223 protein-coding genes, 4 tRNA genes and 2 rRNA genes (1 of these 229 running past the window's edge) are annotated in these 222,675 nt (G+C 63.8%); 147 read left to right on the forward strand and 82 right to left on the reverse strand.

Going from position 1 to position 222,675, the window contains the following annotated elements; all coding sequences use genetic code 11:
- The 51 genes from AC5QPF_RS03275 to bfr form a co-directional block, all read left to right on the forward strand.
- Positions 1–509 (forward strand): 23S ribosomal RNA (locus AC5QPF_RS03275); it begins 2,382 nt to the left of the window's first position.
- A gap of 142 nt (positions 510–651) precedes the next feature.
- Positions 652–767: ribosomal RNA gene (rrf, locus tag AC5QPF_RS03280) — 5S ribosomal RNA — on the forward strand.
- Positions 768–969: 202 nt separating this feature from the next.
- Positions 970–1,926, forward strand: a complete 957-nt coding sequence (gene birA, locus AC5QPF_RS03285; RefSeq protein ID WP_494962004.1) for a bifunctional biotin--[acetyl-CoA-carboxylase] ligase/biotin operon repressor BirA — start codon at positions 970–972, stop codon at positions 1,924–1,926.
- Entirely contained in the window at positions 1,916–2,662 is a 747-nt protein-coding gene (locus AC5QPF_RS03290; protein ID WP_494962005.1) for a pantothenate kinase, read from the forward strand. Before birA ends, AC5QPF_RS03290 begins: the two co-directional genes overlap by 11 nt.
- A gap of 7 nt (positions 2,663–2,669) precedes the next feature.
- Positions 2,670–3,086, forward strand: a complete 417-nt coding sequence (locus AC5QPF_RS03295) for a hypothetical protein (protein ID WP_494962006.1) — start codon at positions 2,670–2,672, stop codon at positions 3,084–3,086.
- Positions 3,087–3,231: 145 nt separating this feature from the next.
- Positions 3,232–3,316 (forward strand) — tRNA-Tyr (locus AC5QPF_RS03300).
- A gap of 23 nt (positions 3,317–3,339) precedes the next feature.
- Positions 3,340–3,413, forward strand: a tRNA-Gly gene (locus tag AC5QPF_RS03305).
- A 27-nt stretch (positions 3,414–3,440) separates the two neighbouring features.
- Positions 3,441–3,516: transfer RNA gene (locus AC5QPF_RS03310), tRNA-Thr, on the forward strand.
- 84 nt (positions 3,517–3,600) lie between these two features.
- The gene (gene tuf / locus AC5QPF_RS03315) at positions 3,601–4,794 is read left to right on the forward strand and encodes an elongation factor Tu (protein ID WP_494962007.1); all 1,194 of its coding nucleotides are present in this window, start codon (positions 3,601–3,603) and stop codon (positions 4,792–4,794) included.
- Positions 4,795–4,848: 54 nt separating this feature from the next.
- Positions 4,849–4,924 (forward strand) — tRNA-Trp (locus AC5QPF_RS03320).
- A 44-nt stretch (positions 4,925–4,968) separates the two neighbouring features.
- Positions 4,969–5,337, forward strand: coding sequence for a preprotein translocase subunit SecE (gene secE, locus AC5QPF_RS03325; RefSeq protein ID WP_489021481.1), 369 nt, complete (start codon positions 4,969–4,971; stop codon positions 5,335–5,337).
- Between the two features lie 9 nt (positions 5,338–5,346).
- A complete protein-coding gene (nusG, locus tag AC5QPF_RS03330) occupies positions 5,347–5,880 on the forward strand; it encodes a transcription termination/antitermination protein NusG (protein WP_042123502.1) in 534 nt (177 codons plus the stop codon).
- Positions 5,881–5,997: 117 nt separating this feature from the next.
- Entirely contained in the window at positions 5,998–6,429 is a 432-nt protein-coding gene (gene rplK, locus AC5QPF_RS03335) for a 50S ribosomal protein L11 (RefSeq protein ID WP_009397375.1), read from the forward strand.
- A complete protein-coding gene (rplA, locus tag AC5QPF_RS03340; RefSeq protein WP_494962008.1) occupies positions 6,429–7,124 on the forward strand; it encodes a 50S ribosomal protein L1 in 696 nt (231 codons plus the stop codon). The genes rplK and rplA overlap by 1 nt, the downstream gene beginning before the upstream one ends.
- A gap of 198 nt (positions 7,125–7,322) precedes the next feature.
- On the forward strand, positions 7,323–7,823 hold the full coding sequence (gene rplJ / locus AC5QPF_RS03345) for a 50S ribosomal protein L10 (protein WP_023628748.1): 501 nt from the start codon (positions 7,323–7,325) through the stop codon (positions 7,821–7,823).
- Between the two features lie 76 nt (positions 7,824–7,899).
- Entirely contained in the window at positions 7,900–8,265 is a 366-nt protein-coding gene (gene rplL, locus AC5QPF_RS03350; RefSeq protein ID WP_494962009.1) for a 50S ribosomal protein L7/L12, read from the forward strand.
- Between the two features lie 218 nt (positions 8,266–8,483).
- The gene (gene rpoB / locus AC5QPF_RS03355) at positions 8,484–12,557 is read left to right on the forward strand and encodes a DNA-directed RNA polymerase subunit beta (RefSeq protein ID WP_494962010.1); all 4,074 of its coding nucleotides are present in this window, start codon (positions 8,484–8,486) and stop codon (positions 12,555–12,557) included.
- A 65-nt stretch (positions 12,558–12,622) separates the two neighbouring features.
- Positions 12,623–16,822, forward strand: coding sequence for a DNA-directed RNA polymerase subunit beta' (gene rpoC / locus AC5QPF_RS03360; RefSeq protein WP_494962011.1), 4,200 nt, complete (start codon positions 12,623–12,625; stop codon positions 16,820–16,822).
- A 212-nt stretch (positions 16,823–17,034) separates the two neighbouring features.
- Positions 17,035–17,406 carry a 30S ribosomal protein S12 gene (gene rpsL, locus AC5QPF_RS03365; protein ID WP_003186084.1) on the forward strand — a complete coding sequence of 124 codons (372 nt, stop codon included), beginning with the start codon at positions 17,035–17,037 and terminating at the stop codon, positions 17,404–17,406.
- Between the two features lie 114 nt (positions 17,407–17,520).
- Positions 17,521–17,991, forward strand: coding sequence for a 30S ribosomal protein S7 (rpsG, locus tag AC5QPF_RS03370; protein ID WP_009397350.1), 471 nt, complete (start codon positions 17,521–17,523; stop codon positions 17,989–17,991).
- 30 nt (positions 17,992–18,021) lie between these two features.
- Entirely contained in the window at positions 18,022–20,154 is a 2,133-nt protein-coding gene (gene fusA / locus AC5QPF_RS03375; protein WP_494962012.1) for an elongation factor G, read from the forward strand.
- 30 nt (positions 20,155–20,184) lie between these two features.
- Positions 20,185–21,378: an elongation factor Tu gene (gene tuf, locus AC5QPF_RS03380; RefSeq protein WP_458974967.1), complete on the forward strand. Its 1,194-nt coding sequence runs from the start codon at positions 20,185–20,187 to the stop codon at positions 21,376–21,378.
- Positions 21,379–21,519: 141 nt separating this feature from the next.
- A complete protein-coding gene (rpsJ, locus tag AC5QPF_RS03385) occupies positions 21,520–21,831 on the forward strand; it encodes a 30S ribosomal protein S10 (protein ID WP_003186070.1) in 312 nt (103 codons plus the stop codon).
- A gap of 81 nt (positions 21,832–21,912) precedes the next feature.
- A complete protein-coding gene (gene rplC / locus AC5QPF_RS03390; RefSeq protein ID WP_330073297.1) occupies positions 21,913–22,548 on the forward strand; it encodes a 50S ribosomal protein L3 in 636 nt (211 codons plus the stop codon).
- 12 nt (positions 22,549–22,560) lie between these two features.
- A complete protein-coding gene (gene rplD / locus AC5QPF_RS03395; protein WP_494962013.1) occupies positions 22,561–23,163 on the forward strand; it encodes a 50S ribosomal protein L4 in 603 nt (200 codons plus the stop codon).
- Positions 23,160–23,459, forward strand: coding sequence for a 50S ribosomal protein L23 (gene rplW, locus AC5QPF_RS03400; RefSeq protein WP_009397515.1), 300 nt, complete (start codon positions 23,160–23,162; stop codon positions 23,457–23,459). Before rplD ends, rplW begins: the two co-directional genes overlap by 4 nt.
- A gap of 14 nt (positions 23,460–23,473) precedes the next feature.
- Complete coding sequence (gene rplB, locus AC5QPF_RS03405; RefSeq protein ID WP_042123521.1) at positions 23,474–24,298, forward strand: 50S ribosomal protein L2; 825 nt, start codon at positions 23,474–23,476, stop codon at positions 24,296–24,298.
- A gap of 16 nt (positions 24,299–24,314) precedes the next feature.
- Positions 24,315–24,590 carry a 30S ribosomal protein S19 gene (rpsS, locus tag AC5QPF_RS03410; RefSeq protein ID WP_002555486.1) on the forward strand — a complete coding sequence of 92 codons (276 nt, stop codon included), beginning with the start codon at positions 24,315–24,317 and terminating at the stop codon, positions 24,588–24,590.
- 11 nt (positions 24,591–24,601) lie between these two features.
- Positions 24,602–24,934, forward strand: a complete 333-nt coding sequence (rplV, locus tag AC5QPF_RS03415) for a 50S ribosomal protein L22 (RefSeq protein WP_003103908.1) — start codon at positions 24,602–24,604, stop codon at positions 24,932–24,934.
- Positions 24,935–24,947: 13 nt separating this feature from the next.
- Positions 24,948–25,634 (forward strand): 30S ribosomal protein S3, encoded by a 687-nt coding sequence (gene rpsC / locus AC5QPF_RS03420; RefSeq protein ID WP_009397510.1) that lies wholly within the window; start codon positions 24,948–24,950, stop codon positions 25,632–25,634.
- 12 nt (positions 25,635–25,646) lie between these two features.
- On the forward strand, positions 25,647–26,060 hold the full coding sequence (gene rplP / locus AC5QPF_RS03425) for a 50S ribosomal protein L16 (RefSeq protein WP_009397508.1): 414 nt from the start codon (positions 25,647–25,649) through the stop codon (positions 26,058–26,060).
- Positions 26,060–26,251, forward strand: a complete 192-nt coding sequence (gene rpmC / locus AC5QPF_RS03430) for a 50S ribosomal protein L29 (protein WP_002555481.1) — start codon at positions 26,060–26,062, stop codon at positions 26,249–26,251. Before rplP ends, rpmC begins: the two co-directional genes overlap by 1 nt.
- Before the next feature lie 2 nt (positions 26,252–26,253).
- Positions 26,254–26,520, forward strand: a complete 267-nt coding sequence (gene rpsQ, locus AC5QPF_RS03435) for a 30S ribosomal protein S17 (RefSeq protein ID WP_003255478.1) — start codon at positions 26,254–26,256, stop codon at positions 26,518–26,520.
- 23 nt (positions 26,521–26,543) lie between these two features.
- Complete coding sequence (gene rplN, locus AC5QPF_RS03440; protein WP_024778329.1) at positions 26,544–26,912, forward strand: 50S ribosomal protein L14; 369 nt, start codon at positions 26,544–26,546, stop codon at positions 26,910–26,912.
- An 11-nt stretch (positions 26,913–26,923) separates the two neighbouring features.
- Positions 26,924–27,238: a 50S ribosomal protein L24 gene (gene rplX / locus AC5QPF_RS03445; protein WP_009397501.1), complete on the forward strand. Its 315-nt coding sequence runs from the start codon at positions 26,924–26,926 to the stop codon at positions 27,236–27,238.
- A 20-nt stretch (positions 27,239–27,258) separates the two neighbouring features.
- Positions 27,259–27,798 carry a 50S ribosomal protein L5 gene (gene rplE, locus AC5QPF_RS03450; protein WP_009397500.1) on the forward strand — a complete coding sequence of 180 codons (540 nt, stop codon included), beginning with the start codon at positions 27,259–27,261 and terminating at the stop codon, positions 27,796–27,798.
- A gap of 13 nt (positions 27,799–27,811) precedes the next feature.
- Positions 27,812–28,117, forward strand: coding sequence for a 30S ribosomal protein S14 (rpsN, locus tag AC5QPF_RS03455; protein WP_075805186.1), 306 nt, complete (start codon positions 27,812–27,814; stop codon positions 28,115–28,117).
- A gap of 208 nt (positions 28,118–28,325) precedes the next feature.
- Positions 28,326–28,718 carry a 30S ribosomal protein S8 gene (gene rpsH, locus AC5QPF_RS03460; RefSeq protein WP_494962014.1) on the forward strand — a complete coding sequence of 131 codons (393 nt, stop codon included), beginning with the start codon at positions 28,326–28,328 and terminating at the stop codon, positions 28,716–28,718.
- Positions 28,719–28,730: 12 nt separating this feature from the next.
- The gene (gene rplF, locus AC5QPF_RS03465) at positions 28,731–29,264 is read left to right on the forward strand and encodes a 50S ribosomal protein L6 (protein ID WP_042123531.1); all 534 of its coding nucleotides are present in this window, start codon (positions 28,731–28,733) and stop codon (positions 29,262–29,264) included.
- A gap of 10 nt (positions 29,265–29,274) precedes the next feature.
- Positions 29,275–29,625, forward strand: a complete 351-nt coding sequence (rplR, locus tag AC5QPF_RS03470) for a 50S ribosomal protein L18 (RefSeq protein ID WP_042123534.1) — start codon at positions 29,275–29,277, stop codon at positions 29,623–29,625.
- A 3-nt stretch (positions 29,626–29,628) separates the two neighbouring features.
- Positions 29,629–30,129 (forward strand): 30S ribosomal protein S5, encoded by a 501-nt coding sequence (gene rpsE, locus AC5QPF_RS03475; RefSeq protein WP_042123536.1) that lies wholly within the window; start codon positions 29,629–29,631, stop codon positions 30,127–30,129.
- A gap of 2 nt (positions 30,130–30,131) precedes the next feature.
- Positions 30,132–30,308, forward strand: coding sequence for a 50S ribosomal protein L30 (rpmD, locus tag AC5QPF_RS03480; protein WP_010220317.1), 177 nt, complete (start codon positions 30,132–30,134; stop codon positions 30,306–30,308).
- A 3-nt stretch (positions 30,309–30,311) separates the two neighbouring features.
- Positions 30,312–30,746 (forward strand): 50S ribosomal protein L15, encoded by a 435-nt coding sequence (gene rplO, locus AC5QPF_RS03485; RefSeq protein ID WP_010220318.1) that lies wholly within the window; start codon positions 30,312–30,314, stop codon positions 30,744–30,746.
- Positions 30,747–32,078, forward strand: coding sequence for a preprotein translocase subunit SecY (gene secY / locus AC5QPF_RS03490; protein WP_494962015.1), 1,332 nt, complete (start codon positions 30,747–30,749; stop codon positions 32,076–32,078).
- A gap of 26 nt (positions 32,079–32,104) precedes the next feature.
- Complete coding sequence (gene rpmJ, locus AC5QPF_RS03495; protein ID WP_002555468.1) at positions 32,105–32,221, forward strand: 50S ribosomal protein L36; 117 nt, start codon at positions 32,105–32,107, stop codon at positions 32,219–32,221.
- A 131-nt stretch (positions 32,222–32,352) separates the two neighbouring features.
- The gene (gene rpsM, locus AC5QPF_RS03500; RefSeq protein ID WP_330073292.1) at positions 32,353–32,709 is read left to right on the forward strand and encodes a 30S ribosomal protein S13; all 357 of its coding nucleotides are present in this window, start codon (positions 32,353–32,355) and stop codon (positions 32,707–32,709) included.
- A gap of 30 nt (positions 32,710–32,739) precedes the next feature.
- The gene (gene rpsK / locus AC5QPF_RS03505) at positions 32,740–33,129 is read left to right on the forward strand and encodes a 30S ribosomal protein S11 (protein WP_002555466.1); all 390 of its coding nucleotides are present in this window, start codon (positions 32,740–32,742) and stop codon (positions 33,127–33,129) included.
- 15 nt (positions 33,130–33,144) lie between these two features.
- Entirely contained in the window at positions 33,145–33,765 is a 621-nt protein-coding gene (rpsD, locus tag AC5QPF_RS03510) for a 30S ribosomal protein S4 (protein WP_075805180.1), read from the forward strand.
- A gap of 22 nt (positions 33,766–33,787) precedes the next feature.
- Positions 33,788–34,789, forward strand: a complete 1,002-nt coding sequence (locus AC5QPF_RS03515; protein ID WP_003186012.1) for a DNA-directed RNA polymerase subunit alpha — start codon at positions 33,788–33,790, stop codon at positions 34,787–34,789.
- A 42-nt stretch (positions 34,790–34,831) separates the two neighbouring features.
- Positions 34,832–35,218, forward strand: a complete 387-nt coding sequence (rplQ, locus tag AC5QPF_RS03520) for a 50S ribosomal protein L17 (RefSeq protein WP_009397469.1) — start codon at positions 34,832–34,834, stop codon at positions 35,216–35,218.
- Positions 35,219–35,461: 243 nt separating this feature from the next.
- Positions 35,462–35,926, forward strand: a complete 465-nt coding sequence (gene bfr / locus AC5QPF_RS03525; protein WP_042123545.1) for a bacterioferritin — start codon at positions 35,462–35,464, stop codon at positions 35,924–35,926.
- Positions 35,927–35,996: 70 nt separating this feature from the next.
- On the opposite strand, the gene uvrA is transcribed toward bfr, so the two are convergent.
- Positions 35,997–38,831, reverse strand: a complete 2,835-nt coding sequence (uvrA, locus tag AC5QPF_RS03530) for an excinuclease ABC subunit UvrA (protein ID WP_494962016.1) — start codon at positions 38,829–38,831, stop codon at positions 35,997–35,999.
- 129 nt (positions 38,832–38,960) lie between these two features.
- On the opposite strand from uvrA, the gene AC5QPF_RS03535 reads away from it, so the two are divergent.
- Both AC5QPF_RS03535 and AC5QPF_RS03540 read left to right on the forward strand, forming a co-directional pair.
- Positions 38,961–40,355, forward strand: a complete 1,395-nt coding sequence (locus AC5QPF_RS03535; protein WP_494962017.1) for an MFS transporter — start codon at positions 38,961–38,963, stop codon at positions 40,353–40,355.
- A 9-nt stretch (positions 40,356–40,364) separates the two neighbouring features.
- Positions 40,365–40,880 (forward strand): single-stranded DNA-binding protein, encoded by a 516-nt coding sequence (locus tag AC5QPF_RS03540; protein ID WP_458974978.1) that lies wholly within the window; start codon positions 40,365–40,367, stop codon positions 40,878–40,880.
- Positions 40,881–40,957: 77 nt separating this feature from the next.
- Here AC5QPF_RS03540 and AC5QPF_RS03545 read toward each other — a convergent pair whose 3' ends face one another.
- Positions 40,958–41,953: an asparaginase domain-containing protein gene (locus AC5QPF_RS03545; RefSeq protein ID WP_494962018.1), complete on the reverse strand. Its 996-nt coding sequence runs from the start codon at positions 41,951–41,953 to the stop codon at positions 40,958–40,960.
- A gap of 92 nt (positions 41,954–42,045) precedes the next feature.
- Positions 42,046–43,488 (reverse strand): amino acid carrier protein, encoded by a 1,443-nt coding sequence (locus AC5QPF_RS03550; RefSeq protein WP_494962019.1) that lies wholly within the window; start codon positions 43,486–43,488, stop codon positions 42,046–42,048.
- Positions 43,489–43,666: 178 nt separating this feature from the next.
- Between AC5QPF_RS03550 and AC5QPF_RS03555 the strand changes: the two genes are divergently transcribed.
- A complete protein-coding gene (locus tag AC5QPF_RS03555) occupies positions 43,667–44,485 on the forward strand; it encodes a helix-turn-helix domain-containing protein (RefSeq protein WP_494962020.1) in 819 nt (272 codons plus the stop codon).
- A gap of 3 nt (positions 44,486–44,488) precedes the next feature.
- On the opposite strand, the gene AC5QPF_RS03560 is transcribed toward AC5QPF_RS03555, so the two are convergent.
- Complete coding sequence (locus tag AC5QPF_RS03560; RefSeq protein ID WP_494962021.1) at positions 44,489–45,286, reverse strand: TSUP family transporter; 798 nt, start codon at positions 45,284–45,286, stop codon at positions 44,489–44,491.
- 21 nt (positions 45,287–45,307) lie between these two features.
- Positions 45,308–46,351 (reverse strand): TauD/TfdA family dioxygenase, encoded by a 1,044-nt coding sequence (locus AC5QPF_RS03565; RefSeq protein ID WP_494962022.1) that lies wholly within the window; start codon positions 46,349–46,351, stop codon positions 45,308–45,310.
- A gap of 292 nt (positions 46,352–46,643) precedes the next feature.
- On the opposite strand from AC5QPF_RS03565, the gene AC5QPF_RS03570 reads away from it, so the two are divergent.
- Positions 46,644–47,528: a sugar nucleotide-binding protein gene (locus tag AC5QPF_RS03570; protein WP_494962023.1), complete on the forward strand. Its 885-nt coding sequence runs from the start codon at positions 46,644–46,646 to the stop codon at positions 47,526–47,528.
- Positions 47,521–48,450, forward strand: a complete 930-nt coding sequence (locus tag AC5QPF_RS03575; protein WP_494962024.1) for an NAD-dependent epimerase/dehydratase family protein — start codon at positions 47,521–47,523, stop codon at positions 48,448–48,450. Before AC5QPF_RS03570 ends, AC5QPF_RS03575 begins: the two co-directional genes overlap by 8 nt.
- A 65-nt stretch (positions 48,451–48,515) precedes the next feature.
- Here AC5QPF_RS03575 and AC5QPF_RS03580 read toward each other — a convergent pair whose 3' ends face one another.
- The 5 genes from AC5QPF_RS03580 to AC5QPF_RS03600 form a co-directional block, all read right to left on the reverse strand.
- Complete coding sequence (locus tag AC5QPF_RS03580) at positions 48,516–49,199, reverse strand: OmpW family outer membrane protein (RefSeq protein ID WP_494962025.1); 684 nt, start codon at positions 49,197–49,199, stop codon at positions 48,516–48,518.
- Positions 49,200–49,307: 108 nt separating this feature from the next.
- Complete coding sequence (locus AC5QPF_RS03585) at positions 49,308–49,829, reverse strand: DUF3299 domain-containing protein (protein WP_494962026.1); 522 nt, start codon at positions 49,827–49,829, stop codon at positions 49,308–49,310.
- 11 nt (positions 49,830–49,840) lie between these two features.
- A complete protein-coding gene (locus AC5QPF_RS03590; protein WP_494962027.1) occupies positions 49,841–51,106 on the reverse strand; it encodes an FtsX-like permease family protein in 1,266 nt (421 codons plus the stop codon).
- The gene (locus AC5QPF_RS03595; protein WP_494962028.1) at positions 51,106–51,825 is read right to left on the reverse strand and encodes an ATP-binding cassette domain-containing protein; all 720 of its coding nucleotides are present in this window, start codon (positions 51,823–51,825) and stop codon (positions 51,106–51,108) included. Before AC5QPF_RS03595 ends, AC5QPF_RS03590 begins: the two co-directional genes overlap by 1 nt.
- A 46-nt stretch (positions 51,826–51,871) precedes the next feature.
- Positions 51,872–52,459 (reverse strand): ZrgA family zinc uptake protein, encoded by a 588-nt coding sequence (locus AC5QPF_RS03600; RefSeq protein ID WP_494962029.1) that lies wholly within the window; start codon positions 52,457–52,459, stop codon positions 51,872–51,874.
- A 132-nt stretch (positions 52,460–52,591) separates the two neighbouring features.
- On the opposite strand from AC5QPF_RS03600, the gene AC5QPF_RS03605 reads away from it, so the two are divergent.
- Positions 52,592–52,936 carry a hypothetical protein gene (locus AC5QPF_RS03605; RefSeq protein WP_494964121.1) on the forward strand — a complete coding sequence of 115 codons (345 nt, stop codon included), beginning with the start codon at positions 52,592–52,594 and terminating at the stop codon, positions 52,934–52,936.
- Between the two features lie 52 nt (positions 52,937–52,988).
- Here the strand turns inward: AC5QPF_RS03605 and trxA are convergent, their stop codons facing one another.
- Genes trxA through AC5QPF_RS03620 form a run of 3 tightly spaced genes read right to left on the reverse strand, consistent with a single transcriptional unit; the run spans position 52,989 to position 55,002 of the window.
- Positions 52,989–53,861, reverse strand: coding sequence for a thioredoxin (gene trxA / locus AC5QPF_RS03610; RefSeq protein ID WP_330073275.1), 873 nt, complete (start codon positions 53,859–53,861; stop codon positions 52,989–52,991).
- 31 nt (positions 53,862–53,892) lie between these two features.
- Complete coding sequence (locus AC5QPF_RS03615; protein ID WP_494962030.1) at positions 53,893–54,552, reverse strand: 50S ribosomal protein L11 methyltransferase; 660 nt, start codon at positions 54,550–54,552, stop codon at positions 53,893–53,895.
- Entirely contained in the window at positions 54,553–55,002 is a 450-nt protein-coding gene (locus AC5QPF_RS03620; protein ID WP_494962031.1) for a YbaY family lipoprotein, read from the reverse strand.
- A gap of 109 nt (positions 55,003–55,111) precedes the next feature.
- Here AC5QPF_RS03620 and nrdR point away from each other — a divergent pair, with 109 nt between their 5' ends.
- The 12 genes from nrdR to AC5QPF_RS03680 all read left to right on the forward strand — a co-directional run bounded on the left by nrdR (position 55,112) and on the right by AC5QPF_RS03680 (position 63,775).
- A complete protein-coding gene (nrdR, locus tag AC5QPF_RS03625; protein WP_330073272.1) occupies positions 55,112–55,576 on the forward strand; it encodes a transcriptional regulator NrdR in 465 nt (154 codons plus the stop codon).
- Between the two features lie 2 nt (positions 55,577–55,578).
- A complete protein-coding gene (gene ribD, locus AC5QPF_RS03630; RefSeq protein WP_494962032.1) occupies positions 55,579–56,709 on the forward strand; it encodes a bifunctional diaminohydroxyphosphoribosylaminopyrimidine deaminase/5-amino-6-(5-phosphoribosylamino)uracil reductase RibD in 1,131 nt (376 codons plus the stop codon).
- A gap of 29 nt (positions 56,710–56,738) precedes the next feature.
- Positions 56,739–57,404 (forward strand): riboflavin synthase, encoded by a 666-nt coding sequence (locus tag AC5QPF_RS03635; protein ID WP_494962033.1) that lies wholly within the window; start codon positions 56,739–56,741, stop codon positions 57,402–57,404.
- Positions 57,405–57,422: 18 nt separating this feature from the next.
- Positions 57,423–58,514: a bifunctional 3,4-dihydroxy-2-butanone-4-phosphate synthase/GTP cyclohydrolase II gene (gene ribBA / locus AC5QPF_RS03640; RefSeq protein ID WP_494962034.1), complete on the forward strand. Its 1,092-nt coding sequence runs from the start codon at positions 57,423–57,425 to the stop codon at positions 58,512–58,514.
- Positions 58,515–58,604: 90 nt separating this feature from the next.
- Positions 58,605–59,081, forward strand: a complete 477-nt coding sequence (gene ribH / locus AC5QPF_RS03645; RefSeq protein ID WP_009397441.1) for a 6,7-dimethyl-8-ribityllumazine synthase — start codon at positions 58,605–58,607, stop codon at positions 59,079–59,081.
- A complete protein-coding gene (gene nusB, locus AC5QPF_RS03650; protein WP_494962035.1) occupies positions 59,078–59,578 on the forward strand; it encodes a transcription antitermination factor NusB in 501 nt (166 codons plus the stop codon). The genes ribH and nusB overlap by 4 nt, the downstream gene beginning before the upstream one ends.
- 18 nt (positions 59,579–59,596) lie before the next feature.
- Positions 59,597–60,562 carry a thiamine-phosphate kinase gene (gene thiL, locus AC5QPF_RS03655; protein ID WP_494962036.1) on the forward strand — a complete coding sequence of 322 codons (966 nt, stop codon included), beginning with the start codon at positions 59,597–59,599 and terminating at the stop codon, positions 60,560–60,562.
- Positions 60,559–61,062 (forward strand): phosphatidylglycerophosphatase A, encoded by a 504-nt coding sequence (locus AC5QPF_RS03660; RefSeq protein ID WP_494962037.1) that lies wholly within the window; start codon positions 60,559–60,561, stop codon positions 61,060–61,062. The genes thiL and AC5QPF_RS03660 overlap by 4 nt, the downstream gene beginning before the upstream one ends.
- 50 nt (positions 61,063–61,112) lie before the next feature.
- Positions 61,113–61,820 (forward strand): substrate-binding periplasmic protein, encoded by a 708-nt coding sequence (locus AC5QPF_RS03665; RefSeq protein ID WP_494964122.1) that lies wholly within the window; start codon positions 61,113–61,115, stop codon positions 61,818–61,820.
- A gap of 115 nt (positions 61,821–61,935) precedes the next feature.
- Positions 61,936–62,553 (forward strand): GTP cyclohydrolase II, encoded by a 618-nt coding sequence (gene ribA / locus AC5QPF_RS03670; RefSeq protein WP_494962038.1) that lies wholly within the window; start codon positions 61,936–61,938, stop codon positions 62,551–62,553.
- Positions 62,550–62,969, forward strand: a complete 420-nt coding sequence (locus AC5QPF_RS03675) for an MFS transporter (protein WP_494962039.1) — start codon at positions 62,550–62,552, stop codon at positions 62,967–62,969. Before ribA ends, AC5QPF_RS03675 begins: the two co-directional genes overlap by 4 nt.
- On the forward strand, positions 62,969–63,775 hold the full coding sequence (locus tag AC5QPF_RS03680) for a helical backbone metal receptor (protein ID WP_494962040.1): 807 nt from the start codon (positions 62,969–62,971) through the stop codon (positions 63,773–63,775). Before AC5QPF_RS03675 ends, AC5QPF_RS03680 begins: the two co-directional genes overlap by 1 nt.
- Here the strand turns inward: AC5QPF_RS03680 and AC5QPF_RS03685 are convergent.
- The 4 genes from AC5QPF_RS03685 to AC5QPF_RS03700 all read right to left on the reverse strand — a co-directional run bounded on the left by AC5QPF_RS03685 (position 63,753) and on the right by AC5QPF_RS03700 (position 68,912).
- Positions 63,753–65,615, reverse strand: coding sequence for a TonB-dependent receptor domain-containing protein (locus tag AC5QPF_RS03685; RefSeq protein ID WP_494962041.1), 1,863 nt, complete (start codon positions 65,613–65,615; stop codon positions 63,753–63,755). The two genes, AC5QPF_RS03680 and AC5QPF_RS03685, sit on opposite strands and share 23 nt — an antisense overlap.
- A 72-nt stretch (positions 65,616–65,687) precedes the next feature.
- Complete coding sequence (dxs, locus tag AC5QPF_RS03690) at positions 65,688–67,586, reverse strand: 1-deoxy-D-xylulose-5-phosphate synthase (RefSeq protein ID WP_494962042.1); 1,899 nt, start codon at positions 67,584–67,586, stop codon at positions 65,688–65,690.
- Positions 67,587–67,785: 199 nt separating this feature from the next.
- A complete protein-coding gene (ispA, locus tag AC5QPF_RS03695; RefSeq protein WP_494962043.1) occupies positions 67,786–68,673 on the reverse strand; it encodes a (2E,6E)-farnesyl diphosphate synthase in 888 nt (295 codons plus the stop codon).
- Positions 68,670–68,912: an exodeoxyribonuclease VII small subunit gene (locus AC5QPF_RS03700; RefSeq protein ID WP_494962044.1), complete on the reverse strand. Its 243-nt coding sequence runs from the start codon at positions 68,910–68,912 to the stop codon at positions 68,670–68,672. Before AC5QPF_RS03700 ends, ispA begins: the two co-directional genes overlap by 4 nt.
- Before the next feature lie 188 nt (positions 68,913–69,100).
- Here AC5QPF_RS03700 and AC5QPF_RS03705 point away from each other — a divergent pair, with 188 nt between their 5' ends.
- From AC5QPF_RS03705 to AC5QPF_RS03715, 3 genes are read left to right on the forward strand one after another with little or no spacing between them, the layout of a single operon-like run.
- Positions 69,101–70,480 carry an MBOAT family O-acyltransferase gene (locus AC5QPF_RS03705; RefSeq protein ID WP_494962045.1) on the forward strand — a complete coding sequence of 460 codons (1,380 nt, stop codon included), beginning with the start codon at positions 69,101–69,103 and terminating at the stop codon, positions 70,478–70,480.
- Positions 70,467–71,579, forward strand: a complete 1,113-nt coding sequence (locus tag AC5QPF_RS03710; RefSeq protein ID WP_494962046.1) for a DUF459 domain-containing protein — start codon at positions 70,467–70,469, stop codon at positions 71,577–71,579. Before AC5QPF_RS03705 ends, AC5QPF_RS03710 begins: the two co-directional genes overlap by 14 nt.
- Before the next feature lies 1 nt (position 71,580).
- Positions 71,581–72,729, forward strand: a complete 1,149-nt coding sequence (locus AC5QPF_RS03715) for a GDSL-type esterase/lipase family protein (protein WP_494962047.1) — start codon at positions 71,581–71,583, stop codon at positions 72,727–72,729.
- Between the two features lie 116 nt (positions 72,730–72,845).
- On the opposite strand, the gene AC5QPF_RS03720 is transcribed toward AC5QPF_RS03715, so the two are convergent.
- From AC5QPF_RS03720 to AC5QPF_RS03745, 6 genes are read right to left on the reverse strand one after another with little or no spacing between them, the layout of a single operon-like run.
- Positions 72,846–74,387, reverse strand: coding sequence for an ABC transporter substrate-binding protein (locus AC5QPF_RS03720; protein WP_494962048.1), 1,542 nt, complete (start codon positions 74,385–74,387; stop codon positions 72,846–72,848).
- Between the two features lie 30 nt (positions 74,388–74,417).
- A complete protein-coding gene (locus AC5QPF_RS03725; RefSeq protein WP_494962049.1) occupies positions 74,418–75,392 on the reverse strand; it encodes an oligopeptide/dipeptide ABC transporter ATP-binding protein in 975 nt (324 codons plus the stop codon).
- A complete protein-coding gene (locus AC5QPF_RS03730) occupies positions 75,389–76,375 on the reverse strand; it encodes an oligopeptide/dipeptide ABC transporter ATP-binding protein (RefSeq protein WP_494962050.1) in 987 nt (328 codons plus the stop codon). The genes AC5QPF_RS03725 and AC5QPF_RS03730 overlap by 4 nt, the downstream gene beginning before the upstream one ends.
- Positions 76,372–77,229: an ABC transporter permease subunit gene (locus tag AC5QPF_RS03735; RefSeq protein ID WP_494962051.1), complete on the reverse strand. Its 858-nt coding sequence runs from the start codon at positions 77,227–77,229 to the stop codon at positions 76,372–76,374. Before AC5QPF_RS03735 ends, AC5QPF_RS03730 begins: the two co-directional genes overlap by 4 nt.
- Positions 77,226–78,173 (reverse strand): ABC transporter permease subunit, encoded by a 948-nt coding sequence (locus AC5QPF_RS03740; protein WP_494962052.1) that lies wholly within the window; start codon positions 78,171–78,173, stop codon positions 77,226–77,228. Before AC5QPF_RS03740 ends, AC5QPF_RS03735 begins: the two co-directional genes overlap by 4 nt.
- A 3-nt stretch (positions 78,174–78,176) precedes the next feature.
- On the reverse strand, positions 78,177–79,064 hold the full coding sequence (locus AC5QPF_RS03745; RefSeq protein WP_494962053.1) for a proline iminopeptidase-family hydrolase: 888 nt from the start codon (positions 79,062–79,064) through the stop codon (positions 78,177–78,179).
- A gap of 177 nt (positions 79,065–79,241) precedes the next feature.
- Here AC5QPF_RS03745 and AC5QPF_RS03750 point away from each other — a divergent pair, with 177 nt between their 5' ends.
- The 7 genes from AC5QPF_RS03750 (at position 79,242) to AC5QPF_RS03780 (ending at position 85,468) form a co-directional block, all read left to right on the forward strand.
- The gene (locus AC5QPF_RS03750; protein ID WP_494962054.1) at positions 79,242–80,000 is read left to right on the forward strand and encodes an autoinducer binding domain-containing protein; all 759 of its coding nucleotides are present in this window, start codon (positions 79,242–79,244) and stop codon (positions 79,998–80,000) included.
- 97 nt (positions 80,001–80,097) lie between these two features.
- Positions 80,098–80,997 (forward strand): proline iminopeptidase-family hydrolase, encoded by a 900-nt coding sequence (locus AC5QPF_RS03755; RefSeq protein WP_494962055.1) that lies wholly within the window; start codon positions 80,098–80,100, stop codon positions 80,995–80,997.
- Between the two features lie 168 nt (positions 80,998–81,165).
- On the forward strand, positions 81,166–81,369 hold the full coding sequence (locus AC5QPF_RS03760) for a hypothetical protein (RefSeq protein WP_494962056.1): 204 nt from the start codon (positions 81,166–81,168) through the stop codon (positions 81,367–81,369).
- Between the two features lie 122 nt (positions 81,370–81,491).
- Positions 81,492–82,208 (forward strand): hypothetical protein, encoded by a 717-nt coding sequence (locus tag AC5QPF_RS03765; protein ID WP_494962057.1) that lies wholly within the window; start codon positions 81,492–81,494, stop codon positions 82,206–82,208.
- 52 nt (positions 82,209–82,260) lie between these two features.
- Entirely contained in the window at positions 82,261–83,718 is a 1,458-nt protein-coding gene (locus tag AC5QPF_RS03770; RefSeq protein ID WP_494962058.1) for a DUF726 domain-containing protein, read from the forward strand.
- A 307-nt stretch (positions 83,719–84,025) separates the two neighbouring features.
- The gene (gene mntP / locus AC5QPF_RS03775; RefSeq protein WP_494962059.1) at positions 84,026–84,595 is read left to right on the forward strand and encodes a manganese efflux pump MntP; all 570 of its coding nucleotides are present in this window, start codon (positions 84,026–84,028) and stop codon (positions 84,593–84,595) included.
- Between the two features lie 3 nt (positions 84,596–84,598).
- Entirely contained in the window at positions 84,599–85,468 is an 870-nt protein-coding gene (locus AC5QPF_RS03780) for an SMP-30/gluconolactonase/LRE family protein (RefSeq protein WP_494962060.1), read from the forward strand.
- Here AC5QPF_RS03780 and AC5QPF_RS03785 read toward each other — a convergent pair.
- Together AC5QPF_RS03785 and AC5QPF_RS03790 are read right to left on the reverse strand one after the other, a co-directional pair.
- Positions 85,454–86,116, reverse strand: a complete 663-nt coding sequence (locus AC5QPF_RS03785) for a TetR family transcriptional regulator C-terminal domain-containing protein (protein ID WP_494962061.1) — start codon at positions 86,114–86,116, stop codon at positions 85,454–85,456. The two genes, AC5QPF_RS03780 and AC5QPF_RS03785, sit on opposite strands and share 15 nt — an antisense overlap.
- 125 nt (positions 86,117–86,241) lie before the next feature.
- Entirely contained in the window at positions 86,242–86,556 is a 315-nt protein-coding gene (locus tag AC5QPF_RS03790; protein ID WP_494962062.1) for a hypothetical protein, read from the reverse strand.
- 168 nt (positions 86,557–86,724) lie between these two features.
- Here AC5QPF_RS03790 and AC5QPF_RS03795 point away from each other — a divergent pair, with 168 nt between their 5' ends.
- From AC5QPF_RS03795 to AC5QPF_RS03805, 3 genes are read left to right on the forward strand one after another with little or no spacing between them, the layout of a single operon-like run.
- Positions 86,725–87,402 (forward strand): secretin and TonB N-terminal domain-containing protein, encoded by a 678-nt coding sequence (locus tag AC5QPF_RS03795; RefSeq protein WP_494962063.1) that lies wholly within the window; start codon positions 86,725–86,727, stop codon positions 87,400–87,402.
- Entirely contained in the window at positions 87,399–87,950 is a 552-nt protein-coding gene (locus tag AC5QPF_RS03800; protein WP_494962064.1) for a sigma-70 family RNA polymerase sigma factor, read from the forward strand. The genes AC5QPF_RS03795 and AC5QPF_RS03800 overlap by 4 nt, the downstream gene beginning before the upstream one ends.
- Before the next feature lie 37 nt (positions 87,951–87,987).
- Positions 87,988–88,968: a FecR domain-containing protein gene (locus tag AC5QPF_RS03805; RefSeq protein ID WP_494962065.1), complete on the forward strand. Its 981-nt coding sequence runs from the start codon at positions 87,988–87,990 to the stop codon at positions 88,966–88,968.
- 191 nt (positions 88,969–89,159) lie between these two features.
- Here AC5QPF_RS03805 and AC5QPF_RS03810 read toward each other — a convergent pair whose 3' ends face one another.
- Together AC5QPF_RS03810 and AC5QPF_RS03815 are read right to left on the reverse strand one after the other, a co-directional pair.
- Positions 89,160–89,726: a type II secretion system protein GspJ gene (locus tag AC5QPF_RS03810; RefSeq protein WP_494962066.1), complete on the reverse strand. Its 567-nt coding sequence runs from the start codon at positions 89,724–89,726 to the stop codon at positions 89,160–89,162.
- Complete coding sequence (locus AC5QPF_RS03815) at positions 89,710–90,108, reverse strand: GspH/FimT family pseudopilin (protein WP_494964123.1); 399 nt, start codon at positions 90,106–90,108, stop codon at positions 89,710–89,712. The genes AC5QPF_RS03810 and AC5QPF_RS03815 overlap by 17 nt, the downstream gene beginning before the upstream one ends.
- 108 nt (positions 90,109–90,216) lie before the next feature.
- On the opposite strand from AC5QPF_RS03815, the gene AC5QPF_RS03820 reads away from it, so the two are divergent.
- Positions 90,217–90,645 (forward strand): type II secretion system protein N, encoded by a 429-nt coding sequence (locus AC5QPF_RS03820; RefSeq protein ID WP_494962067.1) that lies wholly within the window; start codon positions 90,217–90,219, stop codon positions 90,643–90,645.
- Between the two features lie 2 nt (positions 90,646–90,647).
- Here AC5QPF_RS03820 and gspI read toward each other — a convergent pair whose 3' ends face one another.
- Positions 90,648–91,013 (reverse strand): type II secretion system minor pseudopilin GspI, encoded by a 366-nt coding sequence (gene gspI / locus AC5QPF_RS03825; protein WP_494962068.1) that lies wholly within the window; start codon positions 91,011–91,013, stop codon positions 90,648–90,650.
- Between the two features lie 222 nt (positions 91,014–91,235).
- On the opposite strand from gspI, the gene gspG reads away from it, so the two are divergent.
- The 21 genes from gspG (at position 91,236) to AC5QPF_RS03930 (ending at position 124,756) form a co-directional block, all read left to right on the forward strand.
- Positions 91,236–91,676 carry a type II secretion system major pseudopilin GspG gene (gene gspG, locus AC5QPF_RS03830; RefSeq protein ID WP_494962069.1) on the forward strand — a complete coding sequence of 147 codons (441 nt, stop codon included), beginning with the start codon at positions 91,236–91,238 and terminating at the stop codon, positions 91,674–91,676.
- A gap of 7 nt (positions 91,677–91,683) precedes the next feature.
- Positions 91,684–92,661, forward strand: a complete 978-nt coding sequence (gspK, locus tag AC5QPF_RS03835; RefSeq protein ID WP_494962070.1) for a type II secretion system minor pseudopilin GspK — start codon at positions 91,684–91,686, stop codon at positions 92,659–92,661.
- The gene (gene gspL / locus AC5QPF_RS03840) at positions 92,658–93,755 is read left to right on the forward strand and encodes a type II secretion system protein GspL (RefSeq protein ID WP_494962071.1); all 1,098 of its coding nucleotides are present in this window, start codon (positions 92,658–92,660) and stop codon (positions 93,753–93,755) included. The genes gspK and gspL overlap by 4 nt, the downstream gene beginning before the upstream one ends.
- Positions 93,748–94,260, forward strand: coding sequence for a type II secretion system protein M (locus AC5QPF_RS03845; protein WP_494962072.1), 513 nt, complete (start codon positions 93,748–93,750; stop codon positions 94,258–94,260). The genes gspL and AC5QPF_RS03845 overlap by 8 nt, the downstream gene beginning before the upstream one ends.
- Positions 94,257–96,620: a type II secretion system secretin GspD gene (gene gspD, locus AC5QPF_RS03850; protein WP_494962073.1), complete on the forward strand. Its 2,364-nt coding sequence runs from the start codon at positions 94,257–94,259 to the stop codon at positions 96,618–96,620. The genes AC5QPF_RS03845 and gspD overlap by 4 nt, the downstream gene beginning before the upstream one ends.
- Entirely contained in the window at positions 96,617–98,026 is a 1,410-nt protein-coding gene (gene gspE / locus AC5QPF_RS03855) for a type II secretion system ATPase GspE (protein WP_494962074.1), read from the forward strand. The genes gspD and gspE overlap by 4 nt, the downstream gene beginning before the upstream one ends.
- On the forward strand, positions 98,026–99,225 hold the full coding sequence (gspF, locus tag AC5QPF_RS03860; RefSeq protein ID WP_494962075.1) for a type II secretion system inner membrane protein GspF: 1,200 nt from the start codon (positions 98,026–98,028) through the stop codon (positions 99,223–99,225). Before gspE ends, gspF begins: the two co-directional genes overlap by 1 nt.
- Before the next feature lie 325 nt (positions 99,226–99,550).
- On the forward strand, positions 99,551–100,660 hold the full coding sequence (locus tag AC5QPF_RS03865) for a substrate-binding domain-containing protein (protein WP_494962076.1): 1,110 nt from the start codon (positions 99,551–99,553) through the stop codon (positions 100,658–100,660).
- Positions 100,661–100,915: 255 nt separating this feature from the next.
- Positions 100,916–113,398: a filamentous hemagglutinin family protein gene (locus AC5QPF_RS03870; RefSeq protein WP_494962077.1), complete on the forward strand. Its 12,483-nt coding sequence runs from the start codon at positions 100,916–100,918 to the stop codon at positions 113,396–113,398.
- 343 nt (positions 113,399–113,741) lie between these two features.
- The gene (locus AC5QPF_RS03875; RefSeq protein ID WP_458980259.1) at positions 113,742–114,338 is read left to right on the forward strand and encodes a transposase; all 597 of its coding nucleotides are present in this window, start codon (positions 113,742–113,744) and stop codon (positions 114,336–114,338) included.
- 130 nt (positions 114,339–114,468) lie between these two features.
- Positions 114,469–116,082 carry a ShlB/FhaC/HecB family hemolysin secretion/activation protein gene (locus AC5QPF_RS03880; RefSeq protein ID WP_494964124.1) on the forward strand — a complete coding sequence of 538 codons (1,614 nt, stop codon included), beginning with the start codon at positions 114,469–114,471 and terminating at the stop codon, positions 116,080–116,082.
- Positions 116,083–116,112: 30 nt separating this feature from the next.
- Positions 116,113–117,918 (forward strand): DUF2341 domain-containing protein, encoded by a 1,806-nt coding sequence (locus AC5QPF_RS03885; RefSeq protein ID WP_494962078.1) that lies wholly within the window; start codon positions 116,113–116,115, stop codon positions 117,916–117,918.
- 10 nt (positions 117,919–117,928) lie between these two features.
- A complete protein-coding gene (locus AC5QPF_RS03890; RefSeq protein ID WP_494962079.1) occupies positions 117,929–118,348 on the forward strand; it encodes a biopolymer transporter ExbD in 420 nt (139 codons plus the stop codon).
- A 7-nt stretch (positions 118,349–118,355) separates the two neighbouring features.
- Positions 118,356–119,096 (forward strand): TonB family protein, encoded by a 741-nt coding sequence (locus AC5QPF_RS03895; RefSeq protein ID WP_494962080.1) that lies wholly within the window; start codon positions 118,356–118,358, stop codon positions 119,094–119,096.
- Positions 119,097–119,156: 60 nt separating this feature from the next.
- Positions 119,157–120,857: a putative porin gene (locus tag AC5QPF_RS03900; protein ID WP_494962081.1), complete on the forward strand. Its 1,701-nt coding sequence runs from the start codon at positions 119,157–119,159 to the stop codon at positions 120,855–120,857.
- Between the two features lie 16 nt (positions 120,858–120,873).
- Positions 120,874–121,527 (forward strand): DNA repair protein, encoded by a 654-nt coding sequence (locus tag AC5QPF_RS03905; RefSeq protein ID WP_494962082.1) that lies wholly within the window; start codon positions 120,874–120,876, stop codon positions 121,525–121,527.
- A gap of 13 nt (positions 121,528–121,540) precedes the next feature.
- A complete protein-coding gene (locus tag AC5QPF_RS03910; RefSeq protein ID WP_494962083.1) occupies positions 121,541–121,996 on the forward strand; it encodes a YbjN domain-containing protein in 456 nt (151 codons plus the stop codon).
- A gap of 4 nt (positions 121,997–122,000) precedes the next feature.
- On the forward strand, positions 122,001–122,918 hold the full coding sequence (locus AC5QPF_RS03915; RefSeq protein WP_494962084.1) for a peptidylprolyl isomerase: 918 nt from the start codon (positions 122,001–122,003) through the stop codon (positions 122,916–122,918).
- 19 nt (positions 122,919–122,937) lie between these two features.
- Positions 122,938–123,846: a LysR family transcriptional regulator gene (locus tag AC5QPF_RS03920; RefSeq protein ID WP_494962085.1), complete on the forward strand. Its 909-nt coding sequence runs from the start codon at positions 122,938–122,940 to the stop codon at positions 123,844–123,846.
- Positions 123,847–123,941: 95 nt separating this feature from the next.
- Positions 123,942–124,223: a hypothetical protein gene (locus tag AC5QPF_RS03925; protein WP_494962086.1), complete on the forward strand. Its 282-nt coding sequence runs from the start codon at positions 123,942–123,944 to the stop codon at positions 124,221–124,223.
- A 47-nt stretch (positions 124,224–124,270) separates the two neighbouring features.
- Entirely contained in the window at positions 124,271–124,756 is a 486-nt protein-coding gene (locus AC5QPF_RS03930; RefSeq protein WP_494962087.1) for a DUF6882 domain-containing protein, read from the forward strand.
- Positions 124,757–125,046: 290 nt separating this feature from the next.
- Here AC5QPF_RS03930 and AC5QPF_RS03935 read toward each other — a convergent pair whose 3' ends face one another.
- From AC5QPF_RS03935 to exaC, 9 genes are all read right to left on the reverse strand, one after another.
- The gene (locus AC5QPF_RS03935) at positions 125,047–125,760 is read right to left on the reverse strand and encodes a S24 family peptidase (RefSeq protein ID WP_494962088.1); all 714 of its coding nucleotides are present in this window, start codon (positions 125,758–125,760) and stop codon (positions 125,047–125,049) included.
- 209 nt (positions 125,761–125,969) lie between these two features.
- Positions 125,970–126,497: an inorganic diphosphatase gene (ppa, locus tag AC5QPF_RS03940; protein WP_458975054.1), complete on the reverse strand. Its 528-nt coding sequence runs from the start codon at positions 126,495–126,497 to the stop codon at positions 125,970–125,972.
- Between the two features lie 91 nt (positions 126,498–126,588).
- The gene (locus AC5QPF_RS03945) at positions 126,589–127,404 is read right to left on the reverse strand and encodes a zinc-dependent peptidase (protein ID WP_494962089.1); all 816 of its coding nucleotides are present in this window, start codon (positions 127,402–127,404) and stop codon (positions 126,589–126,591) included.
- Positions 127,405–127,413: 9 nt separating this feature from the next.
- On the reverse strand, positions 127,414–128,064 hold the full coding sequence (locus AC5QPF_RS03950; protein ID WP_494962090.1) for a DedA family protein: 651 nt from the start codon (positions 128,062–128,064) through the stop codon (positions 127,414–127,416).
- A 272-nt stretch (positions 128,065–128,336) separates the two neighbouring features.
- Positions 128,337–128,789 (reverse strand): GNAT family N-acetyltransferase, encoded by a 453-nt coding sequence (locus AC5QPF_RS03955; RefSeq protein WP_494962091.1) that lies wholly within the window; start codon positions 128,787–128,789, stop codon positions 128,337–128,339.
- Between the two features lie 109 nt (positions 128,790–128,898).
- A complete protein-coding gene (gene eutC / locus AC5QPF_RS03960; protein WP_494962092.1) occupies positions 128,899–129,717 on the reverse strand; it encodes an ethanolamine ammonia-lyase subunit EutC in 819 nt (272 codons plus the stop codon).
- 12 nt (positions 129,718–129,729) lie between these two features.
- On the reverse strand, positions 129,730–131,124 hold the full coding sequence (locus tag AC5QPF_RS03965) for an ethanolamine ammonia-lyase subunit EutB (RefSeq protein ID WP_494962093.1): 1,395 nt from the start codon (positions 131,122–131,124) through the stop codon (positions 129,730–129,732).
- Between the two features lie 49 nt (positions 131,125–131,173).
- Entirely contained in the window at positions 131,174–132,622 is a 1,449-nt protein-coding gene (gene eat / locus AC5QPF_RS03970) for an ethanolamine permease (RefSeq protein ID WP_494962094.1), read from the reverse strand.
- Between the two features lie 176 nt (positions 132,623–132,798).
- Complete coding sequence (exaC, locus tag AC5QPF_RS03975) at positions 132,799–134,319, reverse strand: acetaldehyde dehydrogenase ExaC (protein ID WP_494962095.1); 1,521 nt, start codon at positions 134,317–134,319, stop codon at positions 132,799–132,801.
- A 267-nt stretch (positions 134,320–134,586) separates the two neighbouring features.
- Here exaC and AC5QPF_RS03980 point away from each other — a divergent pair, with 267 nt between their 5' ends.
- From AC5QPF_RS03980 to AC5QPF_RS03995, 4 genes are all read left to right on the forward strand, one after another.
- Positions 134,587–136,512, forward strand: coding sequence for a sigma 54-interacting transcriptional regulator (locus tag AC5QPF_RS03980; protein WP_494962096.1), 1,926 nt, complete (start codon positions 134,587–134,589; stop codon positions 136,510–136,512).
- A gap of 66 nt (positions 136,513–136,578) precedes the next feature.
- A complete protein-coding gene (mpl, locus tag AC5QPF_RS03985; RefSeq protein ID WP_494962097.1) occupies positions 136,579–137,931 on the forward strand; it encodes a UDP-N-acetylmuramate:L-alanyl-gamma-D-glutamyl-meso-diaminopimelate ligase in 1,353 nt (450 codons plus the stop codon).
- Positions 137,928–138,557, forward strand: a complete 630-nt coding sequence (gene ubiX, locus AC5QPF_RS03990; RefSeq protein WP_494962098.1) for a flavin prenyltransferase UbiX — start codon at positions 137,928–137,930, stop codon at positions 138,555–138,557. The genes mpl and ubiX overlap by 4 nt, the downstream gene beginning before the upstream one ends.
- Complete coding sequence (locus AC5QPF_RS03995) at positions 138,554–138,844, forward strand: YceK/YidQ family lipoprotein (RefSeq protein ID WP_494962099.1); 291 nt, start codon at positions 138,554–138,556, stop codon at positions 138,842–138,844. The genes ubiX and AC5QPF_RS03995 overlap by 4 nt, the downstream gene beginning before the upstream one ends.
- A gap of 96 nt (positions 138,845–138,940) precedes the next feature.
- On the opposite strand, the gene AC5QPF_RS04000 is transcribed toward AC5QPF_RS03995, so the two are convergent.
- From AC5QPF_RS04000 to AC5QPF_RS04010, 3 genes are all read right to left on the reverse strand, one after another.
- A complete protein-coding gene (locus tag AC5QPF_RS04000) occupies positions 138,941–139,582 on the reverse strand; it encodes an NAD(P)H-binding protein (RefSeq protein ID WP_494962100.1) in 642 nt (213 codons plus the stop codon).
- Positions 139,583–139,609: 27 nt separating this feature from the next.
- Complete coding sequence (locus AC5QPF_RS04005; protein WP_494962101.1) at positions 139,610–141,331, reverse strand: C13 family peptidase; 1,722 nt, start codon at positions 141,329–141,331, stop codon at positions 139,610–139,612.
- An 89-nt stretch (positions 141,332–141,420) separates the two neighbouring features.
- Positions 141,421–141,876, reverse strand: coding sequence for a MaoC/PaaZ C-terminal domain-containing protein (locus AC5QPF_RS04010; protein ID WP_494962102.1), 456 nt, complete (start codon positions 141,874–141,876; stop codon positions 141,421–141,423).
- Positions 141,877–142,047: 171 nt separating this feature from the next.
- On the opposite strand from AC5QPF_RS04010, the gene AC5QPF_RS04015 reads away from it, so the two are divergent.
- From AC5QPF_RS04015 to AC5QPF_RS04025, 3 genes are read left to right on the forward strand one after another with little or no spacing between them, the layout of a single operon-like run.
- Complete coding sequence (locus AC5QPF_RS04015) at positions 142,048–142,410, forward strand: CidA/LrgA family protein (protein ID WP_494962103.1); 363 nt, start codon at positions 142,048–142,050, stop codon at positions 142,408–142,410.
- Positions 142,407–143,123 (forward strand): LrgB family protein, encoded by a 717-nt coding sequence (locus tag AC5QPF_RS04020; RefSeq protein ID WP_494962104.1) that lies wholly within the window; start codon positions 142,407–142,409, stop codon positions 143,121–143,123. The genes AC5QPF_RS04015 and AC5QPF_RS04020 overlap by 4 nt, the downstream gene beginning before the upstream one ends.
- A 9-nt stretch (positions 143,124–143,132) precedes the next feature.
- Positions 143,133–143,723, forward strand: a complete 591-nt coding sequence (locus AC5QPF_RS04025) for an LON peptidase substrate-binding domain-containing protein (protein ID WP_494962105.1) — start codon at positions 143,133–143,135, stop codon at positions 143,721–143,723.
- Between the two features lie 3 nt (positions 143,724–143,726).
- Here the strand turns inward: AC5QPF_RS04025 and AC5QPF_RS04030 are convergent, their stop codons facing one another.
- Both AC5QPF_RS04030 and AC5QPF_RS04035 read right to left on the reverse strand, forming a co-directional pair.
- Entirely contained in the window at positions 143,727–145,043 is a 1,317-nt protein-coding gene (locus AC5QPF_RS04030; protein ID WP_494962106.1) for a VTT domain-containing protein, read from the reverse strand.
- 4 nt (positions 145,044–145,047) lie between these two features.
- Complete coding sequence (locus AC5QPF_RS04035) at positions 145,048–145,740, reverse strand: DNA-3-methyladenine glycosylase (RefSeq protein WP_494962107.1); 693 nt, start codon at positions 145,738–145,740, stop codon at positions 145,048–145,050.
- Positions 145,741–146,003: 263 nt separating this feature from the next.
- On the opposite strand from AC5QPF_RS04035, the gene AC5QPF_RS04040 reads away from it, so the two are divergent.
- From AC5QPF_RS04040 to lipA, 12 genes are all read left to right on the forward strand, one after another.
- Positions 146,004–147,275 (forward strand): glutamate-5-semialdehyde dehydrogenase, encoded by a 1,272-nt coding sequence (locus AC5QPF_RS04040; RefSeq protein WP_494962108.1) that lies wholly within the window; start codon positions 146,004–146,006, stop codon positions 147,273–147,275.
- Between the two features lies 1 nt (position 147,276).
- Positions 147,277–147,930 carry a nicotinate-nucleotide adenylyltransferase gene (gene nadD, locus AC5QPF_RS04045; protein WP_494962109.1) on the forward strand — a complete coding sequence of 218 codons (654 nt, stop codon included), beginning with the start codon at positions 147,277–147,279 and terminating at the stop codon, positions 147,928–147,930.
- Positions 147,931–147,981: 51 nt separating this feature from the next.
- The gene (rsfS, locus tag AC5QPF_RS04050; protein WP_494962110.1) at positions 147,982–148,404 is read left to right on the forward strand and encodes a ribosome silencing factor; all 423 of its coding nucleotides are present in this window, start codon (positions 147,982–147,984) and stop codon (positions 148,402–148,404) included.
- Between the two features lie 10 nt (positions 148,405–148,414).
- Positions 148,415–148,882 (forward strand): 23S rRNA (pseudouridine(1915)-N(3))-methyltransferase RlmH, encoded by a 468-nt coding sequence (gene rlmH, locus AC5QPF_RS04055; RefSeq protein WP_042123718.1) that lies wholly within the window; start codon positions 148,415–148,417, stop codon positions 148,880–148,882.
- Between the two features lie 17 nt (positions 148,883–148,899).
- Positions 148,900–150,795, forward strand: coding sequence for a penicillin-binding protein 2 (mrdA, locus tag AC5QPF_RS04060; RefSeq protein ID WP_494962111.1), 1,896 nt, complete (start codon positions 148,900–148,902; stop codon positions 150,793–150,795).
- Positions 150,796–150,833: 38 nt separating this feature from the next.
- Positions 150,834–151,937, forward strand: coding sequence for a rod shape-determining protein RodA (gene rodA / locus AC5QPF_RS04065; protein ID WP_494964125.1), 1,104 nt, complete (start codon positions 150,834–150,836; stop codon positions 151,935–151,937).
- 17 nt (positions 151,938–151,954) lie between these two features.
- Positions 151,955–152,965: a lytic murein transglycosylase B gene (gene mltB / locus AC5QPF_RS04070; RefSeq protein WP_494962112.1), complete on the forward strand. Its 1,011-nt coding sequence runs from the start codon at positions 151,955–151,957 to the stop codon at positions 152,963–152,965.
- Positions 152,965–153,963 carry a septal ring lytic transglycosylase RlpA family protein gene (locus tag AC5QPF_RS04075; protein ID WP_494962113.1) on the forward strand — a complete coding sequence of 333 codons (999 nt, stop codon included), beginning with the start codon at positions 152,965–152,967 and terminating at the stop codon, positions 153,961–153,963. The genes mltB and AC5QPF_RS04075 overlap by 1 nt, the downstream gene beginning before the upstream one ends.
- Positions 153,964–154,110: 147 nt before the next feature.
- Positions 154,111–155,271, forward strand: a complete 1,161-nt coding sequence (locus AC5QPF_RS04080) for a serine hydrolase (protein ID WP_494962114.1) — start codon at positions 154,111–154,113, stop codon at positions 155,269–155,271.
- 72 nt (positions 155,272–155,343) lie between these two features.
- The gene (locus tag AC5QPF_RS04085) at positions 155,344–155,616 is read left to right on the forward strand and encodes a DUF493 domain-containing protein (RefSeq protein WP_494962115.1); all 273 of its coding nucleotides are present in this window, start codon (positions 155,344–155,346) and stop codon (positions 155,614–155,616) included.
- Positions 155,616–156,263 (forward strand): lipoyl(octanoyl) transferase LipB, encoded by a 648-nt coding sequence (lipB, locus tag AC5QPF_RS04090; protein ID WP_494962116.1) that lies wholly within the window; start codon positions 155,616–155,618, stop codon positions 156,261–156,263. Before AC5QPF_RS04085 ends, lipB begins: the two co-directional genes overlap by 1 nt.
- A 2-nt stretch (positions 156,264–156,265) precedes the next feature.
- Positions 156,266–157,264, forward strand: a complete 999-nt coding sequence (gene lipA, locus AC5QPF_RS04095; protein ID WP_494962117.1) for a lipoyl synthase — start codon at positions 156,266–156,268, stop codon at positions 157,262–157,264.
- Positions 157,265–157,371: 107 nt separating this feature from the next.
- On the opposite strand, the gene AC5QPF_RS04100 is transcribed toward lipA, so the two are convergent.
- The 5 genes from AC5QPF_RS04100 to leuS all read right to left on the reverse strand — a co-directional run bounded on the left by AC5QPF_RS04100 (position 157,372) and on the right by leuS (position 163,337).
- Positions 157,372–158,682, reverse strand: a complete 1,311-nt coding sequence (locus AC5QPF_RS04100) for a lytic murein transglycosylase (protein ID WP_494962118.1) — start codon at positions 158,680–158,682, stop codon at positions 157,372–157,374.
- Between the two features lie 61 nt (positions 158,683–158,743).
- A complete protein-coding gene (gene arfA, locus AC5QPF_RS04105; RefSeq protein ID WP_330073162.1) occupies positions 158,744–158,908 on the reverse strand; it encodes an alternative ribosome rescue factor ArfA in 165 nt (54 codons plus the stop codon).
- Positions 158,909–158,985: 77 nt separating this feature from the next.
- The gene (holA, locus tag AC5QPF_RS04110) at positions 158,986–160,023 is read right to left on the reverse strand and encodes a DNA polymerase III subunit delta (protein ID WP_494962119.1); all 1,038 of its coding nucleotides are present in this window, start codon (positions 160,021–160,023) and stop codon (positions 158,986–158,988) included.
- A gap of 35 nt (positions 160,024–160,058) precedes the next feature.
- Positions 160,059–160,664 (reverse strand): LPS assembly lipoprotein LptE, encoded by a 606-nt coding sequence (locus AC5QPF_RS04115; protein WP_494962120.1) that lies wholly within the window; start codon positions 160,662–160,664, stop codon positions 160,059–160,061.
- 66 nt (positions 160,665–160,730) lie between these two features.
- The gene (leuS, locus tag AC5QPF_RS04120; protein WP_494962121.1) at positions 160,731–163,337 is read right to left on the reverse strand and encodes a leucine--tRNA ligase; all 2,607 of its coding nucleotides are present in this window, start codon (positions 163,335–163,337) and stop codon (positions 160,731–160,733) included.
- 240 nt (positions 163,338–163,577) lie between these two features.
- Here leuS and AC5QPF_RS04125 point away from each other — a divergent pair, with 240 nt between their 5' ends.
- A complete protein-coding gene (locus tag AC5QPF_RS04125; protein WP_494962122.1) occupies positions 163,578–163,895 on the forward strand; it encodes a hypothetical protein in 318 nt (105 codons plus the stop codon).
- Between the two features lie 129 nt (positions 163,896–164,024).
- A complete protein-coding gene (locus tag AC5QPF_RS04130; protein WP_494962123.1) occupies positions 164,025–164,786 on the forward strand; it encodes an ElyC/SanA/YdcF family protein in 762 nt (253 codons plus the stop codon).
- Between the two features lie 80 nt (positions 164,787–164,866).
- Here the strand turns inward: AC5QPF_RS04130 and lnt are convergent, their stop codons facing one another.
- Genes lnt through AC5QPF_RS04150 form a run of 4 tightly spaced genes read right to left on the reverse strand, consistent with a single transcriptional unit; the run spans position 164,867 to position 168,723 of the window.
- The gene (gene lnt, locus AC5QPF_RS04135; RefSeq protein ID WP_494962124.1) at positions 164,867–166,384 is read right to left on the reverse strand and encodes an apolipoprotein N-acyltransferase; all 1,518 of its coding nucleotides are present in this window, start codon (positions 166,382–166,384) and stop codon (positions 164,867–164,869) included.
- 8 nt (positions 166,385–166,392) lie between these two features.
- The gene (locus AC5QPF_RS04140; protein WP_494962125.1) at positions 166,393–167,232 is read right to left on the reverse strand and encodes a transporter associated domain-containing protein; all 840 of its coding nucleotides are present in this window, start codon (positions 167,230–167,232) and stop codon (positions 166,393–166,395) included.
- A 5-nt stretch (positions 167,233–167,237) separates the two neighbouring features.
- Positions 167,238–167,732, reverse strand: coding sequence for an rRNA maturation RNase YbeY (gene ybeY, locus AC5QPF_RS04145; protein ID WP_494962126.1), 495 nt, complete (start codon positions 167,730–167,732; stop codon positions 167,238–167,240).
- Positions 167,725–168,723, reverse strand: coding sequence for a PhoH family protein (locus AC5QPF_RS04150; protein ID WP_494962127.1), 999 nt, complete (start codon positions 168,721–168,723; stop codon positions 167,725–167,727). Before AC5QPF_RS04150 ends, ybeY begins: the two co-directional genes overlap by 8 nt.
- Positions 168,724–168,920: 197 nt before the next feature.
- On the opposite strand from AC5QPF_RS04150, the gene AC5QPF_RS04155 reads away from it, so the two are divergent.
- Complete coding sequence (locus AC5QPF_RS04155; protein ID WP_494962128.1) at positions 168,921–169,247, forward strand: DUF1820 family protein; 327 nt, start codon at positions 168,921–168,923, stop codon at positions 169,245–169,247.
- A gap of 6 nt (positions 169,248–169,253) precedes the next feature.
- Here AC5QPF_RS04155 and AC5QPF_RS04160 read toward each other — a convergent pair whose 3' ends face one another.
- From AC5QPF_RS04160 to AC5QPF_RS04175, 4 genes are all read right to left on the reverse strand, one after another.
- Positions 169,254–169,808, reverse strand: a complete 555-nt coding sequence (locus tag AC5QPF_RS04160) for a tetratricopeptide repeat protein (RefSeq protein WP_494962129.1) — start codon at positions 169,806–169,808, stop codon at positions 169,254–169,256.
- A gap of 214 nt (positions 169,809–170,022) precedes the next feature.
- Positions 170,023–171,306, reverse strand: a complete 1,284-nt coding sequence (gene hemL / locus AC5QPF_RS04165; protein WP_494962130.1) for a glutamate-1-semialdehyde 2,1-aminomutase — start codon at positions 171,304–171,306, stop codon at positions 170,023–170,025.
- A gap of 18 nt (positions 171,307–171,324) precedes the next feature.
- A complete protein-coding gene (thiE, locus tag AC5QPF_RS04170; RefSeq protein ID WP_494962131.1) occupies positions 171,325–171,951 on the reverse strand; it encodes a thiamine phosphate synthase in 627 nt (208 codons plus the stop codon).
- Positions 171,952–171,983: 32 nt separating this feature from the next.
- The gene (locus AC5QPF_RS04175; protein WP_494962132.1) at positions 171,984–172,781 is read right to left on the reverse strand and encodes a bifunctional hydroxymethylpyrimidine kinase/phosphomethylpyrimidine kinase; all 798 of its coding nucleotides are present in this window, start codon (positions 172,779–172,781) and stop codon (positions 171,984–171,986) included.
- A 259-nt stretch (positions 172,782–173,040) separates the two neighbouring features.
- Between AC5QPF_RS04175 and AC5QPF_RS04180 the strand changes: the two genes are divergently transcribed.
- The 4 genes from AC5QPF_RS04180 (at position 173,041) to AC5QPF_RS04195 (ending at position 178,922) form a co-directional block, all read left to right on the forward strand.
- On the forward strand, positions 173,041–175,014 hold the full coding sequence (locus tag AC5QPF_RS04180) for a 7TM diverse intracellular signaling domain-containing protein (RefSeq protein ID WP_494962133.1): 1,974 nt from the start codon (positions 173,041–173,043) through the stop codon (positions 175,012–175,014).
- Between the two features lie 80 nt (positions 175,015–175,094).
- Positions 175,095–176,747 carry an acyl-CoA dehydrogenase family protein gene (locus AC5QPF_RS04185; RefSeq protein ID WP_494962134.1) on the forward strand — a complete coding sequence of 551 codons (1,653 nt, stop codon included), beginning with the start codon at positions 175,095–175,097 and terminating at the stop codon, positions 176,745–176,747.
- 66 nt (positions 176,748–176,813) lie between these two features.
- Complete coding sequence (gene amn / locus AC5QPF_RS04190; protein WP_494962135.1) at positions 176,814–178,286, forward strand: AMP nucleosidase; 1,473 nt, start codon at positions 176,814–176,816, stop codon at positions 178,284–178,286.
- 6 nt (positions 178,287–178,292) lie between these two features.
- Positions 178,293–178,922 (forward strand): pseudouridine synthase, encoded by a 630-nt coding sequence (locus tag AC5QPF_RS04195; protein ID WP_458975100.1) that lies wholly within the window; start codon positions 178,293–178,295, stop codon positions 178,920–178,922.
- A gap of 3 nt (positions 178,923–178,925) precedes the next feature.
- On the opposite strand, the gene AC5QPF_RS04200 is transcribed toward AC5QPF_RS04195, so the two are convergent.
- Complete coding sequence (locus AC5QPF_RS04200; protein WP_042123774.1) at positions 178,926–179,132, reverse strand: DUF2788 domain-containing protein; 207 nt, start codon at positions 179,130–179,132, stop codon at positions 178,926–178,928.
- A 38-nt stretch (positions 179,133–179,170) separates the two neighbouring features.
- Positions 179,171–179,647 carry an Lrp/AsnC family transcriptional regulator gene (locus tag AC5QPF_RS04205; protein ID WP_330073144.1) on the reverse strand — a complete coding sequence of 159 codons (477 nt, stop codon included), beginning with the start codon at positions 179,645–179,647 and terminating at the stop codon, positions 179,171–179,173.
- 399 nt (positions 179,648–180,046) lie between these two features.
- On the opposite strand from AC5QPF_RS04205, the gene AC5QPF_RS04210 reads away from it, so the two are divergent.
- On the forward strand, positions 180,047–180,871 hold the full coding sequence (locus AC5QPF_RS04210) for a DUF6515 family protein (protein WP_494962136.1): 825 nt from the start codon (positions 180,047–180,049) through the stop codon (positions 180,869–180,871).
- A 67-nt stretch (positions 180,872–180,938) separates the two neighbouring features.
- Here the strand turns inward: AC5QPF_RS04210 and AC5QPF_RS04215 are convergent, their stop codons facing one another.
- Together AC5QPF_RS04215 and pmcY are read right to left on the reverse strand one after the other, a co-directional pair.
- The gene (locus AC5QPF_RS04215) at positions 180,939–181,811 is read right to left on the reverse strand and encodes a cation diffusion facilitator family transporter (protein ID WP_494962137.1); all 873 of its coding nucleotides are present in this window, start codon (positions 181,809–181,811) and stop codon (positions 180,939–180,941) included.
- A 22-nt stretch (positions 181,812–181,833) separates the two neighbouring features.
- Positions 181,834–182,253 carry a periplasmic Zn2+ metallochaperone PmcY gene (gene pmcY, locus AC5QPF_RS04220; RefSeq protein ID WP_494962138.1) on the reverse strand — a complete coding sequence of 140 codons (420 nt, stop codon included), beginning with the start codon at positions 182,251–182,253 and terminating at the stop codon, positions 181,834–181,836.
- Positions 182,254–182,371: 118 nt separating this feature from the next.
- Here pmcY and hrpB point away from each other — a divergent pair, with 118 nt between their 5' ends.
- Positions 182,372–184,891, forward strand: a complete 2,520-nt coding sequence (hrpB, locus tag AC5QPF_RS04225) for an ATP-dependent helicase HrpB (protein WP_494962139.1) — start codon at positions 182,372–182,374, stop codon at positions 184,889–184,891.
- Between the two features lie 24 nt (positions 184,892–184,915).
- On the opposite strand, the gene AC5QPF_RS04230 is transcribed toward hrpB, so the two are convergent.
- The 13 genes from AC5QPF_RS04230 to AC5QPF_RS04290 all read right to left on the reverse strand — a co-directional run bounded on the left by AC5QPF_RS04230 (position 184,916) and on the right by AC5QPF_RS04290 (position 198,971).
- The gene (locus AC5QPF_RS04230; RefSeq protein WP_494962140.1) at positions 184,916–185,569 is read right to left on the reverse strand and encodes an HNH endonuclease family protein; all 654 of its coding nucleotides are present in this window, start codon (positions 185,567–185,569) and stop codon (positions 184,916–184,918) included.
- Positions 185,570–185,715: 146 nt separating this feature from the next.
- On the reverse strand, positions 185,716–186,858 hold the full coding sequence (locus tag AC5QPF_RS04235; protein ID WP_494962141.1) for an AAA family ATPase: 1,143 nt from the start codon (positions 186,856–186,858) through the stop codon (positions 185,716–185,718).
- Between the two features lie 142 nt (positions 186,859–187,000).
- Complete coding sequence (locus tag AC5QPF_RS04240; protein WP_494962142.1) at positions 187,001–188,353, reverse strand: amino acid permease; 1,353 nt, start codon at positions 188,351–188,353, stop codon at positions 187,001–187,003.
- Positions 188,354–188,582: 229 nt separating this feature from the next.
- The gene (locus tag AC5QPF_RS04245; RefSeq protein WP_494962143.1) at positions 188,583–188,885 is read right to left on the reverse strand and encodes a DUF3077 domain-containing protein; all 303 of its coding nucleotides are present in this window, start codon (positions 188,883–188,885) and stop codon (positions 188,583–188,585) included.
- A gap of 230 nt (positions 188,886–189,115) precedes the next feature.
- Positions 189,116–189,886, reverse strand: a complete 771-nt coding sequence (locus tag AC5QPF_RS04250) for an IclR family transcriptional regulator domain-containing protein (protein ID WP_494962144.1) — start codon at positions 189,884–189,886, stop codon at positions 189,116–189,118.
- 70 nt (positions 189,887–189,956) lie between these two features.
- Positions 189,957–190,526, reverse strand: a complete 570-nt coding sequence (locus AC5QPF_RS04255; RefSeq protein WP_494962145.1) for a sarcosine oxidase subunit gamma — start codon at positions 190,524–190,526, stop codon at positions 189,957–189,959.
- 3 nt (positions 190,527–190,529) lie between these two features.
- Positions 190,530–193,427, reverse strand: a complete 2,898-nt coding sequence (locus AC5QPF_RS04260) for a 2Fe-2S iron-sulfur cluster-binding protein (protein ID WP_494962146.1) — start codon at positions 193,425–193,427, stop codon at positions 190,530–190,532.
- Complete coding sequence (locus AC5QPF_RS04265; RefSeq protein ID WP_494962147.1) at positions 193,424–193,726, reverse strand: sarcosine oxidase subunit delta; 303 nt, start codon at positions 193,724–193,726, stop codon at positions 193,424–193,426. Before AC5QPF_RS04265 ends, AC5QPF_RS04260 begins: the two co-directional genes overlap by 4 nt.
- A gap of 11 nt (positions 193,727–193,737) precedes the next feature.
- Positions 193,738–194,979 (reverse strand): FAD-dependent oxidoreductase, encoded by a 1,242-nt coding sequence (locus AC5QPF_RS04270; protein ID WP_494962148.1) that lies wholly within the window; start codon positions 194,977–194,979, stop codon positions 193,738–193,740.
- On the reverse strand, positions 194,961–195,854 hold the full coding sequence (folD, locus tag AC5QPF_RS04275; RefSeq protein ID WP_494962149.1) for a bifunctional methylenetetrahydrofolate dehydrogenase/methenyltetrahydrofolate cyclohydrolase FolD: 894 nt from the start codon (positions 195,852–195,854) through the stop codon (positions 194,961–194,963). The genes AC5QPF_RS04270 and folD overlap by 19 nt, the downstream gene beginning before the upstream one ends.
- Positions 195,851–196,717 carry a formyltetrahydrofolate deformylase gene (gene purU / locus AC5QPF_RS04280; protein WP_494962150.1) on the reverse strand — a complete coding sequence of 289 codons (867 nt, stop codon included), beginning with the start codon at positions 196,715–196,717 and terminating at the stop codon, positions 195,851–195,853. The genes folD and purU overlap by 4 nt, the downstream gene beginning before the upstream one ends.
- Positions 196,718–197,169: 452 nt before the next feature.
- Positions 197,170–198,120, reverse strand: a complete 951-nt coding sequence (locus AC5QPF_RS04285) for an IS110 family transposase (RefSeq protein ID WP_494960164.1) — start codon at positions 198,118–198,120, stop codon at positions 197,170–197,172.
- A gap of 257 nt (positions 198,121–198,377) precedes the next feature.
- Positions 198,378–198,971 (reverse strand): helix-turn-helix domain-containing protein, encoded by a 594-nt coding sequence (locus tag AC5QPF_RS04290; protein ID WP_330073130.1) that lies wholly within the window; start codon positions 198,969–198,971, stop codon positions 198,378–198,380.
- Between the two features lie 348 nt (positions 198,972–199,319).
- Here AC5QPF_RS04290 and glnT point away from each other — a divergent pair, with 348 nt between their 5' ends.
- The 4 genes from glnT to AC5QPF_RS04310 are packed head-to-tail and all read left to right on the forward strand — an operon-like array spanning position 199,320 to position 203,623.
- On the forward strand, positions 199,320–200,654 hold the full coding sequence (gene glnT / locus AC5QPF_RS04295) for a type III glutamate--ammonia ligase (protein ID WP_494962151.1): 1,335 nt from the start codon (positions 199,320–199,322) through the stop codon (positions 200,652–200,654).
- A 39-nt stretch (positions 200,655–200,693) separates the two neighbouring features.
- Complete coding sequence (locus AC5QPF_RS04300) at positions 200,694–201,593, forward strand: class II glutamine amidotransferase (protein WP_494962152.1); 900 nt, start codon at positions 200,694–200,696, stop codon at positions 201,591–201,593.
- A 12-nt stretch (positions 201,594–201,605) separates the two neighbouring features.
- Positions 201,606–202,280 carry a protein glxC gene (locus AC5QPF_RS04305; protein ID WP_494962153.1) on the forward strand — a complete coding sequence of 225 codons (675 nt, stop codon included), beginning with the start codon at positions 201,606–201,608 and terminating at the stop codon, positions 202,278–202,280.
- A 20-nt stretch (positions 202,281–202,300) separates the two neighbouring features.
- Positions 202,301–203,623 carry an FMN-binding glutamate synthase family protein gene (locus tag AC5QPF_RS04310; protein ID WP_489015147.1) on the forward strand — a complete coding sequence of 441 codons (1,323 nt, stop codon included), beginning with the start codon at positions 202,301–202,303 and terminating at the stop codon, positions 203,621–203,623.
- A 50-nt stretch (positions 203,624–203,673) separates the two neighbouring features.
- On the opposite strand, the gene AC5QPF_RS04315 is transcribed toward AC5QPF_RS04310, so the two are convergent.
- Both AC5QPF_RS04315 and AC5QPF_RS04320 read right to left on the reverse strand, forming a co-directional pair.
- Positions 203,674–204,759 (reverse strand): endonuclease/exonuclease/phosphatase family protein, encoded by a 1,086-nt coding sequence (locus AC5QPF_RS04315; RefSeq protein ID WP_494962154.1) that lies wholly within the window; start codon positions 204,757–204,759, stop codon positions 203,674–203,676.
- Between the two features lie 45 nt (positions 204,760–204,804).
- Positions 204,805–205,470, reverse strand: a complete 666-nt coding sequence (locus tag AC5QPF_RS04320; RefSeq protein WP_494962155.1) for a YciC family protein — start codon at positions 205,468–205,470, stop codon at positions 204,805–204,807.
- 140 nt (positions 205,471–205,610) lie between these two features.
- On the opposite strand from AC5QPF_RS04320, the gene AC5QPF_RS04325 reads away from it, so the two are divergent.
- The 3 genes from AC5QPF_RS04325 (at position 205,611) to AC5QPF_RS04335 (ending at position 207,544) form a co-directional block, all read left to right on the forward strand.
- Positions 205,611–206,318, forward strand: coding sequence for a DUF2076 family protein (locus tag AC5QPF_RS04325; RefSeq protein ID WP_494962156.1), 708 nt, complete (start codon positions 205,611–205,613; stop codon positions 206,316–206,318).
- 78 nt (positions 206,319–206,396) lie between these two features.
- Positions 206,397–206,930, forward strand: a complete 534-nt coding sequence (locus tag AC5QPF_RS04330) for an NYN domain-containing protein (protein WP_494962157.1) — start codon at positions 206,397–206,399, stop codon at positions 206,928–206,930.
- 8 nt (positions 206,931–206,938) lie between these two features.
- Positions 206,939–207,544, forward strand: coding sequence for an exonuclease domain-containing protein (locus AC5QPF_RS04335; protein ID WP_494962158.1), 606 nt, complete (start codon positions 206,939–206,941; stop codon positions 207,542–207,544).
- On the opposite strand, the gene AC5QPF_RS04340 is transcribed toward AC5QPF_RS04335, so the two are convergent.
- Entirely contained in the window at positions 207,531–207,989 is a 459-nt protein-coding gene (locus AC5QPF_RS04340; RefSeq protein WP_458975123.1) for an Lrp/AsnC family transcriptional regulator, read from the reverse strand. The genes AC5QPF_RS04335 and AC5QPF_RS04340 overlap by 14 nt on opposite strands.
- Positions 207,990–208,133: 144 nt before the next feature.
- Here AC5QPF_RS04340 and yedA point away from each other — a divergent pair, with 144 nt between their 5' ends.
- Both yedA and rhlE1 read left to right on the forward strand, forming a co-directional pair.
- Positions 208,134–209,057, forward strand: a complete 924-nt coding sequence (gene yedA, locus AC5QPF_RS04345) for a drug/metabolite exporter YedA (protein ID WP_494962159.1) — start codon at positions 208,134–208,136, stop codon at positions 209,055–209,057.
- 58 nt (positions 209,058–209,115) lie between these two features.
- Positions 209,116–210,438 carry an RNA helicase RhlE1 gene (rhlE1, locus tag AC5QPF_RS04350; protein ID WP_494962160.1) on the forward strand — a complete coding sequence of 441 codons (1,323 nt, stop codon included), beginning with the start codon at positions 209,116–209,118 and terminating at the stop codon, positions 210,436–210,438.
- Between the two features lie 117 nt (positions 210,439–210,555).
- On the opposite strand, the gene AC5QPF_RS04355 is transcribed toward rhlE1, so the two are convergent.
- Together AC5QPF_RS04355 and AC5QPF_RS04360 are read right to left on the reverse strand one after the other, a co-directional pair.
- The gene (locus AC5QPF_RS04355) at positions 210,556–211,794 is read right to left on the reverse strand and encodes a TIGR03862 family flavoprotein (protein ID WP_494962161.1); all 1,239 of its coding nucleotides are present in this window, start codon (positions 211,792–211,794) and stop codon (positions 210,556–210,558) included.
- Positions 211,795–211,945: 151 nt separating this feature from the next.
- The gene (locus tag AC5QPF_RS04360; RefSeq protein WP_494962162.1) at positions 211,946–212,860 is read right to left on the reverse strand and encodes a histone deacetylase family protein; all 915 of its coding nucleotides are present in this window, start codon (positions 212,858–212,860) and stop codon (positions 211,946–211,948) included.
- A 109-nt stretch (positions 212,861–212,969) separates the two neighbouring features.
- On the opposite strand from AC5QPF_RS04360, the gene AC5QPF_RS04365 reads away from it, so the two are divergent.
- The 4 genes from AC5QPF_RS04365 (at position 212,970) to AC5QPF_RS04380 (ending at position 216,499) form a co-directional block, all read left to right on the forward strand.
- A complete protein-coding gene (locus AC5QPF_RS04365; RefSeq protein WP_494962163.1) occupies positions 212,970–213,539 on the forward strand; it encodes a GNAT family N-acetyltransferase in 570 nt (189 codons plus the stop codon).
- Positions 213,540–213,614: 75 nt separating this feature from the next.
- A complete protein-coding gene (gene tesB, locus AC5QPF_RS04370; protein ID WP_494962164.1) occupies positions 213,615–214,484 on the forward strand; it encodes an acyl-CoA thioesterase II in 870 nt (289 codons plus the stop codon).
- Positions 214,481–215,071 (forward strand): HAD-IA family hydrolase, encoded by a 591-nt coding sequence (locus tag AC5QPF_RS04375; RefSeq protein WP_494962165.1) that lies wholly within the window; start codon positions 214,481–214,483, stop codon positions 215,069–215,071. The genes tesB and AC5QPF_RS04375 overlap by 4 nt, the downstream gene beginning before the upstream one ends.
- A gap of 420 nt (positions 215,072–215,491) precedes the next feature.
- Positions 215,492–216,499: a zinc-binding dehydrogenase gene (locus AC5QPF_RS04380; protein WP_494962166.1), complete on the forward strand. Its 1,008-nt coding sequence runs from the start codon at positions 215,492–215,494 to the stop codon at positions 216,497–216,499.
- A gap of 32 nt (positions 216,500–216,531) precedes the next feature.
- On the opposite strand, the gene chrA is transcribed toward AC5QPF_RS04380, so the two are convergent.
- Positions 216,532–217,716, reverse strand: a complete 1,185-nt coding sequence (gene chrA / locus AC5QPF_RS04385) for a chromate efflux transporter (RefSeq protein WP_494962167.1) — start codon at positions 217,714–217,716, stop codon at positions 216,532–216,534.
- 137 nt (positions 217,717–217,853) lie between these two features.
- On the opposite strand from chrA, the gene AC5QPF_RS04390 reads away from it, so the two are divergent.
- A complete protein-coding gene (locus tag AC5QPF_RS04390) occupies positions 217,854–218,066 on the forward strand; it encodes a PLDc N-terminal domain-containing protein (RefSeq protein WP_494962168.1) in 213 nt (70 codons plus the stop codon).
- A 1-nt stretch (position 218,067) separates the two neighbouring features.
- On the opposite strand, the gene AC5QPF_RS04395 is transcribed toward AC5QPF_RS04390, so the two are convergent.
- Complete coding sequence (locus tag AC5QPF_RS04395) at positions 218,068–218,682, reverse strand: LysE family transporter (protein ID WP_494962169.1); 615 nt, start codon at positions 218,680–218,682, stop codon at positions 218,068–218,070.
- Between the two features lie 113 nt (positions 218,683–218,795).
- On the opposite strand from AC5QPF_RS04395, the gene AC5QPF_RS04400 reads away from it, so the two are divergent.
- Complete coding sequence (locus tag AC5QPF_RS04400) at positions 218,796–219,248, forward strand: Lrp/AsnC ligand binding domain-containing protein (RefSeq protein WP_494962170.1); 453 nt, start codon at positions 218,796–218,798, stop codon at positions 219,246–219,248.
- A gap of 142 nt (positions 219,249–219,390) precedes the next feature.
- Here the strand turns inward: AC5QPF_RS04400 and AC5QPF_RS04405 are convergent, their stop codons facing one another.
- From AC5QPF_RS04405 to AC5QPF_RS04415, 3 genes are all read right to left on the reverse strand, one after another.
- The gene (locus tag AC5QPF_RS04405; RefSeq protein ID WP_494962171.1) at positions 219,391–220,356 is read right to left on the reverse strand and encodes a 2-oxoglutarate and iron-dependent oxygenase domain-containing protein; all 966 of its coding nucleotides are present in this window, start codon (positions 220,354–220,356) and stop codon (positions 219,391–219,393) included.
- Complete coding sequence (locus AC5QPF_RS04410; protein ID WP_494962172.1) at positions 220,353–221,435, reverse strand: BMP family ABC transporter substrate-binding protein; 1,083 nt, start codon at positions 221,433–221,435, stop codon at positions 220,353–220,355. The genes AC5QPF_RS04405 and AC5QPF_RS04410 overlap by 4 nt, the downstream gene beginning before the upstream one ends.
- Before the next feature lie 271 nt (positions 221,436–221,706).
- The gene (locus tag AC5QPF_RS04415; protein ID WP_494962173.1) at positions 221,707–222,633 is read right to left on the reverse strand and encodes an ABC transporter permease subunit; all 927 of its coding nucleotides are present in this window, start codon (positions 222,631–222,633) and stop codon (positions 221,707–221,709) included.
- Positions 222,634–222,675: the final 42 nt, after the last annotated feature.

The raw sequence follows: 222,675 nt of genomic DNA on the forward strand, positions 1-222,675 counted from the left end.
GGTGGTTCTGTATGGAAGGGCCATCGCTCAACGGATAAAAGGTACTCCGGGGATAACAGGCTGATACCGCCCAAGAGTTCATATCGACGGCGGTGTTTGGCACCTCGATGTCGGCTCATCACATCCTGGGGCTGAAGCCGGTCCCAAGGGTATGGCTGTTCGCCATTTAAAGTGGTACGCGAGCTGGGTTTAGAACGTCGTGAGACAGTTCGGTCCCTATCTGCCGTGGACGTTTGAGATTTGAGAGGGGCTGCTCCTAGTACGAGAGGACCGGAGTGGACGAACCTCTGGTGTTCCGGTTGTCACGCCAGTGGCATTGCCGGGTAGCTATGTTCGGAAGAGATAACCGCTGAAAGCATCTAAGCGGGAAACTTGCCTCAAGATGAGATCTCACTGGAGCCTTGAGCTCCCTGAAGGGCCGTCGAAGACTACGACGTTGATAGGTTGGGTGTGTAAGCGCTGTGAGGCGTTGAGCTAACCAATACTAATTGCCCGTGAGGCTTGACCATATAACACCCAAGCAATTTGAGTGAAGCCGGAAGGCGCGCCAGATTGCGGTGTTGTGAAGACGAAATGACCGAAAATTTGCGACTCACACATCACATACCCGATTTGTCGTGGCGTCGAAAGACGAGACGGCACAAAGAATTTCTTGACGACCATAGAGCGTTGGAACCACCTGATCCCATCCCGAACTCAGCAGTGAAACGACGCATCGCCGATGGTAGTGTGGAGCTTCTCCATGTGAGAGTAGGTCATCGTCAAGATTAAATTCCGAAACCCCTATCTGCGTAAGCAGGTAGGGGTTTTGTCTTTTACGCTCGAAAAAGTCGGCGTGAATCTTTGATCGATTCTTGCTCGAATCCGTTGCCGCGCCTGCGCCAAATCTGCGGCTGCCGGGATGCTGCTTTCTATGCAATCTCCCCGGGCATGGCTATCATGCCTGCCTCATTGTGTATCGAGATTCGCATGCTGAAGTTGTTAACGCTCCTCAAGGATGGTCGATTCCATTCCGGTGAAGCCCTGGGGGCTGCGTTGGGGGTAAGTCGCAGTGCTGTCTGGAAGCAATTGCAGCTCCTTGAGTCGGAACTGGGTCTGGCGGTGTACAAGGTTCGCGGCCGTGGTTATCGGTTGGCGGCGCCCTTGATGCTGCTCGATGCGGACAAGATCGACCAGATGACCAGCAACGGCTCGTGGCCCGCCTTCATCCACGACGAAATCGACTCCACCAATGCCGAAGCTTTGCGCCTGGTCGCTAGCGGCCAGGCCGCGCCATTCCTTGTGCTGGCCGAGCGGCAGAGCGCGGGGAGAGGGCGTCGTGGCCGTGCCTGGTTGAGCCCGTTCGCCCAGAATCTCTATTACAGTCTCGTGTTGCGCGTGGAAGGTGGCATGCGCCAGCTTGAAGGCTTGAGCCTGGTGGTCGGCTTAGCGGTAAGGCAGGCGTTGCTTTCCCTCGGTGTTGCCTCGGCGGGCCTGAAGTGGCCGAATGACGTGCTTGTGGATAACCGTAAGGTCGCCGGTATTCTCCTGGAACTGGTCGGTGATCCGGCAGATGTCTGCCACGTCGTTCTCGGCATTGGCATTAATGTCAATATGCAGGAGGCCGAGATCGATCAGGCCTGGACCTCGTTGCGCCTCGAAAGTGGGCAACTGGTTAATCGCAATCAGCTTGCGGCTCTGCTTGGCGACAACCTTCGGGATTATCTGGCTCGCCATCGCGAGCACGGCTTCTCCGCGCTGCAGAATGAGTGGGAGCAGGCCCACCTTTGGCAGGGGCGTTCCGTCTCTCTGATCGCCGGCTCTACCAGCATCGATGGGACGGTACTGGGTGTCGATCGCCAGGGCGCGTTGCGACTCGATGTGAATGGTGTGGAAAAAAGTTTTAGTGGTGGAGAGCTCAGTTTGAGGTTGCGCAATGATTCTTGAGCTCGATTGTGGGAACAGTTTCATCAAGTGGCGGATCATTCGCCGTGCTGACGCCGCCGTCATGGCGGGTGGCGTAGTCGATTCGGACAAAGCATTGCTTCTGGCGATCGAAGCTACTGGCCTGGCTCCAGAATTCTGCCGTCTGGTGAGCGTACGGAGTGAGAATGAAACCAGCGTGTTGGTAGATGCTCTGGTGGCGACATTTTCGCTTGAGGTGAGAAAGGCTGGGCCTGCACGCGAGCTCGGTGGTGTTCGCAATGGCTATGAGGATTACGAGCGGCTGGGGCTCGATCGCTGGTTGGCTCTCCTGGGTGGTTATCACCTGGTCAAGCGTGCTTGCGTGGTGATCGACCTAGGTACCGCGGTGACTTCCGACTTCGTGAGTGCGGACGGCGAGCACCTCGGAGGCTTCATATGTCCGGGTATGCCGCTGATGCGTAATCAGCTGCGTACCCATACACGAAGGATTCGCTACGATGACGCTTCTGCGGAGCAGGCGTTGTCCAGTCTGACGCCTGGGCGAGCAACCGTCGAGGCGGTCGAGCGGGGTTGCATGCTGATGCTGCATGGCTTCGTCCTGACTCAGGTCGAGCAGGCTCGTGCGCTGTGGGGTGAAGAGTTCACCTTGTTCATCACCGGGGGGGATGCGCCCTTGGTGAACCAGGTGGTGCCATCGGCCCAGGTTGTCCCTGATCTGGTATTCGTTGGGCTTGCCATCGCTTGTCCATTGGGCTGAGGTGCGTATGCGTTGGTTGTTTCTTCTGCTGCTGGTGCTGAATGTCTTCTATTACGTCTGGCACCAGCAGGAAGCTCCACTCAAGGCCAAGGAGGTCGAGTCGCTTTCTCTCTATAAGGGAAGTCAGCAGGAAATCCAGTTGCTGAGCGAGGCCAAGCAGGCGAAACCCGAGAAAGATTGCCTGTACCTGGGTGGGTTGGCGACGCCCGAAGTCCTCGAGGCGCTGCGTCAGCGCCTGATTACCCTGGATGTCGCCTCTAGGAAGGTGGTGGGAAAGCTGATGGACAACCCCGGTTGGTGGTTGCAGATCCGCCCCGAAAGCCGACGTTTGCTGGACGAAACCCTGGTCAGCAGTCTTTCCCGTGATTTCAATGACTTAAAGAGTAAAATAATGCAGTGCGAGGGTATTGCAACTGTCGAATAGTTTGCATAGAATGGCGCCCGCTTCACAGGGATAACCACTAAGTGGCTGAACTGCGAAGTTGCTGTCAAAGAAGCTAACCTCAAGATTTTAAAGAGAAAAAGCTTGACAGTGGGGCGGCAAAGATAGAGAATGCCGACCAAGCTCAGGAGGGGTTCCCGAGCGGCCAAAGGGATCAGACTGTAAATCTGACGTCTACGACTTCGAAGGTTCGAATCCTTCCCCCTCCACCAGTTTAGCGAGAGCTGCAAGCTCCGCGGGTATAGTTTAGTGGTAGAACCTCAGCCTTCCAAGCTGATGATGCGGGTTCGATTCCCGCTACCCGCTCCAGATTGTGGCTGTTGCAAAAAGTGTTTCGCTCTTGTAGCTCAGTTGGTAGAGCACACCCTTGGTAAGGGTGAGGTCAGCGGTTCAAATCCGCTCAAGAGCTCCATATAACAAGGCAGATATGAAAATATCTGCCTTTGTTTTAATGGTTGGTATCGCAGCTTAATTCTTCTGTTGGAGGATGGTATCGATGGCTAAGGAAAAGTTTGAACGTAACAAGCCGCACGTTAACGTCGGCACCATTGGTCATGTTGACCATGGCAAGACTACGTTGACTGCTGCGCTGACTCGCGTTTGCTCCGAGGTTTTCGGTTCGGCTCGTGTTGAATTCGACAAGATCGACTCGGCTCCAGAAGAGAAGGCTCGTGGTATCACCATCAACACTGCGCACGTAGAGTATGACTCGAACGAGCGTCACTACGCGCACGTTGACTGCCCAGGTCACGCTGACTACGTCAAGAACATGATCACCGGTGCTGCCCAGATGGACGGCGCGATCCTGGTTTGCTCGGCCGCCGATGGTCCGATGCCGCAAACTCGTGAGCACATCCTGCTGTCCCGTCAGGTTGGCGTTCCGTACATCGTTGTCTTCCTGAACAAGGCTGACATGGTTGACGACGCTGAGCTGCTGGAACTGGTCGAGATGGAAGTTCGTGACCTGCTGAGCACCTACGATTTCCCGGGCGACGACACTCCGATCATCATCGGTTCCGCTCTGATGGCCCTGAACGGCCAAGACGACAACGAGATGGGCACCACCGCGGTCAAGAAGCTGGTCGAGACCCTGGACAGCTACATTCCGCAACCGGAGCGCGCTATCGACAAGCCGTTCCTGATGCCAATCGAAGACGTGTTCTCGATCTCCGGCCGCGGCACCGTTGTTACCGGTCGTGTAGAGCGCGGCATCGTCCGCATCCAGGAAGAAGTCGAGATCGTTGGTCTGCGTGACACCACCAAGACTACCTGCACCGGCGTTGAAATGTTCCGCAAGCTGCTGGACGAAGGTCGTGCTGGCGAGAACTGCGGCGTTCTGCTGCGTGGCACCAAGCGTGACGACGTTGAGCGTGGTCAGGTTCTGGCCAAGCCAGGTTCGGTCAAGCCGCACACCAAGTTCACCGCAGAAGTCTACGTTCTGAGCAAGGAAGAAGGCGGTCGTCACACTCCGTTCTTCAAAGGCTACCGTCCACAGTTCTACTTCCGTACCACAGACGTGACCGGTAACTGCGAACTGCCGGAAGGCGTAGAAATGGTTATGCCAGGCGATAACATTCAGATGACTGTTACCCTGATCAAAACCATCGCGATGGAAGAAGGTCTGCGTTTCGCCATTCGTGAAGGCGGTCGTACCGTCGGCGCCGGTGTCGTAGCTAAGATTATCGAATAAGTAGTTGATTTATCTCTATCAGGCCGGTATAGTGGCCGGCCTGATTAAGCTTTTAGGTCAGTAGCTCAATTGGCAGAGCGACGGTCTCCAAAACCGTAGGTTGGGGGTTCGATTCCCTCCTGACCTGCCAGATTCTCTCGTGTATCTGGCTTTCTTTTCACAGGATCCTTCCGTATGACTTCCAAGTCTGAAGCCCAAGACTCTCGCTTTGATCTGCTCAAGTGGCTTGCTGTTGTTGCTTTGGTAGTTGTAGGGGTTGTTGGTAACCAGTATTACTCTGCGTCGCCAATCCTGTATCGCGTAATCGTCCTGCTCGTTCTGGCTGCTGCTGCTGCGTTCGTCGCGCTGCAGACTGTCAAGGGCAAGTCGTTTTTTGCGCTGGCTAAGGAAGCTCGCACCGAGATTCGTAAGGTCGTATGGCCAACCCGCCAGGAGACTACCCAGACCACGTTGATCGTTGTGGTTGTGGTGCTGGTCATGGCGCTGCTGTTGTGGGGGCTTGATTCCCTGCTCGGCTGGTTGATTTCCTTGATTGTTGGCTAAGGGTGTCCTGTGGCTAAGCGTTGGTATGTTGTGCATGCTTACTCGGGTTACGAGAAGCATGTAATGCGCTCGCTGATCGAGCGCGTGAAGCTGGCAGGCATGGAAGACGGCTTCGGCGAAATTCTGGTTCCCACTGAAGAAGTGGTTGAAATGCGTAATGGCCAGAAGCGCAAAAGCGAGCGCAAGTTCTTCCCAGGCTATGTGCTGGTCCAGATGGAAATGAACGAAGGGACTTGGCACTTGGTCAAGGATACCCCTCGTGTAATGGGCTTCATTGGCGGTACGGCAGACAAGCCGGCCCCGATTACCGACAAGGAAGCTGATGCTATCCTGCGTCGCGTGGCTGACGGCAGCGACAAGCCGAAGCCGAAAACCCTGTTCGAGCCAGGTGAAGTGGTTCGTGTTATCGATGGTCCGTTCGCTGATTTCAACGGCACTGTCGAAGAGGTTAACTACGAGAAGAGTCGTCTGCAGGTTGCAGTGCTCATTTTCGGTCGCTCTACCCCGGTAGAGCTCGAGTTCAGCCAGGTCGAAAAGGTCTAGTTGGGCGAAGCATCCCACACCCCGCAGCCTTGCGCTGCGGGGTTTTTTCGTCACCGGGATAAAACGCAAGTAAACCGGGGAGCCGCCAGGCGATCGTACCCGATATTGGAGTAGCTCATGGCTAAGAAGATTCAGGCTTACATCAAGCTGCAAGTAAAGGCCGGCCAGGCCAACCCAAGCCCACCCGTTGGTCCAGCACTGGGTCAACACGGTGTGAACATCATGGAATTCTGCAAGGCCTTCAACGCCCGTACCCAGGGTCAAGAGCCAGGTCTGCCGACTCCTGTGATCATCACTGTCTACAGTGACCGCAGCTTCACTTTCGAAACCAAAAGCACCCCTGCTTCGGTTCTGCTGAAAAAGGCCGCCGGCCTGACCAGCGGTTCGGCTCGTCCGAACACCGTCAAAGTCGGTACTGTGACCCGTGCTCAGCTGGAAGAGATCGCCAAGACCAAGTCTGCCGACCTGACCGCTGCTGACCTGGATGCAGCCGTGCGTACCATCGCCGGTTCTGCTCGCAGCATGGGCCTCAACGTGGAGGGTGTGTAATGGCTAAGCTGACCAAGCGCCAAAAGGCCATCGCTTCCAAGCTGGAAGCTGGCAAAGTCTACAACTTCGAAGAAGCAGCAACCCTGCTGGCTGAACTGTCCGCAGTGAAGTTCACCGAGTCCTTCGACGTTGCCGTCAACCTCGGCGTTGACCCACGTAAATCCGACCAGGTCGTTCGTAGCGCTACCGTGCTGCCACACGGCACTGGCAAGACCGTACGTGTTGCCGTCTTCACCCAGGGTCCAGCTGCTGAAGCCGCTCTGGCTGCCGGCGCTGACCGCGTAGGTATGGACGATCTGGCTGCCGAAATGAAAGGCGGCGACCTGAACTATGACGTCGTCATCGCCTCCCCGGATGCCATGCGCGTTGTAGGTCAACTGGGTCAGGTCCTGGGTCCTCGCGGCCTGATGCCTAACCCGAAAGTCGGTACCGTGACTCCTGACGTGGCCACTGCGGTCAAGAACGCCAAGGCTGGTCAGGTTCGTTATCGCACCGACAAAAACGGTATCATTCATACCTCCGTTGGCAAGGTCGGCTTCGAAGCCGTCAAGCTGAAGGAAAACGTTGAAGCCCTGATCGCTGACCTGAAGCGTATCAAGCCAGCTTCCTCGAAAGGTATCTACGTCAAGCGCGTTACCCTGAGCACCACCATGGGCCCAGGTCTGGTCATCGACCAGAGCTCGCTGAACGCTTAAGAAGCGGCGGGGCGAGCAATCGCCTCATCGTTTAAAAAATTGGGGTCCCTGCCTGGCGGGGGCTATCCAAGACCGTAGGCGGCGCAAGCCTTAAACCTCAAGCCTACGCAGATGGTGCTCCCGATTCGTTATCGAATCAGACACCAAAACGACATCCGGTCTCGGCTGGATGAAACGGTAGAAACCAGGAGTAAACCCGTGGCAATTAAACTCGAAGACAAGAAGGCCATCGTCGCTGAAGTCAACGAGGCTGCCAAAGTCGCTCTGTCCGCTGTCGTGGCTGATGCCCGTGGTGTGACTGTAGGCGCAATGACCGGACTCCGTAAAGAGGCTCGTGAAGCTGGCGTTTACGTACGTGTCGTACGTAACACCCTGCTCAAGCGCGCTGTTGCTGACACTGAATTCAGTGTCCTCAACGACGCCTTCACCGGCCCGACCCTGATCGCTTTCTCCAACGAGCACCCGGGCGCAGCCGCCCGTCTGTTCAAAGAGTTCGCCAAGGGTCAGGACAAGTTCGAGATCAAGGCAGCTGCGTTTGACGGCAAATTCATTGCCGCTAACCAGATCGACGTGTTGGCTACCCTGCCGACCCGCGACGAAGCCATCGCGAAGCTGATGAGCGTTATCCAAGGCGCCACCAGCAAGCTGGCCCGCACCCTGGCAGCCATTCGCGACCAGAAAGAAGCTACCGCTGCCTAAGGCGCGGAAACTCCTTTCAACTCATACGTTTAATTTGATGGCTGCGTAGCTGTCACCCCAATACAGGATTGAAGTCATGTCTCTGACTAACGAACAAATCATCGAAGCAATCGGCCAGAAAACCGTTCTGGAAATTGTTGAGCTGATCAAGGCAATGGAAGAAACCTTCGGCGTTACCGCTGCTGTTGCCGCTGCTGGCCCAGCTGCTGCCGCTGCCGTTGTTGAAGAACAAACCGAGTTCAACGTTGTTCTGACCGAAGCTGGCGACAAGAAAGTCAACGTGATCAAGGCTGTTCGTGAAATGACCGGTCTGGGTCTGAAGGAAGCCAAAGAGAAAGTCGACGGCGCTCCTCAAACTCTGCTGGAAGGCGTTTCGAAAGAAGCCGCTGAAGACGCGAAGAAGAAGCTGGAAGAAGCAGGCGCTAAAGTCGAAGTCAAGTAATTTCGACCTTGCGACTCCAGCCCGAGCGTTAAGCGAACGGCTGAGGCTGGTGGCTATGGCCACCGGCCTTTTTCCGTTATTGGTAGTCGGCCGTGCCGTCACCAGTGACGAGCGGTATCCACCACGAACGGTGGCGCAAACCAAGGGGTTTGCACGATTTTCTGGCTGCTCCCGCCGGGAGGAGCCAAACAAGCAGGTGACCAAGCTGGGGAACGCTGATGGCTTACTCATACACTGAGAAAAAACGTATCCGCAAGGACTTTAGCAAGTTGCCGGACGTCATGGATGTGCCTTACCTCCTGGCCATCCAGCTGGATTCTTATCGTGAATTCCTGCAGGCGGGAGCGACCAAGGATCAGTTCCGCGACGTCGGCCTGCATGCGGCCTTCAAGTCGGTTTTCCCGATCATCAGCTACTCCGGCAATGCTGCCCTGGAGTACGTTGGCTATCGTCTGGGCGAGCCGGCGTTTGATGTCAAAGAGTGCGTACTGCGTGGCGTGACCTATGCCGTTCCGCTGCGGGTAAAAGTGCGCCTGATCATTTTCGACAAAGAATCGTCGAACAAAGCGATCAAGGACATCAAAGAGCAAGAAGTCTACATGGGTGAAATTCCCCTGATGACTGAAAACGGTACCTTCGTAATCAATGGTACCGAACGTGTGATCGTTTCCCAGTTGCACCGCTCGCCAGGTGTGTTCTTCGACCACGATCGTGGCAAGACCCACAGTTCCGGCAAATTGCTGTACTCGGCGCGTATCATTCCTTACCGCGGTTCGTGGCTGGACTTCGAGTTCGACCCGAAAGATTGCGTATTCGTCCGTATCGACCGTCGCCGCAAGCTGCCGGCCTCGGTTCTGCTGCGCGCGCTGGGCTACAGCACCGAAGAGGTTCTGAACGCCTTCTACACCACCAACGTCTTCCACCTGGGTGACCAGAAGCTGAGCCTTGAACTGGTTCCGCAGCGTCTGCGTGGTGAAGTCGCGGTGATGGACATCCAGGACGAGACCGGCAAGGTCATCGTCGAGCAGGGTCGTCGTATCACTGCGCGTCACATCAACCAGATCGAAAAGGCTGGCGTCAAGCAGCTGGACGTTCCAATGGAATACGTCCTCGGCCGCACCACTGCCAAGGCCATCGTGCACCCGGCTACCGGCGAGATCCTGGCTGAATGCAACACCGAGCTGACCACCGACCTGCTGATCAAGATCGCCAAGGCCCAGGTTGTCCGCATCGAGACCCTGTACACCAACGACATCGACTGCGGTCCGTTCATCTCGGATACCCTGAAGATCGACTCCACCAGCAACCAACTGGAGGCGCTGGTCGAGATCTATCGCATGATGCGTCCTGGCGAGCCGCCAACCAAGGATGCCGCCGAGACCCTGTTCAACAACCTGTTCTTCAGCGCCGAGCGTTACGATCTGTCCGCCGTCGGCCGCATGAAGTTCAATCGTCGTATCGGTCGTACCGAGATCGAAGGTTCGGGCGTGCTGAGCAAGGAAGATATCGTCGAGGTCCTGAAGACCCTGGTCGACATCCGTAACGGCAAAGGTATCGTCGACGACATCGACCACCTGGGTAACCGTCGCGTCCGTTGCGTCGGCGAGATGGCCGAGAACCAGTTCCGCGTTGGCCTGGTGCGTGTAGAGCGCGCGGTCAAGGAACGTCTGTCGATGGCCGAAAGCGAAGGCCTGATGCCACAGGACCTGATCAACGCCAAGCCGGTTGCGGCGGCGGTGAAAGAGTTCTTCGGCTCCAGCCAGCTCTCGCAGTTCATGGACCAGAACAACCCGCTCTCCGAGATCACCCACAAGCGTCGTGTCTCCGCACTCGGCCCAGGTGGTCTGACCCGTGAGCGCGCCGGCTTCGAAGTCCGTGACGTACACCCGACCCACTACGGTCGCGTCTGCCCGATCGAGACCCCTGAAGGTCCGAACATCGGTCTGATCAACTCCCTGGCGGCCTATGCCCGTACCAACCAGTACGGCTTCCTGGAAAGCCCGTACCGCGTGGTGAAAGAGGGTGTGGTCACCGACGACATCGTGTTCCTGTCGGCGATCGAAGAAGCGGATCACGTCATTGCACAGGCTTCGGCTGCAATGAACGAGAAGAAGCAGTTGATCGACGAGCTGGTTGCGGTGCGTCACCTGAACGAATTCACCGTCAAGGCACCGGAAGACGTGACCCTGATGGACGTTTCGCCGAAGCAGGTAGTTTCGGTCGCGGCGTCGCTGATTCCGTTCCTCGAGCACGACGACGCCAACCGTGCGTTGATGGGTTCGAACATGCAGCGTCAGGCTGTACCGACCCTGCGTGCCGACAAGCCGCTGGTAGGTACCGGCATGGAGCGCAACGTTGCCCGTGACTCCGGCGTCTGCGTCGTGGCTCGTCGTGGCGGCGTGATCGACTCCGTCGATGCCAGCCGTATCGTCGTTCGCGTAGCCGACGACGAAGTCGAAACCGGTGAGGCCGGTGTTGACATCTACAACCTGACCAAGTACACCCGCTCCAACCAGAACACCTGCATCAACCAGCGTCCGCTGGTGAATAAAGGTGACGTGGTTCAGCGCGGTGACATCATGGCCGACGGCCCGTCCACCGACATGGGTGAACTGGCACTGGGCCAGAACATGCGCATCGCGTTCATGGCGTGGAACGGCTTCAACTTCGAAGACTCCATCTGTCTGTCCGAGCGTGTGGTTCAGGAAGACCGCTTCACCACGATCCACATCCAGGAGCTGACCTGTGTGGCTCGTGATACCAAGCTTGGCCCAGAGGAAATCACCGCGGACATTCCGAACGTGGGTGAGGCTGCGCTGAACAAGCTGGATGAAGCCGGTATCGTCTACGTGGGTGCCGAAGTCGGCGCGGGTGACATCCTGGTCGGCAAGGTCACGCCTAAAGGCGAAACCCAGCTGACTCCGGAAGAGAAGCTGCTGCGCGCGATCTTCGGTGAGAAGGCCAGCGACGTGAAGGACACTTCCCTGCGCGTGCCAACCGGCACCAAGGGTACCGTCATCGACGTACAGGTCTTCACTCGTGATGGCGTCGAGCGCGACAGCCGCGCGCTGTCCATCGAGAAGATGCAACTGGACGAGATCCGCAAGGACCTCAACGAAGAGTTCCGCATCGTCGAAGGCGCGACCTTCGAGCGTCTGCGTTCGGCTCTGAACGGCCAGGTGGTCGACGGTGGCGCGGGCCTGAAAAAAGGCACCGTGATCGACGACGAAGTCCTGAACGGTCTGGAGCACGGCCAGTGGTTTAAACTGCGCATGGCTGAAGATGCACTGAACGAGCAGTTGGAAAAGGCTCAGCAGTACATCGTCGACCGTCGCCGTCTGCTGGACGACAAGTTCGAAGACAAGAAGCGCAAGCTGCAGCAGGGCGATGACCTGGCACCGGGCGTACTGAAGATCGTCAAGGTCTACCTGGCAATCCGCCGTCGCATCCAGCCGGGCGACAAGATGGCCGGTCGTCACGGTAACAAGGGTGTGGTCTCGGTGATCATGCCGGTCGAAGACATGCCGCACGACGCCAACGGTACTCCGGTCGACGTCGTACTGAACCCGCTGGGCGTACCTTCGCGTATGAACGTTGGCCAGATCCTCGAAACCCACCTGGGCCTGGCGGCCAAGGGGCTGGGCGAGAAGATCAACCGCATGCTCGAAGAGCAGCGCAAGGCCGCGGAACTGCGTGGCTTCCTGACCGAGGTCTACAACGAGATCGGTGGTCGTCAGGAGAGCCTGGAGTCGTTCACCGACCAGGAGATCTTCGAGCTGGCGAACAACCTGAAGAAGGGCGTGCCGATGGCCACCCCGGTCTTCGACGGTGCCAAGGAGCGCGAAATCAAGGCCATGCTGAAACTGGCAGACATGCCGGAAAGCGGCCAGATGGAGCTGTTCGACGGCCGTACCGGCAACAAGTTCGAGCGTCCAGTGACCGTTGGTTACATGTACATGCTCAAGCTGAACCACTTGGTGGACGACAAGATGCACGCGCGTTCCACTGGTTCTTACAGCCTGGTTACCCAGCAGCCGCTGGGTGGTAAGGCGCAGTTCGGTGGTCAGCGTTTCGGGGAGATGGAAGTGTGGGCGCTGGAAGCATACGGCGCGGCATACACCCTGCAAGAAATGCTCACAGTGAAGTCGGACGACGTGAACGGCCGTACCAAGATGTACAAGAACATCGTGGACGGCGATCACCGTATGGAGCCGGGCATGCCCGAGTCCTTCAACGTGTTGATCAAAGAGATCCGTTCGCTCGGTATCGATATCGATCTGGAAACCGAATAACACGTGACGCGAATCGGGAGCGCGGCTGATACAGCGCGCTCCCTGCTCCGCCAGGAGGAAAGGCCTTGAAAGACCTACTGAATTTGCTGAAAAACCAGGGTCAAGTCGAAGAGTTCGACGCCATCCGTATCGGACTGGCCTCGCCTGAGATGATCCGTTCGTGGTCGTTCGGTGAAGTTAAAAAGCCGGAAACCATCAACTACCGTACGTTCAAGCCTGAGCGTGACGGCCTGTTCTGCGCCAAGATCTTTGGCCCAGTCAAGGACTACGAGTGCCTGTGCGGTAAGTACAAGCGCCTGAAACACCGCGGTGTGATCTGCGAGAAGTGCGGCGTCGAAGTCGCCCTGGCCAAGGTTCGTCGTGAGCGCATGGCGCACATCGAGCTGGCTTCGCCGGTTGCCCACATCTGGTTCCTGAAGTCCCTGCCGTCCCGTATCGGCCTGCTGATGGACATGACCCTGCGTGATATCGAGCGCGTTCTCTACTTCGAGAGCTATGTCGTTATCGACCCGGGCATGACCACCCTGGAAAAAGGCCAACTGCTGAACGACGAGCAGTACTTCGAAGCGCTGGAAGAGTTCGGTGACGATTTCGACGCCCGCATGGGTGCCGAGGCTGTCCGCGAGCTGCTGCACGCTATCGACCTGGAGCACGAGATTGGCCGCCTGCGCGAGGAAATTCCGCAGACCAACTCGGAAACCAAGATCAAGAAGCTGTCCAAGCGTCTGAAACTGATGGAGGCCTTCCAGGGTTCTGGCAACCTGCCTGAGTGGATGGTCCTGACCGTTCTGCCGGTTCTGCCGCCAGACCTGCGTCCTCTGGTTCCGCTGGATGGCGGTCGCTTCGCGACTTCCGACCTGAACGACCTGTATCGTCGGGTGATCAACCGTAACAACCGTCTGAAGCGCCTGCTCGACCTGTCTGCGCCGGACATCATCGTGCGCAACGAAAAGCGCATGCTGCAGGAAGCGGTCGACGCCCTGCTCGACAACGGTCGCCGTGGTCGTGCAATCACTGGTTCGAACAAGCGTCCTCTGAAATCCCTGGCCGACATGATCAAGGGTAAACAGGGTCGTTTCCGTCAGAACTTGCTCGGTAAGCGTGTTGACTACTCTGGCCGTTCGGTAATTACCGTAGGTCCGACCCTGCGTCTGCACCAGTGCGGTCTGCCGAAGAAGATGGCTCTCGAGCTGTTCAAACCGTTCATTTTCGGCAAGCTGGAAATGCGTGGCCTGGCGACCACCATCAAGGCGGCCAAGAAGATGGTCGAGCGCGAGCTGCCAGAGGTGTGGGACGTTCTCGCCGAAGTGATTCGCGAACACCCCGTACTGCTCAACCGTGCACCGACCCTTCACCGTCTGGGTATCCAGGCGTTCGAGCCGGTGCTGATCGAAGGCAAGGCAATCCAGCTGCACCCGCTGGTCTGTGCCGCGTACAACGCCGACTTCGACGGTGACCAGATGGCAGTTCACGTGCCGCTGACGCTGGAAGCCCAGCTGGAAGCGCGCGCGCTGATGATGTCGACCAACAACATCCTGTCGCCAGCCAACGGTGAGCCGATCATCGTTCCGTCGCAGGACGTGGTACTGGGTCTGTACTACATGACCCGTGAAGCCATCAACGCCAAGGGCGAAGGTCGTGTGTTCGCCGACCTGCAGGAAGTCGACCGCGTATTCCGCGCCGGCGAAGCCGCCCTGCACGCGAAGATCAAGGTTCGTATCAACGAAACCGTGAACGACCGTGATGGCAACAGCGTCAAGAACACCCGCATCGTCGACACCACCGTCGGCCGTGCCCTGCTGTTCCAGGTAGTGCCGGCCGGCCTGTCGTACGACGTGGTCAACCAGCCTATGAAGAAGAAGGCGATCTCCAAGCTGATCAACCAGTGCTACCGCGTGGTTGGTCTGAAAGAGACCGTGATCTTCGCTGACCAGCTGATGTACACCGGTTTTGCCTATTCGACCATTTCCGGCGTTTCGATCGGTGTTAACGACTTCGTTATCCCGGACGAGAAAGCCCGCATCATCGGTACCGCTACCGACGAAGTGAAGGAAATCGAGAGCCAGTACGCCTCCGGCCTGGTAACCCAGGGCGAGAAGTACAACAAGGTCATCGACTTGTGGTCGAAGGCGAACGACGAAGTGTCCAAGGCGATGATGGCCAACCTCTCGAAAGAGAAGGTTATCGACCGCGAGGGCAAGGAAGTCGAGCAGGAGTCCTTCAACTCCATGTACATGATGGCTGACTCCGGTGCCCGGGGTTCGGCTGCCCAGATTCGTCAGTTGGCCGGTATGCGTGGTCTGATGGCGAAGCCGGACGGCTCCATCATCGAGACGCCGATCACCGCGAACTTCCGTGAAGGTCTGAGCGTACTCCAGTACTTCATCTCGACTCACGGTGCTCGTAAAGGTCTGGCGGATACCGCGTTGAAGACCGCGAACTCCGGTTACCTGACCCGTCGTCTGGTAGACGTTGCCCAGGACCTGGTCGTGACCGAGATCGACTGCGGCACCGAGCAGGGTCTGCTGATGACCCCGCACATCGAAGGCGGCGACGTTGTAGAGCCGCTGGGTGAGCGTGTACTGGGTCGTGTGATTGCCCGTGACGTGTTCAAGCCTGGCACCGACGACGTGATCGTTCCGGCCGGTACCCTGGTCGACGAGAAGTGGGTCGAGTTCATCGAGCTGAACAGCATCGACGAAGTGATCGTGCGTTCGCCGATCAGCTGCGAAACCCGATACGGCATCTGCGCCAAGTGCTACGGTCGTGACCTGGCTCGTGGTCACCAGGTGAACATCGGTGAAGCTGTCGGCGTTATCGCTGCACAGTCGATCGGTGAGCCGGGTACCCAGCTGACCATGCGTACGTTCCACATCGGTGGTGCTGCAAGCCGGACCTCGGCTGCCGACAGCGTCCAGGTGAAGAACGGCGGTATGGTCCGTCTGCACAACCTGAAGCAGGTCGAGCGCGCCGACGGCAACCTTGTCGCGGTATCGCGTTCCGGCGAGCTGGCCATTGCCGACGAATTCGGTCGTGAGCGCGAGCGCTACAAGCTGCCTTACGGTGCGGTGATTTCGGTCAAGGAAGGTGAGAAGGTCGACGCTGGCGCCATCGTTGCCAAGTGGGACCCACACACCCACCCGATCGTTACCGAAATGAAAGGTACCGTGACCTTCGTGGGCATGGAAGAAGGCATCACGATCAAGCGCCAGACCGACGAACTGACTGGTCTGACCAACATCGAGGTTCTGGACGTCAAGGATCGCCCTGCCGCAGGCAAGGAAATCCGTCCGGCAATCAAGATGGTCGATGCCAACGGCAAGGATCTGCTGCTGCCAGGTACCGACGTACCGGCCCAGTACTTCCTGCCGGCCAACGCCCTCGTCGGTGTGGCTGACGGTGCCCAGATCGGCGTCGGTGACGTTATCGCGCGTATCCCGCAAGAAACGTCGAAGACCCGTGACATCACCGGTGGTCTGCCACGCGTTGCCGACCTGTTCGAAGCGCGTCGTCCGAAGGAAGCGTCGATCCTGGCGGAAGTCAGCGGTACCATCGCATTCGGTAAAGAGACCAAGGGCAAGCGCCGTCTGGTCATCACCCCGAACGACGGTAGCGATCCGTACGAGGAGCTGATTCCGAAGTGGCGTCACCTGAACGTCTTCGAAGGCGAACAAGTGAACCGCGGTGAAGTCATCTCCGACGGCCCGAGCGATCCGCACGACATCCTGCGTCTGCTGGGTGTGAGCGCGCTGGCGAAGTACATCGTCAACGAGATCCAAGACGTTTACCGTCTGCAGGGCGTGAAGATCAACGACAAGCACATCGAGACCATCCTGCGTCAGATGCTGCGTAAAGTTGAAATCACCGAGTCCGGTGACTCCAGCTTCATCAAGGGCGACCAGATGGAGCTGACCCAGGTGCTGGTCGAAAACGAGCGCCTGGCTACCGAAGACAAGTTCGTGTCGAAGTTCTCGCGCGTACTGCTCGGTATCACCAAGGCCTCGCTGTCCACCGAGTCGTTCATCTCGGCGGCCTCCTTCCAGGAGACCACCCGTGTTCTGACCGAAGCGGCGGTAACCGGCAAGCGCGACTACCTGCGCGGCCTGAAAGAGAACGTGGTCGTGGGTCGCCTGATCCCGGCCGGTACCGGTCTGGCTTACCACAGCGAGCGCAAGCGTCGCCGTGATGCCGACAAGCCGCTGCGCGTAAGTGCCAGTGAGGTGGAAGCCGCACTGACCGAAGCGCTGAACTCCAGCGGCAACTGACAGACTGGGTGAAGCCCCGGCACAACTTCTCCGAAATTCGGCGACATGATTTGTCGCCGATGACCGGGGAGGGCGAGCCGGGGCTTCGTCTTGACTGCGTACAAGATCCTCTTTAGACTCTTGTACCCCTAAATTTGGTAGGGCTCTGTCCTGCCAATTTTTGCTTTTCTTGCAAGACAATAGCGTCGCAAGACAATCAGTGGAGCTAGTAGATGGCAACTATCAACCAGCTGGTACGTCAGCCGCGTAAGCGTATCGTCGAGAAATCCGACGTTCCTGCGCTGCAGAACTGCCCGCAACGTCGTGGCGTGTGCACCCGCGTGTACACCACCACGCCGAAAAAACCTAACTCGGCACTGCGTAAAGTATGCCGTGTGCGTCTGACCAACGGTTTCGAGGTTTCCTCGTACATCGGTGGTGAAGGCCACAACCTGCAAGAACACAGCGTCGTCCTGATCCGTGGCGGCCGTGTAAAAGACTTGCCAGGTGTTCGTTACCACACTGTTCGCGGCTCTCTGGATACCTCCGGCGTTAAAGGCCGTAACCAGGGTCGTTCGAAGTACGGTACCAAGCGTCCGAAGTAATCGGTCGTTTGCAGCAGTTCATTCATTTTATTGAGTCGATAAGAGTAAGGTCGGGCGTGAACTCCATGAGTTGGATGTCCCGGGCTAACCTGAAGACCGTTTGAGGGCTTATCAATGCCAAGACGTCGTGTAGCAGCCAAGCGTGAGATCCTGGACGATCCGAAATACGGAAGCCAGATCCTCGCCAAGTTCATGAACCACGTGATGGAAAGCGGCAAGAAGGCCGTAGCCGAGCGCATCGTTTACGGTGCCCTGGATACCGTCAAAGCACGCAAGAACAGCGATCCCCTGGAAATCTTCGAGAAAGCTCTCGACGCCATCGCTCCGCTGGTCGAAGTGAAGTCGCGCCGTGTTGGCGGTGCTACTTACCAGGTTCCTGTTGAAGTTCGTCCATCCCGTCGTAACGCGCTGGCAATGCGCTGGCTGGTAGACTTCGCCCGCAAGCGCGGCGAGAAGTCCATGGCGCTGCGCCTGGCTGGCGAGCTGCTGGATGCTGCTGAAGGCAAGGGTGCTGCAGTCAAGAAGCGTGAAGACGTGCACCGTATGGCTGAAGCCAACAAGGCTTTCTCGCACTATCGCTTCTAATTCAAGCATCAATCTTTTTGCGAGGGCTTTATGGCTCGTACTACAGCAATTAACCGCTACCGTAACATTGGTATCTGTGCCCACGTTGACGCGGGCAAGACTACCACTACCGAGCGGATCCTGTTCTACACAGGTCTGAGCCACAAGATGGGCGAGGTGCACGACGGCGCCGCGACCACCGACTGGATGGTGCAGGAGCAGGAGCGGGGTATCACCATTACCTCCGCTGCCGTTACCACCTTCTGGAAAGGTTCCCGTGGTCAGTACGACAACTACCGCGTAAACGTCATCGATACCCCCGGCCACGTTGACTTCACTATTGAAGTAGAGCGTTCGCTGCGTGTGCTCGACGGCGCGGTCGTTGTGTTCTGCGGCACCTCCGGTGTCGAGCCTCAGTCCGAAACCGTATGGCGTCAGGCCAACAAGTACGGCGTTCCACGTGTCGTCTACGTGAACAAGATGGACCGCGCCGGTGCCAACTTCCTGCGCGTCGTTGGTCAGATCAAGAACCGTCTGGGTCACACCCCGGTTCCTGTTCAGCTGGCCATCGGTTCGGAAGAGAACTTCCAGGGCCAGGTCGACCTCATCAAGATGAAGGCGATCTACTGGAACGACGACGACAAGGGCACCACCTATCGCGAGGAAGAAATTCCTGCCGATATGCTCGAGCTGGCAGAAGAGTGGCGCGCCAACATGGTCGAAGCCGCTGCAGAAGCCTCCGAAGAGCTGATGAACAAGTACCTTGAAGAAGGTGAGCTGACCGTCGAAGAGATCAAGGCAGGCCTGCGTGCGCGCACCCTGGCCAGCGAGATCGTTCCGGCCGTCTGCGGTTCGTCCTTCAAGAACAAGGGTGTTCCTCTGGTTCTCGACGCCGTTATCGACTTCCTGCCTGCTCCGACCGAGATCCCTGCAATCCAGGGTATCCACCCGGACAGCGTCGAAGACGAAAACGCACCGAAAATCGAGCGTCACGCAAGCGACGACGAGCCATTCTCGGCTCTGGCGTTCAAGATTGCCACCGACCCGTTCGTTGGTACCCTGACCTTCGTGCGCGTCTACTCGGGCTTCCTGAGCTCGGGCGACTCCGTGATCAACTCGGTCAAGGGCAAGAAAGAGCGCGTTGGTCGTATGGTGCAGATGCACGCCAACCAGCGTGAAGAAATCAAAGAAGTTCGCGCGGGCGACATCGCGGCTCTGATCGGCATGAAGGACGTCACCACCGGTGACACCCTGTGTGACGCAGACAAGCCTGTCATCCTCGAGCGCATGGACTTCCCTGAGCCTGTAATTTCGGTTGCCGTTGAGCCGAAAACCAAGCAGGACCAGGAAAAGATGGGTATCGCACTGGGCAAGCTGGCTCAGGAAGACCCGTCGTTCCGTGTCAAGACCGATGAAGAAACCGGTCAGACCATCATCTCCGGTATGGGTGAGCTGCACCTGGACATCCTCGTTGACCGCATGAAGCGCGAGTTCAACGTCGAGGCCAACATCGGCAAGCCACAGGTTTCGTACCGCGAGAAGATCACCAAGGACAACGTCGAGATCGAAGGCAAGTTCGTTCGTCAGTCCGGTGGTCGCGGTCAGTTCGGCCATTGCTGGATCCGCTTCTCGCAGCCTGCTGTGGACGAGAAGGGCAACATCACCGAAGGCCTGGAGTTCGTCAACGAGGTTGTAGGTGGTGTGGTTCCTAAGGAATACATCCCGGCGATCCAGAAAGGTATCGAAGAGCAGATGAAGAACGGCGTTGTCGCCGGCTATCCGCTGATCGGCCTGAAGGCAACCGTGTTTGATGGTTCCTACCACGACGTCGACTCCAACGAGATGGCGTTCAAGGTGGCGGCCTCCATGGCGACCAAGCAGCTGGCCCAGAAGGGCGGCGGTGTTGTGCTTGAGCCGATCATGAAGGTTGAAGTGGTAACCCCAGAAGACTACATGGGTGACGTGATGGGTGACCTGAACCGTCGTCGTGGTCTGATCCAGGGTATGGAAGACTCGGTTTCCGGCAAGGTTATCCGTGCTGAAGTTCCGCTGGGAGAGATGTTCGGTTACGCGACCGACGTCCGTTCCATGTCTCAGGGTCGCGCAAGCTACTCCATGGAATTCTCCAAGTACTCCGAAGCTCCGTCGAACATCGTCGAAGCACTCGTTAAAAAACAAGGCTAATCCAGCCCTTTAGGCAAGAGGTTCACTGTCGTGGCTAAAGAAAAATTCGAACGTAACAAACCGCACGTCAACGTTGGCACCATCGGTCACGTTGACCACGGTAAAACCACTCTGACTGCAGCTCTGACCCGCGTCTGCTCCGAGGTTTTCGGTTCGGCTCGTGTTGACTTCGACAAGATCGACTCGGCTCCAGAAGAGAAGGCTCGTGGTATCACCATCAACACTGCGCACGTAGAGTATGACTCGAACGAGCGTCACTACGCGCACGTTGACTGCCCAGGTCACGCCGACTACGTCAAGAACATGATCACCGGTGCTGCCCAGATGGACGGCGCGATCCTGGTTTGCTCGGCCGCCGATGGTCCGATGCCGCAAACTCGTGAGCACATCCTGCTGTCCCGTCAGGTTGGCGTTCCGTACATCGTTGTCTTCCTGAACAAGGCTGACATGGTTGACGACGCTGAGCTGCTGGAACTGGTCGAGATGGAAGTTCGTGACCTGCTGAGCACCTACGATTTCCCGGGCGACGACACTCCGATCATCATCGGTTCCGCTCTGATGGCCCTGAACGGCCAAGACGACAACGAGATGGGCACCACCGCGGTCAAGAAGCTGGTCGAGACCCTGGACAGCTACATTCCGCAACCAGAGCGCGCTATCGACAAGCCGTTCCTGATGCCAATCGAAGACGTGTTCTCGATCTCCGGTCGCGGCACCGTTGTTACCGGTCGTGTGGAGCGTGGCATCGTCCGCATCCAGGAAGAAGTCGAGATCGTTGGTCTGCGTGACACCACCAAGACTACCTGCACCGGCGTTGAAATGTTCCGCAAGCTGCTGGACGAAGGTCGTGCTGGCGAGAACTGCGGCGTTCTGCTGCGTGGCACCAAGCGTGACGACGTTGAGCGTGGTCAGGTTCTGGCCAAGCCAGGTTCGGTCAAGCCGCACACCAAGTTCACCGCAGAAGTCTACGTTCTGAGCAAGGAAGAAGGCGGTCGTCACACTCCGTTCTTCAAAGGCTACCGTCCACAGTTCTACTTCCGTACCACTGACGTGACCGGTAACTGCGAACTGCCGGAAGGCGTAGAAATGGTTATGCCAGGCGATAACATTCAGATGACTGTTACCCTGATCAAAACCATCGCGATGGAAGAAGGTCTGCGTTTCGCCATTCGTGAAGGCGGTCGTACCGTCGGCGCCGGCGTCGTAGCCAAAATCATCGAGTAATCTCGATCGGTTGAAAAAGCCCCCGCTCAGCGGGGGCTTTTTTATTGGGTTGACACCCAATAGGGGCGTCTATAGAATCACGCCTCCTTTTAACGGGCGTAGTGCGCCCGGTGGGAATAGCAGCCTGGAGTCTGAAATCCAATGCAAAATCAGCAAATCCGTATCAGGTTGAAGGCATTCGACCATCGCCTGATCGACCAATCTACCCAGGAAATCGTGGAAACCGCGAAACGTACTGGTGCTCAGGTGCGTGGTCCAATTCCACTGCCTACTCGCAAAGAGCGGTTCACCGTTCTGGTCTCCCCGCACGTCAACAAAGACGCGCGTGACCAGTACGAGATCCGTACTCACAAGCGCGTCCTGGACATTGTCCAGCCAACGGATAAAACCGTTGACGCTCTTATGAAGCTTGATCTTGCGGCAGGTGTGGAAGTGCAGATCAGCCTCGGCTAAGACTCGGGTCTTAGTCGTGTAACGCTCTGAAATGGGCGGCCATAGCGGGTGAAAGCCCCGTACACTCATGAGGTTTACAACATGACTATTGGTGTAATCGGTCGTAAGTGCGGTATGACCCGCATTTTCACCGAAGAAGGTGTCTCCATTCCGGTCACGGTCATTGAGATCGAGCCGAATCGTGTCACCCAGTTCAAATCTGAAGAAACCGATGGCTACCGTGCAGTGCAAGTCACTGTTGGTGAGCGTCGTGCTTCGCGCGTGACTGCCGCTCAGGCAGGTCACTTCGCCAAAGCGAACGTTGCCGCTGGTCGCGGTGTCTGGGAATTCCGTCTTGAAGAAGGCGAGTACCAGGCTGGCGACTTGATCAATGCTGAACTCTTCGCTGCGGGCCAACTGGTAGACGTTACCGGTCAGTCCAAGGGTAAAGGCTTTGCCGGTACCATCAAGCGCTGGAACTTCCGCGGTCAAGACAACACCCACGGTAACTCCGTTTCCCACCGCGTCCCGGGCTCTATCGGCCAGTGCCAGACTCCTGGTCGTGTATTCAAGGGCAAGAAAATGTCCGGTCACATGGGCGCCGAGCGCGTGACCGTTCAGTCCCTGGAAGTAGTGCGCGTCGACGCTGAACGCAATCTGTTGCTGGTCAAGGGTGCCGTTCCTGGCGCTACTGGCGGTGATGTTGTTGTGCGTCCGGCTGTCAAGGCTCGCGGGTAAGGGGAAACTGACATGCAACTTAATGTAAATGACGCTCAGGCGATCGAAGTTTCTGAACTGACCTTCGGTGGCGAATTCAACGAGACGCTGGTACACCAAGCAGTCGTGGCCTACATGGCCGGCGGCCGTCAGGGCACCAAGCAGCAAAAGACCCGTTCCGACGTGGCTGGTGGTGGTAAGCGCCCATGGCGTCAGAAGGGTACTGGTCGTGCTCGTGCTGGTACCACTCGTGGTCCGATCTGGCGTGGCGGTGGCGTGACCTTCGCAGCTCGTCCTCAAGATCACTCGCAGAAGCTCAACAAGAAGATGTATCGCGCAGCAATGCGTTCGATCCTCTCCGAGCTGGTGCGTAGCGACCGTCTGGTCGTGGTTCAGGACTTCGCTGTTGAAGCGCCGAAAACCAAAGACCTGCTGAACAAGCTGAACGGCATGGGTCTGAGCGACGTGCTGATCGTTTCGGACGCCGTTGATCAGAACCTGTACCTGGCCGCTCGCAACCTGCCACACGTCGACGTACGTGACGTGCAAGGTTCCGACCCAGTCAGCCTGATCGCCTACGAAAAAGTGTTGATCACTGTTTCGGCCGTGAAGAAATTCGAGGAGCTGCTGGGATGAACCAGGAACGCGTATTTAAAGTTCTACTTGGCCCGCACGTTTCCGAGAAGGCCACGGTTCTGGCTGACAAGAAAGGCCAGTTCGTTTTCAAGGTTGCTACCGACGCAACCAAGCTGGAAATCAAGAAGGCCGTCGAAAGCCTGTTCAGCGTCAAAGTGGAAAGCGTTACTACCCTGAATGTTCTGGGTAAGACCAAGCGCACCGCTCGTGGCCTGGGCAAGCGTAATGACTGGAAGAAGGCGATCATCTCCCTTCAGCCAGGCCAAGATCTCGATTTCAGCAGCAGTGCTGAGTAAGGAAGGGGTGCATCATGGCAATCGTTAAATGCAAACCGACTTCCCCTGGCCGCCGTTTTGTGGTCAAGGTGGTCAACCAGGAGCTGCACAAAGGCGCTCCTCACGCACCGCTGATCGAGAAGAAATCGAAGTCTGGTGGTCGTAACAACAATGGCCGTATTACCACTCGTCATGTCGGTGGTGGTCATAAGCAGCATTACCGTCTGGTCGACTTCCGTCGCAACGACAAGGACGGCATCGCCGCCACTGTCGAGCGTATCGAATACGACCCGAACCGTACTGCTCACATCGCACTGCTGTGCTACGCAGACGGCGAGCGTCGCTACATCATCGCGCCGAAAGGCGTGAGCGCTGGCGACCAGCTGATCGCAGGTGCTCTGGCTCCAATCAAGCCAGGCAACTCCCTGCAGCTGCGCAACATCCCAGTGGGTAGCACCGTTCACGGCATCGAACTGAAGCCAGGCAAAGGTGCACAAATCGCTCGTTCCGCTGGTGCTTCGGCTCAGCTGATCGCTCGCGAAGGTGTCTACGTGACCCTGCGTCTGCGCTCTGGTGAAATGCGTAAAGTACTGGCTGAATGCCGTGCGACTCTTGGCGAAGTCTCGAACTCCGAGCACAGCCTGCGTTCGCTGGGTAAAGCTGGTGCCAAACGCTGGCGTGGCGTTCGCCCAACCGTTCGTGGTGTTGCCATGAACCCGGTTGACCACCCGCATGGTGGTGGTGAAGGTCGTACCTCCGGTGGTCGTCATCCGGTATCGCCATGGGGCTTCCCGACCAAGGGTGCGAAGACTCGTGGTAATAAGCGTACCGACAACATGATCGTCCGTCGTCGCAAGTAAATAGAGGGATACGACAGTGCCACGTTCTCTGAAAAAAGGTCCTTTTATTGATCTTCACCTACTGAAGAAGATCGAAGTGGCGGCGGAAAAGAACGATCGCAAACCAGTTAAGACCTGGTCGCGTCGCTCCATGATCCTGCCACAAATGGTCGGTCTGACCATTGCGGTACATAACGGTCGTCAACACGTCCCAGTTCTCGTGAACGAAGACATGGTCGGCCATAAACTGGGCGAGTTCGCCGGTACCCGCACCTACCGCGGGCACGTGGCTGACAAGAAAGCCAAGCGTTAAGGGGTAAGGAAATGGAAGTAGCCGCTAAGTTGTCGGGCGCTCGCATCTCCGCCCAGAAAGCCCGCTTGGTCGCCGACCAGATCCGCGGGAAGAAGGTGGGCGAAGCGCTCAACCTGTTGGCTTTCAGCAGCAAGAAAGCTGCTGAAATCATGAAGAAAGTCCTCGAGTCGGCCGTAGCCAACGCCGAGCATAACGAAGGCGCAGACGTTGATGACCTGAAGGTCTCCACCGTTTTCGTCAACGAAGGGCGTTCGCTGAAGCGCATCATGCCGCGTGCCAAAGGCCGCGCTGATCGCATCGTCAAGCGGTCTTGCCATATCACTGTCAAGGTTGCGGACAAGTAACGGAGTCGATCAGATGGGTCAGAAAGTACATCCCACTGGCATTCGCCTGGGAATCGTCAAGGAGCACACCTCCGTCTGGTATGCAGACGGCGCTACTTACGCAGATTACCTGTTGAAGGATCTGAAAACGCGTGAGTACCTCCAAGACAAACTAAAAAGCGCGTCCGTTAGCCGTATCGATATCCATCGTCCGGCTCAAACTGCACGCATCACCATCCACACCGCTCGTCCAGGTATCGTTATCGGGAAGAAAGGTGAAGATGTTGAAAAACTGCGTCAGGACCTGACCAAGCAAATGGGTGTGCCTGTGCACATCAATATCGAAGAGATCCGCAAGCCGGAGCTCGACGGTATGCTGGTTGCTCAGAGCGTAGCTCAGCAGCTGGAGCGCCGCGTTATGTTCCGTCGCGCCATGAAGCGCGCTGTACAGAACGCCATGCGCATTGGTGCCAAAGGCATCAAGATCCAAGTGAGCGGTCGTCTCGGCGGTGCTGAAATCGCACGTACTGAATGGTATCGCGAAGGTCGTGTGCCACTGCACACCCTGCGTGCCGATATCGACTATGCCACCTACGAAGCTCACACCACCTACGGTGTGATCGGTGTCAAGGTTTGGATCTTCAAAGGCGAAGTTATTGGTGGTCGCCAAGAAGAACTGAAACCACAAGCACCAGCGCCTCGTAAAAAAGCTGCTAAGTAAGGGGTACGCCAAATGTTGCAACCAAAGCGTACAAAATTCCGCAAGCAGATGACTGGCCACAACCGTGGTCTGGCACTGCGCGGTAGCAAGGTCAGCTTCGGCGAGTTCGCCCTGAAAGCTGTTGCCCGCGGTCGTCTCACCGCCCGTCAGATTGAGTCCGCGCGTCGTGCGCTGACCCGTCACGTGAAGCGTGGCGGTAAAATCTGGATCCGTGTATTCCCGGACAAGCCGGTTACCAAGAAGCCTCTCGAAGTGCGGATGGGTAAAGGTAAGGGTTCCGTAGAGTACTGGGTTGCCCAGATCCAGCCAGGCAAAGTCCTGTACGAGATCGAGGGTGTTTCTGAAGAGCTGGCGCGTGAGGCATTTGCCCTGGCTGCTGCAAAGCTGCCGCTCGCCACCTCCTTTGTTAAGCGGACGGTGATGTGATGAAAGCGAATGAACTTCGTGAAAAATCAGCACAGCAACTGAACGAGCAACTGCTCGGCTTGCTGCGCGACCAGTTCAATCTGCGCATGCAGAAAGCAACTGGCCAGTTGGGGCAGTCGCACCTGCTCTCGCAAGTTAAGCGTGACATCGCTCGCGTGAAAACTGTGCTCAACCAGCAGGCAGGTAAGTGATCATGGCTGAAGCTGAAAAAACCGTCCGTACGCTGACTGGCCGTGTCGTCAGCGACAAGATGGACAAGACCATCACCGTTCTGATCGAGCGTCGCGTAAAGCACCCGATCTACGGTAAATACGTTAAGCGTTCGACTAAGCTGCACGCGCACGACGAAGCCAACCAGTGCAAGATCGGCGACAAGGTTTCCATCCGTGAAACCCGTCCGCTGGCCAAGACCAAGTCCTGGGCACTGGTTGAAGTTCTCGAACGCGCTGTTGAAGTCTAAGGGCTAAGGGTCGGAGATATTTTATGATTCAGACTCAATCCATGCTCGATGTGGCCGATAACAGCGGCGCTCGTCGCGTCATGTGCATCAAGGTTCTCGGCGGTTCGCACCGCCGTTACGCCGCTATCGGTGACATCATCAAAGTAACCGTCAAGGAAGCAATTCCTCGCGGTAAAGTGAAGAAAGGCCAGGTAATGACCGCTGTTGTGGTCCGTACCCGCCATGGCGTCCGTCGCGCTGACGGCTCCATCATCCGCTTTGATGGCAACGCTGCTGTTCTGCTGAACAACAAGCAAGAGCCGATCGGCACCCGTATCTTTGGGCCAGTGACCCGTGAACTTCGTACCGAGAAGTTCATGAAGATCGTCTCGCTCGCCCCAGAAGTGCTGTAAGGAGATCCGACATGCAAAAGATTCGTCGTGACGACGAGATCATCGTGATCGCCGGCAAAGACAAAGGTAAGCGCGGTAAGGTGCTGAAGGTGCTCGCTGACGACCGTCTGGTCGTTGGTGGGATCAACCTGGTGAAGCGTCATACCAAGCCTAACCCGATGTCGGGCGTACAAGGCGGTATCGTCGAGAAAGAAGCGCCACTGCACGCTTCCAACGTCGCCATTTTCAACGGCGAAACCAACAAGGCTGACCGCGTTGGTTTCAAAGTAGAAGACGGCAAAAAAATTCGTGTCTTCAAGTCGACCCAAAAAGCGGTTGATGCTTGAACACTGCTAGGTAGAAGACCATGGCACGACTGAAAGAGATTTATCGGAAGGAAATCGCTCCCAAGCTTAAGGAAGAACTTAAGCTGGCGAACGTGATGGAAGTTCCGCGCGTTACCAAGATCACCCTGAACATGGGTCTGGGCGAAGCGATCGGCGACAAGAAAGTCATCGAGCACGCTGTTGCCGACCTGGAAAAGATCACCGGCCAGAAAGCTGTTGTGACCTTCGCCCGGAAATCCATCGCTGGCTTCAAAGTCCGCGAAGGCTGGCCGATCGGCGTCAAAGTCACCCTGCGCCGTGACCGTATGTACGAGTTCCTGGACCGCCTGCTGGCGATCTCCCTGCCTCGGGTTCGCGACTTCCGCGGCCTGAATGCCAAGTCCTTCGATGGTCGTGGCAACTACAGCATGGGCGTGAAAGAGCAGATCATCTTCCCGGAAATCGACTACGACAAGATCGATGCTCTCCGCGGTCTGGACATTACCCTGACCACCACTGCTCGTACGGATGACGAAGGTCGCGCCCTGCTGCGTGCTTTCAAATTCCCGTTCCGCAACTGATTGGAGTAGGAAAATGGCCAAGAAGAGCATGAAAAACCGCGAGCTGAAGCGTCAGCTCACGGTCGCTAAATACGCCAAGAAGCGTGCTGAGCTGAAAGCAACCATCGTTGATCTGAACGCAAGTCCAGAAGAGCGTTTTGCTGCTGTCGTCGCTCTGCAGAAGCAACCACGTGACGCCAGCGCCTCGCGTCTGCGTAACCGTTGCCGCCTCACCGGTCGTCCACACGGCGTTTACCGCAAGTTCGGCCTCGGCCGTAACAAGCTGCGTGAAGCAGCAATGCGCGGTGACGTTCCAGGTCTGGTCAAGGCCAGCTGGTAAGACGTACCGGCAGCGTCCTGGTGGCGGGGGAGCGATCTTCCGACCACCGGTGACCTTGCGACGAAACAAGCCCCTTTTGGGGCTTGTTTCGTTTTAGGGATGTGTCTAGAATGACCGGCTCACCTGAGCCCGGGTTTTTGCCCTGCTCATCCAGGTGACAGTAGTAGCCGAAAGGCTAATTTTTTTGTGTATCAGGAGCGTCTAGCCCATGAGTATGCAGGACCCGTTAGCGGACATGCTAACTCGCATCCGTAATGCCCAGATGGCTGAAAAGTCCGTCGTAAGCATGCCTTCTTCGACTCTGAAGGTTGCGGTCGCCAAAGTTCTGAAGGACGAAGGTTACATCGCTGGTTACCAGGTAACCGCCGATGCCAGGCCATCGCTCTCCATCGAGCTGAAATATTTCGAAGGCCGTCCGGTCATCGAAGAAGTCAAGCGCGTAAGCCGTCCTGGTCTGCGCCAGTACAAGTCCGTCGAAGACCTGCCTAAAGTACGTGGCGGCCTGGGCGTGTCTATCGTCTCCACCAACAAAGGTGTGATGACTGATCGTGCTGCGCGTGCTGCCGGTGTTGGCGGCGAAGTTCTCTGCACAGTGTTCTAAGGGGGGATAAGCATGTCTCGCGTCGCTAAGAACCCCGTTAAGCTGCCAGCCGGTGTCGAGGTCAAATTCGCCGGTCAACAGCTTTCGGTGAAGGGTGCCAAGGGCACTCTCGAACTGAACGTTCACTCGTCCGTAGAAGTAGTTGAAGAAGCTGGTGAGCTGCGTTTCGCTGCTCGCAACGGCGATCAACAAACCCGCGCTATGGCCGGTACCACCCGTGCCCTGGTAAACAACATGGTCCAGGGCGTAAGCCAAGGCTTCGAGCGCAAGCTCCAGCTGGTCGGTGTTGGTTACAAAGCACAAGCCAAAGGCAACGTGCTGAACCTGGCGCTCGGCTTCTCGCATCCAGTGGATTACGAACTGCCAGCCGGTATCACCGCTGAAACGCCTAGCCAGACCGACATCCTGATCAAGGGTATCGACAAGCAGCTGGTAGGTCAGGTGGCCGCTGAAATCCGCGACTTCCGTCCGCCAGAGCCTTACAAAGGCAAAGGTGTGCGTTACGCGGACGAAGTAGTCCGTCGTAAAGAAGCCAAGAAGAAGTAGGGCATAGCAAATGACCGACAAAAAAGTTACTCGTCTGCGTCGCGCTCGCAAAGCACGCCTGAAAATGCACGATCTCGAAGTCGTGCGTCTGTGCGTGTTCCGCTCCTCGCAGCACATCTACGCCCAGGTCATCTCGGCCGACGGCAGCAAAGTCCTGGCCAGCGCCTCGACTTTGGACAAAGAACTGCGTGATGGCGCCACCGGCAACATCGACGCGGCCACTAAGGTTGGCAAGCTGGTAGCTGAGCGTGCGAAAGCCGCCGGTGTATCTCAAGTTGCCTTTGACCGTTCCGGCTTCAAGTACCATGGCCGCGTGAAAGCGCTGGCTGATGCTGCTCGTGAAGGCGGGCTGGAGTTCTAAGTTATGGCAAATAACGATCAAAAGCGCGACGAAGGCTACATCGAGAAGCTGGTTCAGGTTAACCGCGTTGCCAAGACCGTAAAAGGCGGCCGTATCTTCACCTTCACCGCGCTGACCGTGGTGGGTGATGGCAAGGGCCGTGTCGGCTTCGGCCGTGGCAAATCGCGCGAAGTTCCAGCTGCGATCCAGAAGGCCATGGAAGCTGCTCGCCGCAACATGATTCAGGTTGACCTGGACGGCACTACCCTACAGTACGCCACCAAGTCCGCCCATGGCGCGTCGAAGGTTTACATGCAGCCTGCTTCCGAAGGTACCGGTATCATCGCCGGTGGCGCAATGCGTGCTGTCCTGGAAGTTGCTGGCGTTCAGAACGTCCTGGCCAAGTGCTACGGCTCTACCAACCCTGTCAACGTGGTTCACGCCACCTTCAAGGGTCTGAAGGCTATGCAATCTCCTGAGTCCATTGCTGCCAAGCGCGGCAAGAGCGTTGAGGAGATTCTCTGATCATGGCTACCGTTAAAGTAACGCTGATCAAAAGCACCGCCGGCCGCCTGCCTAACCACAAGCTGTGTGTTAAAGGTCTGGGTCTGCGTCGCATCGGTCACACTGTAGAAGTCCTGGATACTCCCGAGAACCGCGGGATGATCAACAAGGCTTACTACATGCTGCGCGTCGAGGGTTAATCGATGAAACTCAATGATCTGAGTCCAGCGCCGGGTTCCCGTCGCGAGAAGCATCGTCCGGGTCGTGGTATCGGTAGTGGTTTGGGCAAGACTGGTGGCCGTGGTCACAAAGGTCAGACCTCCCGCTCCGGTGGCACCATCGCTCCAGGCTTTGAAGGCGGTCAACAGCCGCTGCACCGTCGTCTGCCGAAGTTCGGCTTCGTTTCCCTGAAAGCCATGGACCGCGCCGAAGTGCGTCTGTCCGAGCTGGCCAAGGTGGAAGGCGACGTGGTTACCGTTCAGTCCCTGAAGGATGCCAACGTGATTAACCAGAACGTACAGCGTGTGAAAATCATGCTGTCGGGCGAAGTTACTCGCGCGGTCACTATCAAGGGCATCGCAGCCACCAAGGGTGCGCGTGCGGCTATCGAAGCAGCTGGCGGCAAGTTCGAGGAATAAATGGCTAAGCAAGGTGCTCTCTCTTCGCTCGGCAAAGGCGGGATGTCTGAACTTTGGGCTCGTCTGCGTTTTCTGTTCATGGCGATCATCGTCTATCGGATAGGTGCGCATATCCCAGTTCCAGGTGTTAACCCGGACCGGCTGGCGGAACTGTTTCGACAGAATGAGGGGACCATTCTTAGCTTGTTCAACATGTTTTCCGGTGGCGCGCTGGAGCGCATGAGCGTATTTGCACTGGGGATCATGCCGTACATTTCGGCATCGATCATCATGCAGCTCATGACCGCGGTCAGCCCGCAACTGGAACAGTTGAAGAAGGAAGGTGAATCTGGCCGTCGCAAGATCAGCCAGTACACCCGCTACCTCACCGTAATCCTGGCGTTGGTCCAGGCCACTGGCATGTCCATTGGTCTGGCCGGTCAGGGCGTGGCGTTTTCTGCAGGCTTCGGCTTCCATTTCGTTGCGGTGTCCACTTTCGTGGCCGGCGCAATGTTCATGATGTGGCTGGGCGAGCAGATCACGGAGCGCGGTGTGGGCAACGGTATCTCGATGCTTATCTTCGCGGGTATCGTTGCCGGTCTTCCGAGAGCAATCGGGCAGTCTTTCGAGTCTGCGCGTACGGGCGATATCAACATTTTCGCCTTGGTCGCTATCGGTCTGCTGGCAGTAGCGATTATCGGCTTCGTGGTGTTCATCGAGCGTGGTCAGCGTCGTATCGCCGTTCACTACGCCAAGCGTCAGCAGGGCCGCAAGGTCTTCGCTGCGCAGACGAGCCACTTGCCGCTTAAAGTGAACATGGCTGGTGTTATTCCAGCCATTTTCGCAAGCAGCATTCTGCTGTTTCCGGCTTCGCTGGGTTCCTGGTTCGGCCAGTCCGAAGGTTTGGGCTGGTTGCAGGATGTCGCGCAGTCGATCGCTCCTGGTCAGCCGTTGAACATTTTGCTGTTTAGTGCAGGGATCGTTTTCTTCTGCTTCTTCTATACCGCATTGATGTTCAATCCGAAGGACGTAGCGGAAAACCTTAAGAAGTCCGGTGCCTTTATTCCGGGCATCCGTCCTGGTGAGCAGTCGGCGCGCTACATTGATGGCGTTCTGACTCGTCTGACCATGTTCGGTGCTCTTTATATGACGGCCGTCTGCTTGCTGCCCCAGTTCCTGGTCGTGGCTGCAAACGTTCCGTTCTACCTTGGCGGGACCTCGTTGCTGATTGTGGTAGTGGTTGTGATGGACTTTATGTCCCAAGTACAATCGCACCTCGTTTCGCACCAGTACGAATCCCTGATGAAGAAAGCCAACCTGAAAGGCTACGGCGGCAGCGGTCTGCTGCGCTGAAACCCCTAAGGTTCGAGGAGTTGGTGATGAAAGTTCGTGCATCGGTGAAAAAACTGTGCCGCAACTGCAAGATTATTCGCCGCGAAGGTGTCGTTCGAGTAATTTGCAGCGCGGAACCACGTCACAAGCAGCGCCAAGGCTGAGTGTGATCTGTGCTTCAAACCCAGCAGCTAGTGTGCTGCTGGGTTGATTAATTGTTTCTACAGCGATATTATCTCGCGCCCTATTTCTTGGCTTCCGGGGCGTAGGTAGCTGTCAATTGGAGTCCCACTGAATGGCCCGTATTGCAGGCGTTAACATTCCAGATAACAAGCATACTGTTATCTCGCTGACCTACATCTATGGTGTCGGTCGCACTACTGCACAGAAAATCTGTGCAGACGCTGGTGTAAACCCAGCCGCTAAGATCAAGGATCTGAGCGACGAGCAGATTGAACAGCTGCGTGGCGAAGTCGCGAAGATCACCACCGAAGGTGATCTGCGTCGTGACATCAACATGAAAATCAAGCGTTTGATGGACCTGGGCTGCTACCGCGGTCTGCGCCATCGTCGGGGTCTGCCAGTACGCGGTCAGCGTACCAAGACCAATGCACGTACCCGTAAGGGTCCGCGTAAGCCGATCCGCAAGTAATCGCACCAGCGAATCGACAGGAATTTAGACATGGCAAAACCTGCTGCTCGTCCTCGTAAGAAAGTCAAAAAGACAGTGGTTGATGGCATCGCCCACATCCACGCGTCTTTCAACAACACCATCGTGACCATCACCGATCGTCAAGGTAACGCTCTGTCCTGGGCTACCTCCGGCGGTTCGGGTTTCCGTGGTTCCCGCAAATCGACTCCGTTCGCTGCTCAGGTAGCTGCTGAACGTGCTGGTCAAGCTGCGCTGGAGTACGGCCTGAAGAACCTCGACGTCAACGTCAAGGGTCCAGGTCCAGGTCGTGAATCCGCTGTTCGTGCACTGAACGGCTGCGGCTACAAGATCGCCAGCATCACCGACGTGACGCCAATCCCGCACAACGGGTGCCGTCCGCCGAAGAAGCGTCGCGTGTAATCAGGAGACAGATAAATGGCACGTTACATTGGTCCAAAATGCAAACTGTCTCGTCGTGAAGGCACCGACCTGTTCCTGAAGAGCGGCGTTCGCGCTCTGGAATCGAAGTGCAACATCGAAGCAGCCCCAGGTATCCACGGCCAGCGCCGTGGCCGTCAGTCCGACTACGGCACCCAGCTGCGCGAGAAGCAAAAAGTACGTCGTATCTATGGCGTTCTCGAGCGTCAATTCAGCGGTTACTACAAGCAGGCAGCGGCCAAGAAAGGCGCTACCGGCGAGAACCTGCTGCAACTGCTCGAATGCCGTCTGGATAACGTTGTTTATCGTATGGGCTTTGGTGCTACCCGTGCCGAATCCCGTCAGCTGGTTTCGCACAAGGCGATCAGCATCAACGGCAAGACTGTAAACGTTCCGTCCTACCAAGTTCGTCCGGGTGACGTGGTCGCAGTTCGCGAGAAATCGCTGAACCAGCTGCGCATTGTTCAAGCCCTTGAACTGTGTGCTCAGCGTGGCCGCGTTGAGTGGGTTGACGTGGATGCTGCCAAGAAGTCGGGCGTTTTCAAGAACGTTCCTGCTCGCAGCGACCTGTCTGCCGACATCAACGAAAACCTGATTGTCGAGCTCTACTCCAAGTAAGGGCTAGAAAATAGGTGCATCCATGCAGATTTCGGTAAATGAGTTCCTGACGCCCCGCCACATCGATGTGCAGGTCGTCAGTCCAACCCGCGCTAAAATCACGCTCGAGCCTCTCGAGCGTGGTTTCGGCCATACCCTGGGCAACGCGCTGCGCCGCATCCTGTTGTCCTCCATGCCTGGCTGTGCAGTAGTCGAGGCCGAGATCGACGGCGTACTCCATGAGTACTCCGCGATCGAAGGTGTACAGGAAGATGTCATTGAAATCCTGTTGAACCTGAAAGGCCTGGCTATCAAGCTGCACGGTCGTGACGAAGTTACGCTGACCTTGTCGAAAAAGGGTTCGGGGGTGGTTACCGCTGCCGATATTCAGCTGGATCACGATGTCGAGATCGTTAATCCCGATCACGTAATCGCTAACCTGGCGTCCAACGGCGCCCTGAACATGAAGCTCACCGTAGCTCGTGGTCGTGGTTATGAACCGGCCGATTCGCGTCAGAGCGATGAAGACGAAAGCCGCAGCATCGGTCGCTTGCAGCTCGACTCTTCGTTCAGCCCGGTTCGCCGTATCGCATACGTGGTGGAAAACGCCCGTGTCGAACAGCGTACCAACCTGGACAAGCTGGTTATCGATCTGGAAACCAACGGTACCCTGGATCCTGAAGAGGCTATCCGTCGTGCTGCAACCATCCTGCAACAGCAGCTGGCTGCATTCGTCGATCTCAAAGGTGACAGCGAGCCCGTGGTAGTCGAGCAGGAAGACGAGATCGATCCGATCCTGCTTCGTCCGGTTGACGATCTGGAATTGACCGTACGTTCGGCCAACTGCCTGAAGGCGGAGAACATCTACTACATCGGTGACCTGATTCAGCGTACCGAAGTAGAGCTGTTGAAAACTCCAAACCTCGGCAAGAAGTCCCTGACTGAAATCAAGGACGTACTGGCTTCCCGTGGTCTGTCCCTCGGCATGCGCCTCGACAACTGGCCGCCTGCAAGTCTTAAGAAAGACGACAAGGCGACTGCCTGATCGTCGTAATCACCGAACGTACTGTTTGGTAAGGAATGAATCATGCGTCATCGTAAAAGTGGACGTCACCTGAGCCGTACCAGCTCTCACCGCAAGGCCATGTTCCAGAACATGGCGGTGTCGCTGATCGAGCACGAGCTGATCAAGACCACCCTGCCAAAAGCCAAGGAGCTGCGTCGCGTTGCCGAGCCGCTGATCACCCTGGCCAAGGAAGACAGCGTAGCTAACCGTCGTCTGGCTTTCGACCGTACTCGTTCGAAAGAAGCCGTTGGTAAGCTGTTCAACGATCTGGGCAAGCGCTATGCCACCCGTCAGGGCGGCTACCTGCGTATCCTCAAGTGCGGTTTCCGCGCTGGCGATAACGCACCTATGGCGTACGTCGAGCTGGTTGATCGTCCAGTCGGTGGCTCGGTAGAAGCCGCTGAGTAAGACGAACAGTCTTCTACAAAAAACCGGGCCTAGTGCCCGGTTTTTTGTTTTCGGGCATTCGAGAATGCAAAACACTCTTGCGCCATAGTCGAAATGAAAAGAAGAACTCACCTCATTTGTCGCTATTTTCAATGAAAATCACTACTGTTCACCCGCTTTTTTACGTATTTTTGCGCATTTCCCAGTGACCTCCCGGGCATCCTGGTTCAAACTAGGATCTTTCAAACAGGGAGATGCGGGACGATGCAAGGTCACCCGGACGTAATCGACTACCTCAACACGTTGCTGACGGGCGAACTGGCGGCACGCGATCAGTATTTCATCCACTCGCGGATGTACGAGGACTGGGGCTTCAGCAAGCTCTACGAGCGTATCAACCACGAAATGGAAGAAGAGGCACAGCACGCCGATGCATTGATCCGTCGCATCCTCATGCTCGAAGGTACTCCACGCATGCGTCCGGACGATCTGGACGTCGGTACCAGCGTACCGGACATGATCGCCGCCGACCTGCGCCTGGAGTACAAAGTTCGCGCCGCACTGTGCAAAGGCATCGAGCTTTGCGAACTGCACAAGGACTACATCAGTCGCGACATCCTGCGTCTGCAACTGGCCGATACCGAAGAAGATCACACCTACTGGCTTGAAAAGCAGCAAGGCCTGATCAAGTCGCTGGGCCTGGAGAACTACCTGCAATCGCAGATGTAAGCTTTCCTCCGCTCAATAAAAAGCCCCTGTCGCTCTCGCGACAGGGGCTTTTTCGTTGCTGATCGGCGGATCAGGCGCGATCACGCTCCAGCAGCGGTGCCAGATAATACCCGGTGTGCGACTGCTTCATCTTCGCCAGTTCTTCCGGCGTGCCGTAGGCGATAATCTGGCCGCCTTTTGAGCCGCCCTCCGGACCCAGGTCCACCAGCCAGTCGGCGGTCTTGATCACGTCGAGGTTGTGCTCGATCACCACCACGGTGTTGCCGTGGTCGCGCAGGCGGTGCAGCACGTCCAGCAATTGCTGGATATCCGCGAAGTGCAGGCCAGTGGTCGGTTCGTCGAGGATGTACAGGGTCTTGCCCGTATCGCGCTTGGAAAGTTCGCGGGACAGTTTGACCCGCTGCGCCTCGCCGCCGGACAGGGTGGTCGCCGACTGCCCGAGCTTGATGTAGGACAGGCCTACGTCCATCAGCGTCTGCAGCTTGCGCGCCAGTGCCGGCACCGCATCGAAGAACTCGCGAGCGTCCTCGATGGTCATTTCCAGGACCTCGTGGATGTTCTTGCCCTTGTACTTGATCTCAAGGGTCTCGCGGTTGTAGCGCTTGCTCTTGCACACGTCGCAGGGCACGTAGATATCCGGCAGGAAGTGCATTTCCACCTTGATCAGGCCGTCGCCCTGGCAGGCCTCGCAGCGACCGCCCTTGACGTTGAACGAGAAGCGCCCTGGACCGTAGCCCCGCGCCCGGGATTCGGGTACGCCGGAGAACAGTTCGCGGATCGGCGTGAACAGCCCGGTGTAGGTCGCCGGGTTAGAACGCGGCGTGCGACCGATCGGGCTCTGGTCGATATCCACCACCTTGTCCAGGTGCTGCAGACCATCGCAGCTGTCGTGGGCGGCGGCTTCCAAGGTGGACGCGCCGTTCAGTGCGGTGGCGGCCAGCGGGAACAGGGTGTTGTTGATCAGGGTCGACTTGCCGGACCCGGACACGCCGGTGACGCAGGTCAGCAGGCCGATCGGGATCTCCAGGTTGACGTTCTGCAGGTTGTTGCCCCGCGCGCCCTTGAGCTTGATCGACAGCTTCTTGTTGCGTGGTGTGCGCTTGGCCGGCACGACGATCTTCTTGCGGCCGGACAGGTAGGCGCCGGTCAACGAATCCGGGTGGGCCATGACCTCGGCCGGGGAGCCTTCGGCAACGATCTGGCCGCCGTGCACGCCGGCGCCCGGGCCGATATCCACCACGTAATCGGCGAGGCGGATGGCGTCCTCGTCATGCTCGACCACGATCACCGTGTTGCCGATGTCACGCAGGTGGTTGAGGGTCGCCAGCAGACGGTCGTTGTCGCGCTGGTGCAGGCCGATGGACGGCTCGTCGAGGATGTACATCACCCCCACCAGGCCGGCGCCGATCTGGCTGGCCAGGCGGATGCGCTGGGCCTCGCCACCGGACAGGGTGTCGGCGCTGCGGTCGAGGGTCAGGTAGTCGAGGCCGACGTTGACCAGGAACTGCAGGCGCTCGCAGATTTCCTTGAGGATCTTGTCGGCGATTTCGCCGCGACGCCCGGTCAGCTTCAGCCCGCCGAAGTACTCGCTGGCATCGCCGATCGGCAGGCAGGTCACAGCCGGCAGGGTTTTCTCGCCGACCCAGACATGCCGCGCCTCGCGGCGCAGGCGGGTGCCGCGGCAGTCCGGGCAGGGCTGGGTGCTGAGGAACTTGGCCAGCTCTTCGCGCACCGTGGCGGACTCGGTCTCGCGGTAGCGCCGCTCAAGGTTCGGCACGATGCCTTCGAACGGGTGCGAGCGCTTGACGATGTCACCCCGGTCGTTGAGGTACTTGAAGTCGACGTTCTGCGTGCCGCTGCCGTAGAGAACGGTCTTCTGCTGGTCGGCGGGCAGCTCGTTGAACGGCATTTCCAGGCTGAAGCCGAAATGCGCGGCTAGTGAGCCGAGCATCTGGAAGTAGTAGACGTTGCGCCGATCCCAGCCGCGGATCGCGCCCTCAGCCAGAGTCAGTTCGCCGTTGACCAGGCGCTTGGCGTCGAAGAACTGCTTGACCCCCAAGCCATCGCAGGTCGGGCAGGCGCCGGCCGGGTTGTTGAAGGAGAACAGCTTGGGTTCCAGCTCGCTGATCGCGTGGCCGCAGATCGGGCAGGCGAAACGCGCGGAGAAGATCATTTCTTCACCGGCTTCGTCGTCCATCGGCGCCACCAAGGCGATACCGTCGGCCAGGTTGATCGCGGTCTCGAAGGACTCGGCCAGGCGTTGCTGCAGATCGGCGCGGACCTTGAAGCGGTCCACCACCACATCGATGCTGTGCTTCTTCTGCTTGTCGAGCTTGGGCAACTCGTCCAGCTCGTACAGCTTGCCGTCGACCCGCGCGCGGACGAAGCCCTGAGCGCGCAGCTCATCGAACACCGCCAGGTGCTCGCCTTTACGCTCCCGTACAACCGGGGCCAGTAGCATCAGCTTGCTGCCTTCCGGTTGCGCCAGGACCAGGTCTACCATCTGGCTGACCGTTTGCGCTTCCAGCGGGATATCGTGGTCCGGGCAGCGTGGCGTACCGACGCGGGCATAGAGCAGGCGCAGGTAGTCGTAGATCTCGGTGATGGTGCCGACGGTGGAACGGGGGTTGTGCGAGGTGGACTTCTGCTCGATGGAAATCGCAGGCGACAGGCCCTCGATAGTGTCGACGTCGGGCTTTTCCATCATCGACAGGAACTGCCGGGCATAGGCCGACAGGGATTCCACGTAGCGTCGTTGACCTTCGGCATACAGGGTATCGAAGGCCAGGGAAGACTTGCCGGAACCGGACAGGCCGGTGATGACGATCAGCTTGTCCCGGGGCAGGGTCAGGTCGATGTTCTTCAGGTTGTGGGTGCGCGCCCCACGAATCAGGATCTTGTCCACTACGGCCTCGCTTGGCGGGCATAAACCCAGAAGTATACGGCGCGCCACCGGTACGCGGCAAAGCGTCGCGTAGATGCCGTTAACCGATGGGACTGGTAGAATCGCCGCCGGTTCACACGAGGTTAATCCATGCACGATCCCCACAGCGAACGCATGAGTGGCAGCGAAACCCGCGCCGCAGGCGGCCTGGCCCTGGTGTTCGCCTTCCGTATGCTGGGCATGTTCATGGTCCTGCCGGTCCTGGCGACCTATGGCATGGACCTGACGGGCGCCACGCCGGCCCTTATCGGCCTGGCCATCGGTGCCTACGGCCTGACCCAGGCGGTGTTGCAGATCCCCTTCGGCATCATTTCCGACCGCATCGGCCGGCGCCCGGTGATTTACCTGGGCTTGGTGATCTTTGCGTTGGGGAGCGTACTGGCAGCGCAGGCCGACTCGATCTGGGGCGTGATCGCCGGACGCATCCTGCAGGGTGCCGGGGCGATTTCCGCGGCGGTGATGGCGTTGCTGTCGGACCTGACCCGTGAACAGCACCGGACCAAGGCCATGGCCATGATTGGCATGAGCATCGGCCTGTCGTTCGCCGTTGCCATGGTGGTGGGGCCGTTGCTGACCCGCACCTTCGGGCTGTCGGGGCTGTTCCTGGCGACGGCGGCGCTGGCGCTGGTGGGCATCGCATTGATCGCCTTGGTCGTGCCTGCATCCAATACGCTGCTGCATCACCGCGAGTCTGGCGTGGCCAAGCAGGCGCTTGGCCCTACCTTGCGTCACCCGGACCTGCTGCGCCTGGACGTGGGCATCTTCGTCCTCCATGCGATCCTCATGGCCAGCTTCGTTGCCCTGCCACTGGCGTTCGTCGAACGTGGCGGACTGCCCAAGGAAGAACACTGGTGGGTCTACCTGACCGCCTTGCTGATTTCATTCTTCGCAATGATTCCGTTCATTATCTATGGTGAAAAAAAGCGCAAGATGAAACGTGTCCTCCTGGGAGCGGTCAGTGTCTTGCTGCTGACGGAGCTGTTCTTCTGGGAGCTGGGCAACAGCCTGTCGGCACTGGTGATCGGAACCGTGATCTTCTTCACTGCCTTCAACCTGCTGGAAGCGTCGTTGCCGTCGCTGATCAGCAAGGTGTCGCCGGCCGGCGGCAAGGGCACGGCGATGGGGGTCTATTCCACCAGCCAGTTCCTCGGCGCAGCGCTGGGCGGGATCCTGGGTGGCTGGATGTTCCAGCATGGTGGCCTGAACACCGTGTTCCTAGGTTGCGCTGCTTTGTGCGGGCTCTGGCTCGTCGTTGCTGGTACCATGAACGAACCACCTTATGTAACGAGCCTGCGCATGCCGTTGTCGCCCGAGGCGCTTCGTGAAGCAGGCTTGACCGAGCGCCTGAAGGCCGTACCGGGTGTGACCGACGCAGTGGTGGTGGCAGATGAAGCCGCCATCTATATCAAACTGGATACACAAATTTTGGATCGCTCGACCCTGGAGCGCCTGGTCAATCCGGCGTCCGCGGCGTGCGAAGCCTAGGAGAACGTTATGGCCCGTGGGGTTAACAAAGTCATTTTGGTCGGCACCTGTGGTCAGGATCCTGAAGTTCGCTACCTGCCGAACGGTAACGCAGTCACCAACCTGAGCCTGGCTACCAGCGAGCAGTGGACCGACAAGCAGACCGGTCAGAAGGTCGAGCGTACCGAGTGGCACCGTGTCTCGATGTTCGGCAAGGTTGCCGAGATCGCCGGCGAGTACCTGCGCAAGGGCTCCCAGGTCTACATCGAAGGCAAGCTGCAGACCCGTGAGTGGGAAAAGGACGGCATCAAGCGTTACACCACCGAGATCATCGTCGACATGCAGGGCACCATGCAGCTGCTGGGCGGCCGTCCACAGAACCAGGACGGCGGTGCACCGCGTGACAACTACAACCAGGCGCCGCAACAGGCTCCACGCCAGCAGGCTCCGCGTCCGCAACAGGCTCCGCAGCGTCCGGCTCCTCAGCAGCCTGCGCCACAGCCGGCTCCGGATTTCGACAGCTTCGATGACGATATTCCGTTCTAGGTTTGCGCTGCCAACACGGTAAAGCAAAAGGCCCAGCCTCCTCAGGAGGCTGGGCCTTTTTCATGCCGGTGGAGAAGTCAGATTTCTGTCCCTTCCCCACACAGATCCAGCGCAAACCAATGCCGCGCCGTCCCCAGCTCTAGCCCCGCACCGAGCAACCCGAACATCTTGCCCAGCGCCGCCTCGCGGTTCATCCCACCTGCCGAGACCAGTCCGGTATCCCGTAGCCGGCTGCCTGCCGCGTAGGTATCGAACACCACGCTACCTTCCGCACACTGGCTTATCGCCGCGACCAGCACGCCACGGTCGCCAGCGTCACGCAGCACCTCCAGCAGCGCTTCATCGTCCGAAGGCCCGGTACCGCTGCCATAGCACTCCAGCAGCAATCCCTTTACCCCGGTGTCCAGCAGCGCCCGTACGTGCGCCGCCTGCAGGCCCGGATAGACCGGCAGCACCGCCAGGTTCATCGGCGTGCGTGGCTGGACATAGCTGAGCACCGCTGGCAGCTCGCTGGCGCGTTCGCTTTCACGATGGCGCGGTAGAGCGGCGAAGGCATCGAAGGCCTCGCTGCGCAGCTTGCTGGCGCGCACGCCGGACATCAGCTTGCCAGCGAAGAACAGCTGCACGCCGTTTTCCACTCCCTGGGCCAGCAGCGTCAGCGCACCACCGAGGTTGTCCCAGGCGTCGCTTTCCTGCGCCCCTGCCGGCAGCATCGAGCCAGTCAGCAGCACCGGCACGTCGAGCCCCAGCAGCAGGAACGACAACGCCGCAGCGCTGTAGGCCAGGGTGTCGGTGCCATGCAGCAACAGCACGCCGTCATGGCCGTTCTGCTTCACCGCCTCGACGATGGCATCGCGCATTGCCAGCCAGTTGCTCTGCTGCATGTTGGCGCTGTCCAGCAGCGGCGACATTTCCCGCAGCGTCCATTGCGGGCAGGCAACCTGCGGGTTCTGCTCCAGCCAGGCACGCATGCGCGCCTCGAAACCACCCGCCGGGGCCAGGCCTTGGGGTGTTTCCAGCATTCCGATGGTGCCGCCGGTGTAGAGGACGAGAAGATTCTGAACTGCGCGCATAAGGGTATTCCGGAGCATTTACAGGAAATTCGGGCAAAAAAAAGCCGCCCGCGAAGGGGCGGCTCTCTTTGTGGAGCGACGATCAGTAGTGCTTAGCGCTGGGTCTGCGCTTCGCCGGCAACCGCTTTGTCGGCGACTTCAGCCTTGGCGCCGGCAGGCCAGGCGGCACGGTCCAGGTCCAGGTCGGTGAACTTGGCAGAGTCGAACACTGGCTGGGACACACCGGCCTTGCGCTGTTCGTCGTAATCGCGCATCACACGCAGGCCGACCTTGAACAGCATCGCCAGGGCGATCAGGTTGACGAAGGCCAGGCAGGTCATGGTGATGTCGGCGAAGGCGAATACAGTGCCCAGGTTCTGTACCGAGCCCCAGACGATCAGGGCCAGCACCGCAGCGCGGTAGCCCATCAGTACCAGGCGGTTACGGGTCAGGAACTGCAGGCTGTTCTCACCCAGGTAGTAGTTGTAGAGGATGCAGGTGAAGACGAACAGCGACAGGGCGACACTGACGAACAGGCGGCCCCAGTCACCGACCACGGCGGCCAGAGAGTTCTGGGTCAGGACGATGCCGTCACCTTCGAAGCCCGGGGTGTAGAAGCCCGACAGCAGGATCAGCAGGGCGGTGCAGGTGCAGATGACGAAGGTGTCGAGGAACACGCTGAATGCCTGGACCACGCCTTGCGCGCCCGGGTGTTTCACCGCAGCCACGGCGGCGACGTTCGGCGCACTGCCAAGGCCCGCTTCGTTGGCGAACACGCCACGTTTCACGCCCATGACGATGGCGCTGCCCAGCAGGCCGCCAAACGCAGGGTCAAGGCCGAAGGCGCTCTTGAAGATGGTTTCCAGCATCGCTGGAACGTGTTCGATCTGGGTGCCGATCACGTACAGGGTGACGCCGATGTAGGCCAGGGTCTTGACCGGAACCAGCAGGTCGGACACCGCGGCGATACGCTTGATACCACCGACGAAGACGATCGCCAGCAGGACCGCCAGGGCGATACCGGTGTGGTTCGGGGCGAAGCCGAAGGCATTCTGCAGCGAGTGGGTCACGGTGTACGACTGCAGGCCGTTGAAGGCGAAGCCGTAGGTGACCAGCAGCAGCAGGGAGAACACCACGGCCATGCTCTTGAGCTTCAGGCCATGCTGGATGTAGTACGCCGGACCACCACGGTACAGGCCATCGCCGTCGGCACGTTTGTAGACCTGGGCCAGGGTACATTCGAAGAAGCTGCTGGACATGCCGACCAGCGCGGTGACCCACATCCAGAACACGGCGCCAGGGCCGCCCAGGGTCACGGCGATACCGACACCGGCGATGTTACCGGCACCGACACGACCGGCCAGGCTCAGCATCAGCGCCTGGAAAGAGCTCAGTTGGCCAGCCTGGCCGCGCAACGATTCCTTGAATACACCGAACATATGGCCGAAATGGCGGAACTGGACGAAACGGGAGCGGATGGTGAAATAGCTACCCAGTCCGACGATGAGCACGATGAGGAGTTTCCCCGAGAGGAAATCGTTGAGCGCTTCGAGCATGGAAGTGACCTCGGATTCTTATTCTTTGCATGAAAGACAGATAGGCTGGCGGCAAGGCACCAGGTCCATGGGGCGCATGTTTGGCTATGACAACTGTGGTTACAATTTCGCCACTTGCTCTGTTTTGGTGCGACTTGATGCTAAACTCGCACCCATTGCATCAAACGGACGTCCCTTCATGAGTGAAAACCTCGGCACCAACCTCAAGTTGGCGTGCAGCCACTACCGCTCTATCTCCGAGGTTTGCCGGCAGCTGTCGATCAATCGGGCGCAATTCAACAAGTACCTGAGCGGCCAGAGTCAGCCGACGGCGTACAACCTGAAGCGCATCGGCGACTTCTTCGGTGTGGAGGACTACGAACTGGGTTTGCCGCCGGAACAGTTCGCCCGTCTGATTGGCGTGCGCAGCAGTGCCGTCACCAGTCCGGTACAGAGCGACCCGCTGCTGGACCTGCTGCGTCCGCTGCGCGAGCACGCCGGCAATCTGTCGCGCTACTGCGGTTACTACTTCGAATACTCCAACTGCATGTCGGTGCCGGGAAGCATCCTTCTGTCCCTGGTGCATCTGCGCGAAGAAAACGGTAACTACCTGTTCGAACGCCAGGAGCGGCAGGAACGCTCCAGCAGTACCGATGTGCAGGCCGAGGACTGGGTGCGTTGCCGCTACCTCGGTGCGGCGTTCCAGTTGCAGGACCGGGTGTTTCTGCTGGATTACGAGTCGCTGACCGTCAACGAGATGAGCCAGACGGTGCTGATCCCCAGCTTCAAGAGCCGCATCACCCGCCTCAACGGTCTCAAAACCGGAGTGTCCAGCGGCGACCGCCGGACCCCGGCCTGCACCCGGGTGGTCTGGGAATACCTCGGCCCGGAGATCAACCGCATCAATGCCTACCGTCAGGTGAAGCTGTACCGTCCGGATGACCCGCGGATCGACGATGATGTACGCGAACGTCTCACGGCCGGTCCGATCCGCAACGGTCTGTTCGAAATCGAATAGTCCTCACGGCCATTCCTGGGCAACCCACTCCACCAACGGGTTGCCCGCGTCCAGCAACAGTTTCATCGCCATCACACCACATACGCAGACTACCAGCGGACGAATCAGACGCGGGCCGAAATACACCGCGCAACGGGCACCCAACTGCGCGCCGAGCACGGCGCAGAAGGCCATCGCCAGGGCCAGCGGCCAGAGAATCTTGCCGCTGGCGGCGAACACCGTCAGCGCTCCGAGGTTGCAAGCGGCATTCAGCAGCTTGCTGTTGCCCACTGCGCGGAGCATGCCTTGGCCGAGCAGGAGCATGGAGGCCAGCATGAAGAACGAACCGACCCCCGGACCGAACACGCCGTCATAGAAGCCGATCAACGGTGCGACCATCAGGCAGAACAGGCTCAGGGGTATCCTTGGCTTGCGCATCCGGCTGTCGTCCAGGCGGGGGCTGAAGGCGAAGTAGGCGGCGATCAGCACCAGCAGTACCGGTACGCCGGCCTGCAGCAGGTCGCGGGGTACCAGGCTCACTGACAACGCTCCGAGGACACCGCCGGCAAAGGCCATCAACGCCATCGGTAGCCCGCGGTGCCAATCAAGCATGCCGCGGCGGGCGAACGCGCAGGTCGCCGAGACCGTGGCGCTGGCGGCCTGGAACTTGTTGGTGGCGAGTGCCGCGAGCGGATCCAGTCCGGCCACGAACAACACCGGCAGAGTGATCAACCCGCCGCCGCCAGCGATGGCATCGAAGAACCCGGCCAGCAGCGCGACGGCGCCGAGGGCGAGCAACAGGGATAAATCGGCTTCCAGCATGAAACAGTTTCTCCAGAGCGTTCAACCGCGCACCAGCAGCGGGTCTTCCTTGAGGATCAGCGGGGTGGCGAAGCGCGAATAGCCGAATAGCCGCACCAGCAGGCGGCGATTGTCGTCGAGCAGTTCGCGGCCATGCAGCGCGCGGCCGTTGTTGACCAGCAGGACGGTGTCGGGTTGCAGCACGAAGTCCACTGGCGGGGTTTGTGCCAGGTGCGCCTGAAAGGCGTCCAGGGCCTGTGCGGCGGCGTCGCTGGCCTGGTCGTTGAGGGAAAAGCGGTAGGCGTTGTAGCGCACGCTGAAGCCGCCCTGAGCGTCGAAATCGATGATCGAGGTGGCTTTGCCGCCGGCACCGCGGCCATCGACAAAGCACTCGCTGCGGGTGAAATCGAAGGAGCGCGAACTGAGGGCCAGTACCTCCAGGCTGCCCAGGCTTTCGATGACGCTGCGCAACGGCACGATGCGGGTCGGCTGGCTGGCCGGGTTCCAGCGTGCGCTGAGTACCAGCGCGGACGGTGCGGGGGAGTGCCCGTCGCGGGCCATTACCGAGCAGTGATAGGGCGCCTCGGTGTGTGGGCCCAGGCGCAGTCCGGCATGGGAACTGAGTTCAACAGGGGTGCGTCGGTTCTCGTCGGGCCTTGGCTGGCGCCCGCCGCCCTTGAAGTTGCCGACCAGGCGCAGGTGCTTGCCCTCGTTGTCGATATCGAAGGCGAAGGCGCGGTAGCGCACCAGTTCCAGCAGGACCTGGTTGCGCGAACCCAGATAGAGACAGATGAAGTCACGCTCCAGCACCGCCAGGTCCGGCAGGCGCTCCGGCAACGGGTCATCCTTGGGCGCGCGCAGGCGGGCGAAGAACAGCGCGGCGAGCTTGCCGTCGGCGAACAGGTTCACCGTGGCCTGCTGCAGTGGTGTCAGGCTGTCCTCCAGCAGACGTGCCCAGAGGCGCGCCTTCAGGGCGGCGCCGGCCTGTTGCGGGCCACCGTGGCGGGCGAGGTCGAGACTGGCCTTGTGCAACTGCTCGAGTTGATCATCATCGAAGTACAGGGTGGCGATTTCACAGTCCTTCATGGGCAACCTTCCTTTGCGATCCAGGGGATTGGGGCTGTCCATGCCCCTTGTGGCTCCTGACTGCGGAACAGGTAACCGTTGGGGGACTATTGAAGGTGGTTTTTTCAACCGTTGAAGTCAGTTGGTTCTTTTGGCGGTGTAAGCTGATTCCTATTTAGCGGTGTGGGAAAGTGCTCTGGATGGCGAGTCCCGTTAAACATTCCGTGACTTTGGCCGGGTTGGACTTCCCCCGGCGGAAGCCGCAAACTATGCGCTTTCCTTTTCGATCAACCTGAGCGGACCTGCTGAACGTATGCGAATGCGCCTGATGCTGTTGGGTGGTGGAAATGCCCTTGGGCAAGCGCTGATTCGTCTCGGAGCGGAGGAGGACATCGGCTTTCTCGCGCCGCGTCCGCCTGAACAGGGCTGGGACGCCGCGAGCCTGACCCAGTTGCTCGATGACACCCGCCCGGATGCACTGGTCAACCTGGCCTACTACTTCGACTGGTTCCAGGCCGAGTCGGTCAGCGAACAGCGCCTGGCCTCCCAGGAGCGCTCGGTGGAGCGCCTGGCCGAGTTGTGCCAGCATCACAACATCATCCTTGTCCAGCCTTCCAGCTACCGGGTGTTCGATGGCTCCCGTGCCACGGCCTACAGCGAGAAGGACGAGCCGGTGCCGCTGGGGCTGCGAGGCCAGGCCCTGTGGCGTATCGAGCAGAGTGTGCGGGCCACTTGTCCGCAGCATGTGCTGCTTCGCTTCGGCTGGGTTCTGGACGACAGCATCGATGGCGTGCTCGGGCGCTTCCTGACGCGTGCCGAATGTGCCCAGGAACTGCTGCTGGCGGACGATCGCCGTGGCAATCCGACCCCGGTGGACGATGCCGCTCGCGTGATTCTTTCGGTGCTCAAGCAACTCGACTGTGCCGCCCCGCTGTGGGGTACCTACCACTACGCCGGCAACGAGGCGACCACGCCGCTGGCGCTGGGCCAGGCGATTCTCGGCGAGGCCTCGCAACTGCGCCAGCTTGCAGTCGAGTCCCCTACGGCCCAGGCACATGCTGCGCGTCCCGATGCCTTCGAAGAACCGCAGCACGCCGTGCTGGCGTGCAAGAAAATTCTCCACACCTTCGGCATCAAGCCGCGCGCCTGGCGCTCCGGCCTGCCGACCCTACTGGATCGATTCTACCGTCATGGCTGATGCCCCCATCCTGATCACCGGCGGCGCCGGCTTCATCGGTTCCCACCTGTGCGATGCCCTGCTTGACCAGGGCTACCCCGTGCGAGTGCTGGACGACCTGTCCACCGGCAAGCGCGACAACCTGCGACTGGACAACCCGAACCTGCAACTGATCGTCGGTGATGTCGCCGATGCGGGCTTGGTGGCCAAGGCCGCCGAGGGTTGCCGCGCCGTGGTGCACCTGGCTGCGGTGGCTTCGGTGCAGGCGTCGGTGGAAGATCCGGTGCGTACTCACCAGAGCAATTTCATCGGAACCCTTAACGTCTGCGAGGCCATGCGCCTGGCCGGCATCAAGCGCGTGCTGTTCGCTTCCAGCGCCGCGGTGTACGGCAACAATGGGGATGGCGTATCCATCGCCGAGGACACGCCCAAGGCGCCGCTGACGCCCTATGCCGCCGACAAGCTGGCCAGCGAGCACTACCTGGATTTCTATCGTCGTCAGCATGGCCTGGAACCGGTGGTATTCCGCTTCTTCAATATCTTCGGACCGCGCCAGGATCCGTCCTCGCCGTACTCCGGGGTGATCAGCATCTTCTGCGAGCGTGCGCTGAGCGGGGCACCGATTACTGTGTTCGGCGATGGCGAGCAGACTCGCGACTTCCTGTATGTCGGCGACCTGGTGTCGGTGATGCGGCAGGCGCTGGAAATGCCGGTGGTGGAAGAGGGCGCGGTGAATATCGGGCTGAACCAGGCGACCTCGCTGAACCAGTTGCTGGCGGCGTTACGCACGGTGCTGGGGGATCTGCCGGCGATCAGCTACGGGCCGGCGCGCAGTGGTGATATCCGTCATTCGCGGGCGGACAATGAGCGCCTGCTGGCGCGGTTCGCGTTTCCGGTGGCCACGCCATTGGTGGAGGGCCTGGCACGCTTGCTGGGCCGCTGAAAGCGACGCGGCCCCTGTGGGAGCGCTCGACAAATGAAAAGGGCCGCTTGCGCGGCCCTTTTTCTTTAGAACTTGTAACCGATACCGACCATGTAAACCCAAGGATCGACATCCACATCGACCTTGGTCTTGCCCACGCCCAGGGCGCTCGGGCCGTCGATGCTGGCTTCGGTGTTGATATCGGCATACCAGACCGCAGCGTTGAACAGCAGGTTGTCGGTGAGCATGTAGTCCAGACCCACCTGGCCGGCCAGGCCGACGGAGTTCTTCAGCTTCATGTCGCTGAAGCCCTGCGCCTTGCGCTCGCTGCTCAGTTCTTCGTCGAAGAACAGGGTGTAGTTGACGCCGATGCCGACGTAAGGCTGGAACTTCGAACCGGCATCCATCGGGTAGTACTGGACCGACAGGGTTGGTGGCAGGTGCTTGATATCGGCCAGTTTACCGTCGAGGCCGGCGCCCAGCCCCTTCACGTTCACCTGATGCTGGAACGGAGTTGCCGCCAGCAGTTCGATACCGATGTGGTCGGTGACCATGTAGGCAAACGCCAGGCCCAGCTGGGTGTCGCTGTCCAGAGTGGCTTTGGTGCCGGAAATCTTGGTGCCGTCGAGCTTGAGGTTGCCGCTGTCTTCGTTCGGCGAAGCGGTGGCAGCACCGGCACGGACGATGAAGTCACCGGCCTGGTGGGCGTGGACGGCAGGCGCTGCGAGCGCGAGGGCGATCAGCGAGGCGCCGAGCAAGGACTTGTTCATGGAAGCTCCCAGGGGACATTTGGATTCGATGGTTCCAATGTTAAGGAGCTGCCTGCGGAGGGATTTTGACTCAGCTCAATGAAAGCGAAGGCGCCTGGGCGCGGTCATTCATTGTAGTTCGTAGGCGTAGATTTTCTCGGCTTCCATCTGGTATCCGGCCTCGGCCAGCTCGCTGGACGACGACTGGACACGCATCGGCCCCTCGATCCAGTACGGCTGGTACAACTCCTCGACCTTGATGCCGATCTCGCTGATCACATGCACGATCTGGTTAGACGGCGGTGGCGGCACATGGATGCAGGCGCCGTAGTAAGGCACCAGGAGGAACTCCGTGGTGCGCCCGTCCTCGTTGACTTCCAGCGGCACGATATAGCCTGGCAGCTTGACCTGTTGGCCATCCAGCTCCTTCACCACCGGTGCATCGGGCACCTGTTGGTGCGCCGCTGGCGCCGCTTCGGCGGCCAGCGCGTCACCCAGGTTCGACAGTTGCGAGAGATTGTGGATCGGCGCCAGTTGCGGCTTGATCACCGGCGCGCCGGGCGGGATCAGTTGCGGCCATTCCAGGGTTCGCGGTTCGCCCGCCAGAGCGGGCAGGGCGAAAAACAACAGCAACAGCAGGGCACGGCGCATTGCACGGATACTCAGAGATGAATGGACAGGCCATCGGCCAGCGACTGTCGATAGGCCCGCCACGCAGGAATGCTGCCCATCAGCACCGCGGCGCCGAGGATGATCGCCAGCAGGGTCCATTCGTGGCTGCTCGGCAAGGCCAGCGGCAGGTATAACCCATAGTTGGCCTGCACGTAACCCTGGGCCACGGCAATTCCCACGTACAGCAGGCCAAGGCCCGCAGCGATCCCGGCCACGGCCAGGGAAAACGCCTCCAGCACCAGCAGTCCGCCGACATGCCACGGCCGTGCGCCCACCGAACGCAGGATGGCCATTTCCCGACGGCGTTCGTTGAGGCTGGTGAGGATCGCCGTGAGCATGCCGATCAGTCCGGTCAGGACCACGAACAGCGAGACCACGAACAGCGCCTGCTCCGCTGTGCCCATCAGGCTCCACAGTTCTTGCAAGGCCACGCCGGGCAGGATCGCCAGCAGCGGCTCGCCACGGAACTCGTTGATCTCGCGCTGCAGGGCGAAGGTCGCCACCTTGTTGTTCAGACCGAGCATGAAGGCAGTGATGGCTTGCGGCGTGAGGTCCATGTTGCGTGCCTGGTCGGCGCTGATGCGCCCGTCGCCGCGCGCCGGCACGCCGTTGTGCCAGTCGATGTGGATAGCTTCCATGCCGCCGAGGCTGATGTGCAGAGTGCGGTCCACCGGCGTGCCGGTGCGCTTGAGCACGCCGACCACGGTGAATGGCTTGTCGTCGTGCTTGACCAGGCTGATGGCGGCTACACCGTGTGCCAGTACCAGCTTGTCGCCAAGCTTGTAGTGCAAGGCCTCGGCCACTTCTGCACCGAGCACCACTTCGAACGGGTCGCTGGCGAAGGCGCGGCCGGTGCTCAGTTCGAGGTTCTGCTTACGGCCGTACTGGTAATGCTCGAAGTACGCCTCGGTGGTACCCATCACCCGGTAGCCGCGGTGCGAGTCGCCGAGGGAAATCGGGATCGCCCACTTCACCCGGCGGTCGTTGGCGTAGTGCTCGAAGCTGTCCCAGCGGATGTTGTTAGTGGCGTTGCCGATGCGGAACACCGAATACAGCAGCAGGTTCACCGAGCCTGAGCGGGCGCCGACGATCAGGTCGGTGCCGCTGATGGTGCTGGCGAAGCTGGCGCGGGCCTCGGTGCGTACCCGTTCGACGGCCAGCAGCAGACACACCGAAAGGGCAATCGCGAAGGCGGTTAGGAAGGCGGTGAAACGGCGGTTGGCCAGGCTGGCCAGGGCAAGGCGGAGCAGGTACATCAGGCCTCCGGGTCGCTTGGGAAGCGGGCCGCGCGGTTGAGTTCGGCAAGGGACAACTGGCGGTCGAACAGTGGCGCCAGGCTCTGGTCATGGCTGACGAACAGCAGGCTGGAACCTGCGTCGCGACACTCGTTGAACAGCAGGCGGATAAAGGCTTCGCGGGTATCGGCGTCGAGGGCCGAAGTGGGTTCGTCGGCGATCACCAACTCCGGCTGGCCGATCAGCGCGCGGGCGGCGGCGACGCGTTGCTGCTGGCCGATGGACAGGCTGTCGGCGCGGCGCACCAGCAGGTCCGGGTCCTTCAAGCCCAGATGCGCGAGCAGCAGGGTGGCCGCTTCGGCGACGCTGCCGTGGCGCTGGATGGCGCGGGCGGCGCGGGCCTTGGAAAAGCGACAGGGCAGCTCGACGTTCTCGATCACCGAGAGGAACGGCAGCAGGTTGAACTGCTGGAAGATGTAGCCGGTGTGGTCGACGCGGAAACGGTCGCGGGCGCTCTGGCTCAGTTCGCCGAGGTCCTGGCCGAGCAGGCGGATGCTACCGCGGTTGGCTTTCTGCACGCCGCCGAGCAGGCCCAGCAGGGTGGTCTTGCCGCTGCCGCTGGGGCCCTTGAGGAACAGCGATTCGCCGGCCTCGAGGCGCAGCGTGGGGATGTCCAGCAGGAGGGGGTGTCCCGGCCAGGCGAAGCCCAGGTCGGTCAGTTCAATCAGTGCCTGGCTCATATGTCGACGCCCGGGTTGCCCCGGGCGCTTCACTGCAATGGATGACTTAGAAAGTAATCTTGGCGTTGGCCGGTGTCGCTTCGACACCTTTCTGGCCATTCGGTCCGATCAGTTGTAGCTGGATTTTCTGGGTCGAGGGGTAGGCCTTGAACAGCGGGGTCAGGTCCAGGCTCGCCAACTGGTCCGGTTTGGCGCACTCGAAGCGGTAGTGGGCGTGGATATCGCTGTGGCCGTGTTCGTGCTCGTCACCATCGCCGTCGTCGTCATTCTTCGCCGGGGCGTCACCGAACAGCGGGCTTTCCAGTTCCTGGTCGCTTTCCTTGCAGCCGGCAGCAGCGCTCAGGCCGAACAGTTTCAGCGGTTGTTCCAGCTGGGCACGCACGGCGGCGACCTTGGCTTTGTCGGCATCGCTCTGGGCCACGTGTTCGAAGCCCACCAGGTTCATCGCCGGGCTTTCCAGTTCCAGCTCCAGGGTGTTGCCGTCGAGCACGGCATTCAGGTGGGCGACACCGTGCTCGTGGGCGCCAAGACTGCCGTGGGCATGGTCATGCTCGTGATCGTGGTCGGAATGCGCGTGGGCGGTAATGGCCAGGGGCAGCAGCGCGAAGGGCAAGGCAAGCAGCAGGCGACGCATGGGCGGAACTCCGGAGCGGGCTTGGAAAGATTTTGAAATGTTATAACAAAGTCTGGCGTGCTTGGAAGTGTTGCCTTGGCGAGTGGCGACGAGCGTGGGAGCATGGCCGTCTTGATCGAAGGAGAGTGCAACGTGCGAATTCGGGGACATATCGGCGAGTGGCCGGTGGATCTGACCATCGAGCTGGATCTGGCGGAGTGGGCCAGCCTCGCCGGGCGGGTGGGCGAGCCGGTCGCGGCGCCGGTCAGTGCCAGTGCGCCGGTGGTGCAGGCGCGGCCGGACGATACCTTGTGGGTGGCGGCGAGGGAGTTGCTGCGCAAGGCGGGAGAGATGGAGGGGCCGGCGCTGCTGGAGTTGCTGGAAGGGCTGGCCGGGAGTACGGCGGCGGGCAAGCGACTGCTGGTGCGGTTGCGGCACAGTGCCGAGGTGAAGGTGGAAAGCGGGGCGGATGCGCCGGTGTATCACTGGGTCGGGTAGGTGCTCTTGCGGGCCTCATCGCTGGCTTGCCAGCGATGAGGCCGGAACTGACTCAGTAGAGAGCGGCGAACAGCTTGCGGCGATAGGTCCCCACCAGCGGATGGTCATTGCCCAGCAACTCGAACACCTGCAGCAGGGTCTTGTGCGGCAGTCCGCCTTCATAGCCGCGATTGCGCTTGAACAGCTTCAACAAGCCTTCCAGCGCCGCCTCGTACTGCTGGCGCGACAGCTGCTGGATGGTCAACTGGTACGCCGCCTCGTCATCCTCGGCATTCTGCGCCAGGCGGGTCTTCAGGTCGGCCACTTCCGGCAGGGCCTTCGCCTGCGCCAGGAAGGTCAGCTGCGCCTTGGCACCGGCCAGCGCGGCCTTGTGCTCGTCGCTCTTCACTGCATCGAGCACAGTCTGCGCTTCACCCAGCTCGCCACGTTCGGCCAGGCAGCGCGCATAAAGGATCAGCGCACCGGCATTGGTGTTGTCTTCCCCCAGCAGCGCCTTGAGGGTGGCTTCTGCCTCGCTGTAGCGCCCGTCGTTGAACAGCGCCTGGGCCAGCTCCAGTGGATCGGCCGCGGCCGGCGCCGGCTTCTGCACATGGGGTTCGAGCATGGCGCGCACTGCCGACTCCGGCTGTGCACCGGCAAAACCATCCACCGGCTGGCCGTCCTTGAACAGCACCACGGTCGGCAGGCTGCGGATGCCGAAGCGGGCGACGATGTCCTGCTCGATGTCGCAGTTGACCTTGGCCAGCAGCAGCTCGCCCTGATACTCCTCGGTGATCTTCGCCAACATCGGCATCAGCGCCTTGCACGGCGCGCACCAGTCGGCCCAGAAGTCCACCAGCACCGGCTTGTGGTGCGAGTTGGCGATCACCACCTGATCGAAGTTGGCGACGGTGGTATCGAAAATGTACGGCGATTCCTGACTCATCTCGACTCTCGCGAACGCATGAATGGCGCCACTATACGGCGCCGCGACTGGCGTGGTACAGGCTCACCTGGCGAAACTCGTGGGGTTCGGCCAGGTCCGGCAGGGTCAGGGCGTGCAGGGTGTCGAGCTGGCGGTAGAGCGGGTGGCGGAAATCCCGTACCCGCGAGTCCGCTACCAGCGCCTGGCGGCCGCGGCTGAGGAACTCGTCCAGCAGCGGCAGGTTGGCGCGGTCGTAGAGTACGTCGGCGACCAGGATCAGGTCGAAGCGATCGTCCTCGGCGAAGAAGTCGCTGGAGTAGTGCAGTTCCACGCCGTTCAGCGCCGCGTTGGCCCGACTGGCCTGCAGCGCCAGCGGATCGAGGTCGCAGGCCACCACCTCCAGCGCTCCGGCCTTCGCCGCAGCGATCCCGGCGATGCCGGAGCCGGCACCGAAGTCCAGCACGCGCTTGCCGGCCACCCATTCCGGGCGTTCGGCCAGGTAGCGGGCCATGGCCAGGCCGCTGGCCCAGCAGAAGCTCCAGTACGGTGGTTCGTCGAGGATGCGTCGGGTTTCTTCGGGGCTGAAGGCGCGGTCCATATTATCGGCGTCGATCAGCCACAGTTTCAGTTCGCAGTCAGGCAGGTTGCTAGCCACCAGGCGCGCATCGCCGAGCAGCTCGCTCAGCGCCGCTTGCAGTTCAACCGGCGCCATCTAAGGTGCCTTTTCCAGTTGCAGCGGGCCGAGGGCCTGAGTATCTGCGCGGGTCACGCTCAGCGGCTTGAGGTGCAGGATCAGTTGCCCGGACTGGCTGGCGCGGGCGCGCAACTCGACGCGGCCACCGGCCGGGAACACTTCCGGGTTGAAGCGCAGCTGGAATGGCAGGGCCTGGCCGGTGCCATCATAGGTGTCGCTGGCCAGCAGGCGTTGTGGCCGGCCGCGTTCATCGATCACCAGCAGGGCGACTTCCACCTCGGCGCCACGGGGGATATTGGTGAAACTGCCGCTCAGTTCGCGCTGGTAGGCCGGCAGTGGCGTCGGCGCGTGAGTGTGTTTGGCAACGGGCTGCGCCGGAGGCTGGGGGGCGGCGGGTTTGGGGGCTTCGCTGCTGCAGGCGGCCAGCAGGGCGGCGAAACCGAGCACGGCAAGCGCTCGAAACGACATGATTATTTTCCTTGGGGGGCGTATTTCCTCACTGGATGGTAACCCCTTTGGCTTGTCTTGCCAGTCGGATGCGCTACCATGGCCCTCCCTTTTTTTGTTGCCTGCCACCATGCACTGTCCCTTCTGCGGTGCCAACGACACCAAAGTCATCGACTCACGACTGGTCGCCGAGGGCGAGCAAGTCCGCCGTCGCCGCGAATGCGTGGCCTGCGGCGAGCGCTTCACCACCTTCGAGACCGCCGAACTGGTCCTCCCGCGCCTGATCAAGCAGGACGGCACCCGCCAGCCCTTCGACGAAGAAAAACTGCGCGCCGGCATGCAGCGCGCCCTGGAAAAACGCCCGGTCAGCGTCGAGCGTCTGGAAGCGGCGCTGGCGCACATCAAGCACAAGCTGCGGGCCAAGGGCGAGCGCGAGGTCAAGTCTCTGGTAGTCGGTGAACTGGTGATGGCCGAGCTGCAGAAGCTCGACGAAGTCGCCTATATCCGTTTCGCCTCCGTGTACCGGCGCTTCCAGGACCTCGACGAGTTCCGCGAAGAGATCGACCGTCTGGCCCGCGAGCCTGCCAAAGAGTGAACATGTCCACAGAACGCGCCGTGCTCGACGCCCACTACATGGCCCGTGCCCTGGAACTGGCGCGCAAAGGCCTGTACACCACGCACCCGAACCCGCGGGTGGGCTGCGTCATCGTGCGTGACGGGCGCATCGTCGGCGAAGGCTGGCACGTGCGCGCCGGCGAGCCCCACGCCGAGGTGCATGCCCTGCGCGAGGCCGGCGAACTGGCCCGCGGCGCCTGTGCCTACGTCACCCTGGAACCTTGCAGCCACCACGGGCGCACGCCGCCCTGTGCCGATGCGCTGGTGAATGCCGGAGTAGCGCGGGTGGTCGCGGCAATGCAGGACCCTAACCCACGGGTTGCCGGCAATGGCCTCAAGCGTCTGGCCGAGGCCGGTATCGAAGTCGCCAGCGGCGTGCTCGAAGGCGAGGCGCGGGCGCTCAATCCCGGTTTCCTGAAACGCATGGAACATGGCCTGCCGTTCGTCCGCGTCAAGCTGGCGATGAGCCTGGATGGCCGCACCGCCATGGCCAGCGGCGAGAGCCAGTGGATCACCGGCCCGGCCGCGCGCTCCGCGGTACAGCGCCTGCGCGCTCGCTCCAGCGTGGTCCTGACCAGCGCCGCCAGCGTGCTCGCCGACAACGCGCGGATGACCGTGCGTGGTGACGAGCTGGGCCTGGATCCCGACACCATTGCCCTGGTCCTGGCCCGACCGCCGCTGCGCCTGCTGATCGACGGCCGCCTGCGCGTGCCGCTGGACGCACCGTTCTTCCAGGCCGGTCCAGCCCTGGTGGTCACCGCCGCCGCGGACGATCCGCGCTATGCCGCCGCTGGCCACACCTTGCTGCGCATCCCCGGCGAAGACGGACGGGTCGACCTGCGCCAGTTGCTGGCCGAACTGGCCCGCCGCGACATCAACGAAGTGCTGGTGGAAGCCGGCCCGGGCCTGGCAGGCGCTTTCGCCCAGCGTGGCCTGGTGGACGAATACCAGCTGTTCATCGCCGGCAAGTTCCTCGGCTCCAGTGCCCGTCCGCTGCTGGACTGGCCGCTGGCGCGGATGAGCGAGGCACCGGCCCTGAAAATCACCGAAATGCGCGCGGTTGGCGATGACTGGCGAGTCACCGCAATCCCCGCGCCCGCCTCAGGCGTATAATTCGCGGCCTGTTCTCGAGGAGCACCCCCATGTTCACCGGCATCATCGAATCCATCGGCAGCATCCGCAGCATCACCCCGAAAGGCGGTGACGTCCGCGTTTACGTCGAAACCGGCAAGCTTGACCTGGGTGACGTCAAGCTGGGCGACAGCATCGCGGTCAATGGCGTCTGCCTGACCGCGGTGGAACTGCCGGGCGACGGCTTCTGGGCCGACGTCAGCCGGGAAACCCTGGACTGCACCGCCTTCTCCGACCTCAAGGCCGGCAGCCGGGTCAATCTGGAAAAGGCCCTGACCCCGACCACCCGCCTGGGCGGCCACCTGGTCAGCGGCCACGTCGACGGCGTCGGCGAGATCGTCTCTCGTGCCGATAACGCCCGCGCCATCCAGTTCCGCGTGCGTGCGCCGAAAGAGCTGGCCAAGTACATCGCCCACAAGGGCTCGATCACCGTCGACGGCACCAGCCTGACGGTCAATGACGTCGATGGCGCCGAATTCGAGCTGACCATCGTCCCGCACACCCTGGCCGAAACCATCATGGCCGACTACCGCCCCGGGCGTCGGATCAACCTCGAGGTCGACCTGCTGGCCCGTTACCTGGAGCGCCTGCTCCTGGGCGACAAGGCCGCCGAGCCGAACAAAGGCAGCGGTATCACCGAAAGCTTCCTGGCCGCCAACGGCTACCTGAAATCCTGAATTAGAAGGGGGTGCCGCGTGGCGCTCAACACCATCGAAGAACTGGTCGAAGACATCCGCCAGGGCAAAATGGTCATCCTGATGGATGACGAAGACCGCGAGAACGAAGGCGACATCATCATGGCGGCCGAGTGCTGCCTGCCCGAGCACATCAACTTCATGGCCAAGCACGCCCGCGGCCTGATCTGCATGCCGATGACCCGCGAGCGCTGCGAAACCCTGAAGCTGCCGCTGATGGCGCCGCGCAACGGTTCCGGCTTCGGCACCAAGTTCACCGTGTCGATCGAGGCCGCCGAAGGCGTCACCACCGGCATCTCCGCCGCCGACCGCGCCCGCACCGTGCAGGCCGCCGCGGCCAAGGACGCCAAGGCCGAGGACATCGTCAGCCCGGGCCACATCTTCCCGCTGATGGCCCAGCCTGGCGGCACCCTGGCCCGTGCCGGTCACACCGAGGCGGCCTGCGACCTGGCGCGCATGGCCGGTTTCGAGCCGAGCGGGGTGATCTGCGAAGTGATGAACGACGACGGCACCATGTCCCGCCGGCCTGAGCTGGAAGTGTTCGCCGCCGAACACGGCATCAAGATCGGCACCATCGCCGACCTGATCCACTACCGCATGATCCACGAGCGCACCATCCAGCGGATTTCCGAGCAGCCGATCGAGAGCGAGCTGGGTGAATTCAACCTGGTCACCTACCGTGACGCGGTGGAAGGCGACGTGCACATGGCCCTGACCCTGGGCAAGATCTGCGCCGAAGAGCCGACCCTGGTCCGCGTGCACAACATGGACCCGCTACGCGACCTGCTGCTGGTCAAGCAACCGGGCCGCTGGAGCCTGCGCGCGGCGATGAGCGCCGTGGCCGACGCCGGCAGCGGCGTGGTCCTGCTGCTCGGTCACCCGCTGGACGGCGACGTGTTGCTGGCGCACATCCGCGAAAGCGCGGGCGACGCGCCGACCAAGGCGCCGACCACCTACAGCACCGTCGGTGCCGGTTCGCAGATCCTGCGCGACCTCGGCGTGCGCAAGATGCGCCTGATGAGTTCGCCGATGAAGTTCAACGCGATATCCGGATTCGATCTGGAAGTTGTAGAATACGTGCCCTCCGAATGACCCGACGGTGTTTGACCGCCGTCCATTCGTGACCAAAACTCCCACAGGCCGCGTTCTTGCGGCCTGGCTCTTTAAGATGAGAATCCCGCAATGTCCCTGAAGACCATCGAAGGTACCTTCATTGCCCCCAAAGGTCGCTATGCTTTGGTGGTTGGCCGCTTCAACAGCTTCGTCGTCGAAAGCCTGGTGAGCGGTGCCGTTGACGCCCTGGTTCGTCATGGCGTGAGCGAAAGCGACATCACCATCATCCGCGCGCCTGGCGCGTTCGAAATCCCGCTGGTCACGCAGAAGGTCGCCCAACAAGGTGAATACTCCGCGATCATCGCCCTGGGCGCGGTGATCCGTGGCGGTACCCCACACTTCGAATACGTTGCGGGCGAGTGCACCAAGGGCCTGGCCCAGGTGTCCATGGAGTTCGGCATTCCGGTGGCCTTCGGTGTCCTGACCGTCGACTCGATCGAGCAGGCCATCGAGCGCTCCGGCACCAAGGCCGGCAACAAGGGCGCCGAAGCTGCCCTGTCCGCCCTGGAAATGGTCAGCCTGCTGGCGCAGTTGGAGGCCAAGTGATTAGCGACGAAAGCGATCGTTTCAACCCGCGCGATCCGAAACCCGCCGATGCGGGCAAGCCATCGAAGAGCGCCAAGCGCCGCGAAGCCCGCAAGCTCGCGACCCAGGCCCTGTATCAATGGCACATGGCTCAGCATTCGCTGAACGAGATCGAAGCGCAGTTCCGGGTCGACAACGATTTCAGCGATGTCGATGGCGCTTACTTCCGCGAGATCCTCCACGGGGTCCCGGCGAAGAAGGCCGAAATCGACAAAGCCCTCATCCCTTGCCTGGAACTGGCCCTGGAAGAGCTCGACCCGGTCGAGCTGTCCGTTCTGCGCCTGTCCGCCTGGGAGCTGCTGGTCCGCGTCGACGTGCCTTATCGCGTGGTGATCAACGAGGGCATCGAGCTGGCCAAGGTCTTCGGTGCCACCGATGGCCACAAGTTCGTCAACGGTGTTCTCGACAAGCTCGCACCCGTGCTTCGCGAAGCCGAAGTGAAGGCGCACAAGCGCTGATCCTGGCGCTGCCTGTCCATGGGTGAGTTCGAGCTGATCCGCCAGTTCTTCGCCGCCGCGCCTTGTGCGCAGGGCGGCGAAGGCATCGCCCTCGGCATCGGTGACGATTGCGCGCTGCTGGCGCCGACACCCGGCGAGCAGTTGGCGATCTCCACCGACACGCTGGTGGCCGGGGTGCATTTCCCCGCCATCAGCGATCCTTTCCTGCTCGGCCAGCGCTCGCTGGCGGTAGCGGCCAGCGACCTGGCTGCCATGGGCGCCACGCCCCTTGCCTTCACCCTTGCTCTGACCCTGGCCGATACCGATCCGGATTGGCTGCGCGAGTATGCTTGTGGGCTGAGCCAGATGGCCCGCCAGTGTGGCCTGAGCCTGATCGGCGGCGACACCACCCGCGGCCCGCTGAGCCTGACCATGACCGTGTTCGGTCGCGTGCCCGTCGGGCAGGCGCTGACCCGCAGTGGCGCGCGTCCCGGCGACCTGGTCTGTGTCGGCGGCGAGCTGGGCAATGCCGCCGGTGCGTTGCCGCTGGTACTGGGCGAGCGTGAAACCGATGCAACCCTGGCCGCGCCGCTGCTGTCTCACTATTGGTCGCCGCCACCACAGATCGCCCTGGGCCAGGCCCTGCGCGGAAAAGCCACGGCGGCACTGGATATTTCCGATGGGCTGCTGGCCGATTGCGGGCATATCGCCAAGGCGTCCAATGTGGCGTTGCGCCTGGAGCGGGATCGCTTGCCGCTGGGCGCGGCGCTGATCGGTTTCCTCGGCCTGGACGCAGCGCGTCAGGCGGCACTGGCGGGCGGCGACGACTATGTCATTGCCTTTACCCTGCCGCCTGCCGAGCTGGGCGGCCTGCTTGCCGCCGGCTGGCCGGTGCAGGTGGTCGGCCGGGTCGAGGCGGGCAGCGGCGTCAGCCTGCACGACGCTGCTGGCCATGACATCACCCCCGCCGTACGCGGCTATCAACATTTCAGGGAGACACCGTGACCGACCACCCCAATCAGGTGCCAGCGGAAAACGTTCCGCCTTCGGTCTGGCGCAACCCTTGGCATTTCCTCGCCTTCGGCTTCGGCTCCGGCACCCTGCCCAAAGCCCCGGGTACCTGGGGTTCGCTGGTGGCGCTGCCGTTCGTGCCGCTGTGGCAGATGCTGCCCGACTGGGGCTACTGGCTGATGCTCGGCGTGACCATGCTGTTCGGCTTCTGGCTGTGCGGCAAAGTGGCCAACGACCTCGGGGTGCATGACCACGAAGGCATCGTCTGGGACGAGATGGTCGGCATGTGGATCACCCTCTGGCTGGTGCCCGAGGGCTGGCTGTGGTTGCTCGCCGGGTTCCTGATGTTCCGCTTCTTCGACATCCTCAAGCCATGGCCGATCCGCTGGGTCGACCGGCATGTGCATGGCGGGGTGGGCATCATGCTCGACGATGTGCTGGCCGGCGTGTTCGCCTGGCTGGGCATGCAAGTGCTGGTATGGAGTCTGATTTAAAAGGGAGTCGCGTCATGCGCATGTGGCGACAGTGGCTGCTATTGGTGGCCATGCTGGCTGGGATGCTGGAAATCGCACGGGCTGGGCCCTTGCCGGCGGAGGTGCGCCTGGCCAGCGAGAACTGGCTGGATTACACCAATGCCGACGGCACGGGCGTGGCCTGGGACGTGTTGCGCAAGGTGTTCGAGCCGGCCGGAGTCAAGGTTCGGGTGCTCAGCGCGCCTTACACCCGGGCTATCGGCCTGGTGAAACGCGGCGAGGCGGATGCCTGGGTCGGCTCCTACCATGAGGAGAACTCCGACAACCTCTACCCCCGCTGGAATTTCGATTCCGACCATATCTACGCCCTCGGCCTGGCCAGCAAGCCAGTGCCGACCAAGGACAATATCGGCCAGTTCCGCCTGTCCTGGGTACGTGGCTACGACTACCAGAACTACCTGCCCAATGTCGGCTACTACCGCGAAGTGCAGCGCCGCGACGGCATACTGCCAATGCTGGAGCGTGAGCGGGTGGACTTCTATGTCGATGCCCTGACCGAGGTGAACTACGTCCACGCCCAGGCCGAGCACCCGGAGCAATTCCGCAGCACTCATGTCGCCGAACTGCCGTTGTACCTGGCCTTCGGCAACACGCCGGAGGGCAAGGCGCTGCGTGACCTGTTCGACAAGCGCATGGACGAGCTGGTGCCGAGTGGCGCGCTGAAGCCGATTTTCGAACACTGGAAGCAACCGTATCCGTTCGGTCAGCCCGGTAAGTAGCCTGGACAAGATCGAACTTTTCGATCTTTTTCCCCGCAAATTCAGCATAAGCAGCGCCTGCACGCTGCTGTTACAATCGGCCCACGTCAATTTTCATGCATATCAGGAGCACAAGGTGCCCGTCGTTTTCGTTGCTGCTTCCAAGCTGCCTACTCCTTTCGCGACTTTCACCATGCACGGTTTTCTCGATGAAGCCACCGGCCGCGAGCACGTCGTGCTCAGCCTCGGTGATGTCGCCGACGGCCAGCCGGTGCTGGGTCGCCTGCATTCCGAGTGTCTGACGGGCGACGCCCTGTTCAGCCAGCGGTGCGATTGTGGTTCGCAGCTCGAAGCCGCCCTGCAAGCCATCGCCCGGGAAGGGCGTGGCGTTCTGCTCTACCTGCGCCAGGAAGGCCGTGGCATTGGCCTGCTGAACAAGATCCGCGCCTACGAGCTGCAGGATGGCGGTGCCGACACCGTCGAAGCCAACGAGCGCCTGGGCTTTGCCGCCGACCAGCGTGACTACGCCATGTGCCGGCCGATGCTGGAGCACCTCGGTGTCACCTCGCTGCGCCTGATGACCAACAACCCGCGCAAGGTGAAGGCGCTGACCGACATGGGCATCGTTGTCGCCGAACGCGTGCCGCTGCATACCGGGCACAACCCGCACAACAAGCACTACCTGGCCACCAAGGCCGGCAAGCTCGGCCACATGATGGGCAACGAGCACCAGGGCGAGGCTGGCCGGGCGTGACCCGCAGCCAGGTTCGCGCACGCCTGACCCTGGCCTGGTGGCAGTACCTGGCGGTGGCGCTGGCGCCGCTGCTGGTGTTTGCCTGGGCCTTCGGCGGTGGTGATCCGGTGATTCCTGTATTGGCCATGCCGATGTTCATTGCCGGCGTGGCTTCGATGTTCCTCACCTTGCCGCGTTTCGGCGTGTACAAGCACGCGCTGATCGCTACCGGCAAGGCCCTCGATACGGACGCCGAACCGGCGGCCTGGATCGAGCTGGCACGGGTGCGCCGCCTGGGCATGCTGTTCGCCTGCCTGCCGGCCTGGGTCGCCGCGCTGTCGGTGTTCGTCGGGCTGGAGGCGGTGCCGCAGATCCTCCTGGCGATCTCCAGTGTGGTGATCCTCTACCTCTACCGCCTTCCTCGCCAACTGGCCTGATGCGCGGGTTGCTCCTGCTGGTGTTGCTGGCCTGCGCCGGCTCGCTGGCAGCGGCGCCGCGGGTGGTCAGCCTGGCGCCTTCATTGACGGAAATCGTTGTCGAGCTTCAGGCCGGCGATCTGCTGGTGGGCGTGCTTGATGCCGGTGACCGGCCGGCGACGCTGGCCCAGGTGCCTTCGGTGGGCCGCTACGGCCAGCTCGACCTGGAGCGTCTGCTCAGCCTCAAGCCCGACCTGATCCTGCTCTGGCCCGCCAGCGTGCCGCCGGCCCAACGTGCACAACTGGAGCGCCTCGGCATTCCTCTGTACAGCGCCGAACCCCATGACCTCGACAGCCTGATCGCGCAGGTCGCCCTGATCGGCGAAAGGCTTGGCCGTGCGCAACAAGGGCAGCGGCAGGCGGCCGTGCTGCGTATGCGCCTGGACGCGTTGCGCCAGCGCTATCACCGAGAGCAGCCGTTGCGGGTGTTCTACCAGGTGTGGGACAAGCCGCTGTACACGGTTGGCGGCGGGCAGATCATCAGCGATGCCTTGAAGGTGTGCGGTGCACGCAATCTGTTCGATGACCTGAAGCTGCCGGCGCCGCAGGTCGGTATCGAAAGCGTGCTGCAGCGCGATCCGCAGGTGATCGTGACAGGCGATCAGGCGCAACTGAAGGCCTGGGCGCGCTGGCCGGCGGTCAGCGCGGTGCGCGACCGCCGCTTGCTGGTGCTGCCGGACAAGGGCCTGGAGCGGCCCAGCGGGCAGATGATCGAGGCCACCGCGAAGCTCTGCGAGGCGCTGGCTAGAGCTCCGGGGTCCAGTTGATGGCGAGCATCCAGGTGCGGCCTTCTTCGCGGTAGCCGTGGAAGTCACCTGCGTAGGAGTACTGGGAGCGGCTGTAGTCCTTGTCCAGCAGGTTATCGGCTTTCAGGTCGAGGCGGATCTCAGGGGTGAGGGCCCAACTGGCGCGGGCGCCGATCAGGCCATAGCCGCCCAGCTGGCGCTGATTGTCGACGTCGGCGTAGCTGCTGCTCACTGCCTGCCATGAAGCACCGACACCCAGGCGATCGAACTGCCGGTCCAGATCCAGGCTCAGGGTGCGGCGCGCGCGGCGCTCCAGCGTGTGGCCGCTGCCCAGGTCGCGAGGATCGATCAGCGCCAGTCCCAATTGGCTCTGCCAGCCGAACCAGTCCTGTTTCAGCGTGGTTTCGAAACCGATGATGCGTGCCCTGTCGACGTTGTAAGGTGCGTCCACGGCAAACGCGATGGCATCCCGCAAGTCGGTGCGATAGAGCGAGGTTTCCAGGCGGCTACTGTCACTCAGCTGGCTGCGCCACTGAAGCTCGTAGCTCTTCGAGTGTTCCGGCTTGAGATTCGGATTGCCGAAGGCCGGGTAATAGAGGTCGTTGAACGTTGGCGCACGGAAGCCTTCGCTATAGGACAGCAGGAGGTCGTTATCCACATTCAGCGGCACGGTCAGGCTGCCGCTCCAGGTGGTCTGTCCGCCGAACTGCTGGTTGCGGTCGCGGCGCAGGCCCAATTCGGTGGAGAAGTGCTCGCCCTGGAACCGGTGCTGGATAAAGACGGCGCGGTTCCAGCGACTGTCCTCTTCGAACCTGGCATTTGCGTACAGGCCGTCGGCGTTCAGGCGATCGACCCAGGCATCGCCGCCCAGCAGCAGGCTGTGCGCGTCATTCAGGTCGAACGTGTTCTGCCATGCGAGCGAGTCGCGGTAGGTGGTGAAGGTGCTGGAGGTGCCGAGTTTGTCGCGCGTTTCTCCGCGGTTTTCGCTGTGTCCCAGTTCCAGGCGTGAATGCCATCGTTCGCTGAACTGCGCGCCAAGATAGCCGCTGACACTACTCAGCGAAAACTCATCCCATGGTTTCAGTTCCGAACCGAAAGGGCTGTCGAATTCTCGCTTGCCGTGGTTGTCCAGCGCGGTGATACCCATTTCCAGGTCGTCGCTCAGCTGGTGCGACAGGTTCAGGCTCAGCGACCGGTTGCGATAGGCATCGTGGTCGTTGTCGCCAGGGAAGGACTGGCGGGTGTCATCGATCCCGGCACTTTCATCGAGGCTGGCGCCGAGGCTGAAGCGGGTGCGCCCGTCGCCGCCGGAAAGGCCGAGGCTGCGCTGGAAGGTCTGCTGGCTTCCCGCAGCGAAGCGCAGGCGTCCTTGCAGGCCCTGTTCGGCACCGCGCCGGGTGAAGATCTGGATCACCCCGCCCATGGCATCGCTGCCGTAGATCGCCGAGCGCGAGCCGCGCAACACTTCCACCCGTTCGATCTGCTCGACATCCAGGTATTGCAGGGCGCTGTCGCCGGACGAGGTATTGGCGATGCGCTGGCCGTCCACCAGCACCAGGGTCTGCGCGGCCTTGGTGCCACGGACGAAGATCCCCGGCAGGCTGCCGCGGCCGCCGGTGTGCGCCACTTGCACGCCGGGGACGCGGGTCAGCAGCTCAGTGACGTTGCCCGGTTGCAGGCGCTCGATGTCGTCGCGGGTGAACACGGTAGTGGCGGCGCTGGACTGGTTGCGGTCCTCGACCTGGCGGTTGGCGCTGATGACCACGTCGGGCAGCTTGAGGGCGGCGTCGCGGTCCAGGGGTTCGGCGAGGAGCGGGGTAGGGAGGCAGAGCAGGAGTGGGGCAAGGCGGGGGAGATTCATTGGCGCTTCCAAAGCATTCGCGGGTGAATCCGCTTCCACAGTGTGGGAGCGGGTTCACCCGCGATGAGGTCCTTACAGGCCCAGCAGACTCATGCGCTGGCGCACCGAATCCTCGATCCCCGCCGCATCCAGCCCACACTCGGCCAGCATCTGCGCCGGCTTGGCGTGCTCGACGTAGATATCCGGCAGCCCCAGGTGCAGCACCGGCTTGAGCGCGGCCTCACGCGCCAGGAACTCGCTCACCGCCGCACCGGCGCCGCCCATGATGGCGTTTTCTTCGATGGTCACCAGCAGTTCGTGGCTGCCGGCCAGTTCCCGCACCAGGGCCTCGTCCAGCGGCTTGACGAAGCGCATGTCGACCACGGTGGCGTCGAGGGTCTCGGCGACCTTCAGCGCTTCGGCCAGTTGCACGCCGAACACCAGCAGGGCGACCTTGCTGCCCTGGCGGCGAATCACGCCCTTGCCGATTTCCAGCGGTTCCAGGGTGTTCTCGATAGCTGCGTTGGGGCCGCTGCCGCGCGGGTAACGCACCGCCGCCGGGCCGTCGTACAGGTGGCCGGTGCTGAGCATGCGGCGTAGTTCGTTCTCGTCGCTCGGGGTCATCACCAGCATGCCGGGGATGCAGCGTAGGTAGGAAAGATCGAAGCTGCCGGCGTGGGTCGGACCGTCTTCGCCCACCAGGCCGGCGCGGTCGATGGCGAACAGTACGTCGAGGTTCTGCACCGCGACGTCATGGATCAGTTGGTCATACGCACGCTGGAGGAAGGTTGAGTAGATTGCCACCACCGGCTTCGAACCTTCGCAGGCCATGCCCGCGGCCAGGGTTACCGCGTGTTGCTCGGCGATCGCCACGTCGAAGTAGCGCTGTGGATAACGTTCGCTGAAGGCCACCAGGTCGGAGCCTTCCTTCATCGCGGGGGTGATGCCCACCAGGCGCGGGTCGGCGGCGGCCATGTCGCACAGCCACTGGCCGAACACTGCGGAGTATTTTGGTCCGCCGGCCTTCTTCGGTGCGGCGGCAGGTTTGTCCACTGGCTCCAGCTTGGTGATTGCGTGGTAGCCGATCGGGTCGACCTCGGCCGGGGCGAAGCCCTTGCCCTTCTTGGTCACCACGTGGAGGAACTGCGGGCCCTTGAGGTCGCGCATGTTGCGCAGGGTGGCGATCAGGGTCGGCAGGTCGTGGCCGTCGATCGGGCCGATGTAGTTCCAGCCCAGTTCTTCGAACAGGGTGCCGGGGACCAGCATGCCCTTGGCGTATTCCTCGGTGCGCCGGGCGATTTCCCAGGCGCCGGGCAGGCGCGACAGGACTTTCTTGCTGCCCTCGCGCATGCTCGCGTAGGTGCGGCTGGAGAGGATCTTGGCCAGGTAGTTGGACAGGCCGCCGACGTTGCGCGAGATCGACATGTCGTTGTCGTTGAGGATCACCAGCATGTCGGCGTTGACTTCCTGGGCGTGGTTCAACGCCTCGAAGGCCATGCCCGCGGTAAGGGCGCCGTCGCCGATCACCGCGATGGACTTGCGCGACTCGTTGCGCAGGCGGGCGGCGATGGCCATGCCCAGCGCTGCGCTGATCGAGGTGCTGGAGTGGCCAACGCCGAAGGTGTCGTATTCGCTCTCGCTGCGCCGCGGGAAGGCGGCGATGCCGTCCTTCTGGCGCAGGGTGTTCATGCGCTGGCGGCGACCGGTGAGGATCTTGTGCGGGTAGGCCTGGTGCCCGACGTCCCACACCAGACGGTCGTCCGGGGTGTCGAAGACGTAGTGCAGGGCGATCGTCAACTCGATGACGCCCAGGCCGGCACCGAAGTGCCCGCCGGTCTGACCGACGGTGTAGAGCAGTTCCTGGCGCAGTTCGTCAGCCAGGTTCTCCAGGTCGGCTTCGGCCAGACGACGCAGGCCGGCTGGCGTATCGGCACGGTCGAGCAGCGGCGTGACCGGGCGTTCGCGGGGGATCTCTTGAAACGTCGTGGGCATCAGGCGAGTCGTTATAGGTTTGAAGACGCGGCAGTTTACCCCATTGGGAGAAGACTGCCCATTCGATGGGCCTGGCTGGCATCTGCTGTGGTTTTGAGGGCCTCATCGCGGGCAACGCCCGCTCCCACAAAGATTGTGCACACCGCAGAACCCTGTGGGAGCGGGCGTTGCCCGCGATGAGGCCCGAGAGCCGGGCAGATCAGTTACGGCGTTCGACGATGTAGCGTGCCAGTGCCCGCAGCGGCTCGGCCGCTGCGTCAAACGGACGCACCGCTTCCAGCGCCTGGTCGCGCAGCTCCAGGGCGTAGGCCTTGGCCGCGTCGAGACCGAGCAGGGCCGGGTAGGTGGGCTTGTCGCGGGCGATATCGGCGCCTTGGCGCTTGCCCAGGGTCGCGGTGTCGCTTTCCACGTCGAGAATGTCGTCCTGCACCTGGAACGCCAGACCAATCGCCTGGGCGTACTGCTGCAGGGCGTTGAGTTCGGCTTCACCAGCACGCTCGCTGGCCAGGGCGCCAAGGCGCACGCTGGCTTCGATCAGCGCGCCGGTCTTGTGCCGGTGCATGAACTCCAGAGCGGCCTGGTCGAGCTTGAGGCCCACCGAGCCGAGGTCGATGGCCTGGCCGCCGACCATGCCCGGCGAGCCCGCCGCCTTGGCCAGCACCCGCACCATGGCCAGACGCGTGGCATCGCCCGGCGCACTCAGGCGCGGGTCGAGCAGGGCGTCGAAGGCCAGGCTCTGCAGACCGTCACCGGCAAGAATCGCGCAGGCTTCGTCGAAGGCCTTGTGGGTGGTCGGCTGGCCGCGACGCAGGTCGTCGTCGTCCATCGCCGGCAGGTCGTCATGCACCAGGGAATAGGCGTGGATCAGTTCCACCGCGCAGGCCGCGCCATTGGCCTGCTCGGCCTTGCCACCCAGCGCTTCGCAGGCGGCGTAGGCGAGCAGCGGACGGACACGCTTGCCGCCGTTCATCACGCTGTAGCGCATGGCTGCATAAAGGCGGGTGAGTTCAACCGAGGGTGCCTGGAACAGCGGTTCCAGCGCAGCGTCGACCCGCGCCTGGCACTGGGCCTGGTAGGTGCCGATCATTGCTCGGGGTCCGCGTCGAATGGCTCGGCGGCCAGCTCGCCGTCACGCTCCAGAAGGATCTGCACCTTCTGCTCGGCCTGGGTCAGGGCGCCCTGGCAGTCGCGGGTCAGGCGGATGCCTTGCTCGAAGGCGGTCAGTGAGTCTTCCAGCGACAGCTCGCCGTTCTCCAGGCGCTCGACCAGGGCTTGCAGGTCGGCGAGGGATTGCTCGAAATCGATGGCGGCTTTTTTTCGGGCCATGGCGTCTGTCTCGGTGGCGGTCGGAACGGCGCGACACTAGCAGAGCAGGGCATCCGGGGCAAATCAGCGAGGGTACCGAGGGTCGTGTTCCGGGATCGCGTTGTGGGCGTTCATGGCTCTCTGCCATAATCGCGCCCGCTCAGCGTCCAGAGCATCCCATTCCCGCCGTTGTGTGATGGACCACCTCTGTGAGCCTTCTCTCGATCGAATCTGCGCTGTGCTTCCTGCTGTTCTTCGTCCTCTACTGGAGCCTGTGCTGGAGCCCCCGGCTGCAGAACATCCTGCTGCTGGCAGGCAGCTATGGGCTGGCGGCGAGTTTCAGTCCCTTCGCCCTGTTCGTGCTGTTCGGCTACACCCTGGCGGTGCACGGGCTCGGTTTGCTCGCGGCGCGCTGGCCGGGACGCAGGTTCAGCTACCTGGCGTTGCTGCTCCTGGTGCTGGGCGGCTTCTACCTGTTCAAATACCAGGAACTGCTCGTCGGCGGTGCCCAGGCGGCGCTGGCCGGACTGGGGCTGGCGGTGTCACTGCCGGTATTGCAGGTACTGGTGCCGATCGGCTTTTCCTTTTATGCCTTCCATTCCGTCAGCTATGTGGTGTCGATCAATCGCGGCGAGCTGGCGCCGGTGCCGCCGCTGGACCTGGCGTTGTACCTGGCGTTCTTCCCCAGCCTGATCGCCGGTCCGGTCAACCGCGCTACCCATTTGCTGCCGCAGATCCGCGCCGCAGGGCTGCGCCAGGTGCTGGAACCGCAGCGCGCGCTCGGGTTGATCGCCCTGGCGCTGGTCAAGGTGTTCCTGCTCAGCGGCTGGCTGGCCAGCGAGTGGGTCGATCCGGTGTTCGAAACGCCGGGCAACTTCACCCCGGCGCAGGTCCTCCTGGCCGTGTATGGCTACAGCCTGCAGATCTACTTCAACTTCAGCGGCTACACCCACCTGGTCACCGGCATCGCCCTGTTGCTGGGCTATCGCCTGCCGCCCAACTTCGACGCGCCCTACGTGGCGCGCAACCTGCGCGAGTTCTGGATGCGCTGGCATATCAGCCTGTCCAGCTTCATCCGCGACTACGTGTATATCCCGCTGGGCGGCAATCGACATGGCGCCTGGCGGGCGATGCTGAACATGCTGCTGGCGATGCTGGTGTCCGGGCTCTGGCATGGCGCCAGCGTGAATTTCCTTGTCTGGGGCGCGCTGCATGGCGTGGGCCTGGGGCTGTACAAGCTGTATGCGCGGCTGCACTGGCCGCTGCCGGCCTGGCTGGGCCGGGTGCTGACCTTCCACTACGTCGCCTTTGCCTGGATCTTCTTCCGCAGCACCAGCCTGGAAGGGGCGCTGGACATGTTCGAGGGGCTGTCCGCCCCCGACCTGTTTGGCGACAGCGGCCTGCTGGTGTTGGCCTGCGCGCTGCTCCTGGCGATTTATCCACAGGCGCTGGCCCTGATGCGTGCCGGCTTCGCTGCCAGTACGCGCTTGCCGTGGCCGTTTTACCCGTTGCCGCTGGCGCTGTTCCTGGCCCTTGTTATCTTCGCGGCGCCGTCTGGCGTGCCGGGGTTCATCTATGCTGGCTTCTGACAATCGCCAGCTGCTGCGCAGCCAGCTTGGCGCGGCGCGGGTGGCCTATGCGTTGCTGGTGGTCGGCGTGCTGCTGGCCTGGTTGAACCAGCAGTCCCTGGCCCTGTACTGCCAGCAGAAGTACCACCAGCGCTGCGAACTGCCGATGCTGAGCGAAAGTGCGACCTGGCGCCTGGGCGGGAGTCTCAACCAGGCCTTTGTCGACGCTCGCGAGCGTTTCTTCGACAGCCTGACCGCGCAGCGGGTCGAAGCTCCGGCGCCTGTACCCGAGCCACCCGCGCCGCCGCCGGTAGTCGAGCTAGCACCCAATATCCCGGTGGTGACGGTGCGGCTCGATGCCCCGGCGGCCAGGCCCGTGGCACCAAAGCCGAAACCGCTGCCGGTCCCGGTGGCCAAACCTGTCCCGGCGTCACCGTCACCGCCAGTCGCCTACTCGCCACAGGTCACCCTGAGCGCCAATGACGAAGTCTTCCTGGTCGGCGACTCGATGATGCAGGGCGTGGCGCCGCACCTGTCCAACACCCTGCTCAAGCGCCATGGCATTCGCAGCGTCAATCTCAGCCGGCAGAGCACCGGGCTGTCCTACCCGGGCTTCTTCGACTGGCCGCGGACCGTGGCCAAGACACTGCGCGAGCACCCGCGGATCCGCCTGATGGTGGTGTTCCTCGGTCCCAACGATCCCTGGGACATGCCGCAAGGCAAGGGCAAGCCGTTTCTGCGCTTTCGTACTCCGGCCTGGGAGCTCAGCTATCGCCAGCGCATCGACGCCATCCTCGATCCGGCCCGCGAGCGTGGGGTGCAGGTAATCTGGGTTGGTCCGCCGAACATGCAGCAGCCCCGGTTGTCGACGGCCATGGCTTATCTCAGCGACCTGTATCGCCAACAGGCGCAGCAACATGGCCAGCACTACGTTTCGGCCAATGTGGTGCTTGGCTACAAGGCCGGCGAGTTTTCTTCTACCGTTGACAACGGCCAGGGCGGGCAACTACGCACCCGGGCCGACGATGGCATCCATTTCACCATTCCCGGGCAGAAGCTCATCGCCAACCAGGTGTTGGCCCTGATCGCCTTTCCCGGCCCAACCGTGACGGGGCATTGAGATGCGTCGAGTGTTTTCCTGGGTGATCCTTGGCGGGTTGTTGCTGACGGGGGGCGCCCAGGCGCAGAGCCGCGATGGCAACCTCGGACTGCTGGCCAGCAAGCTGCGCATGGCGGCGCGGGCACCAGTGAATGTGGTCCAGCTGGGTGATTCGCATACCGCCGCGGACCTGTTCACCGGTGAGTTGCGCCGGCTGTTGCAGAAGGACTACGGCGACGGCGGCATTGGTCTGGTCACGGCGGCGCCGGTGCCGGGCACGCGCTACGAGCAGGTCCTGCTCAAGGCGGCCGAGGCACAGTGGAAGCTGGTGTCGGCGCGTAATCAGCAGAGCGAGCAGTTCCCGCTCGGCGGTTATCTGGTATTGCCGCAGGCGGACAAGGCCAGCGTCCGCATCGAGGCGCGCCAGGCGGATGAGCAGCGTTACCGGGTGTCCGCGCTGTACCAGGCGCAGCAGAACAGCAGCCTGGGCGTGCGGGACGGGCAGAACCCGGACCGCCGCTTGCTGCTGGTCGCTACCGCCGGGCAATGGCGCTTCAGTCCGCTGCTGAACAATGTGCAGTTGCCAGTGGAACTGTCGGTGGAGAACGCGCAAGGACTGGGGCTCGGCGGCTGGTTCATCCAGGGGCAGAAGAATGCCGGGGTGACTCTGTCTGCCCTCGGCATCAATGGCGCGCAACTGACGGTGACGGACAAGTGGCAGGCGGGCTGGCAGGAGACCTTGAAGTCGTTGCGGCCGGACCTGCTGATCCTTGCCTACGGGACCAACGAGGCCTTCGATCCGGCCTTCGACCTGGCGCAGTACCGCGAGCACCTGGGGCGGATCGTCGGTGACCTGCGTCGGCAGTTGCCGCAGGCGGTGATCGTGCTGGCCGGGCCGCCGGATTCCATCAGGCAACGCCATGCCCAGGGCTGCGCGGCGCGGGTGCCGGCGGTGCTTGCGGATATCGTCGAGGCGCAGCGCGAGGTGGCGAAGGCGAACGCAGCGCTGTATTGGGACTGGCAGGGGTTCATGGGCGGGCCGTGCTCGATCGAGCAGTGGCAGGCGAGCGGGTTGGCCCAGGGGGACCTGATTCACCTGACGGCGGAGGGGTATCGCAAGAGTGCGGGTGGGTTGTATGGGTTCCTGAGGAAGCAGTTGGGATTGAGGTAGACCTTGGGGGCCTCATCGCGGGCAACGCCGGCTCCTACAGGGATCGCGAACCCCGCGGGACCTGTGGGAGCCGGCGTTGCCGGCGAAAGGACCGCAAAGCGGTCCCCGGTTACGACTCAGTTCTTCGCGGTCTTGACCCCAGGCTCCAGCTTCACCGTCTCTTCCAGGGTGAAACGCCCCAGCGGGTTCTGCAGGAAGTTCTGGATATTGCTGCGCGAGATGTTGATGTACGGGCTGTAGTACAGGTCGATCCAGTGGGTGTCCTGCTTGGCCAGCTTTTGCAGTTCGAAGTACATCTGCTCGCGCTTGACCGGATCGCTTTCCAGCCGTGCCGCGGCCACCAGGTCCTTGACCTTCTCGTTGTGGTAGCGGGTCATGTAGTTCTGGTTGGTGTCATGCCCGAGAACGAAGGTAGTCTTCTGGTTCGGGTCGAGCACGTCGTTGGTCCAGTACATCACCGACAGGTCATAGTCGCCGTCCACCAGCATCTGCCAGCTCATGGTCGGATCGACCTTCTGCAGGGTGGCGGTGATGCCGACATCCGCCAGTTGCTTCTGCACCAGCACGGCGGTCTGCTCGTCGGCTTCGTTGCCGGCGTTGACCACGTAGTTGAGCTTCAGGCCTTCGGCACCGGCCTTCTTCAGCAGTTCGCGGGCCTTGGCCGGATCGAACGGACGCTGCAGGTTGTTGGGGTTGTGGTACAGCGAGCCCTTGGGAATGTACGAGTAGGCGACTTCGCCATGGTTGAAGGTCACGGCCTTGACCAGAGCCTTCTTGTCGATCGCCAGGTCGATCGCTTCGCGTACTTCCGGCTTGCCCAGCAGACCTTTGGAGTGGTTGATCAGCAGGTGGTCTTCGCGGGTCGACGGGTCGATGTGAATGGTCAGGTTCGGGTCTTTCGCCAGGGCATCGACGCGGGAGAAGGGCACGAAGATCGCCGAGTCCAGCTCGCCGGCCTGGACCTTGAGCATGCGCGTGTTGTCGTCGGGAATGGAAATCCACTCCACGCCGTCCAGGCTGACGTTGGCGGCGTCCCAGTAGTTCGGGTCCTTCTCAAGGATCACCCGGTCGCCACGCAGCCATTCCTTGACCTTGAAGGCGCCGGAGGTCACCGGTTCCTGGGCGTAGGCATCCTCACCCATGCGCTCCATGGCCTTCTTCGACAGGATCGACAGGTTGGCGGTGGTCAACTGGGCGAGGAACGGCACCGACTTGCCTTTCAGGGTTACTACGAGGGTCTGGTCGTCGACGGCCTTGGCGGTGTCGATGTCCTTGTAGGCATCAGCCCAGAGCGAGCCCGGGTTGTCGCGGATACGCAGCATGGAGAAGGCCGCGTCTTCGGCGGTGATGGGCGAGCCATCGGAGAACTTGGCCTTGCGCATCTTGAAGGTGTAGGTCAGGCCGTCGTCGGAAACCTTCCAGCTTTCCGCCAGGCCGGGTACCAGCTTGGTGCCGCTGTTATCGACCCGGATCAGCACGTCGTAGACGTTGCCGAACACCCAGCTGTCGCGGTTCTGCGCACTCTTGATCGGGTCGAAGGTGGTGCTTTCCTCACGGCAACCGATGGTCAGCACGCCTGCTGCCTGGGCCACGCCAGCAGTCAGGGCGCTGGCGGCCAGCAGTGCGGCGGTGAGTAACTTCAATGCTCCGGGTTTCATGCTCAAGCTCCATTTGATGATGTTTTTGGATCAGTACAGCGCTTGCGAATGGACGCAGGCGTACTGCCTGGCGCCCAGCGAACGGGTGGGTGGCGCACTCTCCCGGCAGGCCGGCAGGGCGTGTCGGCAACGGGGGTGGAAAGCGCAGCCGGCGGGCAGGTGCAGCGGGCTTGGCGGCTCGCCCGGCAGCGGTTGCTCGGGCAGGCGGCGGGCCGGGTCGATGTCGGCGACCGATTGCAGCAGTGCCGCGGTATAGGGGTGGCGCGGCGATTCGAAGACCTCGTGCACCGGGCCTTCCTCGACGATCCGCCCCAGGTACATCACCGCCACGCGGTCGCACAGGCGGCGCACCACGGTGAGGTCGTGGGTGATGAACAGCAGCGCGAGGTTCATGCGCTCGCGCAGCTCCAGCAGCAGGTTGATGATCTGGCCCTGGATCGACACGTCGAGGGCGGCGACGCATTCGTCGGCGATGATCAGCCGCGGCTCGATGGCCAGGGCCCGGGCGATGCCGACCCGCTGGCACTGGCCGCCGCTGAGCGAACGCGGTTTGCGTACGGCCAGTTCCGGGCGCAGGCCGACCAGTTCGAGCAGCTCCGTGACCCGTGCGTCGATCTGTGATTCCGGCACCTTGCGCTGCACTCGCAGCACTTCGGCAAGGATGTCGCCGATGCGCTGGCGCGGGTTCAGGGCGCTGTACGGGTCCTGGAAGATCATCGCCGTTTCATGGCGCAGGCGGGCGATTTCGGCCGGGCCGCCGTGGGCCATGTCGATGCCGTCGAAGAGGATCTGCCCGCCGGCCACCGGGGTCAGGTGCAGCACGGCCCGGGCCAGGGTGCTCTTGCCGCAGCCGGACTCGCCGACCAGGCCCAGGGTTTCCCCGGCGTGCAGTTGCAGCGAGGCGCCATTGACTGCATTGACCTTGCGCGGGCGCAGGCCGAACAGGCCTTCGCCTGCGGCGGAGAATTGCACACGAAGGTCGTTGACCTGCAACAGCGGGGTCATGACACACCTCCGGCGAGTAGCGGCGTATGGCAGGCCAGGCGATGGCCGGGCTCGGTTTCTTGCAGTTCTGGCAGGCGTTCGTGGCAGATCGCCGAGGCCTTGGCACAGCGCGGGCCGAAGCGGCAGCCGGGGGGCATGTCGCCGAGCAGCGGTGGCTGCCCGCCGATGGTGTTCATCAGGCGCTGCGAGCTTTGCGCCGCCGGATGGCAGGCGAGCAAACCGGCACTGTAGGGATGTTGCGGACGGGCCAGCAGTTGGGTCTTGCTGCCGTGCTCGCACAGGCGCCCGGCGTACATCACGGCGATGCTGTCGCAGGTCTGCGCGACCACGCCCAGATCGTGGCTGATGAGGATCATCGACAGGCCGCGGCGGTCGCGCAGTTCCAGCAGCAGGCGCAGGATCTGCGCCTGCACGGTGACGTCGAGGGCGGTGGTCGGCTCGTCGGCGATCAGCACCTTGGGGCTGCAGCCCAGGGCCACGGCGATCATTGCTCGCTGGCGCATGCCTCCGGAAAACTCATGGGGGTAGTTGTCGACCCGCGACTGCGGATCGGGGATGCCCACCTGGCGCAGCACCTCGATGGCCTCGGCCCGCGCTTCCCGGCGCGAGGCGCCCTGGTGCAGGCGAATGCCCTCGGCGATCTGCTCGCCGATGCGCATCAGCGGATCGAGGTGGCTGCTGGGGTTCTGGAAGATCATGCCCAGTTCGCGTCCGCGCATCTGGCGCATGCCGGCGTCGTCCAGTTTCAGCAGGTCCGTGCCGGCCAGCCGCACGGCCGTGCCTTCCAGGCGCAGCTTGGGCGAGGGCAGCAGGCGCACCAGGGCGCGGCAGGCCATGGTCTTGCCCGAGCCGGACTCGCCCACCAGGCCAAGGATCTCGCCCTCGCCAAGGCTGAACGACAGGCGATCGACCACGGCGACCTCGTGCTGATCGAGGCGGGCGATCACGCTGAGGTCTTCGACCTGCAATAGCGGCGTGGTCATGTACGGTCTCCCAGGCGTTCGGCGACGCCGTCGGCGAGCAGGCTGAAGCCCATCGCCAGGGTCACTACGGCAAGGCCCGGGAAGGTGCAGATCCACCAGGCACTGGTGATGAAGCTCTGGCCTTCTGCAACCATCGTGCCCCATTCGGCGGTGGGCGGCTGTACGCCAAGGCCCAGGTAGCTCACCGCCGCGCCGTTGAGCAGCACCAGCACGGCGTCGGACATGCAGAACACCACCGAGCTGAACAGCGCGTTGGGCATCAGGTGCCCGAAAAGAATGCGCCGGTGGCTGAAGCCGAGGCTCTTCGCCGCCAGGGCGAAGTCGCTTTCCTTGAGCACGAGGATCTGCGAGCGGATCAGCCGCGCGTAGGACACCCAGCCGACCAGTGCCATGGCGATATAGAAGCTGCCAAGGCCCGGGCCGAGAATGGCCATGATCGCCAGCATCAGCACCAGGAAGGGGAAGGCCAGGACGATGTCGATCAGGCGCATGCATACCGTGTCCAGACGCCCGCCGACGTAGCCGGCGATCGCGCCGATGCAGGTGCCGAGCAGGAACGGGAAGATCACCCCGACCAAGGCCATCTGCAGGTCGACGCGCGCGCCCCAGATCACCCGCGAAAGGATGTCGCGGCCGAAGTTGTCGGTGCCGAAGGGGTACGCCAGGCTCGGCGGGGCCAGGCGCAGGTCGCCGTTCTGCAGCAGCGGGTCGTAGGGCGCGATCCACGGCGCGAATAGCGCGAACAGGCCCCAGCCAAGGATGATGGCGAGACCGCAATACAGGGTCAGGCGGCCATTGCCAAGGTTCCAGCGCAGGCGCCAGCGAACGGGAAGTGCAACGCTGGGTGTGCTCATTGGATCTTCACCCGCGGGTCGATGGCTGTGGTGACCACATCAGCGATGAAGTTCACCGCCACCGTCGCACAGGCCAGGACCATGGCCACGCCCTGGACCACCATGTAGTCGCGGGTGAAGATCCCGCGGACCAGCAACTGACCGACGCCGGGCAGGGAAAACAGGCTTTCGATCACCACCGTGCCGCTGATCAGCCAGCCGATGTTCACCGCCAGCAGGTTGACCGTCGGCACCATCGAGTTAGGCAGCACATGGCGGCGGAACACGGCGTTTTCCGAGAGGCCGCGGGCACGGGCGGCGGTGACGTGGTCGGCCTGCAGCTCCAGCAGCATGCTGGCGCGCAGGTTGCGCACCAGCACCGCCGACAGGGCCAGGGCGATGGTCAGGCAGGGCAGCACCAGGTGGTGCAGCTTGTCGGTCCATTCACGGCCGTAGCCAGACACCGGGAACAGCCCCCAGTGCACGCTGAACAGCAGGATCAGCATCAGCCCCAGCCAGAACGCCGGCAGGCCAAGGCCGGCGGTGGTGAAGAGGCGGATCAGGTTATCGGCCCAGCCGCCCTTGTTGCGCGCGGCGACGGTGGCCAGGGGAACGGCGATCAGCAACGCCAGGAGCACGCTGCCGGCCACCAGCATCAGGGTCGGTTCGATGCGCGTGGAGATCAGCTTCAGCGCATCGACCCGGTACAGCAGGGACTGACCGAGGTCGCCGTTGAGCAGGTTCTTGAGGAAATACAGGTACTGCACCCAGATCGGTTCGTCGAGGCCGAACTGGGCACGGATCTTCTGGATCGCGTCCGGCGTGCTGCGCGAGCCGAGCAGCACCCGTGCCGGGTCGCCGGGAATGGAGCGGACCAGGACAAAGGTGATCAGGCTGATGCCGAACAGGACCGGTAGCAATTGCAGCGGGCGGGTGAGGACGAAACGGTAGCGTGCCAGGTTCATCGATCAACCCCGGTTGCGCTGCAGGAAGTCCAGCAGCACCGGGAAGTAGGCCTGGGGTTCCTCGTAGAACGGCATGTGGCTGCTGTTGGGGAACACGTGCAGCTCGGCGTCCTGCACCGCCAGCTTCATGCGCATGGCGCAGGCCGGGGTGAGTTCGTCGTGCTGGCCGGTGGTGATCAGCACCGGCATGCGGAAGTCGCCCATCTCCTCGAGCCGGTTCCAGTCCTTGAGGTTGCCGGTATAGAGGAACTCGTTGGGGCCCTGCATGGCGCAGTACGGGTCCATGTTCCAGTCGCCCAGGGAGCGCTGCACCGGGGCTGGCCATTGGTCAAGGCGGCAGACGTGGCGGTAGTTGAGCAGAGTGATGGCGGCCTGGTACTGCGGGTGATCGAGTTGGCCCAGGGCTTCGAAGCGCTGCATCATCGCCACGGTCTCGCTGCCGAGGGCGCCGCGCAGGCGGTCCAGCTCGCCGGTAAGGTGCGGGATGTCGGCGGCGGTGTTTTCCAGGATCAGGCTTTTCAATGCCTGCGGATGATGGATGGCGTACTCGATGGCCAGCCAGCCGCCCCAGGAATGCCCGAGCAGGTGGACGCGGCCGAGGTCGAGGGCCTGGCGCAGGGTTTCCACCTCGGCGACGTAGCGGGTTATGTTCCACAGGGAGGCGTCGTCGGGCCGGTCGGAAGCGCCGGTGCCGAGCTGGTCGAAGGTGACCACCCGGTAGCCCTTGTCCTTGAGCCAGGCATGCGCATCGCGCAGGTAATCGCAGGGCAGGCCGGGTCCGCCGTTGAGGAGCAACAGCACCTCGTCCCCTTCGCCGTAGCTATAGGCCACGAGATTATGGCCATCGACCGAAACGTCGAACTGCTGGTCGGGTTGGATCTCACGCCACATCGCTACTCTCCTGTCGGCAATGGTATTCGGCTATACCCTGCGCAGGAGATTGCTTCGCCTACAAGCTAGTATTTCCTATAGGTTTCGTCTGGCAGTCCCGCGCCGAGCCGTGGCATTCTACGTGGCGGACTTCAAGATGGAAATCCGGCAGAGGTATACACACAGGGAGTGCAAGGAATGCAGGCCAAGCTGGCTGACCTCAAGAGCCGTCTGTTGTCTGGCAGGAGCCTCGACGAACAGATGGACATCATCGCCGAACTGGCGGCGGAACTGGGCTTCGAGGCCCTGGCCTACGACTATACGGCCGTGCCGCTGGACCACGTCGGTACCGTGCTCACCCCTCCGGTGGTGAGTCTGCGCAACACCCCCGATAACTGGGAAGAACTCTGGTGCTCCGAGGGCTATTACCAGCTCGATCCGGTGCAGCACCTGGCAATTACTTCGATTGCCCCGTTCGTCTGGTCCTATCGACCCGAGGACGAGACGGTCCTGCAACCCCTGCTCGATCGCCGCCACGCGCCGGTCAGCAGTTATCTGCAGGATGCCCAGCTGGCCCATGGCGCCACCATTCCCATCCATTTGCCCCGTGGGGGTTTTGCGACCCTGACCGGTTTGCGCTCGAACCAGGAACGCGATGTGGCCGGGGCCCATCACGCGCTTGCGGAGTTCAGCCTGATCGCCCATGCCTTGCAGGAAGCGGCCTATCCGTTGGTATTGAAGGAAAGTGCCAAAAAGAGCATTCGTCTCACCCCCCGTGAGCTGGAATGCCTGCGCTGGGCTGCCGACGGCCTGACGGCGGCGCAGATCGCCGAACACTTGCACCGCTCGCTGGCGACGATCTCCCTGCACCTGACCTCGGCCATGCACAAACTTGGTGCGAAAAATCGCGTGCAAGCGGTAGCCCGTGCCGTGCATTACCGGCTGCTCGACGACTGACGACGGAAAAATCGCGAAAACCTAGAGAATTCTCTAGTTATGCACACGCGTACTGACGGCTATCGTGTGTCCTACGACTCGCACGGAGCTGGATGAAATGGAAATCATCAAATCGATTGAAGGCTTTGCCCCCTTTGGCAGTTACCAGACCTGGTACCGCATCACCGGTGACCTCAAGTGCGGGCGCACTCCGCTGGTCATCCTGCATGGTGGCCCGGGTTGCACCCATGACTATGTCGATTCCTACAAGGATGTCGCCGCGGGCGGGTACCCGGTCATCCACTATGACCAGTTGGGTAACGGTCGTTCGACCCACCTGCCGGACAAGCCGGAGTCGTTCTGGAACCCGCAACTGTTTCTCGACGAACTCGACAACCTGCTCGCCCACCTGGGTATCCAGGACCACTATGCGATCCTCGGCCAGTCGTGGGGCGGCATGCTCGGGACCCTGCATGCGGCACGGCGCCCTGCCGGCCTGCGCTGCTTCGTGATCGCCAACTCGCCGGTGGACATGCATTTCTGGGTCGTGGAAGCCAACCGGCTGCGTTCCGAGCTGCCGCCCGAGGTGCAGGAAACCCTGCTGCGCCACGAAGCCACCGGCGACTACAGCGCTCCTGAGTACATCGCCGCCACCCGGGTGTTCTACGAGCGCCATGTGTGCCGCCTGGAGCCTTGGCCGGATGAAGTGACGCGGACCTTTGAGCAAGTGGATGCCGACCCGACCGTGTACCACGCCATGGTCGGTCCGAACGAATTCCACATCATCGGCAACACCAAGGACCTGAACATCATCGACAGCGTGGGCAAGATCAACGTGCCTTGCCTGCTGATTTCCGGGCGCTATGACGAGGCGACGCCGGCGGTGGTCAAACCCTTCCTGGATCTCATCCCGGGGATCACCTGGGCGCTGTTCGAGAACTCCAGCCATATGCCGCATGTCGAAGAACGGGTGGCGTGCATGGGCACCGTGGTGAAGTTCCTCGACGAACATCTCTGATTTCCCTTTGGCCGCCTGGCGGCCATTTTTCTTCCCTTCCTCAGGCCTGTCGCGGCGTTCTGCCCGGTGGGCCTGAGTTTTTTCCGGGCCTCTGCAATGCGACACGTCCTGACGCAGTGCTCTGCCAGTCTTGGCGCATAGCCACCGATCACGACGCGAGGAACCGCGATGCCCATCCGTCCCCAGCCTTCCACCTGGTTCTGCAAACGCTGCAACTGGAAGAAAACCGTCGCACCCGGCAGCGATGCGCTAGGCCCGGGCGACTATTTTACGGCTTGTCCCGCCTGCGCCAGCAGCGACCTCGGCATGCGCAGGCCGACCGCGCTGGAATTGGTACTGATTGGCATCCTGCCGTTCACAGGGCGTCGCTAGGCGCTGCAATGTGGTCTTGAGAGGGTGCGGCAACGCCGCCTCGCTTGGCATAATGACATCATCTTTTCGCAGCAGCGCTGCGATCAATCCCGATCTGCCTCGAATCGAAGGAATGACCCCGCATGAATCGTATGTTCGTCAGCCCCTGGCTGTCGGTCTCGCCCAACGGCCCGGTGACCATTGCTCATCCTCACAATCATGATCTCGTGCACCTGCGCCAAGGCGAAATGGATGGCGCGTGTGGTCCTTATTGCGTGGTCATGACCTTGATTACCCTGGGCGTGATGTCCCGTGCACAGGCGCAATCGCTGGAGCGGGTCGACGGGCGGACGCGCCTGGGCCGTTTTCGCGAGTCGCTGATGTGCTTCGGGGCCCTGGTGTCCGAAGGCACCGACGATTTCGACGTGAGCTGGTTGGTGGATAGCTTCCGTCGGGCCGGGGTCACGGCCGAGCCGCTGGAGATCGCCTCGCGCCGCAAGAAGACCGTGCGCAATATCGCCGACGCTATCGACGAACTGAAAATTCCTATCGTCGGGGTCGACTGGGAGGGCGGTTCCGGTCACTGGCTGCTTGTGATCGGCTATCAGGGCTACCAGGCGGACGATGAGGATGAATTGCAGATCACTCATCTGCTGTGCCTTGACCCTACCAGCGACGCTCCGCGGGTATCGCTGTGGAACGCCGTGATAGAGGTGTTCGAGGAAGATGGCGAGGCGGTCAACGAAGGCCGTTACTACTGCCGTCACTGGGGCCCGAACGACGCTCCCACCGCGTGCCGGATCGGCGGCAGCGTGGTGGTGGGGCTGAACAGCAAGGCTGAGGCGGATTATTTCTACTGAGTCCCGCGGGGGAAATGTCAGTCAGGCCAATTGATCCACGAGGTTTACAGCGTTGAAAGCGCATTTCAAATTCTGTTCGTTGCCGCATGGCACCGGCGAGGTGGCCAATGTTTTTATTCATGGCTACTCGGCGGGGCACGATATTCCTGATCGGCGACTACTGGCCAGTCAGATCCCGTCGACGCTGCACGGCGGCGTGAACATTTTCGGCTTCTGGCCTTCGGGGCACTTCCTGCAGTTCAGTTATGCCGCCAAGCAAGCCATCGGCGGCGCCACGCGGCTTTCACCTTATGCTGGCGCGGCGGCGGTGATCATCGATCGGGTGACGCACTTCACCCGAAGTCGCAGCCGTGCGCAGGAGATGGGCGAGGTCCTGTTCGGCGAGCTGGACGCCTACCTGATGAAGCATCATCCCTACGTCAGTGAAATCAATCTGGTCGGTCACTCCCTCGGCGGACGCTTGCTGGTGAGTGCATTGCGCAAGCTGGCGCGCGACGCTGACAGCTGTGAACTGAAAGTTGCCGACGTCTTGTTGATGGCCGCGGCCGTGGAGCTTTCACCGCAGGAGGCGCTGACCCTCAAACCGCGTGGGGGGCGATTGATCAATGCCTGGTCGGCATCCGATGACGTGCTGCGGATGTGCGTGGACGAGACCTGCATCGGTCGCGGCGCAACAGAGCATCTCGAGAACCACGAGATGCAGGGGTTTGGTCACCGCGACTACTGGCCACAACTGCACAAGGTACTTGCCGCAACGCAGTTCGCCGGTTTTCAGGGGCAGCACTATCCGGCAGCGCCGGATCAGGGTGAAAGTGTGCTTGAAGACCCGGTGCGCGACGATTATCTGCTGCACGACCTGCTCGAGATGTCGCCGCCGGCCGTGCTGACCGAAGCCATCAAGCATCTGCAGACCAGCAACTGGACCAAGCTGGACGCCAACGACCGGCTGTATTCCTTTACGCGTGAATTCCAGTTGCTGGGCGGGCACTGCCTGATGAATGTCACCCGCGGTCGTGGCTTGCGCTACGCCGAGGTGCTTGAAATGCTGGTGTCCCACTTCGGTTTGGGCGAAGAGTTGCATCATTGCGCGACCATCCTTGAACTGGAGGCAGCGTTGGTGCGCAAGTTCTTCGCCAATGCTTTCCCGGACGGGCACCCACTCGACCAGGATCCACTGGCGAGTGTCCGTGGTCTTTCGGCCAACGAGTATTTCGGATACGTGGACGCCTTGGCCGAGCAACTGACACTGGCGTCGTACGTCGGCACGTCCGGTTCGAAAGAGGTGCCGGCCACCGCGCTTCCTGGCACGACGCTGGTGACGGCTGCACAGAGGACCAACCTGGTGTCTGTCGGTGTGAAAGTGCTGGCCGCCAACTGGTCGAAATTCTCCCTGGGGAGGGTGCTGACCAATTTCATGACGGCGATCAAGCCAGGTTATTCGGCGCTTATTCCCGCTGTAGCGATCATTTTCTTTGCACGGGTGAAGCTGGGTAACCAAGGCTTGAACTGAGCAGGCCCACTTTGTTGCGCATGGGCTGGCCCTGTGGAGACGGTCTATCGCTGGTTCGCGGAGCGGGATAGGATCTGTAGGAAAAGCAGAATCCGGTTGATGTTTTTTTCACATCCCGGTCAATATAGTGGCCACCCTTGTTGGGGAGTAGCCTGCTCCTGACCTTCGGTCACGAGCGTCCGCGTCAACATTCTCGGCAGCAGCCGTGGCGTGGACACCTTTGGGTTGGCGAGACCAACGATGCATCCATGCCTGGAGTCGGGCGTGTGGCTGCGTCGTTGACTCACTGCCCGACTGGATAGCCCCCGTGAGCCCGATTTCCCTCTTTTTCCTCGCTCTGGCCATGTCTACCGACGCCTTCGCGGCGGCCATCGGCAAAGGCTCCAGCCTGCACAAACCGCGTTTTCTCGAAGCCCTGCGCACCGGTCTGATCTTTGGTGTGATCGAGTCCATGACCCCGATCATCGGCTGGGGCATCGGCCAGGTAGCCCTGCAGTTCGTCAAGAACTGGGACCACTGGATTGCCTTCGGCCTGTTGCTCGTCCTCGGCCTGCACATGATCTGGAACGGCCTCAAGCACGACGATGACGTCGAGGAAAAGGCCAGCCAGCATTCCTTCTTCATCCTTGCTGTGACCGCTTTTGCCACCAGCATCGACGCCATGGCCGTCGGCGTCGGCCTGGCCTTCGTCAACGTCAATATTCTCGTTGCCGCCGCCGCCATCGGTCTGGCCACGCTGGTCATGGTCACCCTCGGCGTGATGCTCGGCCGGGTATTGGGCGCGGTGGTCGGCAAGCGCGCCGAGATCGTCGGCGGTATCGTGCTGATGCTGGTGGGCACGACCATTCTCTACGAACACCTGACGGGGGCAGCTTGATCGATGACAGGGACATTCCGATTGATGCGTACGTTGGCACTGGCCTGCGCGGCCGTGGTGATGGCGGCGCTCGGCTTCTTCGCCTGGCAGAGTTTCTATCCGGTGCAGGCCTCCGGTGACTGGCGCTATGAGGTGGCCTGGCGCAGCGTGCCCAAGGCGGCGTCGCTGGTACCCCTGCCGGACGGTTCGCTGCTGGTCAGCCAGGAACTGAAGGACGGCAAGGGCAGCATCATGCGCATCCTGCCGGATGGGGCCCGTGAGGTGGTGGTCGGCGGCCTGTCCAAGCCCGACGGCATGACTGCTGCCCAAGGCGGCTGGGTGTTCAGCCAGGAAACCGGCGGTGCACCGGTGAGTCTGCTCAAGGACGGCAAGGTCACCGACCTGTTCCAGGGCGACAACGTCCAGGGTTTGTGGAATGACGGCGAAGATCTGTACGCCATCGAGGACCGCAAGGACAGTGGTCGCCTGTTGCGTTACCGCTGGAGCGATGGCTCGCTGAGCGTGCTGCGTGATCGTCTTGATGAGGCGGAGTCCATCACCCGCTGCAGCGATGGCCGGCTGCTCTACACGCAGAAAAAGCAGGGCGTGGTCCGCGAGTTGAATGAGGACGGCAGCGATCCAGTGATGCTGTCCGGTCTTAACCAGCCGACCTTCCTGATGTGCGACCCGCGCGGTCTGTGGATAAGCGAGGACTCGACCCATCGTGCCCGATTGCTGCTGGTGGATGCGCAGGGCCGGCAGCGCACTGTGCTGTCGTTCCTCAAGGCGCCGCAGTCGATCGTCGCCACGCCTCACGGCACCTATCTGGTGGCCGAGGGCGGGCGCAATCGCGTGCTGGAGCTGTTGCCGCCGGAAAACTCAGCGCGGGACTGAGCGGTCCGGAATCAGCCCGCCCAGCAGAAGGCGTGCGGCATTGCGCGCGGCGACGTCGTAGTCCATCGCCTCGCCGGACAGCCCGGGTATCTGCCAGCCGCGGCTGACACAAGACTGGGCCATGGCCCAGATGGTCAGCAGCGCGTGTTCCGGGTCCACCGGCGCCAGCAGCCCGCGATCGATCCACTGGCGGATGCCGGCCAGGCTCTTCTGGGTCTGCGCCGTCCAGCGCGCGAAGAACTCCCCCGGCAAGCGCCGTGCGCCTTCGCGCAGTTCGGCCATGAACACCTTGGAGGCAAAAGGCTGGCGTTCGAACAGGCGGATCATGCGCACCAGGGTGTGGGTCAGCGCTTCGATCGGTGTCTCGTCATCCTTCAGCACCGGCATGCAGGCGCTCAGGTACGAAGGCGCGATGTCCTCCAGCACCTTGGCGTAGATGTTCTCCTTCGACTTGAAGTAGTAGTGCACGTTGGACTTCGGCAGGCCGGCCAGTTCGGCGATGGTGGCGATCTTTGTCGCGGCGTAGCCCTTGTCGGCGAAGGCTTCGCTGGCGGCGTCGAGGATGGTTCGGCGCACCGAGTCGTCGGCCGGGAGCGGGCTGGCAGTCCGCGGCGCATCGAGACGCGGGTCGAAAGGCATGATGTACATCGCGAATTCCTTGTTGTTGCCGGATGGCGGCGCAGGCGTCGCGGCGCGCCATCGGAGCTCGAAATATACAAAACTATATAGCGATGGCGTAAGAGCCTTGTGTCGTCTCCTATATAACGCTCGCTTCAGGGCGTGGCTGGACGCTCTGGTGTCACGGCGTTGCCGAAGTTGCTGCCCATGCGCAGGCGGGTTGCGGCCTGGTTGAACAGGCCCAACTGGTTGGGCTGACGCTGGACGATGCGTTCCGACGAAAGGCTGCCACCAGCGTTGTGCCGCGGATCTTCCGGCGCGGCCATGAGCTGGCCCAGGCATTCGTAGGATTGGCTGCGATAACCGTTGACCTCGGCGTTCATGCAGCTGGGTTGCGCCCGTGGCGTGTCGGCCAGCAGCGGCGTGGTGAACAGCAGGGCTGTGAGGGTAATCAGGTAGCGGCGGGGCATGACGGAGTCTCCCGATGACTGATGGGTCGCTTATACGCCTGCATTGCGCCGGCTTGCCACCTTGCTGTTTGTATCCACAGCGTCACACCACAGTCACAAAGTGCCATCACGATAGCCGGGTCATATCCGGATGGAGTGCCTGAATAGCGGCCGGACAGGAAGCCCCCCATGGTGCATGAGCGAGCACGGTTCATCGCGACGCTGCTGACGTTGTTCGCCATGTGGGCGCCCGGTATCGCTGCGTCCCACGCTGCTCCCGCGCCCGACAGACCCTCGCGTCTGGCGATGGTGGACTTCCACTTGCAAGCTCAACCGCTGGGCAAGGCCTTGCAGGCCTATGGCGAACTGACCGGGATGGCCGTGCTGGTGGATGGCGCGCTGCTCAAGGGGCGCCGCTCGGCGGCGGTGACGGGGCGTTTCAGCGCCGGTGACGGTTTGGCCAGGTTGCTCGACGGCACCGGGCTGGCTGCGCGTTATACCGGCGAGCAGGCCTTCACCCTGGTGCCACGGGTGCGTGCAGACCAGACCCAGACTCGTCCGGACAAACCGTTCGTGGCGGCCTTGCAGCAAGCGGTGATCAGGCGTCTGTGCCAGTACCCGGAGCTTTATCCGGGTACTTTTCGTGCGGCATTGCAATTGTGGTTCGACCGTGGGGGCGTATTGCAGCGGGTGACGCTGCTTGGCCCCACGGGTGACAAGGACGTGGACGAGGCCCTGCCTGGGGTCTTGCAGGGAGTGCAACTGGGGCATGCGGCCCCCGCGTTGCCGGTGACGTTGTTGCTGGAGCGCAAGGAGTCAGGGAAGACCATCGAGTGCGAACACAGCCAAGGGGAGGCGGGGGGATGAAGGATGAGTCGGGGCAGAATGCGATGGTCAAGCTGCTGCTGGCCTCGTATGACGATTTCCGGACCCGGCTCAAGCGTCGCCTGGGTTCCGAGGACCTGGCCGCAGACGTGCTTCATGAAACCTACCTGCGCGTCGATCGCCTGGGCGATATTGGCGAGGTCAAGCGGCCCCAGGCCTACCTGTTCCGCATCGCCCTGAACATCGCTGCCGACCTGCGCGAAAGCGATGCGCGCCTGCTGACTGGCGAAGAGGTGGAGTCGCTGCTGCATGGCGCCGAGGAACAGTTGGGCCCCGAGCGTATCGTCGGCGGGCACAACGACATCGCGCTGCTGGTTTCCGCCCTGCACGAGCTGCCGCGCCGGCGCCGGCAGATCCTCGTCGCGGCGCGCCTGGAAGAGGCGCCGCACCTGGAGATCTCCAAGCGTTTCGGCATCTCCACGCGCACGGTGGAGAAGGAATTGAAGTCGGCGCTGGGCTTTTGCGCCGAGCGCCTGCAAAGAAAAGTCATCCAGAGGTTCGGTCCCGGCGCGGGAAAACCGTCTACTTGATGAACCTCCGGAAAACCGTGCCCCGTAGCCCATATCGATGATCGCCAACGACCCCGAACTTGCTGCTGCACCTTCCTTGCGCGACCAGGCCCAGGCCTGGTTGGTGCGTTTGACGTCCGGCAGTGCGACCCAGGGCGATGCCAATGCCTTCCGGCGTTGGTGCGAACTCAGCCCGGAGCATGTCCGGGCCTTTGTCGAAGCCCGCCAGATGTGGCAACTGCTCGGCCAGGCGGCCAGCCTGCACGACGGCGAGACCCGTGTGTTGCCGGCCGAAGTGCTGGCGCGTGGACGGCCACGGGTCTACGCCCGTCGGGCCTTCCTCGGTGGGGCGCTGGCCGCGGGCGTGGGGGCCTTCATGCTTTCGTCCGGGCGGATGCCCCTCTCCGGCGGTGCTGCGGGCGACTATCGCACCGAGGTCGGCGAACAGCGTCAGGTGCGTCTGGATGCCAGCACGGTGATCGAGATGAACACCGCCACCCGCCTCAACGTGCACCGAGACCGGGCCGATTCGCTGATCGAGCTGCTGGGCGGCGAGGCGGAGATCGACACCCGCCGTGCCGCTGCGGGCGAACTGCTGCGGGTGGCGTCCGGCAATGGCTGCGTGGCGGTGCGTGAAGCGCAGTTCAACGTGCGGATGATCGAGGGGCGGACCAGCGTCGCCTGTCTCAGCGGGCAGTTGGAGATCGATCATCTGGGGCGGCGCTACAGCCTCGCCAGTGGTCAGCGCATGAGCTACGACGAGACCAGCGATGGTGCGCCGGAAGCCTTCGACCGCAGCGAAACCAGCGCCTGGCGCCAGGGCCTGCTGGTGTTCAACGACGCGCCGATGGCCCAGGTGGTGGAGGAGATCAACCGCTACCGGCCGGGGCTGATCCTGCTGGTCGACGACGCCCTGGCCCGCCGGTTGGTGCAGGCGCGGTTCAGCGTGGCGCAGTTGAACGATGTGGCGGCGTTGATCCGCAATACCTTTGGCGTGCGGGTAAGGCAGTTGCCGGGCGGGGTGGTGTTGTTGGGGTGAAGACCGCAGATGCGCCGCGGTCGGTATAGGAGCGGATTTATCCGCGATTGGCCGCAAAGCGGCCATATAACCTGAGTCCCGGATGTATCAGACAAATCTGGGACTCAGGTTTTACGACGGCTTCGCCGCCGATCGCGGATGAATCCGCTCCCACACCGTCCGCGTTGCATCACATTGAAGCAGCGCGGCCCTCAAGGTGATCCCACCACCCGCCGATACCGCTCGCCACCATTTCGCTCGACAACAATCTCGACGCCGGTCAAGGGCCCGTCATCCAACGCCCCCCACCCCTTGTCGGTCGACCACCCCCGCACCCCGAACCGCTTCACCTGATCCATCACCTTCACTTCCTCCCGTGGCGTCGCCAGCGGCCAGTCGACGCTCGCCTTGCCGGTGGCGCGATACAACTGGTCGCCCCGTTTCCACCAGCGCACCCGTTGCAGCGCCCCCGCAGGTTGCGCCACCACGCGGACCAGCTCGACACCCTCCTCGCTGCGCCGCAGTGCAGCCACCGGGGGCTCCAGGTTGCCCAAGCGATCATCAGCCCGCAGTTCCAGGTCTCGCTGCAACTGCTTCAACGCTCGCTCCAGCCCGGCAGACTGCTCGCTGGCCCGCTTCATCCGTTGCGAACCATCACCAATGCTGTCCAGGCCCCGCCAGGCAATCAGGCTCACCAGCGCCATCAGCAGGATCGCCACCATGACCTCGATCAGCGTGAACCCCGCCTGTCGCTTCCTCGCCTCAGCGCACCTGCACATGACCATCCGCCTCCCGCTCCACCACCACGCTGTGCTGGCCATCCGACAGGCGAACACTCATCGCCGGTGCGATCCATTCGGCATCCAGTTGCACCACGCGACGCGGTTGTACCTGAACCTCCACCGCCCCCGCTCGCCACTCGGCAGGACGCAGCAGGGTGTCGCCTTGCAGTACTTCACCGCTGCCCACCACCACGAAGCGATACCCCCGCCGGTCGGGTTGCCAGCGGATCGGCGTCCCGCGCAAACGAGCCTCGGCCTGGGCCAGCGGCAGTTGCAGGGCCAGGCGCTGGGCATCCTCACGCAACAGCCGGGCGGGATCCGGGCGGCTCGACAGGCCGATGGCGGCGCTGGCGATGCCGATGATCACCAGCACCACCATCACCTCGATCAGGGTAAAGCCGGATTGCTCCCGAGTCGGTGACACAAAACCGTGAAGTTTGCTGGCTACCCTGCGCCCAACGACGACCCTGGCAGAGGAGGCCCCGTCATGCATTTCACCTTGCGTCCCGACCTGACCCACGTGGCACAGGCCTGCGGCTGGCTGGCCCTGGCCGGCGGCGTGCTGTTCTGGGCGGTCAACGGCGCCAGCCCGCAACTGGAAGCCGGTGCCTTCACCAGCCTGGAGACGCCCGTCGAACAGCCACCGCTGGCTGCCGCGCGCTGGTTCGCCGCGCCTTCCGGCGACCTGGATGCGCGCCTGCTCGGCATTCTCTCCGGGGCCCGTCCGGTGGTGGTGCTGAGCCTGGATGGCAAGGCGCCCCAGGCCTTGCGCGAAGGCGAAACGCTGCCCGGCGGTGCGCGGATCAAGCAGATCAGTGGCGACACTCTGGTCATCGAGCGCCACGGGCGCGAGCAGCGGGTGGTGGTGCCAGCATTGACGGCACCACCGGCCCTGGCGGAACTGAAGGCGCGTTGAACTCATCGGCGTCGCTCCAGCACGGTGAACAGACGCGCCAGCGGCGGGCCGGACGCGCCGCTGGCGCGCACCTCGACCCGGACCCGCCACAGACGTGCCTGCGGCATCGGCTGCACGCGCACCTCGCAGCGCAGGCGCAGGGCGCCCTGAGTGCAGTCGCTGTTGCTGGCGGACGGCTCGGCCTGCAGGCGCAACTCGGCCAGGCGGCTGTCTGCGGCGGCGAGGGCCAGGGTCTTGTCGCGCAGGCGCGCGTTGCTGTCGATCATCTGCGCCGTGGCGCGGCTGGCGGCCGCCAGGGCCACCGCGACAATGGCCAGGGCCACCAGCACCTCGATCAGGGTGAAGCCACGTTGCGACGGTCTGCGCATCGTCAGGGTCTCGCCAGGCGGGAGTCGGCAGACTAGCTGCGGCAGGTGACGACCGCTTGACCGAAGCTCGGGAGCTTTTGCGCTGCCCGCAGCGCGTGAAATGGCGCCGCAGAGCCGTGCCGCCGCTTTAGCCGGGGTCATTCACCCGAGGATTTGGCACGCCCCTGACACATCGCCTTGAAACAATCCGCCGCACATCGCAGTCAGCCAAGGAGCGTCGACATGGACATCGGGCAGTACCGCCGTCAAGGAAAGCGGCAAGCGGGCTTCACCCTGATCGAGATCATGGTGGTGGTGGTGATCCTCGGCATCCTCGCCGCCATGGTGGTGCCCAAGGTCCTCGACCGGCCAGACCAGGCACGGGCCACTGCCGCGCGCCAGGACATCGCCGGCCTGATGCAGGCCCTCAAGCTCTACCGCCTCGATCAGGGCCGCTACCCGAACCAGAATCAGGGCCTCAAGGCCCTGGTGGAAAAGCCCGCCAGCGCCGGCCAGGACAGCGGCCGTGGCTACCTTGAGCGGCTGCCCAACGATCCTTGGGGCCATCCCTACCAGTACCTCAACCCCGGCGCCAATGGCGAAATCGACGTGTTCTCGCTGGGCGCGGACAACCAGCCCGGCGGCGAAGGCGTGAACGCCGACATCGGCTCCTGGCAGTTGTGAGGTTACCGTGCACCCTTGGAGCAGACGCCAGGACGGCGTGGCGATCATCAGTGCACTGCTGGTGGTCACCGCGGTTGCGGTGATCGTCACCGGGTTGATCGCCCGCGAGTCGGCGCGCCTCGACCAGGTCGACGACGAGCAGCAGCGCCTGCAGGCGAGCTGGGCACTGCAGGGCGGGCTGCTCTGGGTCCGCCAGGCTCTCGAGGAACAGCGCCGTGCCGAACCGCTGACCCATCTGCAACAGCCCTGGGCCGCGCCGACCCTGCGCCTGGTGCTGGCGCCGGGAGAGGCGCCTTACGAGGCGCAGGTGGACGACGAGCAGGGCAAGTTCAACCTGCGCAACCTGGTGCTGGGCAACGAAGCCGACCCACGTGCGCAAGAGGAATTCCTGCGCCTGACAGATTCGCTGCAAGTACCGGCCGTGCAAGCGCAGCGCATCATCGCGCGGGTACTCGCCAGCATCGGTCACGCTCCCGCCGGCGCCGCCACGACGTTGGCCGTGCAAGGGGCGCAAGCGGCGTTCGACAGCGGCCGCGACACCTCGCCGAACGCCGCCCTGCGCTACCGACCGGCGCGCCTGCCCATGCTGCGCCACTTCGATGACCTGGCGGCGACGCCGGGGATCGACGCCCGCACCCTGGAGCGCCTTCGCGACTACGTCACCGTGCTGCCGGGCAACACCTGGGTCAATGCCAATACCGCTCCGGCGGTGGTGCTCGCGGCGATGGTACCGGGCTATCCGCTGTCGCGCATGCAACAGGTCCTGGCCGAGCGCGACCGCGGCGTCCATTTTCTCAACCGCGGTGACTTCGTCAGCCGACTGGGCCTGCCTGGCCTGCAGGCCAGCAATATCCGCGTCGGCATCACCAGCGGCTTCTTTCTTGTCCACGGGCGCACCCAGGCCCAGGGCCGGGTCGTGACCCAGCAGGCGCTGGTGCGCCGCCAGGACGACGGCAGCACGCAAACACTCTGGAGCGAATCATGAAGGCGCATTGGCGCGGCGTGCTGCCGCCCCTGGAACAGCTCGACAGCAAGTCGCTGCTGCGGCTGACCTGGCTATCGGCCAGTGGCGAGGTCAAGGTCTATGGCCAGCTTCCGCTGGCCGAGGTGGCCGCGAGTATCGGCCGCCACCCGTTGTCCCTCTATCTGCATCCACTGGATTGCCGGCTGACCAACCTGGCACTGCCGGCGCTGTCTGCTGCGCGTCTGGCGACCGCCGTGGAACTGGCGATCCAGCCCCTGCAACTGGGCGATCCCGACACTGTCAGCAGCGCCTGGGGCGCACGCAGCGCGGAGGGCGAGGTACCGGTCGCCTGGCTCGACACTTCGCAACTGGGGCGTATCCGCCGGGTGCTGGGCGAATGCCGGCTGACGGCCCGGGACGTGTTGCCGACGCCGTTCCTCCTGCCGGTAGGCGAGACGCCCAGCGCCTGCATCTGGGATGGTTGCCTGCTGCTGCGCCTGGATCGCCAGCGTGCGCTGGTCTATCCCGTGGTGGAGGCGGCACCCGTCGATGCAGGCTGGCAACAGCTTGGCGGTCGCGACGACCCACGCTGCTGGACGGGCGAGGTGCCCGGCTGGGGATTGCGCCTGGCGGCGGCTGGTGGGGGCCGTGCCGAGGGACTGGGCAGGGCTGCGGCGATCTGGGCCGCGGCGCTGCTGGTGTGGGTCGGTGGCTTGCATTGGTACGCCGGAGAACTCAGCTACGAGGGCCAGCGCCTCGAAGCGCAATTGCGCCAGCGGGTACAGGCGGCGTTCCCCGAACTGCCGGTGGTGCTCAATCCCTTGCAACAGGCAAGAGAACGCCTGACAGCGCGCAGCAGCGGCAATGCCGAAAGCTTCAACGGATTGCTGCGCGCGGCGGGCGAGGGTGGCACCTTCCTCGAAGGACGTCTGGAGCGTCTGCAGTACGCCGAAGGCGCCCTGCAACTGCAACTGCTGCCGGGGCGCAATGCGGCTGACCTGGCGTCCTGGCAAAGCGGCCTTGCCGGTCTCGGCATCCAGGCCGAGGCGCGGGACCAGGGCTGGCACCTGGCGCGGGCGACCGCCGTTGCAGCGGCGGAGGACAACCATGAATAAGCGCCTGGCCCTGCAGCTCGCGCCGCTGCGCCAGCGCTGGACGAAACTCGCCCCCCGCGAGCGCCGCACCCTGTCCTTCGGCGGGCTGGCGTTGGCCTTGCTGTTGGTCTGGCAGGTGTTCGTCGAGCCGCCGCTGGCCCGCATCGATCACTGGCGCGAGCGCCTGCCGGCCTTGCAGCAACAGACCCGCGAACTGGATCGCCTGCTGGGCGCCGCCACGCCCCGCGTCGCCGCCGACAGCGCCAGCCTGCAGCGCAGCCTGGAAGCCGCCGGGCTGAAGGTCCGGGTAGATGACGCCACGCCGGGTGAGTGGCACCTCGACGTGACCCAGGCCTCCGGTCCGGCACTGCTCGACTGGCTGGGCCAGGCCCCTGCCGAGATCGGTTTCGAGGTGGCCTCGGTGCATATCGAGCGTCTCGCTGACGACCCTACCCAACTTCCCACGGATGCTGTGAGTGCGCAGATCGTTCTGTCAGCCCACGTTGTAAACAAGGACTCCCCATGACCCTCATTCCAGGACTTCCCGGCCTGCGCCTGCTGGGAGCGGCCAGTGTCGCGCTGCTGATGAGCGCCTGCGCCAGCACCACGCAGGACACCCGGCCACTGCCACCCGACGAGGAGATCGGCAAGCCGCTGACTCAGGTGCGTCCGGCCGCGCCGATCCGCAATGTCGACGTGCAGGAGCGTCCTCAGGCGGCGCAGGCACGTCGTGCCCTGAGTGGCAGTCGAGGGGTAGCACCACGCAGCAGTTCCAGTGCCGCTGCTGTACCGGCAGGGCTCGGCGATCAGCCGGTGAACCTGAACTTCGTCGATGCCGATATCGACGCGGTGGTCCGCGCACTGGCCCGCGCCACCGGCCGGCAGTTCATCGTCGATCCCCGGGTCAAAGGCAAGCTGACCCTGGTTTCCGAAGGCGAGGTGCCGGCCCGCCGCGCCTACCAGATGCTGCTCGGTAGCCTGCGCCTGCAAGGCTTCAGCGTGGTGGACATCGATGGCGTCAGCCAGGTGGTGCCGGAGGCCGATGCGCGGGTGATCGGCGGGCCGGTGTACAACGCCGACCAGCCGGCCGCCGGCGGCATGGTCACGCGCACCTTCCGCCTGCGCTACGAGAACGCGGTCAACCTGATCCCGGTGCTGCGCCCGATCGTTGCGCAGAACAACCCGATCAACGCCTACCCTGGCAACAACACCGTGGTAGTCACTGATTACGCCGAGAACCTGGAGCGGGTCGCCCAGGTCATCGCCAGCGTCGACACCCCGGCTGCCGCCGACATGGACGTAGTGCCGGTGCAGAACGGCATCGCCAGCGACATCGCGGCGACCCTCACCGACCTGCTGGAGAACCAGGGCGGCGATGGTGCGCAGAAGACCGTGGTGATCGCCGACCCGCGCTCCAACAGCCTGGTGATCCGTGCGCCGAGTCCCGAGCGCACGCAACTGGCCCGTGACCTGATCGCCAAGCTCGACAGCGTGCAGAGCAACCCCGGCAACCTGCACGTGGTGTACCTGCGCAATGCCCAGGCGACCAAGCTCGCCCAGGCCCTGCGCGGCATGCTCACCGGTGACTCCGGCACCACCGGCGAAGGCGACGACGGCCGTTCCCGGCTCAGTGGCACGGGCGCGAAGATCGGCAGCAATTCCAGCAGCGGCAGCAGCAGTTCCAGCAGCTATGGCAGCAGCGGCAGCAGCACGGGCAACAACCTGAGTTCGTCGCCCTCCGGCGTGCCGTCGAACAACGGCATGAACGGCTCGACCCAGAATGGCGAGTCCGCCTCCGGCTTCTCCGCCGGTGGCGTCACGGTGCAGGCCGACGCCACGACCAACACCTTGCTGATCTCCGCGCCGGAGCCGCTGTACCGCAACCTGCGCGAAGTCATCGACCTGCTCGACCAGCGCCGCGCCCAGGTGGTGATCGAAGGCCTGATCGTCGAGGTTGGCGAGGACGAGGCCAGCGAGCTGGGCGTGCAGTGGCAGGCCGGCAACCTCGGTGGCAACGGCGTGTTCGGCGGCGCCAACCTGGGCGGCAGCGGTTTGAATACGGCGGCGAAAAACTCCCTCGATGTCTTGCCCAGCGGCCTCAGCGTCGGCCTGGTGGACGGTACCGTGAACATCCCTGGGGTCGGCGAGGTACTCGACCTCAAGGTCCTCGCCCGTGCCCTGAAAAGCCGCGGCGGCAGCAACGTGCTGTCGACGCCCAACCTGCTGACCCTGGACAACGAGCCGGCGAGCATCATGGTCGGCCAGACCATTCCTTTCGTCAGTGGCCAGTACGTCACCGACGGCGGCGGCACCAGCAACAACCCCTTCCAGACCATCCAGCGCGAGGACATCGGCCTCAAGCTGAACATCCGCCCGCAGATTTCCGAAGGCGGCACGGTCAAGCTCGACGTCTACCAGGAGGTCAGCAGCATCGACACGCGCACCGTTTCGCCGGCCGGGCTGATCACCAACAAGCGTGCGATCGACACCAGCATCCTCCTTGACGACGGGCAGATCATGGTCCTCGGCGGCCTGCTGCAGGACAACGTCACCGACCTCAACGAAGGCATCCCGGGGCTGTCCAGCCTGCCGGGGATCGGCTCGCTGTTCCGCTACCAGAAACGTCAGCGCACCAAGACCAACCTGATGGTGTTCCTGCGGCCGTACATCGTTCGCGATGCCGACACCGGGCGCAGCGTCACCCTCAATCGCTACGACTTCATCCGCCGTGCCCAGCAGCGCGTACAGCCGCAGCACGACTGGGCCCTGAGCGACATGCAGGCCCCGGTGCTGCCACCGGTGGGCAGCGCCGCGCCGGTGCCGTTGCCGCCACCGGCGCAGGTGCGGCCGATGCGTGCGGTGCCGATGGAAGGTGAAATCCGGTGAGTGCCATCCCCTACGGCTGGGCCAAGGCGCAGCGGGTGGTGTTGAGCAACGGCGAGGCGGGCCCGGCCCTGCTGTTCAGCCTGCGCACGCCGGGCTGGGCCCTGGCCGAAGCCCGTGCGCGTTATCCCGAGGTACTGTTGCGCCAGGTCAGCGAGGAGGAACTGGACAGCAGCCTCACCACCGCCTACGCCGATACCGGTGGCGCGGCGGCGGCAGTCGATGCGGCGAGCAGCGAGGCGGACCTGGAGCGCCTGGTGCAGGACATGCCCGAGGTCACCGACCTGCTCGAGGCCGAGGACGGCGCGCCGGTGATCCGCATGATCAACGCACTGCTGACCCAGGCGGCCGGCGACGAGGCCAGCGACGTGCATATCGAGCCCTTCGAGAGCCATTCGGTAGTGCGCTTTCGCGTCGACGGCGGCCTGCGCGACGTGGTCGCGCCGCGCAAGGCGCTGCATGCCGCGCTGGTCTCGCGGATCAAGATCATGGCGCAACTGGACATCGCCGAGAAACGCCTGCCCCAGGACGGCCGTATCGCCTTGCGGGTGGCCGGGCGGCCTATCGATATCCGTGTGTCCACCGTGCCCACCGGGCATGGTGAGCGGGTGGTGATGCGCCTGCTCGACAAGCAGGCCGGGCGCCTGCGCCTGGAAACCCTGGGCATGAACCCGCGCCTGCTGACCCAGCTCGATGGCATGATCCGCCAGCCCCACGGCATCGTGCTGGTCACCGGCCCCACCGGCAGCGGCAAGACCACCACCTTGTACGCCGCCCTGGCCCGGCTGGATGCCAGCACCAGCAACATCCTCACCGTGGAAGATCCGGTGGAGTACGACCTGTCCGGCATCGGTCAGATCCAGGTCAACGCGCGCATCGACATGACCTTTGCCGTGGCCCTGCGCGCCATCCTCCGGCAGGACCCGGACGTGATCATGATCGGTGAGATCCGCGATCTGGAAACCGCGCAGATCGCCGTGCAGGCCTCCCTCACCGGGCACCTGGTGCTGGCCACCCTGCACACCAACGACGCGGTGGCGGCAGTCACGCGGCTGGTGGACATGGGTGTCGAACCCTTCCTGCTGGCGTCCTCGCTGCTGGGCGTATTGGCCCAGCGTCTGGTGCGCCGGCTGTGCCCGCAATGCAAGGTCGAGGAGGGCGGGGTGTGGCGTCCGGTCGGCTGCCCGGCCTGCGCCAATACCGGCTACGCGGGGCGGACCGGTATCCATGAGCTGTTCTGCGTCGACGACGCCATCCGCCGCCGCATTCACCTCGGTGATTCCGAGCAGGACCTGCGCGAGGCCGCCCGTGCCGCCGGTATGGCCAGCCTGCGTGACGACGCCGGGCGCTGGATCGAGAGCGGGACTACTACCCTGGAGGAGGTCCTGCGGGTGACGCGGGAAAACTGATGCCGACCTTTCAGTACGAAGCCGCTGATGGCCAGGGCCGCATCGAGCGCGGCACCCTCGAAGCCGAGGGCCAGCGTGCCGCCCTCGGCCAATTGCGCCAGCGCGGCCTGACCCCGGTGGCGCTGGAGGAACACAGCCGCCCCAGCGCCGGCATGTTTGCTCCGCGCCTGTCCGACAGCGAGCTGGCCTGGGCCACCCGTCAGCTCGCCAGCCTGCTTGCCGCCAGCCTGCCACTGGAAGCGGCGCTGGGCGCGACCCAGGACCAGGCCGAGCGCAAGCACATCGCCGCCACCCTCGGCGCGGTGCGCAACGACGTGCGCAGTGGCATGCGCCTGGCCGAGGCATTGGCCGAGCGGCCACGGGATTTTCCCGAGATCTATCGGGCGCTGGTGGCGGCGGGGGAGGAGTCCGGCGACCTGGCCCGGGTCATGGAGCGACTTGCCGACTACATCGAGGAACGCAACGCCCTGCGTGGCAAGATCACCACGGCGTTCATCTACCCCGGCGTGGTCGGCCTGACCTCGCTGGGTATCGTCGCCTTCCTGCTGGGCTACGTGGTGCCGCAGGTGGTCAGTGCCTTCACCCAGGCACGCCAGGACCTGCCCGGGCTGACCCTGGCCATGCTCACCGCCAGCGACTTCCTGCGGGCCTGGGGCTTCACCTGTGCGCTGGGCCTGGGCGGTGCCTTATGGGGCTGGCGCCTGTACCTGCGCAAGCCCGAGGCGCGTCTGGCCTGGCACCGCCTGGTGCTGCGCCTGCCGATGTTCGGGCGCTTCGTGCTGGGGGTGAACACCGCGCGTTTCGCCTCGACCCTGGCCATCCTCGGCAGTGCCGGCGTGCCGCTGTTGCGTGGTCTCGATGCGGCACGCCAGACCCTCGGCAACGAAGCCCTGGCGCGGACCGTGGCCGAAGCCACCGCGCAGGTCAGGGAAGGGCGATCGCTGGCGTCTGCGTTGAAGGCCGGCGGCCTGTTCCCGCCGATCCTCGTGCACCTGGTCGCCAGTGGCGAGAAGACCGGTGCCCTGCCACCCATGCTCGACCGCGCCGCGCAAACCCTGTCGCGGGATATCGAGCGCCGCGCCATGGGCCTCACCGCACTGCTCGAACCACTGATGATCGTGATCATGGGCGGGGTAGTGCTGACCATCGTCCTCGCCGTGCTGATGCCGATCATCGAGATGAACCAGTTGGTGAAGTAGAAACTTTTTTCCGGCGCTGAGCGTACTCCCGTGTGGCCCTTTGCAAGCACACGGGAGTGCATGTCAGCCGTATGACGGTCTGTCGCCCGCAGCCCCTCGGGCCCGGCCTGAAAATATCCCCTCCGCACGTCTGTTCCGCACCTTCCGGCGCGGTGCCAATACCCGAAGAAAACAGTCCGAATGTCCCGAGCATTTTTCCTTGGGCTGTCACCGGCGGCTGCGAACTTTACTCCGCAGCCCCGAGCCCGGCAGGGAGCCTGGTCGGGCGGGGCGCGACACGATGCAAGACACCTTCAATGCACCCAACGCTAATAGGAGCTTCTTCATGTTCAAGCGCACTCTGCTCGCTGCCTCCCTGGGCCTCGCCGCCCTCGCCTCCGCCCAAGCCATGGCCGTCACCGGCGGCGGCGCCTCGCTGCCAGCTGAACTGTACAAAGGTTCGGCCGACAGCATCCTGCCAAGCAACTTCAGCTACGCAGTGACCGGCAGCGGCACTGGCAAGTCGGCTTTCCTGAGCAACAACTCGGCCCTGTTCAGCACCACTGGCACCGTGCACTTCGCCGGTAGCGACTCGATCCTGAGCAGCACCGAGCTGACCAACTACAACAACAACTTCAGCGCTTCGTACGGTCCGCTGATCCAGGTTCCTTCGGTCGCCACTTCCGTGACCGTGCCGTACAAGAAAGCCGGCACCACCACCCTGAACCTGACCTCGCAGCAACTGTGCGATGCCTTCTCTGGTGCCAAGACCACCTGGGGTCAACTGCTCGGTACCTCCGACACCACGGCTATCCGCATCGTTTACCGCAACGTTTCCAGCGGTACCAGCGAACTGCTGACCCGCCACCTGAACGCTGTCTGCCCATCGCAGTTCGGTGTCAGCTCGACCTTCACCAGCGCTCGTCTGGCTGGTGGTACTCTGCCAAGCAACTGGGTCGGCGTAGCTGAAACCGCTGACGTACTGGGTCAGGTCAATGCCCTGGATGGTTCCATCGGCTACGTCAGCCCAGACGTGGTGACTGTCAGCGACAACGCTCAGGTTGCCCAGGTCAACGGCAAGCTGCCGACCGCTGCCAACGTCAGCGCCGCGCTCGGTTCGGCCTCGATTCCGGCCAATGCTGTGAAAGGCAACCCTGCCCTGTGGGCGCCGGTGTTCTCCAACCCGACCGCTGGCTACTCGATCGTTGGCTACACCAACTTCATCTTCGGTCAGTGCTACAAGGACGCCAACGTCGCTGCCGACGTTCGCGCCTTCATCACCAAGCACTGGGGTGGCACCAGCACCAACGTCGCTGTTGCCAACCACGGCTTCATCCCAGTGGCCGCAGCCTGGAAAACCGCAGTCCAGAACACCTTCGTCAACAACACCGATGGCCTGAACCTGGACATCAACAACGCCAACGTCTGCAACGCCAACGTCGGTCGTCCGCTGTAAGACTCTCCCCGCGTCAGGGCACCCGGCAGCGCTTGCGCTGCCGGGTTTTGCCCATTCAAGACACACGTCGCAAAGGAACTCCAGATGCCACCCCGGTAAAGCTCAACGCTGCCGGGGTGTCTTCGTTTCCACCGCCACCGCGCCCCATGAACTTTGCGTGACAAATCTTCGGCCCCGAGCGCTTGCCCCCGTCTATCCATTAATGCGCGCCGCTCAGGGCCGCGCCCCGACGAACAAGCCAAGGAAGTCCGAGTCATGCCGTTCTCTTCGCCGTCCCTTGCCGATTCCTCCGTGCACCCGCTGTCGCGCCTCAAGCCGCTGGCCAAGGCCATTGCGTTGCTGATGGTGGCCGGCGGTGCCCAGGCCGCCGGCCAGCCTTTCGGCGGGGCCTGGTTCGCCGCCAAGGGCGCGGCCCAAGGCAGCGGCGCAGGACGCACCGGCGCCCAGTTGCCGAGCATGACGCCACCACCCCTGGCCCAGCAGCAGAAGGCCAACCAGCAGTTGCAGCGCTCGCTGCAGAACCTCAACAACACCGTGGCCGCCATCGCTGCGCAGCAGGCCTTGCAGGCGGCCGGGCGCAACACGCCGGTGGGCGGCACGGTGGTGCCTGATGGCCTGGGGGCAGGCGGCCTGCAGGTGGACAGCTCGATGCCTTTCGACCAGGCCTGGCAGAACGCCAAGGGCCCGGTGGAAACCCGCAGCGACGGCAAGGTCCAGGTCACCGTCGAGCAGACCGCCGACAAGGCCATCCTCAACTGGGAGAGCTTCAACGTCGGTCGCGACACCACCCTGAAGTTCCAGCAGAAGAGCGACTGGGCAGTGCTCAACCGGGTCAATGACCCGCAGGCGCGCCCGAGCCAGATCCTCGGTCGCATCGAGGGCGACGGCACGGTGATGGTGCTCAACCGCAACGGTGTGATCTTCGACGGCACCAGCCAGGTCAACACCCGCAACCTGGTGGTCGCGGCGGCAAGCATGAGCGACAGCCAGTTCCGCGACAACGGCCTGTACGCCAACAATAATTCGCAGCCAAGCTTTACCGATGCCGCCGGTGCGGTACGGGTGGAGCGCGGGGCGCAGATCACCACCCGCGACCCGGCGACCAGCACCGCCGGCGGCGGCTACGTGCTGCTTCTGGGCAACGAGGTGGAGAACGCCGGCAGCATCGCTACCAATCGTGGCCAGACCCTGCTGGCTGCGGGGGACAACTTCGTCATTCGCAAGGGCGTGGGCAGCGACGGCAATGTCACCTCTACCACCCGCGGCAACGAGGTCCAGGCGCAGCAGGTGGCGGGTGGTTCCGGGACGGTGCGTAACAGCGGCATCATCCAGGCCGCCAGTGGCGATATCACCCTGGCCGGGCGCACGGTGCAGCAAGACGGCGTGCTGCTGTCCAGCACCTCGGTGGACACCCGCGGCACCCTGCACCTGAAGGCCAGCGAAGCGGTGACCCTGGGCGAGGGCAGCACCAGCGCCATCCTGCTCGACAGCACTGGCAGTACCGCGCTGGACAGCCAGCGCGCTGCTGCTCTGATCCCGGCGAGCGGTGCTGCCAGCGAGATCACACTGGCCGACCTCGACCGCCGCGAGCAGTCGCGCATCGAGATCAACAGCAGCGGCACCGTCGATTTCCGTGGCGGCTCCGTGACCCTGGCCACCGGCGGCCAGGTCGTGGTCAACGCCGGGCAGCGCACCCTGGTGCGCGACGGCGCGAACATCGACGTGTCCGGTGCGGTGGGCGTCAAGGTCGCCATGGAAGCCAACAGCATCAAGGTCAACGTGCAGGGCAACGAGCAGCGCGATGCGACGGTCAACCGCGAAGGCGGTGCGCTCAACAGCCAGGACGTGTGGGTCGACGTGCGCGACCTGGTGCGCGTCGCTGCCGGCACCAACGGCTATGCCACGGACCGCTGGTACACCGCCGGCGGCCTGCTGGAAGTGGCCGGCTACCTCGGCACCCAGGGCCACTCGGTGGGCGAGTGGATGGCCCAGGGCGGCAGCGTGCGTTTCACCGGCAACGACCTGGTGACCCAGCAGGGCTCGCAGATCAACCTGTCCGGCGGCACCCTCGATGTGCAGAGCGGCTATATCAAGCAGACCTGGCTCAAGGGCAGTGACGGGCGCCTGTACGAGCTGTCCAGCGCACCGGGCGACCTGCTTTACGATGGCATCTACCGCGGCTACGAAACCTACAGCGAACGCTGGAACCAGACCCGCACCTTCTACAACCCGTTGATCGGCGCCGCCCAGCGCTACGAGAACGGCTACACCGTGGGCCGTGACGCCGGCAGCCTGGTGGTCGGTACGTCCAATGCGGTGTTGCAGGGCGATATCGTCGGCACGGTGTTCCAGGGCGACGGCCAGACCCAGGCGGCGCAGGCCGGGCTGGATGGCTACAACCAGTCGCAGAAGGCGGTGGCTCGTGGTGCACAGCTGATCGTCGGCGAATACACGCCTTACTACGTGAAGAGCAGCGGCCTGTTGCAGTACGCCCTCGGCGCCAGTGCGCAGACCGTGCAGCGGGTCAGCATCGCGGCTGGCACTGGTCTGGATGCCGGCGCCATCGACCTGAACGACAGCGTCGACGGTACGCGCCAGGGCTCGCTGAGCCTGGACAGTGATCTGCTCAACAGCTTCGGCCTCGGAGGCCTGAAGATCTCGGCGCTGGAGTCGGTCGAGGTCAATGATGCGTTGCAACTGGTCGATGGCGGCGAGCTGGGGTTGTTCGCCAAGCGTGTCGATATCAACGCTGACCTGACTGCCCGCGGTGGGGTGATCGAAGCCGGTAACGTGCGTCAGCAGATCAACCTCACCTCGGCGGCAATCGATGTCTATCTGAACCCGCTCGACCAGCAAGGCAGCCTGCGGGTGGCCGATGGTGTACACCTGGATGCCAGCGGGCGCTGGAGCAACCAGTTGCTCGATTCCGACGCCGGTACCCTGGCCGCCTGGCGCGATGGCGGACGTATCAGCCTGCGCAACGGCGGCGACGTGGTGCTGGGCGACGGCACGCTGCTGGATGTGTCTTCGGGGGCGAACATTGGCGCCGACGGCAAACGCCATGGTGGCAAGGGCGGCGATATAACCCTGCATGCCAGTGCCAGCACGGCGCTGACTGCGACTGGTGCGCTGCAACTCGGTGGCGAGCTGCGTGGCTTGGGCGTCGCGGGTGCGGGCACGCTGTCGCTGCGTTCGGGGCAGGTGAATATCGGCGGCAGTGCGACAGATCAGGCCGACGACACCCTCTACCTGGCGTCGGATTCGTTCTCCTTGGGTTTCGCCCGCTATGAGGTCAACGGCCAGGCAGGGTTGGAGGTGGCGGAGGGTGCCCAGGTGCGGGTCACCCGTCCGGTATTGCGCTGGACGGAAAACGCCAGTGCGGTGTCAGGCAACGCTGCTGTCACCCAGGCGCTGGAGGCCTGGACACCGCCGTTGTATCAGGAGAATCCGCTGGCAGGTATGTTGACCCAACGGGCGGGCGCCAGCCTGGCGCTCCAGGTCGGTGGCGATGTCGCCAGTCTCGTCGATGCCGCCAATCAGAACCTGATCATCGGACAGGGCAGCCTGCTGCAGGTCGATCCAGGTCAGTCCATTCGCCTGCGCGGTCCTGGCCAGATCACGGTGCTTGGCAGCCTGCTGGCTCATGGTGGCAGCATCGATATCCGCCAGCAGCAATTCGGCGACCTTGATCCCGCCGAGAACGAGATCCTGGGCGACAACCAATCCAACGCACGTTCTATCTGGGTCGGCGATCAGGCACTCCTGGACGTCTCTGGCCAGGCCAACTGGGCACTGGACTCGCAAGGGCGGCGTTACGGTCGGGTCGATGCCGGCGGCAGTATCGTCATCGGCGGCACAGTGGATACCCAACTGGCGACGGCTACTGCTGCCGATGCCTTTGTCGTCCTGCGTCCCGGCTCGCGCCTGGAAGCTTCCGGAGCCAGCGCAGTGCTGGATATACGTGGCCTTGGCAGTCGCGAGATCGCCAGCAATGGCGGCAGCATCGCGTTGTCCTCCCACCGCGGGCTGCTGCTCGGCGGCGAGCTGCATGCCGCCGCCGGTGGCGCGACCGCGGCGGGTGGCCGTTTGCAGGTCGCCCTGGAGACCCCTGCCTACGCCAAAAGCACCACCGATGCCACGGTGCTCGATGTTCGCCGCCTGGTGCTCGGCCAGTCGGATACCGAGGAAGACCTCCTGGCTGGCGTGCATCCGGGGGAGGGCAGCGCGGGTTTGGTGTACGGCCAGGGGCGGGTGTCCGCCGATGCGATCCAGGCCGGTGGGTTCTCCGACCTGACGCTGTTCAGCCATGGCGTATTGGCGCTGGAAGCCGGTACTCGTCTGGGCGCAAGTCAGGCGCTGCGCCTGTATGGTTCCGTGTTCGACACACTATCCTCGTCCACCGAGCCGCAACCGGTGGAGCTGCGGGCACCCTATGTACTGTTGTCGGGTACCGGTCAGTATTTCGCCGGTTCTGATCGGCTGAACCCGCTGCCGGGCGTTGTTCAGCCTTCCGCATTGACCCCGGCCGGTGCCCTCAAGGTGTATGCCAGCCAGTTGCTGGACGTGGCGGGCGGCGTATTCCTGGGTTCCTACTCCACGATAATGAACAACACCGCGTTCACCTCCGTCCTGCAAACGAGGGGGTTCGCCGACACCGAATTGCACAGCAATGGCGAGCTGCGGTTCCTGTCTCCCTATGGTTCCAACCCTCGTACCCAACTGTGGGCACATGGCAACCTCGATCTGGTGGCGAGCCAGGTCTATCCGGGCACCGGGGTCCACGCCGAAGTCATCGCCGGATACCGGACGCTGGACGGGGCCCTCAACGTCGATCCCGAAACCCGCCTGCGAATCGGTCGAGCCGATGGCGCGACGCCTGCGCTGCCCTACTCGGCATTCGGCAAGCTGGACCTGGGTGCGGCGCTGATCGAGCAGGGCGGGGTGCTGCGCGCGCCATTGGGGGCCATTACGCTTGGCCTCAGTACGTTGAGTGCCTCGGGTGAGGTGCGGTTGTTGCCGGGCAGCCTCACGTCGGTGAGCGGTGTCGGTCTGGTAATGCCATATGGTGGTACCACCGATGGCATCAACTACAGCATCGCCGGTAACAAAGTCACGTTGCAGGGGGCCGGTGGCGCCCTCTCGAACGGCACCGGGCTCCAGATCGGCGTTACCTTCGCGTCTCCGCAAATCGACATTCAGTCGGGCGCGGTAGTGGACCTCAGCGGCGGCGGCGAGCTGACTGGCGCCGGTTTCATCTCCGGCCGTGGTGGCTCCACCGATGCGCGCTACAACCCGCTGGTGCAGATCGACGCGCAAGGGCGTTTCTTGCTGCCGGGACTGGCCGATAACCCGGTCTATGCCATCGTCCCAGGTGTCCAGGCCGTCAGCGCGCCAGTGGGGGGCGAGGCGGGCGCAGTGCAGCCTTTGATCGGCCAGCAGATCACCATCGGAGCGGGTGTACCGGGACTGCCAGCGGGTACCTACACCTTGTTGCCGTCCACCTACGCGTTGTTGCCGGGCGCCTTCCGGGTCGAACTGAACGGGCTGGCCGGGCAGGGTGCCAACCTGTCCAGCCAGGCCTTGCGCAACGGCTCCTGGAGTACCTCGGGCTACCTGTCTGTCGCCGGTACGACGATTCGCGACGTGCTGCCCAGCCAGGTCATCCTGTCGTCCGCCGACGTACTGCGCCGCTACTCGCAGTACAACGAAACCAGCTACGCCGATTTCATCCTGGCCGATGCGATTCGCCAGGGAATTCCCCGCGCCATGCTGCCAGCGGATGCCCGTTCGCTGTTATTGAGAGGGATCAAGGGCAGTTCCTTGAACATCGCCGGCACCGTCGACTTCACCCCGGCGAAGGACGGTTACGGCGGCTCGCTGCTGGTGCTTGGTAATACCGAGGTACTGGCCGATGGTGCCAGTGTCACCGACGGCTTCAACGGCGCCAGCCTGTATGCCTCGGACCTCAACCGGTTCGGTGCCAGCCGTATCGTGCTGGGCGCTGTACCTACCGTGTTCTATGGCCAGCAAGGCAGTGAAGTCGCATTGCTGGGAGGTGGCAATAGCGACATCGTGCTGCGCGAAGGCAGTGTCCTGAGCGGGCCAGAGGTGATGCTGGTGGGCAATATCACTCTGGAACAGGGCGCGCGCATCGACACCCTGGGCAAGGGCGACGCGGCCTTCGACTCCAGCGATGGTTTCAGCTACCGGGTGGGCACCGGAGCCTTGCTGGCGGTGTCCAACGGCTGGCTCAACCTGCAGGCGCCAGGTACCCAGAGCAACGGGACGATCAGCCTGGGCGTTTGCGGCGAGGCGGTGTGTGGCGAGTCCCAGCTGTACTCTGAAGGCACCATCGGCATCGTCAGCAATGGCAACGTGAACATTGGCGACGAGGTACGCTACGGCACTCGCAACCTCAGCCTGGCCGTCAGCGCGGTGAACGTCGGCGAGGTGGATGCATTGCAGGTCGCCGCAACGAACCATGTGCTGCCAGCAGGCCTGAGTCTCAATCAGTCGGTCCTGACCCGGCTGCTGCAAGGCGACACCAGCCACGGCGCGCCGGCCCTGGAAAGCCTGATCCTCACGGCCCGCGATTCGATCAACTTCTTCGGCACCGTCAGCCTCGACACCCTGGACCAGGTCACCGGCCGTTCCAGCCTGGCCAACCTGGTGCTGGGCACGCCTGCGATCCAGGGCTATGGCGACGCCGACGACGTCGCCAGTATCCGCACTGGCTCGCTGATCTGGAGCGGTGCCACCCAGGCGCCGGCCGCAGCCATCCAGGGCGGGCCGGGCACTGGCAGCGGTCGTTTGCTGATCGAAGCCGAGACTATCGAACTGGGCTATGCGGCCAATACCCAGCCGGCCAGTGAAACCAACGAGGCGCGCCTGGCCCTGGGCTTCTCCAGCGTCGAACTGAATGCCAGCAAGCAGATCGGTGCCAACCACCGCGGCAGCCTGGCGGTGTACCAGCATCAGGGCGAGTATGTGAGCGGCAAGGGCTTCGCCTACAGCGGTGGCGAGCTGGTGATGCGCACGCCGTTGCTGACCGGTGCCGCCGGTTCGGTGACCCGCCTGATCAGCGGCGGCGACCTGCGCCTGGAAGCACCGGTGGGCGGCGCACCGGCTGCCGCCAGCAAGGGGATCAAGGCCCTCGGCGCCGAGTGGTCGATGAGCGCGTCCAACCTGCTGGTCGATACCCGGGTCGAGCTGCCCAGTGGCAAGCTCAGCCTGACCGCCAGCAACGACCTGCGCCTGGGCGCTGCCTCGTACATCGACCTGGCCGGACGCACCGCCACCTTCAACGATGTCGACAAATACAGCTGGGGCGGCGACCTGCTGTTGCGCAGCGACCGTGGCGACATTCGCCAGGCGACCGGCTCGACCATCGATCTCTCGGCCAGCAACAACCAGGGCGGCAGCCTCAGCGCCATTGCCCTGGGCGAGGGCGCCGGGACAGTGGCCCTGCAAGGCGCCATCCTTGGTTCCACCAGCGGCGTCTATCAGGCCGCCGGCAGCCTCGTGCCCTATGCCGGCGCCGAAGTCGAAGTGCGCGCCCGCCATCTTGGCAACGGTGAGCTGAGCGATGACTTCGCCGCCCTCAACCAGCGCCTGAACGACGGCCAGGTATTCGGTGCACGGCACTTCCAGCTCAAGGAAGGCGACCTGAACATCGGCGACGGTCTCAAGGCCGGCAATATCGAGTTGTCCCTCGACGGCGGCGCGCTCACCGTCAGTGGACGGATCGATGCCAGTGGCGAGCAGGTCGGCAGCATCCGCCTGGCTGCCCGCGACGGCCTGACCCTCGGTAGCCAGTCCGTGCTCGATGCCCATGGCAGCCTGCTGCGGGTGGACAGCTACGGCAAGATCATCGACAGCCCCAACCGGGCCATCGTCGAGTTGTCCAGCGGCAACGGCACCCTGGTGCTGGCCGACGGTGCGCGCATCGACCTGCGCCACGGCACCGCCAGCGGCCGCAACGACCTCGCCGCCCTCGGCACCCTGGACCTCAGGGCGCCGCGCATCGGAGGTGCCACCGCTGGCGATATCGCCATCGACGCCAGTGGCCGCTACGACATCCAGGGCGCCGGGTCCATCGCCGTGTATGGCATGCAGCGCTATACCGACGCGCCGCTGGGCACCGATCCGGCTACCAGTGGCAAGCCCTACCAGGTCATCGACCAGGACTGGCTGAAGGGCAAGCATACGGAAAGCGATGCCTTCATCGACGCCGCGCTGGCCAATACCGCGTTGCTGCAGGGCAAGCTGGCCGGCCTGAACAACGACCGCTACCTCGACGTGCTGCACCTGCGCCCCGGCATCGAGATCGCCAGTGCCACGGCCGATGGCGACCTGGTGGTGCAGGGCGATATCGACCTGTCCGGCTACCGTTACGCCAGCCTCAACCCGCATACCCGACGCGACACTTCGGTCTATGGCTCCGGCGAAGTGGGCGGCCTGGTGTTGCGCGCCGGTGGCGACCTGACCCTGTACGGCAGCATCAACGATGGCTTCGCTCCGACACCGGCCAGCCCGGATGACGATGGCTGGCTGCTGGTCGCCGGCGTGCAGCCGTTCGCTGCCGACCTGGTGGTGCCCGGGCCGGGTGTGACCCTGGCCGCTGGCACGGTGTTCCAGGGCGGCGTCACCCTGAACTACGAGTTGCCGATCAAGGGCGCCACCCTGGCAGCTGGTACCCGCCTGGCGGTCGAGGCCAGCCTGACCGCGCCGTATACCCTGGCGGCCGGCAGCGTGCTGGCTGCCGATATCCGCGATGCCGGCGGTACCTTGCTGTATGCCGCGGGCAGTCTGCTGGAGCAGGCCGTGACCCTGCCGGCGAACACCCGCCTTGGCGCCGGCACGTTGCTGGTGAACAACGCCAGTGTCGGCACGATGCGCTGGCCGGCGGGGGTACCCTTGCCGAGCATTGCGCGCGATTCGGCCAACTCGCCGAACACCCTTGTGCTGAGCGTTGACCTGGCACTGGCGCGCGGCGCGTTGATCCCTTCGGAAACCGACGTGAAGCTGCCCGAAGGCACGACCTTCGTGAGTCTGCGCAGCGGCGGAGGGCGTAATTGGGCCCTGGCGAGCATGTTGCCTGCCGGCAGCCAGTCGTGGTCGCTGCGGGTAGTGGCGGGGGCGGACCTGGAGGCGGCAGACAGTCGTCTGACCCGCGTTGACGGGCAAGGTACGTTGCGACTGGCGGATACACACTATGCCGCCACGATCGTGAGCGGTGCTGCGGGGAAAGTGTTCAACGATGATGCAGCAATGTTCGGGCTGGAGCCTTGGACCGCAGTCGATGACAGCAATAGCTTCTTCTGTGAATGGGGGGATATCTGCATCGATAAGCCGCAGTGGACTTGGGCTGTCGACAACTGGTTCGGCATGCCGGCCGGCTCGCCGGTTGGCGATGATATGTTCGAGTGGTGCGGCATTGACCCATCCCTTTGTGTCGAGAGCAAGACTACTACCACCGCGACTGCGCAACGCCAGCTCTACAGTGTCCTGCGTACCGGCACGGGTGACCTGGACCTGGCCGCAGGCGGTTCGCTGTTGCAGAACTCGCCCTATGGGGTCTACACCGCGGGTACCCAGTCCCAGGACGTGACAGCGGCCTACCAGCAAGCGCGCGGGCAGCGCAATGGTTCGGTGCTGGGAAGTGCTGGCAGCGAATACGAGAGCCTGACCCTGGCCCAGTACCAGGCCTGGTTCCCGGAACACGGCGGCAACCTGGATATCCGCGTAGGTGGTGATCTGACCGGCGATCAATGGGCCGACTTCAGCGGCAACCCTGGCATTTCGCAGTTCTCCAGTGCCCAGGTTGGCAACTGGCTATGGCGCCAGGGCAATGGTGGAACCACCCAGGATGACCAGCCCACGGCCTGGTGGATCAACTTTGGTACTTATGTAGCCGATACGCAGGGCGGTTCGCCCTATCTGGTCGGTTTCAGCGGCTATGGCACTCTTGGCGGGGGCGATGTGAACCTGCGGGTTGGCGGCCAGGCAGGCAATCAGCAGGCGCGTGGTGGTGGTCATGCTGGCGTGGTGGATAACAATCTGCGTAGTCAGGGAGTAGTGGTGGCGGTTGGGGGAAGTGGTCGCGTCGGTGCCGATGGCGAGTTGCGCCTGACCGGCGGCGGCGACATGGATGTTCGCATCGGCGGTACGGTCAACCCCGATTTTGCTGCGCGGACGCTGAACACGACCGAAAGCAGCCGTCTTGATCTGCAAGGAGTCCTGGCAAACCTGCGAGGTAGTACCTCGTTGCTGGCTGGCAGCGTCGGCGGGATCGACCTGCGTTATGGGCTGACCGCGCCCACGCAGGATCCCGCCGAAACCCGGGCCTACGACCTTTACCGTTCCAGCCTGGGTGCCGCTACAGGGGGGCTGGTGCTGGTGCCCGGCGATGCTGGCATGCGCCTGGTCAGCCGCGGTGATCTGGTCGTGGGTGGCGCAGGTGACCCTGGACGGATCACGGTGCCTAATACCTTGGCGTTCACCGGGACGGATGGTCGCCAGTACGCCGGTGGTGGCAGCACCTGGTTCAGCCTGTGGACGAACAACACGGCCATCGATCTTTTCTCGGCAGGGGGCAACCTGGCACCCAGCACGCAAGTCTCCGATGTCCGGCTATCGGGTGCGACCGAGTCATTGGGGAGCGCCAACAGTTCCGCCACCGACGGTCGTTTCATCTATCCGTCCATCCTGCGTGCCGTGGCGACGCAAGGTAGCCTGTACCTCGGCGTTTCGGCGACCGGTGATCCCGATAAGTTTTCAGGGATGGCACCGTACTCATTGCTGCTGGCACCCTCGGTCAATGGTGATCTGCAGCTATTGGCGGGCGACTCGATCTACGCCGGGGGCTATTCGGTCCAACGTTCAGGCAGCGATCCACAAAGCCTGCCGTCGATCTGGAACCCGGCGTACTCCGGCTATGGTCAGGGTACAAGTATTCCGGTGGTTCGAAACGGCAACGTTGGCGGCCGCGGCGTGGCGCTCGATTCCAACCCGCTGTTCTACTTCAGCGCCGATACCGCCGGTATATTGCCGGGCGAACTGGAACCTTCGCGGTTCTATGCGCTGACCGGCGACATCGTCGGTCTGTCCAGTGGTGAAGTGATCCAGTTCGCACCGATCGCCATCAGTGCCGGCAATCTCGCTGGACAGACCTGGTACGAGGGCGCCGGAGCAGTCCGCATGATTGCCGGACGCGACATCGTGGCCTCCGGTTCGCGACTCGGCACCAGTCGCTCTACGGTGCAGGGTGTGGGCAATACTCCTGCAACCTACGCCAACCAATCCACCGGCAACCTCTTCATCCACTACGACGCCAACGACATCTCCCTGGTCCAGGCCGGTCGCGACATTCTCTACAGCAGCTTCAACGTCGCCGGCCCCGGCACCCTGGAAATCAGTGCCGGGCGCAACGTGCTGATGGAAGACCGCGCAGTGATCAACAGTCTTGGTGCCATCCTCCCGGGCGACAGCCGTCCGGGTGCCAGCGTGGTGTTGCAGGCCGGCGCCGCCGGCGTCGACTACAGCGCCTTCCTTGCCCGCTACCTGGACCCGCTCAACCTCGCCGCCAGCGGCACGCCGCTGGCCGACCAGCCGGGCAAGGTGGCGCGCCTGTACGACGAGGACCTGGTGAGCTGGCTCGGCGAGCGCTTCGGCTTCGAGGGTGACGCTGACGCAGCGCGGGCCTATCTGGCCGGGCTGCCGGCCGAGCAACAGCGGATCTTCGCGCGCCAGGTGTACTTCGAGGAACTCAAGGCCGCTGGCCGCGAGTACAACGACGCCAGCGGGCCACGCCCGGGCAGCTACCTGCGCGGCCGCAACGCCATCGCCGCGCTGTTCCCGAGCCGCGACGTGGCCGGCAACCCGATCAGCTACGACGGTGACATCGTGCTGTTCGGCGGCGCCGGCATCCACACCAACTTCGGTGGCGATATCCAACTGCTCAGCCCGGGCGGGCAGCAGGTGTTCGGCGTAGAGGGTGCGGCGCCGCCGTCCACGGCGGGCGTGGTGACCCAAGGCGCGGGCAATATCCAGTCCTACTCCCAGGGCAGCATCCTGCTCGGCCAGAGCCGGATCATGACCACCTTCGGCGGGGCCATCCAGGCCTGGTCGGCGGAGGGCGACATCAACGCCGGCCGGGGCACCAAGACCACTCTGGTGTACACCCCGCCGAAGCGGGTCTACGACGCCTGGGGCAACGTCACCCTGTCGCCGCAGGTGCCGTCCACCGGTGCCGGTATCGCCACCCTCAACCCGATCGCCGAGGTGCCGCCGGGCGACATCGACCTGATCGCTCCGCAGGGCACCATCGATGCCGGCGAGGCGGGGATTCGTGTGTCGGGCAACGTCAACATCGCGGCCTTGCAGGTGGTCAACGCGGCCAACATCCAGACCCAGGGCAAGTCCACGGGGCTGCCGGTGGCGGCGGTGGTCAATACCAACGCCATGGCCTCGGCCAGTGCTGCCGCCAACTCGGCGACCCAGGCTGCCGAGCAGGTCGGTCGCCAGCAGCAGGACGCCGCGCGCCAGCGTGCGCCGTCGATCTTCTCGGTGCGGGTATTGGGCTTCGGGGATGAGCGTCTGCCGGGTGGCGAGGCGGGGGCCAGCCGTGCGCCGCTGGATGACCGGCAGAGCTCGGTGCAGGTGCTGGGCACCGGGGCGCTGGATGAGCAGGCGCGGGCGCGGTTGACGGAGGGGGAGCGGAGCAATCTGGTGCTTTAAGGCCGTAGGTTGTTTCGGGGGCCTTCAGGGGCTCATCGCGGGCAACGCCCGCTCCCACAGGTTTCGCGGCGAGCCTCGACCTTGTGGGAGCGGGCGTTGCCCGCGATGCGCCGCGCAAGCGGCGCTCGAGCTTGAGTGCGCTACAGGGCTCAAGACAGGCACTTCCCAGCCCTCCACCGGTGCCCAAAAAATTCTTGCATGAAGTTTTCATGACTGAAGTTCGGTGGTGCCCGAGCCTGACCGTCATACAAGGGTGAATCGCGAGATGGGGCACGGCCCCGGGCAAAAGGGATTGCGGCACCGGAGCCCCGACAAGGGACGAATTCGAAGAGCGGTGAGAATGATGGAAAGGTATTCCAAGGTCGGCATGCAGGAACTGGATCAGCGTCTGTCGAAGATCGTCGAGGCCGCGCGCAAGCGTCCGGTCTCGGTGTACCGCTACGGCGCACCCTGGGTCTGGATCGTTTCCCAGGAGGACTGGCAAGGAGCGCTGCGCGAAGTCTCCAGCTGCATCCCGCCCGGCCACTCGCTGGCGCTGCTGCGCCCGCAGATCGAACACCTCCTGGATGCCGAACAGGACACCCTCGATCAGGTCGCCCGCCGCTGCAACCTGCGGGTCGACCCTTCGGTGCTGGTCAAGGCCCTGCTCCTGCGCCTGCTGTACTCGGTGCCGAGCGAGCAGCACCTGCACGAGCAGCTCAGCTACAACCTGCTGTACCGCTGGTTCGTCGGTCTGGAAATGGGCCAGCGGGTCTGGGATTTCTCCACCTTCGTCGGCGACAGCCAGCGCTTCGTCGAGGATATCGCCGCCGTACACGTGCTGGGTCGCATCGTCGGCGAGGTGATTCTCGCCGAGCTGCTGCAGATGCCCGAGTTCTCCATGAACTTCGCCCAGCTCCATGCCTGGCAGGCACGCCATGAACTGCCGCTGAACAAGTAAGCGCTAGAACCTTTTCGATACCGATAACGCGCCGGTCCGTACCACGGACCGGCAGGCCCGACTCACGCCCGCGAAAGGCGGGGCGGGCCCTGGATTGACCTGGGGGGATGCAGTGGGAGTACTGAACGAAATGCCGGCGGGCGACCGCCGACGACCGCGCTGCCTGGCCGCGCTGGGAGCGTTGGCGCTGGCCGTGGGGATGGCTGCCGCGAACGCCGACGAAGCGCCCGCCGAGGCTCAGCGCAAGGTCGACATCGCCGAGTACGTGGTGCGCGGCAACAGCGTGCTGGACGCCCGGGCCATCGAGGAAGCGGTGTATCCCTTCCTCGGTCCGCAACGCAGCATGCAGGACATCGAGGGCGCCCGCGACGCCTTGCAGAACGCCTACCAGTCCCGCGGCTATCAGTCGGTGTACGTCGAGCTGCCGGAGCAGCAGGTGGCTGACGGCGTGGTCTACCTGCAGGTCAGCGAGACCAAGGTCGGCCGGGTGCGGGTGGTGGGGGCCAAGCACTATTCGCCCAAGGACGTGCGCGACGAAGTGCCAGCGCTGGTCGAAGGCGCCGTGCCGGACTTCGACAAGGTGCAGAGCCAGCTCGCCGGCCTCAACCGCACCCCCGGCCGCCAGGTGGTACCGCTGGTGCGCGAAGGCCAGCGGCCGGGGACCATGGACGTCGACCTCAAGGTCGAGGACAAGAAGCCCTGGCATGTGAACCTGGGTTTGAACAACGACCGCAGCGCCGATACCAAGGAACTGCGCTCGGTGGTGTCGATCGGTCACGACAACCTCTGGCAAGCCGGCCACCAGATCTCGCTGACCTGGTTCACCGCACCGCAGAACCGCGATGACGCCGCGGTCTGGTCAGGCTCCTACACCGTGCCGCTGGACGAGCGCTGGAGCGTGCAGGCCAGCGGCTACAAGTCCGACAGCGACGTGGCCACCGTGGGCGGGACCAACGTCGTCGGTCGCGGGCATTCCTACGGGCTGGCGCTGACCTACAGCCTGCCGCCGAGCGCCACCTGGTCCCACGCCCTGAGCATGGGTGTCGACTTCAAGGACTTCGAGGAGCGCGTGGTCCTCGGCGGCAGCGAAGACCGCGTGCCGCTCAAGTACGCGCCGCTGACCTTCTCCTACACCGGCTTCCGTTACACCGAGTCTTCGCAGACCGGACTCGGCCTGAGCCTGGTGGCCGGCACTCGCAAACTCTTCGGCTATGGCAGCGACGACAACGAGTTCTTCTACAAGCGCTACCTGTCCGATTCCAGCTTCGGTGCGCTCAAGGGCGACCTGAATCACACCCAGACCTTTGGCGGCGACTGGCAGGCCGGTGCCAAGGCTGCCTTCCAGTTGGCCTCCGGGCCGCTGATTTCCAACGAGCAGTTCTCCGCCGGCGGCGCCACCAGCGTACGCGGCTACCTGGCGGCGGAAGCCACGGGTGACGACGGCGCGACGCTGTCTCTGGAAGCGCGTACCCCGTCGCTGTCCCGCTGGCTGGGCAAGGCCGGCAGTCCGTACCTGGAGGAATGGCGTTTCTACCTGTTCGCCGATGGCGCCCACCTGCGCGTGCAGGACGCCCGGCCCGAGCAACAAGAAGACTTCACCCTCGCCAGCGTCGGTATCGGCACGCGCATGCGCCTGGGCGAATGGCTGTCCGGCAGCGTCGACTGGGCGCTGCCACTGCGTGATGGCCCGAATACCGAAAAACACGACTCGCGCGTGCACTTCAGCGTGCAGGCGAACTTCTGACCGCTGGACCGAACCCGGAGAGCTACCCCCATGTTGCGCATACTGTTTCTTTCCATGATCTGCCTGGGCCTGCTGGCCCCGGGCACCGCCAGTGCCTGGTGGCAGGAGGACTGGCTGTACCGCAAGCAGGTGTCCCTCGACACCACGCCGCAGGGCGCGGCCATGACCGAGCGGGTCGGTCGCCTGCCGCTGCTGGTGCGCCTGCACACCGGCAACTTCACCTTCGACGGCGTCGCCGAGGACGGCGCGGACATCCGCTTCGTTGCCGCCGATGACAAGACCGTGCTGCACCACCAGATCGAAAGCTTCGACCCGCTGCTGGGCATGGCCCTGATCTGGGTCGACGTGCCCAGTGTGGAAGGCGGCCAGCGCCAGGACATCTGGATGTACTACGGCAATGCCAAGGCGTCCTCGACCAGCAATGGCCAGCAGGTGTTCGATGCCGATTACAGTCTGGTCTACCACTTCGGCGGCAGTGAAGGTACGCCGCCACGGGACTCCACCGCCTATTCGAACAACGGCCAGACCCCGGCCGGTGCCGGTGTCGAAGGCGTGATCGGCCGCTCCGCGCAGTTCAGCGGCCAGCCGCTGCTGCTGCCCGCCAGCCCGTCGCTGGCCTGGGCGGCCGGTGCGCCGTTCAGCGTCAGTGCCTGGGTGCGTCCGGACAGCCTGGAAGGCGAGCAAGTGTTGTTCGCCCGTCGTGTCGAAGGCCACTCGCTGATCCTGGGCCTGAGCCAGGGCGCGCCGTTCATCGACGTCGATGGCCAACGCGGCAACGCCGGCACGGCGCTGACCGGTGGTCAATGGCAGCACCTGGCGCTGGTAGCGCAGAACGGCCAGTTGGTGGTGCTGCTCAACGGGCGTGAAAACACCCGCCTGGACGTCGCCGTGCCAGCCTTCTCCGGCACTGTGGCGATCGGTGGCGACCTGGCGGAAGCGCCGCAGGGCAGCACCCTGGTGCCGTTCCACGGTGCCCTCGACGAACTGCGCATTTCCCGCGTCGCCCGTCCGCTGCCACTGCTCCAGGCCGATGCCCTTGCCCAAGGCGCCGAGTCGCGCCTGGTGGCCTACGGCGTCGACGAAAAACAGTCCGGCTTCGGTTTCGGCAGCCTCGGCTTCCTGCTCGGCGCCGTGCCAATCGACGCTTGGGTCATCATCGCCGTGCTGGTACTGATGATGATTCAGTCGTGGGTGATCATGATCCGCAAGAACAACAGCGTGGGCCGGGTCAGCCGGGCCAACGAGACCTTCCGCGATCACTTCGCCACCGTCGGTACCCGCCTGGAGCAACTGGCCGACGATCCGGCCCTGCCGGGCCGCCTGCAGCACTCCTCGCTGTGGCGCCTGTACCAGGTGGCCGTGCAGGAAATGCGCACCCGTCGCGCCCAGGGCGCTGACCTGGTGAACATCTCCGGCGCCACTATCGAAGCCATCCGCGCCTCCATGGATGCGGTGCGCACCCGCGAGAACCAGGCGCTGTCGTCGCGCCTCTCGACCCTGTCCAACGCCATCGCCGGCGGCCCCTACATCGGCCTGCTGGGTACGGTGATGGGGATCATGGTGGTGTTCCTCGGCACGGCCATGGCCGGTGACGTGAACATCAACGCCATCGCCCCGGGCATGGCCGCCGCCCTGCTGGCGACTGCCATGGGCCTGTTCGTCGCGATCCCGGCGCTGTTCGGCTACAACCGCCTGGTCACGCGCAACCGCGAGGTCGGCGCCGACATGCGCGTGTTCGTCGACGAGTTCATCACCCGCCTGGCCGAAGTCTACGGCGAGGGTGCCCGCACCGAGCCTGCCCAGGCCCGGCGCAACGACCAGCCAGCGCTGGTGTGAGGAGCAGGTCATGGCATCGGTGAACAACAGCTACGACGACGAAGAAGAAAGCGCCGTCGACAGCATCAACATCACGCCGCTGGTCGACGTGCTCATGGTGGTCCTGGTGATGTTCATCCTCACCGCCACCGCGCAGGTTGCCGGCATCCGCATCGAGCTGCCCAAGGCCAGCGCCAGCGTGTCGCTGTCGCAGCCCAAGACCAAGGCGATCTCGGTCAATGACGCCGGCCAGGTGTTTCTCGACGCCTACCCGGTGACCCTGGGCGAACTGGAAGACCGCCTGCGCAGCGAGAAGGCGCTCAACCCCGACGTGCCGATCGTGGTCCGTGGCGACGCTGCCGTGCAGTACCAGAAGGTGGTGGAGGTCCTCGACCTGCTGCGCCGGCTGGAGCTGTCGCAGGTCGGCCTGGTCACCGGCAAACCGAGCTGACGGAAGGTTGAACATGTCATCCAGACCTTCTCGTTTTCCTGCGCCGGATGCTCCGGCGCAGACCCTCGCTGGGGCGTCTTCGCCGGTGCGCCGGTACCTGACGTGGGCAGTCGTTGCCGTGCTGCTCGGTGGCCTGGCCTGGCTGATCTGGCAGTGGTCGCAGGACATGAGCGGCGTGCGCCGCGAGGCGCCCAAGGTGCCGGCGATCATCCCGCTGCCGCCGCCACCGCCACCACCGCCGGTGCAGGAGAAACCGCCGGAGCCTGAAACCCCACCGGAAAAACCGCTGGAGCAGGAGCCCACGCCGGAGCCCGAAGAGGTCAAGCCGCAGGATGAGGCGCCGCCTTCGCCGGCGGACGACCTGGCCGCGCCGATGCAGATGGACGGCGATGCCCAGTCCGGCAACGACGCTTTCAACATCGGCGCCGGCAAGGGTGGCGGCATGGCCGGGTCCGGTGGTGGCCGGGTCGGCAATGCCAGCTACAGCCAGTACCTGGCCTACGCCTTCCAGCGCTTGCTCAAGGACAACAGCGAGCTGCGCAACCTGGCGTTCCAGCTGCAGGCCGACATCTGGATCGGCCCGGCGGGGGAGATCACCCGGGTCGAGCTGCGCCGCTCCAGCGGCGATGCCGAGCTGGACGCCAAGGTGCTCGACGCAGTGCGCCAGGCCGGACGCCTGGACGAGCGCCCCCCGGCCTCGCTGACCCTGCCGGTACACGTTTCGCTGCAAGGCCGGCGGCCGGGCTGATGGCCGCTGGACACAACGCCAATACGAATTCCTGACCAGGACCTTTAGGAGCAGTTTGCAATGAATGGGAAACTCAACCGCCTGGTGGCGAGCGTCGGCGTGGTGATCGCCGCGCTGGCCGGGCAGGCGTCGGCCGCCGACACCACCGCGCCGTCGGACAACGCCACGGTCAACCTGATCCGCCTGCTGGTGCAGGAAGGCGTGCTGAAGAAAGAGCATGCTGCCGCCCTGATGCACCAGGCCGAGGCCGAGGCGCAGCAGGCCCGGGCCGCCGCGCGCCAGGCGCCGGCCGCAGCGGTGGCCGCAGTACCGGGGGAGGTGCGCGTGCCGTACATCCCGCAGACCGTGCGCGACCAGATCCGCGACGAGGTCAAGGCCGAGGTCATGAGCCAGGCCCGCAACGAGAACTGGGCGCAGCCCAATACCTTCCCGGACTGGGTGTCGCGCATCAGCTTCGATGGCGACATTCGCCTGCGTGACGAGTCGCGCTTCTACAACGATCAGAACAGCAACCAGATCACCGATTTCGCCAAGCTGAACCGTGACGGTCCGTACGACGTCAACCCGAACACCAACAACACCCTGCCACCGCTGCTCAACGCCCGCGAAGACCGCGAGAACTCGCTGCGCCTGCGTGCGCGCTTCGGTCTCAAGGCGCAGTTGGCGGAAAACTGGAGCGCCGGCATCCGTCTGGCCACCGGCACCGACAATGGCCCGGTGTCGACCACCCAGACCCTCGGTGGCGGCTTCAGCAAGAAGGACATCTGGCTCGACCAGGGCTATATCACCTGGAAGCCGTCCGAGCGCCTGAGCGTCACCGGCGGCCGGATCGCCAATCCGTTCCTGTCCACCGACATGCTGTACTCCCGCGACCTGGCCTTTGACGGTATCGCCGCCAACTTCCGCCAGCCGCTGGGCAGTGGTGTCGACCTGTTCGGTACCCTCGGCGCGTTCCCGGTGGAGTACAGCTCCGACACCTCGACCACCAACGGCTTCGACAAAGAAGGCAGCGACAACAAGTGGCTATACGGCGTCCAGGTCGGCGCGGCCTGGAAGCTCAATCAGCACAACAGCCTGACAGGTGCTTTGGCCTACTACCGTTTCGACGATATCGCCGGCACCCGCTCCGCGCCGTGCGAACCCTGGGCCGGCCAGCCGGCGTGCGACAGCGACGGTTCGCGGCCGACCTTCATGCAGAAGGGCAACACCCTGTTCCTGCTGCGCGACATCACCCTCAACCCGGCCGACCCGGCCAACACCCCGCAGCCGCAGTACGTTGGCCTCGCCTCGGAGTTCGACGTCCTCGATCTGAACCTGGTGTGGGACGCCGAGCTGCCGGCAGACTTCAAGCTGCGCCTGCAAGGCAACTACATCCGCAACCTGGCCTATTCGGAAGGCGACATGCGCAAGCGTGCGGCCGGGCAGTTCGCCAACAACATCGATGTCGACGGCAAGGTCGAGAGCGGCGGCAATGCCGGGATGGTCCAGTTCACCCTCGGCAATGCCTTCGAGATGCGCCGTGCGGGCGACTGGCAGGTGTTCGCTGGCTACAAGTACATCCAGCCCGACGCCCTGCCTGACGGCTTCAACGACTCCAGCTTCCACCTCGGGGGCACCAACGCCAAGGGCTACGTGATCGGCGCCAACTACGGCCTGGCCAACAACGTCTACGGCACCGCGCGCTGGATGAGCACCGACGAGGTGTATGGCGCGCCATTCGCCATCGACGTACTCCAGCTCGAGATCAACACGCGCTTCTAAGCGCGGGGAGGCAGACATGCAGATGCCCATCAACCGCTTGACCCTGATCGCCACCTTGCTCGGCCTTGGCCTGGCGACCCAGGCCGCTCACGGCGAAAGCATGGAGGAACGCTTGCGCGCCCAATTGCGCAGCACCACCCAGCAATTGCAGGCAGTACAGAGCGAGCAGGCGCGGGTGCGTGCCGAGCAGGCGGCGCTGGTCAGCCAGCGCGATGCCGCGCTGGCACAGGTGAAACAACTGACCGGTGAACGCGACCAGGCCCGCCAGCGCGCCGAGCAACTGGCCGGCGCCCACTCCGGTTTGCGCGAGCAGGCCAGTCAGCAGGTGGCGGCGAGCCAGGCCCAGGTCGGTAAGTTCCGCCAGGCCTACGACGAGCTGCTGACCCTCAGCCGCGGACGTGATGCCGAGCGGCAGAAGGTCCAGGCCAGCCTGCAGCAGCGCGATCAGGAACTTGCCAGTTGCACCAGCAAGAACCAGGAAATGTACGGGCTGGCCAAGGACATTCTGGCTGCCTACGAGAACATCGGCGTCGCCGAGACCCTGCGTATCCGCCAGCCGTTCGCCTCCGAGGCACGGGTGAAGTTCGAGGAACTGGCACAGCGCTACGGCGACGATCTCTACAAGACCCAGGTCGACGGCCAGGCCGCCGTGACCCAGGTCCAGCCTTGAAGGAGCAGTACCCATGAGCGAGACCGCACTGATCGAACAGGTCACCCCCGAGCAACTGACCGAGGTGCTGCAGGACGCCGGCTACCGGGTCGAGCGCAGTGAGCAGAACGGCGCCGTGCAACTGCTCAGCGCCAGCCAGGGCATCGGCTACGCGCTACGCCTGGGCAACCCGACCGGCACGCCGGGGCACTACTTCGACTACAGCTTCAGCTGCGCCCTGCGCCTGCAGGGCGACCTGCCCGCCGGCCTGACCGAGCAATGGAATGCCAGCCGGCGTTTCTGCCGGCTGTGGCAGCAGGGCGAGTTCCTGCTGATGGAGATGGACTGCGCGGTGACCGGCGGCGTGAGCCGGCAGTTCCTGCGTCACAGCTGTGAGCTGTGGGACCGTCTGCTGCAGGAGTTCGTCGCTTACCTGCGTGACTACAGCCGCCAGGCTGCCGAGCGCCGTGACGTGGCACAGGAGGCCTGAGGCGATGGTGAATCAACGGACCGGCGCGCTGCTCATCGCCTTGCTGAGCCTGACAGGCTGCGGCGCGGATATCCCGCCGCCGGTGGAGGCCGCCACCCGGCCGGCCAGCAGCGCCGCAGCGCTGGCCAGCCTGGGGACACAGAAGGTCGATGTCGAGGAACTGAAGGCCCTGCTGGCGCAAGTGCAGCCGCAGGTGCGTCAGCAGTTGCAGGAAAACCGTGGTGCGCTGGATGACTGGATGCGCGCGCGGCTCACCGAGAAGGCCCTGCTGGAGCAGGCCGGCGCCCAGCAGTGGGAGCAACGTCCTGAGGTACGTGAGGCCATCGATGCCGCCAGCAAGCAGATCATCCTGCGCAGTTACATGGCCTCGGTGAGCAAGGTGCCGGAAGGCTATCCGTCCGCCGCCGAAGTGCAGGCGGCCTACGAGGCCCAGCGCGCCAGCCTGGTGTTGCCGGTGCGTTACCGGGTCAGCCAGATCTTCATCGCCGCCAAGCCGGGTGACGAAGCTGTGGCGAAGCGGGTGCAGGCGCTGTATCGCAAGGCGCAGGCTGCGGACGCCGACTTCGCCGAACTGGCCCGCAGCAACTCCGATGACACGGCCAGCGCCCAGCGCGGTGGCGAGATCGGCCTGTTGCCGCTGAACCAGCTGATGCCGGCGGTTAGGCCAGCCCTGCAACAGATGAAGGACGGCGCCATCAGCGAGCCGCTGCGCACCGCCGAGGGTTTCCACATCCTCAAGTTGCTGGGGCGCGAGGAGGCGCGGGTGGCGACGCTGGACGAGGTTCGTGGGCAACTGGTCGCCGCGTTGCGCCAGCAGCGTCAGGAGCAGATCGCCCAGGCCTATCTGGCGGGGCTGGTGAATGACCAGACCTTGAGCATCGACGGTGCCGCGGTTGGCAAGGTACTTGGGGAAAAGCCCTGAAACACGGCAAGGAGCGAGCATGGAGCCAAGGGAAGGGCTGGGAAGCACGGCGGAGGAAGCGCTGTTGTACCTGCGGGTGATCGGACGCTGCGGCAGTTTCGTGCAGGCCGCGCGCAGCCTCGATATCAAGCCGACGCGTCTGCGTCGGGTGCTGTCGCAACTGGAGGCACAGGTCGGCCAGCCGTTGCTGTGCTACCAGAACAGCGCGGTGGAACTGACGCCCCAGGGGCGCGAGTGGCAGTCGTTGCAGGGCGTCGCGGCCCGTGACTGCCCGCGGGCGGCCAGTGCACCGGGCTGGCAACCGATCCGTCTGGTGCTGATGGAGGAATTGCTGCACGACATCTTTCTGCGTGAGTTGCTCAACCACCTGCGCCGCAGTGCCCGGTTGAACCTGGAGATCGTCGAACTGCGCGGGGCCTCGATGGAGGCCCTGCAGCATGCCGACATTGCCGTCTGGCTGAGTGACGACGACCTGCCGGAGCAGCCGGCGGACATGCGTACTCGACGGCTGGCCGGGGTGCATTACCAGCCACATGTCAGCAAACGCTATTCGCGTAAGCAGTCGCGGCCGGCAAGCAGCCTTGAGCTGAGTGATTTCCAGCTGGTGCAGTCGCGGGCTTACCTGCACAGCCAGAGCCTGATGCCGTGGAACAGCTACGTGGCGGCGCGAGAGAGCGGGGTGGTGGTGGTGCGCAGTCACGAGTTGCTGTTGCAGACCTTGCGCTGGGGGGCCTGTGTCGGCCTGTTGCCGCATTACGCCAGTCGTCTGGATCGCACCTTGGTTGGCTTGGGCGATCTGTTCGAGACGCCGATGCGACGCAACATGTTCCTCAGCGTGAGCAACCACAGCCGGCATGGCGCCGGGGTGGAGGAGGTGCTGGAGGTGTTGTGCAGTGCCTTCGAGTCGCGGCGGGAATGGTTTGCTTGAACGAACCCACGCCCGCAACATTCGCTATATTGAAAACTATACAGCGAAGGGCGTAGCCTGCTGCCGAAGTCGATCGAGCCGCGGAATATCCCCTGATGACGCAACGCACCTATCCCTATGTCGCCTGGCGCCTGACCCGGAATTTCCAGATCCTGCGGGTCGAACTGGTGGCGGGTGGCATCTACGGCAGCGGCTATGACCGCACCGAGACTGGCCACAGCTATCCGCTCAGCGAGTTGTTCGCCTCGAAAGAGGCTGCGCTGAGCGAGGGCGAGCGGCGCCTGGACGAGCTGGCGCAGGTATTGGCGAAGCGGCAGGTGAACCTGGAGCGCCGGCGGCGCGAACTGCATGAGCAACGGCGGACAAATTGCGTCTAGTCTTTATCGTCCTGGCACATGCCTTCGCGAGTGTTTATGGACGACCTATGAACGACGACCGCTTCGACCGCTTCCTGCGCAATGCCGTGGACGAATTGAAAGAAAAGCAGCAACGGCTGGAGTCCGAGCACGGGCTTGGCCGCTTTGTCCGATGGTGCTTCGACCAGGACGTCGGACTGCTGCAGATGTTCGATGGCGAGGATCGCAAGGTGGTCGAGGCCGACGTTATCTGCATTGGTAGCTATGCGGGCAACTCGAGTACCTGGAAGTGGGCCTGGAGCAACGATGCACTGCAGCCGCCGCAGCGTGAGAAGTCGCGACTGCTCAGGGCGCTGGGTGACCTGACCGGGGTGGACCTGTTCGTCGCGGAAAGTGCCTTCGCCATCGATGACGAACCCATGGCCTGGGAACTGGCGGCGATCAGCGTGAAATACCTGAATGCGCTGGGGGTGTACCGGGTGCCGCAGGGGCAGTTGAATTCGTTCCTGGCGTTGACGGGGGTCAGGCGGGTTGCGGCGCGAGCCTGCACCTAGTCAAAGGCGAGATGCGCTGGCTTTCGCGTGATCCGCAGATGTTTGACGATCAATAAATCGCAGGCATTAAAAAGCCGGCTTGTGGCCGGCTTCTCGGGGACAGTCTTGGCTGGCTTTTGGCAAGCCGCAACCGCCTTCAAATCGTTGGGCGACACACTGGGGTGTCTTGGGCGAGGGCTGTGTGAGGCCTCGCCCAGCCCCGAAACATGCAAACGGCAGCCGGGGCGGAGGTGGCGCGTAGCATACTGGGAATGACTCGCAATGCCCAGCAAAAAATGCATGGCACCGCTTCAGTCCGGCCGTTCGCTGCGAAATTGTGCCCACCAGAACACCCATCCCAACACTTCCAGCTGCTGTCCGCGAGACTGACTCGCACCGTAGTTCTCGCTGGGAAACCCTTCGCTGTCGTGGCTGTGCAGGCGCAAGACGCCGTTGCTGCGCTTGCTCAGGCTGTTGATGCGCAAGTGCCCGTTGTGCAACACCGCGTAGAGCTCGCCGTCGACCACCCGGGTCAGGCTGCGGTCGACGGCCAGTGGCGCGCCATAGGGGATCAGCGGGGTCATGTTGTAGTCGGGCATGCTCAGGGCAATCGCCTGGCCGGGGTCGACGCCAAGACGGTCGAGGGCCAGGCGTGGCAGACGCAGGTAGCGATTGTCGAGGGCGACCAGCTGGCGCCCGCGCCAGGTATGGAAGGCCAACTGCACGTCGCCCTCGCCGTGGCTGCTGAGGGCACTGTGGTCAGGCGGCTCGCGGGTCGATGCAGCATTGTCGCCGCGCTTGATCCGCGGTAGTGGCGTACTGTGCTTGGGGCCTTCGCCGGTCCGCAGCCATTTGCTGCGCACACACAACAGTTCGGCGATTTCATCGAGCCGGGCCTGAGGCACGCCGCGATGGAACCAGTTGTTCACATGCTGGGGAGTCACCTTGCGTTGCGCCGCGAAGTCCGAGGCGCTCAGGTTGCACTCGCTCAGCAGGGCTTTGAGTCGATCACCGGATGTATTCATGGAGATCGATTCTAGAAGCCTGGGACAAGGCTTCCTATAAACATTGGGTTGAGGTATTTCTGGATGCTGTTAGGGGGTGATTACAGCAGTTGCCGACATGATTGTAGGAAGTTTCTCTATTTATCCCGGCGCCCACGTGTTTGGATGGATCTGTCGGGGTGTCCAATAAAAAACCCCGCGAATGCGGGGCTTCTTCGTAGCAAGCAGGCTTAGCCTTTGTAGGCAGCAACCGACTTGGTGATCTCGGCACGGGCCGCGTCGGCGTTGCCCCAGCCATCGATCTTGACCCATTTGCCTTTCTCGAGATCCTTGTAGTTCTCGAAGAAGTGCTTGATCTGCTCCAGCAGCAGGGCTGGCAGGTCGGTGTATTCCTTCACGTCGACGTACAGCTGCGACAGCTTGTCGTGCGGTACGGCGATGATCTTGGCGTCGCCGCCGCCGTCGTCGGTCATGTTCAGCACGCCGACCGGACGGGCGCGAATCACCGAGCCTGGGGCGACCGGGTACGGAGTCACGACCAGCACGTCCAGGGGATCGCCGTCGTCGGCCAGGGTGTTAGGAATGAAGCCGTAGTTGGCCGGGTAGAACATAGGGGTAGCCATGAAACGGTCAACGAACAGGCAGTCGCTGTCCTTGTCGATCTCGTATTTGATCGGCGCGTGGTTGGCCGGGATCTCGATGGCGACGTAGATGTCGTTCGGCAGGTCTTTGCCCGCCGGGATCTTGCTGTAGCTCATTGGGCGTTGCCCCCGTGTTTGACCAAAAATTGGCCGCGATTATAGGCACATTCGGAAACGCTTGCCACGCCCGCCCCGATGCTTGACCGATTCACTCGGCGGCTTCTTTGTAGAGCGGATGACTGGCCTGGAGTTCATGCAGGCGTGCCAGCGGATCCTGGCGGTAGAAACTGCGCAACTGCCCGTAGACTGCGGGGTACGCCTCTATCAGCAGGTCGGGGGCAGTGAAGAAGTATTCGCTGGTGACGGCGAAGAATTCCGCCGGGTTTTCTGCGGCATAAGGGTCGATGGCGGTCTCGGCGTCGGGGTTGCGGTCGAGCTGGCGGTTGAGGTCGTCATAGGCCTGCTGCATGGCTTGCGCCCAGTCGCCGACGCGCATGTCGTCGTGCAGCGGTGGCAGGCCGTTGGCGCTGCCGTTGAGCATGTCCAGCTTGTGTGCCAGCTCGTGGATCACCAGGTTGTAGCCTTCCCAGCCGCCACTGGCCAGCACTCCGGGCCAGGCCATGATCACCGGGCCCTGTTGCCAGGCCTCGCCGCTGTGCTCGGCGTCCCATTCGTGCTCGATGCCGCTGCTGTCTCGATGGCGCTGTGGGCTGACGAAGTCGTCGGGGTAGAGGATCAACTCGTGGAAGCCCTGGTACCAGTTCAGTGCACCCAGGTGCAGCAGCGGCAACTGCGCCTGGGCGGCGAGGAACAGGCGCTCGGCGTCATCCAGTTCGACGCCGGGCAGGCAGGTCAGGTGCTTGTCGTGGAGGAACAGCACGCTGGTCTCACGCAGCCACAGGTCTTCGGCGTCACTGAGGCCATCGAGGATCGGCAGGCGCTCGCGTATCTGCCGCCACAGTTCGGGATCGATCGGATGCCGGGCGATCGTGCGGCGTCGGCGCCAGGCGCGCAAGCTCCACATGGGCGGCAGTCAGTGGGCCTTGGCCGGACCGCGGTTCAGGCGGCCGCGGACAACGCCGATGATCACCGGCACCAGCGACAGCAGGATGATGGCGACGATCATCAGTGACAGGTTCTGCTTGATGAACGGCACGTTGCCGAAGAAGTAGCCGAGGGTCACCAGGCCGCCGACCCAGAGGATGGTGCCGGCCACGCTGAAGCCGAAGAAGCGCGGGTAGGACATCTTGGCGATGCCGGCGACGAACGGTGCGAAGGTGCGCAGGATCGGCAGGAAGCGCGCCAGTGTCACGGTCTTGCCGCCATGGCGCTCGTAGAAGTCGTGGGTCTGCTGCAGGTAGTCGCGGCGGAAAATCTTCGAGTCGGGGTTGCTGAACAGGCGTTCTCCAGCCGTTCGTCCGATCACGTAGTTGGTGCTGTCGCCCATGATCGCCGCCAGCATCAGCAGGCCGCCGAGCAGTACCGGGTCCATGCCGCCGCCTGCGGCCACGGCACCGGCGATGAACAGCAGGGAGTCGCCGGGCAGGAAGGGCATCACCACCAGGCCGGTTTCACAGAAGATCACCATGAACAGGATCGCGTAGATCCAGGGACCGTAGTTGTTGACCAGCAAGTCGAGGTAGGTGTCGAGATGCAGAATGAGGTCCAGCGGGTTGAAATCCATGTACAGCACCTTGTTCAGGACCCGGATTCACGGGCTTGCGATGGCTGGCAGTGCGAAGCGTGAGCGCTACCTGCGAATGAGGTAAGAATTCACACGGGGCGAAGGAAGGCATTATACGGCGATGAGGGGATTCTGCTTACGCAGTTTGTAGCTGAATGTGCGGCAAGTGAAGGCGAGCGCTTACCTGGTGGGAGCGGGTTTACCCGCGATTGCCGTAGTGGATTCACCATCGCAATCGCGGGTAAACCCGCTCCCACAGGGTACGCGTCGTATTAATTGATCGGCAGCACGTAGCTCTTGAATTCGGTGTCCTCGCGGAACCCGATCGACTCATAGGTACGCATCGCCACCTCATTGTCGCTGCTGGTCGACACTCGCATGCGCACCGCGTTGGTTTCCTTGGCCATGCGCTTGGCCTCGCGCATCAGATGGTCGGCTACCAGCATGCGCCGGGAATCCTCGGCGACGTAGATGTCGTTGAGGATCCACACCCGCTTCAACGACAGTGAGGAGAAACTCGGGTACAGCTGGCAGAAACCCATCAGCTTGCTGTCGTCATCGTCCGGCAAGGCCAGGTAGATGATCGATTCTTCTCGTTCCAGACGCTTTTTCAGGAAGGCACGGGAGGTGTCCGGATAAGGCAGTTCGCCGTAGAACTCGCGGTATTTGACGAACAGCGGGGCGAGCAGGTCCAGGTGCTCGATGGTTGCTTGGATGATTCGCATAAGCAGGCCTCGTGTCTCGTAGGGAATGGCGGCGAATCTCGGGCAGCCGTCGCCCCAGATGCTGCCTAAAGCGGAAAAAAAGCGCAATCGACGCAAAAGTAGCCGTCACTCAGGACTTTCCAAGTAGGAAGTTTCCGTTTTGTTGCGTGTTTGTTTCCGATTCCAGGGTTTGTACCTGCGCTTCATCCTTCAGATTCACCCCCGAAAGCTGTCTGCGACAGGCTTCGCGCATCAGGTACACCAGGCGATGGGCGGCCATGCCGTAGCTCAGGCCTTCGAGGCGGACGTTGGAAATGCAGTTGCGGTAGGCGTCGGTCAGGCCGACTTTCGGGTTGAAGGTGAAATACAGGCCGAGGCTGTCCGGCGAACTGAGCCCTGGGCGTTCGCCGATCAGGATCACGGTCATTCGCGCACCGAGCAGCTCGCCGATCTCGTCGGCCACTGCGACCCGCCCCTGTTCCACCAGCATCACCGGCGCGGTGGACCAGCCATCGCCAGCGATCTGTTCTTCCAGGCGATTGAGAAACGGCAGGGTATGCCGGTGCACGGCCAGAGCCGACAGACCGTCGGCAACCACGATGGCCAGGTCGACCCCGCCCGGGTTGTTGCGCGCGTGCTCGCGCAGGACTTCGGCTGAGTCCTCATGCAGGCGTCGGCCCAGGTCCGGGCGCTGCAGGTAGTGATGACGGTCCTGGGCGGCGCTGTGCAGCAGCAGGCTGTCGCGGCCGCGCTCCTGCAGCTGCTCGCGCAGGCCGGCATGGTCGAAGGGCAGGTGCACTGCATCGCGGGCCTGGGCGTGGGCGAACTGGAAGTCCAGTTGCGGCTGGGTCGGCAGGCTGGTGCCGGCGCGGCCCAGGGCGATTCGCGCGGGGGTCAGGCGGCGCAGTTCCAGCCAGGGGTTGTCGGTGGGCGTCGGTTGCTTGTCCATGAGGTCGCTCGCTTATCCCAGTTGCGCCAGGGCCTGGCGGAAGGCCGGCGGCAGGTGGTCGCCGAAACGCACGCGGCCATCGGCCTGGGTGAAGATGCCGGTGCGTGCCAGCCAGGCCTCGAATTCCGGCGCCGGCTTCAGGCCCAGGGTCTGGCGGGCGTAGAGGGCGTCGTGGAACGAGGTGGTCTGGTAGTTGAGCATGATGTCGTCGGAGCCGGGGATGCCCATGATGAAGTTGATCCCGGCCACCCCGAGCAGGGTCAGCAGGGTGTCCATGTCGTCCTGGTCGGCCTCGGCGTGGTTGGTGTAGCAGATGTCGCAGCCCATGGGCACGCCGAGCAGCTTGCCGCAGAAGTGATCCTCGAGCCCGGCACGGATGATCTGCTTGCCGTTGTAGAGGTATTCGGGGCCGATGAAACCGACCACGGTATTGACCAGGAACGGCTTGAAATGCCGGGCGACCGCGTAGGCGCGGGTTTCGCAGGTCTGCTGATCGACGCCGAAGTTGGCGTTGGCCGACAGCGCGCTGCCCTGACCGGTCTCGAAATACATCAGGTTTTGCCCGAGGGTGCCGCGCTTGAGGCTCAGCCCGGCCTCGTAACCTTCCTGCAGGACGTTGAGGTTGATGCCGAAACTGGCGTTGGCCGCCTCGGTGCCGGCGATGGACTGAAACACCAGATCCAGCGGCACGCCGCGGTTGATGGCCTCGATCGAGGTGGTGACGTGGGTCAGCACGCAGGCCTGGGTAGGAATGTCGTAGCGCTGGATGATGGCGTCGAGCATCTCCAGCAGGGCGCAGATCGAGGCGATGCTGTCGGTAGCGGGGTTGATGCCGATCATGGCGTCGCCGTTGCCGTAGAGCAGGCCGTCGAGGATGCTCGCGGCGATCCCCGCCGGTTCGTCGGTGGGGTGGTTGGGCTGCAGGCGGGTCGACAGGCGCCCGCGCAGGCCCATGGTGCCGCGAAAACGCGTGACTACACGGATCTTCTGCGACACCAGCACCAGGTCCTGTACGCGCATGATCTTCGAGACCGCCGCGGCCATTTCCGGGGTCAGCCCCGGGGCCAGGGCACGCAGGCTGGCTTCGTCGGCCTGGTCGCCCAGCAGCCAGTCGCGCAGGCCGCCGACGGTCAGGTGACTGACCGGGGCGAAGGCCTGCTTGTCGTGGGTGTCGATGATCAGCCGGGTGACTTCGTCGTCTTCGTAGGGAATCAGCGCTTCGTTGAGGAAATGACTGAGAGGGATGTCGGCCAGGGCCATCTGCGCGGCGACCCGTTCGCCATCGTTGCTGGCCGCGACCCCGGCGAGGAAGTCGCCGGAGCGGGCCGGGCTGGCTTTGGCCATGACCTCTTTGAGGCTGTCGAAACGGTAGGTCTGGTTACCCGCCGTGTGTACGAAACTTGCCATACGCAATCTCCAGGGCGCCGCCGGATCAGCCGGCGGCGCGGTGTGACGGTCAGTGCAGGGCCTCCTCGGCCTTCTGGATCGCGGCGAACTCTTCCTCCGGCGTGCCGGCCACCAGGTGATGGCGGCTGTACAGGGCGAAGTAGGCGATCAGCACGCCGTAGATGATGGCAGCGCCGATCACCACCCGCGGGTCGACCAGGAAGCCCGCCACCACGGCGATGCAGGCCAGCACCAGGGCCACGCCGGAGGTGAGGATGCCGCCCGGGGTGCGGTACGGACGCTCCATCTTGGGGCGACGAATGCGCAAGGTGATGTGCGCGGCCATCATCAGTACATAGGACAGCGTAGCGCCGAACACCGCAACCAGGATCAGCAGGTCGCCCTGGCCGGTCAGCGACAGGGCGAAGCCGATGATCCCCGGGATGATCAGGGCCAGCACCGGGGCCTTGCTCTTGTTGGTCTGCGACAGGGCACGGGGCAGGTAGCCGGCGCGGGACAGGGCGAAGATCTGCCGGGAATAGGCGTAGATGATCGAGAAGAAACTGGCGATCAGTCCGGCCAGGCCGACCAGGTTGACGAAGCTGCCCATCCAGGTAGAACCGCCGTAGGCCTTGGCCAGGGCTTCCACCAGCGGGTTGCCCGAGCTTTTCAGCGCTTCGGCGCCGGCGCCGCCAGGGCCGACCACCAGGATCAGCAGGGCGAAGGCGAGCAGCACCAGCATGGCGCCGATCAGGCCGCGAGGCAGGTCACGCTTGGGGTTCTTGGTTTCCTCGGCGGCCAGCGGCACGCCTTCGACGGCGAGGAAGAACCAGATCGCATAGGGAATCGCCGCCCACACGCCGACATAGCCGAAGGGCAGGAAGCTGCTGGCGCCGACGGCCTCGGTGGGGACGATGTCGAACAGGTTCTTCGCATCGAAATGGGGCACCATCGCCAGGAGGAACACCGCCAGGGCGATGGCTGCTACAGCGGTGATGATGAACATCAGCTTGAGTGCTTCACCGACACCAAATATGTGGATGCCGATAAAGATGATGTAGAAGGCCAGGTAGATCATCCAGCCGCCGATGCCGAACAGCGATTGGCAATAGGCGCCGATGAACACGGCGATGGCTGCCGGGGCGATGGCGTATTCGATGAGGATCGCGGTGCCAGTGAGGAATCCGCCCCACGGCCCGAACGCGCTGCGGGCGAAGCCGTAGCCGCCGCCGGCGGTGGGGATCATCGAGGACAGCTCGGCCAGGGAGAAGCACATGCACAGGTACATGGTGGCCATCAGCAGGGTGGCGAGGAACATGCCGCCCCAGCCACCTTGGGCCAGGCCGAAGTTCCAGCCGGCGTAGTCGCCGGAGATCACGTAGGCGACCCCCAGGCCCACCAGCAGGACCCAGCCGGCGGCGCCTTTTTTCAATTCACGTTGCTGGAAATAGTCGGAACCGACCTTTTCGAAATCTACGGAAGAACCTGCCGGGGATCCGGCGGAATGATCGCTTGGCATGGGGAGTCACCTGTTGTCTTTTTTTGAGTGGTGAGCGTGCTGCAGGAAGCGGGCCAGAGCGGTTGGCTCTGGTTATTGTCTGTGGGACCGCGTTGTATTCATCGCTGGCAAGCCAGCTCCCACAGGGTTCGCGGTGCACGCGGTCCTTGTGGGCGCTGGCTTGCCAGCGATCGGGTTTAGAAGAACCCGAGCGGATTGATGTCGTAGCTCACCAGCAGGTTCTTGGTCTGCTGGTAATGGTCGAGCATCATCTTGTGGGTTTCACGGCCAACACCGGACTTCTTGTAGCCACCGAAAGCGGCATGCGCCGGGTACAGGTGGTAGCAGTTGGTCCACACACGGCCAGCCTTGATCCCGCGGCCCATGCGGTAGGCACGGTTGATGTCGCGGGTCCAGACGCCGGCACCGAGGCCGAACTCGGTGTCGTTGGCGATGGCCAGGGCCTCGGCTTCGTCCTTGAAGGTGGTGACGCTGACCACCGGGCCGAAGATCTCTTCCTGGAACACACGCATCCGGTTGTTGCCCTTGAGCAGGGTCGGCTGGATGTAGTAACCGGTGGACAGGCTGCCTTCGAGCTTTTCAACCTGACCGCCGGTGAGCAACTGGGCGCCTTCTTTCTCGGCGATTTCCAGATAGGACAGGATCTTGTCGAACTGCTGCTGCGAAGCCTGGGCGCCGACCATGGTGTCGGTGTCCAGCGGGTCGCCGCGCTTGATCTTCTTCACCTTCTCCATCACCACGTTCATGAACTCGTCGTAGATGGATTCCTGCACCAGCGCGCGGGACGGGCAGGTGCACACCTCGCCCTGGTTGAAGAAGGCCAGGACCAGGCCTTCGGCGGCTTTCTCGATGAAGGACGGCTCGGCCTTCATGATGTCTTCGAAGTAGATGTTCGGCGATTTGCCGCCCAGTTCCACGGTGGACGGAATGATGTTCTCGGCAGCGGCCTTCATGATGTGCGAGCCGACCGGGGTCGAGCCGGTGAAGGCGATCTTGGCGATGCGCTTGCTGGTAGCCAGCGCTTCACCGGCTTCACGGCCGTAGCCCTGGACGATGTTCAGCACGCCCGGCGGCAGCAGATCGCCGATCAGCTCTACCAGTACGGTGATGCCCAGCGGGGTCTGCTCGGCCGGCTTGAGCACCACGCAGTTGCCGGCGGCCAGGGCCGGGGCGAGTTTCCAGGCGGCCATCAGGATCGGGAAGTTCCACGGGATGATCTGCCCGACCACGCCCAGCGGCTCGTGGATGTGATAGGCCACGGTGCCTTCGTTGATCTCGGCGGCGCCACCTTCCTGGGCGCGGATGCAGCCGGCGAAGTAGCGGAAGTGATCCACGGCCAGCGGGATGTCGGCGTTCAGGGTCTCGCGGATGGCCTTGCCGTTGTCCCAGGTCTCGGTGATAGCGAGGATTTCCAGATTCTGCTCGATACGGTCGGCGATCTTCAGCAGCACGTTGGAGCGGTCCTGGACCGAGGTGCGACCCCAGGCGTCGGCAGCGGCATGGGCGGCGTCGAGGGCCTTGTCAATGTCTTCGGCAGTGGAGCGGGGGAATTCGGCGATCGGCTGACCGTTGACCGGCGAGGTGTTGGTGAAGTACTCGCCTTTCACTGGCGCGACGAACTCGCCATTGATGTAGTTACCGTAGCGACTCTTGAACGAAACCTTTGCGCCTTCGGTACCCGGATGTGCATAACGCATGGTGTCTCTCCTGGCTTATGAGTTTTGTTGGGGAGGATTCCAAGCGTAGAGCAAGTGTCGGGCCAGCGCCCGGCAAGGGCGCTGGAACAGTGATTTGGCGCAGTTTTACCCGGTTTTTCGGGGCAGCTTGTGGCGGCTTCGGTACAGGCGAGGTGACACTTTGTACCGCTTGCGGTACAGGCGGTGACCCAACGGTCAAGCCGGCATTGCAAAGCGCCAGCGCCTGGAGGATGCTGGTTTTCTCTGACCCGCGGAGAACAATAAAAAGTGCAGGGTAATCATCTCAGCCGGCATGCCCGGCAAGTCATGACGGTCACCCAGGGCAAGGGTGGATTGCAGGGCCCCGGCAGCGATCCGTCGATCGCCCGGTCCTGGCTGCGCTGCCTTGAGGACTACCACCTCGACCCGGCCCTGGCCGTGGCGCCCACCGTGCTCGAACACGACCGCGTGCTGGAAAGCCGCGAGCGCCTGCGCCAGGTCCTGCAGATCGCCGATGGCGAGATGAACAGCCTGCACCAGCAACTCTCCGGCGCCGGCCATGCGGTGCTGCTGACCGATGCTCGCGGGGTGATCCTCAACTGCGTCACCGCACCCACCGAGCGGCGCATCTTCGAGCGCGCCGGGCTGTGGCTTGGCGCCGACTGGAGCGAAGCGCGGGAAGGCACCAACGGTATCGGCACCTGCCTGGTGGAGCGCCAGGCGGTGACCATCCATCAGGAAGAACATTTTCGCGGGCGCCACACCGGCCTGACCTGCTCGGCGAGCCCGGTGTTCGATCCCCATGGCGAGCTGCTGGCGGTGCTCGACGTGTCCTCGGCGCGGGCCGATGTGTCGCGGCAGAGCCAGTTCCACACCATGGCCCTGGTCAACCTCTCGGCGAAGATGATCGAGAGCTGCTATTTCCTGCGTTGCTTCGAGCATCACTGGTTGCTGCGCTTCCATCTGCAGGCCGAGTCCGTGGGCCTGTTCAGCGAGGGGCTGCTGGCCTTCGATGGCGAAGGGCGGGTCTGTGCGGTCAACCAGAGTGCGCTGAACCTGCTGGGCAACGGGCGTGGTGGCTTGCTTGGACAGCCGGTGGAGGCGTTCTTCGATTGCCGCCTCGACGACCTGCTGGGGCGTGCCACCGCCCTGGCCAGTACCAGCTGGCCGCTGCGCACCCGTGACGGTCGCCAGCTGTTCGCCAGCCTGCGTGGCCAGGTCAAGGCGCTGGCGCCCGCCATCGCCCCGGTGGCCACGCCGTCCGTGCCGGCGAAAAGCGCGGAAATCTGCCTGCTCGATCCCGCCCTGCAAAACGACTTCCGCCGTGCCCTGCGGGTATTCGAGCGCGACGTGCCGCTGCTGCTTAACGGCGAGACCGGCTCTGGCAAGGAGGCTTTCGCCAAGGCCGTGCACCAGGCCAGCCAGCGCGCCAGCAAGCCGTTCGTCGCCCTCAACTGTGCGTCGATTCCGGAAAGCCTGATCGAAAGCGAGCTGTTCGGTTACCGCGGCGGCAGCTTCACCGGGGCGCGCAAGGAAGGCATGCGCGGCAAGCTGCAACAGGCCGATGGCGGCACCCTGCTGCTGGACGAGATCGGCGACATGCCGCTGGCCCTGCAGACCCGCCTGCTGCGGGTGCTGGAGGAGCGCCGGGTGGTGCCGATCGGCGGCGAGCCGCAGGATGTCGATGTGCGCATCATCAGCGCCACCCACCGCAACCTGCTGGAGCGGGTCGCCGACGGCAGTTTCCGCGAGGATCTCTATTACCGGCTCAATGGCCTGGAAGTCGCCTTGCCGGCATTGCGCGAGCGCAGCGACAAGGGCCCGTTGCTGGATTTCCTGCTGGCCGAGGAAGCCGGCCGGCATGCGGTGCAACTGGACCCGGCGGCGCGTCGGCTGCTGCTGGACTTCAACTGGCCGGGCAACGTGCGTCAGTTGCGCAATGTGCTGCGCACGCTGGTGGCGCTGTGCGAGGACGGGCGCATCGGCGTGGGCGATCTGCCGGCATTGATCCGCAACGCGCCGCCGGTGAAGGCCGAGCCCGTCGGGGCTGTGGATAACCCGCAGCACCCCTTGGACGATGCCGAACGGCAGGCGCTGCTGGCCGCGCTGGAGCAGAAGCGCTGGCATATGACAGCAGTGGCGGCGCAACTGGGGGTGAGTCGTAACACCTTGTATCGGAAGCTGCGCAAACACGGTCTTTCCCGGGGTGTCTGAGCGAAACGCAGGGTGAGATTTTTCCCTCCCTGGGCTACCCTGCCAGCACGTTTTCCGAGGTTGACCATGCACATTCATATTCTTGGTATCTGTGGCACTTTCATGGGCTCGCTGGCGGTGCTGGCCAAGGAGCTCGGCCACCATGTCACTGGCTCCGACGCCAACGTCTACCCACCCATGAGTACCCAGCTCGAAGCCCAGGGCATCGAGTTGACCCAGGGTTATGACCCGGCGCAACTGGACCCGGCCCCCGACCTGGTGGTGATCGGCAATGCGCTGTCGCGGGGCAACCCTGCGGTGGAACATGTCTTGAACAAGGGCCTGCCTTACGTCTCCGGCCCGCAGTGGCTGGCTGATCACGTGTTGCAGGGGCGCTGGGTCCTGGCGGTGGCCGGCACCCACGGCAAGACCACCACCAGCAGCATGCTGGCCTGGGTCCTGGAACATGCGGGCATGAGCCCGGGTTTCCTTATCGGCGGCGTGCCGCAGAACTTTTCGGTGTCGGCGCGCCTGGGCGGCACGCCGTTCTTCGTGGTCGAGGCCGACGAATACGACAGCGCCTTCTTCGACAAACGCTCGAAATTCGTCCACTACCGCCCACGCACCGCGATCCTCAACAACCTGGAGTTCGATCACGCGGACATCTTCCCCGACCTGGCAGCGATCGAGCGGCAGTTCCACCATCTGGTGCGGACCATCCCGAGCGAAGGCCTGGTCATCCACCCGACCACCGAACCGGCCCTGACGCGGGTATTGGAGATGGGCTGCTGGACCCCGGTGCAGACCACCGGCGCCGGCGGCCAATGGCAGGTGCGCCTGCTCAGCGAGGACGGTTCGCGCTTCGAAGTCAGCTTCGACGGCGAAGTGCAGGGCACGGTTGACTGGGAGCTGACCGGCCAGCACAACGTCGCCAACGCCCTGGCCACCCTGGCTGCGGCACGCCATGTCGGCGTGGTACCGGCTGTCGGCGTCGCCGCGCTGAGCGCGTTCAAGAGCGTCAAGCGGCGCATGGAGAAGGTCGCCGAAGTGGATGGCGTGACCATCTATGACGACTTCGCCCACCACCCGACCGCCATCGCCACCACCCTCGACGGCCTGCGCAAGCGCGTCGGCGAGGCGCCGGTGATCGCGGTAATCGAACCGCGCTCCAACTCCATGAAGCTTGGCGCGCACCGTGATGGCCTGCCGGACAGCGTCAAGCAGGCCGACCAGGTGATCTGGTACGCGCCTGCGAACCTCGGCTGGGATCTGGCGGCCACCGCTGCGCAATGCCCGGTGCCGGCGGTAGTGGCGCAGAGCCTTGAAGCCATCATCGAGCGGGTCAAAGGCCAGGCCCGTCCTGGCACCCAGGTGGTGATCATGAGCAACGGCGGCTTCGGCGGCCTGCACGGCAAGCTGGCCGAGGCGCTGCGCGGATGAGCGGCCCGGAGCGCATCACCCTGGCCATGACCGGCGCGTCCGGGGCGCAGTACGGCCTGCGCCTGCTGGACTGCCTGGTGCGCGAAGACCGCGAGGTGCACTTCCTGATTTCCAAGGCGGCGCAACTGGTGATGTCCACCGAGACCGACGTGGTGCTGCCGGCCAAGCCTCAGGGCATGCAGGCGTTTCTCACCGAGTACACCGGCGCCAGCGCCGGGCAGATCCGGGTATATGGCAAGGAAGACTGGATGTCGCCAGTGGCCTCGGGCTCCGGCGCGCCGGCGGCGATGGTGGTGGTGCCTTGTTCCACCGGGACCTTGTCGGCGATCGCCACCGGCGCCTGCAACAACCTGATCGAGCGAGCGGCGGACGTGACCCTCAAGGAGCGTCGTCAACTGATCCTGGTCCCGCGGGAAGCGCCGTTCTCCACCATCCATCTGGAGAACATGCTCAAGCTGTCGCAGATGGGCGCTGTGATCCTGCCAGCCGCGCCGGGCTTCTATCACCAGCCGCAGACCATTGATGACCTGGTGGACTTCGTTGTCGCGCGGATCCTCAACCTGTTGAACATTCCCCAGGACATGCTGCCGCGCTGGGGTGAGCATCACTTCGGAGGCGAGGAGTGAAACGGACGCTGTTGTTGGGATTGGTGCTGCTGCTGAGCGCCACCGGCTGCGCGACGGTGCGCACGCTCGACGCGGCCAGACCAGGGGCGCCGGTGGTGTATTCCGGGACGCGCCTGGACTTGTATGCGTTGCAGGGCGGGTGTTGCGCGCAGGATCGCTTCGGCGCGGAGGCTCCGGCGTATCCGGCGCTGGACCTGCCGGGGAGTGCGGTGCTGGATACGGTGTTGTTGCCGCTGTCGGTGTTGACCGTGCTCGGGGTAGGCTTCCAGGCCTCCGGCGGTCTCTAGGGCTGCGCTAATCCTGTGGGAGCGGGTTTACCCTCGATAGCTTCGGTGAATCCATCACCGTAATCGCGGGTGAACCCGCTCCCACAGGGTCCGCGTTCATTTACCCAACTTGCGCAGTTCATCGGACTCGACGATCCGAATCCCATCCTGTTCCTCCAGCGCCAACCGCCAAAGCGCCCTGGCCAGCTGGCAGGCCTCGATTCCGTGGTACTTGCCCGGGATCAGCTTCGACAGACTCCCTGCCATCTTCTCCGCCAGGCGCGGCTCGGAGCGCTCGCCCAGCAGTAGCGACGGCCGTGCGATGGTCAACTGCGGCCAGTCCTGAGCCTTCAACGCCTCTTCCATCTCGCCCTTGACCCGGTTGTAGAACACTGAAGACTTGGGATCGGCACCGATCGCGCTGACCACCAGCAAGTGCCGAGCGCCCATCTCCCGGGCACGCTTGCTGAACGCCACGACCATGTCCAGGTCCACCGCCCGGAAGGCATTTTCCGAGCCGGCCTGCTTGATCGTGGTACCGAGGCAGCAAAAGGCGATGTCCACCCGGCCGCTCAGTCGCGGGAGAAATACCGCCGGGTCGCCGACCGGATTCTCCAGGTGCGGATGCTCTGCCAAGGGCCGACGGGTGGGAGCGAGGACGCGACTGATGGTCGGCTCGCTGAGCAGGCGGTCGAGCAGATGTTCGCCAGTGAGGCCGGTGGCTCCGGCAAGCAGAATGTGCTGCGGCGTCAAGTACATATTGTTTCTCCCTTGATACACATCAGCTTAGTGGCTGGTGGCGCTTTTTTCCTCAAGCGCAGCGGTGCTGTGCAGTGCTTTCCTGGCTTGTTGCTGGCGCAGTTTCTGCCAATGCGCCAGTACGCCCTTCGGTGCCCAGATCTGGGGGTCGGAGGCCTCGAAATCCTCGGCCTGTTCCCGTTGGGCCACATGGGCGCGGGCAAGTTCGAAGGCCTGTTGCAGGTCATCGGTCTGGTTCAGCGCCTGGGCGAACAGGGCATCGCCGAAATAGGTGAAGTCCGCTTCCTCGGAGCAGCCGAAGGACACCCGGTCGGCCCGCGAAGCGGTCATGACCAGGGTGCGTTCGTCTTTGAGCGAGTCGATATAGCCACCGGAATAGCAGGCCGAGATGACGATCACTTTGTCGCGCTCCTTGAGTGGGGCGAGGGCGGCGGCCAGTTCGTCGGCGGGCAGGTCGGCCAGTTGCAGGCGCGGCTGGTCCAGCACCAGTTCGTGCTCGTGGCTGCCGTGACTGGTCAGGTAGATGAACACCAGGTCTTCCGGGCCGCTGCGCTCGGCCAGCCGCCGGGCGGCGCGGGCCAGGTTCTCGCGGGTGGCCATGGCGCGATCGGCGAGGTGGTCGCGGTGGTTGACCAGGGTGACCTGGCCAATGGCACCGAAGCGGGTCTTGAGCATGTCGCTGACGTAGTCGGCTTCGCGCAGGAACACGCTCTGGTTGCCGTCGCCGGCCAGGGTCAGGCTGTACAGTTCGATCTCGGGGCTTGAGGCGGGGACCTTGGCGAGTTCCTGTTCCAGCAGCGCGCCCTGGTTGAGCAGGGCTTCTTCCAGCGGATCCGGGAGCAGGTGGCCCTGGTCGTCACGTACCCGCAGGCCGTTGATCCAGTGCCCGGCCTCGACCTTGCCATCGGCCAGCACCAGGCGCCCGCTGCCCTGGTAGGCGTCGTTCTCGAAGCCACCGGTGTAGACGCTGCCGTCCGCCAGTTGCAGGCGGCCCTTGCCGGCAAAGCGCCATTCGTGGAAACCGCCCTTGTAGTGGCCGCCATCCACGGCGAACAGCTCGCCGGGGCCACTGAGCGAGCCGTCCTTGAATTCGCCGATCCACACGTCGCCGTCGGCGTTTTCATAGCGGCCTCGACCTTCCAGGTGATTGGCCTTGAATTCGCCGATGTACTGGTCACCCTCGGCGCTGCTGAAAGTCCCGGTGCCGTTCAGTTCGCCGTCGACGAACTTGCCGCTGAACTGGTTGCCGCTGGTATCGCTGCGCACGCCTTCGCCATTGGGTTTGCCCTTGGCGAACTGGCCCTGGTACTGGCTGCCGTCTTCCAGCACAAGTTGCCCGGCGCCGCTGTACTGGTCGTCCTTGAACTGGCCGCGGTAGTGCCCGCCACCATCGCGCAGGGTGCCTTCGCCATCGCGCCGGCCCAGTTTGAAGCCTCCGTTGTAACTGCTGGTGGGGGTGGTCAGCTTGCCCTGGCCGTGGAACAGGCCTTGCTGGAACTGGCCGCTATAGACCTCGCCATTGCTGCCGTGCCATTCGCCCTGGCCCTCCCACTGACCATCCTTGAAGTGGCCGGCGTACCAGCTGCCGTTGGGGTAGTCGATGCGTCCCTCGCCCTGCAGCAGGCCATCCACTACCTCGCCTCGATAGCGTCCGCCATCCGGCAGGCGGGCATCGGGAGGCGACAGCGATTCGCCGTCGCCACAGGCGGCGAGCAGGAGAGCCAAGGCAATTGGAGCGAGTGGGCGCATGACGGGGTCCGGACGAGTGAAGCCCCGAGTATGACGTACAACGTAGGTGAGGGTGAAACGGCCCATAGGCCGTTTCGGTCAGGCGCGGGTCAGACGAAGGCCAGGGACAGTGGCTCGGCGATGTACGCCGGCTTGTCCTCTCCCTCGATTTCCAGGGTGGCGGTGGCCTTGAGCAGCCATTGGCCGGGTTTCTTCTCGGTGACCTCAGTAAGGCTGACTGCCAGGCGCACCTGCGAATCGACCTTCACCGGCTGGATGAAGCGCACGCTGTCCAGGCCGTAGTTGACCACCATCTTCAGGCCCTGGGGCAGAACCAGGATGTCCTCCATGAGCTTGGGAATCAGCGAAAGGGTCAGGAAACCGTGGGCGATCGTGCTGCCAAATGGCGTTTTTGCCGCCTTCGCCGGGTCCACATGGATGAACTGGAAGTCGCCGGTAGCCTCGGCGAACAGGTTGATGCGCTCTTGATCGATCTTCAGCCATTCGGAACGTCCCAGTTCCTTTCCAACGTACTGCGACAGCTCTGCAACGGGTACATAGGGCATCGCGACTCTCCTGACTGTCCTTGAGTTTTTTGTGACCAACGAAGATACGAATGCTTAAGATCAGCACGCACTGATGGCTCGGTCAAGCCCCTATCGTCCGGGCGAATGTCGGGGTATAGGGCACTCGATAGCGTGCTTATAATGGCCGCCAGGTCCGAGGGGAGGTTTGCGATGTTGTTGCGCGGTTTGACGTGGCTCGTGCTGTTCCAGTTGCTTGGAACGGCGATCAATCACCTGCTGGTGCCCATCCTGCCCGGTCCGATCATCGGTCTGGTGTTGTTGCTGATCTTCCTGATGGTGCGTGGCGAAGTCGGCGCGCCGCTGAGCGAGGCGTCGGCCAGCCTGTTGCGCTATCTGCCGTTGCTGCTGGTACCGCCGGCGGTGGGGGTGATGGTCTATGCCGCCGATATCGTCGCCGACTTCTGGGCCATCGCCGGTGCCCTGGTGCTGTCGCTGTTGCTGGCCATGGCCTTCTGCGGCGTGCTGATGCAGAAGATGATCAACCGCGGCAAGCACCACAAGGAGCAGCCATGATGCTCGATTGGCAAGGCGCGACCCAGGCGGTGGTCCATCATCCGCTGTTTGGCATCGGCATCACCCTGGCGGCCTACCAGCTCGCCATCGCCGCTTACGAAAAGACTCGCTGGATCTTCCTGCAGCCGGTGCTCGTTTCCATGCTGCTGGTGGTCGGCGTGTTGCTGAGCTGCGGCCTGACCTACGTCGAGTACCGCAAGAGCACGGAAATCATGAACATCCTCCTTGGCCCGGCCACCGTGGCCTTGGCCGTACCGCTCTATCTCAACCTGCGGCGTATCCGCCAACTGTTCTGGCCGACTTTTACTACGCTGGTAGTCGGAGGCGTGTTCGCCACGGGCATCTGCCTGCTGCTGGGCTGGTGGTTCGGTGCCGAGCACATGATCCTGATGACCCTGGCGCCGAAGTCGGTGACTTCACCGATCGCCATGCTGGTGGCCGAGCAGATCGGTGGTGTTGCAGCCCTGGCCGCAGTGTTCGTACTGATCACCGGGGTCATCGGCGCGATCTTCGGTCCGGCGCTGCTCACCCGTCTCGGCGTGCGCAGCCCCGAGGCCCGGGGCATGGCACTCGGTCTCACCGCCCACGCGGTGGGCACATCGGTGGCCTTGCAGGAAAGTGAAGAGTGCGGGGCTTTCGCGGCCCTGGCGATGAGCCTGATGGGCGTGGCCACTGCGGTATTCCTGCCGCTGGCGGTCAGCCTGGTAGCTTGAGGAGCCTCAATGAGTTTGCCCTTGTTCACCCTGAATACCGTGCTGTTTCCCGGCTGCAACCTGGATTTGCAGATATTCGAGGCGCGATACCTGGACATGATCGGTCGCTGCATGAAGCAGGGCGGCGGTTTTGGCGTGGTGTGCATCATCGAGGGCGAGCAGGTCGGCAAGGCACCCGAGTCTTTCGCCGGCATCGGCTGCCAGGCGCTGATCGAGGATTTCCAGCAGCAGGACAACGGCCTGCTGGGCATTCGCGTGAAGGGTGAGCGGCGCTTCATGGTCGACGAGTTCGAGGTACGCAAGGACAACCTGCTGGTGGCTGACGTGCGCTGGCTCGATGAGCAGGCCGACCAGCCCCTGGACGAAGAGGACGACGACCTGCTGGCGTTGTTGCTGGCCCTGGCCGAGCACCCGATGGTGTCAGGGCTGGACATGGCCAGTCGGGTCACCGGCAAGCAATCCTTGGCCAACCAGTTGGCCTACCTCCTGCCTTTCGATGACCAGGACAAGCTCAGGCTGCTGGCCATCGACTCTCCCACCCAGCGCCTTGTGGCGATCCAGGCGTTGCTGGATCGCATTCAGGGCGAACTCTTCGCCTGATCCTCAGTACTGATAACGCAGCAGGGCGTGCGGTAGTGCGTGAAGGGCGAAGAAGCCCAGCACGCCGACGGCGGCTGGCAGGATCAGCCACCAGACCCGCAGCGGCATGGCGTTCAGTGGCTCGCGGTACTGGATCGCGGTGAGGCTGATCGCGCAGACACAGCAGGCCAGCAGGCCACCGGCGAGGATGTCGGTTGGCCAGTGCGCACCCAGGTAGACCCGCGAGGTGGCGATCGCCAGGGCCGGCAGGCAGCCAAGCAGGATCCAGGTCAGGCGCATGCGGGGCGGCTGGCTGCGTCCGGCCAGTACCGCCAGGGTCAGGAAGAAGGCGAACGAGGCCGAGCTGTGGCCACTGGGCATGCTGTAGCTGGTCAGTGGGTCGGTCAGGACCTCCGGACGGGCACGAGCGAAGAACGCCTTCAGGGTGGCGTTGCCAAGCGCGGTGCCGCCCAGGGTGGCAGCGGCGAAGAATGCCGGGCGCCACTGCCGCGCAAGCAAAAGCAGGAGCACCAGCACGGCCGCCACGATGAACTGGGTTCGGAAGTCGCCCATGCGGGTGATCAGCACCATGGTGCCGTCCAGCCAGTTGCTGCGGTGTTCCTGGATCAGGGTCATCAAGCCCTGGTCGAAGTGGTTCAGGTACGGCCAGCCGATGAAGATCGCGGCCAGCATCACCAGACCCACCGCGGCGATCCAGCGGGTGCCGCGGGGCTGGGCGCGCAGGGCGCAGTTGATGCTCACGCCCACGAGGATGGCCAGGCCTGCCGCGACCACGCCCGCCTGGGGCCAGAAACCTTCCGGCAAGGGCAGGCGCATGGCGGCGCCGGTGGCCCAGCCGGGAAGGAGGTAGGCCACTGACCAGCCAGCGCCGGCGACCAGGCTGACGGCGATGAAGCGCGGCAGCGGCATGTCGAACATGCCGGCGACCATCGGCAGCATAGGCCGCAGCGGCCCGATGAAGCGGCCGACCAGCAGGCTGGCGATGCCGTATCGCTGGAAGTAGGTTTCCGCGCTGCCAATCCATTCCGGGTGGCTACGCAGTAGCGGCAGGCGGCGGATGTTCTGGTGGAAGCGCTTGCCCAGGGTGTAGGACAGCGCATCACCGAGAATCCCGCCGAGGAAACCCAGCAGCAGGGTTTCGTGCAGAGACAGGGCGCCACTGCCGGCCAGCACGGCGACGGCGAACAGCAGCACGGTGCCGGGTACGATGATCCCGGCGATGGCCAGGCACTCCACGCAGGCCACCAGAAATATCGCCAAACCCAGCCATTGCGGGTTCGCGGTGAGCCAGCCGGTCAGGCTGTCGAGCCATGGGCCCATCGTGTCAGTTTCCTTGTGTAAGAACAGTGAAATCGCGGCCTTCGACCTGGCCACGGCGCAGCGGGTTCCGCGTGCAGTGGCGGGCGTACTCGGCATCGATGAAGCGCAGCGGCAGATGTTCGTCGCGGCCCTTGGGAATGCCCAGCCGACTGGCCTGGATAATGTGTTGCACGATGATTCCGCAATCTTCGACGAACAACTGGTCGGGGTCGAAGCGCTTCGCATCCCAGTTCGGTACTTTCAGGCCCAGGGCCTTGCACAGCAGGGTCTGCCCGGCGCACAGGCGTTCCGGCGGGCGGGCCTGGCCGCTGGCGTCGGGGTTGTTCAATTGCATTTGCGCCAGGCAGTTGTGGTCGGAAACAGCGTCCACCCAGGGGAAGGCAGACTTGATCAGCACGGCGTTGCCGGGGCCCTGGGCGCTGAAGTTCAGCGAATCGCCGCCGCGGGCGTAGTACATGTAGATGTGGCCACCATCGAGAAACAGGGCTTTTCGTTTCTCGGTGTAACCGAGTGAGGCATGGCTGCCCTTTTCTTCGAGGTAGTAGGCCTCGGTCTCGATGATCCGGGCCGACAGCCAGTACGGCCCATGGCGATGGCGGATGATCTTGCCCAGCAGGTCCCGGGCCAGGACCTGGGCGTCGCGGTCGAAGAAAGCGTCGGGCAAGGCCCGGGTGGGGCAAGGGGCGGGTTGCGGCATCGAGGTTTCTGGAATCGGGAAAGGATTCCGGGATGATAGCAATTTCCAACTTTACCGAAGCTGAACGGCTGGCCGGGAGCCTTGTGGGAGCAGGTTCACCCGCGATGGCGTCGGTGAATTCACTACCGCAATCGCGGGTGAACCCGCTCCCACAGGGGCCGCGTCGCTCGGACAGGCCTACCATCCGACTGTCACCGCTGGGCGTATAACCCTGTGACAGTTATACTCATCCGATTTTCCCCTCCGCCAAGACACTGAGCCCCATGACTGAGTCCGTTCTTGACTACATGACCCGCCTGGGTCGCGCCGCACGCGAGGCTTCCCGCGTCATCGGCCGTGCCAGCACCGCGCAGAAGAACCGCGCGCTGCACGCTGCTGCCGACGCGCTGGACGCCGCTCGCGCCGAACTGTCTGCCGCCAACGAGCTGGACCTGGCCGCCGGCCGGGCCAATGGCCTGGAACCGGCCATGCTCGATCGCCTGGCCCTGACCCCGGCACGCATCGACGGCATGATCGTCGGCCTGCGTCAGGTCGCCAGTCTCCCGGACCCGGTGGGCGCGATCCGCGACATGAGCTACCGGCCGTCGGGCATCCAGGTCGGCAAGATGCGCGTGCCGCTGGGCGTGATCGGGATCATCTACGAGTCGCGGCCGAACGTGACCATCGACGCAGCCAGCCTGTGCCTGAAGTCGGGCAACGCCACCATCCTGCGTGGCGGCTCCGAGGCCATCCACTCCAACCGTGCCATCGCCGTGTGCATCCAGCGCGGCCTGGCCGAAGCCGGCCTGCCGGCGTCGGTGGTCCAGGTCGTGGAAGTCACCGATCGCGAAGCCGTGGGCGCGCTGATCAGCATGCCGGAGTTCGTCGACGTCATCGTTCCGCGTGGTGGCAAGGGCCTGATCGAGCGCATCAGCCGTGATGCACGAGTGCCGGTGATCAAGCACCTGGACGGCATCTGCCATGTCTACGTCGGCGAGCATGCCGAGCTGGACAAGGCCCGTCGCATCGCCTTCAACGCCAAGACCTACCGCTACGGTATCTGTGGCGCCATGGAAACGCTGCTGGTGGATTCCAGCGTCGCCGCCGAGTTCCTCCCGGAAATGGCCCGCCAATTCCGGGAAAAAGGTGTCGAACTGCGCGGTTGCGAACGCACCCGCATGATTATCGACGCGGCCCCGGCCACCGAGGACGACTGGCACACCGAGTACCTGGCGGCGATCCTGTCGATCCGCATCGTCGACGGCGTCGACGCGGCGATCGAGCATATCAACCACTACGGTTCGCACCACACCGACTCCATCGTCACCGAGCACCAGGGCCTGGCCCGGCGCTTCGTCGCCGAAGTGGACTCGGCGTCGGTGATGATCAACACTCCGACCTGCTTCGCCGATGGCTTCGAGTACGGTCTGGGCGCGGAAATCGGCATCTCCACCGACAAGCTGCATGCCCGCGGCCCGGTCGGTCTGGAAGGCCTGACCTGCGAGAAATACGTGGTCGTCGGCGACGGCCAGTTGCGTGGACAGGAGTCCTGCTGAGTTGAGCAAGGCCCCGGCGATCCGGCGGATCGGCATTCTTGGCGGCACGTTCGACCCCGTGCACATCGGTCACCTGCGCAGTGCGCTGGAGGTGTCCGAGTTCATGGGACTCGACGAGCTGCGCCTGCTGCCCAACGCCCGCCCGCCACACCGCGATACCCCGCAGGTGGCGGCACAGGATCGCCTGGCCATGGTCCGCTGCGCGGTGGACGGCGTCGAACGGCTGAGCGTGGATGACCGCGAGCTGGCCCGCGACAAGCCGTCGTACACCATCGATACCCTGGAGTCGCTGCGCGCCGAACTGGGCGCCAGCGACCAGTTGTTCCTGCTGATGGGCTGGGATGCCTTCTGCGGGTTGCCCGGCTGGCATCGCTGGGAAGAGTTGCTGAAACACTGTCACATCCTGGTGCTGCAACGCCCGGATGCCGATGTCGAACCCCCAGACGAGTTGCGCAACCTGCTGGCTGCGCGCTCGGAGAGCGATCCCACCGCCATGTCCGGCCCGGCGGGGAACATTTCGTTCGTGTGGCAGACACCGCTATCGGTGTCCGCCACGCAGATCCGGCAGCTGCTGGCCAGCGGCAAGTCGGTGCGGTTCCTGGTGCCGGACGCAGTACTGGCCTATATCGAGACGCACGGTCTGTATCGTGCGTAGAACGGCAGGCGCCTGCGGGCGCCGCTTTCAATGAGTTGAAACGAGTTTCTTATGACCAAGCAAAACATCACCGGCGAAGAGCTGGTCCAGCTGGCCAAGTCGGCCCTGGAAGAAGTCAAGGCCCAGGACATCCAGGTCATCGACGTGCGCGACAAGCACAGCCTGACCGACTACATGATCATCGCCACCGGTACTTCCAACCGGCAGATCAACGCGATGGCCGAAAAGGTGCGCGAGATCGTCAAGCAGAAGGGCGTGATGCCGCTGGGCGAGGAAGGCAAGGGCGACAGCGACTGGGTCCTTCTCGACCTGAACGACGTCATCGTGCACATGATGACCGCCGCTGCCCGCCAGTTCTACGATCTGGAGCGCCTGTGGCTGGGTGCCGAGCAGAGCCGTGCCGCCGATGGCAAGCACCACAGCCCGGAAAACACCCACGAGCATTTCGCCAAGCTCAACAAGGACATGGACTGAGGGTAGCGTCGTGCGTCTGCGTCTGATCGCGGTCGGCTCGCGCATGCCCAAGTGGGTCGAGGAAGGCTGGCATGAATATGCCAAGCGCCTGCCGGCGGAGCTGTCCCTGGAACTGGTGGAAATCCCGCTCAACACCCGGGGCAAGAACGCCGATGTCGCTCGCCTGATCCGTCAGGAGGGCGAGGCCATGCTGGCGAAAGTCCAGCCTGGGGAACGGATCGTTACCCTGGAGGTCCATGGCAAGCCCTGGAGCACCGAGCAACTGGCGGTCGAACTGGACCGCTGGCGGCTGGATTCGCGCACGGTCAATCTCATGGTCGGCGGCCCGGAAGGGCTGGCGCCAGAGGTCTGCGCGCGCAGCGAGCAGCGCTGGTCGCTGTCGCCGCTGACCCTGCCGCACCCCCTGGTACGGATACTGATTGGCGAACAGATTTATCGCGCCTGGACCGTGTTGTCCGGGCACCCTTATCACAAATAAGCCTGTAAGCCCTTTCAATGTCGCAGCCGATCCGCCTCAAGGACCACGAGAAAGACGCCCGCCTGGTGCGTAGCCGCGTCGTGGTCGGTGCAGTGGCGATCCTCTTGCTCATCTGCGTGCTGATCGCCCGCCTGTACTACCTGCAGGTGATCCAGTACGAGTATCACTCCACGCTTTCGGAGAACAATCGGGTGCACGTGCAGCCGATTCCGCCGACCCGTGGCCTGATCTTCGACCGCAACGGCGTGATCATCGCCGACAACCGGCCCAGCTTCAGCCTGAGCATGACTCGCGAGCGCTCTGGCGACTGGCAGCAGGTGCTCGATGTGATCGTCGAGGTGCTGGAACTGACCCCGGATGATCGCGCGTTGTTCGAGAAGCGCATGAAGCAGGGGCGCCGGCCGTTCGAGCCAGTGCCGATCCTGTTCGAGCTGACCGAGGAACAGATCGCCCGGGTTGCGGTGAACCAGTTCCGCCTGCCCGGGGTGGAAGTGGTGGCGCAGTTGGTGCGGCATTATCCACAGGGACCGCATTTCGCCCATTCGGTTGGCTATGTCGGACGGATCAACGAGAAAGAGCTGAAGACCCTCGATCCGGTCAACTACAGCGGTACCCACCATATCGGCAAGACCGGCATCGAGCGTTTCTACGAGCCAGAGCTGCATGGCCAGGTGGGCTACGAGGAGGTCGAGACCAACGCTCGCGGCCGCGTGCTGCGGGTGCTCAAGCGCACCGACCCGATTCCCGGCAAGGACATTGTCCTGAGTCTCGACATCAAGCTTCAGGAAGCTGCCGAGCAGGCCCTGGGCGGGCGCCGTGGCGCCATCGTCGCCCTCGACCCGCGCACCGGCGAAGTCCTGGCGATGGTCAGCCAGCCGAGCTTCGACCCCAACCTGTTCGTCACTGGCATCAGCTTCAAGGCCTACGCCGAACTGCGCGACTCCATCGACCGGCCACTGTTCAACCGCGTACTGCGTGGCCTCTACCCGCCGGGTTCGACCATCAAGCCGGCGGTGGCCATTGCCGGCCTTGATTCCCAGGTGGTGAACGCTTCGACGCGGGTGTTCGACCCGGGCTACTACCAGTTGCCCAACTACGACCACAAGTACCGCAACTGGAACCGCACCGGTGACGGTTGGGTCGACCTCGACACGGCGATCATGCGGTCCAACGACACCTATTTCTACGATCTTGCGCACAAGATGGGCATCGACCGCCTGTCCAGCTACATGAACCGCTTCGGTATCGGGCAGAAAGTCGCCCTCGACATGTTCGAGGAGTCGCCCGGCCTGATGCCGTCCCGCGAGTGGAAGCGCGCCACCCGGCGCCAGGCCTGGTTCCCGGGCGAAACCCTGATCCTCGGCATTGGTCAGGGCTACATGCAGGCCACGCCGCTGCAACTGGCCCAGGCTACCGCGCTGATCGCGGCCAAGGGCAAGTGGAATCGTCCGCACCTGGCCAAGACGATCGAAGGCCAGCCGCCGGTGGATCCGAACCCGATGGAAGATATCGTCCTGCGTGACAAGTCCGACTGGGCCAAGGTCACCCACGGCATGGAGCAGGTGATGCAGGGCGCCCGCGGTACCGCGCGCAAGGCCGCCATCGGCGCCCAGTACCGCATCGCCGGCAAGAGCGGTACGGCTCAGGTCGTGGCGATCAAGCAGGGTGAAAAGTACGACCGTAACAAGGTTCAGGAGCGCCACCGCGACCACGCTCTGTTCGTCGGCTTCGCTCCGGCGGAGGATCCGCGCATCGTGATTTCGGTCATGGTCGAGAACGGCGAGTCCGGTTCCGGCGTGGCCGCGCCGGTGCTGCGTCAGGTGATGGACGCCTGGCTGCTCGACGAGAATGGTCGCCTCAAGTCCGAAAGCGTTGCCCCCGTTGACACCGTTGCCCAGGAATCGGTCCAGTGAAGAGTAATTTCGACCGCATGCTCTCCAGCGAGGACGTGATGCGCCGCCGCGCCAGCTTCCTGCAGCGCATCCATATCGACGGTCCCCTGCTGATCCTTCTGCTGACCCTGGCGGCTGGCAGCCTGTTCGTCCTCTATTCGGCCAGTGGCAAGAACTGGGACCTGCTGCTCAAGCAAGCCTCGTCGTTCGGTATCGGCCTGGTCTCGATGTTCGTCATCGCTCAACTGGAGCCGCGCTTCATGGCCCGCTGGGTGCCGCTGGCCTATGTGGTCGGGGTGATGCTGCTGGTGGTGGTGGACATCATGGGCCACAACGCCATGGGCGCGACGCGCTGGATCAACATTCCCGGGGTGATCCGCTTTCAGCCCTCGGAATTCCTCAAGATCATCATGCCTGCGACCATCGCCTGGTACCTGTCCAAGCGCACCCTGCCGCCGCACCTCAAGCATGTGCTGATCAGCCTGATCCTGATCGGCATGCCGTTCATCCTCATCGTCCGCCAGCCCGACCTGGGCACCGCGCTGCTGATTCTCGCCTCCGGGGCCTTCGTCCTGTTCATGGGCGGCCTGCGCTGGCGCTGGATCCTCAGCGTGATCGCCGCGGCGGTGCCGGTGGCGGTGGCGATGTGGTTTTTCGTCATGCACGACTACCAGAAACAGCGGGTACTGACCTTCCTCGATCCGGAAAGCGATCCGTTGGGCACCGGCTGGAACATCATCCAGTCGAAGGCTGCGATCGGCTCCGGCGGGGTGTTTGGCAAGGGCTGGTTGCTGGGTACCCAGTCGCACCTGGACTTCCTCCCGGAAAGCCACACCGACTTCATCATCGCTGTGATGGGCGAAGAGTTCGGCCTGGTAGGTATTTGCGCGCTGCTGTTGATCTACCTGCTGCTGATCGGTCGCGGCCTGGTCATCACCGCCCAGGCCCAGACCCTGTTTGGCAAGTTGCTGGCCGGCAGCCTGACCATGACCTTCTTCGTCTACGTATTCGTCAATATCGGCATGGTCAGCGGGCTGCTTCCCGTGGTGGGCGTGCCGCTGCCCTTCATTAGTTATGGTGGAACTTCGCTGGTGACGCTGCTGTCAGCGTTTGGCGTTCTCATGTCGATCCATACCCACCGCAAATGGATCGCGCAGGTTTGAGCAAGGTGAATTACTTGATGCAAGCAATACGGGGCTGGATGGCCCGTTGTGTACCGCTGGCGGGCCTTGTCGGTCTGCTGGGTGGCGCGCAGCAGGCCAGTGCCGGCGACTACGAAGGATCGCCGCAGGTTGCCGAGTTCGTCGGCGAGATGACCCGCGACTACGGTTTTGCCGGTGAACAGTTGATGGGCGTGTTCCGCGAGGTACAGCGCAAGCAGGCGATCCTCGACGCGATTTCCCGCCCGGCGGAACGGGTCAAGCCGTGGAAGGAATACCGTCCGATGTTCCTCACCGATGCCCGGGTCGCCCGCGGCGTCGACTTCTGGCGCCAGCATGAGGCCACCCTGGCCCGCGCCGAGCAGGAATACGGGGTTCCGGCCCAGGTGATCGTGTCGATCATTGGCGTCGAGACCTTCTTCGGCCGCAACACCGGCAACTACCGGGTGATCGACGCGCTGTCGACCCTCGCCTTCGACTATCCACCGCGAGCACCGTTCTTCCGCAAAGAACTGCGCGAGTTCCTCTTGCTGTCCCGCGAGGAGCAGGTCGACCCGCTGACCCTGAAAGGCTCCTACGCCGGTGCCATGGGCCTGCCGCAGTTCATGCCGAGCAGCTTTCGCGCCTACGCCGTGGATTTCGACGGCGACGGCCACATCAATATCTGGAACAACCCCGATGACGCCATCGGCAGTGTCGCCAGCTACTTCAAACGTCACGGCTGGGTGGCCGGCGAGCCGGTGGTGAGCCGTGCCATGGTCCGCGGCGAGCGGGTCGACGAGGGACTGAGCCCGGGCATCGAGCCGGTAAAGACGGTCGGGGAGTTGCGAGCGCTGGGCTGGTCGAGTCATGATGCGTTGCGCGATGATCTGCCGGTCACCGCTTTCCGGCTTGAAGGTGATAACGGTCCCGAATACTGGCTGGGCCTGAAGAACTTCTACGCGATCACTCGCTACAACCGCAGCGTGATGTACGCCATGGCGGTACATCAACTTTCCGACCTGCTGGTTCAGGCAAGGGGCGCCCGGTAATGCGCGTACTGTTTTCCGCTTCATCCCTCAAGCTGCTGAGCTGCATGGTTGTCGGCGCGCTGCTGGTGAGCTGTTCTTCCAGCCGTCCCACCTCCCAGGGCAGTGGCAACATCATCCGCTCCAAGCCGGGTCTGGACATCAACCGGGCCCACAAGGACGGCGCGCCATGGTGGGACGTCGACGTGTCGAAGATCCCCGACGCCACCCCGACCGTGCATACCGGCGCCTACAAGGCCAACCCCTATACGGTGCTGGGCAAGACCTACTACCCGATGCCCGACTCGCGCAACTATGTCGCCGAGGGCACGGCGTCCTGGTACGGCACCAAATTCCACGGGCAGAACACCGCCAACGGTGAGGTCTATGACCTCTACGGCATGAGCGCGGCGCACAAGACCCTGCCGCTGCCGGCCTACGTCAAGGTGACCAACCTGGACAACCACCGCAGCGTCATCCTGCGGGTCAACGACCGCGGCCCGTTCTATTCTGATCGCATCATCGACCTGTCTTACGCTGCGGCGAAGAAGCTCGGCTATGCCGAGACCGGCACCGCGCGGGTCCGCGTCGAAGGCATCGACCCGCAGCAATGGTGGGCCCAGCGCGGTCGTCAGGCGCCGCTGGTCCTCGATCAGCCGCAAGTGGCGCAGACCCGAGCGATTCCGGCCAGTACCGGCACCGTCGAACAATGGACGCCGCCGCCGCAGCAGCATGCCGCCGCGGTTCTGCCGGTGCAGGTCGCCAGCAACACCCTGGCAACCGCCAACGGCACCTATCTGCAGGTCGGCGCATTCGCCAACCCGGATGCCGCGGAGTTGCTACGCTCCAAACTGAGCGGCATGGTCAGTGCGCCGGTCTTCATCAGTTCCATCGTACGCAACCAGCAGACCCTGCACCGGGTCCGCATGGGACCGATCCGCAGTCAGGGAGAAGTCCAGCAAATGCAGGACAGCGTGCGCCTGGCCAATCTGGGACAGGCCAAAGTAGTCACGGCAGACTGACCGGGGGGACTGGTCGGTTTGTCATGCAACCGGGCCGAACAGCCATGTACAATGGCGGTTTTGCTCGAAGGCGCGACCTTATGTCGCAACGCCTTATAGTTTTGCCCCCTTTTGGGGCATGAGCCCATTAGCCATTTCGAGAGACGGATGAACATCACCACCTTTGCCAAACGCCTTTGCCTGCTCGTTCCGCTGCTGATCGCTCCTTCCGCTTTCGCGGCGGAGCAGATGATGCCGTCGCCGCCGCAACTGGCAGCCAAGTCCTACGTGCTCATGGAAGCCTCCAGCGGAAACGTCCTGGTGGAGAACAATGGCGACCAGCGTCTGCCGCCGGCGAGCCTGACCAAGCTGATGACCGCCTACATCGCGACCCTGGAAATCCGTCGCGGCCAGATCGGCGAGAACGATCCGGTGACCGTCAGTGAAAACGCCTGGCGTACCGGTGGTTCGCGGATGTTCATCAAGGTCGGTACCCAGGTCAGCGTCAGCGACCTGCTGCACGGCATCATCATCCAGTCCGGCAACGACGCCAGCGTTGCTGTGGCCGAGCACATCGCCGGCAGCGAAGACGCCTTCGCCGACATGATGAACAAGACCGCCGGCGACCTGGGCATGAGCAACAGCCACTTCATGAACCCTACCGGCCTGCCGAACCCGGAGCACTACTCCTCGGCCCACGACATGGCCGTGCTGGCCCGCGCGATCATCCACGAAGACCCTGCTCACTACGCGATCTACTCGCAGAAGGAGTTCTTCTGGAACAACATCAAGCAGCCCAACCGCAACCTGCTGCTGTGGCGTGACAAGACCGTCGACGGTCTGAAGACCGGCCACACCGACGAAGCCGGCTACTGCATGGTGTCGTCCGCCGTGCGTGACGGCATGCGCCTGATCGCGGTGGTCTTCGGTACCAACAGCGAGCAGTCCCGCGCCGCCGAGACCCAGAAGCTGCTGACCTACGGTTTCCGCTTCTTCGAAACCCAGACCTTCTACCAGAAGGGCACCGAGTTGGCCCAGGCGCCTGTATGGAAAGGCACCACCAGCCAGGTCAAGGCCGGCCTGGCCGAAGACCTGACCATGACTTTGCCTAAAGGCCAATTGAAGAAACTGGCCGCAAGCATGACCATGAACCCGCAGCTGATGGCGCCGATCGCCAAAGGTGACGTGATTGGTAAAGTCGAAGTCAAACTGGATGACAACGTGGTTCACAGCGCAGATCTGATCGCGCTGGACGCGGTCGAGGAAGGTGGTTTCTTCCGTCGGGTGTGGGATAGCATCCGCCTGTTCTTCTACGGTTTGTTCAACTGATATCGTGACCTGCACGCCCCTGCAATCCGCAGGGGCGTTGTTGCTGCCACGGCTTACGAGGCCGTTTCCGCCATGAGCGATGACGTCAAAGCGCCAAAAATCGAATTTCCCTGCCCGGACTACGCCATCAAGGTGATTGGCGATACCGTGGTCAATTTCCGGGACACCGTGGTCGAGATCCTTGGCAAGTACGCCAAAGTCGATCTGAAGACCCTGGCCGAACGCCAGAGCAGCACCGGCAAGTACACCACCGTGCAACTGCACATCGAAGCCACCAGCGAAGACCAGCTGCGCGATATCAACAGTGCCCTGCGCGCGACCGGTTTCGTGCACATGGTGCTGTGATGTCCACGATCCTCGGCTTCCGCGACCTCGGCCTGCTGCCCTATGAACCGGTGCTCGAAGCGATGCGTCGGTTCACCGACCAGCGCAAGCCGGGCGACGGCGACGAGATCTGGCTGGTGGAGCATCCTCCCGTGTTCACCCAGGGGCAGGCCGGCAAGGCCGAGCACCTGCTGGTGCCGGGGGACATCCCCGTGGTACAGACTGACCGCGGCGGCCAGGTGACCTACCACGGCCCTGGCCAACTGGTGGCCTACCTGATGCTGGACGTGCGCCGCCGGGGTTTCGGTGTGCGCGATCTGGTGACGCGCATCGAGCGCGCGCTGGTCGAGTTGCTCGCCAGCTACGGTGTGGAAGCGGCGGCCAAGCCCGACGCTCCGGGCGTCTATGTCGACGGGGCGAAGATCGCCTCCCTCGGCTTGCGGATTCGCAACGGCTGTTCCTTCCACGGCCTTGCCCTCAATGTGGACATGGACCTCGCGCCATTCCGCCGAATCAACCCCTGCGGGTATGCGGGGCTGGCCATGACCCAGCTGCGCGACCAGGCCGGGCCTATCGAACTCCCCGAGGTAAGGGCAAGGCTGCGCGGACAGCTGGTCAAGCACCTCGATTATGCTGAGCAGACGACCCTTGCGGGCGGAATCGACTGAATATGACTATTGTGCAAGAGCCGGTGCAAAGCACCGCCACCCCGGCCCCACGGCCGAAGGTTGAAGCCGGTGTGAAACTGCGTGGCGCCGAGAAAGTCGCGCGTATCCCGGTAAAGATCATCCCCACCGAAGAACTGCCGAAGAAGCCCGACTGGATCCGCGTGCGCATCCCGGTTTCCCCGGAAGTCGACCGGATCAAGCAACTGCTGCGCAAGCACAAGCTGCACAGCGTCTGTGAAGAGGCGTCCTGCCCGAACCTGGGCGAGTGCTTCTCCGGCGGTACCGCGACCTTCATGATCATGGGCGACATCTGCACTCGTCGCTGCCCGTTCTGCGACGTCGGCCACGGCCGGCCGAAGCCTCTGGATGTCGATGAGCCGAAGAATCTGGCCGTGGCCATCGCCGATCTGCGCCTGAAGTACGTGGTGATCACCTCGGTGGACCGCGACGACCTGCGTGACGGCGGTGCCCAGCACTTCGCCGACTGCATCCGCGAGATCCGCGCGCTATCGCCGGGCGTCCAGCTGGAAACCCTGGTGCCGGACTACCGCGGGCGCATGGACGTGGCCCTGGCCATCACTGCCCAGGAGCCGCCGGATGTGTTCAACCACAACCTTGAAACCGTACCGCGCCTGTACAAGGCCGCGCGTCCGGGTTCGGACTACCAGTGGTCGCTGACCCTGCTGGAGAAGTTCAAGGAACTGGTGCCGCATGTACCGACCAAGTCTGGCTTGATGCTCGGCCTGGGCGAGACCGACGAAGAAGTGATCGAAGTGATGCACCGCATGCGCGAGCACAACATCGACATGCTGACCCTTGGCCAGTACCTGCAGCCATCGCGCAGCCACCTGCCGGTGCAGCGCTTCGTGCACCCGGACACCTTCGCCTGGTTCGCCGAAGAAGGTTACAAGATGGGCTTCAAGAACGTCGCATCCGGCCCGTTGGTACGTTCCTCGTACCATGCCGACCAGCAGGCGCATGAGGCCAAGATCAAGCTCTGATCGGCGGCCTTGCATGAAAAAGCCCCCGCACCTGTGAAGGTGCGGGGGCTTTTTGTTGTCTGTTCGGGCCTCATCGCTGGCTCGCCAGCGATGAGGCCCGGGAGAACTCAGCGAGTCTTGAGGCTATCCAGCAGCTTATGGGTCGGATACCCATCCGCCGGCCAGCCCCGCTGTTGCTGGGCATTGCGGATCGCCTTGCGGGTGTTGGCACCGATGATGCCATCGGCGTTGCCGGCATCATGTCCGCTGGCATTGAGCAGGTCCTGCAGCTCTATACGCTCGCTGCGGCTCAGCGGTAGGTCGTCCTTCGGCCAGGCGCCACGGATGTAGCCGCCACCCTCGAAGCGCTCGCTCAGCAGGCTGACCGCCAAGGCGTAGGCCGATGAATTGTTGTACTTGAGGATGGCGCGGAAGTTATCCAGTACCAGGAACGCCGGACCGCGATAGCCTGCAGGCAGCAAAAGGGCCGCCGAGAGCTGCTCGCTACCGGCCGGAGCACGACTGCCGGCTGGCAGTTGCACGCCCAGGCGCAGCCACTCGGCGACGGTCTTGCGCTGCGCGCCGTCGGCGATCCAGTAGTCGAACCCGGCCGGCACGTTGACCTCGAAGCCCCACGGCTGGCCGCGCTGCCAGCCCGAGCTCTGCAGGTAATGGGCGGTCGAGGCGAGTGCGTCGGCGGAACTGTTCCAGATATCGCGGCGGCCATCACCGTCGAAGTCCACGGCATGGGTGTCGTAGGTGGTCGGGATGAACTGGGTCTGGCCCATGGCGCCGGCCCAGGAGCCACGCATTGCTTCCGGGGCGATATCGCCGTTTTGCAGGATCTTCAGCGCGGCCAGCAACTGCGCCTGGGCGAACGCCGGGCGGCGACCTTCATAGGCCAGGGTGGCCAGGGAGCGGATCACCGACTTGTTGCCCTGGAACTGGCCGAAATTGCTTTCCATGCCCCATACCGACACCAGTACGTTGCGTTCGACGCCATAGCGTTGCTCGATGCGCGTCAGCAGCTCCGCGTTCTGCGCGAGCAGGGCCTTGCCGTTTCGTACGCGCACCGGTGACAGCGCGCCATCGAGGTATTCCCAGACCGGGCGGGTGAACTCCGGCTGGCTGCGGTCGGCCTTGATCACATCCATGTCCGGGGTCATGCCGGCGAATACGCGGTCGAAAAGGCTCGGCGAAATACCGGCTTGCAGGGCTTGCTGGCGGAAGCTGGCCTGCCATTCGGCGAAGCTCTGTTGCGGCTGGACTTCGATATCGGCGGTGGGTGTCGGCTGGACGACGGCCGGCGCGGGCTGTACCGGCGCGATGGGCAAGGCATCGGCAGCGGTCGGGTGCTCTGCGCAGGCGACGAGCAGGATGAGACTGGAGGCAGCGGTCAGGTGGCGTAGTTGCCAGCGACGGGTAAGGCGAAAGGACATGCACGAATCCAGGTAATACAGGTCAGGTGACGACCATACCATGCCTGCGACTTTCCTGCTTTCATGCCGCCATAACGGAAGAAGCCTCCCAATCTCTCGACTGGAAGGCTTCGCGGCGGTAGCTGCCTTTGCCCTTGCCTGGGCGTTCCTGGCGACAGCGGAACAGAGGCTGGGCGATGATGGATTTGGCCTTGTTCGGCCGGGATTTTGCCGGTTTCTTGCTCATGGTGGAGGTCCTGCCTGGGTGGATTCGCGCGCACTATAGGACTGGCGAACTTCGACTGCAAGACCGTCCGTCTCACCTTATTCGGCGGGCAGCGCCAGGCGTTGCCCGGCCATCAGCAGCGACAGGCGGGTGAGGCTGGTCCACGGCGAACCCTGGGCCTGGCCCTTGATCTGTGCGTCGATGCGCTGGGCATCATGCAACAGTTGGCCCCAGCGCTGCGCCGAATGGCGTTGCAGGGCCTTGCTCATCAAGGGGCGGCGCTTGTCCCACACCGGGGGCTTGGCCTGACTGAAGGCTTTTTCCAGCGGTACCCCCTGGCTGTATTGCTGGGCCAGGCCGGTCAGTACCCGCAGTTCCCGGGCCAGCGCCCAGAGAATCACCGGTGGCTCGACCCCTTCGCCGCGCAACCCTTCGAGCATGCGCAGGGCGTGCGCAGCCTCGCCGTTGAGCACGGCGTCCACCAGGCCGAAGACGTCGAAGCGCGCGCTGTCGGCGACGGCGGATTGCACCGTTTCCACGGTGATGGTACTGCCGTCAGCGAGCAGCTTGAGCTTTTCGATTTCCTGGGCGGCGGCCAGCAGGTTGCCTTCGACCCGCGCGGCGATCAGTTCTACCGCGTCGCGCTGGGCGGCCAGTCCGGCCTGGGACAGGCGCTGGTTGATCCATTGCGGCAGTTGCTGAGTGTCCACCGGCCAGATCTGGATGAACTGAACCTGCGGGCCTTCGACCAGCGCCTTGCCCCACTTGGTCTTCTGCGCGCTGCCGTCGAGCTTGGGCAGGCTGATCAGCAGCAGGGTATCGTCGGCGGGGCGCGAGCAATACTCGATCAGTGCTGCGGCACCTTTGTCGCCGGGCTTGCCGGACGGCAGGCGCAGCTCAAGCACGCGTTTCTGGGCGAACAGCGAGAGGCTGGCGCCGGCCTGGAGCAGGGTGCCCCAATCGAAGTTGGCGTCGGCGCTGAACACCTGGCGTTCGTCGAAGCCTTGCTGGCGTGCCGCCTGGCGGATGGCATCGGCAGCCTCCTGGCACAGCAGCGGGTCGTCGCCACTGACTACGTAGACCGGGGCGAGGGCGCCTTGCAGGTGCTTGTTGAGTTGGGCAGGGGCAAGTTTCATAAAGAAATCGGGGCGCCGAGGCGCCCCGTTCAGGCTCAGTGGGCCGGGATTTCCAGCGGTGATTGCTGGGGTTGGGCATCCTGGGCGCGTTGTGCCGCTTCCAGGGCTGCCGCTTCCGCCTTGGCGCGTTCGTCAGCCTTGGCCTGAAGCTCGTCCAAGTGTGCTGGCGTCAGTAGCTGCAGACGCAGGACCATTTTCTGTACCAGGTCGCGACGCATTTCCTTGCGCAACTGGGTCGCTTCCTGGCCAGAGCCGGTGATGTTGTTGCCGTCGTGCACGTAGATCTTCTGCACTTCCAGCTTGTCGCTGAGCAGGACGCTGTTGTTCTGACCCTGGATGTCATAGGACAGAACGGTCTGCAGTTCGTACTCCACCGAGCGACCGGAGCCGGAATAGCTGGCGGCCCGTTGGGACTCAGCCTCATTGGTCAGCACCAGCTTGTAGGGTGCGCCGGCGTGCACATTGACGCCGCTGTTCTTCAGGACGTTACGCAGTTGGGTGACCGTCTCGCCGTAGGCGTTGCGCGCACTCAGGTCGAGTTCCTTGATCGCCAATTCGTTGGTGCCGGTACCGCGCAGGTGAAAACCGCAGGCGCTGAGCATTACGGCCAGGCCCATCACCAGCAGATTGCGTTTGATCATCTTGTTGCTCCCTGGAAACCTTGGGGGACTTGTCTGTGCAGGCGCCCCGAAGGGCGCCCGCTCCTGTCAGTTGGCGACGATGTTGACCAGCTTGCCGGGAACCACGATGACCTTGCGGATCGTCAGGCCTTCGGTGAAGCGCAGCACGTTCTCGTTGGTACGGGCGGCAGCCTCGACTTCCTCGCGGCTGGCGCTGGCCGGCATTTCGATCTGGCCGCGCAGCTTGCCGTTGACCTGGATGACCAACTGGAGGCTGTCCTGGACCAGGGCGCTTTCGTCCACCACTGGCCAGTTGGCGTCGATGGCGGCGCCTTCTTGGCCGAGGCTGGTCCACAGCTGGTGGCTGATGTGCGGGGTGATCGGGGCGAGGATCAGGGTCGCGGCTTCGAGGCCTTCCTGGATCAGGGCGCGGTCCAGTTCGGTGGCTTGCGAGGCCTTTTCCAGCACGTTCATCAGGGTCATCACCTGGGCGATGGCGGTGTTGAACTTGTGGTGCTGGCCGACATCGATGCTGGCCTGGCGGATCGCCGAGTGGGTGGCGCGGCGCACGGCTTTCTGTGCGTCGTCCAGCGCGGAGAAGTCAGCCTTGGCCGGCAGGCCCTGGCCGACGTGAGCCTGGGCCAGGCGCCAGACGCGGCGCAGGAAGCGGCTGGCACCCTCGACGCCGGAGTCGGACCATTCCAGGCTCATGTCGGGCGGCGAGGCGAACATCATGAACAGGCGGCAGGTGTCGGCGCCGTAGGCATCGATCATGGCTTGCGGGTCGACGCCGTTGTTCTTCGACTTGGACATCTTCTCGGTGCCGCCGATTTCCACCGGCAGGCCGTCGGTCTTCAGGCGGGCGCCAATGATCTTGGCCTTGGCATCGCGCTCGATCTCGACGTCGGCCGGGTTGAACCAGTCCTTGCCGCCGTTGCTGGCGACGCGGTAGTAGGTCTCGGCGACCACCATGCCTTGGGTCAGCAGGTTCTTGAACGGCTCGTTGGAGCTGACCAGGCCTTCGTCGCGCATCAGCTTGTGGAAGAAGCGTGCATAGAGCAGGTGCAGGATGGCGTGTTCGATACCGCCGATGTACTGGTCCACCGGCAGCCAGTGGTTGGCCGCTTTCGGATCGACCAGGCCACCTTCGTAGTTCGGCGATGCGTAGCGGGCGAAGTACCAGGACGACTCGACGAAGGTGTCCATGGTGTCGGTTTCGCGCTTGGCCGCAGTGCCGCATTTCGGGCAGGTGCACTCGTAGAACTCGGGCATGCGCGCCAGTGGCGAACCGGCGCCGTCCGGCACCACGTTCTCCGGCAGGGTTACCGGCAACTGGTCTTCCGGCACTGGCACGTCGCCGCAGGATGGGCAGTGGATGATCGGGATCGGGCAGCCCCAGTAGCGCTGGCGGCTGATGCCCCAGTCGCGCAGGCGGAACTGGGTGCGCGACTTGCCGAGCTCCTTGCTGATCAGTGCGGCTTCGATGGCGTCGAAGGCGCCGGCGAAGTCCAGGCCGTCGAATTCGCCGGAGTTGATCAGCTGGCCATGCTCGCCGTAGGCGGCCTGCCATTCGCTGCCGACTTCATCGCCGGCGCTGGTGCGGACCACGGCCTTGATCGGCAGCTGGTACTTGGTGGCGAACTCGAAGTCGCGCTCGTCGTGGGCCGGAACGGCCATGACTGCACCGTCGCCGTAGTGCATCAGCACGTAGTTGGCGATCCATACCGGCAGTTGTTCGCCGGTCAGCGGATGACGGACACGCAGGGAAGTGGCGACGCCTTTCTTTTCCTGTGTGGCGATGTCGGCTTCGGCGACGCTGCCGCTCTTGCACTCGTCGATGAACGCCTGCAGCGCCGGGTTGCCCTGGGCGGCGAGGGTGGCCAGCGGGTGCTCGGCGGCGACGGCGACGTAGGTGGCGCCCATCAGCGTGTCGGGACGGGTGGTGAAGACTTTCAGGGCACCGGCTTCGCCAATGCTCGCTTCATCGTAGGGGAACTGTACTTCCATGCCACGGGACTTGCCGATCCAGTTGCGCTGCATGGTCTTGACCTGTTCCGGCCAGCCCGGCAGCTCGTCGAGGCTTTCCAGCAGCTCGTCGGCGTAGTCGGTGATCTTGAAGTAGTACATCGGGATCTCGCGCTTCTCGATCAGCGCGCCCGAACGCCAGCCACGGCCGTCGATGACCTGCTCGTTGGCCAGTACGGTCTGGTCAGCCGGGTCCCAGTTCACAGTGCCGTTCTTGCGGTAGATCACGCCTTTTTCGAACAGGCGGGTGAACAGCCACTGCTCCCAGCGGTAGTAGTCCGGCTTGCAGGTGGTGACTTCGCGGGACCAGTCGATCGCCAGGCCCAGGCTTTTCAGCTGGGCTTTCATGTAGGCGATGTTCTCGTAGGTCCACTTGGCCGGCGCGACGTTGTTCTTCATCGCGGCGTTTTCCGCCGGCATGCCGAAGGCGTCCCAGCCCATCGGCTGCAGGACGTTCTTGCCCTGCATGCGTTGGTAGCGTGCGATCACGTCGCCGATGGTGTAGTTGCGCACGTGGCCCATGTGTAGCTTGCCGCTCGGGTACGGGAACATCGACAGGCAGTAGTAGGTGTCCTTGCCTGGCTGTTCACTGACTTCAAAAGACTTGTGCTCGTCCCAGTAGGACTGGGCGGCGGCTTCGATTTCGCGGGGCTGATAGTGTTCGTGCATGGCTACTTTGCGCTGAGAAATGGGAGACCTTATCCAGGCTGGTCCAGGACCGTTTTCGCCCGGCAATCCGGTGTCAAGAGTGAACGCCGTAGCATACATGACCCCCAATGGTCGTGGGAAACCTTGATTGCATCGTTGGCCCTTGCCCGAGCCCGTTGGTCGCGGCATCCGGCCCGTTTCACGGGTGACGCTAAGCTCAGGTGTGGGGGAGATGAATTTTATCTTCAATGAGGTGAACGGATGGGAGAGTCGCAACAGCAAGCACCGAAACCGGAAACCTACCAACGCCTGATCGACCGCTTGGGACTGGCCCTGGACATGGCCCGCACTGCGGCGCGGTTGCGCGATGAAATGCCCGCTGAACTGGAGCTGCGCGGCCTGAGCCGGGCCGAACTCGAGGTCATCAGGGCCTGGCTGGAGGCCGCTCCGGCACGTGGGCAGAAGGTTTCCGTGGTGGTACCCCCGGAAGAAGCGCCGATCCCTGGCCGGGTTGTCTGGCTGAAGGACAAGGCGCGCTCCGCTGCAGCGCTCAAATCCAGAACGCTGCAGTTCAAATAATCGTTCGGGATATCAACGGCGCAGGATGGAGTGCGCCACGCGGGATTCCTTTACGTCTGAACGGCGCCCGGCACCTGTTGCCAGGCGCCGATTTCTCTTAGGCTTCGGGCACTTTCATGGAGATGTCCGATGCCCCTTCGCTTTTTCATCAAACAATGGTTGATGCCGCCAGGCATCTTTCTCTTGCTGCTGCTCGCGGCGTGGTGGCTGCGCAGGTCCTGGCCGCGCACCGCACGCCTGTATTTCATCGCCGGACTGGGCGGGGTGTGGCTGATGAGCCTGCCGGTGGTGGTGCAGCACCTGGCACAGCGGATCGAGACCGTACCGGCGTTGCGCATGGAGGAATGGGCCGGGTTGGCCGGGCGTGCCGACGCCATCGTCGTCCTTGGTTCCGGACGCGAGCGCGGTGATCCGGCCTGGGGTACGCAGGACCAGCCTACCGGTGTGGCCCTGGAGCGCATGCGCTATGCCGCGCAACTGGCCAAGGCGTCCGGGCTGCCGGTGTTGACCAGTGGTGGCCTGCACTATGGTTCGCCTCCCAGCGAGGCGCGTTTGATGGCGGATTCGATGCAGCGGGATTTCGGTGTGTCGGTGCGCTGGCTGGAGGAGGAGAGCCACACCACCTGGGAAAATGCCGAATTGAGTGCGGCCGTGCTGCTGCCGCAGGGGATCAAGCGGGTGGTCGTCGTCACCCAGGCCTGGCACATGCCGCGTTCGGTCTGGAGTTTCCAGCAGGCGGGGTTTGAAGTGGTGCCGGCGCCCGTGGGCTTCATGGGCATCGATCACGGCCGCCCGTTCGGCGGCTGGCTGCCGGATGCCAAGGCCATGTGGCAGAACGGGCAGTTGTTCAATGAAGCGATTGGACTGATTGGCTATCGGGTTTTCTATTGAGGCAAGACAGTCAGCCTTCTTGTGCATTCAAGGGCCAATCGCTGGCAAGCCAGCGATGAGGCCATCAGCCAAAGCGCAGATCAGACGGTCTTGGCGATCCGGCTGGTTACCAGTGCCCAGCCCAGCAGCACGATGCAGAGAATCGTCAGCGGCCACGAACGCCATTGCAGGTACGGCGTGAGCTGCTGCATCGGCACGACCTCGCCATACAGGATCGCCCGCTCGAACTGCGGGATCTGCGCGGTGATGCGACCGAACGGATCGATCAGCCCGGTCACGCCATTGTTGGTCGCGCGGATCATCCAGCGGCCGGCTTCCAGGGCACGCATCTGCGCCATCTGCAGGTGTTGCAGCGGGCCGATGGACTTGCCGAACCAGGTGTCGTTGCTGATGGTCAGGAGGATGTCGCTGCGCGCCGCGAGGCTGGCCGCCAGTTCCGGGTAGACCACTTCGTAGCAGATGAATGGCGCCAACTGGTAACCCTTGGCCTGGAGCAGCGCCTGGTCGGCGGGGCCCCGGGCGAAGTCGGACATCGGCAGATCGAAGAACTCGATCAGGCCGCGCAGCAGGTCCTGCAGCGGCACGTATTCGCCGAACGGCACCAGCTTTTGCTTGAGGTAAGTGCCATCCCCTTCGCCGATGGCTGTGATGCCGTTGAAGTAGCGGCGCTGGCCGTGTTCGAGCTGGCGCACCGGTACCCCGGTGATCAGCGCGGCATGGCGGTCTGCGGCGAAGCCGCTCATCATGTCCAGGTATCCCTGCACCGTGTCTTTGAACACCGGCACTGCGGTTTCCGGCCAGACGATGAGGTCCACCGGTTTGCTGGTGAAACTCATGTCGCGATACAGCTCCAGCTGCTTGCGCAGTTCGCTGGGTTCCCACTTCAGGCTCTGTTCAATGTTGCCCTGGATCGCTGCGACCCGCAGCGGATCGCCGGACGGCACGGTCCAGGCATGCCCCTTGAGTGCCAGGCCAACGGCCCAAGGGCCGACCAACAGGACGATGCCCGCCGCCAGGAACGACTTGCGCTGGCGCAGGCGGTGCAGGTTGCACAGCAGCGCGGCGCTCAGGGCCAGTATGAAGGAAATCAGCCACATGCCGCCCAGTGGCGCCAGCCCTGCCAGGGGGCCGTCGAGCTGGCTGTAGCCTGCGTAGAGCCAGGGGAAGCCGGTGAGGAACCAGCCGCGGAAGGCTTCCTGTGCCAGCCACAGCGCAGCGAAACCGAGGGCGTCGGCCAGCGGGGCTTCGTTACGGCGCAGCCAGCGTGCCCAAACCCAGGCGGGCAAGGCGAAGAACCAGGCGATGGCAGCGAAGAACGCCAGCATCAATCCACCCGCGAGCAATGCCGATGCGCCGCCGTAGGTGTGGATGCTGACGTAGATCCACCAGGTACCGGCGGCGAACAGTCCGAAGCCGTAGCACCAGCCGCGGCCCAGGGCCTGGCGGGGGCTCAGCTCGCGCAGGCCGAGGTAGAACAGGCCCAGCGCCACCAGGGCCAGCGGCCAGATGTCGAACGGGGCCAGGGTCAGGGTGGTCAGGGCGCCGGCCGCCACGGCCAGCAGGTTACCGGGCCAGCCGGGGCGGGAAATCCAGCGCATGGTTGTCCTTAACGGGTGACTGGGGTCAGGCGCAGCAAGTGTATCCGGCGGCTGTCGGCGTTGAGGATACGGAAGCGATAAGGCCCGATTTCGGTGGTTTCATTACGTTTGGGCAGGTGGCCGAACGCGCTCATGACCAGGCCGCCGACGGTGTCGAACTCATCGTCGGAGAACTCGCTGTCGAAGAACTCGTTGAAGTTCTCGATCGGCGTCAGCGCCTTGATCAGGAAGTCACCGCTTGGAAGCGGCTTGATGTAGCTGTCTTCCTCGACATCGTGCTCGTCTTCGATATCGCCGACGATCTGCTCCAGCACGTCCTCGATGGTCACCAGGCCAGCCACGCCGCCGTATTCGTCGATGACGATGGCCATGTGGTTGTGGTTGGCGCGGAACTCGCGCAGCAGCACGTTGAGGCGCTTGGACTCGGGCACGAAGGTCGCCGGACGCAGCAGGTCCTTGATGTTGAAGCTCTCGCCGTTCTCCTTGAGGATCAGCGGCAGGAGGTCCTTGGCCAGCAGGACGCCGAGGACATCGTCGTGGCTTTCACCCACCACCGGGTAGCGCGAGTGCGCGGCTTCGATGATCGCCGGGAGGAACTCCCGTGGCGACTGCGACGCCTTGATGCTGATCATCTGCGAACGCGGGACCATGATGTCGCGAACCTGCAGGTCCGCGACCTGGATGGCACCTTCGACGATGGTCAGGGCTTCGCTGTCGAGCAGCTTGTTCTGGTGCGCTTCTCGCAGCAGCTCGAGGAGCTCCTGGCGGTTTTTCGGCTCATGGGCAAAAGCCTGGGTCAGCTTGCCCAGCCAGGACTTTTGCCCGTTGCTCGATCGATCTTCGCTCATGGCGGTTACTCGTGATCCTTGCAGATATCAGTGTGAGGGGTGTCGTCTTCGTCGTCGGCGTAAGGGTCCGGATGACCCAGTTCGGCAAGCAACGTTCGTTCCAGTGCTTCCATTTCCTCGGCCTCATCGTCGTCGATGTGGTCGTAGCCCAGCAGGTGCAGGCAACCGTGGATGACCAGGTGCGCCCAGTGAGCCTCGAGGGATTTGCCTTGCTCGGCGGCTTCGCGCTCGACCACCGCGACGCAGATGACCAGGTCACCCAGCAGCGGGATGTCGAGCATGTCGTCGGGCACGTCGGCGGGGAAGGACAACACGTTGGTGGCGTAGTCCTTGTGCCGGTAGGTGTGGTTGAGCTCGCGGCCTTCGGCTTCGTCGACCAGGCGAATGGTCATCTCCGAGTCGGCGCTGCGCTGGCGCAGGGCGAGCTCGCACCAGCGGCGGAACAGGGCTTCATCGGGCGCGGCGGCTTCGGTCGCGACTTGCAGGTCCAGTTCAAGCATCGCGTCGGGCGCCCTCGGCCTTGGCCTGCTCGCCATCGAAGCGCTCGTAGGCTTCGACGATGCGTTGCACCAGCGGATGGCGCACCACGTCCTTGGGCTGGAAATGGGTGAAGCTGATGCCCGGCACGTCCTTGAGCACCTGGATGACATGGGCCAGGCCCGACTTGGTGCCTTTGGGCAGGTCGACCTGGGTGATGTCGCCGGTGATCACGGCGGTGGAGCCGAAACCGATGCGGGTGAGGAACATCTTCATCTGCTCGACGGTGGTGTTCTGGCTTTCGTCGAGGATGATGAAGCTGTTGTTCAGGGTGCGGCCGCGCATGTAGGCCAGCGGCGCGATCTCGATCACCTGGCGCTCGATCAGCTTGGCCACGTGTTCGAAGCCGAGCATCTCGTAGAGTGCGTCGTAGAGCGGGCGCAGGTACGGGTCGATCTTCTGTGCAAGGTCGCCGGGCAGGAAGCCGAGCTTTTCGCCCGCCTCGACCGCCGGGCGTACCAGCAGGATGCGCCGTACCTGTTCGCGCTCCAGCGCGTCCACCGCGCAGGCCACGGCCAGGTAGGTCTTGCCGGTACCGGCGGGGCCGATGCCGAAGTTGATGTCGTTGCCGAGGATTTCCTTGACGTAGCGCTGCTGGTTGAGGCCGCGCGGACGAATGGCGCCCTTGCGCGTGCGCAGCGAAACGCTGACTTCGTTGTGTGCCGGGTTTTCCAGCGCTTCGACCGAGGACTCCTGGAGGTACAGGTGGACCGTTTCCGGCGACAGCTCGGTGGCCTTGGTCTCGCGGTAGAGACGGCGCAGGAGTTGTTCGGCGGTGGAGGTGACCCGCGGCTCGCCGATCAGCTCGAACTGGTTGCCGCGATTGCGGATCTCGATGGCCAGGCGTTGTTCGATCAGGCGCAGGTGCTCGTCGAACTGTCCGCACAGGTTGGCGAAGCGGTGAGCCTCGAAGGGCTCGAGAATGAAACGATGGGGTTCGATGGGTGCGTTCAAGGTTGTTTTAAGCCGCCCTTGGGCAAGAAATATGAGGTCAAGGATAACGCCGACTGCACAGCCGCGAAAGCGCTGAAACGATCAATGGATTATCGCAGCGCAAGTTGACGAAACGGTTATGTCGCCGCGGCCGGGATCCCTGGCCCTTGTGGTATGATTCGTGCCCTTTATTTGCCAGCCATCCGTTCCTGACGACCATGTCCAAGCGCGAAGCCCCCATCTACAAAGTGATCTTCCTCAATCAGGGCCAGGTGTTCGAGATGTACGCCAAGCAGATCTACCAGAGCGACCTCTGGGGTTTCCTGGAGATCGAGGAGTTCGTCTTCGGCGAACGCACCCAGGTGGTGGTCGATCCGAGCGAGGAGAAGCTCAAGGCGCAGTTCGAGGGGGTGACCCGCAGCTTCGTGCCAATGCACTCGATCGTGCGCATCGATGAAGTGGAGCGGCTCGGCACACCGAAGATCAGCGAGGCCAAGGGAACTGGCAATGTCATGCCGTTCCCCATGCCGATGCCGGACAGATAAGAGGCGTCAGGGCAATGGCGCGAAGGGCGTGCGACCGTCGACGGTCTGCAGCTCCAGCAGGTACTTGCGGAAGATCTGCCCCAGCACCTGGGTGGCGGTTTCCAGCTCATCGCGCTGCATCTGCCCCGACACCTGGTCGGCCAGGTCCAGTGCATCCTCGGCGCCGTTGACCGCCGCCATCTTCAGCACGATGTAGGCCTGGATGTTGTTCGCCGGCACGCCTTCACCGCGATAGAACATGGTGCCGAGCTTGAACTGCGCGTCGGCGTGGCCCTGCAGCGAGGCCTGTTCAAAGAAGTTCAGCGCCTGGTTGAGGTCGCGCGGGGTGTTCTTGCCCTCATAGTAGAAGTCGCCCAGTTCGTACTGGGCTTGGGCGTCACCGGATTGCGCGGCTTGCTTGCAGCGGTTCACGGCGTCGGCGAGCTCTTCGGGAGACGTGTTGAGGGTGCAGCGGCCCGTGGTGGGGATCAGCAACGAGTTACCGCCGCTCGCCGCAATGGCCAGCAGGGGCTGAAGTAGCAACAGGCAGCCCAGGGCGAGGGCGCGGCCGGCGCGGTTCATGGTGATCGACTTACCTCTGCAAAGCTGCGGCCAATGTGTGTCTGGTGGCACATTATGGGTTAAGCAGCGCCAACCTTACAAAGTCTTTACCAGAATTTCTGCCAATCAGGCGCAATTGTTGCGCCAGCTTGAGGTGGATTCTTACAAGAAAGGGGCGGAAGACTTACAAGTCTTCCGCCCCTTTCCTTTTGGGCCCGCTTTGCGGTCCCAAAGATTACTTCAGCTTGGCAAACGCCCGCTCTGCCGCATCCAGGGTGATCTTCAGCTCGGTCTCGCCATGGGCGATCGAGGTGAAGCCGGCTTCGAAGGCGCTCGGCGCCAGGTACACGCCGCCTTCCAGCATCAGGTGGAAGAAGCGCTTGAAACGCTCGACATCGCTGCCCATCACGTCTTCGAAGGTGACGATGTCATCGGCGCCGGTGAAGTACAGGCCGAACATGCCGCCCGCCTGGGTGGTGACGAACGGTACGCCCGCCGCATCGGCGCGCTGTTGCAGGCCGTCCAGCAGGCGGGTGGTGAAGGCGCTCAACTCGTCGTGGAAGCCAGGGCGGCTGATCAGCTTCAGGGTGGTCAGGCCGGCGGCCATGGCCAGCGGGTTACCCGACAGGGTGCCGGCCTGGTACACCGGCCCCAGTGGCGCGATCTGCTCCATGACCTGGCGCTTGCCGCCGAAACAGCCCACCGGCATGCCGCCGCCGACGATCTTGCCGAAGGTCGACAGGTCCGGGGTCACGCCGTAGTGGGCCTGGGCACCGCCGAGGGCGACGCGGAAACCGGTCATCACTTCGTCGAAGATCAGCACCACGCCGTGCTGGTCGCACAGGCTGCGCAGGCCTTCGAGGAAGCCCGGTGCCGGCGGCACGCAGTTCATGTTGCCGGCGACCGGTTCGACGATGATGCAGGCCACTTGCTGGCCGACGTCGGCGAGGGTCTTGGCGACGGCGTCGATGTCGTTGAATGGCAGGGTCAGGGTGTGTTTGGCGAAGTCTGCAGGCACGCCGGCGGAGCTCGGCACGCCCTGGGTCAGCAGGCCGGAGCCGGCTTTCACCAGCAGGCTGTCGGAGTGACCGTGGTAGCAGCCTTCGAACTTGATGATGCTGTCGCGACCGGTGTAGCCACGGGCCAGGCGGATGGCGCTCATGGTCGCCTCGGTGCCGGAGCTGACCATGCGCACCATCTCCATCGACGGCACCAGCGAGCAGACCAGGTCGGCCATCTCGGTTTCCATGGCGGTCGGCGCGCCGTAGGACAGGCCGTGGACCAGTTGCTTGCGCACCGATTCCAGCACGTCCGGATGGCCGTGGCCGAGGATCATCGGGCCCCAGGAGCCGACGTAGTCGACGTAGCGCTTGTCGTCTTCATCGGTGACGTAGGCGCCTTCGGCATGCTTGAAGAACAGCGGCGTGCCGCCCACGCTGCGGAAGGCGCGGACCGGCGAGTTGACGCCGCCTGGAATGTGTTTCTGGGCGCTGGCGAACAGGCTTTCGGAACGGGACATTAAGGTCTCTCTCTCGAATCAGGAATTAGGGAACAGGGCGTTGAAGGCGCGCGCGCGACGGGTGACTTCCTGGGCGCTATCGGCGCCGAACAGGCCGTGGATCACCGCCAGCAGGTCGGCACCGTGCTCGACCAGCGGCGGGGCGTTGTCCAGGGTCACGCCGCCGATCACCGTGATCGGCAGCTTGACCCGGGCCTTGGCCTCGCCCAGCAGGGCCAGGTCGGCCGCTGGCGCGCCGGGCTTGGTCACCGAGTTGAAGAAGCGCCCGAAGGCGACATAGCTGGCGCCTTCGGCGGCGGCCTGCTCGGCCAGGTCGAGCCGGGCGTGGCAGGTGGAGCCGATGATTGCGTCCTTGCCGAGCAAGGTGCGCGCCGGGGTCAGCGGGCCGTCGGTCTGCCCCAGGTGCACGCCGACGCCGAGGCGCGCGGCCAGTTCGGCGTCGTCGTTGATGATCAGGCGGGTCTTGTAGCGCTCGCACAGGTGCAGCAGGGCTTCGGCCTCACGCAGTCGTTGCGCCTGGTTGTCGCTCTTGTCGCGGTATTGCAGCAGGGTCACGCCGCCATCCAGGGCCGCTTCGACATAAGGAAGAAACCGCCCGGCCAGCAACTGGCTGTCGGTGATGGCATACAAACCGCGGAGCTTCATCACAGGCGCCTCACAGCGTTCATCATTGATTGTCAGGAACAGAAATCCAGGGGCAGGCGGCGGGGCACGTACTGGCCCTTGCCCAGTTGTTCGGCGTCGCGCAGGGTCCGCCAGGTGTAGTCCAGGGCCGAGCGCACGGCGCTTTGCAGTTGCTCGCCCAGGGCCAGGCGACCGGCCAGGGCGCTGGCCAGGGTGCAGCCGGAGCCGTGATAGCTGCCCGGCAGGCGCTGGCAGGTCCAGGTGTGGCGCTGGCCGTCGCGGCTGTACAGGCGGTTGTGGATCTCGGTTTCGTCGCCGTGGCCGCCGGTGATCAGCAGGTGCTCGACGAAGGGCAGCAGCTTCTCCGCGCATTCGTCGGCGCTGCCGTCCGGCAGTTCGGCGAGGATGCGCGCTTCCGGCAGGTTCGGCGTGGCGATGGTGGCCAGCGGCAGCAGGCGCTCGCGCATGGCGTAGCCGACTTCGTCCTTGCCCAGGCGGCCGCCACCACCGGCGCGCAGCACTGGGTCGCAGACCAGCGGCAGGTGCGGATGGGCGCTGATCAGCTCGACGACGGTGTCGACCATTTCCAGCGAGCCGAGCATGCCCAGCTTGACGGCGGCGACCTGCGAGTCGGCGAGGACGATGTTGGCCTGGGCCAGCACCCACTCGCGGTCGAGCACGCGGAAATCTTGCACATTGACGGTATCCTGCACGGTCAGGGCGGTCACGGCCGGAGCGGCGTGACAGCCTTGGGCGATCAGGGCTTCGATATCTGCCTGCAGGCCGGCGCCGCCACTGGGGTCGTGGCCGGAGAGACAGAGGACAACGGGGCGGGAGCTGTAGGTATTCATAGGTGCGCGAGCTTACCACCAAACGCCGGGGGCGGGACGGCCGTCGTTGCGGAGCTTTCTGATCGATTGGTCAGGTCATTTCGCTGGATTCGCTGAAATGACCGTGGTAGAGCCGCTGCTGTCGATTTTTGCCTGGCTGCCGCTCGGGCGAAACGGCTATGCTAGCGCGCTTTGAAAATGACATCAGGCACCGGCGGATCCCGTCGCCTCAAGGGACTGGAGGTAACGCGACGCGACCGCTGGGCCACGCTGGGGCTGTATGCGCTATCTGCTGATCGTTCTGCTGGGCTGGCTGCCCTTGCTGGCCGGGGCCGTCGACATCGACGACTCGACCCGAAACCTGTCCCTGGGCCGCGTCATGCAGGTGTTCGAGGACCCGGATGGCAGTGCCTCCATCGCGCAGGTCAGCGCGCCGTCCTTTGCCCGTCAATTCAAGCCGCACCACGCTGAGGTGCTCAACGCCGGCTACTCGTCCTCGGTGTTCTGGCTCAAGGTCGACCTTCACTACCTCGCCATGCCCGAGGCCGCGCCGCGCATCTGGTTGCTGGAACTGGCCTATCCACCGCTGGACCATCTCGAACTCTACCTGGCGGACGCCAATGGTCAGTATCGCTTGGTGCAGCGCACCGGCGATGCCTTGCCCTACGCCAGCCGGCAGATCGAGCAGGGCAACTACCTGTTCGAGTTGCCAATGCGTCCGGACCAGTCCCTGACTGCCTACCTGCGTCTGCAAAGCGAAGGTTCCATCCAGGCACCGCTCAGCCTGTGGTCGACCCAGGCCTACATCGAGGCGCAGCCGGCGAAGATCTACGTACTCGGGCTGATTTACGGCGTGCTCTTGGGCATGCTGGTCTACAACCTGTTCATCTACCTCAGCGTGCGCGACACCAGTTACCTCTGGTACATCCTCTATATCGCCTCGTTCGGTCTCTACCAGTTGTCGGTCAACGGCGCCGCGGTCGCCTATTTCTGGCCGTCCAGCCCGTGGTGGGCGAACGCCGCCACGCCGTTGTTCATCGGCGCGGCGGGGCTGTGCGGCTGTCAGTTCGCTCGCCGCTTCCTGCAGATGGCCCGCCATAGCCGGGCGTTCGATCGGGTCCTGCAAGGCCTGGTGACCTGTTCGGCGCTGGTGATGGTCATGGCGCTGGCGTCTGGCTATGGCCTGGCCTTGCGCCTGGCCACTCTGCTGGCTCTGGCTTTCACCCTGTGCATCTTCGCCGCCGGGCTGTTCGCCTGGTGGCGAGGTTTGCGCGTGGCACGCTATTTCATCATCGCCTGGTCGGCCTTCCTGCTGGGCGGGCTGGTCAACACCCTGATGGTCCTGGGCCATCTGCCGAACATCTTCCTGACCATGTACGCCAGCCAGATTGGCGCGGCTGTGGAGGTGTGCCTGTTGTCCCTGGCCCTTGCCGACCGGATCAACGCCATGCGCGAGGAGCGCGCCCGGGTGTTACGCGACACCGGCAACAAGCTGAAATCGCTCAACCAGCAACTGGCCCACAGCAACCACCTCAAGGACCAGTTCCTCGCCACCGTCACCCACGAGCTGCGCACGCCGATGAATGGGGTGATCGGCTCCCTGGAATTGATGCAGACCCTGCCCATGGGCGCGGAACTCGGTCTGTATCAGCACACTGCCAGTATCGCGGCGCAGGACATGATGCGCATGGTCGACGACATCCTTATCCTCAGCGAACTCCAGGCCGGGCGCCTGCAAGCCCAGAACGACGCCTTCAGCCTGCGCGGACTGGTCCAGGAGTTGCGCACGCGCTTCATCTCGCCAGCCATGGACAAGGACCTGTTGCTGCATCTGGATGTTGCCGACGACCTGCCGGACCGCCTGCTTGGCGACCGGCGCAAGTTGGCGCTGTGCCTGGGCTATTTGCTGGACAACGGCATCAAGTTCACCCACCGCGGAGGCGTCAGCCTGCAGGTGCGGGGCCACGCCAGTCAGCAGGTGCTGGCGCTGACCTGCACGGTGCGCGACAGCGGCATAGGCTTCGTCAACCTCGATGACGCCCTGCTGTACCAGCGCTTCTTCCAGGTCGACGGCTCCATGAGCCGTGAATACGGCGGCCTGGGAATCGGTCTGGCGATCTGCCGCAAGCTCGCCGAACTGCTCGGCGCGCATCTGCGCCACAGCTCGGTACCGGGGCAGGGCAGCAGCTTTGAGCTGAGCGTGGCGCTGGCCGTCGCGGTGCCGCTGGACAGGGGACAAATCGCACCGGGTTAGGCGTTTTTGTCACTTTGTGTCAGGGGGTGGGCGTGATTCACTGGATTTTTCAGACACGTCCTATCGATCAGGAGCCTCGGATGAACCTGCATCAGTACGCTGAAACCCACGAAGTGACCAACCAGCCGCCGCCCCTCGACGGTGCCAACCTCTACCGCCTCGACCTGCCGCTGCAGGAGTGGGGGCGCAGGTTCGGGGCCGGTTGGGCCGAGGCGCGGATCGATGCGTACGGGGCCCTGGCCGGCGGACCGCTGATGGAGGCCGGTTTCCTCGCCAACCAGAACAAGCCGCAGTTCGCCAGCCATGACCGCTTCGGTCACCGCATCGACCTGGTGGAGTTCCACCCGGCGTATCACCAGCTGATGCGCACGGCCATCGAGCACGGCCTGCCGTCCCTGCCGTGGCGCGAGCCGCAGGACGGCGCCCATGTCGCCCGCGCCAGCCTGACCTACCTGCACAGCCAGGCCGAAGCCGGCAGCGGCTGTCCGTTGACCATGACCTTCGCCGCCGTGCCGGCCCTGAAGCTGCAGCCGGAGTTGGCCGAGTACTGGCTGCCCAAGGTCCTCGCCACCGAATACGACCCGCGCAATGTCGGCGATCGGCACAAGGCCGGCGTGACCATCGGCATGGCCATGACCGAGAAGCAAGGCGGCACCGATGTCCGCGCCAACACCACCCGCGCTTACCCGGTGGGCGCGCCGGGCCCGGGCCAGGCCTATGAACTGGTGGGCCACAAGTGGTTCTGCTCGGCGCCGATGTGCGATGCCTTCCTCACCCTGGCGCAGACCGACAAGGGCCTGAGCTGCTTCCTCCTGCCGCGCCATCGCCCGGACGACCAGCGCAACCAGTTCTACATCCAGCGCCTGAAGAACAAGCTGGGCAACTGGTCCAACGCCTCCAGCGAAGTGGAATTCCGTGGTGCCCTGGCCTGGATGATCGGCGAGGAAGGCCGTGGCGTGCCGACCATCATCGAGATGGTGGCCATGACCCGCTTCGACTGCATGGTCGGTTCCAGCGCCCTGATGCGCCAGGCCCTGACCCAGGCCGCGCACCACTGCGCCCATCGCTCGGTAGGCGGCCGGGTCCTGGCCGAGCAGCCGCTGATGCAGAACGTGCTCGCCGACCTCGCCCTGGAAAGCGAAGCGGCGCTGGCCCTGAGCCTGCGCATGGGCCAGGCCCTCGATCACCTCGACGATCCGCAGCAGGCGCACTTCTCGCGGCTGGTCACGGCGGTGGGCAAGTACTGGATCTGCAAGCGGGCCCCCGCCATGATCAACGAGGCGGCCGAATGCATGGGCGGCGCCGGCTACGTCGAGGACAGCATCCTCCCGCGCCTGTATCGCGAGGCGCCGGTGAACTCCACCTGGGAAGGTTCCGGCAACGTGCAGTGCCTGGATGTGCTGCGTGCCCTGTCCAAGGAGCCGGGGGTATTGGAAAGCCTGTTCATCGAACTGGGTGACGGCCATGGTGATCGCCGCCTGGCTGCCCATATCGCCGGTCTCAAGGCCGCCTTCGCCGACACTGGCGATATCCAGTACCGAGCCCGCCAACTGACCGAGGACATTGCCATCGGCCTGCAAGCCAAGCTTTTGCTGGAGGCAGGCAACGCTACGGTCAGCGATGCCTTCATCGGCAGTCGCCTGGGCCAGGGCGGCCGGGTCTATGGCACCTTGCCACGGGGCATCGATGTTGCCGCGCTGGTACAGCGGGCGACGCCGGTCTGGCCGTTGTGAACGTACGTGCCTTTGCAATCGGATGTAGGCAAGATGGAAACCTGCATGTCAGACAGGAAGTAACCAGTGACCCGTTTCGATGAAGCTTTCGTTGTCGTGGAAACCGCCGAGCAGGCCGTCGATCGCCTCGCGGCCCTGCATGAAACCGCTACTGCGGCCCTGAGCCAGGCGCTCAAGCGCTACCTCAAGGACCGTACCGAGCCGGATGCCGAAGAGCGCTCGCTGTTCCGCTATCCCGAGCTGCGCCTGACCTACCACTGCCATGGCGAAGTGCCCGCGACCACCCGGGCCTACGCCAAGGTGCAGTTACCGGGCACCTACAGCGTCACCGTGACCCACCCGGCGGCCTTCCGCGGCTACCTGCTGGATCAGTTGCGGCCGCTGATGAGCGACTTCACCGTGCGTGTCGAAGTCGGCGTCAGCGACCAGAACATCCCTTATCCCTACGTGGTCGAGCAGGGCGATGAACTGGCCGGCTCCGGCATCACCGCCGCGGCGCTGGCGCGGGTGTTTCCGAGTACCGACCTGTCCGCCGCCACCGACGGTATCGCCGACGGCCTGTACGACTGGGGCAAGGCCGACACCCTGCCGCTGGCGCTGTTCGACGCCGCGCGGGTGGACTTCTCGCTGCGCCGCCTGGTGCACTACACCGGCAGCGACTGGCGCCATGTGCAACCGTGGATTCTGCTGACCAACTACCACCGCTATGTCGACCAGTTCATCACCCACGGCCTTGAGCGCCTGCGCGAAGATCCGCGTTTCGTGCGCATGGTCCTCCCGGGCAATGTGATCATCGAGAAATCGATGGATAACGGCGAGGCCCAGGCGCTGGTGGCCGGGGTGGTGTGGCACCGCTACCAGATGCCGGCCTACCACCTGATTGCCGCTGATGGCGACGGCATCACCCTGGTCAACATCGGTGTCGGTCCGTCCAACGCCAAGAACATCACCGACCACCTGGCGGTGCTGCGTCCGCACTGCTGGCTGATGATCGGCCACTGCGGCGGCCTGCGGCAGTCGCAGACCATCGGTGACTACGTGCTGGCCCACGCCTACATGCGCCGCGACGGCATCCTCGATCGCGTGGTGCCGCCGAACATCCCGATCCCGGCCCTGGCCGAGGTGCAGCTGGCCCTGCAGGAAGCGGCGGCGCAGGTCACCGGCGAGCGTGGCGACGAACTGAAAAAACGCCTGCGCACCGGCACCGTGCTGACCTACGACGACCGCAACTGGGAACTGCGCTGGGCCGAGGAACGGCCGCTGATCAACCTGTCGCGGGCCGTTGCCGTGGACATGGAAAGCGGCACCATCGCCGCCCAGGGCTATCGTCTGCGGGTGCCGTACGGCACGCTGCTGTGCGTGTCCGACAAGCCGCTGCACAGCGAGATCAAGTTGCCGGGGGCGGCCAACGCCTTCTACAACCGCGCGGTCAGCCAGCACCTGAAGATCGGCATCGCCGCCCTCGACCTGCTGCGCACCGAACTCAACTCGCTGCACTCGCGTAAACTGCGCAGTTTTGACGAGCCGCCGTTCCGCTGAGGTTTCATGCCGTTACCCCCACGCTCCACGCCGCGCCGCCCCGCGGCAAAGCCCGCCGGTCCGCGACGCCAAGCCAAGGCGCCGCCGGCCGAGCCGCGCTTGCTTCTATTCAACAAGCCTTTCGACGTCCTGACCCAGTTCAGCGACGGCGAGGGGCGGGCGACCCTCAAGGATTTCATCGCCGTGCCCGGGGTCTATCCCGCCGGGCGCCTCGACCGTGACAGCGAAGGCCTGCTGCTGCTGACCAACGACGGCCAGTTGCAGGCGCGCATCGCCGATCCCAAGCACAAGCTGCCGAAGACCTATTGGGTGCAGGTGGAGGGCGAGCCGAGCGCGGAGCAGATCCAGCGCTTGCGCGATGGTGTCGAGCTGAACGACGGTCCGACCCTGCCGGCCCAGGCCCGGCAACTGGACGAGCCCGAGCTGTGGCCGCGCAACCCGCCGGTGCGTTTTCGCAAGAGCGTGCCCACCAGCTGGCTGGAACTGATCATCAAGGAAGGGCGCAACCGCCAGGTGCGACGAATGACCGCGGCGGTGGGATTGCCGACCCTGCGTCTGGTACGGGTCAGGATCGGCGACTGGACACTGGACGGGCTCGAACCCGGCCAGTGGAAGGAAGTGCCAGCGAAGCGCTGAGACCTACTTGTTCATCTCGATATAGGTGATCACCACGCTCTTCACGATGAAGGCGAAGATCCCCAGGCCGAGCACGAAGAACAGGATGAAGGTGCCGAATTTACCGGCCTTGGACTTCTTCGCCAGGTCGTAGACGATAAAGCCCATGAAGGCAATCAGGATGGAGACCAGGATGGTCATCATCCACTCTTCGAACAGCACAGGATCCATCGTTACTCTCCGGCGGCGTGAGGCGCCGGATTATACGCCTATCGCAGGTGAGTCAGGGGCAGCTCGGTACTGGCCAGGACTTGATTCAGGACAAAACTCGAGCGAACGCTGGTGACACCCTCGATGCGGGTGAGGTGGCCGAGCAGCAGTTTCTGGTAATGGTCCATGTCCGGCACTACCACCTTGAGCTGGTAGTCGGCGTCCATCCCGGTGACCAGGCTGCACTCCAGCACCTGCGGCAGGCTGCGGATCGCCGCCTCGAAGGTCTCGAAGCGTTCGGGGGTGTGGCGGTCCATGCCGATCAGCACGTAGGCGGTCAGGCTCAGGCCGAGTTTCTTGCGGTCGAGCAGTGCTACCTGGCGGGAGATGAAGCCGTCGTCTTCCAGTTGCTTGACCCGCCGCGAGCACGGCGATGGCGACAACCCGATGCGCTCGGCCAGTTCCTGGTTGGAGATGCGCGCGTCGCGCTGCAATTCGGCGAGGATGCTCAGGTCATAGCGGTCCAGCTTGCTCATGGATCAGGCCTTTTCTGTATGAATTGCTGACAATTATTAATATTTGGAGAAAAATTGCGCAAGTGGTGTTTTTCTCCGCAATCTTCGCAATCCTCTGCCGGCGCGGTTTTCCTATCATTATTTCCAGAATCACTGCCCGGACACATGTCCACGGCGACCGACCCAAGCAGGACGGTCGCGGCCAGCAATCCCACAGGGTTGTGCTCGGCCCCCGGGCTACACACGGTCCACAAGACAGGTGTGAGGTGAGCCGGCGTCACAAGCGTCGAGCCAGGACAAGTTTCGCGAAAGGCGGCCCTCAGGGGCCGCCTTTTTTTCTGTCCGAGATTTCACCTGCCGACGTCAATTCCGCCTGCTAGAGTGGTCGCAAGATCACTCTTGGGTAGACAGAGGAACAGCATGAAATCGCGTATCTGGCCATTGGCAGCCGTCGGCCTGCTGTGTCTGAGCCTGAACGTCCATGCCGAAGGCGAGTATGACCATCGCGGCGAGCATCAGGGCCAGGGTCGGGGTGAAAACGAGCAACGGCCTTCCGGTTCGCCCCTGCAGTCCAAGCCCGGTGAGGTCTGGCAGACCCAGCAACCGCGGCAAGGCTATTACCAGGACATCCCCCGGCGCAACGACGGCAACCAGCACTGGCAGAACGGCCCGCGCGGCGAGCAGCCGAACTGGGCAGGGCGCCCGAGCGGTCATGGCAATGGCTGGGGACCGGGGCCGCAGTACCGGCCAGGGCATGCCATCGACCGTTTCCCTGATCGCTACTGGAAAGTACCGTATCGCGGACAGGACTATTTCTACTCTGGTGGCTACTGGTATCGCCCGCATGGCTCTGGCTATGTGGTCGTGACCCCGCCTTACGGCGTGCGGGTAACCTACCTGCCGGACTACGCGCGGGAAATGTGGATCGGTGGGGCGCTGTTCTTCCTGGTGGCGGACACCTATTACCAGTATCTGCAGGACAGCCGTGAATACGTGGTGGTCAACCCGCCGCAGGTGCAGCAGCCGGTGCCTGCGCAGGGCGGTTACGACGTGATCGCCTACCCGATGCAGGGGCAGTCGCCGCAGCAGGTCGAGCAGGATCGCTACCAGTGTCATCGCTGGGCGGTGGATCAGAGCGGCTTCGACCCGTCCTACGCCAACCAGGCGCCACCGGCGCAGGTGGCGGATACCTATCGGCGGGCAATGGGGGCCTGTATGGCGGGGCGGGGGTATAGCGTCAACTGAGGTCTTTTGCTGACTGTGAGGGCCTTCATCGCTGGCTTGCCCGCGATGAGGCCCGAGAGATCAACCGCTAGACCGGGTCGGCATGCACCAGCACCTCGGCCCGCGGATACACCTTGCTGATCGCCGCCGCTGCTTCATCGCACAACCCGTGCGCCCGGGTCAGCGGCAGGTCCCCCGGCAACTCCAGATGCACCTGCACGAACCAGCGACTCCCCGACACCCGCGTGCGCAAATCATGCGCCCCCACCACCCCCGGCACTGCGCAGACCAATGCCAGCATGCGCTCGCTGACATCTGCCGGCAGTTCTTCATCCATCAAGGTGGCGAAACTTTCCCGGGCGATGGTCAGCGCACTCCAGAAGATATAAAGCGCGATCCCCAGGCCGAAGAACGCATCCAGTTGCGGGAAGCCGAACGTCGCCAATAGCAGCGCCACCAGGATGCTGCCGTTGAGCAACAGGTCGGAACGGTAATGCAGTGAGTCGGCGCGCACCGCTGTGGAGCCGGTGATGCGGATCACCCGGCCCTGCACCATCAGCAGCGCCACGGTCAGTACCAGCGACAACACCATCACCGCCACCCCTACGCTGGCATTGCCCAGCGGCTGCGGATCCCGCAACCGCTCGAACGCCTGGAACGCGATCAGCACCGCACTGACCCCGATGAACAACGCCTGCGCCATCCCCGCCAGCGCCTCGGCCTTGCCGTGTCCGTAGCGGTGATCTTCATCCGCCGGCCGCAACGCATAACGCACTGCCAGCAGGTTGAGCAGTGACGCCGCGCCGTCCAGCAGCGAGTCGGTGAGGCCGGCCAGCAGGCTTACCGAACCGCTCAACCACCAGGCGATCGCCTTGCTGACGATGAGGATGCAGGCCACCGTCAGCGAGGCACTGGTGGCGAGGCGTAGCAGGCGAGCATGTTCGCTGGCGGTAGTGGTCATGGTGCTTCCTTGCAAGGAGGGATCAAGCTGCCGGTACCAGGCCGTACATCGCCAGTTGCTCGACGCTGCCGCTGTGCTGGATCAGACGCGGGTCGTTCAGCGGCAGACGCTGGCCCAGCTCGCTTTCGAGGATGGCCTGCAGGCGGGTGTTGTCCACCTTGCCGTCGGCGCCGATGGCCTGCTTCAGGGTTTGCGGCGCGACCTGCGCGGTGGTGCCGCCTGGCAGGTAGATGGCGCCAGTGGCGAAGTCGACGCCGAAGGCGATCAGGCCGGGGATGACGTAGAAGAGGATGCCGATGGCGTCGAGGGCGACGATCACCGGGTCGACCTTGCCTTCGATCTGGCCGCGGCGGTCGGGGTAGAACAGGGTGCCGCAGGCCGTGAGCTGGGTCAGCAGGGTTGCGACCAGGATGCCGCCAGTGACACGGGAAGTAATACGCATTGAAAGTCTCCGCAAGAAAGCCGCAACGATACCGGCAAAAGGCCGGCTTCAGTGGATAAGACCATGATAGGGCAGGCTGGGTTCGCCGTTATACTCGCCCCACTCTTTGAGGGCTACCATGATTTCCTTACCGATCGATGTCGTACTGCCAGCACTGCGCGAAGCTTTGGCCCAGCGCCATGAAGCCGTGCTCGAAGCGCCACCCGGTGCCGGCAAGACCACCCGCGTGCCGCTGGCGCTGCTGAACGAACCCTGGCTGGCGGGACAGACGATCCTCATGCTCGAGCCACGCCGCCTGGCCGCCCGTGCCGCCGCCGAGCGCCTGGCCAGCGAACTGGGCGAGAAGGTCGGGGAAACCGTGGGCTACCGCATTCGCCTGGACAGCAAGGTCGGCCCGCGCACCCGCATCGAAGTGGTCACCGAGGGTATCCTCGCCCGTCGCCTGCAGGATGATCCGGCGCTGGACGGCGTCGGCCTGCTGATCTTCGACGAATTCCACGAGCGCAGTCTCGACGCCGATCTCGCCCTGGCCCTGAGTCTCAATGGCCGCGAACTGCTGCGCGACGAGCCGCCGCTAAAGATTCTGCTGATGTCCGCGACCCTGGAAGGCGAACGCCTGTCCGCGCTGCTCGACGATGCCCCGGTGATCAGCAGCGAAGGTCGCATGTTCCCGGTGCAAATGCGTTGGGGCCGGCCATTCCAGGCTGGCGAGTACATTGAACCGCGCGTCACCGAGACCGTGCTGCAGGCGCTGGAGGAACAGAGCGGCAGCCTGCTGGTGTTCCTCCCGGGCCAGGCGGAGATTCGTCGGGTACACCAGTCGTTGCAGGACACCGTGGGCGAACGCGCCGACATCCTGCTCTGCCCGCTGCATGGCGAACTCGACCTCTGCGCCCAGCGCGCCGCCATCGAGCCGGCGCCGGCGGGCACGCGCAAGGTGGTGCTGGCGACCAACATCGCCGAGACCAGCCTGACCATCGACGGTGTGCGCGTGGTGATCGACGCCGGCCTCGCCCGGGTGCCGCGCTTCGACCCGGGCAGCGGCATGACCCGCCTCGACACCCAGCGCATCTCCCGCGCCAGCGCCACCCAGCGTGCCGGACGGGCGGGGCGACTGGAGCCCGGCGTGTGTTATCGCCTGTGGTCGCAAGCCCAGCATGAACAACTGGCCGCTTATGGCAGCGCGGAAATCCTCCAGGCCGACCTCGCCGGCCTGGCCCTGCAAATCAGCCGCTGGGGCGTGACGCCTGGGGATCTGCGCTGGCTCGACGTGCCGCCGGCCTCCGCCTACGGCCAGGCCCAGGACCTGCTGCGTCGGCTCGGTGCTCTGGTCGACGACCGCCTGAGCGCTCATGGCCAGGCCATGGCCGAACTGCCAGCCCATCCGCGTATCGCCCACTTGTTGCTACGCGGCCAGGACCTTGGCCTGACCGCCATGGCCTGTGATGTCGCCGCCTTGCTCGGCGAGCGCGACATCCTCCGTGGTGCCGGCGCCGACCTGCACAGCCGCCTGAGCCTGCTCAGCGGCGAGACTCGCGCCGCCCGCGGCAGTCAGGGCGGCGTGCAGCGAGCCAGGCAACTGGCCCGGCAATACCGCGGCTTCCTGCGCGACAAGCCCGGCGCGGCGGTGGCCGATCCGGATCATCCGCGCTGGCTTGGCGCGCTGCTGGCGCTGGCCTATCCCGATCGCGTCGCCCAGCAGCGCCGTGCCGGCGGCGCGGAATATCGTCTGGCCAACGGCCGTGCCGCGCAGTTCGGCGAAGTCGATGCATTGATGAAGGAAGCGTGGCTGGTGGTCGCCGACCTTGGCAGTCGTCAGGGACAGCGTGAGGAGCGCATCTACCTGGCTGCCGAACTCGATCCGACACTGTTCGACAAGGTGCTGGCCGAACAGGTCAACGTAGTCGAGCAACTGGAATGGGATGAAAAGGAAAACGTCCTGCGTGCCGAGCGGCAGCGCAAGGTCGGCGAACTGATCCTCAGCCGTGAACCGTTGACCGGTCTCGACGACGATGCCCGGGCAAGAGCGCTGCTCGATCTGGTTCGGCGCAAGGGCCTGGCCCTGCTGCCGTGGACGCCGGAACTGCGCCAGTGGCAAGCGCGGGTGGCCTTGCTGCGCGAGCTGGACCTGGCCGGCGCCGGCACCAGCGAATGGCCGGACCTGAGCGACGACGCCCTGCTGGCGAGTCTCGCGGACTGGCTGCAACCCTACCTGGGCAAGGTCACCCGCCTCAGCCATTTCGCCAACCTCGACCTGTCCTCGATCCTGCGCAACCTTCTGCCCTGGCCGCTGCCGCAGCGCCTCGATGAATGGGCGCCGGTGCATATCGGTGTGCCGTCCGGTTCGAATATCCGCGTGGATTACAGCGAGCACCCGCCGGTGCTGGCGGTGCGCATGCAGGAGCTGTTCGGGCTGGCGGATACGCCGCGTATCGCCCAAGGCCGGCAGAAAGTCCTCCTGCATCTGCTGTCGCCGGCGCGTCGTCCGGTGCAGGTGACCCAGGACCTGGCCAACTTCTGGCGCAGTACCTATGCCGAGGTGAAGAAGGATCTGAAGGGGCGGTATCCGAAGCACTACTGGCCGGATGATCCGCTGGTGGCGGAGGCCACCGCGCGGGCCAAGCCGCGCGGGACTTGAGTGACGAGAAAGAGGCCAGCCGAATCAGGCTGGCCGGACCATTCCCTGTCTTTCGATTTCAAGAGCCAGGAAGGGAGCTCGGCGACGCAGGTAGTCAAGCGAGATATGCCCCTCGAAGTAATTGCCGGCATAGTCTTCCCGCAATTTCAGGCAGTCCGCATCGTTGAGCTTCAGGCGGGTGATGGTGGATTGCACCTTCTCCTTGGTCGGAGTGTCCAGATCGACTCTTGCGATTACCTGGTAGCCCACCAGTTCGATCTGAAACCAGTCATCCGCGACCTCGAAAGGATCGAGCACATCCTGATAGTCATTCTTCCGGCTGTTCATCAGCGAGCAGGCAAGCCGGTAGTTGCGCCATTCGTAGACTTCATCCCATGCACGAGATTTTGGAAGCATATGATCGACGGATGCGGCACCGGTAACAGGCTCGATGTATACGCAGATATAGCCGCAGACGTGATTGTAGGCTGTCCGCAGGGCAGGCAATGCCTCCGTCCAGAAGTCCGGAAATTTGTCTGGCGGGATATCCTCACGCCGTGCGGCGACCGGCTTTCGCGGACGGCCGCGGCGTGTGGGCAAGCCCGGAATGCCCGCAAGTTCGTCGATTGCGCGCAGTCCCGGCTTGCGTACCAGGTCTTCGAACGTATCAGGCTCTGCCGCCAGTACGACCGGAATCATGCCTCCGCTTCCTGCTGCTCACGGAACTGGCTCCAGCGAATCCAGAACGAATCCACATCACTGAGGCTTGCGCGAAGATCCTTGTCGATCTTCATCAGCTCTTTCTTGCGGGTTGCCGTCAGCGGCCGTGGATTGCTTGCCACCTCTCACAAGAACGCCCGAGCTTTTTCAAGCGCCTCTTCGGCATCCACGGACGCAGCTTCCTTGAGATCGAACACGGACGACGTCAGCCAGGCATTCACGCTGCCTTTGCGTGAATATGGATAAAGCGCCACCTTGACCTGCCCATCGACCATGTCGAAGTCCCAGATACAATCCTGCTCCGGGTCGAACTCCGGCTCGACCGAGGCCAGCACCAGCGGCGAGTGAGTGGCTGCCAGCAATTGCACCGGCACATCCCTGCTGCCCGTCAGGGCCCGCATCACATTGAGCAAGGCGGGTACGATGCGGCGCTGCCATTGCGGGTGCAGGTGACACTCGATTTCATCGATGAGGAAGATGATTTCCCGGGCCGGGTTGACCCGGTATTGCTTGCAGGCCAGTTGATGCTCGCGCCAGGTCCAGACCAGGAGGTAGGCGAGGGCCGCGATGCGTCGCATCCCGGCCGAGGCGTGGGTCAGGGGCACATCCTGGCCATAGGGCATGCGCAGCGACGGGATTTCCTTGACGCTGGAGCCTACTCGCATGGGTTCGCCCGGAATCAGCTTTTCCATACCGGAAGGGGACAAGGCATCCAGCACCTTGGTCAGGTCAGCGAAGGCGTCCTTGCGGCCCTCCTGCCAGAGCACCCAGTCATTGATCAGGCCGTTGCACAGCTGTGTCTTGCCATCACTGGAGAGCAGGCCATTCCAGACGTCATCGGGACTGAAGTCGAAGCTGCGCGGGCGGTCGGGAGAGGCGGCGTTCTCCTTGTCTCCCTTCCAGTAATTGCGTGCGGGGTCCCACACCGAGAAGCTGCCATCCACCCCGGCGTAGATCACGACACCGGGTACGGCAGGACGACTTTGTTTCACCGACCACTGCTGGGCCTGATGGTCGAACCGGCTTTTGTAGGAGAACGGCCCTGCGCTACCGCTATAGACGTACTCGATATTCGACTTTTCAGCATCGGACCGGGGTGCTGCGACTACGTCACGGGCCCAGGTACGGGTCAGCGACCACCATGCGATATCCAGCACGAAGCTTTTGCCCAGTCCGTTGTCGCCAGTCAGAAAGTTCAAGCGTGGCTTGAAGTCAACGGCCAACCGCTTCGCGGGGCCGATGCCCTCCAGCTTGAGACTGTTCAGCATGGGCGGTCTCCTGTAAGTCCGATGTCTTTGAGTCGATCGACACAGTTTACGGAACAACCGGGGAGAATGTAGCGGCGGCTAATTAATTGCCTTTGCAAGGAACAGGGTGCTCGTTCGCCGAGCACCCAAGGATGAGGGAATATCAGCCGGCTTCGGAGAAGTCGGCGACCTTGACGTTGCGCCGGAAACCACCGGTCAGTACCAGCAGGTAGGCCACGCCGATGGCGAACCAGCCCAGGCCGATGCTCAGGGTCAGGGAGGACAGGCTGGTCCACAGCCACAGGGTCAGGGCCAGTCCCACCAGCGGCACCACGCCGTGCAGCAGCACATTCCTGTCCTGCGCCTTGCCCAGCAGGTGGGTGCGCAGCACCGCCATGTTCACCGCCGAGAAGGCCACCAGCGCGCCGAAGCTGATCAGCGAGGCGAGGGTTTCCAGATTGATCACCAGGGCGATCAGCGACACCACGGACACCAGAAGGGTGGCGTTGATCGGCGTGCCGAAGCGCGGTGACAGGCTGCCGAAGAAGCGCTCCGGCAGCAGCTTGTCGCGGCCCATGCTGTAGATGATCCGCGACACTGCGGCCTGCGAGGCCAGGGCCGAGCCGAGGCTGCCGGCGACATAGGCCGCGGTGAAGAAGTTGGCGAGGAACTGGCCACCGACCTTGAGCATCACTTCGTTGGCTGCGGCGTCGGTATTTTCGAAATGACTGCCGGGGATCACCAACTGGCTGAGGTAGGCCAGCAGGGTGAATAGCGCGCCGGCGGCCAGGGTGGTGAGCATGATCGCCCGCGGTACGTCGCGGCGTGCATCGCGGGTTTCCTCGGCCAGGGTCGAGACCGCATCGAAGCCCAGGAACGACAGGCACAGCACCGCGGCGCCGGCCATCATCGGGTCGAAGCCGGGCTTGCTGCCATCACCGGTCAGCGGCGACAGCCAGTCCACCGGGCCGCTGGTCAGCGAGTTGCAGGACAGCGCGACGAACACCCCGATGAAGATCACCTGGGCGCCGACGATCAGGTTGCTGGCCTTGGCCACCGAGCGGATGCCCATCACATTGAGCACGGTCACCAGGGCGATGGAACCCAGGACGAACACCCAGGCTGGCACGGCGGGGAAGGCGATGTTGAGGAACAGGCCGATCAGCAGGTAGTTGATCATCGGCAGGAACAGGTAATCCAGCAGCAGCGACCAGCCGGCGAGGAAGCCGACGTTCGGGCCGAAGGCGATGTTGGTGTAGGAGTACGCCGAACCTGCGACTGGATAACGCTTGACCATGATGCCGTAGGAAGCTGCGGTGAAGAGCATGGCTGCCAGGGTCACCAGGTAGGCGCCGGCGGTGCGGCCACCGGTGGTTTCGGTGACGATGCCGTAGGTGGTGAAGATGGTCAGCGGGACCATGTAGACGAGGCCGAAGAAGACGAGCGCCGGAAGGCCGAGCACGCGGCGAAGTTGATCGTCGCCAGCGGCCGCTGTCGTGGAGTGCTGCTTGGTCATGGATGTCCCTTTGTATTTTTTATAGGGCTGCACGCGTGAATCGCGAACGGGTGAGGTGGCGATACCTGCCGATGGGTCCGTGTTTGCGGCCTAGGCTAGCGGTGTGAGGGGGGAAAGAACATTGCAGTGGTGCAAAGAGGGATTGCTGGTATGCCAATCAGGTTGACGGAAGTGGGGTGCTGATGTTGCTCTTTCGGGCCTCATCGCTGGCAAGCCAGCGATAGGGCCATCAGCATCCCCCCGAAACCGCCTGCCGTTCGATGCTCTTCAACAGTGACGCAACGATCGCCTTGGAGGCCTCCAGGCTGTGCTGGGTCGCCAGCACCATCTTCGCCAGCCGGCCCTCGGCGATCTCGCTGGCCTGGTAGTTGTTTTCATGGGCCAGGCGCAGCAGGGACATGAGTTGCTCAAGGGCATGCTTCATTTCCACCCCATCACGCACGGCGAACAGCGCTGTTTCGCCTTCATCGCAGAAGCAGAATTCGGTGTAGGTGGTGGTGAGGTCGGGGAGGGCGATGTCTTTTTTCTTCATGATGTCCGACTGGCAAGTGCGAGACCCCGCTAGTGGCTGTCGGCCGCTATGTGCGGGTAGGAAATCAACTTGCACGGTCCGTCAGAACCGGTCACTGGAAATCAACGACCCGCCAAGACTAGGCAACTCTTCCCCCTAAGCGCAACGGCTGAAAAGCCGGAAAGGTGTGCTTGGGAAATTGCCTACGACGTAGTCGGAAATCGAGGTAGATTGCTGCGTGAGTCTCCGCCTCAACTTCGATGACCCAGCGCCGCCGATATCTCCCGGCTTGCCCCCAGCAACGCCTGTAGAAACGCCTCCTGCGCCACTGCCGTATCCATCACCGCATCCGGCCCCGACAGGTTGATCGCCGCGGTGATCGCGCCACTGTGATCACGCACCCCGGTTGCGATCGCGGTGGAGTAGTCCGAGCGGTGCAGCACCCACCCCCGCTGCCGATCCTCGACTATCAGTTGCTGCAGCTCCGGCAAGGTCCTGGGCGCCGGCGGTGGGTAGTCGTCCAGCCGCACATGCTGGTACAGCTGGCTCAGTTCCGTCGCGTTCAAGCCGGTAAGCAGCACCCGCCCCAGCGCCGTGCCGTGGCAGGGCAGGCGGGTGCCGACGGGGATGTTGACGGTCAGCCGCTGCGGGGCGAAGGCGCGGTACACGTAGAGGCTGTCGGTCTGCTCGCGAATGCTCAGGTGACACGACAGCGAGGTCCGGTCCCGCAGGTCATTGAGGTAGGGCATCGCCACTTCGACGATGTCGCGACTGGCGAGGTAGGCGAAGCCGTCGGAGATGACCCGGCTGCCCAGCTCGAAATCGCTGCGCCCGGCCTTGCGCAGGTAGCCCATGTCCACCAGGGTCTGGACGATGCGGTAGACGGCGGACGGACTGACCTTCAGGTGCTCGGCCATGTCCTGCATGCTCAGGCTGCGCTGGCGGGCGTTGAACAGGCCGAGGATGGTGAGGCCGCGCTGGAGGGCGGGGACGCGGTAGTCCATGGGTTCGATGGCGGTCATGGCTGGAGCCCTGTGGTGACTGATCGATTTAACCGGGACCCGCTCCCACAGGTCCCGTGTGAACGACAAATCAATCGAGCAGGTTATCGATACTCACCGGCACCCCGCCGAACTCCCCCATCGCATCCAGCAGCGCTGCCTGGAAATACGCCAGCGAGGCCCGGTCGAAGAGCAGGTGGAACCTCGGCAGTTCCGCCGTCCCGGCATTGATGACGATCCCGTTCAGCCGCGCCACCGATGTCTGCGCCACGCTGCCGACGGGAAACGCCTCGGCCCGCAGGTCGACGCCACAGAGCTTGGCCATCACCTCGGCGACATGCCGCCCCGACAGCTGCAACCAGGCATGGCTGTCCTGGCGCGGCAGCAGGTAGTTGCGCTGCTCGCCCAGGGCCCAGCCAGCCTCTTCGTCGGCAATCCGCTGCCCACGATCCGCCAGGCTGCCCAGCAGGAAGTACTCGGTCTGCGACAACCGCGCCACCAGGGTGCCGTCTTCGCACAGCACCGCCCGGTTGGGCGCCTCGGGCAGCACGTAGCCGCGCTCGCCCAGCCACGCGGCGGCATCCACGCCACGGAAACCCACCCGTGGCACATCGGTCAGGTCGATGAGCGCGCAGCGCTCGATAGGATTGAGACTGGTCATGGCTCAGAGCTCCTGGCGCTGGTTGTCGGGGTCGTAGAACGGCAGTTTCACCACGGTGGCCTGGACCACCTCGCCACCCTCGACGCGGATCGGAATGCGCGTGCCCGGTTCGGCCTGGTCGGCGCCGGCATAGGCCAGGCCGATTATCTGACCAAGGGTGGTCGAGTACTCGCAGGAGGTGACGTTGCCGCTGATGTCCGCACCGCTTAGCACCAGGTGCCCTTCCAGTGGCTGCGCGCTGCCCTTGGGCAGGCTGAAGCCCACCAGCTTGCGTTTGAGCGGCTGGCGTTCGAGGATCTCGATCGAGCGCTTGCCGACGAAGAACGGCTTCTTGCGGCCGATCGCCCATTGCATGTCGATCTCGCCGGGGTGGGTCATGCCGTCGGTGTCCTGGCTGATGATCACGTGGCCTTTTTCCAGGCGCAGCAGGCGCTGGCTTTCCACGCCGAACGGCCGAATCCCGAAGGCGGCACCCGCCTCCATCAGCACATCCCAGAGCTTGCCGCCATGACGGGCCGGAACGTGGATCTCATACCCCAGCTCGCCCACGAAGCCCACACGCATCAACCGCGCGGGAATCCCCGCCACCGTGCCGGTGCGCACGCCAAGATAAGGGAAGCCCTCGGCCGAAAGATCCACGTCGCTGCAGACCTTCTCCATCACCTTGCGCGACAGCGGCCCGGCCACGTTCACCGCCGCCAGTGCCGCGGTGACGTTGGCGATGTCCACGTCCAGGCGCCATTGCGCATTCCACTTGAGCATCTGCTGGTAGATGCGGTCGACGCCGCTGGTGGTGGCGGTCACATAGAAGTGCCGCTCGCCCAGCCGGGCAATCACGCCGTCGTCGATCACCACGCCATGCTCGTTGGTCATCAGTCCGTAGCGGGTACGCCCCACCGGCTGTTTGGCGAACGGCATCGTGTACATGCGCTCCAGCAGTTCGGCGGCATCCGGGCCGCGCACATCGAGGCCGCCGAGGGTGGAGACGTCGATGAGGCCGACCTTCTCGCGCACATGGCGCACTTCGTCCTGCATGCAGCGCTCGCGTTCACCCGGCTTGCCGTAATAGGCCGGACGCTGCCAGATGCCGGCGGGCATCAGTTTGGCGCCGGCGGCGACATGGCGGCTGTGCATCGCGGTGTGGCGGTAGGGGTCGAAGGCACGACCGGCCACATGCGCCAGTTTCTCCGCCTCGAACGGCGGGCGCGCCGTGGTCACGCCGGTTTCGCTGATGCTGCGCCTGGTCGCCTGGGCCACCAGCCGCGCCGTCGGCAGCGCCGAATGACGCCCCTGGGATGGGCCCATGCCCACGGTGGAGAAGCGCTTGACCAGCTGCACGTCGCGGTAGCCATGACGGGTGGCGTTGATGATGTCGCGCACCTGCAGGTCTTCGTCGAAGTCGACGAAATCCTTGCCTTTGGGATGGGCGAAGATCGGCCATTCGAAGTTGACCCGCGCCTCGCCGGCGAACTCGGCAGCACCCACGCCCGGTTCCAGGCCCAGCACCTGCACGGCGGCAGCGGCCACGCGGCTGCCATCGAGCAGCACGTTGTCCAGTTGATGGCGGCCATTCACCGAGCCTGCCACGGTCAGCGCGTCCGGCAGCCCGCTGATGGCGAACTCGGCGCGCTGCTCGTCATACGCCAGCTTGCCCCCGGCCTGGCACAGCAACTGATAGACCGGCATGTAGCCCGCCGACATGCATAGCAGGTCGCACGCCAGGGTCAGCCCATGCTCGGCCACCTGGCCCTGGGCGGTGATACGGCGAATCTCCACGCCAGTCACATGGCGCATGCCTTTCTCGTGCAGGGCTTCGTACACCGTGCTGCCCAGGTGCACCGCAATCCCGCGCTTCTCCAGGGCCACTTTCAGCGCCACGTCGGCCGGCTGGGCACGCATGTCCACCAGGGCCGCGACCTGCACGCCCTGGTCAGCCAGGTCCAGCGCGGCGAGATAACCGTCATCGTTGCCGGTCAACACCACACCGCAGTTACCCGGCTTCACCGCGTACAGCTTCATCAGGCGTTGCGCGGCGCTGGTGAGCATCACACCCGGCAGGTCGTTGTTGCGGAACACCACCGGCTGGTCGAAGGAGCCGGCGGCGACGATGCATTGCCTGGCCCGTACCTTGTACATCCGCTTGCCCTGGATCACCGGCAGGTAGTTGTCGGTGAACCAGGCGTTGCAGGTGGCCTTGGTCAGCACCTGGATATTGGCGTGGCCCTGCACGGCGGCGAGCAGTTCGCGGCGCAAGGTTTCGGCGCGCTGGCCCTGCGCGTCGAAACGGGCATAGGTCAGCGAGCCGCCCAGAACCGGCTGTTGTTCGATCAACAACACTCGGGCACCGGCGTTGGCGGCCGTGAGGGCGGCGCTGAGACCGGCAGGGCCGGCGCCGACGACCGCCACATCAACGAAGAGATAGGCCTTGTCGTAATACTGCGGCTTGAAGTTCAGGTCGAGCACGCCCAGTCCGGCTTTCTTGCGGATCAACGGCTCCCAGATCTTCCACATGCCCTTGGGCTTGAAGAACGAGCGGTAGTAGAAACCCACCGGCATGAAGCGCGAGAACTTGCCCAGGTAGGCATCCCGGTCGCCGTCCAGCGAGCCGTTGTAGTTCTGCCCGCTGACCTGCATGCCGGCGTCCAGCGCCTGGGCGTCGGCCAGCACGTTGGGTTCGTCCGGCAGTTGCACCAGGGTGTTGGCGTCCTGCCCGGCCATGGTCAGCGGACCACGCGGGCGGTGGTACTTGAACGAACGCGAGAGCAGCCAGCGGCCGTTGCCGAGCAGGGCGCTGGCGATGCTGTCGCCGGCAAAGCCCTGGTAGTCGGTGCCATCGAAACTGAAGCGCAGGGGCTGCTCGCGGTCGATCAGCAGGCCCATCGGGGCGGGGAGGCGGTTCATCCGGCGATCTCCTGGACGGGGGCGGTGAAGTCGATCCGCGTGGCGAACACTTCCTTGGCGTCGAAGGTGCGCAGGATCTGGTCGGTGACCGTATGGCGCTCGGCGAGGAACCAGTAGCTGGACGCGTTGTGCATCCACCACTCGCGGACCACGCCGGCCTCGTTGTCGCTGTTGAACACGTAGTCGGCCCATTCGGCATCGGAGCAGGTGGCCGGGTCGGGCATCACCTTGAACTCGCCGCCGTAGGTGAACTCGCTGATGTTCCTTGGCCCGTTGAGCGGGCAATTCATGATCTTCATGGCATTCCCCCTTAGTGACTGGCCGCGGTGGCGCCCATTTCGTTGACCTGCTGGAAGGTGCTGAAGCGCTCCAGGGCGAAGGGCCTGATCAGGTCCGGCACGCGGCCGCCGCTGGCCACCAGTTCGGCCATGGTCTTGCCGCAGATGGGCGTGGACTTGAAGCCCCAGGTGCCCCAGCCGGCGTCGAGGTAGTAATTCTTCACCGGCGACAGGCCCATGATCGGGCTGTAGTCCGGGGTCATGTCGGTGATCCCGGCCCACTGGCGCATCAGCTTGGCGTTGGCCATGAACGGGAACATCTCGATGGCGTGGGCCAGCAGGCTTTCCTTGAGGTCCAGGGTCGAACGGGTGTTGTACAGCGGGTACGGATCGGAGCCGCCGCCGAAGACGATCTCGCCACGGCTGGTCTGCTGCACGTAGCAGTGCAGGGCCGAGGAGCTCACCAGCGGATCGAGGAACGGCTTGAACGGCTGGGTCACCATGGCTTGCAGCGGGTAGGTGTGGATCGGCGCGCGGATCCCGGCCTTCTTCAGCATGAGCGAGCTGGCGCCGGCGATGGCCTGCACCGCGCAGCCGCATTTCACCGTGCCGCGGTTGGTCTTCACGGCAGTGATGCGGCCGTCCTCGATGACCAGGTCCTGGACTTCGGTGAGCTGGTGGATTTCCACCCCGCGCTTGGCCGCCTGCCTGGCGTAGCCCCAGGCCACGGCGTCGTGGCGGGCGGTGGCGCCGTCGATGTGCCAGAGACCGGCGAGCACCGGGATGTGGCCGGGGTCGAGGTTGAGGGTCGGCACCAGTTCGCGGATCTGCTGGCGGTCGATCATCTCGGTGCGCCCGCCGAAGTGCTTGTTCACTTCCGCGCGCTGGCGGAAGGCGCGCACCGTGGCGTCGGTGTGGGCCAGGGTCAGCTGGCCGCGCTCGGAATACATGATGTTGAAGTCGAACTCGTTGGACAGCTCCTGGAACATCCGCACCGACTCGATGTAGAAGCGCACGCCCTCGCTGGTGAGGTAGTTGGAACGGATCACCGCGGTGTTGCGCGCGGTATTGCCGCCGCCCAGGTAGGACTTTTCCAGGACCGCGACATTGGTCACGCCGTGGTACTTCGCCAGGTAGTAGGCGATGGCCAGGCCATGGCCGCCGCCACCGATGATGACCACGTCGTAGGACGCTTTCAGCTCGGTCGGTGGTGGCAGGTCGACTTCCGCCGGGTACTCGGAACTCAGGCCGTATTTCAGGAGATTGAAGGGCATGGAGCCTCCTGCTGCAGGCGTGCGGCGGTCAGGGTGTTCTTCATCAGGAAGGCGATGGTCATCGGACCCACGCCGCCGGGAACCGGGGTGATGGCGGCAACCTTGGGCAGGGCGCTGTCGAAGTCGACGTCACCCACCAGCCGCGAGCGCTCGCCCTCGGTGATGCGGTTGATGCCGACATCGATCACCACCGCGCCGGGCTTGAGCCAGTCGGCGTCCACCAGGCGCGGACGGCCGACGGCGGCGACGACGATATCCGCCTGGCGGCACAGCTCTTTGAGGTTGGCGCTGCGCGAGTGGACCACGGTCACCGTGCAGTGGGCCTTGAGCAGCAGGGCGGCCATGGGCTTGCCGACGATGTTGGAGCGACCGATCACCACCGCGTGCTTGCCGCCGAGATCGCCCATGCTGTCTTCCAGCAGACGCATGCAGCCGGCGGGAGTGCAGGGGGTGAGCACGTCGCGGCCCTGGCTGAGGCCGCCCACGTTCTCGGCGTGGAAACCATCGACGTCCTTGCGTGGGTCGATGGCCTGCAGCACGCGGGCTTCATCGATATGGGCCGGCAGTGGCAACTGCACGAGGATGCCGTGGACGCTGGCGTTGGCGTTCAGTTCGCCGATCAAGGCGAGGAGGGTGGCCTCGCTGGTGTCGGCGGGCAGCTTGTGTTCCTCGGAGCGGATCCCGCATTCCTCGGCGCGCAGCACCTTGTTGCGCACGTAGACCTGGCTCGCCGGGTCCTGGCCGACGAGGATCACGGTGAGGGCCGGGGCGATGCCCTGGCGCTTCATGTCCTCGACCTGGGTCTTCACTTCCGCGATCACGCGGGCGGCGGCGGCCTTGCCGTCGATCAACTTGATGGGGGCTGGAGTATTCACCGGAAGATCACCGTACGGTCGCCGTTGAGGAAGACCCGGTGCTCAAGGTGGTATTTCACCGCCTTGGACAGGGCCACGGTTTCGGTATCGCGGCCCACGCTGACCAGGTCGTCGGCCAGGTAGGCATGGTCCACGCGCTGCACTTCCTGCTCGATGATCGGGCCCTCGTCGAGGTCCGAGGTCACGTAGTGGGCGGTGGCGCCGATCAGCTTCACGCCGCGGGCGTAGGCCTGGTGGTAGGGCTTGGCGCCCTTGAAGCCGGGCAGGAACGAGTGGTGGATGTTGATGGCGCGGCCGGCAAGCTGTTTGCACAGGTCATCGGAGAGGATCTGCATGTAGCGGGCGAGCACCACCAGCTCGGTGCCGGTTTCCTCGACGATCTGCAGCAGTGCCGACTCTTGTTGGGACTTGGTGTCCTTGGTCACCGGCAGGTAGATGAAACGGATGCCCTCGCGTTCGGCCATGGGCCGCAGGTCGAGGTGGTTTGAGACGATGGCGGTGATCTGCATGTCCATCTCGCCCTTGTGGTGGCGGTACAGCAGGTCGGCCAGGCAGTGGTCGTACTTGCTGACCATCAGCAGCACGCGCATCGGCTGGTTGCTGCCGTGCAGGCTCCAGTCCATGTCCAGGCGCCGGGCGACTGCGTCGAAGCCTTGCTCGACTTCATCGATGTCGCCGTCGAAGTTGTCGTTGAAACGGAACACTGCCCGCATGAAGAAACGACCGCTGGTGTCATCGTCGAACTGCGACATCTCGCTGATGTAGCAGCCCTTTTCCGCCAGGTAGGTGGTGACCGCCGCGACGATGCCGGAGGTCGCCGGACAGCTGATCTTGAGGATGTAGTGGCTGGTGGCGTGGTGCATTTCGGGTCCTCGGATGAAGTGGCGGCAGCGGTCGCAAGGCGGAAATTTCAGCGGTGAAGCGGTGTTTTGTCGGTGAAAGTTATTTATTGGTGGGAATAAAATATTCCTTTTGCGCTTTTATAGGCGAAAGGAAGGTGCAGGTCTAGCCTGTGGGGAAAATTTTTATCTTGGGAGGAAACTGAAAGGCAGGGGATCTTTGTGGTGGGGCTTAGGGCCCTATCGCTGGCAAGCCAGCTCCCACAAGGATTTCTGCCAGCCTGGTGAATGCATTCCAGCCATGTCCCGGAATACCCATGACATACCCAGAAACTGAGGCTGGATGCTGACCCTGTGGGAGCAACTGTCTTTGAGGATTTATTTTCAAATGATCCCTTCAGACACGGCTTCGCCAGCGATACCGCGTAGCGGTGTCGCTGGCGAAGCCCGCTTTAAAAAATGGTCCTCGGTTTTTATCAGGCCGCGGATGCCTGAGCTTCCTGTTCTCTCCACTCCTTACCGTCTCTCAACATCGCATTGAGACGCACCAGGAGCTTGCGCATACATGCCACAACAGCGACCTTGGGAAGCTTTCCTCGCGCTCTCAAAGCCTGATACTCAGCTTTGACTTCCGGATCATGCCGGACCATCGACCAGGTCGACATATAGGTCGCGCCGCGGACTGCATAGCGCCCACCCTCGATCGATCTGGGGCCGTTCTTCTTGCCGCTGTCGTTGTTGTAGGGCGCCAATCCAGCCAAGGCCGCGATCTTGCGCCCCGTCACGGTTCCGAGTTCTGGCAGAAGCGCCATGAGCGTGCCGCACATGATGACCCCGATCCCTTTAACCGATCTCAAGCGCCTGGCTTTTTCCTTGTCCAGCACGTTCGAGGCATTTTCAATCGCCTTGTCCAAGGCCTTGATCTGGCCGTTAAGGTAAGCGATGTGATCGGTGTAAGTGGATACGGCTGTAGCGCAAGTGGTCTGTTTGATCCGGCGTTTGTCGCTGTCCCGACTCTTGACCAGGCTGCCTCGCAGCTTGATCAGTTCCCCCAACTCATCTCGGTCCTTGTTGGGCTCAACCTGGGGCACGTCCTCGAAATCTCTGGCAAACTTCGCCAGCATTTGAGCGTCGATCTTGTCGGTCTTGGCAATCCTGCCCATGGATTTCGCAAAGTCACGAGCGCGTTTGGGATTGACGCGGACTGCGTTCAGCCCGCCCAGCCGCAAGGCCCTGAATAGAGCCCTTTCATAACCGCCGGTGGCCTCAAGCAATACCCGCTCGACCTCAAGCTCATTCAAACAAGCGATCAACTGAGCGAAGCCTGCAGGGTCATTGCTGACTCGAAACTGTGAGATATTCGCGGGAAAGAAGCCCACGTCTACAGTCGCTTTCGAAACATCGAGACCAACACAGTAGGAAATCATTGCCAAGCCCTCTTACACTCAAGAAGTGAGAGCACTCTGACCTATCCCTAGCTTGTGATTTCGAGTTTCGTGGCTCATCCAACTGTTCGGGCTTCTGGTCAGAGTGAGAGGTGGATGGCGACTTGGCTCCCACTCGTGCTTTAGGCACCGCTGGCATTCAGTCTGCCATCCACTGCTCTCACCCCTTTGAGTTTAAGAGGACTTGAAGACACAAGCTGGCTTGCCAGCGATGAGGCCCTGAAGGGCACTAGAGAATTTCAGTCATTCCCATAGTTCATGATCGACAACAACTTGATCGGCACCTGCACCAACTGCTCCGGCCCATGGGGCACATCGCCGTCGAAGGTCAGGCTGTCACCAGCCTGCATGTGGTACAGCTGGTTGCCATGCCGGTACACCAGCTCGCCTTCCAGCAGGTGCAGGAACTCGGTGCCCGGATGGGCGAAGGTGGGGAATTCCTCGCTGGCGTCATCCATGCTCACCATGTACGCCTCGAAATTCTTCTTCGGCCCGCGGGTGTGGTTGAGCAGGTGGTAGGTATGGCCCTTCTCGGTGCCGCGGCGCACCACTTCCATGCCCTCGCCACCCTTGACCAGGATGGCGCTGCCATCCGGCTGGTCGTACTGGCTGAACAGCTTGGACATGGGCATGCCCAGCACGTCGCACAGGCGGCTGAGGATATCCAGGCTGGTGGACACCTGGGCGTTCTCGATCTTGCTCAGCATGCCCTGGCTGATCCCGGCGATGCGCGCCACGTCCGCCAGCTTCAATTCCTGCGCCTGGCGCTCGCGGCGGATCTGCATGCCCAGGTACTGCTCCAGGCGAAGGCGGGGTGGGTTCTCGGTGGTCACGGTCGTCGATCCTGCTTGTTTTCGGTTCAGGAAAATTAATTTCGCACTGAGAAAGTGCAAAAAGATCCCTACGTCGGGTGCGGACGCCGGGACTTTCCTCGGATGAAAGAGAGTTTCCCATATAAACAGCAGGTCGGGGCAACGCCGGGGCCATTTCTTCCTGTGTCTTCAAAACTGGCAAGCGCATTGCATTCCTGTCAGGAAACTAAATTTCCTTGATGGAATTGCATGTTCAAGCCCAGCCCTCAACGCCACGTTCTTCGCTTCCGGACCACGGTGCTGGCTCGATTCGACCTTGTTCGCCTGCCTTTTTCCGACCGCCTTGCCCTATTCCAGGAGTGAAGACTCATGTTGCCAGTTGATACGCAGCGCATCATCGAACAGCACGGCATCAAGTACGTGCTGGCCCAGTTCGTCGATATCCATGGCGCCGCGAAGACCAAATCCGTCCCGGTCACCGGGCTCAAGGCGGTGGCCGAAGACGGGGCCGGATTCGCCGGCTTCGCCATCTGCGGCATGGGCATGGAACCCCATGGTCCCGACTTCATGGCCCGGGGCGATCTTTCCACGCTGATCCCGGTTCCATGGCAGCCGGGCTATGGCCGTATCGTCTGCATCGGCCACGTCAACGGCGAGCCCTGGCCCTTCGACACGCGCTACGTGCTGCAGCAGCAGGTCGAGCGCCTGAAGGACAAGGGCTGGACCCTCAACACCGGCCTGGAACCCGAGTTCAGCCTGTTCCGCCGCGATGCCAGCGGCAAGCTGCAACTGGTGGACGCCTCCGACAACCTCGACAAGCCCTGCTACGACTACAAGGGCCTGTCGCGCTCCCGGGAATTCCTCGAACGCCTGACCGAAGCCCTGCAGCCGGTGGGCTTCGACATCTACCAGATCGACCACGAGGACGCCAACGGCCAGTTCGAGATCAACTACACCTACAGCGATGCCATGGAGTCGGCGGACCGCTTCACCTTCTTCCGCATGGCTGCCGGCGAGATCGCCAACGACATGGGCATGATCTGCTCGTTCATGCCCAAGCCCGATCCGAAGCGCGCCGGCAATGGCATGCACTTCCACCTGTCGATCGCCAGCGCCACCAACAAGAACCTGTTCCACGACGCCAGCGACCCGAGCGGCATGGGCCTGTCGAAGCTGGCCTATCACTTCGCCGCCGGCCTGCTCGCCCATGGCCCTGCCCTGTGCGCGTTCGCCGCGCCGACCGTGAACTCCTACAAGCGCCTGGTCGTCGGCCGCTCGCTGTCGGGTTCCACCTGGGCGCCGGCCTTCGTTGCCTTCGGCTCCAACAACCGCTCGGCCATGGTCCGCGTGCCCTATGGCCGTCTCGAATTCCGTCTGCCGGATGCCGGCTGCAACCCGTACCTGGTGACCGCCGCGATCATCGCCGCCGGCCTCGATGGCATCGAGCGCCAACTGGAGCCGGACTTCGTCTGCAACGAGAACCTCTACAACCTCAGCCTCGAAGAAATCGCCGCCCGCGGCATCAAGACCCTGCCGCAGTCGCTCAAGGAAGCCACCGACGCCCTGGCCGCCAACCCGCTGTTCCGCGAGGTGCTTGGCGCTGAGATCGTCGATGAATTCATCCGCCAGAAACGCATGGAGTGGGTGGAGTACAGCCGGCATGTCTCCGACTGGGAGATCCAGCGCTACACCGAATTTTTCTGATCCGAATTCCCGATTCAACTGCCCCAAGGAGACAACGCCATGTGCGGAATCGTAGGTCTTTACCTGAAGAAGCCCGAGCTCGAAGGCCAGCTCGGCAAACTGTTCGAACCCATGCTCGAAGCCATGACCGACCGCGGCCCGGACAGCGCCGGCTTCGCCATCTATGGCGATGAAGTGGCCGACGGCTGGGTCAAGCTGACCCTGCAGGCCATCGACGTCGACTACGACTGGAAGAAACTGATGGGCGAGCTGGAAGGCCGCCTCGGCTGCTCCCTGGACTGGTTCCAGAACGCCAGCGCCGCCGTGCTCAAGGTACACAGCGCCGAGGAACCAGTGCGCACCGCCCTCGCCGAGCTCGCCCCGGACGTGCGCATCATGAGCGCCGGCCAGAGTATCGAGATCCTCAAGGGCATGGGCCTGCCCCGGGAAATCTCCGAGCGCTTCGGCCTGGCGGGCATGAAGGGCAGCCACATCATCGGCCACACCCGCATGGCCACCGAAAGCGCGGTGACCATGGAAGGCAGCCACCCGTTCTCCACCGGCGCCGACCTGTGCCTGGTGCACAACGGCTCGCTGTCCAACCACTTCCGCCTGCGCCAGGAACTCAAGCGCGAAGGCATCACCTTCGAGACCGACAACGACACCGAGGTCGCCGCCGGCTACCTGACCTGGCGCCTGCGCCAGGGCGACAGCCTCAAGGAGGCGCTGGACAAGTCGCTGGAAGACCTCGATGGCTTCTTCACCTTCGCCATCGGCACCCGCAACGGCTTTGCCGTGATCCGCGACCCGATCGCCTGCAAGCCGGCGATCCTCGCCGAGACCGACGACTACGTCGCCATGGCCTCCGAATACCAGGCGCTGGCCAGCCTGCCGGGCATCGACAAGGCGAAAGTCTGGGAGCCCGAACCCGCCACCATGTACATCTGGGAACGTGCCTGAGGAGCCCCTTTCATGAAAACCATCGACCTTTCCAGCGCCACGGTGCGTGAACTCAACCAGACCCTGCACGGCGAAGTGCAGGACCGCGAATGGCTGGTCACCCACCCCGACGGCAAGCACAACCTCGCGGTCGGCCTGAACCAGGCCGTGAGCATCGATATCCGGGGGCACGCCGGCTACTACTGCGCCGGGATGAACCAGAAGGCCTGCATCACCGTGCACGGCAACGTCGGCGTCGGCGTGGCCGAGAACATGATGTCCGGCTCGGTACGGGTCAAGGGCAGCGCCTCCCAGGCTGCCGGCGCCACCGCCCATGGCGGGCTGCTGGTGATCGAGGGCGATGCCGGCGCGCGCTGCGGGATCTCCATGAAGGGCGTCGACATCGTGGTCGGCGGCAGCATCGGCCACATGAGCTGCTTCATGGCCCAGGCCGGGCGCCTGGTGGTGTGCGGCGATGCCGGCGATGCCTTGGGCGACTCGTTGTACGAGACGCGTATCTACGTCAAGGGCGAGGTCAAGTCGCTGGGCTCGGACTGCATCGAGAAAGAGATGCGCGCCGAGCACATCGCCGAGGTGACCGAACTGCTCAACCGCGCCGGCTTCGACGAGGATCCGGCGAGCTTCAAGCGCTACGGCTCGGCACGCCAGCTGTACAACTTCAAAGTCGATAACGCATCCGCGTACTGATCCGCGGCGAGGACATTCCCATGAGCGAAAAACACACTCCCGTGCTGCGCGAATCGGCCACCTTCGATCGCCTGACCATCCAGGAAATCCAGCGCGCCGCCGAGACCGGCATCTATGACATCCGTGGCGGCGGCACCAAGCGCAAGCTGCCGCACTTCGACGACCTGCTGCTGCTCGGCGCCTCGGTGTCGCGCTATCCGCTGGAAGGCTATCGCGAGAAATGCGGCACCGACGTGGTCCTCGGCACGCGCTTCGCGAAGAAGCCGATCCACCTGAAGATCCCGGTGACCATTGCCGGCATGAGCTTCGGCGCGCTGTCGGCCAATGCCAAGGAAGCCCTCGGCCGTGGCGCGACCATCGCTGGCACCAGCACCACCACCGGCGACGGCGGCATGACCCCGGAAGAACGCGGCCAGTCGCAGCACCTGGTTTACCAGTACCTGCCGTCGCGCTATGGCATGAACCCGGATGACCTGCGCAAGGCCGACGCCATCGAGATCGTCCTCGGCCAGGGCGCCAAGCCGGGCGGCGGCGGCATGCTGCTGGGGATGAAGGTCACCGAGCGGGTGGCCGGCATGCGCACCCTGCCGATCGGCGTCGACCAGCGTAGCGCCTGCCGTCACCCGGACTGGACCGGCCCGGACGACCTGGCGATCAAGATTGCCGAGCTGCGCGAGATCACCGACTGGGAGAAGCCGATCTACGTGAAGATCGGTGCCAGCCGGCCCTACTACGACGTCAAGCTGGCGGTGAAGGCCGGTGCCGACGTGATCGTGCTCGACGGCATGCAGGGCGGTACGGCCGCGACCCAGGAAGTGTTCATCGAACACGTCGGCATCCCGATCCTGCCGGCCATCCCGCAGGCTGTTCAGGCGCTGCAGGAAATGGGCATGCATCGCCAGGTGCAGTTGATCGTCTCCGGCGGCATCCGCAATGGCGCCGACGTGGCCAAGGCCATGGCCCTGGGCGCTGATGCAGTGGCCATCGGCACCGCGGCGCTGGTGGCACTGGGCGACAACCATCCGCGTCTGGACGAGGAGCTGAAGAAGATCGGCTCGGCTGCGGGCTACTACGACGACTGGCAGAACGGCCGTGACCCGGCCGGGATCACCACCCAGGATCCGGAGCTGTCCAAGCGCCTCGATCCGGTGGAGGCGGGGCGCCGCCTGGCCAACTACCTGCGGGTGCTGGTGCTGGAAGCGCAGACCATGGCCCGGGCGTGTGGCAAGTCGCACCTGCATAACCTCGATCCGGAGGACCTGGTGGCGCTGACGGTGGAGGCGGCAGCGATGGCACGGGTGCCGCTGGCGGGTACCAGCTGGGTGCCGGGGCAGCAGTACTGATCCCGCTCGATAAATCGATGTGGTGCCGGTAGGAGCAGGCAAGCCTGCTTCTACGCGTCAGGTGGCTCCGGCAGCAACAACCGGGCAGTCACCGGCAGATGATCGGAGATATCCAGGGTGTCCTGCTGCACCACCCGCGCATTCACCCGGCGCAGCTTCGGACTGTAGAACAGGTAATCCAGCGTTCGGTCCGGCCCTTCCAGGCCCGGATCGTTGGGGAAGTGGGTCAGCCATTGCCCGCGATCAGCCCCGGTGGCCTCGGCATTCGCCGGGATCATCGGGTACTTGTCCCATAACAGGTGCAGCTCGCTGTCCGCCGAATACGACTGACGCTGCTGCGGCGTGAGCCGGCGATATTGCCCCAGCGGCAGCAGGTTGAAATCCCCGCCCAACAGCCACGGCGTGCCCTGGCGCTCGAACTGATCCACCAGCTTTTCCAGTTCCCGGACCTGCCGGGCTTGCACATCGTCGCCCGGCACATGCCGGGCCAGTTGCGTGTTGAGCACCGCCAGTTGCCCGCCTTCGCGCAGCGGCAGGTAGCTGACCAGCACCGCTTGTTGTGGCTTGAGCAGGCGGCTCAGGACATTGTCGGACTCACGCGGCAACTGTACCCGCTGCGCCTGCTGGATCGGGTAGCGGCTGAGGGTGGCCAGGGTACGACCGACGGCGCCGGCGACATGCCAGTCGGGGACGAACTCGGCTTTCCAGTCCCAGGCCTGAACAGCGCAGGGGTAGAGGTCGGCGAGGCGTTCGCGGAGCAGGGCGAGCTGGTCCTGGTAGTCGGTAGCCTTGGCGTCCTTGTCCAGCTCCTGGAGCAGGACGATGTCCGGCTGTTCGGCGCGGATCACCCGGGCCACTTCATCGAGGCTGAAGGCCAGGTCTTCGGCGGTGGGGCGGGTGTCGCCCCCGGCGGCCTCGTCGTACCAGAACACATAGCGCTTGCCCGCCAGGTACTGCACGTTCCAGGTCATCACCTTCAACTGCTGCCCCGGCGCCAGCGGCTTGGCCGGCCCGCTGCACGCCACTGGCACCGACTCCAGCGGCTCGGGCCGCCAGCCCGCCTGCGAGGCCAGCAGCCAGAGCAGGATGGCAAGCAGCAGGAGCAGCAGCAGGGCGTTGCGCAGTAGTCGGGTCATCGGGCTCGGGCAAGTCGGGTTGACGGTTGAGCATGGCCCCCGGTTTCAGGAGCGTGCCGGGTTGGCCTCGCTGATCAGCATGTACAGGCGGAACAGCACCACGGTGCTGAACAGTTGCAGGAAGCTGTTGACCACATTGACCAGCAGTTCCAGGACCGGGTTCACCTGGTCCGGCAGCAGGCCGAGGGTAATGCCGTTGAACAGCCACAGCGGCGCCATCACCCCGAGCATGCAGACGAAGATCCGCCAGAAGTTGCCGTTGACCATCTGGAAGCTCTCGCGCATGGCCTGAATCGGCGCGCGGCCTTGCAGCACCAGCAGGTACTCGGCGAACACCAGGTTGGTCATCACCCAGATGCCGGGGAGGATGAACAGCGAGATACCGGCCATGATCAGCAGCGAGCTGAGCATCACCAGCAGGGCGAACGACGGCCACAACTGCAGGGCGCGGGCCATCAGGTTGCGCTTGAGCGGTTCGTGGCCGTCGGTGCGGGCGTCGAGGTAGAGGATCAACGCGGCGCTGTACAGCGGGTAGAACAGCAGGCCGACGAGCAGGCCGTAGGCTGGCGAAGCGTTGTCGCCAAGCTGGTCGTAGAGCAATTGGCTGCACACCGCTTCGAGCAGCACCAGCGGCAGGCACAGGCCGGCGATGCTGGCCAGGTGGCGGCGGAAGAAGTACAGCGAGTCACGCAGAACGGTGAGGGGATTCATGGGTCTATTTCGAAGTCCGGAGCAGGCGCTCACTTTAGCTCAGGGGTCGAACCTGAACAAAGTTTCATGCGCTGTTCGCATTGAAACGGCGATGCTTGTCCCTATGTTCACTGCAACCCGTACACCAGAGAGGTCGCGTCATGAATAACGAAGAACGGAACCTGATCGAAGGCCTGTTCACCCGGCTGCGCCAGGCCGAAGCCGAAGGCGCTCCGCGCGATGCCGAGGCCCAGGGGCATATTGCCGGACTCGTTCAGCAGCATGCGGCCGCGCCTTACTACATGGCCCAGGCGATCCTGGTCCAGGAAGCGGCGCTCAAGCGTCTTGACGAACAGAACCGCCAGCTCCAGGCCGAGCTGGCCGAGGCCAAGGCCAAGGCGGCGAATGCCGCACCGGCGCAGCAGGGCGGTGGTGGGTTCCTTTCCAGCATCTTCGGCTCCAGTGCGCGTCCGGCGCCGAGCCAGCCTGCAGCCGCCCCGGTAGCTCCGCCGCCTTCCAGCGGTGGTGGCTGGCGTGATGGTCCCGGTGTCGCGCCGCAGTCCAACTGGGGCGCTCCGCCGCCTCAAGCCCAGGCCGCACCGGCGCGCAGTGGGGCCAGCAGCTTCCTCGGTGGTGCCCTGCAGACCGCAGCTGGCGTGGCGGGCGGGGTGATGCTGGCGCAAGGCATCAGCAGCCTGTTCCATCACAACTCGCAACCCGAGGAAATCGTCGAGGTGATCAAGGAAGAGCCGGCCCAGGTCAGCGACCAGGGTGGCTGGAACAACGATGACAACCAGCGCTATGTGGCCGATGACAGCAGCTACGGCGACGATGGTGGCGGATTCTTCTCGGACGACGACTACGTCTGAGGAGCTTCATTGCTTTTGAGGGCCCTATCGCTGGCTTGCCAGCGATGAGGCCCTCGAATCCACTGCAAGCCCCCCGGCATGTCATACTCCCCCCCTTTGCCACCCAAGGCCCGGTCTCGAAGGAGGGGTTTAGTGAAGAAAATCGCCGTATTCGTCGACGTCCAGAACCTCTACTACACCGTGCGCCAGGCCTATGGCTGCCATTTCAACTACGCCGCCTTCTGGGCCGCCGTCAGCCGCGACGGTGAGATCGTCGAGGCGTTCGCCTATGCCATCGACCGTGGCGACAGCAAGCAGCAGCAGTTCCAGCAGATCCTCCGTAACCTCGGCTTCACCGTGAAGCTCAAGCCCTACATCCAGCGCAGCGACGGCTCGGCCAAGGGCGACTGGGACGTGGGCATCACCCTCGACGTGGTGGACGCCGCCGCCCGGGTCGATCAGGTGGTCCTGGCTTCCGGCGACGGTGATTTCGATCTGCTCCTGGAACGGGTGATCCAGCGCCACGGCGTCGAGGCGGTGGCCTACGGCGTGCCGGGCCTGACCGCCAACTCGCTGATCCGCGCCGCCAGTCGCTACGTGCCCATCGAAGGCGCGCTTTTGCTCAAGCATTGAGGTTTTTCTTGGAACGTATCGCCGTCATCGACTTCGAAACCACCGGCATCACCCCCGGTGCCGGTTGCCGCGCCACCGAAGTGGCGGTGGTCATGCTGGAGCAGGGGCGCATCGTCGAGCGCTACCAGAGCCTGATGAACGCCGGCGTGCCGGTACCGGCCTTCGTTGCCGGGCTCACTGGCATCACCACGGCGATGCTGCGCAGCGCGCCGCCGGTCGACCGAGTGATGAACGAAGTCGCCGAGTTCGTCGGCACCACGCCGCTGCTGGCGCACAACGCCGCCTTCGACCAGAAGTTCTGGGACTACGAACTGGGCCGCATCGGCCGCAGCCGCAGCCAGTCCTTCGCCTGTTCGCTGCTGCTGTCGCGACGCCTGCTGCCGGCGGCGCCGAACCACAAGCTCGGCACCCTGACCCGCTGGGCCGGGCTGCCCGACACCGGTACCGCGCACCGGGCCATGGCCGATGCGGAAATGGCCGCCAACCTGCTCCAGCACCTGGTCAGCGAGTTGCGTGGCACCCACGGCCTGCAAAGTCTCGACCACGCCTTCTTGTGCAAGCTGCAAAAAGTCCCCGCCGCCAAGGTCCGCGAGGCCTTGCTCAAGCACCGTTAGTCTTTTTCTCCAACTGCCCGAGCGGTACCCGCCGCTCCACGGCGCTGGAAAGAATGATCGAGGTCTTGCTGAAACCGAACTGTGCCACGCGGTTGATCAGCTCTTCCAGCTCCGGCATCGAACCCACCGCCGCCTGCATGATCACGCAGGGATCACCGGTGACCCGATGGCATTCGGTGAGCTGGGGAATCTGCGTCAGGGCTTCGTAGGCCTGCTGGTTGCCGTGGCTGGCCAGGCGCAGCTCGATCACGCACTGGATCGGCAGGCCGATCTTGCTCATGTCGACCTTGGCCTGGTAGCCGGTGATCACCCCGCTGGCTTCCAGCTTCGCCACCCGTTCCGCCACCGCCGGGGCAGACAGGTTGACCGTGCGCGCCAGTTGGGCGAAGGAGGCGCGGCCGTTTTCCAGGAGGGCGGCGAGGAGCATGCGATCGTACTTGTCCATCGAGGTCTCGTTAAAACAAAGGAAAAGGGTCGAAAGAACCATGCTTTCGAAAGCCACGGTGCTCGATAAGCATTTTTTGAAACTTAATTTTACCGGTAAAGCTTCTTAAACTTTAAGTTACAACTACTCAGATTCGAGCCCCCCATGCCTGCCTCCCGTCGTTTTCCCTGGATGTTGATCGGTGCCTTTATCGCGTTATATCTGGTCTGGGGGTCTACCTACCTGGCCATTCGAATCGGCGTGGAGTCCTGGCCGCCGATGCTGATGGCGGGCACCCGCTTCATCATTGCCGGGGGCCTGATGTACGGCTTCCTGCGCTGGCGCGGGGTGCCGGCGCCGACCTGGCAGCAATGGAAGGCGGCAGGGGCCATCGGTTTCCTGTTGCTCAGTTGCGGCAACGGCGGGGTGACGGTGGCCGAGCATGCTGGCGTCGCCTCGGGCGTGGCAGCGCTGGCGGTGGCCACGGTGCCGCTGTTCACCCTGCTGTTCGGCCTGCTCTGGGGACACCGCAACACCCGCCTGGAATGGGCCGGGATCTTCATGGGCCTGGCCGGTATCGCCCTGCTCAACCTTGGCTCTAACCTGCAGGCCAGCCCGCTGGGTGCGGCGCTGATCCTGTTCGCCGCGGCGTCCTGGGCCTTCGGCTCGGTGTGGAGCAAGAGCCTGCCGCTGCCCCAGGGCCCGATGGCCAGTGCCGCGGAAATGCTGGTGGGCGGCGGGGTCCTGCTGGCCGGCAGCTTCTTCAGTGGCGAACGCCTGACCCAAATGCCCTCCGCCGCTGGCTGGGGCGCGCTGGCCTATCTGGTGGTGTTCGGCTCGATCATCGCCTTCAGCGCCTACATGTACCTGCTCAAGCACGTGCGTCCGGCGGCGGCCACCAGCTATGCCTATGTCAACCCGGCGGTGGCGGTGCTGCTGGGGATTCTGTTCGCCGGCGAAACCATCGGCGCCGAGGAATGCCTGGCCATGGCGGTGATCATCGGCGCGGTGGTGTTGATCGGTATTCCGCAGTGGCGCAAGGCACCACAGGTCCCGGTGATCGAAGGCGAGATGTCCGGCACTCGGTGATCGTCGGCGAACAGGGTAAACTCCGCGCCATTGCACGATTTCCCCTGATGGTATTGCCATGACATTCGCCAAACTCGGCCTGATCGAACCGCTGCTGCGCGCCCTCGAAAGCCTGAACTACACCACCCCGACGCCGGTCCAGGCCCAGGCGATTCCCGCCGTGCTGGCCGGCCGCGACCTGATGGCCGCGGCCCAGACCGGCACCGGCAAGACCGCCGGTTTCGCCCTGCCGCTGCTGCAACGCCTGACCCTGGAAGGCGCCCAGGTCGCCAGCAACTCGGTACGGGCGCTGGTGCTGGTGCCGACCCGTGAACTGGCCGAGCAGGTCCACGCCAACATCCGCGAATACGCCGAGCACCTGCCGCTGCGCACCTACGCTGTGTACGGCGGGGTCAGCATCAACCCGCAGATGATGAAGCTGCGCAAGGGCATCGACTTGCTGGTAGCGACCCCGGGCCGCCTGCTCGACCTGTTCCGCCAGAACGCGGTGAAGTTCAACCAGCTCCAGGCTCTGGTGCTGGACGAGGCTGACCGCATGCTCGACCTCGGTTTCGCCGAGGAACTGCGGGCGATCTACGCCGCGCTGCCGGTAAAGCGCCAGACCCTGCTGTTCTCCGCCACCTTCTCCGACGAGATCCGCCTGATGGCCGGGCAGATGCTCAGCGAACCGCTGAGCGTCGAGGTCAGTCCGCGCAACGTCACTGCCAGCACCGTGAAGCAGTGGATCGTCACCGTGGACAAGAAGCGCAAGACCGAGTTGTTCTGCCACCTGCTGCGCAAGCAGCGCTGGGGCCAGGTGCTGGTGTTTGCCAAGACCCGCAATGGTGTCGATCAGCTGGTCGAGCGTCTGGTGGGCATGGGCATCAATGCCGACGGCATCCACGGCGACCGTCCGCAGGCCACCCGCCAGCGGGCGCTGGACAGTTTCAAGGCGCGGGAAGTGCAGATCCTCGTGGCCACCGATGTGGCGGCGCGCGGGCTGGACATCGATGATTTGCCGCTGGTGGTGAACTTCGATCTGCCGATCGTGGCCGAGGACTATATCCACCGTATTGGCCGGACCGGCCGGGCAGGGAATACCGGCGAGGCGCTGTCGCTGGTCTGCGCGGATGAAGTGCAGTTGCTCTCGGCGATCGAGACCCTGACCCGCAAGACCCTGCCTCGCCATGACGAGCCGGGCTTCGAGCCGGATCACCGAGTGCCGGTGACCGATGCCAGCGGGCAGATCCTGAAGAAGCCGAAGAAACCGAAGAAGCCCAAGCAGGGCGGGGCCAAGGGCAACCTGGGGCGCTGGGTGGACAGCGGTGATGCGCCGGTGGCGGCCAAGCCGGTGCGCAAGGTGCCGGCCTTCAATACCGGGCCGAAAAAGCGCAAGCCCTGAGATTCCTGGGGCCGCTTTGCGGCCCATCGCGGGTTAACCCGCTCCCACAGAGATCGCGTACACCGCCCAACCTGTGGGAGCGGGTTTACCCGCGATGAGGCCGGCAACGGCAACCCATCACTTGCGGCCCAGCCACTCCAGCACCCCCAACCCCGCCTTCCGGCCACTGGCAAAGCAGGCCGTCAGCAGATACCCCCCGGTCGGCGCCTCCCAGTCCAGCATCTCCCCGGCACAGAACACTCCCGGCACCTGCTTCAGCATCAACCCCTCATCCAGCGCCTCGAACTTCACCCCACCCGCCGTACTGATCGCCTCATCCAGCGGCCGCGCCCGGACCAACTCAATGGGCAGGGCCTTGATCGCCGCCGCCAGCTTCTGCGGATCTGCGAACACCTCCGGCCCGGTCAGCTCGCGCAGCAACGAAGCCTTCACCCCATCCAGGCCCAACTGCCCATGCAGATGCTTGGCCATCGACCGTGACCCGCGCGGCTTGGCCAAGGCGGCCGCAATCTTGTCCACAGGCTTGCTCGGCAACAGGTCCAGCAACAGCGTGGCGCGGCCCTCGCGGTTGATGGTCTCGCGAATCAGCGCCGACCAGGCATACACCAGGCTGCCTTCCACCCCGGTCTCGGTCAGCACGAACTCCCCGGGCCGCGGTTCATGCCCGGGCAGGCTCAGGGCAATGTTCTTCAACGGCGCCCCGGCAAACTTCTGCTTGAGCAGATCGCTCCACGCCGCCACCTCGAAACCGCTGTTGGACGCCTGCAACGGCGCGATATCCACAGCCCGTTCGGCCAGCCATGGCAACCACGCCCCGTCCGAACCCAGGCGTGCCCAACTGCCACCGCCCAGCGCCAGCACCACCGCGTCGGCCTTCACTGCCAGCTCGCCGTGTGGATAACCGATCCGCAGGCTGCCATCGGCATTCCAGCCCAGCCAACGGTGCCGGGTGTGGATAACCACCCCGGCGTCGCGCAGGCGCTTGAGCCAGGCGCGCAGCAGCGGCGCGGCTTTCATGTCGGTGGGGAAGACCCGGCCGGAAGTGCCGACGAAGGTACTTATCCCCAGGCCATGAATCCACTCGCGCAGGGTGTCGGCGTCGAAGTCGTCGAGCAGCCCGGCGATTTCGCCGGCGCGTTCGGTGTAGCGGGAGATGAAGGCCGGCTTGGGCTCGGAGTGGGTGATGTTCATGCCACCGACCCCGGCCAGCAAAAACTTGCGCCCCACGGACGGCATGGCGTCGTACAGATCGACGCGCACCCCGGCCAGGCTGAGGACTTCGGCCGCCATCAGGCCGGCGGGACCGCCTCCGATAATGGCGACGTGGGCGGGGGCAGTGGAGCGGGAATCGGTCATGGCGGCGGCAGGCTGGGGATAAGTGAGCCGGCCATTCTACCCGAGGCGCAGCGGGCAGGGCACTGTACAAAAAACGCTCAGGTGCCGCGCAGCCCCGGATTTACGAGGGGAAACGGGCTTTCCCGCAGGTTATCCACAAGCGGTTCCACAGTCATTGTGGGTAATCCAGCACCTGTTGCGCGCAGTGATGGAGGATGCCGTGGCGCCGCGCCAGGGCTTCGCGGTCCTTGCTGTAGCCGCCGCCGATCACTCCCACCACCGGGATATCCCGGCCCAGGCAATGGCGCAGCACGCAGGTATCGCGGGCGGCGACGCCTTCGTCGGTGAGTTGCAGGTAGCCCAGGGCGTCGTCCTTGTGCACATCGACCCCGGCGTCGTACAGCACCAGGTCGGGCTGGTACAGCGGCAGCAGGTAGTTCAGCGCGTCGTCCACCACCTTCAGGTACTCGGCATCGCCCATGCCGCGGTGCAGCGGGATGTCCCAGTCGCTGCGGGCCTTGCGCACGGGGAAGTTCTGCTCGCAGTGCAGCGAGACGGTGATGGCTTCCGGGGTGTGTTCGAGGATCCGCGCGGTGCCGTCGCCCTGGTGCACGTCGCAGTCGAAGATCAGCACCCGGTGCACCCGTCCGGCTTCCAGCAGGTAGCGGCTGATCACCGCGAGGTCGTTGAAGATGCAGAAGCCCGCCGGGTGATCGTAGTGGGCGTGGTGGGTGCCGCCGGCCAGGTGGCAGGCGATGCCATGCTGCAGGGCCAGTTCTGCGGTGAGCAGCGAGCCGCCCACCGCGCGCACGGTGCGCCGGGCCAGGGCTTCGCTCCAGGGCAGGCCGAGACGACGCTGGTCCTCGCGGGACAGGTCGCCGTTCATGTAGCGCTCGATATAGGCGCGGTCATGGGCCAGGGCGAGGATATCGTTGGGGCAGATCTGCGGACGCTGCAGCTCGGCATCGGTGGTCAGTCCGCTGGCGATCAGGTGATCGTGGAGCAGGCGGAACTTGTCCATCGGAAAGCGGTGCCCGGGGGGAAACTCCGGGCTGTAGTCGTCGTGATAAACAAGGGGCAGGCGCATGGCGGGTCCGGCGGTGGGCACCGGGGGATCTTGCCAGTTGCCCGGCGGGCAGCGCCAGCATTGCCTGCCTACGCTGTAGACTGCCAGACCAAGGAACGTGGAGCCCTCGATGACGCCGATACTCGAACTGGAAAGCGCACGCCTGGTCATGCGCCAATGGCAGGATGACGACCTGAAGGAGTTCGCCGCGCTGTGCGCCGACCCGCAGGTGATGCGCTACTTTCCCGCGCCGCTGAGCCGGCTGGAGAGCGCCGCCCTGATTGGCCGCATCCGCGGTCATTTCGCCGAATACGGCTATGGCCTGTGGGCGCTGGAACGCAAGGACACCGGGGCCTTCATCGGCATGACCGGCCTGCTTAACGTCAATTTCGACGCCGATTTCGCCCCGGCAGTGGAGATCGGCTGGCGCCTGGCCCGCCGTCACTGGGGCCTGGGTTTCGCCAGCGAGGCGGCCTGGACCAGCTTGCGCTGTGCCTTCGCTCAACTCGGTCTGAAGGAAGTGGTGTCCTTCACCACCCGCGACAACCTGGCGTCGCAGAAGGTCATGCAGGCCATCGGCATGCAGGCCGATCCGGCTGGCGATTTCGAACACCCGAAACTCGAACCCGGCGACCCGCTGCGTCCCCACGTGCTGTACCGCATCGACCGCGCCCGGTGGCAGTCCACCCTGCGCGGCTGAATCAGCGAACATACAGGCCAGTAATGGCAAACCCTGTATCATTTGCCGCCTGGGCCTTGCTTTGGAGAATCTCGAATGAGCCATGTGTTGGACGATCTGGTCGATCTGTTGAGTCTGGAAGCGATCGAGGAAAACCTCTTCCGCGGCCGTAGCCAGGACCTGGGCTTCCGCCAGCTCTACGGTGGCCAGGTGCTCGGCCAGTCGCTGTCGGCAGCCAGCCAGACGGTCGAGGAGGCACGCCACGTGCACTCCCTGCATGGCTACTTCCTGCGTCCGGGTGATGCCAGCATGCCGGTGGTCTACTCGGTGGATCGTGTGCGCGACGGTGGCAGCTTCAGCACCCGGCGGGTGACTGCGATCCAGAAGGGCAACCCGATCTTTACCTGCAGCGCTTCGTTCCAGTACGACGAGGAAGGCTTCGAGCACCAGGGCCAGATGCCTGACGTGGTCGGCCCGGAAAACCTGCCGTCGGAGGTGGAACTGGTCCAGGCCGTTGCCGACAAGCTGCCCGAGCACATCCGCGAAAAGATGCTCTGCGCCAAGCCCATCGAAGTACGCCCGGTGACCGAGAAGGATCCGTTCAATCCCAAGCCCGGCGATCCGGTCAAATACGCCTGGTTCCGCGCCGACGGCACGCTGCCGGACGTCCAGGCGCTGCACAAGTACATGCTCGCGTATGCCTCTGACTTCGGCCTGCTCACCACTTCGCTGATGCCTCACGGCAAATCCGTTTGGCACAAGGACATGCAGGTCGCCAGCCTCGACCATGCCCTGTGGTTCCACGGCAACCTGCGGACGGACGAGTGGCTGCTGTACGCGATGGACAGCCCGTGGGCCGGCAATGGTCGCGGCTTCTCCCGTGGCAGTATCTTCAACCGCGCCGGGAAGCTGGTTGCTTCGTCCTGCCAGGAAGGTCTGATCCGTCACCGGAAGGACTGGGCATGAGCCTCGCCGATATCCGTCACTGGGTGTTCGACATGGATGGCACCCTGACCGTGGCCGTGCATGATTTCGCCGCGATCCGCGTGGCGCTGAACATTCCGCCTGAAGACGACATCCTCACCCACCTGGCCGCCTTGCCTGCGGAAGAAGCGCAGGCCAAGCACGCCTGGCTGCTGGAGCACGAGCGCGACCTGGCGATTGCCTCGCAGCCGGCGGTGGGTGCGGTGGAATTGGTGAGGGAGCTGGCGGGGCGGGGTGTGCAGTTGGGCATCCTGACTCGCAATGCTCGCGAGTTGGCCCACGTGACGCTGGAGGCCATCGGCCTGGTGGATTGTTTCCCGGTGGACAGTGTTCTTGGTCGTGACGAAGCGCCGCCCAAGCCGCATCCGGGTGGACTGCTGAAGCTGGCCGAGGCTTGGGCGGTGGATCCGGCAGAGATGGTGATGGTCGGCGATTATCGCTTCGACCTGGATTGCGGGCGTGCGGCGGGGACGCGAACGGTGCTGGTGAATCTGCCGGACAACCCGTGGCCGGAGCTGACGGACTGGCATGCGGCGGATTGCCGGGCGTTGCGGGTCCTGCTGGGTTAATACCGCCCGGAACACATGACTCATTGATTTAGCAGGGACCGCGGCATGCTGCTTTTAGCCGGCCTGGCTGTCCGGGAAGCTCGCGCTGAGGCCGTCGTAGTCGTCATGGTCGTCGTACTTGAAGGTGCTGACCCGGGCGCCGAGGATCTCCGACAGGTCGTCCCCACCTTCAGCCGCGTCGCCACATAGGCGCCGACCGGCACGGCCACGTCGCCGCGTCAGTCGTGGATGCTCCCCGGGACCATGGCGAACAGACGGGTGTCGTAGGTGGCGCCCTTGAGCACGTCGATGCGATCTTGATTGATAATTAGTCGCAATGTTGTGAGCTCTTGGTCGATTGTGCGCGCGCCTGTACTTGACCGTTTCGTACTGCGAACCAAGAATTCTCCGACATTCGCAACGGATCGATGAGGGAACAGCATGAGCAAGGCCATCTACGTCCAACCCGGCGGCGGCTACGACAAGGTCGTCGTCGGCAGCAGCGAAGCGCCAGCCCCGGCGGCCGGGGAAATTACCGTGCGCCTGCACGCCAACTCCCTCAACTACCACGACTTCGCCGTGGTCAGCGGCATGTGGGGCCCGAGCGCGCCGCGCATTCCCATGGCCGATGGCGCCGGCGAGGTGATCGCGGTGGGCGAGGGCGTCAGCGAGTTCGCCGTGGGTGATGGGGTGGTCAGCACCTTCTTCCCCGACTGGCTCGACGGCCAGCCGCTGGTGGAAGGCTTCGCCACGGTGCCTGGCGACGGCATCGACGGCTATGCCCGGGAAATCGTGACTGCCCGCGCCACCTCCTTCACCCGCGCGCCCAAGGGCTACAGCCACGCCGAAGCCGCAACCCTGACCACCGCCGGTCTCACCGCCTGGCGCGCGCTGATGGCTGACGATTCGCTCAAGCCCGGTGACTCGGTGCTGGTGCAGGGCACCGGTGGCGTGTCGATCTTCGCCCTGCAGTTCGCCAAGGCGGCGGGTGCCACGGTGATCGCCACCTCGTCCAGCGACGAGAAGCTGGAGCGCCTCAAGACCCTCGGCGCCGACGAGGTGATCAACTACCGCAGCACGCCGAACTGGGGCGAGAAGGTGCGGGCCCTGACCGACAACCGCGGCGTGGACCATGTGATCGAAGTGGGCGGGCCGGCGACCCTGGAGCAATCCATGACGGCGGTGCGCATTGGCGGGCACTTGTCGATGATCGGCATCCTCACCGGCGTCGCCGGGCAGTTGCCGCTGGTCCAGGCGCTGGTGCGGCAGATTCGCCTGCAGGGTGTGCTGGTGGGCAGCCGCGCGCAGCAGCAGGCGATGATCCGCGCCATCGATGCCAATGGCCTGCGCCCGGTGATCGACAAGCTGTTCGAGCTGGAGCAGATCGTCGAGGCCTTCCGGTACCAGGAAAGCAACCGGCATTTCGGCAAGATCTGCCTGAGCTTCTAACGCGATGATGCTGTCGGCGCAGACGAGCCGGTTCAGAGAGGGGCATGGATCGCCCAGCCGGCCAGGGCGCCCGCCAGCACGACCAGCCAGGAAGGCGCGCGAAGGAATTGCAGGGCGAGGAAGGCGACGAGGGCAAGGCAGGCATCCGCCGGGCTGAAGATAGCGCTGGTCCAGAGCGGATCGCAGAGCGCGGCGAGCAAAAGCCCGACCACGGCGGCATTGACCCCCGCCAGCGCTCCCCGGGCTGGCGCCTGACGTCGCAGCCCGGCCCAGAACGGCAGGGTGCCGGCCACGAGGAGGAACGACGGCAGGAACAGGGCGACCAGGCACAGTGCGGCGCCGCCCCAGCCGGAAGCGCCGACCTGCATCGACGCGCCGAGGAAGGCGGCGAAGGTGAACAGTGGCCCCGGAACAGCCTGGGCGAGCGCATAGCCGGCGAGGAAGGCTTCCTGTTCGACCCAACCGGGCTCTACCACCGCGCTCTGCAGCAAGGGCAGCACCACGTGCCCGCCGCCGAATACCAGCGAGCCGCTGCGATAGAACGCGTCGATCTGGGCCAGGCGCACATTGCCCACCGCGGCATCGAGCACCGGCAGTCCGAACAGCAGGAGCATGAACAGGGCCAGCCAGGCCGCGCCCTGGCGGCGGTCGATGCGCACTGGCAGGGTTTCACCGGCGTGGCCAGGGGCTGCGCGAAATGCCAGGGCGCCCGCCAGGCCGGCGAGAAGCATCAGCACGGGCGGGGTCCAGACCGAGGGCAGCATCAGGATCAGGCCGGCGCACAGCAGCATCAAGGTGATACGCGGCCAGTCCGGGCAGAGGGTGCGGCCCATGCTCCAGACGGCCTGTGCCACCACGGCGACGGCGACGATCTTCAGCCCGTGCAGGAGACCGGAGGGAACCGCGTCGGGATGGCTGGAAATACCCAGCGCAGCCAGTACCAAGAGCAACGCTGACGGCAAGGTGAACCCTGTCCAGGCGGCCAGCGCGCCGAGATAACCGCTCCGAGACAGACCGATGGCCATACCGACCTGGCTGCTGGCCGGACCCGGCAGGAACTGACAAAGCGCGACCAGATCGGCGTAGGCACCTTCGCTTATCCAGCGCCGACGGGTGACGAACTCCTGATGGAAATACCCCAGGTGGGCGATGGGCCCGCCGAACGACGTCAGTCCCAGGCGCAGGAAAACCAGGAATATCTCGCAGGATCGGGGCATGACTCGCTTCCAGGGGGCAGGGAGCGCTCATTTGACCATCCCGGCATGACAGTGCGCACCTGCGCCTCGGCCACAATTCGACTGAACCCTGCAGCATCTGGTCCGCCTAACGGAAACATGCAAACGGGAGACAGCCTATGGAACACGGACACCTGTGGATAACCCTGGCGGTGCTGCTGGCGCTGCTGGAGGTATGGGCGATCAAACGCATCATCGGTAGCCCCGCACGGGCGGAGAACAAGATGATGTGGATCGTTTTCGTGGTTTTCGTGCCGGTGCTCGGCCTGTTGGTGTGGGGCTTGGCCGGACCCAGGTCGCGGCCCGGCGTGCCGCTGTCGAAAGAGGGGTGATTCAGGCCAGCAGACGCTCCGCCAGCAGGACCACGGCGATGGCGATCATCGCCAGGCCGGACAGGCGGCTGACATTCTTTGCCGCTGCGGGGCGGGTTTGCAGCACGTTACGGGCGCTGTAGCCGACCAGCAGGTAGATGGTCGCGCAGCTCACGGCGTGGAGCAGGCCGAGGGCGATGATCTGCGTCGCCACCGGCCAGGTCGACAGCGGGTCGGTGAACTGCGGCAGCAGGGCGAGGAACAGCAGGAACACCTTGGGATTCAAGCCGCTGACACAGAAACCGCGAATCGCCCAGCTTGCCCAGGAGTCCGACTTCTGCTCGCTGGCCGCCGGCGCCGCTGGTTTCCACAACATGTTGACACCCATCCACAACAGATAGAGCGCACCGATCACGGTCATCACCGCCATCGCTGCCGGATTGTTCGCCAGCAGGGCGCCGGCTCCGGCGGCGACGATCAGGGTCGCCAACAGGTGACCGGACAGCAGGCCCGCCACCGCCGGTACGACCCAGCGTCCGCGAATGCCGGCGGAAATCACGTACGCCCAGTCCACGCCGGGGGTGATCACGAACAGGAACGACACCGCCCAGAACGCGGCCAGTACGCTGACAGTCACTTGGAAACTCCTGATAGTCCGTTGAAGGTCTACTCAGAAGAGTACGCAAGCGTCGCGAGAATTATCTTTCGTATATCCTGTGCTTTCGCCAGTCAGGTGGAAGATCCTTCCAGATGGACCGTATTGATCGAAAGATTCTTGCCGAGCTGCAACGGGATGGCCGGCAATCACTGACCGACCTCGCCGAGCGGGTCGGCCTCAGCCTCTCGCCATGCCACCGCCGGGTGCGGGCGATGGAGGAGTCCGGGGTGATCCAGGGGTACCGCGCTTATCTGTCGCCCACGGAACTGGGGCTGAACTTTGCCGCGATCGTCTTCGTGACCTTGCGCGAGGGGCACCAGCAGGCGGTGCAGGCGTTTGAAGCGGCGCTGCCGGAGATTGCGCAGATCCTCGATGCGCAGCGGTTGTTTGGAGATCCGGACTATATGTTGCGGGTGGTTACCCGCGATTTGCCGGCGTTCCAGCAGCTTTACGACGAACATCTGGCGCGGTTGCCGAATGTGCAGCGGTTGAGTTCGACGCTGGTGATGAAGCAGGTGATCCAGGATCGGCCGTTGCCGATTTGAAGCCTGTCGCACAGAGAACACGGACCCTGTGGGAGCGGGTTTACCCGCGATTGCGGCAGTGAATTCACCTACGCAATCGCGGGTAAACCCGCTCCCACAGGTCCCTGCTAAATCAATGAGTGATGGGTTGTTCCATCAGAGATCAGGCCTGCTCCGCCTCCCGTCGATACGCATAGGTCTCGGCAAACCGCGACAGCATGTAGTCACTGCACGACACCGGCGGGTACTTCGGCGGGTTGTCCGGCCCGGAGCAGTTGGGCAGGCAACTGATCCCGGTATCCGGATGCGGCTCGGCGAAGAACGGCATCGAGTAGCGGTCCCGCCCCAGCGGGCTGATCACCCGGTGCGGCGTGGACTTGTACCGGTCGTTGCTCCAGCGCGCCATCATGTCGCCGATGTTCACCACGTAGCTGCCCTCGATCGGCGGCGCGTCGATCCATTCACCCTCCAGGCTGCGCACCTGCAAGCCGCCCGCGCTGTCCTGGTAGAGCAAGGTCACGCAGCCATAGTCGGTGTGCGCGCCGGCGCCCTGCTGCTCGGCGCTGCTGGCGGTCTGCCGGGGCGGGTAGTGGATCATGCGGAACACGCTGATCGGGTCGGCGAAGCGTTGGTCGAAGAAGTCTTCCTCGATCTCCAGGGCTACGGCCATGGCCCGCAGCAGGGTCAGCGACAGCGCGTGCATGTCCTCGTAGTGCTGCTGCAGCAGCGCTTCCCAGCCGGGAACGTCCGGGTGACGATTCGGCCCGCGCAGCGGCTTTCCTGCGAGTACGTCGGGGTGGCTGGCGTCCATGTGGAAACCCATGTCGAAGGTCTCCTTGAGGTCGCTCGGCCGGTTCGGGTCGAGCTGCTCGGTAGCCACGGCGCCATAGCCGCGATGGTGGGCGCTGCGGGTGATGTCGATGCGCAGTTTTTCGTCCGCAGGGCGGGCGAAGAAATCCTCGGCGGCGGCCTTCAACTCGGCGATACGCGTGGCCCGGATCGGGTGCCCGGTGATGTAGTAGAAACCCCACTCGCGACAGGCGCTGTCGATCTGCCGGGCCACGGCCTGGCGGGCGGCAGGGTCGTCGCGGTAGAGGGGGGCGATATCGATGACGGGCAAGGTGCTCATTTCGGCAACTCGGCGGTGATGCCCTTGACGTAGTAGTTCATGCCCGCCAGCTCGGCATTGCTGGCCACGGTGCCGGGGGCGATCTTCACATTGCCGTCCTTGTCCAGGATTGGCCCGGTGAACGGATGGAACGAGCCGTCCTTGATGCTGGCGATGATCTGTTCTGCGCCGCTCTTCACGTCGGCGGGCACCAGGTCGCTGATAGGCAGCTCGACGGTGCCTTCGGCCAGGCCGCCCCAGTAGTCCTGGGATTTCCAGGTGCCGTCCATGACCGCCTGGGCGCTCTTGATGTAGTGCGGGCCCCAGTTGTTGACGATGGAGGTCAGCACCGCCTTGGGACCGAAGTGGGCCATGTCCGAGGCATAGCCGATGGCATAGATGCCACGGCGTTCGGCGGTCTGGATCGGCGCCGGGCTGTCGGTGTGCTGGAAGATCACGTCGACGCCCTGATCGATCAGGGCATTGGCGGCGTCGGCTTCCTTGCCCGGGTCGAACCAGGAGTTGACCCACACCACCTTGATCTCGGTGCCGGGGTTGTACTTGTCCAGGGCCAGCTGGATGGCGTTGATGTCGCGGATCACTTCCGGGATCGGGAAGGAGGCGACGTAGCCGATCTTCTTGCTCTTGGTCATCTTCGCCGCGAGGTAGCCGCCGACGTAGCGGCCTTCATAAGAGGTGGCCAGATAGGTGCCGAGGTTCTTGTCCTGCTTGTAGCCGGTGGCGTGTTCGAAGGTCACCTTGGGGAACTGCCTGGCGACCTTGGCCGTCGGGTTCATGTAGCCGAAGGAGGTGGCAAACACCAGGTCGTAGCCGCCTTTGGCCATGTTGCGGATGACCCGCTCGGCATCGGCGCCTTCCGGCACGTTCTCGACGAAGCTGGTATCGACCTTGTCGCCGAACTGCTTGATCAGCGCCTGGCGGCCTTGCTCGTGCTGGTAGGTCCAGCCGTGGTCGCCGATGGGGCCGATGTAGACGAAGCCGACCTTCAGTGGATCGGCGGCGGAGGCGGACAGTACGCTGCTCAGGCCGATGGCGGCGGCGAGGGTGCGAAGCAGGTTCTTGCTTTTCTTCTGATGCATCGGGGAAAGCTCCTGTAGGTCTTATGTAATGGCCGTGTCGGGCGTTTCGGTTACTGCAAAAAGTTGACCAGGTGGGCAAATAAACGGACTTGGCGGCTTGGGGCTGGGAAGGTGGTTTCGTGGTGGTGCAAATCGGTAGCGGGTGGCTTCTTGCTGGTGCGTCGGTCTTGATGGCCTCATCGCGGGCAACGCCCGCTCCCACAAGGATCTGCGGCGTACACTGTCCCTGTGGGAGCGGGCGTTGCCCGCGATGAGGCCCTGAAGCCAAGCCTCAGTGCCCGGCCTTCCACGGCTGCCCCAGCGACACCGGCGCATACAGCCGGGTCTTCAAGGCATCCCGCGACAGCACCACCAGCACCAGGATGGTCGCCACATAGGGCAGCATCGCCAGCAGGTTGGCCGGGAAGCTGACGCCGATGCCCTGGGCCACCAGGTGAAGGATGCTGGCCAGGCCGAACAGCCAGGCGCCCAGCAGCACGCGGAACACCCGCCAGCTGGCGAACACCACCAGCGCCAGGGCGATCCAGCCGCGGCCGGCGGTCATGTTTTCCGCCCACATTGGCGTGTAGGCCAGCGACAGGTAGCTGCCCGCCAGCCCCGCCATGGCCCCGCCGAACAGCACCGCCAGGGTCCGCACCCGCAGCACCGGCAGACCCATGGCGCTGGCCGCGTCGGGGTTCTCGCCGACTGCCTGGAGGATCAGGCCGACCCGGCTTTTCAGCAGCACCCAGGCAATCAGCACGAACAGGGCAAAGGACAGGTAGACCAGCACATCCTGGTTGAACAACATGTGGCCGATGATCGGCAGTTCGCTCAGCAGCGGGATCGCCACCGGCTCGAAGCCGCTCAGCGGCTTGCCGACCCAGGCCGCGCCGACGAACGATGAGAGCCCCACGCCGAAGATGGTCAGGGCCAGCCCGGTGGCGACCTGGTTGGCCTGGCAGCCGAGCGCCGCCAGCGCGAACAGCGCCGCCAGCAGCATGCCGGCCAGACAGGCCAGCAGCACGCCGAGCCACAGGCTGCCGGTGGCGAAGGCAGTGATGAAGCCCACTGCTGCGCCGAACAGCATCATGCCTTCCTGGCCGAGGTTGAGTACGCCGCTCTTCTCGCACACCAGTTCGCCCAGGGCGACCAGCAACAACGGGGTGCCGCAGCGCACCATGGCGTAGAGGATATTGCTCAGCAGATCGAGATCCATGGTCGAAGCCTCAGGCTGCGCGCCAGCGGCGGCAGGTCGATG

The sequence above is a fragment of the Pseudomonas sp. Con_6 genome (assembly GCF_059379395.1).

Excerpts from the sequence above, each read along its gene's own strand:
- birA (WP_494962004.1), top strand. The coding sequence starts at position 970 with ATGCTGAAGTTGTTAACGCTCCTCAAGGATGGTCGATTCCATTCCGGT.
- AC5QPF_RS03290 (WP_494962005.1), top strand. The coding sequence starts at position 1,916 with ATGATTCTTGAGCTCGATTGTGGGAACAGTTTCATCAAGTGGCGGATC.
- AC5QPF_RS03295 (WP_494962006.1), top strand. The coding sequence starts at position 2,670 with ATGCGTTGGTTGTTTCTTCTGCTGCTGGTGCTGAATGTCTTCTATTAC.
- tuf (WP_494962007.1), top strand. The coding sequence starts at position 3,601 with ATGGCTAAGGAAAAGTTTGAACGTAACAAGCCGCACGTTAACGTCGGC.
- secE (WP_489021481.1), top strand. The coding sequence starts at position 4,969 with ATGACTTCCAAGTCTGAAGCCCAAGACTCTCGCTTTGATCTGCTCAAG.
- rplK (WP_009397375.1), top strand. The coding sequence starts at position 5,998 with ATGGCTAAGAAGATTCAGGCTTACATCAAGCTGCAAGTAAAGGCCGGC.
- rplA (WP_494962008.1), top strand. The coding sequence starts at position 6,429 with ATGGCTAAGCTGACCAAGCGCCAAAAGGCCATCGCTTCCAAGCTGGAA.
- rplL (WP_494962009.1), top strand. The coding sequence starts at position 7,900 with ATGTCTCTGACTAACGAACAAATCATCGAAGCAATCGGCCAGAAAACC.
- rpoB (WP_494962010.1), top strand. The coding sequence starts at position 8,484 with ATGGCTTACTCATACACTGAGAAAAAACGTATCCGCAAGGACTTTAGC.
- rpsL (WP_003186084.1), top strand. The coding sequence starts at position 17,035 with ATGGCAACTATCAACCAGCTGGTACGTCAGCCGCGTAAGCGTATCGTC.
- rpsG (WP_009397350.1), top strand. The coding sequence starts at position 17,521 with ATGCCAAGACGTCGTGTAGCAGCCAAGCGTGAGATCCTGGACGATCCG.
- fusA (WP_494962012.1), top strand. The coding sequence starts at position 18,022 with ATGGCTCGTACTACAGCAATTAACCGCTACCGTAACATTGGTATCTGT.
- rpsJ (WP_003186070.1), top strand. The coding sequence starts at position 21,520 with ATGCAAAATCAGCAAATCCGTATCAGGTTGAAGGCATTCGACCATCGC.
- rplC (WP_330073297.1), top strand. The coding sequence starts at position 21,913 with ATGACTATTGGTGTAATCGGTCGTAAGTGCGGTATGACCCGCATTTTC.
- rplD (WP_494962013.1), top strand. The coding sequence starts at position 22,561 with ATGCAACTTAATGTAAATGACGCTCAGGCGATCGAAGTTTCTGAACTG.
- rplW (WP_009397515.1), top strand. The coding sequence starts at position 23,160 with ATGAACCAGGAACGCGTATTTAAAGTTCTACTTGGCCCGCACGTTTCC.
- rplB (WP_042123521.1), top strand. The coding sequence starts at position 23,474 with ATGGCAATCGTTAAATGCAAACCGACTTCCCCTGGCCGCCGTTTTGTG.
- rplV (WP_003103908.1), top strand. The coding sequence starts at position 24,602 with ATGGAAGTAGCCGCTAAGTTGTCGGGCGCTCGCATCTCCGCCCAGAAA.
- rpsC (WP_009397510.1), top strand. The coding sequence starts at position 24,948 with ATGGGTCAGAAAGTACATCCCACTGGCATTCGCCTGGGAATCGTCAAG.
- rplP (WP_009397508.1), top strand. The coding sequence starts at position 25,647 with ATGTTGCAACCAAAGCGTACAAAATTCCGCAAGCAGATGACTGGCCAC.
- rpmC (WP_002555481.1), top strand. The coding sequence starts at position 26,060 with ATGAAAGCGAATGAACTTCGTGAAAAATCAGCACAGCAACTGAACGAG.
- rpsQ (WP_003255478.1), top strand. The coding sequence starts at position 26,254 with ATGGCTGAAGCTGAAAAAACCGTCCGTACGCTGACTGGCCGTGTCGTC.
- rplN (WP_024778329.1), top strand. The coding sequence starts at position 26,544 with ATGATTCAGACTCAATCCATGCTCGATGTGGCCGATAACAGCGGCGCT.
- rplX (WP_009397501.1), top strand. The coding sequence starts at position 26,924 with ATGCAAAAGATTCGTCGTGACGACGAGATCATCGTGATCGCCGGCAAA.
- rplE (WP_009397500.1), top strand. The coding sequence starts at position 27,259 with ATGGCACGACTGAAAGAGATTTATCGGAAGGAAATCGCTCCCAAGCTT.
- rpsN (WP_075805186.1), top strand. The coding sequence starts at position 27,812 with ATGGCCAAGAAGAGCATGAAAAACCGCGAGCTGAAGCGTCAGCTCACG.
- rpsH (WP_494962014.1), top strand. The coding sequence starts at position 28,326 with ATGAGTATGCAGGACCCGTTAGCGGACATGCTAACTCGCATCCGTAAT.
- rplF (WP_042123531.1), top strand. The coding sequence starts at position 28,731 with ATGTCTCGCGTCGCTAAGAACCCCGTTAAGCTGCCAGCCGGTGTCGAG.
- rplR (WP_042123534.1), top strand. The coding sequence starts at position 29,275 with ATGACCGACAAAAAAGTTACTCGTCTGCGTCGCGCTCGCAAAGCACGC.
- rpsE (WP_042123536.1), top strand. The coding sequence starts at position 29,629 with ATGGCAAATAACGATCAAAAGCGCGACGAAGGCTACATCGAGAAGCTG.
- rpmD (WP_010220317.1), top strand. The coding sequence starts at position 30,132 with ATGGCTACCGTTAAAGTAACGCTGATCAAAAGCACCGCCGGCCGCCTG.
- rplO (WP_010220318.1), top strand. The coding sequence starts at position 30,312 with ATGAAACTCAATGATCTGAGTCCAGCGCCGGGTTCCCGTCGCGAGAAG.
- secY (WP_494962015.1), top strand. The coding sequence starts at position 30,747 with ATGGCTAAGCAAGGTGCTCTCTCTTCGCTCGGCAAAGGCGGGATGTCT.
- rpmJ (WP_002555468.1), top strand. The coding sequence starts at position 32,105 with ATGAAAGTTCGTGCATCGGTGAAAAAACTGTGCCGCAACTGCAAGATT.
- rpsM (WP_330073292.1), top strand. The coding sequence starts at position 32,353 with ATGGCCCGTATTGCAGGCGTTAACATTCCAGATAACAAGCATACTGTT.
- rpsK (WP_002555466.1), top strand. The coding sequence starts at position 32,740 with ATGGCAAAACCTGCTGCTCGTCCTCGTAAGAAAGTCAAAAAGACAGTG.
- rpsD (WP_075805180.1), top strand. The coding sequence starts at position 33,145 with ATGGCACGTTACATTGGTCCAAAATGCAAACTGTCTCGTCGTGAAGGC.
- AC5QPF_RS03515 (WP_003186012.1), top strand. The coding sequence starts at position 33,788 with ATGCAGATTTCGGTAAATGAGTTCCTGACGCCCCGCCACATCGATGTG.
- rplQ (WP_009397469.1), top strand. The coding sequence starts at position 34,832 with ATGCGTCATCGTAAAAGTGGACGTCACCTGAGCCGTACCAGCTCTCAC.
- bfr (WP_042123545.1), top strand. The coding sequence starts at position 35,462 with ATGCAAGGTCACCCGGACGTAATCGACTACCTCAACACGTTGCTGACG.
- AC5QPF_RS03535 (WP_494962017.1), top strand. The coding sequence starts at position 38,961 with ATGCACGATCCCCACAGCGAACGCATGAGTGGCAGCGAAACCCGCGCC.
- AC5QPF_RS03540 (WP_458974978.1), top strand. The coding sequence starts at position 40,365 with ATGGCCCGTGGGGTTAACAAAGTCATTTTGGTCGGCACCTGTGGTCAG.
- AC5QPF_RS03545 (WP_494962018.1), bottom strand. The coding sequence starts at position 41,953 with ATGCGCGCAGTTCAGAATCTTCTCGTCCTCTACACCGGCGGCACCATC.
- AC5QPF_RS03550 (WP_494962019.1), bottom strand. The coding sequence starts at position 43,488 with ATGCTCGAAGCGCTCAACGATTTCCTCTCGGGGAAACTCCTCATCGTG.
- AC5QPF_RS03555 (WP_494962020.1), top strand. The coding sequence starts at position 43,667 with ATGAGTGAAAACCTCGGCACCAACCTCAAGTTGGCGTGCAGCCACTAC.
- AC5QPF_RS03560 (WP_494962021.1), bottom strand. The coding sequence starts at position 45,286 with ATGCTGGAAGCCGATTTATCCCTGTTGCTCGCCCTCGGCGCCGTCGCG.
- AC5QPF_RS03565 (WP_494962022.1), bottom strand. The coding sequence starts at position 46,351 with ATGAAGGACTGTGAAATCGCCACCCTGTACTTCGATGATGATCAACTC.
- AC5QPF_RS03570 (WP_494962023.1), top strand. The coding sequence starts at position 46,644 with ATGCGAATGCGCCTGATGCTGTTGGGTGGTGGAAATGCCCTTGGGCAA.
- AC5QPF_RS03575 (WP_494962024.1), top strand. The coding sequence starts at position 47,521 with ATGGCTGATGCCCCCATCCTGATCACCGGCGGCGCCGGCTTCATCGGT.
- AC5QPF_RS03580 (WP_494962025.1), bottom strand. The coding sequence starts at position 49,199 with ATGAACAAGTCCTTGCTCGGCGCCTCGCTGATCGCCCTCGCGCTCGCA.
- AC5QPF_RS03585 (WP_494962026.1), bottom strand. The coding sequence starts at position 49,829 with ATGCGCCGTGCCCTGCTGTTGCTGTTGTTTTTCGCCCTGCCCGCTCTG.
- AC5QPF_RS03590 (WP_494962027.1), bottom strand. The coding sequence starts at position 51,106 with ATGTACCTGCTCCGCCTTGCCCTGGCCAGCCTGGCCAACCGCCGTTTC.
- AC5QPF_RS03595 (WP_494962028.1), bottom strand. The coding sequence starts at position 51,825 with ATGAGCCAGGCACTGATTGAACTGACCGACCTGGGCTTCGCCTGGCCG.
- AC5QPF_RS03600 (WP_494962029.1), bottom strand. The coding sequence starts at position 52,459 with ATGCGTCGCCTGCTGCTTGCCTTGCCCTTCGCGCTGCTGCCCCTGGCC.
- trxA (WP_330073275.1), bottom strand. The coding sequence starts at position 53,861 with ATGAGTCAGGAATCGCCGTACATTTTCGATACCACCGTCGCCAACTTC.
- AC5QPF_RS03615 (WP_494962030.1), bottom strand. The coding sequence starts at position 54,552 with ATGGCGCCGGTTGAACTGCAAGCGGCGCTGAGCGAGCTGCTCGGCGAT.
- AC5QPF_RS03620 (WP_494962031.1), bottom strand. The coding sequence starts at position 55,002 with ATGTCGTTTCGAGCGCTTGCCGTGCTCGGTTTCGCCGCCCTGCTGGCC.
- nrdR (WP_330073272.1), top strand. The coding sequence starts at position 55,112 with ATGCACTGTCCCTTCTGCGGTGCCAACGACACCAAAGTCATCGACTCA.
- ribD (WP_494962032.1), top strand. The coding sequence starts at position 55,579 with ATGTCCACAGAACGCGCCGTGCTCGACGCCCACTACATGGCCCGTGCC.
- AC5QPF_RS03635 (WP_494962033.1), top strand. The coding sequence starts at position 56,739 with ATGTTCACCGGCATCATCGAATCCATCGGCAGCATCCGCAGCATCACC.
- ribH (WP_009397441.1), top strand. The coding sequence starts at position 58,605 with ATGTCCCTGAAGACCATCGAAGGTACCTTCATTGCCCCCAAAGGTCGC.
- thiL (WP_494962036.1), top strand. The coding sequence starts at position 59,597 with ATGGGTGAGTTCGAGCTGATCCGCCAGTTCTTCGCCGCCGCGCCTTGT.
- AC5QPF_RS03665 (WP_494964122.1), top strand. The coding sequence starts at position 61,113 with ATGCTGGCTGGGATGCTGGAAATCGCACGGGCTGGGCCCTTGCCGGCG.
- AC5QPF_RS03680 (WP_494962040.1), top strand. The coding sequence starts at position 62,969 with ATGCGCGGGTTGCTCCTGCTGGTGTTGCTGGCCTGCGCCGGCTCGCTG.
- AC5QPF_RS03685 (WP_494962041.1), bottom strand. The coding sequence starts at position 65,615 with ATGAATCTCCCCCGCCTTGCCCCACTCCTGCTCTGCCTCCCTACCCCG.
- dxs (WP_494962042.1), bottom strand. The coding sequence starts at position 67,586 with ATGCCCACGACGTTTCAAGAGATCCCCCGCGAACGCCCGGTCACGCCG.
- ispA (WP_494962043.1), bottom strand. The coding sequence starts at position 68,673 with ATGATCGGCACCTACCAGGCCCAGTGCCAGGCGCGGGTCGACGCTGCG.
- AC5QPF_RS03700 (WP_494962044.1), bottom strand. The coding sequence starts at position 68,912 with ATGGCCCGAAAAAAAGCCGCCATCGATTTCGAGCAATCCCTCGCCGAC.
- AC5QPF_RS03710 (WP_494962046.1), top strand. The coding sequence starts at position 70,467 with ATGCTGGCTTCTGACAATCGCCAGCTGCTGCGCAGCCAGCTTGGCGCG.
- AC5QPF_RS03715 (WP_494962047.1), top strand. The coding sequence starts at position 71,581 with ATGCGTCGAGTGTTTTCCTGGGTGATCCTTGGCGGGTTGTTGCTGACG.
- AC5QPF_RS03720 (WP_494962048.1), bottom strand. The coding sequence starts at position 74,387 with ATGAAACCCGGAGCATTGAAGTTACTCACCGCCGCACTGCTGGCCGCC.
- AC5QPF_RS03725 (WP_494962049.1), bottom strand. The coding sequence starts at position 75,392 with ATGACCCCGCTGTTGCAGGTCAACGACCTTCGTGTGCAATTCTCCGCC.
- AC5QPF_RS03730 (WP_494962050.1), bottom strand. The coding sequence starts at position 76,375 with ATGACCACGCCGCTATTGCAGGTCGAAGACCTCAGCGTGATCGCCCGC.
- AC5QPF_RS03735 (WP_494962051.1), bottom strand. The coding sequence starts at position 77,229 with ATGAGCACACCCAGCGTTGCACTTCCCGTTCGCTGGCGCCTGCGCTGG.
- AC5QPF_RS03740 (WP_494962052.1), bottom strand. The coding sequence starts at position 78,173 with ATGAACCTGGCACGCTACCGTTTCGTCCTCACCCGCCCGCTGCAATTG.
- AC5QPF_RS03745 (WP_494962053.1), bottom strand. The coding sequence starts at position 79,064 with ATGTGGCGTGAGATCCAACCCGACCAGCAGTTCGACGTTTCGGTCGAT.
- AC5QPF_RS03750 (WP_494962054.1), top strand. The coding sequence starts at position 79,242 with ATGCAGGCCAAGCTGGCTGACCTCAAGAGCCGTCTGTTGTCTGGCAGG.
- AC5QPF_RS03755 (WP_494962055.1), top strand. The coding sequence starts at position 80,098 with ATGGAAATCATCAAATCGATTGAAGGCTTTGCCCCCTTTGGCAGTTAC.
- AC5QPF_RS03760 (WP_494962056.1), top strand. The coding sequence starts at position 81,166 with ATGCCCATCCGTCCCCAGCCTTCCACCTGGTTCTGCAAACGCTGCAAC.
- AC5QPF_RS03765 (WP_494962057.1), top strand. The coding sequence starts at position 81,492 with ATGAATCGTATGTTCGTCAGCCCCTGGCTGTCGGTCTCGCCCAACGGC.
- AC5QPF_RS03780 (WP_494962060.1), top strand. The coding sequence starts at position 84,599 with ATGACAGGGACATTCCGATTGATGCGTACGTTGGCACTGGCCTGCGCG.
- AC5QPF_RS03785 (WP_494962061.1), bottom strand. The coding sequence starts at position 86,116 with ATGTACATCATGCCTTTCGACCCGCGTCTCGATGCGCCGCGGACTGCC.
- AC5QPF_RS03790 (WP_494962062.1), bottom strand. The coding sequence starts at position 86,556 with ATGCCCCGCCGCTACCTGATTACCCTCACAGCCCTGCTGTTCACCACG.
- AC5QPF_RS03795 (WP_494962063.1), top strand. The coding sequence starts at position 86,725 with ATGGTGCATGAGCGAGCACGGTTCATCGCGACGCTGCTGACGTTGTTC.
- AC5QPF_RS03800 (WP_494962064.1), top strand. The coding sequence starts at position 87,399 with ATGAAGGATGAGTCGGGGCAGAATGCGATGGTCAAGCTGCTGCTGGCC.
- AC5QPF_RS03805 (WP_494962065.1), top strand. The coding sequence starts at position 87,988 with ATGATCGCCAACGACCCCGAACTTGCTGCTGCACCTTCCTTGCGCGAC.
- AC5QPF_RS03810 (WP_494962066.1), bottom strand. The coding sequence starts at position 89,726 with ATGTGCAGGTGCGCTGAGGCGAGGAAGCGACAGGCGGGGTTCACGCTG.
- AC5QPF_RS03815 (WP_494964123.1), bottom strand. The coding sequence starts at position 90,108 with ATGGTGGTGCTGGTGATCATCGGCATCGCCAGCGCCGCCATCGGCCTG.
- AC5QPF_RS03820 (WP_494962067.1), top strand. The coding sequence starts at position 90,217 with ATGCATTTCACCTTGCGTCCCGACCTGACCCACGTGGCACAGGCCTGC.
- gspI (WP_494962068.1), bottom strand. The coding sequence starts at position 91,013 with ATGCGCAGACCGTCGCAACGTGGCTTCACCCTGATCGAGGTGCTGGTG.
- gspG (WP_494962069.1), top strand. The coding sequence starts at position 91,236 with ATGGACATCGGGCAGTACCGCCGTCAAGGAAAGCGGCAAGCGGGCTTC.
- gspL (WP_494962071.1), top strand. The coding sequence starts at position 92,658 with ATGAAGGCGCATTGGCGCGGCGTGCTGCCGCCCCTGGAACAGCTCGAC.
- AC5QPF_RS03845 (WP_494962072.1), top strand. The coding sequence starts at position 93,748 with ATGAATAAGCGCCTGGCCCTGCAGCTCGCGCCGCTGCGCCAGCGCTGG.
- gspD (WP_494962073.1), top strand. The coding sequence starts at position 94,257 with ATGACCCTCATTCCAGGACTTCCCGGCCTGCGCCTGCTGGGAGCGGCC.
- gspF (WP_494962075.1), top strand. The coding sequence starts at position 98,026 with ATGCCGACCTTTCAGTACGAAGCCGCTGATGGCCAGGGCCGCATCGAG.
- AC5QPF_RS03865 (WP_494962076.1), top strand. The coding sequence starts at position 99,551 with ATGTTCAAGCGCACTCTGCTCGCTGCCTCCCTGGGCCTCGCCGCCCTC.
- AC5QPF_RS03870 (WP_494962077.1), top strand. The coding sequence starts at position 100,916 with ATGCCGTTCTCTTCGCCGTCCCTTGCCGATTCCTCCGTGCACCCGCTG.
- AC5QPF_RS03875 (WP_458980259.1), top strand. The coding sequence starts at position 113,742 with ATGGAAAGGTATTCCAAGGTCGGCATGCAGGAACTGGATCAGCGTCTG.
- AC5QPF_RS03880 (WP_494964124.1), top strand. The coding sequence starts at position 114,469 with ATGCCGGCGGGCGACCGCCGACGACCGCGCTGCCTGGCCGCGCTGGGA.
- AC5QPF_RS03885 (WP_494962078.1), top strand. The coding sequence starts at position 116,113 with ATGTTGCGCATACTGTTTCTTTCCATGATCTGCCTGGGCCTGCTGGCC.
- AC5QPF_RS03890 (WP_494962079.1), top strand. The coding sequence starts at position 117,929 with ATGGCATCGGTGAACAACAGCTACGACGACGAAGAAGAAAGCGCCGTC.
- AC5QPF_RS03900 (WP_494962081.1), top strand. The coding sequence starts at position 119,157 with ATGAATGGGAAACTCAACCGCCTGGTGGCGAGCGTCGGCGTGGTGATC.
- AC5QPF_RS03905 (WP_494962082.1), top strand. The coding sequence starts at position 120,874 with ATGCAGATGCCCATCAACCGCTTGACCCTGATCGCCACCTTGCTCGGC.
- AC5QPF_RS03910 (WP_494962083.1), top strand. The coding sequence starts at position 121,541 with ATGAGCGAGACCGCACTGATCGAACAGGTCACCCCCGAGCAACTGACC.
- AC5QPF_RS03915 (WP_494962084.1), top strand. The coding sequence starts at position 122,001 with ATGGTGAATCAACGGACCGGCGCGCTGCTCATCGCCTTGCTGAGCCTG.
- AC5QPF_RS03920 (WP_494962085.1), top strand. The coding sequence starts at position 122,938 with ATGGAGCCAAGGGAAGGGCTGGGAAGCACGGCGGAGGAAGCGCTGTTG.
- AC5QPF_RS03925 (WP_494962086.1), top strand. The coding sequence starts at position 123,942 with ATGACGCAACGCACCTATCCCTATGTCGCCTGGCGCCTGACCCGGAAT.
- AC5QPF_RS03930 (WP_494962087.1), top strand. The coding sequence starts at position 124,271 with ATGAACGACGACCGCTTCGACCGCTTCCTGCGCAATGCCGTGGACGAA.
- AC5QPF_RS03935 (WP_494962088.1), bottom strand. The coding sequence starts at position 125,760 with ATGAATACATCCGGTGATCGACTCAAAGCCCTGCTGAGCGAGTGCAAC.
- ppa (WP_458975054.1), bottom strand. The coding sequence starts at position 126,497 with ATGAGCTACAGCAAGATCCCGGCGGGCAAAGACCTGCCGAACGACATC.
- AC5QPF_RS03945 (WP_494962089.1), bottom strand. The coding sequence starts at position 127,404 with ATGTGGAGCTTGCGCGCCTGGCGCCGACGCCGCACGATCGCCCGGCAT.
- AC5QPF_RS03950 (WP_494962090.1), bottom strand. The coding sequence starts at position 128,064 with ATGGATTTCAACCCGCTGGACCTCATTCTGCATCTCGACACCTACCTC.
- AC5QPF_RS03955 (WP_494962091.1), bottom strand. The coding sequence starts at position 128,789 with ATGCGAATCATCCAAGCAACCATCGAGCACCTGGACCTGCTCGCCCCG.
- eutC (WP_494962092.1), bottom strand. The coding sequence starts at position 129,717 with ATGGACAAGCAACCGACGCCCACCGACAACCCCTGGCTGGAACTGCGC.
- AC5QPF_RS03965 (WP_494962093.1), bottom strand. The coding sequence starts at position 131,124 with ATGGCAAGTTTCGTACACACGGCGGGTAACCAGACCTACCGTTTCGAC.
- eat (WP_494962094.1), bottom strand. The coding sequence starts at position 132,622 with ATGCCAAGCGATCATTCCGCCGGATCCCCGGCAGGTTCTTCCGTAGAT.
- exaC (WP_494962095.1), bottom strand. The coding sequence starts at position 134,319 with ATGCGTTATGCACATCCGGGTACCGAAGGCGCAAAGGTTTCGTTCAAG.
- mpl (WP_494962097.1), top strand. The coding sequence starts at position 136,579 with ATGCACATTCATATTCTTGGTATCTGTGGCACTTTCATGGGCTCGCTG.
- ubiX (WP_494962098.1), top strand. The coding sequence starts at position 137,928 with ATGAGCGGCCCGGAGCGCATCACCCTGGCCATGACCGGCGCGTCCGGG.
- AC5QPF_RS04000 (WP_494962100.1), bottom strand. The coding sequence starts at position 139,582 with ATGTACTTGACGCCGCAGCACATTCTGCTTGCCGGAGCCACCGGCCTC.
- AC5QPF_RS04005 (WP_494962101.1), bottom strand. The coding sequence starts at position 141,331 with ATGCGCCCACTCGCTCCAATTGCCTTGGCTCTCCTGCTCGCCGCCTGT.
- AC5QPF_RS04010 (WP_494962102.1), bottom strand. The coding sequence starts at position 141,876 with ATGCCCTATGTACCCGTTGCAGAGCTGTCGCAGTACGTTGGAAAGGAA.
- AC5QPF_RS04015 (WP_494962103.1), top strand. The coding sequence starts at position 142,048 with ATGTTGTTGCGCGGTTTGACGTGGCTCGTGCTGTTCCAGTTGCTTGGA.
- AC5QPF_RS04020 (WP_494962104.1), top strand. The coding sequence starts at position 142,407 with ATGATGCTCGATTGGCAAGGCGCGACCCAGGCGGTGGTCCATCATCCG.
- AC5QPF_RS04025 (WP_494962105.1), top strand. The coding sequence starts at position 143,133 with ATGAGTTTGCCCTTGTTCACCCTGAATACCGTGCTGTTTCCCGGCTGC.
- AC5QPF_RS04030 (WP_494962106.1), bottom strand. The coding sequence starts at position 145,043 with ATGGGCCCATGGCTCGACAGCCTGACCGGCTGGCTCACCGCGAACCCG.
- AC5QPF_RS04035 (WP_494962107.1), bottom strand. The coding sequence starts at position 145,740 with ATGCCGCAACCCGCCCCTTGCCCCACCCGGGCCTTGCCCGACGCTTTC.
- AC5QPF_RS04040 (WP_494962108.1), top strand. The coding sequence starts at position 146,004 with ATGACTGAGTCCGTTCTTGACTACATGACCCGCCTGGGTCGCGCCGCA.
- rsfS (WP_494962110.1), top strand. The coding sequence starts at position 147,982 with ATGACCAAGCAAAACATCACCGGCGAAGAGCTGGTCCAGCTGGCCAAG.
- mrdA (WP_494962111.1), top strand. The coding sequence starts at position 148,900 with ATGTCGCAGCCGATCCGCCTCAAGGACCACGAGAAAGACGCCCGCCTG.
- rodA (WP_494964125.1), top strand. The coding sequence starts at position 150,834 with ATGCGCCGCCGCGCCAGCTTCCTGCAGCGCATCCATATCGACGGTCCC.
- mltB (WP_494962112.1), top strand. The coding sequence starts at position 151,955 with ATGCAAGCAATACGGGGCTGGATGGCCCGTTGTGTACCGCTGGCGGGC.
- AC5QPF_RS04075 (WP_494962113.1), top strand. The coding sequence starts at position 152,965 with ATGCGCGTACTGTTTTCCGCTTCATCCCTCAAGCTGCTGAGCTGCATG.
- AC5QPF_RS04080 (WP_494962114.1), top strand. The coding sequence starts at position 154,111 with ATGAACATCACCACCTTTGCCAAACGCCTTTGCCTGCTCGTTCCGCTG.
- AC5QPF_RS04085 (WP_494962115.1), top strand. The coding sequence starts at position 155,344 with ATGAGCGATGACGTCAAAGCGCCAAAAATCGAATTTCCCTGCCCGGAC.
- lipB (WP_494962116.1), top strand. The coding sequence starts at position 155,616 with ATGTCCACGATCCTCGGCTTCCGCGACCTCGGCCTGCTGCCCTATGAA.
- lipA (WP_494962117.1), top strand. The coding sequence starts at position 156,266 with ATGACTATTGTGCAAGAGCCGGTGCAAAGCACCGCCACCCCGGCCCCA.
- AC5QPF_RS04100 (WP_494962118.1), bottom strand. The coding sequence starts at position 158,682 with ATGTCCTTTCGCCTTACCCGTCGCTGGCAACTACGCCACCTGACCGCT.
- arfA (WP_330073162.1), bottom strand. The coding sequence starts at position 158,908 with ATGAGCAAGAAACCGGCAAAATCCCGGCCGAACAAGGCCAAATCCATC.
- holA (WP_494962119.1), bottom strand. The coding sequence starts at position 160,023 with ATGAAACTTGCCCCTGCCCAACTCAACAAGCACCTGCAAGGCGCCCTC.
- AC5QPF_RS04115 (WP_494962120.1), bottom strand. The coding sequence starts at position 160,664 with ATGATCAAACGCAATCTGCTGGTGATGGGCCTGGCCGTAATGCTCAGC.
- leuS (WP_494962121.1), bottom strand. The coding sequence starts at position 163,337 with ATGCACGAACACTATCAGCCCCGCGAAATCGAAGCCGCCGCCCAGTCC.
- AC5QPF_RS04125 (WP_494962122.1), top strand. The coding sequence starts at position 163,578 with ATGGGAGAGTCGCAACAGCAAGCACCGAAACCGGAAACCTACCAACGC.
- AC5QPF_RS04130 (WP_494962123.1), top strand. The coding sequence starts at position 164,025 with ATGCCCCTTCGCTTTTTCATCAAACAATGGTTGATGCCGCCAGGCATC.
- lnt (WP_494962124.1), bottom strand. The coding sequence starts at position 166,384 with ATGCGCTGGATTTCCCGCCCCGGCTGGCCCGGTAACCTGCTGGCCGTG.
- AC5QPF_RS04140 (WP_494962125.1), bottom strand. The coding sequence starts at position 167,232 with ATGAGCGAAGATCGATCGAGCAACGGGCAAAAGTCCTGGCTGGGCAAG.
- ybeY (WP_494962126.1), bottom strand. The coding sequence starts at position 167,732 with ATGCTTGAACTGGACCTGCAAGTCGCGACCGAAGCCGCCGCGCCCGAT.
- AC5QPF_RS04155 (WP_494962128.1), top strand. The coding sequence starts at position 168,921 with ATGTCCAAGCGCGAAGCCCCCATCTACAAAGTGATCTTCCTCAATCAG.
- AC5QPF_RS04160 (WP_494962129.1), bottom strand. The coding sequence starts at position 169,808 with ATGAACCGCGCCGGCCGCGCCCTCGCCCTGGGCTGCCTGTTGCTACTT.
- hemL (WP_494962130.1), bottom strand. The coding sequence starts at position 171,306 with ATGTCCCGTTCCGAAAGCCTGTTCGCCAGCGCCCAGAAACACATTCCA.
- thiE (WP_494962131.1), bottom strand. The coding sequence starts at position 171,951 with ATGAAGCTCCGCGGTTTGTATGCCATCACCGACAGCCAGTTGCTGGCC.
- AC5QPF_RS04175 (WP_494962132.1), bottom strand. The coding sequence starts at position 172,781 with ATGAATACCTACAGCTCCCGCCCCGTTGTCCTCTGTCTCTCCGGCCAC.
- AC5QPF_RS04180 (WP_494962133.1), top strand. The coding sequence starts at position 173,041 with ATGCGCTATCTGCTGATCGTTCTGCTGGGCTGGCTGCCCTTGCTGGCC.
- AC5QPF_RS04185 (WP_494962134.1), top strand. The coding sequence starts at position 175,095 with ATGAACCTGCATCAGTACGCTGAAACCCACGAAGTGACCAACCAGCCG.
- AC5QPF_RS04195 (WP_458975100.1), top strand. The coding sequence starts at position 178,293 with ATGCCGTTACCCCCACGCTCCACGCCGCGCCGCCCCGCGGCAAAGCCC.
- AC5QPF_RS04200 (WP_042123774.1), bottom strand. The coding sequence starts at position 179,132 with ATGGATCCTGTGCTGTTCGAAGAGTGGATGATGACCATCCTGGTCTCC.
- AC5QPF_RS04205 (WP_330073144.1), bottom strand. The coding sequence starts at position 179,647 with ATGAGCAAGCTGGACCGCTATGACCTGAGCATCCTCGCCGAATTGCAG.
- AC5QPF_RS04210 (WP_494962136.1), top strand. The coding sequence starts at position 180,047 with ATGAAATCGCGTATCTGGCCATTGGCAGCCGTCGGCCTGCTGTGTCTG.
- AC5QPF_RS04215 (WP_494962137.1), bottom strand. The coding sequence starts at position 181,811 with ATGACCACTACCGCCAGCGAACATGCTCGCCTGCTACGCCTCGCCACC.
- pmcY (WP_494962138.1), bottom strand. The coding sequence starts at position 182,253 with ATGCGTATTACTTCCCGTGTCACTGGCGGCATCCTGGTCGCAACCCTG.
- hrpB (WP_494962139.1), top strand. The coding sequence starts at position 182,372 with ATGATTTCCTTACCGATCGATGTCGTACTGCCAGCACTGCGCGAAGCT.
- AC5QPF_RS04230 (WP_494962140.1), bottom strand. The coding sequence starts at position 185,569 with ATGATTCCGGTCGTACTGGCGGCAGAGCCTGATACGTTCGAAGACCTG.
- AC5QPF_RS04235 (WP_494962141.1), bottom strand. The coding sequence starts at position 186,858 with ATGCTGAACAGTCTCAAGCTGGAGGGCATCGGCCCCGCGAAGCGGTTG.
- AC5QPF_RS04240 (WP_494962142.1), bottom strand. The coding sequence starts at position 188,353 with ATGACCAAGCAGCACTCCACGACAGCGGCCGCTGGCGACGATCAACTT.
- AC5QPF_RS04245 (WP_494962143.1), bottom strand. The coding sequence starts at position 188,885 with ATGAAGAAAAAAGACATCGCCCTCCCCGACCTCACCACCACCTACACC.
- AC5QPF_RS04250 (WP_494962144.1), bottom strand. The coding sequence starts at position 189,886 with ATGACCGCCATCGAACCCATGGACTACCGCGTCCCCGCCCTCCAGCGC.
- AC5QPF_RS04255 (WP_494962145.1), bottom strand. The coding sequence starts at position 190,526 with ATGACCAGTCTCAATCCTATCGAGCGCTGCGCGCTCATCGACCTGACC.
- AC5QPF_RS04260 (WP_494962146.1), bottom strand. The coding sequence starts at position 193,427 with ATGAACCGCCTCCCCGCCCCGATGGGCCTGCTGATCGACCGCGAGCAG.
- AC5QPF_RS04265 (WP_494962147.1), bottom strand. The coding sequence starts at position 193,726 with ATGAAGATCATGAATTGCCCGCTCAACGGGCCAAGGAACATCAGCGAG.
- AC5QPF_RS04270 (WP_494962148.1), bottom strand. The coding sequence starts at position 194,979 with ATGCCCTTCAATCTCCTGAAATACGGCCTGAGTTCCGAGTACCCGGCG.
- purU (WP_494962150.1), bottom strand. The coding sequence starts at position 196,717 with ATGCACCACGCCACCAGCCACTACATCCTCAAGATCAGCTGTCCGGCG.
- AC5QPF_RS04285 (WP_494960164.1), bottom strand. The coding sequence starts at position 198,120 with ATGATTTCCTACTGTGTTGGTCTCGATGTTTCGAAAGCGACTGTAGAC.
- glnT (WP_494962151.1), top strand. The coding sequence starts at position 199,320 with ATGTTGCCAGTTGATACGCAGCGCATCATCGAACAGCACGGCATCAAG.
- AC5QPF_RS04300 (WP_494962152.1), top strand. The coding sequence starts at position 200,694 with ATGTGCGGAATCGTAGGTCTTTACCTGAAGAAGCCCGAGCTCGAAGGC.
- AC5QPF_RS04305 (WP_494962153.1), top strand. The coding sequence starts at position 201,606 with ATGAAAACCATCGACCTTTCCAGCGCCACGGTGCGTGAACTCAACCAG.
- AC5QPF_RS04310 (WP_489015147.1), top strand. The coding sequence starts at position 202,301 with ATGAGCGAAAAACACACTCCCGTGCTGCGCGAATCGGCCACCTTCGAT.
- AC5QPF_RS04315 (WP_494962154.1), bottom strand. The coding sequence starts at position 204,759 with ATGACCCGACTACTGCGCAACGCCCTGCTGCTGCTCCTGCTGCTTGCC.
- AC5QPF_RS04320 (WP_494962155.1), bottom strand. The coding sequence starts at position 205,470 with ATGAATCCCCTCACCGTTCTGCGTGACTCGCTGTACTTCTTCCGCCGC.
- AC5QPF_RS04325 (WP_494962156.1), top strand. The coding sequence starts at position 205,611 with ATGAATAACGAAGAACGGAACCTGATCGAAGGCCTGTTCACCCGGCTG.
- AC5QPF_RS04330 (WP_494962157.1), top strand. The coding sequence starts at position 206,397 with ATGTCATACTCCCCCCCTTTGCCACCCAAGGCCCGGTCTCGAAGGAGG.
- AC5QPF_RS04340 (WP_458975123.1), bottom strand. The coding sequence starts at position 207,989 with ATGGACAAGTACGATCGCATGCTCCTCGCCGCCCTCCTGGAAAACGGC.
- yedA (WP_494962159.1), top strand. The coding sequence starts at position 208,134 with ATGCCTGCCTCCCGTCGTTTTCCCTGGATGTTGATCGGTGCCTTTATC.
- rhlE1 (WP_494962160.1), top strand. The coding sequence starts at position 209,116 with ATGACATTCGCCAAACTCGGCCTGATCGAACCGCTGCTGCGCGCCCTC.
- AC5QPF_RS04355 (WP_494962161.1), bottom strand. The coding sequence starts at position 211,794 with ATGACCGATTCCCGCTCCACTGCCCCCGCCCACGTCGCCATTATCGGA.
- AC5QPF_RS04360 (WP_494962162.1), bottom strand. The coding sequence starts at position 212,860 with ATGCGCCTGCCCCTTGTTTATCACGACGACTACAGCCCGGAGTTTCCC.
- AC5QPF_RS04365 (WP_494962163.1), top strand. The coding sequence starts at position 212,970 with ATGACGCCGATACTCGAACTGGAAAGCGCACGCCTGGTCATGCGCCAA.
- tesB (WP_494962164.1), top strand. The coding sequence starts at position 213,615 with ATGAGCCATGTGTTGGACGATCTGGTCGATCTGTTGAGTCTGGAAGCG.
- AC5QPF_RS04375 (WP_494962165.1), top strand. The coding sequence starts at position 214,481 with ATGAGCCTCGCCGATATCCGTCACTGGGTGTTCGACATGGATGGCACC.
- AC5QPF_RS04380 (WP_494962166.1), top strand. The coding sequence starts at position 215,492 with ATGAGCAAGGCCATCTACGTCCAACCCGGCGGCGGCTACGACAAGGTC.
- chrA (WP_494962167.1), bottom strand. The coding sequence starts at position 217,716 with ATGCCCCGATCCTGCGAGATATTCCTGGTTTTCCTGCGCCTGGGACTG.
- AC5QPF_RS04390 (WP_494962168.1), top strand. The coding sequence starts at position 217,854 with ATGGAACACGGACACCTGTGGATAACCCTGGCGGTGCTGCTGGCGCTG.
- AC5QPF_RS04400 (WP_494962170.1), top strand. The coding sequence starts at position 218,796 with ATGGACCGTATTGATCGAAAGATTCTTGCCGAGCTGCAACGGGATGGC.
- AC5QPF_RS04405 (WP_494962171.1), bottom strand. The coding sequence starts at position 220,356 with ATGAGCACCTTGCCCGTCATCGATATCGCCCCCCTCTACCGCGACGAC.
- AC5QPF_RS04410 (WP_494962172.1), bottom strand. The coding sequence starts at position 221,435 with ATGCATCAGAAGAAAAGCAAGAACCTGCTTCGCACCCTCGCCGCCGCC.
- AC5QPF_RS04415 (WP_494962173.1), bottom strand. The coding sequence starts at position 222,633 with ATGGATCTCGATCTGCTGAGCAATATCCTCTACGCCATGGTGCGCTGC.